The organism is Chitinophagales bacterium (assembly GCA_019638515.1).
GTDB lineage: Bacteria > Bacteroidota > Bacteroidia > Chitinophagales > LD1 > UBA7692.
Genome location: JAHBTS010000004.1, coordinates 1 through 230,686, shown reverse-complemented (window position 1 = coordinate 230,686; position 230,686 = coordinate 1). Strand labels below are relative to the sequence as shown.

171 protein-coding genes and 6 tRNA genes (1 of these 177 cut by a window edge) are annotated in these 230,686 nt (G+C 40.6%); 105 read left to right on the top strand and 72 right to left on the bottom strand.

What is annotated here, in order from left to right:
• The 5 genes from KF872_09290 to KF872_09270 form a co-directional block, all read left to right on the top strand.
• A protein-coding gene (locus tag KF872_09290; GenBank protein ID MBX2903738.1) for a UDP-2,3-diacylglucosamine diphosphatase crosses the window boundary here: on the top strand, positions 1 to 596 show its 3' portion. 148 nt of this gene lie to the left of the window's left edge; only the last 596 of its 744 coding nucleotides appear in the window; the start codon falls outside the window, past its left edge; the stop codon is at positions 594 to 596.
• A complete protein-coding gene (locus KF872_09285) occupies positions 593 to 1,381 on the top strand; it encodes a hypothetical protein (GenBank protein MBX2903737.1) in 789 nt (262 codons plus the stop codon). Before KF872_09290 ends, KF872_09285 begins: the two co-directional genes overlap by 4 nt.
• A gap of 117 nt (positions 1,382 to 1,498) precedes the next feature.
• Positions 1,499 to 2,191: a CoA transferase subunit A gene (locus tag KF872_09280; GenBank protein MBX2903736.1), complete on the top strand. Its 693-nt coding sequence runs from the start codon at positions 1,499 to 1,501 to the stop codon at positions 2,189 to 2,191.
• Positions 2,192 to 3,010, top strand: coding sequence for an ABC transporter permease (locus tag KF872_09275; GenBank protein ID MBX2903735.1), 819 nt, complete (start codon positions 2,192 to 2,194; stop codon positions 3,008 to 3,010). It begins immediately after the preceding gene.
• Positions 3,011 to 3,087: 77 nt separating this feature from the next.
• On the top strand, positions 3,088 to 4,104 hold the full coding sequence (locus KF872_09270; protein ID MBX2903734.1) for a hypothetical protein: 1,017 nt from the start codon (positions 3,088 to 3,090) through the stop codon (positions 4,102 to 4,104).
• Between the two features lie 3 nt (positions 4,105 to 4,107).
• Here KF872_09270 and KF872_09265 read toward each other — a convergent pair whose 3' ends face one another.
• Complete coding sequence (locus tag KF872_09265) at positions 4,108 to 4,890, bottom strand: SAM-dependent chlorinase/fluorinase (protein MBX2903733.1); 783 nt, start codon at positions 4,888 to 4,890, stop codon at positions 4,108 to 4,110.
• Positions 4,891 to 5,059: 169 nt separating this feature from the next.
• Between KF872_09265 and KF872_09260 the strand changes: the two genes are divergently transcribed.
• The 8 genes from KF872_09260 (at position 5,060) to KF872_09225 (ending at position 15,133) form a co-directional block, all read left to right on the top strand.
• Positions 5,060 to 6,052, top strand: coding sequence for a PhoH family protein (locus KF872_09260; protein MBX2903732.1), 993 nt, complete (start codon positions 5,060 to 5,062; stop codon positions 6,050 to 6,052).
• 94 nt (positions 6,053 to 6,146) lie between these two features.
• The gene (locus tag KF872_09255) at positions 6,147 to 6,881 is read left to right on the top strand and encodes a hypothetical protein (GenBank protein MBX2903731.1); all 735 of its coding nucleotides are present in this window, start codon (positions 6,147 to 6,149) and stop codon (positions 6,879 to 6,881) included.
• 304 nt (positions 6,882 to 7,185) lie between these two features.
• Positions 7,186 to 8,289 (top strand): histidine kinase, encoded by a 1,104-nt coding sequence (locus KF872_09250; protein MBX2903730.1) that lies wholly within the window; start codon positions 7,186 to 7,188, stop codon positions 8,287 to 8,289.
• Positions 8,289 to 8,984 (top strand): response regulator transcription factor, encoded by a 696-nt coding sequence (locus KF872_09245; protein MBX2903729.1) that lies wholly within the window; start codon positions 8,289 to 8,291, stop codon positions 8,982 to 8,984. Before KF872_09250 ends, KF872_09245 begins: the two co-directional genes overlap by 1 nt.
• Positions 8,985 to 9,081: 97 nt before the next feature.
• Entirely contained in the window at positions 9,082 to 9,591 is a 510-nt protein-coding gene (locus tag KF872_09240) for a T9SS type A sorting domain-containing protein (protein MBX2903728.1), read from the top strand.
• The gene (locus KF872_09235; GenBank protein ID MBX2903727.1) at positions 9,588 to 11,720 is read left to right on the top strand and encodes a carbohydrate-binding domain-containing protein; all 2,133 of its coding nucleotides are present in this window, start codon (positions 9,588 to 9,590) and stop codon (positions 11,718 to 11,720) included. The genes KF872_09240 and KF872_09235 overlap by 4 nt, the downstream gene beginning before the upstream one ends.
• 88 nt (positions 11,721 to 11,808) lie before the next feature.
• Entirely contained in the window at positions 11,809 to 12,822 is a 1,014-nt protein-coding gene (locus tag KF872_09230; protein ID MBX2903726.1) for a T9SS type A sorting domain-containing protein, read from the top strand.
• 217 nt (positions 12,823 to 13,039) lie between these two features.
• Positions 13,040 to 15,133 (top strand): ComEC/Rec2 family competence protein, encoded by a 2,094-nt coding sequence (locus KF872_09225; protein MBX2903725.1) that lies wholly within the window; start codon positions 13,040 to 13,042, stop codon positions 15,131 to 15,133.
• Between the two features lie 19 nt (positions 15,134 to 15,152).
• On the opposite strand, the gene KF872_09220 is transcribed toward KF872_09225, so the two are convergent.
• Positions 15,153 to 16,010, bottom strand: a complete 858-nt coding sequence (locus KF872_09220) for a zinc metallopeptidase (GenBank protein ID MBX2903724.1) — start codon at positions 16,008 to 16,010, stop codon at positions 15,153 to 15,155.
• A gap of 85 nt (positions 16,011 to 16,095) precedes the next feature.
• On the bottom strand, positions 16,096 to 16,470 hold the full coding sequence (locus KF872_09215) for a nuclear transport factor 2 family protein (GenBank protein ID MBX2903723.1): 375 nt from the start codon (positions 16,468 to 16,470) through the stop codon (positions 16,096 to 16,098).
• Positions 16,471 to 16,785: 315 nt separating this feature from the next.
• On the opposite strand from KF872_09215, the gene hisH reads away from it, so the two are divergent.
• The 3 genes from hisH to KF872_09200 are packed head-to-tail and all read left to right on the top strand — an operon-like array spanning position 16,786 to position 19,317.
• Complete coding sequence (gene hisH, locus KF872_09210) at positions 16,786 to 17,385, top strand: imidazole glycerol phosphate synthase subunit HisH (protein ID MBX2903722.1); 600 nt, start codon at positions 16,786 to 16,788, stop codon at positions 17,383 to 17,385.
• Complete coding sequence (locus KF872_09205; protein MBX2903721.1) at positions 17,382 to 18,170, top strand: AglZ/HisF2 family acetamidino modification protein; 789 nt, start codon at positions 17,382 to 17,384, stop codon at positions 18,168 to 18,170. The genes hisH and KF872_09205 overlap by 4 nt, the downstream gene beginning before the upstream one ends.
• Positions 18,148 to 19,317, top strand: a complete 1,170-nt coding sequence (locus tag KF872_09200; GenBank protein ID MBX2903720.1) for an N-acetyl sugar amidotransferase — start codon at positions 18,148 to 18,150, stop codon at positions 19,315 to 19,317. Before KF872_09205 ends, KF872_09200 begins: the two co-directional genes overlap by 23 nt.
• 36 nt (positions 19,318 to 19,353) lie before the next feature.
• Here KF872_09200 and tsaB read toward each other — a convergent pair whose 3' ends face one another.
• The 5 genes from tsaB to KF872_09175 form a co-directional block, all read right to left on the bottom strand.
• Complete coding sequence (gene tsaB, locus KF872_09195; GenBank protein MBX2903719.1) at positions 19,354 to 20,001, bottom strand: tRNA (adenosine(37)-N6)-threonylcarbamoyltransferase complex dimerization subunit type 1 TsaB; 648 nt, start codon at positions 19,999 to 20,001, stop codon at positions 19,354 to 19,356.
• The gene (locus KF872_09190) at positions 20,001 to 22,712 is read right to left on the bottom strand and encodes a 2-oxoglutarate dehydrogenase E1 component (GenBank protein ID MBX2903718.1); all 2,712 of its coding nucleotides are present in this window, start codon (positions 22,710 to 22,712) and stop codon (positions 20,001 to 20,003) included. Before KF872_09190 ends, tsaB begins: the two co-directional genes overlap by 1 nt.
• Positions 22,713 to 22,922: 210 nt before the next feature.
• Positions 22,923 to 24,821 carry an acetate--CoA ligase gene (gene acs, locus KF872_09185; protein ID MBX2903717.1) on the bottom strand — a complete coding sequence of 633 codons (1,899 nt, stop codon included), beginning with the start codon at positions 24,819 to 24,821 and terminating at the stop codon, positions 22,923 to 22,925.
• Between the two features lie 66 nt (positions 24,822 to 24,887).
• Positions 24,888 to 26,021 carry a glycosyltransferase gene (locus tag KF872_09180; GenBank protein ID MBX2903716.1) on the bottom strand — a complete coding sequence of 378 codons (1,134 nt, stop codon included), beginning with the start codon at positions 26,019 to 26,021 and terminating at the stop codon, positions 24,888 to 24,890.
• 86 nt (positions 26,022 to 26,107) lie between these two features.
• Positions 26,108 to 29,179: an N-acetylmuramoyl-L-alanine amidase gene (locus tag KF872_09175; protein MBX2903715.1), complete on the bottom strand. Its 3,072-nt coding sequence runs from the start codon at positions 29,177 to 29,179 to the stop codon at positions 26,108 to 26,110.
• A gap of 88 nt (positions 29,180 to 29,267) precedes the next feature.
• Here KF872_09175 and KF872_09170 point away from each other — a divergent pair, with 88 nt between their 5' ends.
• The 8 genes from KF872_09170 (at position 29,268) to eat (ending at position 45,774) form a co-directional block, all read left to right on the top strand.
• The gene (locus KF872_09170) at positions 29,268 to 31,091 is read left to right on the top strand and encodes a T9SS type A sorting domain-containing protein (GenBank protein MBX2903714.1); all 1,824 of its coding nucleotides are present in this window, start codon (positions 29,268 to 29,270) and stop codon (positions 31,089 to 31,091) included.
• A 126-nt stretch (positions 31,092 to 31,217) separates the two neighbouring features.
• Positions 31,218 to 32,492, top strand: coding sequence for a serine--tRNA ligase (gene serS, locus KF872_09165; protein ID MBX2903713.1), 1,275 nt, complete (start codon positions 31,218 to 31,220; stop codon positions 32,490 to 32,492).
• 157 nt (positions 32,493 to 32,649) lie between these two features.
• Positions 32,650 to 32,790, top strand: coding sequence for a hypothetical protein (locus tag KF872_09160; GenBank protein ID MBX2903712.1), 141 nt, complete (start codon positions 32,650 to 32,652; stop codon positions 32,788 to 32,790).
• A gap of 282 nt (positions 32,791 to 33,072) precedes the next feature.
• The gene (locus tag KF872_09155; GenBank protein MBX2903711.1) at positions 33,073 to 34,098 is read left to right on the top strand and encodes a glycosyltransferase; all 1,026 of its coding nucleotides are present in this window, start codon (positions 33,073 to 33,075) and stop codon (positions 34,096 to 34,098) included.
• A 37-nt stretch (positions 34,099 to 34,135) separates the two neighbouring features.
• Positions 34,136 to 35,554: an oligosaccharide flippase family protein gene (locus KF872_09150; GenBank protein MBX2903710.1), complete on the top strand. Its 1,419-nt coding sequence runs from the start codon at positions 34,136 to 34,138 to the stop codon at positions 35,552 to 35,554.
• Positions 35,555 to 35,705: 151 nt separating this feature from the next.
• Positions 35,706 to 36,896, top strand: a complete 1,191-nt coding sequence (locus KF872_09145; GenBank protein MBX2903709.1) for a hypothetical protein — start codon at positions 35,706 to 35,708, stop codon at positions 36,894 to 36,896.
• A 144-nt stretch (positions 36,897 to 37,040) separates the two neighbouring features.
• Positions 37,041 to 44,378, top strand: a complete 7,338-nt coding sequence (locus tag KF872_09140; GenBank protein MBX2903708.1) for a PKD domain-containing protein — start codon at positions 37,041 to 37,043, stop codon at positions 44,376 to 44,378.
• Between the two features lie 94 nt (positions 44,379 to 44,472).
• Positions 44,473 to 45,774, top strand: a complete 1,302-nt coding sequence (gene eat / locus KF872_09135) for an ethanolamine permease (GenBank protein ID MBX2903707.1) — start codon at positions 44,473 to 44,475, stop codon at positions 45,772 to 45,774.
• Positions 45,775 to 45,971: 197 nt separating this feature from the next.
• Here the strand turns inward: eat and KF872_09130 are convergent, their stop codons facing one another.
• Positions 45,972 to 46,553 carry a hypothetical protein gene (locus KF872_09130; GenBank protein ID MBX2903706.1) on the bottom strand — a complete coding sequence of 194 codons (582 nt, stop codon included), beginning with the start codon at positions 46,551 to 46,553 and terminating at the stop codon, positions 45,972 to 45,974.
• A 117-nt stretch (positions 46,554 to 46,670) separates the two neighbouring features.
• Between KF872_09130 and KF872_09125 the strand changes: the two genes are divergently transcribed.
• The 4 genes from KF872_09125 (at position 46,671) to KF872_09110 (ending at position 52,868) form a co-directional block, all read left to right on the top strand.
• Positions 46,671 to 48,062, top strand: coding sequence for a hypothetical protein (locus KF872_09125; GenBank protein ID MBX2903705.1), 1,392 nt, complete (start codon positions 46,671 to 46,673; stop codon positions 48,060 to 48,062).
• A 169-nt stretch (positions 48,063 to 48,231) separates the two neighbouring features.
• Positions 48,232 to 49,518, top strand: coding sequence for a citrate synthase (locus KF872_09120; protein MBX2903704.1), 1,287 nt, complete (start codon positions 48,232 to 48,234; stop codon positions 49,516 to 49,518).
• Between the two features lie 243 nt (positions 49,519 to 49,761).
• On the top strand, positions 49,762 to 51,465 hold the full coding sequence (locus tag KF872_09115; protein ID MBX2903703.1) for a LysM peptidoglycan-binding domain-containing protein: 1,704 nt from the start codon (positions 49,762 to 49,764) through the stop codon (positions 51,463 to 51,465).
• 17 nt (positions 51,466 to 51,482) lie between these two features.
• On the top strand, positions 51,483 to 52,868 hold the full coding sequence (locus KF872_09110) for a hypothetical protein (GenBank protein MBX2903702.1): 1,386 nt from the start codon (positions 51,483 to 51,485) through the stop codon (positions 52,866 to 52,868).
• A gap of 37 nt (positions 52,869 to 52,905) precedes the next feature.
• On the opposite strand, the gene wecB is transcribed toward KF872_09110, so the two are convergent.
• The 5 genes from wecB to KF872_09085 are packed head-to-tail and all read right to left on the bottom strand — an operon-like array spanning position 52,906 to position 58,391.
• Entirely contained in the window at positions 52,906 to 53,952 is a 1,047-nt protein-coding gene (gene wecB, locus KF872_09105; protein MBX2903701.1) for a UDP-N-acetylglucosamine 2-epimerase (non-hydrolyzing), read from the bottom strand.
• Positions 53,949 to 54,974, bottom strand: coding sequence for a DUF354 domain-containing protein (locus KF872_09100; protein MBX2903700.1), 1,026 nt, complete (start codon positions 54,972 to 54,974; stop codon positions 53,949 to 53,951). The genes wecB and KF872_09100 overlap by 4 nt, the downstream gene beginning before the upstream one ends.
• Before the next feature lie 6 nt (positions 54,975 to 54,980).
• Complete coding sequence (locus KF872_09095; GenBank protein ID MBX2903699.1) at positions 54,981 to 56,078, bottom strand: glycosyltransferase family 2 protein; 1,098 nt, start codon at positions 56,076 to 56,078, stop codon at positions 54,981 to 54,983.
• Positions 56,065 to 57,450, bottom strand: a complete 1,386-nt coding sequence (locus KF872_09090; GenBank protein MBX2903698.1) for a hypothetical protein — start codon at positions 57,448 to 57,450, stop codon at positions 56,065 to 56,067. The genes KF872_09095 and KF872_09090 overlap by 14 nt, the downstream gene beginning before the upstream one ends.
• A 5-nt stretch (positions 57,451 to 57,455) precedes the next feature.
• Positions 57,456 to 58,391, bottom strand: a complete 936-nt coding sequence (locus tag KF872_09085; GenBank protein MBX2903697.1) for a glycosyltransferase — start codon at positions 58,389 to 58,391, stop codon at positions 57,456 to 57,458.
• Positions 58,392 to 58,586: 195 nt separating this feature from the next.
• On the opposite strand from KF872_09085, the gene KF872_09080 reads away from it, so the two are divergent.
• The gene (locus tag KF872_09080; GenBank protein MBX2903696.1) at positions 58,587 to 60,488 is read left to right on the top strand and encodes a CocE/NonD family hydrolase; all 1,902 of its coding nucleotides are present in this window, start codon (positions 58,587 to 58,589) and stop codon (positions 60,486 to 60,488) included.
• A 20-nt stretch (positions 60,489 to 60,508) separates the two neighbouring features.
• Here KF872_09080 and KF872_09075 read toward each other — a convergent pair whose 3' ends face one another.
• From KF872_09075 to bshC, 4 genes are all read right to left on the bottom strand, one after another.
• Positions 60,509 to 61,783, bottom strand: coding sequence for a UDP-N-acetylmuramoyl-tripeptide--D-alanyl-D-alanine ligase (locus KF872_09075; GenBank protein MBX2903695.1), 1,275 nt, complete (start codon positions 61,781 to 61,783; stop codon positions 60,509 to 60,511).
• A gap of 12 nt (positions 61,784 to 61,795) precedes the next feature.
• Positions 61,796 to 62,185 carry a hypothetical protein gene (locus KF872_09070; protein MBX2903694.1) on the bottom strand — a complete coding sequence of 130 codons (390 nt, stop codon included), beginning with the start codon at positions 62,183 to 62,185 and terminating at the stop codon, positions 61,796 to 61,798.
• Between the two features lie 124 nt (positions 62,186 to 62,309).
• The gene (locus KF872_09065) at positions 62,310 to 62,534 is read right to left on the bottom strand and encodes a hypothetical protein (protein ID MBX2903693.1); all 225 of its coding nucleotides are present in this window, start codon (positions 62,532 to 62,534) and stop codon (positions 62,310 to 62,312) included.
• A 135-nt stretch (positions 62,535 to 62,669) separates the two neighbouring features.
• Positions 62,670 to 64,274, bottom strand: a complete 1,605-nt coding sequence (gene bshC / locus KF872_09060) for a bacillithiol biosynthesis cysteine-adding enzyme BshC (protein MBX2903692.1) — start codon at positions 64,272 to 64,274, stop codon at positions 62,670 to 62,672.
• A gap of 156 nt (positions 64,275 to 64,430) precedes the next feature.
• On the opposite strand from bshC, the gene KF872_09055 reads away from it, so the two are divergent.
• Positions 64,431 to 65,930, top strand: a complete 1,500-nt coding sequence (locus tag KF872_09055) for a DUF5106 domain-containing protein (GenBank protein MBX2903691.1) — start codon at positions 64,431 to 64,433, stop codon at positions 65,928 to 65,930.
• A 103-nt stretch (positions 65,931 to 66,033) separates the two neighbouring features.
• Complete coding sequence (locus tag KF872_09050; protein ID MBX2903690.1) at positions 66,034 to 66,516, top strand: response regulator; 483 nt, start codon at positions 66,034 to 66,036, stop codon at positions 66,514 to 66,516.
• On the opposite strand, the gene KF872_09045 is transcribed toward KF872_09050, so the two are convergent.
• Positions 66,506 to 67,531, bottom strand: coding sequence for an rRNA pseudouridine synthase (locus KF872_09045; GenBank protein ID MBX2903689.1), 1,026 nt, complete (start codon positions 67,529 to 67,531; stop codon positions 66,506 to 66,508). The two genes, KF872_09050 and KF872_09045, sit on opposite strands and share 11 nt — an antisense overlap.
• Before the next feature lie 263 nt (positions 67,532 to 67,794).
• Here KF872_09045 and KF872_09040 point away from each other — a divergent pair, with 263 nt between their 5' ends.
• The 4 genes from KF872_09040 to atpC all read left to right on the top strand — a co-directional run bounded on the left by KF872_09040 (position 67,795) and on the right by atpC (position 72,897).
• Positions 67,795 to 70,230 carry a PAS domain S-box protein gene (locus KF872_09040; protein ID MBX2903688.1) on the top strand — a complete coding sequence of 812 codons (2,436 nt, stop codon included), beginning with the start codon at positions 67,795 to 67,797 and terminating at the stop codon, positions 70,228 to 70,230.
• Between the two features lie 110 nt (positions 70,231 to 70,340).
• Entirely contained in the window at positions 70,341 to 70,811 is a 471-nt protein-coding gene (gene greA / locus KF872_09035; GenBank protein ID MBX2903687.1) for a transcription elongation factor GreA, read from the top strand.
• Between the two features lie 243 nt (positions 70,812 to 71,054).
• Positions 71,055 to 72,575: a F0F1 ATP synthase subunit beta gene (atpD, locus tag KF872_09030; protein MBX2903686.1), complete on the top strand. Its 1,521-nt coding sequence runs from the start codon at positions 71,055 to 71,057 to the stop codon at positions 72,573 to 72,575.
• Positions 72,576 to 72,648: 73 nt separating this feature from the next.
• Positions 72,649 to 72,897: an ATP synthase F1 subunit epsilon gene (gene atpC, locus KF872_09025; GenBank protein MBX2903685.1), complete on the top strand. Its 249-nt coding sequence runs from the start codon at positions 72,649 to 72,651 to the stop codon at positions 72,895 to 72,897.
• A 130-nt stretch (positions 72,898 to 73,027) separates the two neighbouring features.
• Here atpC and KF872_09020 read toward each other — a convergent pair whose 3' ends face one another.
• The 8 genes from KF872_09020 to KF872_08985 form a co-directional block, all read right to left on the bottom strand.
• The gene (locus tag KF872_09020; GenBank protein MBX2903684.1) at positions 73,028 to 73,771 is read right to left on the bottom strand and encodes a hypothetical protein; all 744 of its coding nucleotides are present in this window, start codon (positions 73,769 to 73,771) and stop codon (positions 73,028 to 73,030) included.
• Positions 73,772 to 73,850: 79 nt separating this feature from the next.
• Entirely contained in the window at positions 73,851 to 74,225 is a 375-nt protein-coding gene (locus KF872_09015) for a GxxExxY protein (GenBank protein MBX2903683.1), read from the bottom strand.
• Between the two features lie 156 nt (positions 74,226 to 74,381).
• The gene (locus tag KF872_09010; GenBank protein ID MBX2903682.1) at positions 74,382 to 75,326 is read right to left on the bottom strand and encodes a hypothetical protein; all 945 of its coding nucleotides are present in this window, start codon (positions 75,324 to 75,326) and stop codon (positions 74,382 to 74,384) included.
• 86 nt (positions 75,327 to 75,412) lie between these two features.
• Positions 75,413 to 75,772, bottom strand: a complete 360-nt coding sequence (locus KF872_09005) for a four helix bundle protein (protein ID MBX2903681.1) — start codon at positions 75,770 to 75,772, stop codon at positions 75,413 to 75,415.
• Between the two features lie 26 nt (positions 75,773 to 75,798).
• The gene (locus tag KF872_09000) at positions 75,799 to 77,406 is read right to left on the bottom strand and encodes a Na+/H+ antiporter (protein MBX2903680.1); all 1,608 of its coding nucleotides are present in this window, start codon (positions 77,404 to 77,406) and stop codon (positions 75,799 to 75,801) included.
• A 47-nt stretch (positions 77,407 to 77,453) separates the two neighbouring features.
• Positions 77,454 to 77,855 carry a hypothetical protein gene (locus KF872_08995; GenBank protein MBX2903679.1) on the bottom strand — a complete coding sequence of 134 codons (402 nt, stop codon included), beginning with the start codon at positions 77,853 to 77,855 and terminating at the stop codon, positions 77,454 to 77,456.
• Positions 77,856 to 77,884: 29 nt separating this feature from the next.
• Complete coding sequence (locus KF872_08990; GenBank protein ID MBX2903678.1) at positions 77,885 to 78,235, bottom strand: DoxX family protein; 351 nt, start codon at positions 78,233 to 78,235, stop codon at positions 77,885 to 77,887.
• Positions 78,232 to 78,618 carry an AraC family transcriptional regulator gene (locus KF872_08985; GenBank protein MBX2903677.1) on the bottom strand — a complete coding sequence of 129 codons (387 nt, stop codon included), beginning with the start codon at positions 78,616 to 78,618 and terminating at the stop codon, positions 78,232 to 78,234. Before KF872_08985 ends, KF872_08990 begins: the two co-directional genes overlap by 4 nt.
• A gap of 291 nt (positions 78,619 to 78,909) precedes the next feature.
• Between KF872_08985 and KF872_08980 the strand changes: the two genes are divergently transcribed.
• Entirely contained in the window at positions 78,910 to 79,497 is a 588-nt protein-coding gene (locus tag KF872_08980) for a hypothetical protein (GenBank protein MBX2903676.1), read from the top strand.
• A gap of 16 nt (positions 79,498 to 79,513) precedes the next feature.
• On the opposite strand, the gene KF872_08975 is transcribed toward KF872_08980, so the two are convergent.
• On the bottom strand, positions 79,514 to 81,196 hold the full coding sequence (locus KF872_08975; GenBank protein ID MBX2903675.1) for an Ig-like domain-containing protein: 1,683 nt from the start codon (positions 81,194 to 81,196) through the stop codon (positions 79,514 to 79,516).
• An 18-nt stretch (positions 81,197 to 81,214) separates the two neighbouring features.
• Positions 81,215 to 83,110, bottom strand: a complete 1,896-nt coding sequence (gene mnmG / locus KF872_08970; protein MBX2903674.1) for a tRNA uridine-5-carboxymethylaminomethyl(34) synthesis enzyme MnmG — start codon at positions 83,108 to 83,110, stop codon at positions 81,215 to 81,217.
• 380 nt (positions 83,111 to 83,490) lie between these two features.
• On the opposite strand from mnmG, the gene gcvP reads away from it, so the two are divergent.
• Positions 83,491 to 86,385 carry an aminomethyl-transferring glycine dehydrogenase gene (gene gcvP, locus KF872_08965; protein MBX2903673.1) on the top strand — a complete coding sequence of 965 codons (2,895 nt, stop codon included), beginning with the start codon at positions 83,491 to 83,493 and terminating at the stop codon, positions 86,383 to 86,385.
• Between the two features lie 67 nt (positions 86,386 to 86,452).
• Positions 86,453 to 86,965 (top strand): metallophosphoesterase family protein, encoded by a 513-nt coding sequence (locus KF872_08960; GenBank protein MBX2903672.1) that lies wholly within the window; start codon positions 86,453 to 86,455, stop codon positions 86,963 to 86,965.
• A gap of 483 nt (positions 86,966 to 87,448) precedes the next feature.
• Here the strand turns inward: KF872_08960 and hpt are convergent, their stop codons facing one another.
• From hpt to KF872_08925, 7 genes are all read right to left on the bottom strand, one after another.
• Entirely contained in the window at positions 87,449 to 87,997 is a 549-nt protein-coding gene (hpt, locus tag KF872_08955) for a hypoxanthine phosphoribosyltransferase (protein MBX2903671.1), read from the bottom strand.
• Positions 87,998 to 88,084: 87 nt separating this feature from the next.
• Positions 88,085 to 88,813: an RluA family pseudouridine synthase gene (locus KF872_08950; GenBank protein MBX2903670.1), complete on the bottom strand. Its 729-nt coding sequence runs from the start codon at positions 88,811 to 88,813 to the stop codon at positions 88,085 to 88,087.
• Positions 88,810 to 89,070, bottom strand: coding sequence for a Smr/MutS family protein (locus KF872_08945; protein MBX2903669.1), 261 nt, complete (start codon positions 89,068 to 89,070; stop codon positions 88,810 to 88,812). The genes KF872_08950 and KF872_08945 overlap by 4 nt, the downstream gene beginning before the upstream one ends.
• A 6-nt stretch (positions 89,071 to 89,076) precedes the next feature.
• Positions 89,077 to 89,721, bottom strand: a complete 645-nt coding sequence (locus tag KF872_08940; GenBank protein MBX2903668.1) for a cation transporter — start codon at positions 89,719 to 89,721, stop codon at positions 89,077 to 89,079.
• Between the two features lie 20 nt (positions 89,722 to 89,741).
• Positions 89,742 to 90,137: a preprotein translocase subunit SecG gene (gene secG, locus KF872_08935; protein MBX2903667.1), complete on the bottom strand. Its 396-nt coding sequence runs from the start codon at positions 90,135 to 90,137 to the stop codon at positions 89,742 to 89,744.
• Between the two features lie 5 nt (positions 90,138 to 90,142).
• Positions 90,143 to 91,072, bottom strand: a complete 930-nt coding sequence (locus tag KF872_08930) for a hypothetical protein (GenBank protein ID MBX2903666.1) — start codon at positions 91,070 to 91,072, stop codon at positions 90,143 to 90,145.
• Between the two features lie 74 nt (positions 91,073 to 91,146).
• Complete coding sequence (locus KF872_08925) at positions 91,147 to 92,187, bottom strand: NAD(P)-dependent glycerol-3-phosphate dehydrogenase (GenBank protein ID MBX2903665.1); 1,041 nt, start codon at positions 92,185 to 92,187, stop codon at positions 91,147 to 91,149.
• Between the two features lie 134 nt (positions 92,188 to 92,321).
• Between KF872_08925 and KF872_08920 the strand changes: the two genes are divergently transcribed.
• The 5 genes from KF872_08920 (at position 92,322) to KF872_08900 (ending at position 95,534) form a co-directional block, all read left to right on the top strand.
• On the top strand, positions 92,322 to 92,984 hold the full coding sequence (locus tag KF872_08920) for a hypothetical protein (protein ID MBX2903664.1): 663 nt from the start codon (positions 92,322 to 92,324) through the stop codon (positions 92,982 to 92,984).
• Positions 92,985 to 93,178: 194 nt separating this feature from the next.
• Entirely contained in the window at positions 93,179 to 93,556 is a 378-nt protein-coding gene (locus KF872_08915) for a hypothetical protein (GenBank protein MBX2903663.1), read from the top strand.
• A 2-nt stretch (positions 93,557 to 93,558) separates the two neighbouring features.
• Positions 93,559 to 94,206 carry a sigma-70 family RNA polymerase sigma factor gene (locus KF872_08910; GenBank protein MBX2903662.1) on the top strand — a complete coding sequence of 216 codons (648 nt, stop codon included), beginning with the start codon at positions 93,559 to 93,561 and terminating at the stop codon, positions 94,204 to 94,206.
• On the top strand, positions 94,203 to 94,856 hold the full coding sequence (folE, locus tag KF872_08905; GenBank protein ID MBX2903661.1) for a GTP cyclohydrolase I FolE: 654 nt from the start codon (positions 94,203 to 94,205) through the stop codon (positions 94,854 to 94,856). Before KF872_08910 ends, folE begins: the two co-directional genes overlap by 4 nt.
• A 9-nt stretch (positions 94,857 to 94,865) precedes the next feature.
• Complete coding sequence (locus KF872_08900) at positions 94,866 to 95,534, top strand: flavodoxin reductase (protein MBX2903660.1); 669 nt, start codon at positions 94,866 to 94,868, stop codon at positions 95,532 to 95,534.
• On the opposite strand, the gene KF872_08895 is transcribed toward KF872_08900, so the two are convergent.
• The 3 genes from KF872_08895 to purE are packed head-to-tail and all read right to left on the bottom strand — an operon-like array spanning position 95,535 to position 98,261.
• Complete coding sequence (locus tag KF872_08895; GenBank protein MBX2903659.1) at positions 95,535 to 96,422, bottom strand: hypothetical protein; 888 nt, start codon at positions 96,420 to 96,422, stop codon at positions 95,535 to 95,537. It abuts the gene before it with no gap.
• Positions 96,422 to 97,762 (bottom strand): alkaline phosphatase family protein, encoded by a 1,341-nt coding sequence (locus KF872_08890; protein MBX2903658.1) that lies wholly within the window; start codon positions 97,760 to 97,762, stop codon positions 96,422 to 96,424. The genes KF872_08895 and KF872_08890 overlap by 1 nt, the downstream gene beginning before the upstream one ends.
• Positions 97,746 to 98,261, bottom strand: a complete 516-nt coding sequence (gene purE / locus KF872_08885) for a 5-(carboxyamino)imidazole ribonucleotide mutase (GenBank protein ID MBX2903657.1) — start codon at positions 98,259 to 98,261, stop codon at positions 97,746 to 97,748. The genes KF872_08890 and purE overlap by 17 nt, the downstream gene beginning before the upstream one ends.
• A gap of 103 nt (positions 98,262 to 98,364) precedes the next feature.
• Here purE and KF872_08880 point away from each other — a divergent pair, with 103 nt between their 5' ends.
• Positions 98,365 to 99,588, top strand: coding sequence for an MFS transporter (locus KF872_08880; GenBank protein ID MBX2903656.1), 1,224 nt, complete (start codon positions 98,365 to 98,367; stop codon positions 99,586 to 99,588).
• A 256-nt stretch (positions 99,589 to 99,844) separates the two neighbouring features.
• On the opposite strand, the gene KF872_08875 is transcribed toward KF872_08880, so the two are convergent.
• Positions 99,845 to 100,774, bottom strand: a complete 930-nt coding sequence (locus tag KF872_08875; GenBank protein ID MBX2903655.1) for a bifunctional hydroxymethylpyrimidine kinase/phosphomethylpyrimidine kinase — start codon at positions 100,772 to 100,774, stop codon at positions 99,845 to 99,847.
• A gap of 84 nt (positions 100,775 to 100,858) precedes the next feature.
• On the opposite strand from KF872_08875, the gene KF872_08870 reads away from it, so the two are divergent.
• Positions 100,859 to 100,932 (top strand) — tRNA-Asn (locus tag KF872_08870).
• A 79-nt stretch (positions 100,933 to 101,011) separates the two neighbouring features.
• Here KF872_08870 and KF872_08865 read toward each other — a convergent pair.
• Together KF872_08865 and KF872_08860 are read right to left on the bottom strand one after the other, a co-directional pair.
• Positions 101,012 to 102,169, bottom strand: a complete 1,158-nt coding sequence (locus KF872_08865) for a homogentisate 1,2-dioxygenase (protein MBX2903654.1) — start codon at positions 102,167 to 102,169, stop codon at positions 101,012 to 101,014.
• A gap of 10 nt (positions 102,170 to 102,179) precedes the next feature.
• Positions 102,180 to 102,575: a hypothetical protein gene (locus tag KF872_08860; protein ID MBX2903653.1), complete on the bottom strand. Its 396-nt coding sequence runs from the start codon at positions 102,573 to 102,575 to the stop codon at positions 102,180 to 102,182.
• A gap of 164 nt (positions 102,576 to 102,739) precedes the next feature.
• Here KF872_08860 and lpxD point away from each other — a divergent pair, with 164 nt between their 5' ends.
• The 3 genes from lpxD to KF872_08845 all read left to right on the top strand — a co-directional run bounded on the left by lpxD (position 102,740) and on the right by KF872_08845 (position 110,298).
• The gene (gene lpxD / locus KF872_08855; protein MBX2903652.1) at positions 102,740 to 103,771 is read left to right on the top strand and encodes a UDP-3-O-(3-hydroxymyristoyl)glucosamine N-acyltransferase; all 1,032 of its coding nucleotides are present in this window, start codon (positions 102,740 to 102,742) and stop codon (positions 103,769 to 103,771) included.
• A gap of 78 nt (positions 103,772 to 103,849) precedes the next feature.
• A complete protein-coding gene (locus KF872_08850) occupies positions 103,850 to 105,292 on the top strand; it encodes a bifunctional UDP-3-O-[3-hydroxymyristoyl] N-acetylglucosamine deacetylase/3-hydroxyacyl-ACP dehydratase (protein MBX2903651.1) in 1,443 nt (480 codons plus the stop codon).
• Positions 105,293 to 105,405: 113 nt separating this feature from the next.
• Positions 105,406 to 110,298 carry a gliding motility-associated C-terminal domain-containing protein gene (locus tag KF872_08845; GenBank protein MBX2903650.1) on the top strand — a complete coding sequence of 1,631 codons (4,893 nt, stop codon included), beginning with the start codon at positions 105,406 to 105,408 and terminating at the stop codon, positions 110,296 to 110,298.
• Between the two features lie 12 nt (positions 110,299 to 110,310).
• Here KF872_08845 and KF872_08840 read toward each other — a convergent pair whose 3' ends face one another.
• Positions 110,311 to 110,787 (bottom strand): PaaI family thioesterase, encoded by a 477-nt coding sequence (locus KF872_08840; GenBank protein ID MBX2903649.1) that lies wholly within the window; start codon positions 110,785 to 110,787, stop codon positions 110,311 to 110,313.
• Between the two features lie 83 nt (positions 110,788 to 110,870).
• Between KF872_08840 and KF872_08835 the strand changes: the two genes are divergently transcribed.
• The 4 genes from KF872_08835 to KF872_08820 all read left to right on the top strand — a co-directional run bounded on the left by KF872_08835 (position 110,871) and on the right by KF872_08820 (position 114,979).
• Positions 110,871 to 112,406, top strand: coding sequence for a sulfatase-like hydrolase/transferase (locus KF872_08835; GenBank protein ID MBX2903648.1), 1,536 nt, complete (start codon positions 110,871 to 110,873; stop codon positions 112,404 to 112,406).
• On the top strand, positions 112,396 to 113,400 hold the full coding sequence (locus KF872_08830; GenBank protein MBX2903647.1) for a formylglycine-generating enzyme family protein: 1,005 nt from the start codon (positions 112,396 to 112,398) through the stop codon (positions 113,398 to 113,400). The genes KF872_08835 and KF872_08830 overlap by 11 nt, the downstream gene beginning before the upstream one ends.
• 203 nt (positions 113,401 to 113,603) lie before the next feature.
• On the top strand, positions 113,604 to 114,332 hold the full coding sequence (locus tag KF872_08825; GenBank protein ID MBX2903646.1) for a L,D-transpeptidase family protein: 729 nt from the start codon (positions 113,604 to 113,606) through the stop codon (positions 114,330 to 114,332).
• Positions 114,333 to 114,343: 11 nt separating this feature from the next.
• The gene (locus KF872_08820; protein MBX2903645.1) at positions 114,344 to 114,979 is read left to right on the top strand and encodes a phosphatidylserine decarboxylase; all 636 of its coding nucleotides are present in this window, start codon (positions 114,344 to 114,346) and stop codon (positions 114,977 to 114,979) included.
• Here the strand turns inward: KF872_08820 and KF872_08815 are convergent.
• On the bottom strand, positions 114,942 to 115,775 hold the full coding sequence (locus KF872_08815; GenBank protein MBX2903644.1) for a hypothetical protein: 834 nt from the start codon (positions 115,773 to 115,775) through the stop codon (positions 114,942 to 114,944). The two genes, KF872_08820 and KF872_08815, sit on opposite strands and share 38 nt — an antisense overlap.
• A 209-nt stretch (positions 115,776 to 115,984) precedes the next feature.
• On the opposite strand from KF872_08815, the gene KF872_08810 reads away from it, so the two are divergent.
• Entirely contained in the window at positions 115,985 to 121,819 is a 5,835-nt protein-coding gene (locus tag KF872_08810; GenBank protein ID MBX2903643.1) for a gliding motility-associated C-terminal domain-containing protein, read from the top strand.
• Positions 121,820 to 122,225: 406 nt separating this feature from the next.
• The gene (locus KF872_08805; protein MBX2903642.1) at positions 122,226 to 123,344 is read left to right on the top strand and encodes a protein kinase; all 1,119 of its coding nucleotides are present in this window, start codon (positions 122,226 to 122,228) and stop codon (positions 123,342 to 123,344) included.
• A gap of 204 nt (positions 123,345 to 123,548) precedes the next feature.
• Here the strand turns inward: KF872_08805 and tuf are convergent, their stop codons facing one another.
• From tuf to KF872_08780, 5 genes are all read right to left on the bottom strand, one after another.
• Positions 123,549 to 124,745 carry an elongation factor Tu gene (tuf, locus tag KF872_08800; protein ID MBX2903641.1) on the bottom strand — a complete coding sequence of 399 codons (1,197 nt, stop codon included), beginning with the start codon at positions 124,743 to 124,745 and terminating at the stop codon, positions 123,549 to 123,551.
• Between the two features lie 59 nt (positions 124,746 to 124,804).
• Positions 124,805 to 124,876: transfer RNA gene (locus KF872_08795), tRNA-Thr, on the bottom strand.
• Between the two features lie 32 nt (positions 124,877 to 124,908).
• Positions 124,909 to 124,984, bottom strand: a tRNA-Gly gene (locus KF872_08790).
• A 98-nt stretch (positions 124,985 to 125,082) separates the two neighbouring features.
• Positions 125,083 to 125,165 (bottom strand) — tRNA-Tyr (locus tag KF872_08785).
• A 104-nt stretch (positions 125,166 to 125,269) separates the two neighbouring features.
• A tRNA-Thr gene (locus tag KF872_08780) sits at positions 125,270 to 125,342 on the bottom strand.
• A 262-nt stretch (positions 125,343 to 125,604) separates the two neighbouring features.
• Between KF872_08780 and KF872_08775 the strand changes: the two genes are divergently transcribed.
• From KF872_08775 to KF872_08750, 6 genes are all read left to right on the top strand, one after another.
• Positions 125,605 to 128,400, top strand: coding sequence for a TonB-dependent receptor (locus KF872_08775; protein MBX2903640.1), 2,796 nt, complete (start codon positions 125,605 to 125,607; stop codon positions 128,398 to 128,400).
• Positions 128,401 to 128,580: 180 nt separating this feature from the next.
• Entirely contained in the window at positions 128,581 to 130,413 is a 1,833-nt protein-coding gene (locus KF872_08770; GenBank protein MBX2903639.1) for a T9SS type A sorting domain-containing protein, read from the top strand.
• 219 nt (positions 130,414 to 130,632) lie between these two features.
• On the top strand, positions 130,633 to 130,938 hold the full coding sequence (raiA, locus tag KF872_08765; protein ID MBX2903638.1) for a ribosome-associated translation inhibitor RaiA: 306 nt from the start codon (positions 130,633 to 130,635) through the stop codon (positions 130,936 to 130,938).
• A gap of 134 nt (positions 130,939 to 131,072) precedes the next feature.
• Complete coding sequence (locus KF872_08760) at positions 131,073 to 133,343, top strand: hypothetical protein (protein ID MBX2903637.1); 2,271 nt, start codon at positions 131,073 to 131,075, stop codon at positions 133,341 to 133,343.
• A gap of 7 nt (positions 133,344 to 133,350) precedes the next feature.
• Positions 133,351 to 133,836 carry a phenylacetate-CoA oxygenase subunit PaaJ gene (paaJ, locus tag KF872_08755; protein ID MBX2903636.1) on the top strand — a complete coding sequence of 162 codons (486 nt, stop codon included), beginning with the start codon at positions 133,351 to 133,353 and terminating at the stop codon, positions 133,834 to 133,836.
• 401 nt (positions 133,837 to 134,237) lie between these two features.
• The gene (locus tag KF872_08750; GenBank protein MBX2903635.1) at positions 134,238 to 134,672 is read left to right on the top strand and encodes a hypothetical protein; all 435 of its coding nucleotides are present in this window, start codon (positions 134,238 to 134,240) and stop codon (positions 134,670 to 134,672) included.
• A 62-nt stretch (positions 134,673 to 134,734) separates the two neighbouring features.
• Here the strand turns inward: KF872_08750 and KF872_08745 are convergent, their stop codons facing one another.
• The 3 genes from KF872_08745 to rpoN all read right to left on the bottom strand — a co-directional run bounded on the left by KF872_08745 (position 134,735) and on the right by rpoN (position 138,630).
• On the bottom strand, positions 134,735 to 135,682 hold the full coding sequence (locus tag KF872_08745; protein MBX2903634.1) for a phytanoyl-CoA dioxygenase family protein: 948 nt from the start codon (positions 135,680 to 135,682) through the stop codon (positions 134,735 to 134,737).
• A 4-nt stretch (positions 135,683 to 135,686) separates the two neighbouring features.
• Positions 135,687 to 137,051 carry an aldehyde dehydrogenase family protein gene (locus KF872_08740; protein ID MBX2903633.1) on the bottom strand — a complete coding sequence of 455 codons (1,365 nt, stop codon included), beginning with the start codon at positions 137,049 to 137,051 and terminating at the stop codon, positions 135,687 to 135,689.
• 85 nt (positions 137,052 to 137,136) lie between these two features.
• The gene (gene rpoN / locus KF872_08735) at positions 137,137 to 138,630 is read right to left on the bottom strand and encodes an RNA polymerase factor sigma-54 (GenBank protein MBX2903632.1); all 1,494 of its coding nucleotides are present in this window, start codon (positions 138,628 to 138,630) and stop codon (positions 137,137 to 137,139) included.
• A gap of 154 nt (positions 138,631 to 138,784) precedes the next feature.
• Here rpoN and KF872_08730 point away from each other — a divergent pair, with 154 nt between their 5' ends.
• The 9 genes from KF872_08730 (at position 138,785) to KF872_08690 (ending at position 151,430) form a co-directional block, all read left to right on the top strand.
• Positions 138,785 to 139,606, top strand: coding sequence for a hypothetical protein (locus KF872_08730; GenBank protein MBX2903631.1), 822 nt, complete (start codon positions 138,785 to 138,787; stop codon positions 139,604 to 139,606).
• Positions 139,607 to 139,646: 40 nt separating this feature from the next.
• Positions 139,647 to 141,023, top strand: coding sequence for a cell division protein FtsA (gene ftsA / locus KF872_08725; protein ID MBX2903630.1), 1,377 nt, complete (start codon positions 139,647 to 139,649; stop codon positions 141,021 to 141,023).
• 45 nt (positions 141,024 to 141,068) lie between these two features.
• A complete protein-coding gene (gene ftsZ / locus KF872_08720) occupies positions 141,069 to 142,850 on the top strand; it encodes a cell division protein FtsZ (protein ID MBX2903629.1) in 1,782 nt (593 codons plus the stop codon).
• 78 nt (positions 142,851 to 142,928) lie between these two features.
• Positions 142,929 to 143,729: a pyrroline-5-carboxylate reductase gene (locus tag KF872_08715; GenBank protein ID MBX2903628.1), complete on the top strand. Its 801-nt coding sequence runs from the start codon at positions 142,929 to 142,931 to the stop codon at positions 143,727 to 143,729.
• A 97-nt stretch (positions 143,730 to 143,826) separates the two neighbouring features.
• The gene (gene queA / locus KF872_08710) at positions 143,827 to 144,876 is read left to right on the top strand and encodes a tRNA preQ1(34) S-adenosylmethionine ribosyltransferase-isomerase QueA (protein ID MBX2903627.1); all 1,050 of its coding nucleotides are present in this window, start codon (positions 143,827 to 143,829) and stop codon (positions 144,874 to 144,876) included.
• A gap of 16 nt (positions 144,877 to 144,892) precedes the next feature.
• Complete coding sequence (locus KF872_08705) at positions 144,893 to 145,303, top strand: hypothetical protein (protein ID MBX2903626.1); 411 nt, start codon at positions 144,893 to 144,895, stop codon at positions 145,301 to 145,303.
• A 100-nt stretch (positions 145,304 to 145,403) separates the two neighbouring features.
• On the top strand, positions 145,404 to 148,109 hold the full coding sequence (locus tag KF872_08700) for a tandem-95 repeat protein (protein ID MBX2903625.1): 2,706 nt from the start codon (positions 145,404 to 145,406) through the stop codon (positions 148,107 to 148,109).
• A 30-nt stretch (positions 148,110 to 148,139) separates the two neighbouring features.
• Complete coding sequence (locus tag KF872_08695) at positions 148,140 to 149,084, top strand: type IX secretion system membrane protein PorP/SprF (protein ID MBX2903624.1); 945 nt, start codon at positions 148,140 to 148,142, stop codon at positions 149,082 to 149,084.
• Positions 149,085 to 149,120: 36 nt separating this feature from the next.
• Positions 149,121 to 151,430 carry an OmpA family protein gene (locus tag KF872_08690; protein MBX2903623.1) on the top strand — a complete coding sequence of 770 codons (2,310 nt, stop codon included), beginning with the start codon at positions 149,121 to 149,123 and terminating at the stop codon, positions 151,428 to 151,430.
• Positions 151,431 to 151,505: 75 nt separating this feature from the next.
• Here KF872_08690 and KF872_08685 read toward each other — a convergent pair whose 3' ends face one another.
• Genes KF872_08685 through KF872_08675 form a run of 3 tightly spaced genes read right to left on the bottom strand, consistent with a single transcriptional unit; the run spans position 151,506 to position 155,146 of the window.
• Entirely contained in the window at positions 151,506 to 152,882 is a 1,377-nt protein-coding gene (locus tag KF872_08685) for a hypothetical protein (protein MBX2903622.1), read from the bottom strand.
• A 48-nt stretch (positions 152,883 to 152,930) separates the two neighbouring features.
• Positions 152,931 to 154,247, bottom strand: coding sequence for an ABC transporter permease (locus KF872_08680; protein MBX2903621.1), 1,317 nt, complete (start codon positions 154,245 to 154,247; stop codon positions 152,931 to 152,933).
• Positions 154,244 to 155,146 carry an ATP-binding cassette domain-containing protein gene (locus KF872_08675; protein MBX2903620.1) on the bottom strand — a complete coding sequence of 301 codons (903 nt, stop codon included), beginning with the start codon at positions 155,144 to 155,146 and terminating at the stop codon, positions 154,244 to 154,246. The genes KF872_08680 and KF872_08675 overlap by 4 nt, the downstream gene beginning before the upstream one ends.
• A 121-nt stretch (positions 155,147 to 155,267) precedes the next feature.
• On the opposite strand from KF872_08675, the gene KF872_08670 reads away from it, so the two are divergent.
• Positions 155,268 to 155,340: transfer RNA gene (locus KF872_08670), tRNA-Lys, on the top strand.
• A gap of 32 nt (positions 155,341 to 155,372) precedes the next feature.
• On the opposite strand, the gene thiL is transcribed toward KF872_08670, so the two are convergent.
• Positions 155,373 to 156,401, bottom strand: coding sequence for a thiamine-phosphate kinase (gene thiL / locus KF872_08665; protein MBX2903619.1), 1,029 nt, complete (start codon positions 156,399 to 156,401; stop codon positions 155,373 to 155,375).
• 72 nt (positions 156,402 to 156,473) lie between these two features.
• Positions 156,474 to 157,061 (bottom strand): DUF4294 domain-containing protein, encoded by a 588-nt coding sequence (locus tag KF872_08660; protein ID MBX2903618.1) that lies wholly within the window; start codon positions 157,059 to 157,061, stop codon positions 156,474 to 156,476.
• Positions 157,062 to 157,194: 133 nt separating this feature from the next.
• Here KF872_08660 and KF872_08655 point away from each other — a divergent pair, with 133 nt between their 5' ends.
• Entirely contained in the window at positions 157,195 to 158,049 is an 855-nt protein-coding gene (locus tag KF872_08655; GenBank protein MBX2903617.1) for a class I SAM-dependent methyltransferase, read from the top strand.
• 4 nt (positions 158,050 to 158,053) lie between these two features.
• On the opposite strand, the gene KF872_08650 is transcribed toward KF872_08655, so the two are convergent.
• From KF872_08650 to KF872_08640, 3 genes are read right to left on the bottom strand one after another with little or no spacing between them, the layout of a single operon-like run.
• Complete coding sequence (locus tag KF872_08650; GenBank protein ID MBX2903616.1) at positions 158,054 to 159,061, bottom strand: amidohydrolase; 1,008 nt, start codon at positions 159,059 to 159,061, stop codon at positions 158,054 to 158,056.
• Positions 159,062 to 159,114: 53 nt separating this feature from the next.
• Positions 159,115 to 160,479 carry a pyridoxal-phosphate dependent enzyme gene (locus KF872_08645; GenBank protein ID MBX2903615.1) on the bottom strand — a complete coding sequence of 455 codons (1,365 nt, stop codon included), beginning with the start codon at positions 160,477 to 160,479 and terminating at the stop codon, positions 159,115 to 159,117.
• 49 nt (positions 160,480 to 160,528) lie between these two features.
• Positions 160,529 to 161,404 (bottom strand): hypothetical protein, encoded by an 876-nt coding sequence (locus KF872_08640; GenBank protein MBX2903614.1) that lies wholly within the window; start codon positions 161,402 to 161,404, stop codon positions 160,529 to 160,531.
• A gap of 367 nt (positions 161,405 to 161,771) precedes the next feature.
• On the opposite strand from KF872_08640, the gene KF872_08635 reads away from it, so the two are divergent.
• The 6 genes from KF872_08635 (at position 161,772) to thrC (ending at position 168,500) form a co-directional block, all read left to right on the top strand.
• Positions 161,772 to 163,277 carry an amino acid adenylation domain-containing protein gene (locus KF872_08635; GenBank protein ID MBX2903613.1) on the top strand — a complete coding sequence of 502 codons (1,506 nt, stop codon included), beginning with the start codon at positions 161,772 to 161,774 and terminating at the stop codon, positions 163,275 to 163,277.
• On the top strand, positions 163,270 to 163,935 hold the full coding sequence (locus KF872_08630) for a hypothetical protein (GenBank protein ID MBX2903612.1): 666 nt from the start codon (positions 163,270 to 163,272) through the stop codon (positions 163,933 to 163,935). The genes KF872_08635 and KF872_08630 overlap by 8 nt, the downstream gene beginning before the upstream one ends.
• A 1-nt stretch (position 163,936) precedes the next feature.
• Positions 163,937 to 164,176, top strand: coding sequence for an acyl carrier protein (locus tag KF872_08625; protein ID MBX2903611.1), 240 nt, complete (start codon positions 163,937 to 163,939; stop codon positions 164,174 to 164,176).
• Between the two features lie 163 nt (positions 164,177 to 164,339).
• Positions 164,340 to 165,728, top strand: coding sequence for an MBOAT family protein (locus KF872_08620; protein ID MBX2903610.1), 1,389 nt, complete (start codon positions 164,340 to 164,342; stop codon positions 165,726 to 165,728).
• Positions 165,729 to 166,049: 321 nt separating this feature from the next.
• Complete coding sequence (gene recA, locus KF872_08615; GenBank protein MBX2903609.1) at positions 166,050 to 167,087, top strand: recombinase RecA; 1,038 nt, start codon at positions 166,050 to 166,052, stop codon at positions 167,085 to 167,087.
• A gap of 111 nt (positions 167,088 to 167,198) precedes the next feature.
• Positions 167,199 to 168,500 (top strand): threonine synthase, encoded by a 1,302-nt coding sequence (gene thrC, locus KF872_08610; protein ID MBX2903608.1) that lies wholly within the window; start codon positions 167,199 to 167,201, stop codon positions 168,498 to 168,500.
• Between the two features lie 20 nt (positions 168,501 to 168,520).
• On the opposite strand, the gene KF872_08605 is transcribed toward thrC, so the two are convergent.
• From KF872_08605 to aspS, 3 genes are all read right to left on the bottom strand, one after another.
• Positions 168,521 to 169,414 (bottom strand): sphingomyelin phosphodiesterase, encoded by an 894-nt coding sequence (locus KF872_08605; protein ID MBX2903607.1) that lies wholly within the window; start codon positions 169,412 to 169,414, stop codon positions 168,521 to 168,523.
• Between the two features lie 148 nt (positions 169,415 to 169,562).
• Entirely contained in the window at positions 169,563 to 170,123 is a 561-nt protein-coding gene (locus KF872_08600; protein MBX2903606.1) for a fasciclin domain-containing protein, read from the bottom strand.
• 199 nt (positions 170,124 to 170,322) lie between these two features.
• Positions 170,323 to 172,083 carry an aspartate--tRNA ligase gene (aspS, locus tag KF872_08595; GenBank protein MBX2903605.1) on the bottom strand — a complete coding sequence of 587 codons (1,761 nt, stop codon included), beginning with the start codon at positions 172,081 to 172,083 and terminating at the stop codon, positions 170,323 to 170,325.
• 232 nt (positions 172,084 to 172,315) lie between these two features.
• On the opposite strand from aspS, the gene KF872_08590 reads away from it, so the two are divergent.
• From KF872_08590 to porV, 4 genes are all read left to right on the top strand, one after another.
• Positions 172,316 to 178,291: a gliding motility-associated C-terminal domain-containing protein gene (locus tag KF872_08590; GenBank protein MBX2903604.1), complete on the top strand. Its 5,976-nt coding sequence runs from the start codon at positions 172,316 to 172,318 to the stop codon at positions 178,289 to 178,291.
• Positions 178,292 to 178,348: 57 nt separating this feature from the next.
• Entirely contained in the window at positions 178,349 to 179,434 is a 1,086-nt protein-coding gene (locus KF872_08585) for a PorP/SprF family type IX secretion system membrane protein (GenBank protein ID MBX2903603.1), read from the top strand.
• 157 nt (positions 179,435 to 179,591) lie between these two features.
• The gene (locus KF872_08580; protein MBX2903602.1) at positions 179,592 to 180,296 is read left to right on the top strand and encodes an SCO family protein; all 705 of its coding nucleotides are present in this window, start codon (positions 179,592 to 179,594) and stop codon (positions 180,294 to 180,296) included.
• Between the two features lie 175 nt (positions 180,297 to 180,471).
• Positions 180,472 to 181,761: a type IX secretion system outer membrane channel protein PorV gene (porV, locus tag KF872_08575; GenBank protein ID MBX2903601.1), complete on the top strand. Its 1,290-nt coding sequence runs from the start codon at positions 180,472 to 180,474 to the stop codon at positions 181,759 to 181,761.
• Between the two features lie 52 nt (positions 181,762 to 181,813).
• On the opposite strand, the gene gatA is transcribed toward porV, so the two are convergent.
• The 5 genes from gatA to KF872_08550 all read right to left on the bottom strand — a co-directional run bounded on the left by gatA (position 181,814) and on the right by KF872_08550 (position 187,429).
• On the bottom strand, positions 181,814 to 183,235 hold the full coding sequence (gatA, locus tag KF872_08570; GenBank protein MBX2903600.1) for an Asp-tRNA(Asn)/Glu-tRNA(Gln) amidotransferase subunit GatA: 1,422 nt from the start codon (positions 183,233 to 183,235) through the stop codon (positions 181,814 to 181,816).
• Positions 183,236 to 183,257: 22 nt separating this feature from the next.
• Positions 183,258 to 183,470 (bottom strand): twin-arginine translocase TatA/TatE family subunit, encoded by a 213-nt coding sequence (locus tag KF872_08565; protein ID MBX2903599.1) that lies wholly within the window; start codon positions 183,468 to 183,470, stop codon positions 183,258 to 183,260.
• 119 nt (positions 183,471 to 183,589) lie between these two features.
• Entirely contained in the window at positions 183,590 to 185,989 is a 2,400-nt protein-coding gene (locus tag KF872_08560; GenBank protein ID MBX2903598.1) for a TonB-dependent receptor, read from the bottom strand.
• Between the two features lie 91 nt (positions 185,990 to 186,080).
• Entirely contained in the window at positions 186,081 to 187,079 is a 999-nt protein-coding gene (locus KF872_08555; GenBank protein ID MBX2903597.1) for a PKD domain-containing protein, read from the bottom strand.
• Between the two features lie 44 nt (positions 187,080 to 187,123).
• Positions 187,124 to 187,429, bottom strand: a complete 306-nt coding sequence (locus KF872_08550) for a PAAR domain-containing protein (GenBank protein ID MBX2903596.1) — start codon at positions 187,427 to 187,429, stop codon at positions 187,124 to 187,126.
• Between the two features lie 90 nt (positions 187,430 to 187,519).
• On the opposite strand from KF872_08550, the gene KF872_08545 reads away from it, so the two are divergent.
• From KF872_08545 to KF872_08485, 13 genes are all read left to right on the top strand, one after another.
• Positions 187,520 to 189,979: an ATP-dependent Clp protease ATP-binding subunit gene (locus KF872_08545; protein MBX2903595.1), complete on the top strand. Its 2,460-nt coding sequence runs from the start codon at positions 187,520 to 187,522 to the stop codon at positions 189,977 to 189,979.
• 296 nt (positions 189,980 to 190,275) lie between these two features.
• Positions 190,276 to 191,589, top strand: a complete 1,314-nt coding sequence (locus KF872_08540) for a c-type cytochrome (GenBank protein MBX2903594.1) — start codon at positions 190,276 to 190,278, stop codon at positions 191,587 to 191,589.
• An 80-nt stretch (positions 191,590 to 191,669) separates the two neighbouring features.
• A complete protein-coding gene (locus KF872_08535; GenBank protein MBX2903593.1) occupies positions 191,670 to 194,729 on the top strand; it encodes a TAT-variant-translocated molybdopterin oxidoreductase in 3,060 nt (1,019 codons plus the stop codon).
• A gap of 37 nt (positions 194,730 to 194,766) precedes the next feature.
• Positions 194,767 to 196,221, top strand: a complete 1,455-nt coding sequence (gene nrfD, locus KF872_08530; GenBank protein ID MBX2903592.1) for a polysulfide reductase NrfD — start codon at positions 194,767 to 194,769, stop codon at positions 196,219 to 196,221.
• Positions 196,222 to 196,280: 59 nt separating this feature from the next.
• A complete protein-coding gene (locus KF872_08525) occupies positions 196,281 to 196,820 on the top strand; it encodes a DUF3341 domain-containing protein (protein ID MBX2903591.1) in 540 nt (179 codons plus the stop codon).
• A gap of 23 nt (positions 196,821 to 196,843) precedes the next feature.
• Positions 196,844 to 197,551, top strand: coding sequence for a cytochrome c (locus tag KF872_08520; GenBank protein MBX2903590.1), 708 nt, complete (start codon positions 196,844 to 196,846; stop codon positions 197,549 to 197,551).
• A gap of 31 nt (positions 197,552 to 197,582) precedes the next feature.
• Entirely contained in the window at positions 197,583 to 199,004 is a 1,422-nt protein-coding gene (locus KF872_08515; protein MBX2903589.1) for a hypothetical protein, read from the top strand.
• Between the two features lie 81 nt (positions 199,005 to 199,085).
• Positions 199,086 to 200,135, top strand: coding sequence for a cytochrome c oxidase subunit II (locus tag KF872_08510; GenBank protein ID MBX2903588.1), 1,050 nt, complete (start codon positions 199,086 to 199,088; stop codon positions 200,133 to 200,135).
• Between the two features lie 59 nt (positions 200,136 to 200,194).
• Complete coding sequence (locus KF872_08505; GenBank protein ID MBX2903587.1) at positions 200,195 to 202,018, top strand: cbb3-type cytochrome c oxidase subunit I; 1,824 nt, start codon at positions 200,195 to 200,197, stop codon at positions 202,016 to 202,018.
• Between the two features lie 35 nt (positions 202,019 to 202,053).
• The gene (gene cyoE, locus KF872_08500) at positions 202,054 to 202,944 is read left to right on the top strand and encodes a heme o synthase (protein ID MBX2903586.1); all 891 of its coding nucleotides are present in this window, start codon (positions 202,054 to 202,056) and stop codon (positions 202,942 to 202,944) included.
• A gap of 6 nt (positions 202,945 to 202,950) precedes the next feature.
• On the top strand, positions 202,951 to 203,577 hold the full coding sequence (locus tag KF872_08495; GenBank protein MBX2903585.1) for a cytochrome c oxidase subunit 3: 627 nt from the start codon (positions 202,951 to 202,953) through the stop codon (positions 203,575 to 203,577).
• A gap of 57 nt (positions 203,578 to 203,634) precedes the next feature.
• The gene (locus tag KF872_08490; GenBank protein MBX2903584.1) at positions 203,635 to 204,330 is read left to right on the top strand and encodes a cytochrome c oxidase subunit 3; all 696 of its coding nucleotides are present in this window, start codon (positions 203,635 to 203,637) and stop codon (positions 204,328 to 204,330) included.
• Positions 204,331 to 204,377: 47 nt separating this feature from the next.
• Positions 204,378 to 204,749, top strand: a complete 372-nt coding sequence (locus tag KF872_08485; GenBank protein MBX2903583.1) for a cytochrome C oxidase subunit IV family protein — start codon at positions 204,378 to 204,380, stop codon at positions 204,747 to 204,749.
• Between the two features lie 373 nt (positions 204,750 to 205,122).
• Here the strand turns inward: KF872_08485 and KF872_08480 are convergent, their stop codons facing one another.
• Positions 205,123 to 207,537, bottom strand: coding sequence for a T9SS type A sorting domain-containing protein (locus tag KF872_08480; protein MBX2903582.1), 2,415 nt, complete (start codon positions 207,535 to 207,537; stop codon positions 205,123 to 205,125).
• 50 nt (positions 207,538 to 207,587) lie between these two features.
• On the bottom strand, positions 207,588 to 209,141 hold the full coding sequence (locus KF872_08475; GenBank protein ID MBX2903581.1) for a M28 family peptidase: 1,554 nt from the start codon (positions 209,139 to 209,141) through the stop codon (positions 207,588 to 207,590).
• Positions 209,142 to 209,250: 109 nt separating this feature from the next.
• On the opposite strand from KF872_08475, the gene KF872_08470 reads away from it, so the two are divergent.
• A complete protein-coding gene (locus tag KF872_08470) occupies positions 209,251 to 209,610 on the top strand; it encodes a DUF962 domain-containing protein (GenBank protein ID MBX2903580.1) in 360 nt (119 codons plus the stop codon).
• A 6-nt stretch (positions 209,611 to 209,616) separates the two neighbouring features.
• Here KF872_08470 and KF872_08465 read toward each other — a convergent pair whose 3' ends face one another.
• Positions 209,617 to 209,907, bottom strand: a complete 291-nt coding sequence (locus KF872_08465; protein ID MBX2903579.1) for an integration host factor subunit beta — start codon at positions 209,905 to 209,907, stop codon at positions 209,617 to 209,619.
• A 181-nt stretch (positions 209,908 to 210,088) separates the two neighbouring features.
• On the opposite strand from KF872_08465, the gene mutY reads away from it, so the two are divergent.
• Genes mutY through gldE form a run of 3 tightly spaced genes read left to right on the top strand, consistent with a single transcriptional unit; the run spans position 210,089 to position 213,038 of the window.
• Positions 210,089 to 211,162, top strand: coding sequence for an A/G-specific adenine glycosylase (gene mutY, locus KF872_08460; GenBank protein MBX2903578.1), 1,074 nt, complete (start codon positions 210,089 to 210,091; stop codon positions 211,160 to 211,162).
• A 34-nt stretch (positions 211,163 to 211,196) separates the two neighbouring features.
• The gene (locus KF872_08455; protein ID MBX2903577.1) at positions 211,197 to 211,628 is read left to right on the top strand and encodes a single-stranded DNA-binding protein; all 432 of its coding nucleotides are present in this window, start codon (positions 211,197 to 211,199) and stop codon (positions 211,626 to 211,628) included.
• Between the two features lie 36 nt (positions 211,629 to 211,664).
• A complete protein-coding gene (gene gldE / locus KF872_08450; GenBank protein ID MBX2903576.1) occupies positions 211,665 to 213,038 on the top strand; it encodes a gliding motility-associated protein GldE in 1,374 nt (457 codons plus the stop codon).
• A gap of 116 nt (positions 213,039 to 213,154) precedes the next feature.
• Here the strand turns inward: gldE and KF872_08445 are convergent, their stop codons facing one another.
• Positions 213,155 to 213,886, bottom strand: a complete 732-nt coding sequence (locus KF872_08445; GenBank protein ID MBX2903575.1) for a response regulator transcription factor — start codon at positions 213,884 to 213,886, stop codon at positions 213,155 to 213,157.
• Between the two features lie 146 nt (positions 213,887 to 214,032).
• Between KF872_08445 and KF872_08440 the strand changes: the two genes are divergently transcribed.
• From KF872_08440 to KF872_08410, 7 genes are all read left to right on the top strand, one after another.
• Entirely contained in the window at positions 214,033 to 216,873 is a 2,841-nt protein-coding gene (locus KF872_08440; GenBank protein ID MBX2903574.1) for a histidine kinase, read from the top strand.
• Between the two features lie 112 nt (positions 216,874 to 216,985).
• Complete coding sequence (locus KF872_08435) at positions 216,986 to 218,035, top strand: T9SS type A sorting domain-containing protein (protein MBX2903573.1); 1,050 nt, start codon at positions 216,986 to 216,988, stop codon at positions 218,033 to 218,035.
• Between the two features lie 209 nt (positions 218,036 to 218,244).
• Entirely contained in the window at positions 218,245 to 219,879 is a 1,635-nt protein-coding gene (locus KF872_08430) for a T9SS type A sorting domain-containing protein (GenBank protein MBX2903572.1), read from the top strand.
• 210 nt (positions 219,880 to 220,089) lie between these two features.
• Positions 220,090 to 224,739, top strand: coding sequence for a T9SS type A sorting domain-containing protein (locus KF872_08425; protein ID MBX2903571.1), 4,650 nt, complete (start codon positions 220,090 to 220,092; stop codon positions 224,737 to 224,739).
• Positions 224,740 to 224,813: 74 nt separating this feature from the next.
• Positions 224,814 to 227,669: a histidine kinase gene (locus KF872_08420; protein MBX2903570.1), complete on the top strand. Its 2,856-nt coding sequence runs from the start codon at positions 224,814 to 224,816 to the stop codon at positions 227,667 to 227,669.
• A complete protein-coding gene (locus tag KF872_08415) occupies positions 227,666 to 228,418 on the top strand; it encodes a response regulator transcription factor (GenBank protein MBX2903569.1) in 753 nt (250 codons plus the stop codon). Before KF872_08420 ends, KF872_08415 begins: the two co-directional genes overlap by 4 nt.
• Positions 228,419 to 228,517: 99 nt before the next feature.
• Positions 228,518 to 230,686: immunoglobulin domain-containing protein (locus KF872_08410; GenBank protein MBX2903568.1), on the top strand; the 2,169-nt coding region annotated here is incomplete at its 3' end.

Genomic DNA, 230,686 nt, shown 5'->3' with positions numbered 1-230,686 from the left:
GGCACGAATACCAAACCGTTGTACCTAAAGGTTTTGTTCGATTACAGGGCAAAATTGCCGCCCTTTGCGACAGCGGCATTCCTGTTCATATTTTTACCGGCAATCACGATTTATGGATGAGCGGTTACCTGCAAGAAGAATTGGGAGCTACCGTTTACTACCAAGCTATAGAAAGAGCGTTTAACGGCAAAACTTTCTTAATTGGGCATGGCGATGGTTTGGGTCCCGGAGATGCCGGATTTAAACGCATGAAGAAACTCTTTACACATCCATTGGCACAATGGGCGTTCCGGTGGTTGCATCCCGATATTGGCATGAAGCTAGGCAGTTACTTTTCTCGAAAAAGCCGCTACAAAAATGGCGAAGCCACCAAAGAAATTTTTTTGGGCGAAGAGCGTGAATGGCTAGTACAATACTGCAAGAGAAAACTCACACAGCAGCACTACGATTATTTTGTGTTTGGTCATCGCCACTTACCCATCCACCTTCCGGTAGGCGAAAACAGTATTTACATAAACTTGGGCGATTGGATTCACCACAATACTTATGCTGTATTTGACGGCAACACTACCGAACTCAAACATTTTAATCCATGAAATACCTCTCGCTGTTTTTACTCTTTTTTACATGGCAACTACAAGCTCAAACACCAAGCAGTTACACGCTGGTGAGCAGCATAGAAACCGATGCCTCGCTGGCAGCTACCGATAAGTTTGGCAATTGCTATTTAGCTTCGGCCAATAAATTATTAAAGTACACTCCCGATGGCAAGCTACTGTCTCCTTACGAGGAGTTTAGATATGGAAACATAGGCAGCATTGATGTTACTAATCCGCTTAAAATTGTGGTATTCTTTCCGGGAGTAATGAAAGCGGTAGTACTCGATCGCTTTCTTGCGCCTTTGGTTACCTACGATTTTTTACAACTGGGTTACCCAGCCGTAACAGCCGTTTGCAGCTCTACCGATGGTAGAATTTGGTTCTATGATATGGCAACCTTAAAGTTGAAAAAAATTGATGAAACAGGTTTTATTCTTCGCGAAAGCCAAAGTTTAAACAATGTACTTTCTACCATTCCGCTTCCTAATTTTTTGCAAGAATACAACAATATGGTTTTTATGAACGACAGCACCCAAGGCATTCTTGTTTTCGACTTTTTCGGCAGCTACCAAAAAACAATTCCCATACAGGGATTAAAAAAATTCCAACTGCACGAACAAAATATAATCTATGCCAACGAACAAAAACTAATGGCATACAACACACAATCGCTTTCTACCGCTGCACTTACGCTGCCCGAAGACAATTTTTTGCAAGCAGCCATCAACAAAAACATACTGCTTATCCTAAAAAACGGCAAAGCGCTTTTTTATTCGTTCTAAAGATACCGGGCTTTGCAAGTGCCATAAAATCTATTGCCAAGTTGCCTGTGTTTCTCAAAATTTTTCACAGCAAAGGACTAATTGTTGCAATAAAAATTTATGTAGGTTTGAAGCATGATAAACAAAGTAGTTAGCGGGGCAGACGATGCCATAAAAGATATACAAGACAACGCAGTAATTATGCTGGGCGGCTTTGGGTTATGCGGCATTCCCGAAAACAGCATTGCAGCATTGGTACGCAAAGGCGTAAAAGGGCTAACCTGTATTTCTAACAATGCCGGAGTAGATGGCTTTGGAATTGGCTTACTGCTGCAAACCCGCCAGGTAAGGAAAATGATTTCGAGCTATGTAGGCGAAAATGCCGAGTTTGAAAGGCAACTATTGAGCGGAGAACTAGAAGTAGAACTGGTGCCACAAGGCACATTGGCCACCCGCTGTATGATGACCGGTTATGGCATTCCTGCATTTTATACTCCGGCAGGTGTGGGCACCGAAGTAGCCCAAGGAAAAGAAACACGCCAGTTTGGCGGTAAAGAATACTTAATGGAAACCGCTTTTGAAAGCGATTTTGCCATAGTAAAAGCATGGAAAGGCGATACTGCCGGAAACTTAATTTACCGCGGCACCGCCCGCAATTTTAATCCGCTTATGGCAATGGCCGGTAAAATTACCATTGCAGAAGTAGAAGAATTGGTGCCCGTTGGCGAACTCGACCCTAACGAAATACACACACCCGGCATTTACGTAAACAGAATTTTTAAAGGCGAACAATACGAAAAAAGAATCGAACAACGCACGGTGAGAAAATAAATGCAAAAGCCCATAAAAGTTATTACTGCCAACCCGCCAACCATTGCCGAATACTGGCGCGAAATGAAAAAATATCGCAGCCTTATTTGGGTTTTTGCATGGCAAGAAGTTAAAGTACAATACGCCCAAACAAAGTTTGGATTGCTATGGGCAATACTACGGCCACTATTTGTGCTGCTTCTTTTTACTGTGCTCTTCAAGTATTTATTGAAAGTAGAAACCACTTCGCCCTACCACCTTTTTGCCTTTGCCGGAATGATTGCTTGGAACTACTTTCAACAAATAGTAACCCTTGCTTCTTCTTCTATAGTGCAGCGCCAAAACCTAATTCGCAAAATGTACTTCCCCAAGCTTATTTTGCCGCTCGCAAAAGTTGTGGTGGCATCGGTAGAAGCCGGAGTTTCGCTCCTAATACTCATGCTGTTTATGCTGCTAAGCCCCGAAGTATGGAGTATAAATTTTTTACTGCTGCCATTGTTTATTCTACTAACTGCTGTAAGCGGTTTGGCAATTGCGCTTTGGATGAATGCTCTTAATGCAAAGTTTCGCGATTTAAACCAAATTGTACCCACCGTAATTGGCGTGGGAATATGGTTTACACCTGTGTTTTTTCCTACCACCATTATACCGCCACAATTCAATATTTTTTTATACCTGAATCCAATGGCAGGCATTATTAAAGGCTATCGGTTTGCGCTACTGGGTGAAGCATTTCCGGAATGGCAGTTTTGGATTTCCATTTCTTTTGTTGCCATACTATGTGCTATTGGCGCTTGGTATTTAACTCAGGTTGAAGACGATATTGTAGATTACGCCTAAGCCTAAAAAAACAGAACAAGGCTGCTCTATTGAATTTGCTTGCTAATTTTGCCAGCCTTTCACACAACTGTTTTTGAATGAAAAAATTTTTGCCGCATCTTATCGTAATTCTAGTACTTGGAGGCATTGCCGCATTTTACCTGTGGAACGAAGACGAAAGCACCATCAACAAACGCGAAGCTGCATTTAAAGTTGCCAACGCTGCTTCTATTACAAAAATAGTGTTGAACGATGAGCAAAAACACACCATAACTTTAGAAAAAAAGAAAAACGGTTGGATGGTAAACAACCGCTTTAATGCACGCCCCGATCTTATAGAAACCCTGTTAAACATTCTTTCAAAACAAGAATCGCAAGCGCCCGTGGGCAAAGCAGCCTACGAAAACGTATTGCGCGAAATGCTTGCAAAAAGTATTCAGGTGCAAGTATTTACCGGAGGCGCTTCGCCCAAAAAGATTTTTTATGTAGGCGGCAGCACACTCGATGGACAAGGCACTTACATGATTTTAGATGTGAATGGAAAACTTGCATCGCGACCACATATTGTACGCGTACCCGGCATAAGAGGCTACCTTACACCAGCCTTTGAAATGAAAGAAGAAACCTGGCGCGACCGCAAAATTTTTGGTACATCGCCACAAAACATTGCATCAATTTCTGTTCAATATCCGGCATCGCCCATGCAATCGTTTTCTATTGCTGCTGTTGCCGATTCGTTTGTGCTCTACAATGCAAATGGTGAAACAGAAGCAGCCAACCAATCGCTTTTATACAGCTACTGCGCCATGTACGAAAGCATTTATTTTGAAGCATTCGACAACGAAAATCAAGAACGCGAATCTACACTGAAAGAAACACCATTTTCTATTCTTACGCTAAAAGACAAAACCGGAAACGCCACCGAAGTAAAACTATACTATATGCCTATAAATAGGCGCAGCAAGCGCTTATTCGATGAGCACGGCAACGATATTTTAGCCGATGTAGATAGATTTTTTGCACTTGCTAATGGAAAAGATTTTGCCATTGCACAAGTATATGTTTTTGGAAAATTATTGCGGAAGTATCAAGACTTTTTTCCGCCACAAAAGTAAGCATTAAAAAGGCTGTGCCGTTACGCGCGATACCAGCACACTATTATCTACCGAAATACCCAGTAAGGTATTTGCCTTGCCTTTGTTGATGGCAATTTCTAAATAGCCCGCACTGTTAAACATTGCCACCAAATCGCCTTCGGTTACGCTCTTATAGTACAGCGAAATTTCTTTAATACGCACTTGGCTAATGGCAATCTCGAAATTGCTTTTCTCTACATATTCATAAAAGGTATTCTTATCAATATTGGTAACGGCATTTCCAAAATGATCAATAGCTATTACAGCACCTTTTAAACCACTATTGGTAATGGCAGGTGGTGCTAAGTTTTTGCGTTTAAAATCCGAATATGCTTCTGCAATAAGATTGAGTGGTTTACCTGCTGCTATGTGGCTTACAAGCAGCGACACACTTTCGGCAAAAAAGAAATCTGAACGCTTCATAAATTCATTCTTCAACACATATACTTCTTCGGAAAATTCCTTGGGCAGCAATGCCAGCAAGCCATTATCGAATGCTATAAAAAATTGCTGGCGATACTTTGCAAGCAAAATTTTGGCTTTAGAAAATCCCGGACTTACATGCACCACGTGTATGGTGCCATCGGGAAAGTAACTATGTGCTTCGCGTATATTGTATGCCGCCTGCCGAATATCGAATGGCTTTATATTGCAATTTACATCTACCAACGGCACATTACCACACGCCTTTATTATTGCGCCTTTCAGCGCAGCCAAATAATAGTCGCTTGTTCCTAAATCGCTCGTAATGGTAATAACAGACATGTTGCTGCCGTTCTTATTTATGAAGTCTGCTTTCTGCAACAAATAAATTTTTTCTTTTCGAGCACAGCAAAAGGCTTTAGTGGATAAAGGTGTGGATTAAAAACTATTGTGTACATAGTGTTTCGCCAAAAAATGGTTTTACATTCGGCTAAACTAAACGCTCATTACATTGACTGAACTTACACTACAAATAGAAGGGATTGACCCCATAGATTTTTTTGGCGTAAACAATGCTAAGTTTAACTTCATAAAAAAATCTTTCCCAACCATTAGAATGGTTAGTAGAGGCAACAGTATTAAAGCAGAAGGCACCGAAGAAGAGCTTCAAAATTTCAAAGAAAAAATATCGCAAATGATAGCCTCTATTGAGCGCTACGGCAAGCTAAACGAAGAAAGCATAGAAAAGATTATGCAATCTGAAGGAGCCGCCATAAACACCAGTGCCACCAAAGAACAAAACAATGTTATTGTATATGGCAACAATGGTTTAATAGTGCGCGCCCGCACCGAAAACCAAAGAATAATGGTGAAAGAAAGCGAAAAGAACGATGTGCTTTTTGCCATTGGCCCTGCCGGTACCGGAAAAACATATACAGCCGTAGCACTTGCTGTAAGAGCGCTCAAAGAAAAAAGCGTGAAGAAAATTATACTCACCCGCCCTGCCGTAGAAGCCGGAGAAAACCTTGGTTTTTTACCGGGTGATTTAAAAGAAAAAATTGACCCCTATTTGCGCCCGCTGTACGATGCTTTGGAAGATATGATTCCGGCAGATAAGTTGAAGTACTACATGGAAAATAGAATTATTGAAGTGGCGCCACTTGCCTTTATGCGCGGCAGAACACTCGACCATGCTTTTATTCTATTAGATGAAGCCCAAAACTGTACCAACCCGCAATTAAAAATGTTTTTAACGCGTATTGGAGCCAGCAGTAAGTGTATTATTACTGGCGACCCAACGCAAATAGATTTGCCTAAAACACAACACAGCGGCCTGCATACTGCCACCAAAATTCTTCGCCAAATAGAAGGCATTGCTTTTATTAGACTTAATGAAGAAGATGTGGTACGCCACCGCTTGGTAAAAGAAATTATTAAAGCCTACGACCAACTAAACGACCACAAAAAAGAAGCAGACGAAATATTGAAAAACTTGGAAGAGTAGTGCTGCAAAACTCTTCGTTTTGTCACCATTGTAAGTATTAAACAATACGCCTTTTGTTGGTTTAAAAGTTGGCCGCCATGCAAAAAAAACCATCATGAAAGTTACAGACTACAACAAAACCCCCATCAACAACATTAAAGATTGGGAGGAAAAATTTTTTAAAGGCACCCAAAAAGAACAGCATTGGAAAAAGGGGCGAAGTGCCTATTCTTTGGCCGAATTTGTGATGAACAACAATGGTGCAGCTACAATTACAGCTATAGTATCAAAGATAATTGGAAAGAATGTTGTTCTAGAAAAAGCAATACCTGAATGGGAAGTTCGGTTTGATGAATTTGGACACGGTCGCGAACACGATTTAGGGATTTGGGGCAAAGTTGAAGCAACAAACGAAACTCTTTTTATCGGCCTAGAAGCCAAAGTTGATGAGCGCTTTGGCGACAGAGTTTCTGATGCATTTATAGTGGCAAAAACGAAACAACTAAATGACATTTCCACCAATGCACCGCAACGAATTGAGAAATTATTACAAAGAAATTTTAAGCCGCTAAAAGCTACACATTGGAATTTACGCTATCAATTCCTTTATGCTACTGTTGGAACAACTAGTGAGAGTGCAGACATATCTGTTTTGCTAGTTATTGTATTCAAAACCGATAGTTACGATGAACAAATAGGGAAAGAGAACTACAAAGATTATGGCAAATTTCTAAACGCCATTAAAGCCGAAAAAATTTGGGGTGATAAAGATATTGAAGCACATAAAATAAGCGTTGATAACAAAACTCTCTATTCAATTTATGTTTCAATAAAACACGAAACCAGCTAAACAATGCCCACATATAATGCTTCTGCTTTGTTTGAAAAAAATTTGACTCCAAAACAACCAATGGAAAACACCTGTAATTGGTAAAAAGTAAAAAACTCGCGCAGCTACAAATGAGCAAAATATGAGTTACAGAATGTCATTATGGTCAATCTTCTACATTTATGATAACTGCAGGAAAGTTCAAGTATAGCACACTGTAAGTCTAGTTCTAACAGCCGTTGCAAATCTTTTATTCTTCGCAGTTTTTAAGCAATACTTCTCATATTGCAATATCTATTTGTTTAATTGGGTTACATTGTGCTTTATGCTTCAAACAGCCGAAAAAAACAAACTGCTATGGTTGCAGCTTGTTTTAGGCACTTTGTTTTTGCTTCAACCAATTATTCTACCTGTAAGGCCGGATAGTATCAATCAGTTTATTCTATCGAGAGAAATTCTAAAAAATATTTTTGCGAATGTTTTAATCCTTTCCTTTTTCTACTTCAACTACTTTTTTCTTATACCTCGTTTCTATCTTGCTAAAAAGCATCTACGTTACTTCCTTGTGGTGTTTGCTTGCCTTATCGGCATTTTATTTCTCTCCAATGTATTTGCATCTCAACTATCGTCCGCGCCACCACACCAAAGCGGCAACCGCCCTCCGGCAATGCACCATAATCCTATGCCTCCTTTTGAGTTTAACAACGGGCATCCAATGCAACAGTCGCCACTTACTCGTGCGCAATTTTTCTTTACTGAAAATGATCAAATCTTTTTCCTTTTTGCCTCCATTGTTCTTTTCTCGTTGCTGTTACAGATAAGCCATCGCTATTACAAAACAGAAAACGCTAAGCAAGAAGCCGAAATCAACTACTTGTTGGCACAAATAAATCCACACTTTTTGTTTAACGCACTCAACAGTATTTACACCCTTAGCATAAAAGAAAATGCTCAAAATGCATCAACAGCTTTATTAAAACTATCGGGTTTAATGCGCTATGTAATTACAGAAACCAACCGAAACAGCATTCCATTAGAAAAAGAAATTGCATGCCTTAATGATTTTATAGATTTACAAAAACTGCGCTTAACCAGCAACGTACAGTTATCTTATGTAGTTTCGGGCAACACTTCGCACAAACAAATTGCGCCCATGTTGCTTATTCCATTTGTTGAAAATGCCTTTAAGCACGGAGTAAATCCCGATGACAATTCCGAAATACAAATTAAAATAGACATTACCGAAGATGCCTTAACTATGGACATACACAACAATAAAGTTGTTGTAAATAATGATACCATTGGTAAGTCCGGCTTAGGTATTGCAAACGCAAAAAACCGTTTGAATTTACTTTATCCAAACAAACACAACTTGCACATTTCAGAAACCGACCATTCTTTTGATGTAACGCTCAAACTCCTCTTCTAATGCTTAAAGCCATTGCTATAGATGACGAACCTCTGCCACTGGAATTGTTGCAAACATTCTGCGCACAAACAGATTTAATTTCGTTGGAAAAAACTTTTAGTAAAGTAGGCGATGCTCAAAAATACCTCCGTAATTTTTCTGTCGATTTATTGTTTTTAGATATTCAAATGCCTAAGCTTTCCGGTATAGATTTATACAAATCGCTAGAGCAGGAATTGATGGTAATTTTTACTACCGCACACAGCCAATATGCTATTGAGGGCTTTAACCTAAACGCCATAGACTATCTACTAAAACCTTTCTCTTACGAACGCTTTTTGGTTGCCGTAAACAAAGCAAACGACTTTAATAACTACCAACTTAATAAAGAAACCACCGACATTCAAAACATTTATGTTCGTTCAGAATACAGCCTACACAAAATTCCCATTGCTAGTATTTTGCTTATCGAATCTTTTGCAGATTATCTAAACATCTATTTGAGCGAAAAAGAGAAAATAACTACGCGCATGTCGCTCAAGAGTATAATTGAAAAGCTTCCGCAAAAAGAATTTATGCGAGTGCATCGCTCTTTTATTGTAGCGCTAAAACACATTAAAAAGGTTCATAGACATACGTTGTTTATAGCCAATAGAGAAATACCAATAGGCACCAACTATAAAGAAGATTTTGCACTGCGTTTTCTTCCAAAATAAATACTTCGCAGAAAAGCAGCCATTCTTCGCACTTATGCAACTTCTTGCTGCCTGCAAAATATCTTCGTTGAAATTCAATTAAAATTTAGTACCAAACATGCTATTATTTCTAAACCTTGTTAGGAGCAAAGGTTTCGCAGCCTCCTTGCTCTTACTGTTCGCTGTAAAATTTGCAAGCGGACAAACGGCTGTAAAAGTTACCTTTTTCAACCAAACGGAGCAAAACTATTTGATTGACTCCTCCGGAAAAATTTGGTTCGACAGCAACAACTTAATCATCAACACCACCAATGTTGCTGCGCAAACCACCATTCCGATTGCAGATATTAGAAAAATCACTTTTGATGGCGATGGCACTACAACAGGAATAAACAAGGTTACTGCCAACAATGAAGCCATTAGTATTTTACCTAATCCTGCCAGCAACTATTTTAAAATAGAATCTTCCGGTGGTAAAAATTTAGATGTTCGCATTTACAACACCAATGGCGCACAAGTAGCCCGCGGCACTTACGCCAGCGGCAACCAAGTAGATATTTCTTATTTAACCACAGGCATTTATGTGGTAGTTATCAATAAACAATCATTTAAACTAATGAAACAATGAGAAAAGCACTCCTGTTTTTACCTCTTATATTTACCCTAGTGGCAATAAAAGGTAAGGCGCAAAACGTCTTGCGCGTTCACAATAGCAACAACCTTATTTACCAGCAGCAAGTTGACAATATAGATAGTTTAAAACTGGCAAACAGCAACTCATCTTTCTATCCAAACACCGGAATGTTTGAATTGCCTATTGTAGGAATCGACAGTATAACATTCACTAATAATGTTGATTCTGAAATTTACATTATCTATCACGGTTCGCAAGCAACCATCATCAATCCATTTTCTGCTGCCGGAGTAACCATTACAGACAGTGCGGGGCATGTAACGGCTACATCTACTTATTCAACCGCCAATTTAAAGTACAACATTTTAGGAACAACCGCCAATGGCTCTTTGAAATTAACCAGTGCACAATCTGTTAGGTTAATTATGAGCCATGCCTCCATTACCAATCCGGGAGGTGCAGCCATAGCATTACTTGGCTCTACCGTAAGTGAAATGTTTTTATCTGCAGGAACCATAAATACACTTAACGATTCAACTACCGCATCAACAAATGGTGCTTTGTATGCAACAGGCAATTTAACCATTGCGGGAAGCGGAACGCTAAATGTAAATGGTTACAAAAAACACGCCATTGCAGTAGATGATACTCTAATTGTTGAATCCGGCATTTTAAATATTGCTCAAGCAGCTTCTGATGGTATTCACGTAAATGATTACATACAAAATGGCGGTACCATTACCATTACACCAATAGGCGATGGCGTTGATGCTTCCAAAACCATTGAACTAAATAATGGCAACTTAACTATTGTTGCCGCCTCAAAAGATATCAAAGGATTAAAAGCAACAACCGCTACCATAAATAACGGCACCACCAACATTACCGTTTCGGGAGAACAATCAAAAGCCATAAAAACAAGCAATAGCACCACTATTAACGGAGGTGAAATATCCTTAACCGCTTCGGGAACCGTAGTATTAGAAGCATCTGGTAGCGGGTACGACCCTTCCTACTGCACGGGAATAAAAAGCGATGTAGATGTAATTATCAACGGAGGCGATTTAACCATACAATGCCCAGCATCCAATGCTGGCGGAAAAGGAATTTCGGCCGATAGAAACATTGTTGTAAATGGTGGAAATATCAACATATCTACTGCCGGAAACGGAGCCACCTACACCAACGAAAATGCAATTACCGATAGTTATGGAGCCACCTGCATTAGTGCCGATACAGGCATTTCATTATTAGCCGGAAAAATTGTTTGCTCCAGCTCCGGCACTGCCGGAAAAGGAGTTTCTTCAGACGGAACAATTACTATTGGAAACCAAGGCGCAAACGATACTTTACTAAACCTAAGCGTAACCACTTCCGGAAACAGATTTTTGGTTTCAGGCTCTGGCCAAAATGCCGATTATGCCAATCCAAAAGCAATTAAAGCCGATGGAAACCTAACCGTTAACAGCGGCATTATTAACGCTAACTGTACACAAAGCACCGAAGGTGGCGAAGGCTTAGAAAGCAAAGACAGCTTATTCGTTAAAGGTGGGCAAATTACTGCAACAACCTATGACGATTGCATCAATGCCGCAACACACATTGAAGTTTCCGGAGGCACACACTCCTTAACCGCACGCGGCAACGATGGCTTAGATTGCAACGGCACTCTTGTTGTTTCAGGTGGATTAACTATTTCAAAAGGAGCCGGAGGGCCCGAAGAAGGATTCGACTGCGACAACAATACCTTTAAAGTGTTGGGCGGCACAATGGTTGGTACCGGAGGAAATACCAGCAACCCCACCACAAACGTATCCACTCAAAATTCACTTAAACTTTCAATTACACCTAACCAAAATATCTGCATTAAAAACGCAGCCAATCAGGTTGTGCTAATTTATGCCCTTCCAACACTCTCAGGTGGCGGTGGTGGCGGAGGTAACAACAAGATTGTAATGCTGTTTAGCGACCCTGCCTTTGTGAATGGAACTTACACTATTCAATATGGCGGCACAATAAGCGGTGGCGCAAACTTTAACGGTTACTACACCGGAGCTACCTATTCGGGCGGCTCAAGCCAAACATTTACCGTAAGTTCCAAATATACTACTGTAAACCTATAGCCATTAATTGTGTAAAACAAAACTTACAAGTAGCGCTCTCTTTACCTTAAAAAGTATTGTCCATCACAAATAATAAACACCATTGAAAATGAAAAACAATCGCAGAAACTTCATCAAAGCTACCGGGCTACTCGGAGCTGTTTCCTTAGTGCCATTCGGCAAAATGATTGCAGAAGCCAAACAAGAGAGTAGTACCGATAGTTGCACACTCATTCCCACAGAAACCGCAGGCCCATTTCCGCTCGACCTAACCGCAAATACTGCTTTTTTTCGGCAAGATATTCGAGAAAATAAAACAGGTGTGCAGCTCAACCTTAAACTAAAAATTATTGGCAACGGAAACTGCTTACCTATGGAAAACCTGCGTGTAAATATTTGGCACTGCGATAAAGATGGACTCTACTCCGGTTATAGCCAAAACAACAATCAGGGGCAAGCAGGTTTAACATATCTGCGAGGATACCAATACACCGATGCCAATGGCGAGGTTGATTTTGTAACCATCTTCCCTGGTTGGTACACTGGTAGAATTTGCCACATTCACTTTCAAGTGTATGTAAGTTCTTCTTATGCTGCCATTTCGCAACTCACCTTTGATGTGGCCACCAAACAAGCTATTTACACAGCCAACTCTAATCTTTACACCAACGGTACAGATCCAATGACCCTTGCTACCGACAATATTTTCTCTGATGGCTATACTTATCAAATGGCAACACTAACCCCCAACCAAACCACCGGTGGTTATGATAGCTATTTAGAAGTTACAGTGAAAGGAAACGGAACTGTTGGTGTGGGACATCTGGAAAAAGAAAACGCCAAATACTTTTTGCTTGGGCAAAATTCACCCAATCCATATACCGGGCAAACAACCATTCCGGTAAGTTTGATTCAACCTGCTGATTTAACCTTAGAGCTTTTCGATTTACAAGGGCAAAAAGTAGCAACTATTCAACAAAACAACCTTGCTGCCGGAGAACACAAAATTGAACTAAACATGCAGTCTTTAGGGCTTTCTTCCGGCAACTATATTTACCAGATTACCGTTAAAAACAGCAATGGTACTTTTATAGATAGCAAAATGATGACAGCCAGCCGATAGCAATAATTTTGCCCAACAGAAAACGCTCTATTCTTCCTTTAAGAGTGTTTTTTTAAAGCCAACTTTTACAGTTGGCTTTTTTTATTTCATTCCACACAAAAAGCTGCCGAATACCACAACCAAGCTACTGTTATGAAATAAGTATTGAGCAATGAAATTTCCGCTTTCCATTTTTAAACCTTACATTCGGTGAAGTTCACACCCTTAACTATCGCCTATGCTCAACCCTTGGAGCAAATTTCCGGCAATACGGCTCACCCTAATTTTTATTACAGGTATTGCATGCCATATTCTCTTTCCTGCCCATTGGAAAATAGCCTTAGTCTGTTGGCTATTGGCTTGGCTGCCTATGGTTGTTTTTATATGGTTTAAAAAATTATGGTTGCGCCAAGCAGCACTGTACTTACCCGGCACAAGTGCCATTTTATTGGTGGGGGCTTCTGCTTACTTACTCACGTTTGCCCACACCGAAATACTTTCGCCTGCACACTTTAGCGCAAAAGCACAGCCGCAGCATTTTTTGCTCGCTATAGTAGATAAGCCTCCGGTAGGTAAAGAAAAAAGTTGGCGTGTAATTGTTTCGGTAAAGCAAGTGGTTAACGCTTCGGGATACGCACAAGCTGCCAAAGGAAAGCTCTTGGTTTCTTTCTTAAAAAATGAGCAGAGCAACCAATTACAGTATGGCAGCATTCTATTGCTTCCTGCTTCGTTTCAAGCAATAGAAGCTCCTAAAAACCCCGAACAGTTCAATTACAAGGAGTTTATGAGTTTTCAAAATGTTTACCACCAAACCTTCTTGTCCAATAGTGGCTGGCAACTGCTAAAAGGCAATGCCGGCAATGCTTTCTTTAGGTATGTATATCAATTTCGCCAGCAACTTTTTAACCAAATAAGCAAACATGTTAGCACCAAAAACGAACTGGGTGTGGCAAGCGCGTTAATGTTGGGTTACAACGATTTTATTACACCCGAAATTACACAGGCGTATGCCGCTTCGGGAGCACTGCATGTGCTTTCTGTTAGCGGGTTGCATGTTGGTATGGTGTATATTGTATTGAGTAGAATGCTGTTCTTTTTAAACAAAACAAAAAGAAGCCGCCTACTGCAAACCGTTGTAATTGTTGTGCTTATTTGGATGTATGCCTGCTTAACAGGGTTAAGCCCTTCGGTGCTGCGATCGGCCGCCATGTTTAGTATGATGGCTGTTGGAAAACAATGTAGCCGCCAACCCAACATGTTTAACATCATTGGGGCTTCGGCATTGCTGCTTATGCTCATAAATCCTTTTATTATGACCGAGGTTGGTTTTAAACTGAGTTACTTGGCAGTAATAGGCATTGTGTATTTGCATCCCAAAATTGTATCGTGGTTTTCATTCAACAATAAATGGGCACAAAGTATTTGGGAGGTAACAGCTGTTTCTATTGCTGCGCAGGCAACTACCTTTCCGCTTGGCCTGTATTACTTTCACCAGTTTCCCAACTTGTTTTTAGTAAGCAATCTTTTAGTAATTCCGGCAGGTTGGCTGCTTATTCATTCCGGTATTTTACTGTTTGTTTTAAGCCCTTTTGAAACCTTGCAGTATTGGGTTGGCAAGTTCTTTTACTGGCTCACTTTTGCGCTAAATAAGTTTATCTTTTTGCTTGAAAAAATTCCATACTCTATTATGGAAGGCATTAGTATTTCTGCCGTAGAGCTACTGCTTATTTACATTGCCGTTTTGCTTTGCAGCAGCCTTATTATTGTAATTAAAGCAAAGCCCTTGCGCTGGCTGCTGCTTATTTTCCTCCTGCTTTCTTTGTGGAATGGATACGAATATTGGGCACAACAGAAGCAAGAAAAAACCATTTGCTATTCGGTAAAAGGAAAGCGGGCTTTTGCAGCCATACGAGGCACTACCGCATTTATAGATTTTGATTCTACACTGCTACACAACGAAAGCGCCATGTTGTTTAACATAAAACACCACTGGTGGAAATTGGGCATAAACCGTGTGCGGCATATTGCGGAGCATCCTAATTTTTATGCTTTAAAAAACGGTTATGTTGTGGAGTGTAACAGGCAGCGGTTTGTAATGCTGCACGCGCCTGTTGCCGGAGCCATGCCCGCTTCCACTTTCAAAACAGATGTGCTTATACTTTCGGGCAATGCAAAAATATATATGAATGAAATATTACAGCAGTACACACCTAAACTAATAGTAGCCGATGCCGGCAACAAATCTTTTAAGGTTAAAAAATGGAAGCAAGCAGCAGCGCAACATGCAATTGCCTTTTACGATGTGGCAAAAGATGGCGCACACGAATGGTAGTCCGTTTTTATGATAAAAACTATATTGCTCCGGCAGCAAAAGTGTCGCCCTGCTTTATATCTCCGGTTTCAAAACCTTTTTTGAACCAGTACATGCGCTGCTTAGATGTGCCATGTGTAAATGCATCGGGCACCACATAACCTTGTGCTTCCTTTTGCAGCTTATCATCGCCAATGGCATTGGCAGCATTGAGTGCTTCTTCAATATCGCCCGTTTCTAGTACTTGCTTCATTTGCTGGGCATGGTGTGCCCAAACTCCGGCCAAAAAATCGGCTTGCAATTCCAGCTTCACCGACATTTTATTGTATTCCGCTTCACTCAGTTTTTCACGCATGGCGTGTACTTTATCGCTAATGCCTAAAAGGTGCTGCACATGGTGCCCCACTTCGTGTGCTACCACATAAGCCATTGCAAAATCGCCCGGAGCAGCGAACCTGCTTTTTAATTCATCGTAAAAAGAAAGGTCTATGTAAATTTTTTCATCTCCGGAGCAATAAAAAGGTCCCATTGCCGAAGAGGCAGAGCCGCAGGCGCTTTCTACTCCTTCGCGAAAAAGCACTAGTGTTGGCTCACGGTAAGTACTGCCGGCTTCTTTAAACATCTTATTCCACACATCTTCGTTATCGGCTAATACTACTTTCACAAACGAAGCGGCTTCATCATCCGGTTGCGGGGTAGCCGGAGCTGTTTGCTCGGTGGTAATGGCAGTGTTCCCGCCCACTGCCTGTAAAAGCTGCATTGGGTTTTTACCCATGAGCAATGCAATAACCACTACCAGTATAGTGCCAACTCCGCCCAACGCCATACCGCGTTTCCTTCCTCCTCCGCCACGCAGGTCTTCTACATTAGAACTTTCGCGTCTGCCTCTCCATTGCATACAAATTACATTTTGTTTGTTTCAAAAATATCAGAATATAAATACAAAAAAATGGCAAGCCATTATCTTGCGCCATGCGTGAAGTTTACACCGTTTTACTTTCGGCATAATTGCAATATACTTTTGTTGCTTTTCCTGCTTCGTTTAGCTCAAAAACTTCAAGTGCTTTTCTGCCATTCACAGAGGTATAGTATAGCACCACCGTATTTATTCCCACGAAATATTCATGTAAATCGAAGTACAAATCCGGGAAATTTTTCAATCCGATTTCAAAGTACTTTTTTAAATCTTCCTTAGAAGTAATTACGCCTGTATCGTTGAATTTAAGCAGCGGTATAAAAGGAGAATAAAACAACACATTATCTGTGTAGTGCGAAAGAATAGCGTCTATATCGTGTTTATTCCAAGCGGCAATCCATTCGTGTGCAAAGCTTGCTGCTGTGGATGATGAAATACTCATGCTTTTGTATTTTAATGGAAAAGTATTTAGGAGTTGCCTAAAAAACAACTGCGTGGATGTATAAAAATAAACAGCATAGCGGTTTTAGGATTAAAAACTAAATATACTTTTGTGTGTATTGCCATCAGTAAAAAATACAACCACTTAACTAACCATGCCTTTACTACATATTATTATTGGTATCATTTTAAATAATACAAAATTTAAACAGCCGCTTATTGTGGGTAACACTATTGAAAAAATCAACACATTAAACAAGTAAAAAGGATAAGTAGTGTATTAGCTTGCGCTCCTAAAAGAAACTGGAAAAACAATATGATTTATATAATAGATTACGGAGTGGGAAATTTAGGCTCTATTGCCAATATGATTGATTACTTAGATGGACAAAGCACTATTACCAACGATATAAACCTTATTGAAAAAGCAGAAAAAATAATACTCCCAGGCGTGGGCGCTTTTGATTATGGAATGAAAAAACTCAAAGCTCAAAATTTACCTCCTGTACTCAACCACCTAGTATTAGAAAAAAAAATACCGGTATTGGGTATTTGTCTTGGAATGCAATTGATAACTAAAAAAAGCGAAGAAGGTGTAGAAGATGGACTTGGTTGGATAGATGCAGAAACCATAAAATTTCCCTCCCATTTACGAGTTCCAAATATGGGATGGAACTATGTTGCACAAGCTAAAAAATCTAAGCTTTTCAACCTTACTGACGAAGAAACGAGATTCTACTTTGTACACAGCTATTACGTTAAATGTAATAGCTCAAACGATATTTTGTTCACAGCAGATTATGAAATTACATACACCTGCGGCTTTGAAAAAGAAAATATTTATGGAGTGCAATTCCATCCCGAAAAAAGCCATCGTTTTGGAAAAGAATTGATGCGCAACTTTATCAATTTATGAAACAAAAACTTCCACGAATAATACCGTGCTTGCTATACAGCAACCATGGTCTAGTTAAAACTGTTAAGTTCAGCAATCCTACATACATCGGAGATCCTCTCAATGCTGTGAAGATTTACAATGAGATGGAAGCAGATGAATTGATGTTCTTAGATATAGATGCTAGTTCAAAAAACAAGCCGATAGATTTTAACCTTATTCACGAAATTGCAAACGAGGCATTTATGCCTGTTTGCTATGGAGGAGGCATTAAAACACTTGAAGAAATAGAGAGAGTCATAAACATTGGAATAGAAAAAGTTTGCATAAGCTCCGCAGCAACTCAAAACTTAGATCTAATAAACAACGCAGCCGCAAGATTTGGAAGCCAAAGTATCGTAGTGTGTTTAGATATTCTAAAACGCAACGAAAACAACTTTGTAGTATGTACCATGAATGGTAAAAAACAATTGAACACCGATATTTTTACACTAATAGAAAATATTCAAGAGGCTGGAGCAGGAGAAATTGTCATCAACGATATCAACAGAGAAGGATCGTGTTTAGGATTCGACATCCCAATGCTTCAACAATTACGAAGGAAGATAAAAATTCCACTTATAGCAACCGGAGGAGCTGGCAACCTACAGCACATTAAAGAAGCAGTACTTCAAGCACATGTTGATGCAGTAGCTGCCGGAAGTTTATTTGTTTACTTTGGTCGCATTAAAGGCATCCTTATTAACTATCCAAAACGCGAAAAAATAAAATCACTTTTTAAAGATGAGATTCTCCACAGAATATAAATACATGGCTCCACGGCAAATATGTACACGCTGTGTGATGGATAGTTCCGTTCCTCAAATAAAATTTGATGCTTCAGGAGAGTGTAATTACTGCAAATTACACGATGCCCTTTCCAATGACAATCCAAATGATGAGCGAGGAAAAGAAATTCTGAAACAAATTGCTGAAAAACTGAAAAAAGAGGGGAAGGGAAAAAAATACGATGTGGTTGTAGGCGTTAGCGGAGGCACAGATAGTACTTATCTACTGCACTTGTGTATAGAACTTGGACTCCGACCATTAGCAGTACACTTAGATAATGGTTGGAATACCGAAACCTCCGTAGCAAATCTTAGAAACGTTTTAGAAGCACTAGATATTGACCTCTACACCTATGTTATCAATTGGGATGAATTTAGAGACATCTTACTCTCGCAACTAAAATCGGGACTACCGTGGGCAGATGCTCCCACAGACATAGCCATTGTATCTACACTATACAGAACTGCAATAAAGTTTGATGTACCCAATATTTTTGTTGGAAACAATTTTAGAACAGAAGGCAAACAACCTACCTTGTGGACATATACCGATGGGCGACTTATTAGTTACATTCAAAAAAAATTTGGAACGAAAAAGATAGAAACCTTCCCCAACCAAACCATTTGGGATGTGTTGTACTTCACACTTATTAAACGCGTTAAAATGGTTCGCCCATTTTACTACATCCAATTCAATAAAAAACATGCTAAGAAATTGATTAGCGAAAAATACGGTTGGAAAGATTATGGAGGGCACCACCATGAAAATATTTTTACCAGATACATTATTGGTGTTTGGCTAAATCAAAAATTTGGTATCGACAAACGAAAAGTTACACTCAGTGCCTACATACGTAATGGAGAAATTTCTCGCCAAGACGCACTAAAAGATTTACAACAAGCCCCTTACCAACCTAAGCTAATGCAAAGCGATCATGAATACGTTGCTAAAAAACTTGGTATAAGCCTATCTGAATTTAATACTATTTGGGCCAACAACAACAAAACATTTAGAGACTATCCAAGTTACTATCCTTTTTACGAAAAGGTTAGATGGATTGCTAATAAAATTTTAAGCCGCCTGCTTCCTTTTAAACCAATGATGACATACAACATTGATAAATAACCTATAATGGATTAAATCAAATTCCGTATAAAAATTCTACTTTCTATACACAGGCTCTGCGTATGCCAAATCTGCAAAATCGTTGCGGTAAAATTTTTCTAATCCAATAGGTACCATGTTTGCGGCATCTATTACCGTTTCTTCTACTACCGAAATATTCTGTGTAAAAGGGGCAAACTTTTCGGTTCCGGTTCCGGCTGCAACAGCCTTTAACTGCCGCTGCTCTACAAGTACATTTACCTCGCTCACACTACTGCATGTATGTGCTATTAGCTCTTCAAGTTCGTAATTAAAGAGTGAAAAATACACATCGCTCCTGCGTGCATCCAGCACCGGCAGAATGGTGCTTCCTGCACTTGCATATTTTTTTATGCCATGCGCCATTGCCTGTAAAGTAGGAATAAGAATAAGCGGCAGCTCTGCAGCGTAGCAAATACCTTTAGCGGTAGAAAGCCCTATGCGCAAACCGGTATAAGAACCCGGCCCCTCGCTTACGCAAACAGCTTGCAATTCGCGCACACTTACTTTGGCTTTTTCCAGCACCTGCCGAATTAAAACGGCTAATACTCCGGCATGTGTATTGGGCGTTGTACTATTAGCGGTAGCTATTACCTCTTTGCCCCTGCTTACACATACCGAGCAAATGGGCGAGGCGGTTTCTATAAAAAGCAAAACAGCATTCATTATGCAAAGGCGGCTTCCAAGATTGCATCTTGCTCTTTTACGTGCTGCTTTTTATAGCCGGTGGCAGGAGATGCAGAGTTTTTGCGGGCTATAATTTTCATCGGAAGCACATCGTACAGTCTTCCTATTAAAAACGACCACGCACCCATATTCAGCGGCTCTTCTTGTACCCAGCAAATCTCTGCTTTTGGATAGCTTTTTACTATTTCCTGCATTTGCTTCTCCGGTATAGGATATATCTGTTCCAAACGCACCAACAATACATCGTTGGCTTCTTTTTTTGCTTGGCGCTCTTTTAAATCGTAGTAAATTTTTCCTGAACAGAATACAATTTTACGAATCTTTTTGCTCTGAGGTTCATCGGCAATAATTTCTTTAAAGCCGCCTTGCGTAAGCTCGCTTACATTAGAAACACATTGCGGATGGCGCAGCAGCGATTTAGGACTCATTACAATCAACGGCTTGCGAAACTCCCATGCCAACTGCCTGCGCATGGCGTGGAAAAAGTTTGCCGGAGTAGTAATGTTTACCACCACCATATTTAACTCGGCACACAACTGTAAAAAACGCTCTAAGCGTGCGCTGCTATGCTCCGGGCCTTGCCCTTCGTACCCATGCGGCAATAGCATTACCAAACCCGAACTGCGCTGCCATTTGCTTTCAGCAGCAGCAATAAACTGGTCTATAATAATTTGTGCTCCGTTATTAAAATCGCCAAACTGTGCCTCCCAAATTACCAATGGATCGGGATGCGTAATAGAGTAACCATATTCAAACCCAAGCACTCCGTATTCGCTTAAATGCGAATTGTAAATTCTAAACTTGCCTTGCTTAGGCGAAAGTTTACTTAGGCGGTTGTATTTGTTGTCTGTTTTTTCATCGTAGATTACGGCATGGCGGTGTGTAAAAGTGCCACGCTCCACATCTTCTCCGCTTAAGCGCACATCTTTTCCTTCGTTTAATATAGAAGCATACGCCAACAATTCTCCGGCAGCCCAGTCCAAGCGCTTTTCTTCTACCATGTGCTTTTGGCGCTCTGCAAGGTATTTCTGCATTTTTTTTATGGGCGAAAAACCTTCCGGAATGGTGTTGATAGTAGTAGCAAGGTTTAACAGTGTTTGCTCGTTTACTCCGGTATCGGGCGATTGTTCAAAATCTTTTCCGGTTGCTTTACGAAGCGATTGCCAACTAACTTCGGTTGGCTGTGGTTTATATGGCAGCGGATGCTGTTTCACCATATCTAACCGCGCCTGCAAATCGCTCCAAAATTCTTTTTCTAATTTTTTGGCAAGCTCTGCTTCTATTTGCCCTTTTTGTTCTAATTGTTTTGAATAGATGTCGCGCGGGTTGGCGTGTTTATCTATCAATTGATACATCAGCGGTTGGGTGTATTTGGGATCATCGCTTTCGTTGTGCCCCCATTTGCGGTAACACACCATATCAATAAACACATCTTTCTTAAACAGTTGGCGGTATTCGGCAGCCAATTCGCTTACAAAAACTACGGCTTCAATATCATCTCCGTTTACGTGAAAAACAGGTGCTTCGATGGTAGCAGCAATAGAGGTGCAATAATCGCTGGAGCGCGCTTCGTCAAAATCGGTAGTAAAACCAATTTGGTTGTTGATAACGTAGTGAATGGTGCCACCAATATAGTAACCCGGTAATTTTGCCATTTGCAACACTTCGTACACAATTCCTTGCCCTGCCACGGCTGCATCGCCATGTATGGTAACAGGAATTATTTTTTCGTACTGCTCTTGGTAAATAGAATTTGCTTTAGCGCGGCAAAAACCTGCCACTACCGGATTCACAGCTTCTAGATGCGAGGGGTTGGGCATTAGTTTCAAATACATATTTTTTCCGGAGGAGGTAGCGTGCTGGGCAGAATAGCCCATGTGGTATTTTACATCGCCATCGCCATAAGCCGGATCGCCCACGTTGTTGCCTTCAAATTCATTGAATATTTCTTCGTAGGTTTTTCCAATAATGTTTGCCAACACATTTAACCTACCGCGGTGTGCCATGCCAAACACCACTTCTTCCACACCCAATTCTGCTCCCTTATTTATGATAGCTTTAAGTGCAGGAATGGTGGTTTCGCCACCTTCGAGCGAAAAGCGTTTTTCGCCAATGTATTTAGTTCCTAAAAATTTCTCGAATACTACGGCTTTGTTTAGTGCGCGTAAAATTTCCTCTTTCTTGGCAATGTCGAAATTGAAAAGAACCGGAGCACCTTCTATTTTTTCGCGCAACCATTTTACTTCTTCTTTTTCACGCACATAGCCTGTTTCAAAACCAATGCTTGCAGCATACAGCGATTGCAGCTTCGTAAGAATTTCTTGCAAGGTGGCATTGGGTAAGCCTATTTCGCTGCCTATTTGAAATTTCTTTTGGAGGTCTTTTTCGCCCAATCCAAAATGTTCCAACTCCAAATTTGCCCTGCGGTCTTTACGCGGTTTTAGCGGGTTGGTGGTGGCAATTAAATGCCCTTTATTTCTATAATCGTTTATGAGTTGATATACCTTAAATTCATCTAACGAAACGGCTGAAGATTTGCCATTTCCGTTGTAAGAAGCCGCGGCAAAATCGAAGCCTTCAAAAAACTTTTTAAAATCGGCATCTACCGAGTTTGGGTTGGCTTTAAAATCGAGATAAAGGTTCTCGATATATTCGGGTGTGGCGTTTGATAGGTATGAATACTTATCCATTTCTAACTATATATTTTCTACTTTCTAAAGCAAACATAATGGTTTTAACTTCAAGAAGTTGCTAACTATATCGCTTAAACTTAGTTAATGAATGAAATTTTAGTCATTACCTGTATTTAAAGGCTTTTGAAGTGTAAAAAACGCCTCTGCCCTCAGCCGGAATTTTGGTGCAGAAACTATGGCAAGCGCCTTACTCCTTCTAGTTTCTGTTTATTTTAATCCGGCACCTTCTATAATTTTTTCTACCACCGAAGCATCTAAGAGTGCTGTAGTGTCGCCAATATTAGCAATATTTCCTTCGGCAATTTTCCTCAAAATTCTGCGCATAATTTTTCCGCTGCGCGTTTTGGGCAAGCCCGGCACTATTTGAATTTTATCGGGTCTGGCAAAGGCGCCTATTTTTTCGCTTACCAATTGCTTTACTTCTTGTATTAGTGCCTCTGTGTGTTGCACGTTGCCGGAGCAAATTACAAAAGCATACAAACCCTGCCCTTTTACATCGTGCGGAAAACCCACTACGGCACTTTCAATTATCAACTCGTGTTCGTTGATGGCGTCTTCTACTTCACCGGTGCCAATGCGGTGGCCGCTCACGTTTATTACATCATCTACTCTTCCGGTTATTCTGTAGTATCCATTTTCATCGCGCTTGGCGCCATCGCTTGTAAAATACGCATTTGAATAGGCAGAAAAATAGGTTTGGCGGAACCGTTCATGGTCGCCATACACGGTGCGCGCCATTCCCGGCCACGGAAAGCGTATGCATAAATTTCCTTCGGCAGGATTGCCCTGCACTTCTTCGCCTTTTTCGTTTAATAAAACGGGCTGTATTCCCGGCAATGGCAATGTGGCAAAGGCTGGCTTAAGCGGAGTAACATTGGCAATTGGAGCAATTAAAATTCCGCCTGTTTCGGTTTGCCACCAAGTATCTACAATAGGGCAATTTTTCTTTCCCACATTTTCGTAATACCAATGCCAAGCCTCTTCGTTTATTGGCTCGCCTACACTGCCAAGCACACGCAGCGATTTCAAACTTTTATCGGCAAAAATTTCGGTGCCAAAAATTTCTAATGAGCGAATGGCTGTTGGTGCTGTATAAAGAATATTCACTTTGTGCTTATCTACTACATCCCACAATCTGCCGTGGTCCGGATGTGTAGGAACACCTTCAAACATAATAGTGGTGGCGGCATTGAGTAAGGGACCATATACCAAATAGCTGTGGCCGGTTACCCATCCAATATCTGCCGTGCAAAAGAAAACATCGCCATCGCGGTATTGAAAAACTTGCTTAAAAGTATAAGCTACATATACCATGTAACCTGCGGTGGTATGCAACACACCTTTGGGTTTTCCGGTGGAGCCCGAAGTGTATAAAACAAACAGTGGTGCTTCGGCTTCCATTGGCACCGCCTCGTGGTGGTTGGGCTGCGCAGAAACAATTGAATGCCACCACACATCGCGCTCTTTTAAAAAAGCAACCGATTCGCCACAGTGGTTAAAAAGTAAACAGTGCTGAACAGAAGGTGTTTGTTGCAAGGCTTCATCGGCAATTTTTTTAAGCTCCACCTTTTTTTCTCCTCTATAAAAAGCATCGGCAGTAATGAGTAGTTTACAAGAAAGATCGTTTATTCTATCGCGCAAACTCTCTGCACTAAATCCGGCAAACACTACCGAATGTATGGCTCCAATACGGGCACAAGCAAGCATGGCAATGGCTCCTTCAGGAATCATGGGCATGTAAATACACACACTGTCGCCTTTGGTTACGCCTAAGCTGAGTAAGGCATTGGCACAGCGGCAAACGGCTTGGTGCAATTCTTTGTAAGTGAGCGTGCGCACCGGAGCGTTGGGAGCGTTTGGTTCGCCAATAATTGCTATTCTATCTGCATGTTGCGGAAGGTGCCTATCTATGGCGTTTACACAAAGATTGGTAGAGCCGCCATCGAACCATTTAATTTCCGGTGTGGTAAAATTCCATTGCAAAACATTGTTCCATTTGTGTTGCCACCAAAAGGTTTCGGCTATTTCGGCCCAAAAGGTTTCGGGCTGCTCCACACTTTTTTTGTATGCTTCTTGGTATTCTTTCAGGCTTTCAATTTGTTTCATAGCAAATACATTTAATGCTTGCTAAGTAAACAAGAATGTTGGTGGCATCAAAACACAAGCAATCTGCTATTGCAGCATTTTATGCAGTGCAAATATTTTTTCAACCATAGCGCTCCAAGTGTATTTCACCTTTTCGGACTTTATACTGTTGCGCATATTAAACTCGCGATGATTTTCATAAAAATCAACTAAAGCATCGGCAATAGCCTGCGGATTTGGCTCTACTACATAACCCACTTTGCCGTGCGGCACAATCTCGGGCAGGCCGCCAACATTGGTTACCAACATGGGGCGATTAAAGTGATAGCAAATTTGTGTTACCCCGCTTTGGGTGGCGTGCTTATATGGTTGTGCTACCAAATCTGCCGCGCAGAAATAATAGCGCACCTCGCTATCGGGAATAAAATCTGTTTGTAAAATCAATTGATCTTTTATACCCAACTGCTCTATTAAATCTAAATACGGTTGAGCCTCGGTATAAAACTCGCCTGCTACTATAAGTTTTACATTCAGCTGGCGCACACGCTCATCTGCCATGGCGTGCAGAATTAAATCTAAGCCTTTGTAATCGCGTATAAAACCGAAAAACAAAATATACTCTGTGTTTATTTCCAAGCCCAGCTTTTCGTATGCTTCGGTTTTGGTAACTGCTTCGCCAAAATTATCGAAAAGTGGATGCGGATTGAACAAACGCGGCTTGCTGGCGTTGAATGCTGACAAGTCTTGTAATACGCTGTTGCTCATTGCCACAAAAGCATCTACACTGTCTACGAAATACTTTGCCAGCACGGTGTCGCCAATTCGTTTTTCGTGCGGAATAATATTGTCTAACACCGCTATTACTTTTGTTTTCTTATTGCGCTTTACTAAACGTGCAATTGTACCCAGACAGGGTGCCATAAATGGCAACCAAAATTTCACGATAAGTATATCAGCATTCAACTTTGCAATTTCTTTTCCAACTGCCAACCAGTTGAAAGGGTTGATGGAGTTTACCTTTACATGAATATACAAATCATCGGGAGCAGCCTCGCTGCTGTACTGCGTGGTGCCGGGAAACAAAAACTCCGGATACTGCAAGCTAAAAGTATAAATCTGCACACTGTGTCCTTGCTGAATAAAAGCCCGCGCCAAGCGTTCGTTATAGGCGCTTAAACCGCCTCGCAATGGATGTGCCGAACCGAGAATAACAATTTTCATGCAGGGCAAACCTGCACAAAATTTTTAACTCCCAAACCATATTTACTTCTCTACAAAAAAAGGTTTACCAAGGCTATTTCCGCACTTTAATGCCGTACCAAAAACTTACCGTTTGTGGTAGTTTGCCGGTGCTTCAACGAAAAAAAATACACGGCACTTGCCCAGTTGTGCACCGGAACTTCTACAGATGATGCAGTGGTGCTGGCGGCAAAAACGAGCCTGCCAAGCGCATCGTGTATTTGAAGGATAGCGGGAGATGAAGTTTCGCTCCATGCCACCACTACTTGTTGCGAAGCAGGGTTGGGCACTACCGAAACAAACAGTGCTTGTGCCTCCTTAATACCCAAAGGCGGTATCGTACAATCAACAAACATATCTGCCGATTGGGCTGTGCATCCATTGCTATCGGTAATTACCACATAGTAATATCCTTTATCGTCTTCTACCGTAAAAAATCTACCATTTACTGCGGGAATCAAAACTCCGTTTTTATACCAAGCATATTGCACATTAGGCACGGCCGGAGTAGAAGCCACAACACAACCGTTTACTGCTATTGGCGGAGCGGGCAAAGGTGGCAAACAAGGATCTACAGGTGGAGCAGGTGGCTGCTTGCCATGTTGTATCAATACAAAATTTTTATCGGCAATAAGTATGTTGCAAGTGCGGCTGAGCGTATCGTTGTTGGCAGCTACCGAAAGCACTACCACCCCGCTCGCACTGCCACTTTGCGGAGCAATTTGCACAAACCCGCACGACACAAAAGTATTCCAACTGCAAGCTGCCGTATTGCCTAACTGCACCTGTATCTGCCGAGCGCTGCTATCTACTACAGCACTATCCGGAGCCAATGTAAACACACAATTGGCAGGAGCCACTTTGCCGCTTTGTGTAATGGTAAATACTTGCCCTGCAATATCAATAGCGCAAGTGCGCGGCATCGTGTCGCCATTAGCTGCCACTGCAAGTGTAATAAGGCTGCTGCCGCTGCCCGAAGCAGGAGAAACCGCCACAAAACCGCAATTAGCAGAGGCTGTCCACGGGCAATTTTCGGCATTGCTTAACTGCACCTGTATGGATTGAAAATTACTATCTACTGCTGCAATATGCTGTGCGATACTGAAATTACAATCGGGTGTTAAAGTAAATGGATACGCAATTGTTTGCGAATCGCAAGCATTGATAACGGTAAGCGTTGCATGGTATGTAGTTGGCACTCCGGTTGGCGGATACGTGTGTTGTGGGTTTTGCTGAAAAACATCCGCAGCGCCATCGCCAAAATTCCAGCGGAAAGTAAGAGCTGTATCGGCAGTTGTTGCCGTAAAACTTACATCGTAGCCCGAAGCAGTATGCTGCACCGAAGCCGAAGGTATATTGTTTAACGTAGTAAAAGCATTAAAAGATGAAGGCGCTCCACTATTGGTGCCATTGGCGCAATATGTAATTACACCCCATTCGTAATTGGTATTGCAATGCAAAGCAGCCCAATTAAAAGTAGTAGAAGTAGTGGTGGTTTTGGTATAAGAAGCAGCCCCTGCCTGCTTGTGCCAAACTTCGTAATAGCTCGCTCCGCTTACACCACTCCACGAAAGCGTTGCAGCATTGGAGGTAATATTGCTTACGCTCTTTGTAGAAGGCTCGTTGCAACTCGGCTGCGGATGTGTTAAGCAAATTTGAAAATTACCACCTCCGCTACCTGTGCCATAATGATACACACGTACGTAATAAACATTGCCAATAACCAGATTGGTAAGCGACACCGTATTTAAAACTCCGGTACTTCCCTGCTCATCGCTGCAACCAATGCTTGTGCTTGAAGCATAGCAGCCGTTGCGCACATCTGCTACACCATCGAAACCCGTTCCGTTTAAAAGATGAATACTGTGTTCGTTTGCCGTAGCGGTAAACGAAAACCATACATCGTCATCGGCATTGCCACCCGTAAAACCATTGCAGGGCGAAGTAGCAGGTAAGCTTCCGGTAGCGCCTGCGGTAGAAAAAGATTGATAATTGCAAGTAAGTTGTGAAGTTAAAGCAATAGCACCCGAACAATAATCGTTGGTAGGTGCAGTGGGCTGTGAACCAAAAGAGCAACCTGCATTGATAAAGTTGTTTACAGCATTGCGCAAGTTGCTTATTTGGTTGTAAAGATTAGTGCCGGGGCAATCGGTGTAGCTTGGAGCGCAACCGTCTTTATGGCCGCTAATGTTATTCATAGTGCCGGGATACGAAGCAATAGAGCCGCTACCCAAAGGGTTTATATTGGCATTGCAACACTTCCATGCCAATAACTCTGTAAGTTTATTCATAGCTGCAGTGCTTGGTGTGGCAGTATTGTAATTGCCCAACATGCACACGCCCATAGTATTTTGATTGTAGCCGCACATGTGTGCTCCCACCACATTGTTGCCACCACCCCTGCCTACATACAACACACCATTAGGATCTATCAACCAATTATAGCCAATATCGCACCAACCATTGCTATTTACATGGTAGTTCCAATACGAGGCCACCACGCCCGCCCAGTTGGTACTGGAATTGGTGCCTGCCGCATGGTGTACAATTAAATGGGTTACAGTGGTATAGCTTACATTGCTGCACGAAGCATTTGCCGTTAAACCATAACTGCTGCCCCAGCTGCTTCTGCCCACCGATGTTGGTTGCGGGCAACTGCAAGCCCTTGCACCGCTGCTGTCTTCGCTGCTAAGTTGTGCTACCTGCGGATACACATTTGCCGGCACAAACAAGTTGATAGATACCGAAACCGCACTGCTTCGCTTTTCTTTGTTTATCAATTTGTATCTAAATTTTTGGGTAGTGCCATTCAAGAAAACAGGTGGAAAATGCAGTTCGCTTCCATTACCCTCAAAGTGGTGGTCGTGCTCCAGTTCTATCCAGCGTTTTTTGGTGCTGCCATCGGGCGCTGCCCAAACCAATAAGCGTACCGTTTCATCTAAAGCTGTACCTTTTACTATGGCAGAAGCAGCAATGAATGGTGTAGTTTTTTTTAGAGAATGGCTAATAGGTTTCGATACAAAACTACGTCCGGTTTGCGGCTGTATTTCAAATTGCAAGGTTTGTTCAGAAAAATCTTGCGCCACTAAAAATACTATACTTCCAACCGTAAAAAGCAGTGCCGTTAGCCATTGTTTCATACTTCCAAACTTATAGAAAATTAAAGAACAAAATGAGCACACAAATGGTGTATTCCTTTTTTACATTTGGTTTACAAACAAAACGTACATGCAAAAATTTTTCCTGCTGTTTATGGCGGCATTCCTTACTTGTAAGTCGGCCACTTCACAAACTATTGTATATCACAATGCCGTAACCGACCAAAACGGCAAGCTGCTGCCTTGGTACAATGCCAACCATGGCGCTTCGTACCAGTTTTGCTTAAATACCATTTGGGATTTTTGGAAAAAAATTCCCACCTGCTGCGGCAATCATAAATTTTACATGATAGACCACACTTGGGGCGGGCAGCAAGTGCAAGAAAACAAAGTGGGTGGCGACCAATTTGCCATGATGATTTCTTCGTGGGCATTGGCGTATGCTTACACCGGAGATTCGTTTTTTGTAAACGATATGCAATATATTGCCGATACCTATCTTGCATATAGTTTATCGCCCGATACGGCCGTTTGGGCCAACTTGCCGTACCCAAGCAATTATTCGGTTCCTTACCTGCCGCGCTACGATGGCGATTATGTGTTGGGAGCCAACTTTACACAACCGGATAAAGCCGGCTCTTTTGGTGCCGAACTTATTACGCTTTACAAAATTACAGGCGAGCAACGCTACTTAAATGCTGCCGTAAAAATTGCTACAACGCTAGCTGCCAACGTTGCCGATGGCGACTCTTTACATTCGCCATATCCTTTTAAAGTAAATGCACTTACCGGAGCCTTGCCGGGCAACTACAATACCTATCCGGCACTATACCTCTCTGCCAACCTTGCGCCCACACTCACACTTTTTGATGAACTCAAAAAAATGAATAAAGGCAGCCTACAACAAGATAGTGCCAGCCAAAAAATAATGCGTTGGATAAAGCGCTATCCGTTGCAAAACAACAACTGGGGCAATTTTTTCGAGAATATAATTTTCCCTTCCAATGCTTCTATAAATGCCATTACAATGGCTATGTATATTCTTGAAAAAGAAACTGCTTGGAGCAATACATGGTTGCAAGATGCCCGCACCATTTTAGACAATGGAATGCTGCTGCTAGGCAGCAGCGCTTACGATTCGCTAGGTGTAAAACCAATTTTAGAACAAACTGCCGATTTAAAAGAAGGTGGCAGCCATACTGCACGCTTTGGCTCGGTAGAACTGCTTTATGCAGAAAAAGCCGGAGATACTTCGCGCATTCAACATGCCGTTAGGCAATTAGACTGGGCTACTTACTTGGTAGATTTCGATGGCAAGGTGCGATTTTCGCCCCGCAACAACTCTATTTGGTACACCGATGGCTATGGCGATTTTGTACGCCATTTTATTAGGGCAATGGGCTGGTATCCTGCCATTGCTTTCGATAGTAGCAACCACCTTATCCGCTCTTCTTCGGTAGTAAAACAAATTGCGTACAACAGCAGCCGCATAGCCTATACCACCTACGATTCTGCCACACAAGAAACCCTCAGGCTCACACAAAAACCCATGCAGGTAAAAGCAAGCGGAATAGTATTAAACGAAACTGCTTCGCCCGCAAACAACAGTTGGTGGTGGCAGCCTGCGGCACTGGGTGGAGTACTTAAAGTGCATCACTCCACGCCTTCGGTTGAAGTACTGTTTAACCTAAGCCACATAGCCGATACCGAAACACCTTTTGTGTGGCAACTCCGCCCCAATCCGGCACATACCACGCTTACCATACAAGCAGAAAATGCTGCTGATGCACACTTTTATATTTTGAACAATTTGGGCGCAGTACAACCAATTAAATTTGTAAACAAAAACAATGGCGAAATAGAAGCCGATGTAAGCACACTGCCGCAAGGAAGTTACCAATTGGTAGCAGAATATGCCCAAAAGCGCAGCGTAAAAAAATGGTTGAAATTTTAATAGCCAACTGCTTGCACTGCGTTTAAAACAACTGTTGCACTGCTGTAATTTGCGGCTGCGGTGCTATGGCAATTCCAAAAGCCACACACTTTTCTTTTCTTCGCAGCCTTAAAATAAATTACTGTTATGCTCGAAATAGCTGTGTTGCGCGCTGCGCCTGCCACCATAAAAGAAAAACTTGCCAAAAAACATTTTGCCGAATTGCATTTGGTAGATGAAATATTGGCATTAGACGAACAGCGCAGAAGTATTCAAAAAGAAACAGACGATTTGCTGGCAGCACAAAATGTGGCTGCAAAAAATATAGGTGCTTTAATGCAAAAGGGCGAAAAAGAAGCTGCCGAAGCCGAAAAAGCAAAAGTGGCAACACTTAAAGAGCAGTCTAAACAAAAAGAAGAAGCCCTCGCAGCCGTAGAAGCACAACAGCAGCAACTATTGGTGCGCCTGCCCAACTTGCCGCACACCTCTGTGCCCGAAGGAAAAACACCGGAACAAAACACCGTAGTACGCGAAGGTGGCACCAAACCCACACTAAGCGAAAATGCACTCCCACACTGGGATTTGGCAAAAAACTACAATCTATTCGATTTAGAACTGGGTGTAAAAATTACGGGAGCCGGGTTTCCTGTATATAAAGGCAAGGGTGCCAAATTGCAACGTGCGCTTATCAGTTTCTTCTTAGATAAAGCCGTAGAAGCAGGCTACAACGAAGTTATTCCACCACATATTGTAAACGAAGCCAGCGCCTTTGGTACCGGGCAATTACCCGATAAAGAAGGGCAAATGTATTTTGTGGGCTTAGATGGCTTTTACATGATACCCACTGCCGAAGTTCCGGTTACCAATATTGTGCGCGATGAAATTTTAAACGAAAAAGAATTACCCGTAAAATTCTGTGCCTACTCTCCTTGCTTTAGGCGCGAAGCCGGATCTTACGGAAAAGATGTGCGCGGCCTAAACCGCGTACACCAATTCGATAAGGTAGAGATAGTACAAATTGCACACCCCGATAAAAGCTATCAAGTATTAGACGAAATGGTGGCACACGTAGAAAACCTATTGAATTTACTGGGCTTGCCATACAGAATTTTGCGCCTTTGCGGAGGCGATATGAGTTTTGGCTCTGCACTTACCTACGATTTTGAGGTGTGGAGTGCCGCACAAAAACGATGGCTCGAAGTTAGCTCTGTATCTAATTTTGAAACCTTCCAGAGCAATAGAATGAAAACGCGTTTCCGCGATGAAAACAAAAAAACACGCTTGGTACATACGCTCAACGGCAGCGCCTTGGCACTACCAAGAATTGTGGCTTCTATCTTAGAAAATATGCAGCAAGAAAACGGTATTGCCATTCCGGAAGTATTGCAGCCATATACCGGTTTTCAACTACTTACAAAATAGTGTACACACCTGTAAACCACACATTATTGAACCCAAACAACATACCGCCTGTTCTTCAACAATACATGTTAATAACTTAATATGTATTAACAATATCTGTGTTTACATTCATGCAACAATAGAGGCGCTATTGCGTTAAACTCAAAAACGGAACAACATGAAAACGGACACTTCAACCAACTTAATGCTAGTGCTTTTTTGTTTAGCACTTATTGGCTTTGTAATTTTTAGTACCAAGGTGAGCGAGAGCATTAAAACCAAACAAGCTTTGCTTGAAAAAAACAGCCTTCCTAAGTAATAAAATTACCACTTCGCAATCTTTGCCACACGGCATTCCATGTAAATGGGTGCTGGGTGTCGAACTATCTTCTCTACACATTTAAGGTTCAGTTTAATATTTCTAAAGAAGGATTTACATAAACCAATACTTTTGGGGTCTGAACTAAGTGTAATGCCAAACAAAAAGAAAGTTTTAATTATTTGCTTTACAGATATCAAAGCCACCCGTAGAGCTTATAGACAGATATTGGCTTTAAAGAACGAATATGAAATACACACCATTGGATACAGTAGTTCTGACGTGGAGGGAGTTTACTTTTACGAAGCAAAACCTGCATTTAAAAAAATGTCTTTTGTAGAAAAATTTTACCAGGCATTTTTCTTCTTAATAGGTGCATACAACGCTGCATACTCAAAAATTTATCGTTTTGAAAAAACCGTACAAGCCTTACAAGGCAAGCAATTCGATTTAGTAATTGTACACGACTTAAAACCATATCCATTATTGGATAAATTGAAAATAAACGCACCTGTAATTTTAGATGCGCACGAGTATTATTTTGACAGAGGCGGAGGAACGCTTGTTAACCGTTTGCTTTTAGACCGATTCGATGCATATTTATCTAAGAAGTATTTTCAAAACCAACAATACGTTATTACTGTTGGTGAATGGATTGCAGACCAATACCGAAAAATGCTGCCTCGGGCAAGAGTAGAGGTGGTAACCAGTGCTGCCGATTTTGTAGATATTACTCCTTCTCCGGTACAAGAAAATAAAATAAGAATAATCCACCACGGAGCTGTTGATCCACACAGGAAAACACATTTAATGATAGAGCTGGCAGATTACTTAGATGAGCGGTTTGAAGTGGACTTAATGCTAGTATGCACTTCGGAGCCATTTGTTCCTTACTTCAACCAACTTAAAGAGATGTGTGCCCAACGTAAAAATGTGCGCATTATTCCTCCGGTAGGTCCAATGGAAGTAATACCCTTTGCCAACCAATATGATATTGGGCTATATATTATGCCCGATGATTCTTCTAATATGAAATACTGTTTGCCCAATAAATTTTTTGAATTTATTCAGTCTCGGTTGGCTCTTGCAATAACTCCTAATCCAGAAATGAAAAAGATTATTGAAGACAACAATTTAGGAATTGTTGCCGACAATTTTTCTCCGCAGGCAATGGCCAACGCACTTAATAATATATCGGCAACCCAGATTCAAAACTATAAAAGCAATTCCAACAAAACGGCTAAAGCAATAAACGCCACCACACAAATGCAAAAACTAAAAGACATGATTAGCGATGCCCTCCGATAAATAAATACTTATACTTGCCAATGCTTAAGATGCCTTCATGAGTCTTAAAGATTTATCGAAATACTTAGGAACTTCTCTTCTTTCGAAAGCCGTATCCTTTTTTGTCATACCCGTTTACACGCGGGTTTTTGGGGTAGAACTGTATGGGGAGTTTAGTATGTATTTGGCTGTGTTTTCTCTCTGTTCTTTACTCTTTGAGTTTGGAAGCAAAAAAATGATAACCCAAATATGGTTCGACTTTAAAGATGAAAACGATCGGTTTGCCTACTATGCCAAATTCTTCAAGTATCAATTTTTAATTAGTGCAGCAACAGCCATGCTGCTTGCTTTATGTAGCAACCAATTGGGTGCCTTTTTTAAAATTCGCCCCACCATATTTACGCTGGGCGTGTTTGCCGCCTTACTGCAACTGCCCATTCAATATATATCGGTTGTGCTTCAGTTTTTACGCAAGAGTTCATTATTCAGTATGCTTTCGTTTGTAAACGATGGTGTGGTAAGAATTATAGCGGTTGGGCTTATTTTAATTCCATTTCTACATCATAAAGTTTATATAGAGGGACTGGTAAGAATTGCTATTGAGGTTGGTTTGCTGCTTTACTTACTGGTAGTTTCAAGAAACCACTTTTCGGGAACCACCACGCAGTCTTTTAAATCAAAGGCATTCTTTAGTGTTTCTGTTTTGCTAGCAATCAACAATCTTTCTATGTTGTTGCTAAATATTGGCGATAGATTTGTAATAAATAAAATACTAACGCTTAAAGACACTTCTCTCTATGCCCTCACATACGATGTTGCCTTGCTCTTATCATTGTTTATTAACGCCTTAGCAACCTACTACATTCCTAAGTTTTTTGCCCACCTCAGCAACCAAGCACAAGAAGAAGCCAGTAGGCTAATAAACAATGTTATGTATATTACAGCTGCTGCCACTGTATTCCTATCACTTTTTTCTTACGAAGCTATTTATCTTTTAGGTGGCGTTTATTATTTAGAGTGGAGCTACTTAGCCTATATCAATATTTTGGGTGTATTAACAATGGCTCTCTACACCCTATTCTCTCAAATCCTTTTTTTTACTAAAAAGAATTATGTTCTTACCTTTTTTATTTCGTTTGCAGCTAGTTGTAATATCGTTTTCAATATTGTATTAATACCACGCTTAGGTCTCTTAGCAGCGTCATTTTTGAGTTTTGCTTCCTACTTATTGCTGCTACTGCTGTCTATTGGATATGTGCAGTTTAAAATGCCGGAGTTTTACCGGAGCTTAATTCATAAAAAAAAGGTGTTTGCAATCCTGTTTTTATTGGTTACGTTTAATCTTTTGTTGCTCTCTTTAGATGGTTTTGCACAACAATACTACTGGCAATACCTAGCAGCAAAGCTACTGTTCAGTATGTTATTCTTATACATTGCCTACCGTAAAAAATGGTATAAAATTTTACTGTCTCTTTAACTCGTTTAAACACTACAGTCGTCAAAACTTCAATTGTATGGTTACTTTATACTTTTTATTCACCACATAATTGACTAAACAGAATGCTTTACCAAAGTTCATTAACACCCATATATTGTATCACTTGCAATAATTCAAACAAATTAGTTTCATGAATATATCAACCATCAATTTATTAGCAAGCTTCATCGAAAAAAAACAATATAAAGGATTTGATCCACATGATTTTAAGGCTACTGCTTTTTACTTAAAAACAATTGCACCCAATAGATTTCTAAAAGTGGGCTGCGATATTTTAAACCTAACTATGCCTCGTGTTTTGCGAAAAACCTTGGGAGTAAAAGCTAATCTTGTTTTTTCCGGCACGCTTGCCTATATGCTGGAGGGTTATTGCTATATGTATAGGGCAACCCAAGAAGATACATGGTATAATAAAGCAATTGCTACCTATGAACAACTTCAAACTATGGCAATTACTACGTATGGAGGTATAGGATGGGGTTTACCATTTGGTTGGCAATCGAGCAAGGAATTCTTTTTTAGCAACCAAACTCCCAACATTGTAAATACGGCTGAGGTTGCTTCTGCTATTTTAGAATTATACTCTATATCTAAAAGTCCCGAACATCTTACCTGCTTAGAAAAAATAACGGAGTTCATAACTTCCGGCTTAAAAGTTACTTATGAAGATGAAGCAACATTATGCTACAGTTATACTCCGGTTGATAACTATCAGGTACACAACGCCAACTTATTGGCAGGGGCAACCTTGGTTCGCATAGGAACACTAACCTCCAACCAAAAACTGATACAGCTTGCTCATAAAATTGCCCTATTTGCAGCTAAAGACCAAACCAAAGCCGGCTACTTACCTTACTATGCCACCTCTTATGCAAATGGCAGTAAAGCCCACAGCTACGATTTATACCATTCGGGATATGAACTGCGCTCCCTTGATTGTATAAACAAGGTTGTGAAAGACAAGGCTGTTGAAACTTGTATCTTACAACTGCGTACTTTTTTCAACACCTTTTATTTTCAAAAAGCATATCCGCTTACTTCAAAGATATCGCAAGTAGAAAAGATTGATATACATGGATGTGCTGAGGCTATCTACTGCAACACTATGCTTTCGCAAAGTTTTCCGGAAGCATTGGCACTTGCCAAACAAGCTGCAGATTGGACTATTAAAAACATGATGACCTCCAAAGGCTACTTCCATAGTTCCCTCACTGGCATTGGTTTTTTAAAGATAAGAGCAAGAATTATCTATATGCGCTGGGGGCAATCTGTAATGTTTAGAGCGCTAACAAAATTATACTTAGCAGAAAAAATCGGTTAAAACTTCGGCTGTGGTTGTTATTGGGCAACAGTCCTTTTTATAGCACAATTCAACACAACCCTTAGAACTCTATTTTGTACTTAGTGGTCTGCCAAAGGATATGGTTATGCAGATTTTTGTAATTTTATTTCAAATCGTTGTACAATGTTTGAAAAAACAAAACTACTGCTTACCATTTTGGGAGTGTGCTTATGCTTTGTTGGTTATACCCAACCTATTAACCCCTCCAATATTTCTAACCTACAATTATGGTTGAAAGCAGATTCGGGTATTGCGGCTTCGCCCGTGCAAACTTGGAGCGATGTTAGCGGCAATGGTTTTGCTGCCGTTCAACCCGTTTCTTCTAAACGTCCTACTCAAACTGCTGCCGTTGCGGTACTCAACAACCATCCTGTAGTAACCTTTAGCGGCACTAAGTTTATGCGCGTGCTTAATCTTAACCAAAATAGCCCGCTTACCATTTTTGCGCTTTGGAATATCACTGCCTCCAATACTGTTCCTACTTTATTTGATGGTGTTGCTGCTTCCAACAGAGTTATTCTTAGGCAATCTGCCGGAACGCTCACTGCTACTGCCGGACAATCGCTCACTTATCCTAAATCGGCCACGTTCAACTATATCTTTAACTCTATTGTTTACAACGGTACCAACTCCGAACTCTTTGAAAACGGTAACCTTAAAGCCTCCGGTGATTTGGGAACGAACACTTTGGTTGGTTTTACCATTGGTGCCAACCAAGATACTTCTTTTACAACCTACTATCTCAAAGGTAACGTGGCCGAAATTATTGTGTATAACAAAGCCCTCTCTGCTACCGAAAGGCAGCAAGTAGAAGGTTACCTCCGCAATAAATACGCTCCGCCTGTGGCGCTTGGGCCAGATACCGTTATCTCCAACTCCTTTTGTGCATACAACCTTTCTGCTCAACAAAGTTGGTTTACCAATTACCTTTGGAACACAGGAGCCACCACGCCTTCTATTCCAATTACACAAACAGGAACTTACTCCGTTACTACTACCGATTTATTTGGCTACCAAAGCTCCGATACCATCGTTATCGGAAGACCTGTTTTTGATTCCCTCTCTTTTGTGCCGCCCGCAAAAACTATTTGCTTGGGCGACTCTGCCAGATTGAGTGTTGGCCTCCCGCAAAGCGGCTTTGCTTTTAACTGGAGCAATGGCGATTCTGCCAATGTTATTTTCGCAAAAACGCAGGCTTCCTATGCCGTTACAATAACCGATGCTTTTAACTGCTCTGTTGCTTCCAATACCTTTGCTCTTTCTGTTGATAGCTTGTCTTTTACCGCTTCGCTTGGAAACGATACCACGCTCTGCGCAGGTAATAAAATTGCACTGCAATCCGGTGCTAAACCCAACCTCAACTATCTCTGGAATAATGGCGATACAACGGCAACGCTAACCGTTGTAGCCTCCGGTAACTATTCGCTTACAGCAACCAGCCCTTCCGGCTGTATGGCTAAAGACACTATTGCCGTAGCCATTTCGGGCAGCGCTCCAATAGTAGATTTTAGTGCCGATAGTGTTTGCTTAGGAGTAGCTACTTCCTTTGCGGCCATTACCACTCCGGCTACCACCGATAGTGTACGTTGGGATTTTGCAGGCGGAGGTACTTCTATACTTAGTAATCCCGTGTACACCTTTCCTACAGCGGGGGTTGCCAATGTTCAACTAACAGCTTACACCAATGGATGTTTTTCTTCTATTACAAAATCGGTAGTAGTGTATGAAAACCCTGTTGCTGCCATACTTACGCAAGATACCTTTTGCTTGGGTGCAACGGCAACATTCCAAGCGGCAAACACTATTCCTTCCGGACAAACCACTCAAACTTGGTGGTGGAATATTGGAAGTATTGGAACTTTCAATACACAAAACGTACAGACTGCTTTCAATACCATAGGCAATTTTACGGTGCAGTATGCCGTTACCACCAACTTGCAATGTACCGATACTTTTACCCAAGCAGTTGAGGTGGTACTATCGGGTAAGCCATTGGCGGGCGCACCTTCTTTGATAACTCCTGTAAACTTTTACAACTCCACTTCCGGCACCATAACTTTTTCTTGGAATGCGGTTACAAATGCAAAGTACTATCGCCTGCAAGTAAGCAGCGACAGTACTTTTCAATCGCTGGTACTCGATTCTGCCGCTGCTGTTAATACGCTTGCTGCATTTTTACCCAATGCCGCCACGCCTTATTACTGGCGAGTAATTGCCTTTAACCTTTGTAGCGATTCGGCTATTTCTGCGCATCGCACATTTTCTTCTTTTGCGGTTGGCAATATTTCTAACCTACAACTATGGTTGCAGGCAGATTCGGGTATTGCGGCTTCGCCCGTGCAAACTTGGAGCGATGTGAGCGGCAATGGTTTTGCTGCCGTTCAACCCGTTTCTTCTAAACGCCCCACTAAAACGGCTGCTGTTGCAGCACTCAACAACCATCCTGTGGTAACCTTTAGCGGCACTAAGTTTATGCGCGTGCTTAATCTTAACCAAAATAGCCCGCTTACCATTTTTGCGCTTTGGAATATCGCTGCCTCCAATACTGTTCCTACTTTATTTGATGGCGTTGCTGCTTCCAACAGAGTTGTCCTTAGGCAATCTGCAGGGTCTTTAAGTGCTTCTGCCGGACAAGCGCTCGCTTATCCTAAATCGGCTCCTTTCAACTATATCTTTAACTCTATTGTTTACAACGGTACCAACTCCGAACTCTTTGAAAACGGCAACCTTAAAGCCTCCGGTGATTTGGGAACAAATGCAATGGGCGGGCTTACCATTGGTGCCAACCAAGATACTTCTTTTACAACCTACTTCCTTAATGGCAACGTAGCCGAAATTATTGTGTATAACAAAGCCCTATCTGCTACCGAAAGGCAACAGGTAGAAGGTTACCTCCGCAATAAATACGCTCCGCCTGTGGCGCTTGGGCCAGATACCGTTATCTCCAACTCCTTTTGTACATACAACCTTTCTGCTCAACAAAGTTGGTTTACCAATTACCTTTGGAACACAGGGGCCACCACGCCTTCTATTCCAATTACACAAACAGGAACTTACTCCGTTACTGCTACCGATTTATTTGGTTACCAAAGCTCCGACACCATCGTTATCGGAAGACCTGTTTTTGATTCTCTCTCTTTTGTGCCTCCTGCAAAAACTATTTGCTTGGGCGATTCTGCCAGATTGAGTGTTGGCCTCCCGCAAAGCGGCTTTGCTTTTAACTGGAGCAATGGCGATTCTGCCAATGTTATTTTCGCAAAAACGCAGGCTTCCTATGCCGTTACAGTAACCGATGCTTTTAACTGCTCTGTTGCTTCCAATACCTTTGCTCTTTCTGTTGATAGCTTATCTTTTACCGCTTCGCTTGGAAACGATACCACGCTCTGTGCAGGTAATAAAATTGCACTGCAATCCGGTGCTAAACCTAACCTCAACTACCTCTGGAATAATGGCGATACAACCACCAATATTTATGTACAGAATACGGGTATTTATAGTTTAACTGTGCAAAGTGCTGCGGGCTGTATTTTCCGTGATAGTATAACCGTTACCATACGCGGAGCTGCACCTACTGCAAACTTTGGTGCCGATAGTGTTTGTACCGGAATGTTCACTACGTTTACAAATAACTCCATTCCGGTATTACCTTCTACCATTACAGCTGCATTTTGGGATTTTGGAAATGGAGATACTTCTACACAGCTCAACCCTTTGTACCAATATCCGCTACCCGGCACTTACAATGTGCGGTTACAAGTAATAAGCTCCGACACTTGTTCCGGAGATACCACCATTGCCATTAAAGTTTTTGCCTTACCAACTGCTTCTTTCGGAATAGATACCGTATGTGTTGGAAGCCCTGTTTTATTCCAAGACAACTCTACTGTGCAAAACGACCAAAACATACAGGGTTGGGATTGGAATTTTGGAGATGCTACTACTTCTTCTTTTCAAAACCCAATAAAAACATTTAATGCCGTAGGCGATTACACCGTTTCTTTAAAAGTAACTACCGATAGGTTATGTGAAGATAGTATAGCAAAAGTGGTTACTTCCATAATACCACAACCTGCTCCCGGAGCATTTCAATCTTTTGCTCCTATAGATAGTGCCTCTTCTGCTTCGGGCAATATTTGGTTTAGATGGAATCCGGCAGTTAATGGCGCTTACTATAAAATACAGATAGCTAGTACCGATAATTTTTCTACGCTGCTATTTGATTCTACTACATACCAAACCAACCTACTACTTTCTTTACCTCCCAATCTTGGTACATATTGGTGGCGAGTTACCGCCTACAACCGATGTGGAGACACTGTTTTGTGCAATACCAATGTGCTTTTTATTGCCTCACCCAACACAGTTACAGGCTTGCAACTATGGTTGCAGGCAGATTCGGGTATTGCGGCTTCGCCCGTGCAAACCTGGAGCGATGTGAGCGGCAATGGTTTTGCTGCCGTTCAACCCGTTTCTTCTAAACGCCCCACTAAAACTGCTGCTGTTGCAGCACTCAACAACCATCCTGTAGTAACCTTTAGCGGCACTAAGTTTATGCGCGTGCTTAATCTTAACCAAAATAGCCCGCTTACCATTTTTGCGCTTTGGAATATCGCTGCCTCCAATACTGTTCCTACTTTATTTGATGGCGTTGCTGCTTCCAACAGAGTTGTCCTTAGGCAATCTGCAGGGTCTTTAAGTGCTTCTGCCGGACAAGCGCTCGCTTATCCTAAATCGGCTCCTTTCAACTATATCTTTAACTCTATTGTTTACAACGGTACCAACTCCGAACTCTTTGAAAACGGCAACCTTAAAGCCTCCGGTGATTTGGGAACAAATGCAATGGGCGGGCTTACCATTGGTGCCAACCAAGATACTTCTTTTACAACCTACTTCCTTAATGGCAACGTAGCCGAAATTATTGTGTATAACAAAGCCCTCTCTGCTACCGAAAGGCAGCAAGTAGAAGGTTACCTCCGCAATAAATACGCTCCGCCTGTGGCGCTTGGGCCAGATATAAAATTTGAATACGGCACCTGCGATACTACCTTGCGTATTAAGCAGCATTTTGTAAATGTGCTTTGGAGTACAGGCGACTCAAATGTGTATTCATTAAAAGTGCGCCAATCAGGTAAATACTGGGTGCGCGCTACCGATGTGTTTGGCTTTACTTCTTCCGATACAGTAAATGTAGTGGTTCCTTATTCCGGCATTTTGCCTTCTAAAGATACGGTTGTGTGTGCCGGCAATTCGGTAGCGCTTCAATACAATATTATTGGTACTCCTTACTTTTACGAATGGTCTACCGGAGATACGGGTGTAAATAGTATTACCGTAAACCAATCCGGCAGTTACTTTGTAAAAGTGAGCGATACCATAGGCTGCGCTTTAATGAGCGATACTATACACATCATTGCAGACAGCTTAGAGCATTTCTCTCTATTAAATACTGATACGCTTGCTTGCACCAATACGCCATTAGCTCCACTTTCTTACTTATATCCTTACCAAACCTATTTGTGGAGCAACGGCAGCACCAGCGATACTATAATGCTTGCGGGTGCCGGCACAGTTTATGTTACTGTAACCGATGTGCATGGTTGCACCACCAACGATTCTATAAATATACAAGTAAGGGGTCGTGCTCCGGTGGTAGATTTTTCTTTCAACAACCGCTGTTTTGGCGACTCTACCCAATTTACCGACCTCTCTGCTGCCACCGCACCCGAGCAGTTGGTACAATGGATTTGGAACATGGGCGAAAACGATACGGTTTATACCCAACATCCTTTAAAACGTTTCCCATTGGTTGGAACTTTTAATGTTGCGCTCACTGCCATTACAGACTCCGGTTGCTTTGCCAGAAAAGTAAAACCTGTAACCATTGGCGCCCGCCCCACTCCGCTTATTACTTACAACATTACATGCGCCAATGCCTCTACACTTATTGCCGATGCCAGCACCATTCCTGTTGGCGACACCATAAAAAACTGGTGGTGGACTTTGCCGGACGGCTCTACTGCTGCTACCAAAAACTTTACACATAAATTTGATTCTGTAGGTACTTATCCGGTGAAACTGAAAGTAACCTCTGCCAAAGGTTGTGTAGATTCTACACTTGCGTATATTGAAGTGTTTCCGTCTATTAACCCAAGTTTTGTTTTCGATAACCAATGTGTGGGCAAACCAACTGTGTTTAAAGATTCTACCGGGTCGCTTTCTATTACAAAACGTATTTGGAAACTTACCAATACTCCGGGTGTAATTACCGATTCTACTTTGTTTACAAAAACATTCTTTGCTCCGGATTCTTTTGATGTAATTTTAGAAGTAACCAATGCCATTGGCTGTAAAGATACGGCTCGAAAAACCGTTATTATTTATCCGGCTCCGGTAGCCAATTTTATTGATTCTTCGGGCTGTGTGGGCAGTACCGTTACCTTGCAGCAAAGCACTGTTTCGGCAGATACGGTTGTAAAGTATGAATGGAAATTTGGCAGTGCTACATCCAAGTTTATGGCGCCTACTTTTTCGCTGCTCGACACAGGAAAAATTCCGGTAAGCCTGAAAGTAACTACTTCTAAGGGTTGTGTAGATTCGGTGAGTAAAGTATTTAAAACAATTGCGCTACCCAAAGCCGATTTTCTTTTCACACCTTTCTTTGGCGAAGCTCCTTTGGCTGTTTCGCTACACAACCAAAGTTTAAATGCTACTTCTTATGCTTGGGATTTTGGCAATGGCGAAAGTGCTACCGATAAAGATCCTTCGGTAACTTACTTATCTAACGACACTTTCAATATTCGCCTTACGGCATTAAACGAATTAGGATGTGCCGATTCTGTTGCAAAGAAAATAGTGGTTATACCAACCAATGCCGATATAGAATTGCTGAATGTAAACATTCAAAAAACACCTTTGTCCAACGGTAATTTTTCTTCGGTGGTAATTGCGCGCTATGCCAATGTGGGTACACAGCCTATTGTGAGTGCACAATTCTTGGCAACCTTAGATAAGGGCACTACTATTTTAGATGATTGGAGTGGCTATTTGTTTCCGGGCGAAATTCTTACACACACTTTTAGTTCTTCTTTTTATGTAACCAAAACTTCTACCACTCAATATGTGTGTGTAGATGCCATTAACGTAAATAATGGTGCCGAAAAGAATATTGCCAACAACAGAAATTGCCGCAGTTTAGACAATCAAACAGTGGTTACCAAATTATATCCAAACCCTGCATCGGGTAAAATTTACTTGGATATTATTATGCCCGATGCTGCAGATTTTGCATTTGAAATAAGCAACGAAATGGGGCAGCGCGTACTTGCCGATGCCACGTTTAAAGCGGTGCGCGGCTACAACAAAGTTGATTTTGATGTGCGCAGTTTACTGCCGGGAGTTTATTTCCTAAAAACTACTTACCGCGATAATGTAACCATTCAAAAATTTCAAGTAGCGAAATAATGGCGATGGTTTATCTGCAAATTGCTCAAGAAAAGTAATTGCTCTTGATACAATTTCTTTTCTTCCGTTTTTATTTAAAACAGAAGATAGGTAAATGACTACGCAACCGCATTTGCAACGCACGCTTACGCCTTTAATGCTTTGGGGCTTGGGTGTGGGATATGTAATATCCGGCATGTATTTCGGGTGGAATTTTGGCTTGCACGAAGGCGGCACACTCGGCCTGGGTATTGCTACTTTTTTTATTGCCATTATGTACATTACCTTTTCGCTTTGCTATTCTGAATTGGCGTGTGCCATCCCAAAAGCCGGAGGTGCTTTTGATTATGCGCAGCGTGCCTTTGGCAACAATATTGGTTTTGTGGCAGGCATGGCACAATGGATAGAATTTGTGTTTGCCCCTCCTGCCATTGCACTAGGAATAGGTGCTTATTTTCACCTGCTCATGCCTTCGGTAGATGCCATTGTTTTTGCAGTAATAGCCTACTTTCTTTTTACGGGCATCAATATCTTAGGCGTAAAAGTAAGCGCCTCTTTTGAATTGATAATTACCATTATTGCCGTAGCGGAACTCTCCATTTTTGCAGCGCTTACCTTACCGTATTTTGAATGGAAGAACCTAACTGCCAATAGTTTTCCGAAAGGAATAGAAGGTGCTTTTGCTGCCATTCCATTTGCTATTTGGTTTTTCCTTGGCATGGAAGGTTTGGCAAATGTGGCCGAAGAAACCATAGACCCACAAAAAAATATTACGAAAGGTTTTGTTTACAGCATGGCTACCTTGGCTGTATTGGCGGCACTTACTTTTTTTGCTGCAGTAGGCGTGGGCGGCTGGGAAAAAGTAGTGTACGATGCACAAGGCAATAAATCTGACTCTCCTCTGCCAATGGCATTAGCGCAAATTACAGGCGAAAGCGGATTCTTTTATCATTCGCTGATAAGTATTGGCTTGTTTGGCTTTGTAGCTTCGTTTAACGGGCTGCTGCTGGCTGCCGGAAGAGCTACTTACGAGTTTGGAAAAAGCGGCAACTTCCCTAAGGCTTTAGGCGATATACATACCACATTTAAAACTCCGCATAAAGCACTGTGGTTTAATATGGCGGTTGGTATGGTGGCTCTCTTTACGGGTAAAACCAGCGAAATTATTACCATAGCAGTATTTGGTGCCGTAAGCATGTATGCCATTTCTTGTTTATCGCTGTTTGCATTAAGAAAAAAAGAACCCAATTTACATCGTCCGTTTGTTACCCCGGCATATCCATTTTTTCCTGCCATTGCTTTTGCTATTGCAATAGTGGCTTTGGCGGCTCTTACTTACTACAACACGCTTGCTGCTGCAATATTTGTTGCGCTCATTCTAGTTTCGTATGGATTGTTTGGAAGAAAAAACAAATAAAAAAAACCCGTAGAATTATTACATCCTACGGGGCTTCATCCATTGAAAACTACTGTATTCAAAAAACTTATGCTGTATGCGTTCTTTATTTGTTTTACAATGCAAGAGTAAAAACAATTGACGCTAAAAAAGATGATGAATGTCAGTTTAAAAGCAGATTTACATCAGTTTGGAAAACTACTTTCAAGCCAAATAAATTATCGGGTATAGCTTACCAACGTCCAGCTTTCTTTTCTATAAACATTGGCTTCGGGTTGTCCGCTTTTAGCATCGTACGTATCAAAGCGCAGCAACACAGAACCAGAATTGGTAAACCAAAATTCATCTTCGAGGCTATTGGTATCGTGCCCTTCTACATGAGTAACATCGGTGAATGTTCCGGCAGGAACTGTTAACGAGCTGCTTACCGCTTTTACCGTGCAAGTACCATAAATGTAAGCATACGTGTCGCCCACGCTTGCCGAAGTTTTATACCACAGCGAACTTGCGGAGCCATTGCTATACCACCAGCCATCGCTACGTTTTTGAATGAGCAACTTGGTTTGCCCACTCAGGTCGTTTAGCTTGAGCCATGTTGAACCGCCAACGGTTGCTTCTTCGGCTCGGAGTGTAGTGTTTTGCGAGGTAGTGGTGTCACCCATTTCGTTAAACTGTGCAATTTTAAAAACCCAAGTGCTGCCGTTGGTGGGTGCGGTGGTGTCGCCTTTGGTAGTTGCTTCTTTTTTGCAAGCCGTAAATAGCACCGCACAAACTATTGCTACATACAATGTGTGTTTCATTTTCATTTTTTTAAATTGTTGTAAAATGTTTATTTAAACGAAATGAAACAGAAAATACAGAACAGAAAATTAAAAAATCAATCATTTCTTACTAAGTAGCATCCGATTTAGTGCGCCATGAAAAACTTGCTTGTAGGTTTTCTGGAACAACTCCAACCGGAACAACTAAAAATACTTTCTACTTCTGTAAAAACGCGCGGACAACAACTTTCTGTTTGGCGCTATGTTTTAAAAGCTATTGCCCATAAATCTTTCAATAAGAAAACCGCTTTGCAAGTCTTAGACATGTCGTCTTCGCATTTCGATAAAGTTTGTTCGGAATTGCTACAAAAGTGCTACGATATTTTAGTGCCACAAAAAGGATTCGATTTGCTTTCTTTCTTAAACAACCACCCCGTGTGGAGCAAGCATTTTTACAACGAACTTAAACAGCAGCTCAAAAACCTAAACACCTCTCCAAGCCAAGAAGCAAAGACTTTTCTTCAAAATTGTATCCGTTGCTTTGTAGATATTCCGGTAATAAACAGAAACAAAACGGTGTTTAAAAAAACCTGCAAACAATACATATTGCTGGCAACACCTGCCACCAAAAAAGAACACTTGCTTTTTGTTGGCTGCTGCGAATTGCAATTAGAAATATCTTTTCATTTTGCTTCCGACAAAGCAAAGGAACACACTGCTTCTATTGGCAAACAAATAGAGCATTTGTTTACACTTATTTCCAACACCACCGCTCCCAATATAGTTTTTGAATATTATGCACTGTGTATTCAGTGGAAACATGCAACCCACCAATACAGCGAACTGCCACCGCTTATAGAAAAAGCCCTTCAGTTTTTACCCGAAACCGACATACAAAATATTGCGCATTTAAAACTAAAAAAGGCCGAAGCACTTTACTACCTCAGCCACTTCAACGATTCGTTTTTAGCATTTAAAGCACTGCTCACCACCAACGAAGAAACATATCACAATATCGGTTATTTCTATACCAAATACCTGCAAGTGTGCCTCATTACCCAAAATATGGACGTGGCAAAATGGATTTTAGATTACAAAAAGCAAAAACGTGGCCACACGTTTGAAGAAACCATTATGCCGCGCGATATAGTATCGTACGCAAAGTATCACCTCTTAAACGAAGAATATGATTTGGCACATTACTTCATTCGCCTAGGTTACGCTAAAAATCCAAAAGCAAAATATTTGCAATACGAAATAGAGCTGCGCATCTTAGAAGTTGCCTACTTTTATTTTACCGCCAACACAGAATTGTTTTTCTCCTTGTGCAAAAAAAATATCGCCTTTCTACACAGCAAAGGATATGGAATTAAAACCAGCGAATACCCCCTGTTTTTTGTTGTGGCAAAAGCCATTCTAGAGCATAAAACCACCCAGCGCCCTTTCACCAAACGCGAACAAAAAGCCATGCAAGAATTTCAAGAAGGCAGCAAAGCCGTATATGGCCGCATACTCCAAAAAATGATGAACCACCTTCTCCATTTTTAGAGCAAAACTCAATTTACGAAATACTTGTATCTGTAAGTACCCGATTTGACTTAAATGTGAAAAAATATTTGCTGCACACTCGGCTTTTTATGGTTTCATAACTATGTAAATTAAAGTCAAATGTTACCTTTGGCACGCTTTGAAAATTTGAACGTTAAAAATTAAAAAAATGGCAGAAAAGGCAACACTTTCGTATGGGGGAAAAACATACGAATTTCCTGTAATAACAGGAACCGAAAATGAGAGTGCTATTGAAATTGGCAAACTGCGTGCGCAAAGCGGTCTCGTAACTTTTGATGAAGGCTACCGCAATACCGGAAGCACCGTTAGTAGCATTACTTTCTTAGATGGCGAAAAAGGCATATTGCGTTATCGCGGTTACAATATCGAAGATCTGGCAGAAAAAGCTTCTTTCTTAGAAGTGGCTTACCTACTTATTTATGGCGAATTACCTAACCAAACCCAACTATCTGAGTTTGAAAAAAGCATTACTTCGCACACCCTAGTACACGAAAACTTGGTAAAAGTTTTTGAAGTATTCCCAACCGGTTCTCACCCAATGGGGCAGTTAATGACTATGATTTCTGCACTTTCTTCTTTCTATCCGGATTCATTAAACCCAAATACCAATCCGGAGCAAACCAACCTTACCATTATCCGCCTATTGGCAAAAATGCCTACCATCTGCTCCATGATTCAGAAAAAAGGCAAAGGCCATCCGGTGCTCTATCCGCAAAATAAATACGACTACGTTACCAATTTCCTATACATGACTTTTGGCAACGTAACCGAAGAATACATAGCAGATCCGGTAGTGGTAGATGCCATGAATAAATTACTTATCCTACATGCCGACCACGAACAAAACTGCTCTACTTCTACTGTGCGTATCGTTGGCTCTTCTCATGCCAACTTATATGCTTCTATTGGTGCAGGCGTAGCCGCTCTTTGGGGTCCGCGCCACGGAGGTGCCAACCAAGAAGTATTGGAAATGCTCGAAGATATTCGCGACAATGCCAATGGCGATGTAAAACGAGCTATTGCCGAAGCAAAAGACAAAAAACGCTTGCTGTTCGGTTTCGGACACAGAGTGTACAAAAACTTCGATCCGCGTGCTAAAATCATTAAATCTGCCTGCGATAATATCTTGGCAAAATTGGGTGTAAATGATCCATTACTCGAAATAGCTAAAGAATTAGAGCAAGAAGCACTAAACGATCCATATTTCGTAGAAAGAAAACTATATCCAAACGTAGATTTCTATTCGGGAATTATTTACAAAGCATTAGGTTTCCCAACCTCTATGTTTACCGTATTGTTTGCACTCGGAAGGCTGCCCGGTTGGATTTCGCAATGGAAAGAACTCCGCGGCAAAAACGAAGATATCGGTCGCCCGCGCCAAATTTACAATGGCCCGGTTGAGCGCCCGTTTCCAAGTATTAAAGACAGAAAGTAAGCGTCTAATACACGCTAAAAAAGCAGCCCTCAAAACGGCTGCTTTTTTAGTTTTATAGCCTTTTATATTCAAACCAAGCACACACTCCATCCGTGCCATTGCTCAAAATAACCTACACCATTTTTAATCGTTAAGAAGTTCTGCTTTTCTTCCCTTCTTAATTCCTTTTTTTGCAACAGAAATTTGTGAAGAAAAGTGAGCAGCGTTTATACTCCCGCTTTTACGCACTATATTTGAACAGACATGAAGAAACTTATCCTTTCTTGCGGTATCGCTACACTCCTGCTTGGCGCAGCCTTGGCCCAAGATTACGAAATGGAGCAGTGCGAACTGAATCCGGTAATAAAGCAGATAGACAGTATGTTCTATGTAACTTTTACCAAAGATAAAATTTACGCACCTCAATGGGAATTGCAGCAGTATATCAACTATCCAAAAGATAGCCTGCCCCGCTTTACCGATAGCGAAATGTTTTTGCGCCTTCAGGCAATACCTTCTATGGTTCCTATGACCTACACCCGCGAGGTAAAAGGCCTCATAGATTTCTTTGTGTATAAACGCAGAGAAATGCTTACCCGCATGATGGCAAATGCCCAAATTTATTTCCCCATGTTTGAAGAAGTGCTCGACCGCAAAGGCGTGCCTTTAGAACTGCGCTACCTTCCCATTATTGAATCGGCTTTTAACCCACATGCCGTTTCCAGAGCCGGAGCCACCGGACTTTGGCAGCTAATGTATGGAACCGGAAAAATGCTGGGGCTTGAAATAAATTCGTATGTGGACGAAAGGCGCGACCCCGCCCGCAGCACCGAAGCTGCCGTTGCTTACCTCAAGCAAATGTACGATATATATGGCGATTGGCATCTGGTGCTGGCAGCTTACAATTCCGGCCCGGGCAACGTAAATAAAGCCATTGCCCGCTCTGGCGGTTCGCGCAATTTCTGGACCATTATGCCCTACCTACCTGCCGAAACCAGAAGCTATGTTCCTATTTTTATTGCTGCCGTTTATGCCATGCATTATGCCGAAGATTATGCATTAAAACCCGCAGAACCCAAACGCGAACTGTATGTGGTAGATACCATTCGTGTACCCGGAAAAATATCGTTGGCGCACATTGCCAAAACCATAGAAATGCCTTTGGAAGAGCTGCAATTCTTAAACCCTTCGCTGCGGGCAAATGTGGTTCCTTTTACTCAAAACGGTTTTCCGCTCAACTTGCCTGTAAACTACTTCTCACTATTTGAAGCAAGAAGAAACGAAATTTTGAACGATCCGCTCATGGCACAACAAGATGTGGTAATGGCAATGACCGCCACACCAAAAATTGTGTTCGAAAAAATTCAGAAAGGAGAAACCATTCATAAAGTAGCTGCAAAATATGCCTGCTCGGTAGCAGAAATTAAAAAATGGAATGGCTTAAAAAGCAATTACCTGCAACCCGGCTCCAGAGTTAAAATTGTAATTGCAACAGAACCCGCACCTGCGCCTGCTGCACAAGAAGCGGTAGTTGCAAAAAACACTTCGCCCGAAACAGATTCGCTTTTAGCCACAGCCGATACGGTAAACACCACAGCGCAAAAAATTTACACGCCCGTTTACAGCACACACACCGTAAAAAATGGTGAAGTATTAGGTAAAATTGCTCAGCGATATGGCGTTTCGGTAAAAGAAATACAAAACCAAAACCATTTGCGCTCTACTGCCATACATCCCGGGCAAAAACTCAAAATAAAAACCGGAGAAAAAGTAACCTATGCGCAAGTTTCGGTAACCAACAAAAACGAAGATTGCCAATGTATTAAATACGTAGTGCGCCCCGGTGATACTTTATGGTCTATTACCCAAAAATACGAAGGCTTAACTGTTCAAAAACTTAAGGCAGAAAATGAGTTTATTCAACAGCGTCCCATTAAAGTGGGCGATGTGTTGAAGATTACTTTATAGTATTTTATTACCGACTTATGGGCTATTTGCGCGAGTTGCTGTGTGTAATGACAACCGAAGAAATAACGCAACTCAAAAAACACGATTGGAAAGGAAACGAAGGTATAGTAATACAACACCTCTGCCATTTTCGTGCACACGAAAATGCAGAGCAAGAACTGCAAACAGCCAAGAATTTTTCGCGCTCTTATTTCGATAAACTTACCTCCGTTTTATACAGCAAATGCTTGCAACTAATTGCCACCGAGAGTATTGTTGAGCAACTTGCTTTCTTAGGCAGGCGGCACTTGCATTTACACATATACCACCAACTTAAAATACACGAACGCAATCTAGCAAGCGGCAAACTGGAAGTAGATAAATCCTATTTCTATTTAGTTGCCTTTAAGCTTTGCCGCCAAATGGGTTTTGAATTTTACGACCCAGATAAAACCTGGCACTTTGCCCAACTTTACCTGCAATCGAAAAAAGATATAACCAAAGACGATAAGCTGAGGGTTGAACTCCAACACCTTGCTGTGTATTTGCAGTTTATGCTCAGCCGCGGCCATCAAAAAAGTTTTGAACCCCAATTAAAAAAACAACTTGCCGCCATTGAAAAACAAATTGGCAAAAACGAATTGCCTAAAGCAAGCTACCAGTTTCATTGCACTATGGCTTGGTATCATGTGCATTATACCAACCAAAACCCAACCGTAATAGAGCATTTAAGAAATGCACTGCTTTGCTACGAAAAGCAACCTGCTTTGTTTTTAGAATTCGATAAGGTGTATGTGGTGCGCGCATTGGCAGAGGCGCAATTTAATGCAGGCAACTACTCTGCGGCATTCCGCCTTTATTCCGATTTGTGGCAACACCATTATTCGCTCATAAACACCAATTACTACCATTTAGGTTTGTACCACGATTTGGCTTTGATTGTGGGCGATACCCAAACTGCCACCACGCTGCTAAAAGAAATTTTTGAGCAGTCGCTTAAATTTGAAGTAGTGCAATCGCCACGCATGGGCGCTTATTTTCAACATGCTAAATATTACTTGCTTAAAAACGATGCCGAAAGTGCTTTGGAATACATAAACGATGGCATTGCCTTAAACGATAAAAATATAATGGTGTTGGACGAGCTTCAATTGCGAATGCTGCAAGCTACTTGCTTTGTAATGTTGCAAGATTTCGATACGGCTTTGCAACTCATTTCGCGCCATACCAAGTTTTTGCGCTTAAAAAATTTACACGCGCCCGATACCGATTTCAGCCGCTATTTTAAGGCTCTTAAAATGATAGTGCGCTATAAGCAAACCGGAAAAATAAAACAGCAGGAGTTTGCTCATCTTACATCGGTTTTTCAACTTGGTAAAAAGAAAATTATTGGCTTGGTGCTCGATAAAATTACTGGCGACTAATATTGTCACAAACCTGAAAGTTAAATACCTCTTTTCATTAGAGATTAGCAGCTATAATTTCGGCTGCATCGGCTTTGCCATATATATTTTGCTCAAAATGCGCAGGCGAAAGATTTTCCCATTTTTCGTAAATGGCTTCCGGTGTGCTCAGCACATTTATTTGCCTATCTACCAATTCTTGCCATCCGGTATCGGGCATTACCACTACGGCTTGCTTACCTGCAAAATACGATTCCTTTTGCAAGCCTCCGCTATCGGTAATAATATTTCTAGACGCTGCTATTAAGCCCATCATTTCAAAGTAGCCCAACGGTTCCAGCAATGTAAGTTTTTGCGTGAGTGCCTCTAAGCCAAACTCGGCTATGCGCTTTCTGGTGCGCGGATGTACTGAAAACAAAACCGGATATGCTGCCGCAACCTTATTGAGTTGTTGTAAAATGCTTTGCAACTTTTCGGCCACATCCACATTATAGTCGCGGTGGAGTGTTACCACCACAAAATTGTTTTCTTTAAGTTGGTGTTTTGCCAATGTGCTGTAATCGAAATGCGGTTGCATTTTTTTAAACACATCATACATTACATCTCCGGAAAACAACACTCCGTTGGTAATGCCTTCTTTACTTAAATTTTCTATTCCTAAGTTGGAGGCGCAAAACAATTTTGCAGAAATTCTATCTACCAAAACCCTGTTTATTTCTTCGGGCATATCTTTCGGAAACATTCTAATTCCCGCTTCGATATGTGCAATTGGTATTTTAATTTTCGATGCCACCAAAGCTCCGGCAAGTGTGGTATTGGTATCGCCATACACTAAAATATAATCCGGTTTTTCTTGCAGCACAACACGCTCAAACTCTATCATTATTTTGGCGGTCATTTCGGCATGCGAACCCGAGCCAACCTCTAAATTATAGGCCGCCTGCGGAATATTCAGGCTTTTAAAAAACACATCGCTCATATTGGCATCGTAATGCTGCCCGGAATTTACCAATACTTCTTCTATGCCTTTGCTTTTAAGCGCTTCGCACACTACCGATGCTTTAATAAATTGAGGGCGTGCTCCTATTATTGAAACTACTTTCATACCGATGTTTTAATTTCTTGTTCAAAGTATTGAATCATCCAATTATTAAAATCCACCTTATCGTTTAAAAACGTTTGTTGTTTTTGTTTCCAATCTTGCTCTAAACTGGTGTTGGCAAGCAAACTTTTTAGCGTATCTAAAATGGTTTGCTCTTGGTGTGGGAAAAAACCATAGGCAAGCAGGTACTTTTGTTCTAGCTCATCAATTACGGTACTCTTGCCAATAAATGTGTTTATTCTAATTGCCGGAATGCCCAATACGGCAGCTTCTATGGTCATGGTTTGGGAGTCGGAGATTATCATTTTGGCAAAAGCCAGCAAATGGTGCATATCCCACGGATCTACTTTGTTGCCTGCTTTCCCTTCAAACGATTCTACAATATGGTAGCCGCTTAATTCTGCCTGCATTTTTGCTTTTAGTGCTGCCGAAATTCCTTTTGCACCAATATCGTGATGCGCTGCTAATGCTACCAATCTAAAAATTACATACTTGCCTTTTTCTAATCCGTATTTTTGCAAAACACTTTCATCGGCCTTAAAATTATTGGGATGCAAATAAGCCAATTCGTGGTAAGAAGGATATAGTACGCGCCTTTCTCTCCACTTATTGTAGCGCAAGCAATCGGGGTTAATTATTTTGGTGCAAAACGGATACGTAATATTGGTGTAGAGCGCCACCACATCGTCATCATCTTCATTAAAATTATACGACTTTACTTGTGTAATTGCCGAAAGGTGTGCAATAGAAACCGAAGTGCCAAAGGCGTATGTAAATTGGTGCTTTCTGTGCAACTTCAATATCTCGTAATCTCTAACCAACAGTTCCAAAAACATATTAAAAAGCCCCTTTCGCGGAGCGCTCAGCGAAACATATTCTATACCATAATGCTCTAAAAGCGTATTGGTAATTTCTTTGTCTCTACTGGTGGTTACCACCTTTATGCCTTTGCCCGTAAGGTACTTAATAAAGTTTTTGAAGAGGTGCACGTGAGCCGGATGCCCAATATCAAATAAAACGCTCATGCTGTATTACTTATATAATCTTTCGTTATCTTGAATATCCATCCACATGGCAAAAAGCAAAAACTGTATGCCGGTTAGTATTAAAAAGCCAAAACCCAAAAGTGTAACAGGATTTACGGTTGCACCCTCAATAATTCTACCGCATATTTTTACACCGTATGGAATAGAAAACAGCATTAAAAGAAATCCTAAGTGATATAGAATAAACAATGGATGAAAATCTCTAAAAAGATATTTATTCCAAAGGCGATTAAAAAACAATTTAACGAGCAGCCAGCTTACTCTCGGAATAACTTTAAAAATTTTCATTTTGCTGGCTTCGCCCACATTGTACACCGGTTTTATTTCTACCTCGCGCAAAGTACACATGGCAATATTTAGTTTTACCAACATATCGTTTGGCATGCCATAACTTTTGTAAATATCGTACAACCTAATGGCGTTTAAACCCGCAAGAGAAATGGCGGTGTAGCCTGTTTGCGTATCGCTTATTCGCCAATAACCCGAAGCCAATTTGGTTAGTATAGAAAGTATTGAATTGCCAAAAAACCGCACCTTAGGAATTACCAACCAAGCACTGCGGTGAATAAGGCGATTCCCTTTTACATAATCTACTTGTTCGCTAACTACCGGCATACAAATACCTTCTAACTCCGATGGATCCATTTGTCCATCGCCTGCCATTACTGCCGTACAATCTATCTTATGATCTTTACACCATTTATATCCTGAAGCTATTGCTGCGCCTACACCTCCGTTTACGGTATGGTTTATTAAAATAATTCTATCGGTTGATGGCGTTTTGTTTGCAACCACCGATGGATTAAAGAGTTTCTTTTCCTCTATTGATTGTAAATGCAATACTTCTTCTGCTTTGTTATAGCGGTTGGCAGAAAACTCTTTTTGGGTAGCATCTTCAATAATTGCCGAAGGTTGCAACTGCCCAATATAGTTTTCTACTACTGCTGCGGTTTTGTCTTTGCTGTTATCGTTTACAATCACTATTCTATCTACAAAATCGGGCATGGTTTCTATAACCATTCCTATTTGAGTTTCTTCGTTATAGCAAGGCACCACAACGGCTATAGTTTTATGGTTGAGCATGCAGTTTAAAAATTGGTCTTGTAAACATTAAAGAAATAAAACCGGGCAACAAATACACAAAAAATATGGCAGTATGCCCGTATCGGAATAAACTTCTGCCGTGCGCAAAACTTATGATTACGATATTCAACCAAAAACACAACACCAAAAAGAGTACAATAAATGCTCCCGAAGCAACCGTAATCTTGCTATTGCTTCTAACTACAAAATAAAGCGAAAGCACCAACGCAATAAACACGGCTAAAGTATTGATGCCGCTTGCTTTGTACAACGAAGCTATTTTGTAAAACACATTAAACGGCAAAAACTTTACATTGCGCCAATTGCTGCTTTGCTTCAACTCTTCAACTATGCTTTGGTAGTTCTTATAGTAATCTAATGCATAAAATTCTCCGTAAACAGCTTTTACTACCTCGCTGCTAATAGCATAGCTTGCGTGATATTTATAGTTATACTCATCGTTTACGGGCAACGAATCTGAGTAAAACCGCTCGAATCTTACTGCCAAATTATTGGCATAAAAATGCGGTGTGGGTTGTTTTGTTCCGGCAATATAGCGCTGTAGTCTTCCTCTAAAAGTATCGTCATCCGAAGGTGGAGCACTCTCTTGTAATGGCGCAGGTGTTTTCTTTTCGGCTGCTTCTTTATTAAATTTTCTATCCAGTACCACCGCTACTCTTTTCATATTTCCGGGATACGGAATGCCGTCTATCACATAGTTATAGCCCATCCACAAAAACGATAAAATCAAAAAAGGATACACCAGTATTTTAATCGTTTTATACTGCTTGTTGTGCCACAATACCGCTACTAACAAAAACAACATAACATACAGAAAAACACCGTTAGAACGCACATAAGAAGGCAACCAAAAAAGGATAGACAGCAAGAACCAAAGTTTGTTGTTATTGGTTCTTATTGCGCCCAACAGCACCCCGGTAAACAATGCCAATAGCGATGTAAAAAGAGACTCGGTCATAAGCGTGCTTTCGTAGCCTATGGTGCCGCTATCTATGGCAAAAAGAAACAAACCCATATTTGCTACAATAGCTACAAAAGTTCCCCAGTGCAGCAATTCATAAAACAACAAGCAAAATGCCGAAATAGACAACAAGGTTTGAACCAATATTACCGCCTTTGTGCTAAACCCAAGTTTGTATATAAGCATTAAAAAAATGGGATACCCCTGCGGAAAATCTATCGAAATAGAGTGCAGTACCGAAAGGTTGCCATCAAAAAGCCCCTTTCCGTATAGAAAATAGCCAAAGCTATCGGGGTCTATTTCCGGTAATATGTAACTGAAAAGAAAAAAGCTTCTGGTATATAATAATAACAAGGCAAAACCTACAACCCAAAACCACTTGTTTTTCATTCGTATTATTTCTTTATCTGTGCTATGTTTTTCCTAAGCAAATAGAATTGGTCTCTAAAGTTTATTGCCTTTAATGGTGTAACCTTAAACCACCTTATATACCATTTCAAAAATAGCGAAAATTGCTTGGTGCGCAGGTAATAAAATGCCAGCATATTCATTTCGAATCGGGGATGATCGAAATACTTATGATATGGCTCGGGCAACATCTTTTTTATGAGGTTGTAAGTAATATCTATACCATCTAAAAATATTTTTTCCTGATTGCGCGGATTGGTGGCATTGGTAGAGTGTACTCTGTATTTTACCCCTACAAAATCGTTGTAGCCCAATTTTCCGTGCAATCCATGAAAAACATGCAATAGCCAATCGCATTGAAAATACTTGCCAACGTAGGATGGTATTGCATTTTCACTACTATTTCTAAATACTGTTGAACTTTGGCATATTGCCACTGTGTTTTTTAAATAATAGTGTAAATCGAACGTTGCAGGAGGTTTGGTTTGGTTGGTAAAGCGCACCTTTGCTTCGCCTGTTTCGGAATTAAACACTTCTACATTCGTAAAAACTTTTGTTACATCGGGATTGTTTATTAAAAACTGTACCTGCCGCTCCAAAAAATCATCGGTAGCATAAATATCATCGGCATCTATAGCTGCAATAAAAGGTGTTTTAGGATAAGTGCTAACATAGTACAGGTTAGGGTTTGGCTGTCCGTTGCCCAAATTTTTTTCGTGCCGTATTACCTTAAAGTTTGAATGCTGTTGGGCATATTCTTGGCATATTGCAAAAGTGCTGTCTTTAGAACAATCATCTGCCACTACTACTTCAAAATTAAAACTCGTTTTTTGTTTCAGTACTGAGTCTATAGTTTCCCGAATATATTTTTCGGCATTGTATGCCGGAATCACAACGGTAAGAATAGGTGGAGCCTCTGCCATAAACCCTTTTATATCTGCTTTTTTGGAATGTACAAACGTACATAAATTTTTCACCAATGCCGTTGATGCTGTTGTGTGTTGTTAAAGCAAGTGTCCTAAAAATATTTCAGCTAAAAATTTAAAACAGCAGCGTGTTTTTCTTTACTTTCGGCAGCCTTATTTTTGTAATGTGCTCCTTAAATTTTTCGACTAAAGATGTTCATTCGTTTTGGCGCTCTACTGTTTTCTTTTTTCTGGTTTGCTTCTTTGTGCATAGCAGCCACCCCTAAATTCGACCATCATGTTTCGGGCGGTAAAAACTCCGGCAAGTTAAGCGCTCCGGGAGTTTACCAAGGTTACACAAAGCCGGAGTACAAAGGTTTTCAATACAGTTCGCGCTACCTTACCATGCGCGATAGCACGCTCATTGCCACCGATATTTTTCTTCCCAAAAAACTCGAAAATGGCAAGCAGGTTCCAACCATCTTATACCTAACCCGCTATGTGCGATCGCTGCGTGCCAAATTTCCACTTACCTTATTTGTGCATCCGCTGCTGGTAGTGGTACCCGAAGAAGAAATAGAATTTTTTACCTCGCACGGCTATGCCTGTATTATTGTAGATGTACGCGGCTCGGGAGCTTCTACCGGAGAGCGCCAAATGGAATTTAGCCCCGAAGAAATTGCCGATGGAAAAGAAATTGTAGATTGGATTATTAGCCAACCGTGGAGCAATGGCAAAGTGGGCACCACAGGCGTAAGCTATGTGGGCACCACTGCCGAAATGCTTTTGGTGAACCAACATCCGGCAGTAAAAGCATGTATTCCGCGCAGCAATATTTTTGATTTATACAACTACATTATGTTTCCCGGAGGAGTGCGTGCCGGACCTTTTATAGATGTGTGGGGAAAAACCACGCAGAGTTTAGATAAAAACGATTTTTCCATTTTCGGTAAAAAAGCAAAGTTGCTTTTTGGTGTAAATCCCGTAAAAGGCGATAAAAAGCGTGCTGTTTATCACAGCGCTTTGGCGCTGCACCTCGATAATTTCAACATCATAAGCGGCATTAAAAAAGTAACTTTTAGAGACGATATTCACGAAGGCCTGGGTGTAAACAGCGAAGCTTTCAGCATACACACATACCGCCAAAAAATTGAAAACTCCGGCACACCAATTTACCGCATTGGCGGCTGGTACGATGGCGCTTTGCAAAAAAGTCTTTTAGATGGAATGCAAAACACCAAAAACACTCAAAAGGTGTTGCTTGGCCCGTGGGATCACGGCCCGCAAAACAATGTTAGCCCTTTTGCTCCCAGCAAAGCAGTAGATTTTAATATAAAACTGGAAATGCTGCGCTTCTTCGATTACTATCTAAAAGGCATCAACAACGGCATCAATAAAGAGCCCACCCTGCGCTATTACACCATTGGAGAAGAAACATGGAAAACCAGCGATACTTGGCCACTTGTAACACAGCAACGCACCAAGTTTTTTTTAAATGCCGACCAATCGCTTACACCTCAATTACAAAAAGAAGGTGTATTGAATTACAAAGTAGATTATACTGCCAATAGCGGCAACACTTCGCGTTGGAACAGTGTTACGCAACTCTTTATGAATGGCCCTACCAATTATGCCAACCGTGCCGAAGAAGATAAAAAATTACTTTCTTTTACCACGGCACCTTTGCAAAAAGTTACTGAAATTACCGGATCTCCGTGGGTAGATGTTTACTGGAGTGGCGATGCTGACGATGCTACCGTTTTTGCATACTTAGAAGATGTTTCGCCCGAAGGAACTGTTACTTACATTACCGAAGGAATGTTTCGCCCACTGCACCGCAAAATAGCAGAAAAACCGCTTTACACTTCTGATATTCCGCAGCACTCTTATTTAAAAGCCGATGCTTTACCATACCGCGCAAACGAGGTGGTGCGCTTACAGTTCGATATGCTGCCCATTTCGTATCAAATAATGAAAGGGCACAGCCTTAGAATAAGTTTTGCCGGAGGTGATACCGAACACTTCGATTTAACGGATGTGCGTCCTCAAAATTTTTCGTTTTCGTGTAGTGCCATTTATCCTTCGGCTATAGAACTGCCTATTATTCAAAAATAAGCACACGCGGCTAAAATTATTTATAGAAAGAGTGTTTCTAACTTATATGCCCGCGAGCCTTTCACCAAAATATTGGCTCCGGAAAAAGGGTGGGCTTTCAACCAGTTTATGGCTGCTTCGGTAGTTAAAAACTTTAATCCAAAATTGGCCACCTCAAATTCGCTGCCCACAAAAATAACTTGCTCCAGTTGCTGTGCCTGCGCCAAAGCCGCTATTTCTTCGTGTACACGAGCGCTGCTGCCGCCCATTTCTTTCATGCCTCCCAAAATGGCTATGCGAGGCTGGGCTGCCGTGTTGGCAAAACTTTCTATGGCTGCTTTCATACTGCTGGGGTTGGCATTGTAGCAATCTAAAATAATGGTGTTGCCATTTTGCTCTATCTTTTGCGAGCGGTTATTGGTTGGTACATAATTTTCCAATGCGGCTTTTATTTTTGGAAACTCTACACCAAAATATTTTCCGGTGCAGCAAGCTGCCAGTGCGTTTTCAAAGTTATAGTTGCCAACTAAGTTGGTGTGTATGGTTTCGCCTGCGGCTGCCAGCGTTAAAAAAGTTCCTTCTTGCAACTTACCTTCGCAAAAAGCCGGAGCTGCCGTGCCGTAAGTAATAAGGTTGGACGCGATAAATCCCGCTTCTTTTGCTTGGTGCAGCAGTATATCGTTGTCGGTATTTACAAATACTTTGCCGCCATTAGCAGCTAGGTAGCGATACAATTCTGTTTTCCCTTTTACCACACCTTCAAAACCGCCAAAACCTTCGAGGTGCGCCAAACCAACATTGGTAACTAAACCAAAATCGGGTTCCACATATTGGCAATAGCTGTGTATTTCTTGCTGGTGATTGGCGCCCATTTCCACTATGGCAAAGTCTATGCTTTCGGGCATAGAAAGCAGCGTGAGCGGTATGCCTATATGGTTGTTTAAATTGCCTTTGGTGGCTTGTGTTTTGTAGGTGGTTGCAAGTACGGCAGCCATTAGTTCTTTGGTGGTGGTTTTGCCATTGCTGCCTGTAAGTGCTATTACTTTTCCCTTAAATTTTTTGCGATGAAAAAGCGCCAATTGCTGCATGGTTTGCAGTGCGTTTTCTACTATGGCAATTTTAGGATTAGGTGCAAAATGCTGCTCATCTGCCACTACCAGCAAAGCGCCTTTTTCGATTGCTTCGGCAGCAAAGAGATTGCCATTAAAATTTGTGCCTTTTAGTGCAAAAAAAATATTGTTTGCAGCAATATTTCGGCTGTCGGTAGTAATACCGGTGCTTTGTTTAAAAATATCGTAAAGCTCTACAACGTTCATTGCGGCTGGTGTTTAGTTTAGTTGTGGCTGGCTGTTGGGCGGTAAATTTGTTTTTTCGAACGGCAGAAACACAAAGTTGCCCTCTTCGGCATCAATTACAAGAATACACATAAAAGCTGCCGGGTCGCGATAGGCTTTTTTAAAGTCTTCTACTTTTTCGAGCAACACAATTTTTCTGTTTACCAAGTCTTCTAAATGCGAGGCGCTAAAACTCCAATACAAATCCATTTCTGCACGGTGAATAATTGGCACACCTAAATCTGTTTCATCGCGGTGCGCAATAAATATCGGGTATTTGCTTACATCGCCTTTGCGCATGGCGTTGGATACTTGCCTAAGATATTCGCGGCAAACACTCAGGTCTTCGCTGAGCTGCTTCAGTAATTCTTCTTCTAATGCCATATTTAGAGGCTAAGGTTAAACGGCTTTTTCATAAAAACAAACTTTCGGGCGGTAAAAAACAAAAGCCATCCGCTAATAAATAAGCGAATGGCTTTTGGTGCAATTATTCTAAAAATACAGTCTTTTACTTGGTGTTTGGCTCTTTAGAAACAAACATAAAAGTTAAGCCTATACTAAGCATTAGTACGGTAAAAAATATTGGAATAGCTAATCCTGTTTGTAAAATGGTTTGGTGTTTTGCAGGGTCGTTATACTCTAAAACATTAGAAGTATTGCCCCACAAAAAAGCAAGATACATTGCTGTTAAACCGCCTACTACCGTAAAAATTCCGCCAATAATTTTCGACATAGCTTTTTCTATTTTCTTATGCAAACATATTTTCTTCTTGCGAAAAGAAAAACTGTTTTTTCAATAAAAATAGAATGGCAACCCGCGGGTGTTCAAAAAAGTAAACCATTACCTTAAACTTAAAACCACCATGTGTTATATTGATTGCGGTTTTACCACTATTAAATTCTTTTCAAAAGGGTTGCTGTTTGCCAGTATTGTGGCAAGTAGTTTTTCGGCTTCCGGCAGGTCGAAAAAATTGAGCTTGCGCTCTTGTAAAGCGCCCGCCACAAAAAAGGCTTGATGTATAGCAGTAAGTTGCTCCACCACCGTTTCGCTTTTGCGCTTGAGTGCCTTTATGCCTTTGCCTTCGAGTTGTGCAACGGCAGCAAGTGCTTTTTGCTTTTCGGCTTTTACGCTCATTGCCAGTGTGCTGTCTATGGCTGCAAGCTTTTCTTCTATAAAAGCAAAAGTTTGTGCTATGGCTTCGGTGGCTTCTTTTAGCGAAATTTCGTTGCCAAAATTTTCTTCTAAATAGCCTTTTACAAAAGCATCTTGCTGCTTAAAAACACTTTCGGTGTTTAGCTGCAGCTTACTCATTTTTCTTACCACATTTTGCGGCAGAACCACTACCGGAGTGCGGTGCAACACAATAGGAAAAGCCACTTTGTAATAATCGAAAAGTGCTTTTTGCTGAAGCCAATAACTACATTCGGCACCTCCGCCCACAAATGCCACATTGGGCAATACTGTTTCTTGATACAACGGACGAAAAATAACGTTGGGGCTAAAATTTTCGGGCGTTTCGGCTATGGCGGTTTTTATGCTTTCGCGCGTAAATGTTTCCTGCCGATTTAATACAGCAAAAGAATCTTCGCCTTGGCGCACTATTCTTTCGCGATAGTTTTTGCCCAAATAAAAGAAGTTGATAGGGCGCACGCTTGCTTGCGCCTTGTAGTTGCCTTCTAAAAATTGCAAGGTGGGTTGCAATACTGCTTCGGCTCTGGAGTGTAGTATTTCATCTTCTATAACCGAAGCAAACTGCATTTTCAGTTGTGGACAATCTTGGTTTAAAACCACCAAGCCTTCTTCTTTAAAAAATGCCTGCGTTACATACGCAGCAAAGGCTCCAAAATGCTGTGTGTGTTGCAAAGCTTCTTCCATTAGCAAATGGATGTTTAAATTGGGTGCCGCCTGCTTAAATTCTGCTATAACTTGTTTAAAACTATCATCTATTAAAAACCGCCCCACTGCGCCCGTTTGTGCTGTTTGCCAACTTACTGCCAAACCGCCAACAGTGGCACTTCCCAATTCTTCTAAATCGTGGTCTTCGCTGCCAAGCCAAAATACGGGCACAAAATTATAGGCTCCAAAACTTGCCTTCAACTCTTTGGCAAGCGCTATGGTGGAAGCTATTTTATGAAAATAAAAAGCAGGGTGAAACAGCAGCGTGGGTTGGTGAGCGCAGGTTACCGTAAATGTGTTTTCATCTTTTATCTGTGCTATATTGGCAAGTGTAGCTGCCGATGCGTTTCGGCTGGTTGCTTGTGCCAAAAGTATATTGGCAAGTGCCGCTCTATCTATGTGCTGTTGCTGCTTTTGTGCAATAGCAGCCGGCACCGATTCTTTTTCCGGAAAAAACGAAAAAAGATGGCGCACCTTTTCTGAGTTATACAAATAATCGCGCAGCAGCGGAGACAACAAACCTGTTTGCTCCAGCGAAATTTTTTCGGTATCAAAAACCATAGCGCAAACGTACACAAAATGGATTTTCAACTTTCATATTATCTGTGAATTTGGTACATACAATATGCTTGCCGCTTTTGGAGCCTAACAAAAATTAACGCACCATCTTTGAGCCTTTTTTGTGTAAATACGTCATTCATAATCATAAATTTACCGCCATCAACTTTTTCTATGAAGAAACTTTTTTTGCTTACCTCTACTTTTTTGGCGCTTGCCGTTTTTGCACAACCCAAAACCACTAAGCCTGCAACGGCAGTAAAAACCAACATCAAGCTCACTGTAAAAGGGTTAGAAAACAGCAATATGATTTTGGCTTTTTACAGTGGCGATAAGCAATATGTAAAAGATACAGTTCTTTTTGACTCTAAAGGTGTGGCCACCATTAAAGCCGATTCTGCTTTGCCGGGCGGTATTTATTTGGCAGTATTTCCCAAGTTGGGCAATCGCTATTTTGAACTCATTATGAGCGAACCCCAATTCCAAATGGAAACAGATACTACCGAGCTGGCCGGAAAAATGAAAGTGTTTAACTCGCTCGAAAACAAACTGTTTTACGATGATATGCTGTACCTCAATAAAATTCGTAAAACATCGGATTCCATTAACTCCGAATTAAAAAAACCCGAAAACAGCCCCAAAGCAGATGCGCTTAAAAATGAACTGAAAAAGATAGATGCAGATGTAAAAACCAAGCGCGAAGCCATTATGCACAACCATCCGCAAACGCTTTATGCCAAGGTACTAAAAGCCATGAAAGAGCCCGAAGTACCCGAAGCTCCTCGCGATGCCAATGGAAAAATAATTGATTCTACTTACCAATGGTATTGGTACAAAACCCACTACTGGGACAATATTGATTTGAGTGACGACCGCTTGCTGCGCACGCCTGTTTTTCACAACAAACTAAAACAATACTTTACACGCACAGTTTACCAAATTCCCGATTCGCTGGCTTTAGCTGCCGATAACATGCTTAAAATTTCGAACCCGCAAGGCGATATTTTTAAATATATGTTGGTTTACTTTTTAAATACCATGGCCAATGCCAAAATTATGGGTATGGATGCGGTGTATGTTCACTTGGTAAAAAATTATTACGCCAAAGGTTTTGCTCCTTGGGTGGATTCTGCACAACTGGCGAAAATTGTAGAGCGCGGCACTATTTTAGAACCGCTGCTGCTGGGTAAAAAAGCTCAGAATATTATTTTGGCAGATAGCACGTTGAAAAACTACCACAACCTATACAACCTACCCAATAAATATACTGTTCTCTGCTTTTGGGATCCGGATTGCGGCCACTGCAAAAAAGAAGTTCCGGTATTGCTAGAAGCCTACCACAACCTTAAAAAGAAAGGAGTGGATGTAGAAGTTCTTGCTCCTGCCATTATGGGAAAAGAGAAGCTAAACGATTGGACTGCCTTTATTCGCGAAAAGGGGTTGGATTGGATAAATGTGGCAGATCCCTTCCGCCAAAACAACTATCGCTACGAGTGGGATATACAAAGCACTCCGCAAATCTACATTCTCGACAAAAACAAAATTATTAAAGCCAAGCGCTTGGGTGCCGAACAAATTGAAGATTTTATTCTACACGAAGAAGATCCAAAACACCAGCCCAAAAAGCCCTTCTTAGAATCAGAAGAGCAAAAAACCTACGAGCCGCGCGAGTAAGCCTTGTGGTATTTAATGCACACTGCCTGGGATAATGTGCGTACGCAAATTTGCGTATGGCATTAATATTTTTTTACATTTGGTATGAAACAAAACTCAGCGTATGGCAGATGCTTCTACTCATACCTATCACTTGCTACTGGTAGATGATAACCCTGCCGAACTCCGTTTAATGCTGGAAGCCATAAAGGATGCCGAATTAGATAATTTGGTTTCGCTTTCTTATGCTTACGATGGCGAAGAAGCCTGCGATTTTTTAAACACTTCGCGTATTATTGATAATAAGGTGGATATGATTTTATTGGACTTAAACATGCCCAGACTAAACGGAAAAGATGTGTTGAGTTTTGTAAAATCGAATACCAATTTTTCGCAAATTCCCGTTTTTATTATCACCAATTCCGATTACAGGCGCGATATGATGGATTGCTATAACCTACAGGCAGACGGCTATCTTCAAAAACCTTCGGAATTTAAAAAGTTGGTAGATTTTTTTGTGTCGGTAAAGCAGTCTATTCTGGTGCGCAATAAGCTTTCTATTTTTTGGATAGAAAAAACTTATGCCGAATTAACGTCTATCGCTTAGCAATTCGCTTACGCGGCTTTTTGGGAGCTTCTTCTTTTACTGTTCCTTTGGTAAAATATCGCAACATGCGCACTTCTTCTTCCGAAAGAAAGCGCCAGCGCCCTCTCGGTAAATCCTTTTTGGTTAATCCGGCAAAATATACGCGATCGAGTTTTACCACTTCGTAACCCAGCGATTCAAAAATTCTTCGCACAATACGGTTTTTTCCGCTGTGTATTTCTATACCAATTTCCGCTTTGTTTTTAGGGTTGGGCAAGGCTATTTCATCTACTTCGGCAATACCGTCTTCTAGCACCACTCCGCCTTCGGCAATTTTTTCAAAATCGGCTTCCCTTAGTTTTTTATCTAAAAATACGTGATATACTTTTCGTACTTCGGAAGATGGGTGAATGAGTTGCTGCGCCAGTTCGCCATCGTTGGTAAACAAAAGTACGCCCGTAGTGTTGCGGTCTAATCTTCCAACCGGATAAAGGCGCACTTTTTTTCCACCTCTAAGTTTTTCGTTTACATTTTCCAGCAAATCCATTACGGTTTTGCGGTCGCGCTCATCGCTTACAGTTGTAATGTAATCTTTAGGCTTATTCAGCAGCACATACACTTTGGGCTCTGCATTCAGCAATCTTCCTTCATAATGTACTTTATCGCCTTGGTTTAAGCGATGCCCCATTTCAAACACCACTTTTCCGTTTACCGAAACCTTGCCTGCTTGTATAATTTCATCGGCTTTTCTGCGCGAAGCCACTCCTGCGTGTGCCAAAAATTTATTCAGCCGCATATTGCCTTCTGCAACCGGCTCTATGCTTTCTTTTTGGTATATTCTCTTACGGTTTTTTTCTTCGAGGTTTTGAAGTTTTTCTTCTTCGCCCTTTTTAAATGAATTTATTTTGGCTTTTACTGCTCTTCCTGCAGCTTGGCTTAAATTAGAATTCTCCGGTGCCTTTTTCCTGAATTTTTCAAAAGGAAGTGGTGCTTTGGGGTTATTCTTTTTGCCAGTATTTTCTTCGCGCTTGCTCATTGGAAGCCGCAAAACTATACAAATTTTTAGTGCGGTTACTTTTGATTTTTGCTTTAATGGCTTTTTTCTTTACTCCGGCTCTTATTTCGTGTTGAAACAGATATTTTTTTCTGACTCCCTTGTTTCTTAACAAACATGCCATTATCTTTACCAAATAGTCTATAACTTATTTGCTGAAGATATGTTTTAGGCTATTTCATTCTGTATTACCTCTTTATATTTTATTGCTTTCTATTGTATGTGTTTAAAAACGACTAAACGCCATGGATACCTTAAACCATGTTTTCAAACAAAAGCAGTTTAAGTTTTTTAGTAGGTATATTTATGCCTTTGCCGGTATTGTTGGAATAAATGCTGCTATTACGCTGCTGGGTTGGGCTTTAAATATAGATTTTTTAAAACAGCCGCTTGGCAAGTTGCCTACCATGAACCCAACTACTGCAGTAGGGCTTATGGTGGCAGGCGTGGCCATTGTGTTAATTGTAAAAGGCAAACTACAAATAGCAAGGCTTTTAGCGCTTTTGGTTGTTGGTATTGGAGCACTTAAATCGTTGGCAATTATTTACCCCTATCTTGATACGCAAATAGATCATTGGCTTTTGGGCGAAAATGTACAAGCCTCTTTTTTTAATGGTTTTGCAAACAATATTGCGCTCAATACCATCGTTTGTTTTTGGCTTTTGGGTGGTGCAGTGTTGCTTACCTGCTTTACAAATACCTGCATTAGAACCATAGCGGCTTATTTGGCCATATTTACAACTATTGTTTCCTACTTTGCCGTAATTGGCAACATCTATAAGGTAAATGCACTTTATGGATTTGCCAACACTTATCCCATGGCTATTCAAACTGCGGTAAGTTTTGGTTTGCTTTCTATGGCTGTGTTGCTCTTAAATAGCAATTATGGGTTTATGCAAACTTATACCAGCCGCTTTGCTGGCGGTAGTATTGCCCGACTGCTGTTGCCGCCTATTGTATTTATTCCTGCACTATTGGGCTATTTGCGGCTATGGGCAAACAACAGTTATATCGTTGGCACCGAAATGGGGGTTGCCATACTTATTACACTCATTATTACCATGCTTTTGGGTGTTACTTGGATTTTAGCTTTGGCATTAAACAAAAGCGATAAGGCTCGAAGCGAAGCCGAACTCTCGCTCAAAAAAATAAATACCAATTTAGAAAAAACAGTAGATAGCAAAACGAAAGAACTGCTCGATTACCAATTTGCACTAGATGAATCCAGCATTGTTGCCATTACCGATAAGTATGGAACCATTACACATGCCAACGATAATTTTTGCCGAATATCTAAGTTTGAGCGTGCAGAACTCATTGGTAAAAAACACAACATCATCAATTCCGGCTATCATCCAAAAGAGTTTTTTGCAGATCTTTGGAAAACCATTTTAGCGGGAAACATTTGGCGGGGCGAAGTTAGAAACAAAGCCAAAGATGGTTCGCTGTATTGGGTAGATACCACTATTGTTCCTTTTTTAAACGAACAAAAAAAGCCATACCAATATGTAGTAATACGTGTTGATATTACCAATAAAAAAATGGCAGAAGAAGCGCTCAACCAACTTAATGCCTCCTTAGAAACAAGAGTAAAAGAGCGCACTGCAGAATTGCAAAAAGCTAACGAAGAAATTGCAAAACGAAATATCTATTTCGACCAAACCCAAGACGCTTTTTTAGCGGTAAGTTTTGATGGCAGTTTTTTAGATTTTAACGCCCAGTTTATGCAGTTGCTTGGTTTTGAAAGAAATGAACTACTCTCAATACCGTTTATATCGCTGGTGCACCAAAACGATTTAGATAATAGCAGAAAAGAACTTGAAAACATTGCCCTAAACGGCAAAACCGAAAATTTTGAAAACCGCTTTCGCTGCAAAAACGGAACCTATATTTGGATGCAATGGAATGCCGTACTCTACAATAAAAGTATTTATGCCGTAGGCCGAAATATATCGCTGCAAAAGCAACAACAAGAAGAACTGCTACTTAATACCGAAAAACTAAACCGTACCAACAAAGAATTAGAGTCGTATTCGTATTCCGTTTCGCACGATTTACGTGCTCCGCTTAGAGCCATAAATGGCTTTATACAGGTAATTGAACGGCAACATGTTGCCAATATTCCTGCCGAAATGCAAACTTTGTTCAACCACATTACGGCAAACACCCTGCGTATGAACAACATTATAGAAGACCTGCTTACACTCGCCAAATACGGAAAACAAAAATTGAACCTCACCCCGGTAGATATGAAAACCCTTTTTTCCAAAGTATGGAACAATCTTCATACCACCAATCCCACAGCTGTATTGGAATTAGCAGATTTACCCGGCATTCGCGCAGATGCTTCTATGGTTGAACAAGTGGTTATTAACCTTCTTTCAAACGCCCTTAAATACTCTGGAAAAATAGCAAAACCGCATATTTGCGTAGGCTATACCGAAAGCGAAAAAAGCATTACCTATTTTGTGAAAGACAACGGTGCCGGATTTAATATGCAACATGCTTACAAAATTTTTGATGCCTTTCAGCGGTTACACACCTCTAGCGATTTTGAAGGAACCGGAATTGGGCTTCACTTAGTAAAGCAAATTATAGAAAACCACGGAGGCTCCATTTGGGCCGAAGGAAAAATAAACGAAGGTGCCACTTTTTGGTTTAGCCTACCCAAAACACAATAAAGCCAAATTTTTGGTTTACACCACAACAAGCACTATATTCGCCAAACTATTAAGACGCTTCTGCCAAACGGGGGCGTCTTTTATTTTCTAATGAACCAAGAAGAATGTTTATGGCTATTCATTACATGACTAAAGAAGGCTACGAAGCACTCGAAAAAGAAGTAAAATACCTGAGTGTAACCCGTAGAAAAGAAGTGGCTACCGCTATAGCCGAAGCCCGCGAAAAAGGCGACCTGAGCGAAAACGCAGAATACCATGCTGCCAAAGAAGAACAAGGCCATTTAGAAGCTAAAATTGCTGAGTTGGAAACCCAGCTTGCCAATGCCCGTGTTTTAGACGAAAGCAAGGTAGATGTTTCTAAAGTAGGCATACTGTCTAAAGTTGATGTGCTCAATAAAAAAATGAACAAAAAAATGTCGTTTACCATTGTAAGCGAAGCCGAAGCCAATTTAAAAGAAAACAAAATTTCTTCTACCTCGCCTATTGGCGCTGCACTGCTTGGCAAAAAAGTGGGCGAAACAGCAAAAGCACAAACGCCCGGTGGCATTATGGAATTTGAAGTGCTGCACATCGGTATTTAATACCACCTCACTTATATTAAAATTTTGGAGGCTGTTCTTTTTTGGGGGAACAGCCTCCTTTTTTTTGAGAACAACCCTGCCAAATTGAAAAATATTGCAGCATTGTTGCTTAAAGCAAACACTTCACATACTTAATTTTAGCCTTCCCTAAACTTTGTGCTTTGATAATAGCGGTAAACGCCTATTTTCGCAGCGCTTTTTGAAAAAATAAAACAAAAAAGTAATAACTTATTTATAGTATTTATGGCTAACATTGGTAAAATAAAACAAATTATCGGGCCCGTTGTGGACGTAAGTTTTGAAGCTGAAAACGCTGTTCTTCCTAAAATTATGAACGCTTTGGAAGTAACCCGCGATAACGGACAAAAACTAATTCTTGAAGTGCAGCAGCACTTAGGCGAAGATGCCGTTCGCGCCATTTCGATGGACTCTACCGATGGCTTGCGCAGAGGTTTAGATGTGGTAGATTTGGGTTCTCCAATTAAAATGCCTGTTGGCGAAAGTATTAAAGGTAGATTGTTTAACGTTACCGGAGATGCTATTGACGGTATCAATATTCCGGTTTCTAAAGATGGTGGCTACGAAATTCACCGCCAACCACCGGCTTACGAAGATTTAACCACTTCTGCCGAAGTTCTTTTTACCGGTATTAAAGTTATTGACCTTATTGAGCCTTATGCAAAAGGTGGTAAAATTGGTCTTTTTGGTGGTGCCGGTGTAGGCAAAACGGTGTTAATCATGGAGTTGATTAACAATATCGCTAAACGCTATTCGGGCTTATCGGTATTTGCTGGCGTGGGCGAAAGAACTCGCGAAGGAAACGATTTGCTACGCGAAATGATTGAAAGTAACGTTATTAAATATGGCGAAGAGTTTAAGCACAGCATGGAACAAGGCGGTTGGGATTTATCTAAAGTAGATGGTGCCCAGTTGGCTAAATCGCAAGCCACGTTGGTCTTCGGGCAAATGAACGAACCTCCCGGCTCACGTGCAAGAGTGGCGCTTAGTGGTTTAACTATTGCTGAATACTTCCGCGATGGCGATAAAAACGATACATCTTCTGGTGGTCGCGATATTCTATTCTTCGTAGATAATATCTTCCGTTTTACCCAAGCCGGTTCCGAAGTGTCGGCACTTTTGGGTCGTATGCCTTCTGCGGTGGGTTACCAACCTACTTTGGCAACCGAAATGGGTTTAATGCAAGAGCGTATTACTTCTACCAAACGCGGCTCTATTACATCGGTACAAGCGGTTTACGTTCCTGCCGATGACTTAACAGATCCAGCTCCGGCTACTACCTTTGCCCACTTGGATGCAACAACGGTATTAAGCCGCCAAATTGCAGCTTTGGGTATTTACCCGGCTGTAGATCCTTTGGATTCTACTTCCAGAATTTTGAGCGAAGAAGTTGTAGGTACCGAACACTACCGCACAGCTATGCGCGTAAAAGAAATTCTACAACGCTATAAAGAATTGCAAGATATTATTGCCATCTTAGGTATGGATGAATTGAGCGAAGAGGATAAACAAGTGGTACACCGCGCGCGCAGAGTACAACGTTTCTTAAGCCAGCCATTCCACGTTGCAGAACAATTTACAGGTATTCCGGGTGTGTTTGTTCCTATCGAAGAAACCATCCGTGGATTCAACATGATTATGAACGGAGAAGTAGATGAGTTTCCTGAAGCAGCCTTCAACTTAAAAGGCTCTATTGAGGAAGTAATTGCTGCCGGGCAAAAAATGTTGGCAGACGTTGCAAAATAATTGAGTAGTGCAATAATTTGAATAAGCACGATTGTAACAGCTTCGCACTTATTCGGACTTTCAAAAAGAAAAAATGAAATTAGAAATTCTAACACCGGAAAAGGTTCTTTACAACGGAGAGGCATCGCTGGTGCAGTTACCCGGAGTAGATGGCTTGTTTGAAATACTCAACGGACACGCGCCTTTAATTGCTGCGCTTGGCTCTGGAGTTGTAAAATATAAATCGCCTACCGAAACCGTAACTTTCGATATTTCGGGTGGCTTTGCCGAATGCCTAAACAATACTGTAAATGTGTTGGTAGAAGGTACCGGAAGTAAATAACCAAGCAAAAAAACAATTAAAAAGGCTACTCAAGTGAGTAGCCTTTTTTGTTTTTACTAGAGTGTGTATTCTCTAGCTGTTGTGCCCTCTTTTCTATGAAACGTATTTTATATTTTGTATCGCTATTTTCTTATTGGTAATACGCTTTCAATAAACTTTCTCGAACTCCTGTTTCAAGATTCAGGCAATCAAATTTCTTATACTCACAGAAAGAGCCCATGTCTTTATCGCCATTGATAAATACAGCGCCAACCAACAACACATACTTGCATGGGTAATGGGTTTGCTTTACCAATTCCTCCATGCGCATGTCTATGGCTTCGTACATTACTTCCGTAGCTTCAAATATTTTATTGGATGCGGTTTTTATCCGGTTGGCTTGTTTTAAAAATATTTGTTCGATGGTGTTTTGCTGATAATCCAAATCGGTAACATTTCCTTCTATGATTTCATTGTTTAATAACTTTCCTAATGCACCTTTAGCCGCCCCGCAACATGCAGAGTTGGAAGACTGCCCAATTCGGTGAATTTCTCCGATGTTGCCGTCTTTGGTAATGCCAATATGTGGCGCATAAAACACCAGTACGGCTCCATCTTCGGGCACGTGGTGTGCAAAGGCGTTCATACCGGTAATCCCTGCAAACGGAAAACCGTCTAAACCACCCAGATGAAAAGGCCCTAACATTTCATATGCTCTTGGTGGATACTGTATGGCATTCACATCATCGCAGCACATACTGTCAGCATGCATGAGTTGATGCGGTTTTAAACCTAATTCTCTTTCGATGGTGTCTAAAAGACGGTTAACGGTATCAATAGAAGTGAATGCTTTGGGATACCATTTTCTTACGGTTTCTAAATGTAGATTATTCATATTTTTTGTGTGCCACAGATGCACAGATAGTAGAATACAAAATCATCTGTGCATCTGTGGTATATCTTCTTTTAATCAGTTAAAAAATTAGTCTTTTATAGTTCAGTTTTAGTTCTCCAAAATTCATCAATAGCCCTACTTCATTTCCAGATACTTTTAAGTAATTCAATGTTTGGGCAATGTGTTCTTCAGCTATAGTTTTTACGCCTTTTACTTCTAAGATTATCTGGTCGAATACCACAAAATCTGCATAAAATTTATGCTGCAAAATAATTCCTTTGTAATTGACACTATATTCTTTTTCTCGTTCGTAGAATATGCCTGCTTTTTTGAATTCTAATTCCAAAGCATCTTTATACACAATTTCCAAAAAGCCCGCGCCCAGCGTATTGTGTACTTCCATACAAACACCAATGATTTTATAGGTTTCTTCTTTTAATGGGAAATGTGTCATGCTTTATTTCTTTTTGCTACAAATGCACAGATAACTCATGTTTATTTCTTTTTGCCACTGATGCACAGATAACTCATGCTTTATTTCTTTTTGCTACAGATGAGATAACTCATGTTTTATTCATCAGTGGCATATTTAACTTATTCGCGTTATTAACTACATTAAAATATTATTCTGTGGTTGAATAGCCGGTGGCAAATCTTTTTCACCCAGCATTTCTCTCAAATCAATTTCTATCATTCGGCTTATCTGTGTAATAGGAATATCGTTTGCTCCGCCTTCAAATGGATTTTCGGTGCTTTCGCCAATTTGTTCGAGCACCAAAAACACCCAACCCACCAATACACTCAAGGGTATCGTCAACCAAATAACCCAATCGCCATTTTTATCCATCAGCTTTGATAACTCACCAAGAAAGCCAAACGGAATAAGTAAACACAGCAAGTTGGTAAAGTATAAATTGATACTTGAAAACTGGCGCGGATAAGGAAAGTTTTTGATACGTTCAGCTTTGCCTTGTTGGTCGTATAAATCTTTTAACTGATTTTCTAATGCTACATAATTGAAATCGGAAATTACTCCTTGCTTATTCAACGCTTTTATGCGTTCAGATTGCTGAGCCAAAATTTGTGTTGCCCTGTTTTTGGTTGAAAGCATGTGCTGCCTTTCTGAATCGGATAGAAATGCTTTTAGTTCATCCTCTAAATTGCTTTCCCACTCAGGCACTTTGTAATATTTCAGATACGCTTTGTTGTAGCTTTTGGTTTTTATGTTCTCCCAGCTTTTTGTTTCGCGGAGTTGAAAGCGAAGTGCGGTGAGCCAGGCAAAATGGCGATAGACGATTTCTTTTTGCAAGTCTTTTTCATTTTCACTTGTGCGAACAAAGTCTTTGGTCATCATGCCAAATGCCCTGCTGCTGTTGATGATAGCACCATAAATGGTTCGGGCTTCCCACATACGATTGTAGGTTTGGGTATTTTTAAACCCGGAAATGAACGCAGTTGCCGTACCAACCAACGCCACCGGAACCCATGGGATTGCCAGCCAGTTCCAATCAAGAAAATAAAACAAAGCCGCAGGAACAAGACTCAGAAAAAGCATTTTAATTATCTTCTGCTTTGTCCAGGGAAGAAAGTGATGAAGCTTGTAGTGGCTACCTATGTTCATTGTCAATTACAAATTATAAATTACGAATTACGGGCTTTGAGAGTGATTTGAATCTTGCCAAGAATTCTACAAAGTTCGTCTGCTTCGTTTAACAAACATGTACCTTCCTGTTCGGACAAAAACGCTGTTGCTTGCAATAATTTTATCCAATAAACAGTTTCTCTTGCCTCCTTATACGATATGCTAATCTTAGATAGAAAATCTTTATTCGATTGTCCTCCTATTGATTCTTCAATATTGGCACCTATCGAGGTGCCGGAACGTAAAAGTTGTTTGGATAAAACAAATTCCTTTTTTTCAACGGTCAAATATTTATATGCATTTACTATCCTTATTGCAAATGCAAATGATTTTTGTTGAACTATATTATTACCTTTCATTGTTGTAATTATTAATTCGCAATTTATCAATGGCTGGTACCCGTAATTCTTAATTCATTCAAATCTAATTGCAATTCGGCTTTACGGATTTCCTCATCGCTGAAGTATTTTTCTTTACGTAGTACAAAAAGCTCTTTGCGTTGTTGGGCAAAAATATCGAGCAATGCATCGTGGTAAAAATCCAGTTCTTTTTGTTCGGTTTCGTGACATACCAACGATTCTAATCGTTGTGTGTCATTCAAAACGGTTTCTTCCAGATGACTTTTATAAAAACCAATCATCTCATTTTCTTTAACTGCTTCAGGATACTTTTCTTGAATAATTTTTAAAGCCAGATTGTTTAATCGCAATTGTATGCCCGCTTCCTGTTCATCTTCAGGAATGATGTTGTCAATCTCTTCGAGCTTGATGAGTTTAATTAAAAAAGGCAAGGTCAATCCCTGAAAAACCAACGTAACAAAAATGACAACGAAGGTTACAAACACAATCAAATTGCGTTGTGGAAATTCGGTACCATCACTCATCAACATCGGAATGGAAAGTGCGGTAGCCAATGAAACCACACCACGCATTCCTGCCCAACTCATTGCCATCGGTAATTTCCATCCGGGCGAAGGTTCTTTCCGCTCTTTGGCACTAATCCATCGCGGAAGATGCATGGTTGGATAAACCCATAAAAAACGCAAGGCAATTACAATAGCGCTAATGATTAAACCGTATTTAATACCATCGGCTATGGAGTATTCGCCCAATCCCGCAACGATTTCAGGAAGCGAAAGACCGATGAAAATAAATACCAAGGCATTCATTACAAAAATCATGGTTGTCCATACGCCCAACATATTTAAACGTGTACTCCCTGTTTGAAAAACCTCATGCGAACGATACGAAATAAACAACCCCCCACTTACTACTGCCATCACTCCCGAATAGTGAAAATGTTCTGCTGCTAAAAACAAAACATACGGTGTCATTACCGTTAAAGCCGCATCAATAGCAGGTGTGGTGGGCAAAAAGCGATGAATAACATACATTACATGCGCACCCGCAAGACCAATTACAACACCCATTCCGGCAACGAGGAAAAACTGTCCGGTAGCTTCTTGCATTGAAAATGTTCCAGTCAAAACCGCTGCCAAGGCGAATTTGAAAACAATAAGTGAAGAAGCATCATTCACCAAACTCTCACCTTCCAATATCGTCAATAACCGCTTGGGTACTTTCATGCCTTTTAATACAGTAGCTGCAGCAATGGCATCGGGTGGCGACACAATGCCCCCCAACAAAAAACCCAAAGCCAGCGTAAAGCCCGGAATAAAGGAAGCCGATGCATAGGCGACCACCATGGAGGTAAAAAACACCAACCCAAAAGCCAATTGCGAAATGGGGCGTTTCCACTTCCAGAAATCATTCCATGAAGTGTACCATGCGGCTTCGTATAGTAAAGGTGGCAAGAAGATTAAGAAAATCAATTCTGGCTCTAAATGCAACTGCGGAACACCCGGAATAAAACTAATTCCCAAGCCGGCTATCACTAAGAAAATGGGATACGCAACATGAATGCGCCTAGCCAGCATTACCAACAGAAAAACGGCAAATAAAAGAGCTAAAACATATAGTAATGTAAGGTGCATATTCATCGAGTGAATGAACCAATTATTAAGGTTAATAAATAAAAAAGTTATTTCGACTGTCCAATATCCAAACGGTTAAATTTCCCATCTGCTTGTTGATGAAACTTAAAATAGACTTTGAAAGTTCCCCATTGCCCGGCAAAGAAATTTCCGAAAATATCTTTACCGTTGTTCTCTACTTTATCAATAGTCAAGAATTTTTCTTTATGCTTAAACGCATTATCAAAAAAGGAAGTAAAATCCATGGTTCTGTCGTCATCGGTAAACACAGCATCATTTGTAAAAAAAGAAAACCATGCCTTCTTATCATTGTTTTGCAGTGCTTCAATGGCTTGCTTTACTTGAGGATTGATAATTTTTGAAATATCCATCTTTTGTTCTGTTTTTGTTTGAATTGTTGAAGATTTTGCTTTTAATGGTTGTGCCTGTAGGCTAATAGTAGAAGCCAACAAAAGTAGTATCAATGCCCCTTTCATCATTAGCTGTTTTTTAAAGGGTGTTGCAAATAAATAATTAGTAAATTGAGCAACAGAAACGGCACTTCAATGGCTGCGCCTTTCAAATCTTTATGCAAGAGTTGCATACAAATAATCAGTAAAATTCCTGCTGCCATCAATAAATTACCCCACACAAATGTTCGTGGAAACATGATGAACAAAGCCGATAGCAAGGTAACAGCACCATTCACTATTACAAAATTTCTACCGAGGTTCCACTTGCCAAACATTTCCAACATTTCTGGTTTGGCAGTAAGCATATTCCAACCGTGTTTAATGCCCATAAACACCGCAAATAGCATTAAGATGGCATTTGCAATTTTTAGTATCATATATTTTTTAGTTTTCTGTTATCTCTGTACTTGCTTGGTGTTTGTCCAACAAACTTCTTGAAGAACTTGGAAAAATTAGAAGGGTCATACGTCATTATTCTTGCTATTTCTGCTACAGATATATTAGTTTCTACAAGCATCCTTTTTGCTTCTTCAATGATTCTTTGATCGTAGAAATAACAAGGGTGATTACCTGTTTCTTTTTGTATTGTTTCTGTTAAGTGCTTATGAGAAACATGCAAGTCCTTGGCTATCTGATTGATTTCCATAAATTCATTTACTCTTTGCGAAACAACCTCTGCAATATGTTTTTCTAAAAACTGAAAATATTTTTCAGTGATTTTTTGGCTACTTTTTTCTGTACTTCTTTTGGATTTATTCATCTTTTAGAAGAGTAATAAGTATTACAAATATGCTACTTTATTAGTTGCAGCCAATGGTGAACTTTTCGGTTATTTGAAAAGTTTCCGCTTTAAAGTTTGAAAGTATCTGTCTAGCATAGGTGTTTTTGCGAGCTTTCAACTGATTTTATAACACTGCCAAGTTAGACGGGAAACAAGTTTTTTCAACAAGATTTTTTAGTATCATTGGTGTGGTTTTCAATAGCAATAATGCGAAAGCTACACTCGTTTAAAAGATTTTCTTTGCATCATATCTTTGTTTAAACATCTTAGATGAAACGCTTTTTTACCGCCATCTTTTTATTGGTTATTTTACTTTCTGCCTGCCAACCAGATTTTTCTCCCAAACCCAAAGCCTATCCGCGTGTAGTGTTCCCGGAACGTGGATATACCTTGTTTTCGCCAGCAAACTGTCCCTACGAATTTGAAATTCCAGCCTATGCAAAAGCGGAAGAAGATACATTGTATTTCAATAAAAATATTGAAGGAAGTTGTTGGTATAACATTGTGTTACCCGATTTTAATGGCGTTGTAAATTTTACTTACAAACCAATTAGCGATACTCAAAAACTAGAAAAGTTGATTGAAGATGCTCACAAACTTTCGTTTAAACATACCAAACGTGCCGATTATATTGATGAGGTAGCAATTCAAAACCCCAATAAAGTGGGTGGTTTACTCTATGAAGTAGGCGGCAATGCTGCTTCAAATGTGCAGTTCTTTTTAACCGATTCTATACACCATTTTATTCGGGGAGCTTTGTATTTTAACAACGAACCAAATGCCGATTCCATGAAGCCCGTTATAGATTTTGTGAAAGAAGATTTACGCGTAATGCTTAAAACTTTCCGCTGGAAATAAAGTTACGATATCGAGTTTAATCTAATTTTAACTCAAACTCTGCTTCCCACCCACCTTTTAGTGCCGGAATTTCTCTGTAGTACTTTACGGGTTCTGGCTGTAATCGCTCATCAAAATTTCCTGCATCCCAAACACCGTTTTTATTTAAATCTTCTATTACGCGAATAACATAATTGCCCTCTGCAAAATTTTTGAACACATACGTTTTACCTACGGCTCCTGGCACAAAAATTCTCTCGTGCAACTTCTTATTAGCTAAATCTAATATTTCTACAATTCTAAATGCAGACGATGTGCTATTTACTTTCAATTTCAGCCCTCCATAGTTTTCTGCTCCGTTGGTTTGAAATTTCAGTTTTGTGGTATCGTTAGAAAAACCAAGTATGTCTAAAAATTTTCCGGGAGGAATAAAAAGTGTATAAAAACTATTCTCTTCTTTTGGAAACTCCACAGTTGAAAAAAGTTTTGTTTTTTCATCTATTGACATTTTGGGGAAATGCTGCTGTCCTGTAGAATCATTCTTTACAAAAATGGCGGGCGTAGAATCGTTTATTTCGGCTATTGGTCGGGAAAAGAATATTTTAAGCGCTTCATACACGCCACACGCATAAAAAGATTGCTCAATTTGTGCAGCCTTACCAGCTTTAACATGTTGAAAATCAATCCTTAATGAGTTCTTATTTGCTGTTCTGGCAGAATCAATTAAAATTGGTTTTAATTTGATTCTGGCGGTATCTTTGAGCGTATCGTTTACAAATAAATATAATGTGTCCTCTTTTTTATCTATCGCTTCGTGCCAAATTACAAGAGTGTCTTTTGCATCATTAAAATAAGAAATGTGCTTTCTTTCAGCCAACGCTCCTTCTACCCTTATTGTTTTTACTATTCCAGAAAACACTAGCTGCAATTTTCCCGGCTCTGTCTGCTCGGCTTCAATAAGTTTAGGGTTTTGATTGGGTTGGGTAAACAATTGAAGATTCTGCACCAAAATTGCCGAGTCTTTTAGGTTTATACTTTCATCCACAAAGGCTATTTTCTCGGTACTTTGGTCAAAAATAAAATTCATATTCTGATCCTTCAACGCGGCAATAGAGTACTCCTCCGGTTTTACATGGTTAATAGAATAATTTCCTTTTCTATCTGTAATAGCAAAATACTTTGGTTTGGTTGTTCTTATACTACTCAGTGAATCCTTCTTGTAAAGCATCACCAAAACATCTTCAACCGGCTCTCCGGTAAAAGCATCGGTGAGTTTTCCTCCTACCGACTGTGTATCAATTTTATCTCCGGTAGAAAAAACATACGTAAAATTCTTTACGGGATTAGACTCGTTTATATCTCTTATGTCATCGGCAAAATTCAAGATATATGTAGTATTATTTTCTAGGTTTTCGGGAAGCGTAACTGTGATTGTTTTAAGATTTATTCTAACTTTTGGATTGGTTGCTGCTGGTGGCGACATAAGCGTTCTTGCAAACGAGCTGTTTTCAAGATACTCATTAAAGCGTATTTTTATTTTCTTCTCCCTAAAATTTACGGTTTGGGATGGCGGGCTGCTCGATACGTGCTGAGGGGGATCGGCATCTTTTTTTCCTCCGGTTGGTGCTACTTCATTCGCACAGGAGGCAACAAAAATTGCCAGAGCAACCACATAAACAAGTAGCTTTATCTTATCCTGTATATTCTTTTTGGCTGTCAACTCTTTCTTTTTAGTCTTTTACCTTCCCATGTGAACCAACAATACAGAAATATCTGCCGGGCTAACACCACTTATTCTGCTTGCCTGTCCAATACTTTCGGGTTTAATTTTTGCCAATTTAACCCTTGCTTCCATCGAAAGGGCTTTCAATGTTGAATAATCAAACGTGGGATTCAGCTTTATATTTTCTAGCCGGGTTATCTTATCTGCCATTTCAACCTCTTTTTCTATATAAGTAGCATATTTTATTTCTGTTTCGGCACTTTCTAAAAACTCAGATTCGTATTTTTGGCAAAACACCTGTACCTCCGGAATAGCACTTATGAGCATTTGTAAATCTATTTGTGGACGAAGGAGTATCTTTTCAAGTTTTGTTTTTTGCCTAATTTCTGCAGAACCTGCACTTACCAGCAGTGAATTTATGGCTTCTGGCTCTACAGAATAATTTTGAATAAACTTTAGTGTTTCACTAATAGATTGTTGCTTTTGTTGTACGCGACCCCATCTTTCTTCGTCTGCTAAGCCCAATTGATAACCCAATTCCGTAAGGCGAAGATCGGCATTGTCTTGTCTAAGCAAGATGCGGTATTCCGCCCGCGATGTAAACATCCTATACGGCTCATCGGTTCCTTTGTTTATTAAATCATCTATTAACACTCCAATGTATGCTTCGGAGCGCTTTAACACAAAGGGGGCCTTCTCGTTTGCTTGTAGGTGTGCATTTATGCCTGCCATTAAGCCTTGGCAGGCAGCTTCTTCATATCCGGTGGTGCCGTTTATTTGTCCGGCAAAATACAAACCTTTCACCAGTTTTGTTTCGAGAGTGTATGAAAGTTGGGTTGGGGGAAAGTAGTCGTACTCTATGGCATATCCCGGGCGAAACATCTTCATGTGCTCAAATCCGGGTATTTCTTTCAAAGCTTTATATTGAACATCTTCCGGCAATGAGGTTGAAAAGCCATTTACATATATCTCTACGGTATTCCATCCCTCCGGCTCTACAAAAATTTGATGGCGGTCTTTATCTGCAAACCTGTCTATTTTATCTTCTACCGATGGACAATAGCGCGGACCAAGCCCTTTAATTCTTCCCGAAAACATGGGTGATTTATCGAATCCTGTTCGGAGAATATCGTGTACTTTGGTATTGGTATATGTTATCCAACAGGGCAGCTGTTCTTTTTGCTGAGTGCTATTTTCCGATGATCCTGCAAAAGGATTTGTATTAGGTTTGTAGGAAAAACCAACTGCGTTTTCATCTCCGTTTTGCCTTTCCATTTTGGCATAATCAAGGCTTCTTCCGTCTATTCTTGGTGGCGTTCCGGTTTTCATTCTTCCGGCCTCGAAACCGAGCTCCACTAATTGTTCTGTAATTCCGTGTGCAGCTTTTTCGCCAGCCCGCCCGCCTCCGAAACTTTTTTCACCTATATGTATAAGCCCATTTAAAAAGGTTCCATTGGTAAGCACTACCGATTTAGCCTTAACCTCTAAACCCATAGCAGTACGCACTCCACACACCCTGCCATTTTTTACTAGCAAACCGCTTATCATTTCCTGCCAAAAATCTACATTGGGCGTTTGCTCTAGCATTTCGCGCCAAGTGGCAGCAAACAACATTCTGTCGTTTTGAGTGCGGGGACTCCACATTGCGGGACCTTTAGAGCGGTTCAGCATTCTAAACTGAACCATGCTTTTATCAGAAACAACTCCAGAATAACCACCCAGCGCATCAATCTCTCTAACTATTTGTCCCTTTGCAACTCCGCCCATTGCCGGATTACAACTCATTTGCGCAATGGTTTGCATATTCATTGTAACCAATAAAACCCTAGAGCCTAAATTAGCGGCAGCCGCTGCAGCCTCGCAGCCGGCATGTCCGGCACCAACAACAATTACATCGTATTCTGGAAACATAAAGCGCAAAGGTACATACAGAAATTAGATTTTAGAACTTAGATTTTGGTTTGTTCCACGTGGAACAAAATAGAGAGCATCCACTCAGATAAAAAAGCAAAATGTTCCACGTGGAACAAGCGGAAGCTAACCCCTAGCGCAAAGTAGTCTCCGATATTTCTTAAACCCGGTTAGAAAATTGAATAATAAATAAACACAACATATATAAATATGGTTTTTAATGGCTTATGTGTTGTTTTTAAAGTTTTTTTCTGGTGAAATAACACCCTCCTCTGTTCTTATCTCTCCTTTTCTCTAAAACCAAAGAAGTAAGCCCTCTTTTTTCACGATAGCTTCTTTTATATTCGCAGCGCTTTTTCAAAAACTAAATTCTTTTTGCCGTGAAAATATCACTTTCTTCTACCGACAATTTTATTAACCGCCACATTGGAACATTTGCCGTAAATACTGAAAAAGAAATGCTTACTGCTATTGGCGTAAACTCTTTAGATGAACTTATAGACCAAACTGTTCCGGCCAACATTCGCAAAAAAGACACCCTCAACATTCCTGCTGCGTTGAGTGAATTTGAATACCTCAAAAACTTAAAGTCGGTTGCTGCTAAAAACAAAGTATTCCGCTCATATATTGGCTTGGGATATTACGGCACCATCACTCCCGCAGCTATAAGAAGAAACATTTTTGAAAACCCGGGTTGGTACACACAATATACTCCTTACCAAGCAGAGATTGCACAAGGGCGTTTAGAGGCGTTGTTAAACTATCAAACTATGGTGAGCGACCTTACCGGATTCCCCATAGCAAACGCTTCCTTATTAGATGAAGGAACTGCTGCTGCAGAAGCTATGCACCTTTTTTACGGTGTTAAAAACAAAGTTGCCGAAACTGCCAATAAATTCTTTGTTTCTGATTTGTGCTTTCCACAAACCATTGATGTTTTAAAAACACGTGCTAACTTTATTGGTATAGAGTTAGTGGTTGGCAACCACGAAACTATTGAATTAGACGCCTCTTATTTTGGTGCTTTATTGCAATATCCTGCTGCCGATGGAGATGCCATCAATTACCGCAACTTTATAGAAAAAGCTAAAGCTGTAGAGTGTTATGTAACGCTTGCTACCGATTTACTGGCTTTGGCTTTACTAACGCCACCAGCTGAACTAGGAGCCGATTGCGCAGTAGGTAGTGCTCAACGCTTTGGTGTGCCAATGGGTTACGGAGGCCCTCACGCAGCTTTCTTTGCTATAAAAGATGAATACAAACGTATTATTCCGGGAAGAATTATTGGTGTTTCAATAGATAGCAATGGCAACCCAGCTCTACGCATGGCTTTGCAAACACGCGAACAGCATATTAGAAGAGAAAAAGCTACATCAAATATTTGTACCGCACAAGCCTTACTTGCTATTATGAACGGCATGTATGCCGTATATCACGGAGCAGAAGGAATTAAAAATATTGCACTCCGCATACATAGCTTAGCTGTTTATTTAGCTAAAGAATTAGAAAACCTCGGCTATCAACTACACTCAAAAAGTTTCTTTGATACAGTTACCATAAAAACCAACGGAGATAATACCCTCTTAGAAAATATTCGCAACCAAGCTTTGGCTACCGGTTTTAACTTCAACTATACTAAGCAGGGATTTGTAAGCATTGCATTAGACGAAACAGTTTTGCCTGGCGATTTGCAAGAACTAATTTCTGTTTTTGCTGCAGTAAAAAACAACTCAAAAACTATTTCTCTTCCGGCTGCTATAGAAGTAGAATTATCTATTGAAAAAAGCCTTATTCGTCAATCGCCTTTTCTTACACATGCTGTATTTAATACACACCACAGCGAAAGCCAATTGATGCGCTACATTAAGTCATTAGAAAATAAAGACCTAAGCCTTACTAAAAGTATGATTCCTCTTGGCTCTTGTACTATGAAACTTAATGCCGCTGCAGAATTAGAGCCGGTTAGTTGGAGTGAATTTAACTTACACCCTTTTGTACCCGCTAACCAAGCCGAAGGATATGCCCAAATTATTAAGGAATTAGAAAACTACTTAAGTGAAATAACCGGTTTTGCAGCTACTTCTCTTCAACCAAATAGCGGTGCACAAGGTGAATACGCAGGACTTTTAGTAATTAGAGCTTACCAAAAAGACAAAGGAGAAGCACATAGAAATATTGCACTTATCCCTGCTTCGGCACACGGTACAAATCCTGCAAGTGCAGTAATGGTTGGTTTAAAAGTAGTAGTAGTAGCTACCGATAGCCACGGCAATATTGATTTTGAAGATTTACTTGCAAAAGCCGAACAATATAAAGATAACTTATGCTGCCTTATGGCTACATATCCTTCTACACACGGAGTATTTGAGCATAAGATAAAAGATATTTGCGAAGTAATACATGCAAATGGAGGACAAGTTTATATGGATGGAGCCAACTTAAATGCACAAGTTGGTTTAACTTCTCCGGCAATTATTGGCGCAGATGTAAACCATATTAACCTTCATAAAACCTTTGCTATTCCACATGGTGGCGGAGGACCCGGAATGGGACCAATTTGTGTAGCTGCACATTTAGCACCATACCTTCCCGGAAATCCGGTAGTAAAAACCGGAGGCGAAAAAGCTATCAATGCAGTAAGTGCAGCTCCTTTTGGCAGCGCTTCTATTTTGCTTATTTCTTATGGCTATATAAAAATGTTGGGAGCAGCAGGAATTACCAATGCCACACGCTATGCTATTTTAAATGCCAACTACCTAAAAGCTCGCTTAGAAGAATACTATCAAGTTTTATATGTTGGTAAAGAACATGGCAGGGTTGCACACGAGCTTATTTTAGATTTCAGACAGTTTAAACACACCGTAGGTATAGAAGTAGAAGATGTTGCCAAACGCTTAATGGATTATGGTTTCCATGCTCCTACAGTTTCTTTTCCTGTTGCAGGAACACTTATGATAGAACCAACAGAAAGTGAAGATAAAGCCGAACTCGACCGCTTTTGCGAAGCACTAATTTCTATTAAAAAAGAAATAGAAGCCATTGAAAATAAAACAATGGATGCAAGCAATAATCCACTAAAAAATGCACCACACACTGCAGCAGTAGTAATAAACGAAAACTGGAATCGCCCATATACTCGCGAAACAGCTGTTTATCCGCTACCTTTCACAAAAGAAAACAAGTTTTGGCCTAGTGTTGGTAGAGTAAACAATTCACATGGCGATAGAAATTTAATCTGTACTTGCCCAAGTGTAGAAAGCTACGCTGAGGCATAAATTTTCTTCCACTAAAATTGGTTATTACAAGCTTATATTCATATTGCAATAACCAAACATTTTTTAGTTGAAAAAAATAGGATTACTCTCAGACACACACAGCTACTTAGACCAAAAAATTTTTGACCACTTTAAAGAAGTGGATGAGATTTGGCATGCCGGAGATGCGGGTAGTATTGAACTTTTAGATACACTAAAAAAATTTAAGCCATTACGAGCTGTTTATGGAAATATAGACAACAATTCGGTACGCTCCGAATATCCTGAAGACAACCGTTTTACCATCGAAGAATTAGATATCTGGATTACACACATTGGAGGCTATCCGGGAAACTACAGCTCCAGAGTAAGAAACATTCTGCAAGCTAAACCTCCCGATATTTTCATTTGCGGCCATTCGCACATATTGCGAGTAATGCGCGACCCAAAATACAAAAACATGCTTTGCCTAAATCCAGGTGCTGCGGGCATACACGGTTTTCATAAAATAAAAACCCTTTTGCGCTTTACACTCGATAAAAAAAAGATAAGCAATTTAGAAGCCATTGAATTAGGGAAAAGAGGAGAAATTATTCCTTAACAGCAATTCAAAAAAAAGAAAGACTTTTTCCTATTTAAACTTTATACACACCTTAATAAATAACTGTAAAAAACTCTTTTTAAAAAGAATAAAGAACAGCCATTATTAAGGCTGTGTATTGTTTGAAAAGTTTTAAAAACAAACACTTGCTTTTATACTTATTACACTATAACTAACAACTATTACACAAGAAGAATATAGTAATATCAATGGTTTTTAATTACAACTAACATACTGTTGAAAGCTAACTAACATAGTAATGAAGAAAAAAGATTGCACACAATTTACTTTGTAGCATGTTGATATTACTAAACTTTATTCCACACTAAAAAAAGGAAAACCGAGAAGAAAATTTTTTAGAAAAGCACAAAAAAAATTTCACCGCGAATTCAACTTTTATTCACATAAAAACCAACGGTTTCAACAAAAAATTTGTGGAGAAAAAAGAAATGGATAAAACACTGAACAAAAAGATAGAAAGGCTTATACTATCTTATATATATTACGCAAATTTCTTCCCAAGCCATCGTAATCTAAACCATAACCAACAATAAAATCGTTAGGAATTTCTAAACCCACAAAATCTACTTTTAAATCGGCTTTCAGCGCTTTTGGTTTAAATAAAAGAGAGCAAATTTTAATAGAAGCAGGAAGTTGCAATTCCATTTCAGGAAGAAGGCGAGCCAAAGTATTTCCGGTATCAATAATATCTTCTACAATAATTACATGCCTTCCCGAAATATTCTCACTTAAACCAATTTTTTCTTGGAGCGATCCGCTAGAGTTTGTGCCGGAATAAGAACTTGCTTTAATAAAAGAAAACTCACAGTCTATATTTAAAAATTTTGCGAGGTCGGCAGTAAACATAAACGAACCGTTTAGCACAGGAATAAGAAGCGGTTTCTTTCCTTCGTATGCCTGGTTTATTTCTTCTGCAACAGATTTTACGGCAGCCAAAATTTTTTCTTCTTCAATAAAAATTGAAAACTGCTTATCGTGCAGCGAAACAATATTTTCGGTTTGTTTGTTCATATTTAAAAGAAAGGCGAAAAATAGAAAAACTAAAAAGGAAAAAAGGGAAACCGATTTCAACACATGTAAAGAAGAAAAACAAAAACATTACGTATCGTTTTTGCGCAACAGTTTGAGTAAAGTTTCTAGGTCTTTTGGAAGAGGAGCTTCTACCGAAATTTTTTGTTGAGAAAAGGGATGTGTAAAAGAAAGAGAAGCTGCGTGAAGCGTTAGGCGAGCAATGGTTGGGCGCTCGGGTTCTTCTTCGTTTCGCTTAAATTTTTTAATACAAGAAGAAATATAAAAAGCCTTTGTATCGGTATAAATTTCATCTACTAAAAGCGGATGCGAAATAGATTTTAAATGAACACGAATTTGATGGGTTCTGCCGGTATAAATATTTACACGCAGCAGGGCGGCATGCCTAAAATTTTCTTTTACCCAAAATTCCGAAATAGCTTCTTTTCCTTTCGGATGTATTTTCATGGTGCCGGGGCGTGCCGGATTTTCTGCCAAAGGTTCGTTGATAATCCCGTGTGTTTCCAACATATTTCCTTTAACCACGGCTAAGTATTCTTTTTCTATGTTTCTGCCTTCAAACAAAATATTGAGTGCTTTGTGTGCCTCTTCGGTTTTTGCAAAGCATAAAGCACCACTGGTTTGTTTGTCTATTCTATGCACCACCAATAAAGGACCCAAGGTTTTTTCTAACTGCCCAACAAAAGATTTTTCTCTATCGCCATTGCGCTCCGGTATGGCAGCAATGCCGCTCGGCTTATTGGCAACAACAAAATAGTTATCTTCAAAAAGAATGGTATTGGTTTGCTGGAGACTCATTTTTCGAAACGGAAATAAACAAACAATCTACCAAAGTTTTTACTGTCGTTTTCTATACGGTGGTATTTAGATTTTATATGTGGCTGTTGTAAAAAACGCTCTACTTTTTTGCGTAGTTGCCCGCTGCCTTTGCCGGGTATAATTTCTACTTCTCTTATCTTGTTTTCCACAGCATCGTCAAAAGCTTCTTGCAAAGCTTTGTCTATGGCTTTGTTGTTGTTATAGATTGGATGTAAATCAACTTTTATACGAGCCATAAAAAATTAAGAAAGCGCCTCTCTCCACGATTTTGAAATTAAGCCAATGCTCCAGCGCAAAATAACGGCACTACCAACCAAACCGAGTAGCGGATCTAACCAAATGATGTTGGCAAAATAAATGGCAGAAAGAGAAAGCAGCGCCATGCAACTTAAAACCACATCGCTCAACACATGTATGTATGCGGCTTTTAGCGTTAGGTCCATTTTTTCTTCCTCGCGGTGAAGCACATAAGCGCTAACAGCATTTACCAATAAACTAAAGAAAGCTACAAAAAAAGACTCTTTAGTAACAACTACTTCGGGTTTAATAAAATGCTCAATGGCTTCGTAAATCATAAAGCCGGTAACCATCAATAAAATAACGGCACTGGCAAAACCGCTGAGCGCTAAAATTCGCTGCTCTTTTTGTTGCGTAAGTTCGCTTTTGCTCAGGCGAATGTATAAGTACGCAGCCCATGCCAAAAGCAGCACCAGCACGTGCGAAAGCATGTGCCAACCATCCATAATTAAAGTAACAGATTTGGTGCTGTAGCCTACGCTTAACTCTAAAAGCATAGCCACCACAGAAATAACTACAACAATTTGTGTACTTCGTTCATTGGCCTGCCTGTGGTAATGAACATGATCGTGATGATGATGGTGCCCCATAAAAAATAAAGGGGAAAAAATTACTGAGCCGGAGTTGCTGGAGCAGCGTTGTTTTCTGCCGGAGCAGCTTGTGCCGGAGCGCCTTGAGCCGGAGCAGCTTGTGGCAATGCACCAGGATTAAAAGGCTGGTTTGCCATTTGCTGTTCTACTTCACTCTTTTCTACTTGGGTTTTAGATTTTACGGCAGAGCGTTTATCAATAAAAAATGCAGAGCCAATGCTAAAAACCAAAAGAAGAATAGCCAAAGTCCAAGTAGCTTTTTCTACCATATCGGTGCTTCTGCGAGCGCCCAAAATTTGTTGGCCAACACCGCCAAAAGAAGAAGAAAGTCCACCACCTTTTGGGTTTTGAATTAAAACTACTAAAGAAAGCAATAAGCAAACTATAATGATGAAAACTGTAATTACGATATACATTTCAATTAAATTTTTTGTTTCAATTTTTGAATGTGGGCTGCGAAATAAGTGCTTTTAAGCGGAAACTTCAAACACAACTGCTCATAAACAAGAATAGCTTGTTTTGTTTTTCCTTGTTTTTCTAACAAAACAGCAATTGTTTCTGTAATTGGAAGCCGCGAATTTTCATCGAAATCGGGCGAAGGAAGTTGCTGCTTTTTCTGGCGTTTTTGAGTGGCTATAAAATCCGACAACCCTTTTGAATAGTGGGTTTCGGCCTCTATTTTGTTTTCTAAAGCAGTATATGGAATATTGCTTTGAATAAGCATTTCCAGTTCGTCTTTTTTGGGCTTTTCTTCTTTGGCTTTTGGCGCAGGAGCAGCGATGAATATTTTTTTATCTTTTTCGGTGCTAAAATGAGCCAGCCAGCCGGAAAACGATTGTTCGGCTATATTTTCTTCTTGTATTGCAGGTGGTTCAATTGCTTCAACCGAAGTTTTATGAGCGGCACTTTCTACCAAATCTACATCTGTTGTTTCGGCTTCGATTTGCAACTGGGTTTCTGTATGTTCAATAGCGGGTGAATCAACCAATTCGGTTTCGGGAGTTGGAGGAGCTATGAGATTTAAGTTAAGTGGAGCCGCGGCTTCTGCCAGAGTATTATCAACTTCAATAGCAATAGATTGCTCGTTTGGCGTATAAAGAATGGCTTCTGCCGGAGTTGCTACTTCTACCGTTTCTTTTTCTTTAGCCGGGGCAGATTCGGTTTGCAGCAAATAGTTTTTAAACCAAACTCGATTTTTTACATATGGAACAGTTTGCTGTACCAATGCTTGCGAAGACTCTTTTTTTGCAAGCACGGCACGCGCAGCGGCAAACCACGGATATGCTGCCAAGTGTATTTCCAAATGCTCTTTTGGAAGCGTTTCTAAATGTTGAATGAGTGCAGTGTTCAAAATAAAAAACTAAATAAGCAATAACACATATTGGAATTAGGAAATGCGAAGCTAATTGTTTTGTGGCACATCGTTTATAGCTTCAAGTATTCGGCATCTTCATTTACCGGATAGCGCATTAAAAAAGTAATGGCGCGCTCCATGTCCCAGTCTTCAAAAAAAACTTTGTTGAGCGAAAGAAGAATGGGAGCCGGTTGCTTTACTTTATCTACAATTAGTTTTCCGATTTTAAGTGTGCGCACACCTTCTGCCACTTCGCCCAAGTCGGCAAGAATGGTGTTTAGCTTTTCACCTTTGGCAATTCGGTAGCCTACGGTATAATTTCTTGATTTTGGAGAAGAGCAAGTGGCAATTAAATCGCCAATACCCGCCATTCCTAAAAAAGCTTTTTTATCGGCACCTAGGGCTTTTCCTAAATAAATCATTTCTGCCACACCGCGTGTAATAAGCATGGCGCGGGCATTTTCGCCATAGCCCAAACCGCTTAGGGCGCCTGATGCTAAAGCAACATAATTTTTAAGCACTCCGGTAAGTTCTATTCCCAATAAATCTTTACTTCCAAAAACCTGAAAGCGGTCACTGCGCAGGCATCCTTGTCCTTCGCGAATAACCTCATCAAATCGGCTGGCAATAACGGTAGCTGCCGGCTGGTGCTCTGCAAGCTCTGCGGCAAGGTTGGGTCCGGCCAGGCAGCCAACGCGCACCACTCCGGTTTCTTCGCGAATAAGTTCGCTCATGGTTTTTATTTCTTTAAGCGAAATGCTTTCGGCTGTGGCTGTATCTAAATCAAACTCCGTGTGCAAACCTTTGGTGGCGTGAATAACAATATGATCCGGACGAAGAAAAGGCGAGCAGTCGCGAATCATAGATTTAAAATGTTGCGAAGGAACGGCCGGAAAGATAATATAACAATTTTCGGCAACCTCTTCCAGCGACTCCGCTACATGAACTCGCTCATGCAGGGCATAACCGTGCAACATTCTGGTAGCGCGAATTTGTTCGGTAGTTTCCGGTGTGCGTCCGTATAAAAACACACGTATATTCTCGGCTAGTAAATTGGCTATTACCGAACCAAAACTTCCCGTGCCAATAACTCCGGCTATTTTTTCTTTCATGCTTGTTTTACAATGGCGAAGTTAAACTAAATGTAGAGGTGTGGAAATAGTAAAAAACGGCACTAAATTTTTTTGTAACCTTTTAAAGAGGTGCTTACTCCAATAGGGTATTACCAAACAAAAAATTTATAGAAATGAAAAACACCACCAGCCAAGCAGCTCCATCTTTATGGAAGAAAGCAACCATTATTTTAACTACCATATTGGTGCCAATGCTTATGATGCAAAGTTGTAAGAAAGATGAAGTTTCGCCTTTAGACACAGCAAATTACAAAACCTTCAACAGCAATATGCGAAAACTGTGGAGCGACCATATGCAATGGACATATTCAACGGTAGATGCATTTTTTAATAATTCTGATGGTTTGCAGGCGCAGCTGAATAGATTGCTGCAAAATCAAAAAGATATTGGAGCAGCTATTGTTCCATATTATGGGCAAGCCGCAGGCGACCAGCTCACAGCATTGCTTACCGATCACATAAACAAAGCGGTTCCTGTATTAACAGCAGCTAAAAACAACGACCAAGCCGCACTGAATACTGCTTTGGCAGATTGGTATGCTAATGCAGAGCAAATTGCAGATTTTCTTTCTGCTGCCAATCCCAATTGGGCACAATCCGATATGCGACACATGATGAAAATGCACATAGACCAAACCACCGCATACGCTGTAGATTTATTGAAAAAAGACTATACCGCAGCCGTTCAGAAATATGAAGAAGCACACAACCACATGTTAGAAATGGCAGATGATTTATCGGAAGGAATTGCAAAGCAGTTTCCAAGCAAATTTTAACTTATCAACCAAGTACCCGCCCAATCATTTTTCCCAAAGGCTGTTTCTTATAGAGGCAGCCTTTTTGTTGCAAAAACGTGTCCAAAACACAGCACTAAATTTTTTTTGTAACCTTTTAAAGAAGTACTTACTCCAATATAATATATGCACCAAGCGTGCACCAATTATTCAACACCAACTTAAATACTTAAAACATGGAAACCAACAGTAAAAATCAAACACAAGCATTCAATTTATTAAAGTACACTTTTGTAGTAGTTCCAATTGTTGCGGGAGCAGATAAGTTTACAAATTTGCTTACACAGTGGGAGCAATACATAAATCCATCTATGGCAGCCCTGTTACCATTTTCGGCAGCCACATTTATGATGATAGTAGGCGTGGTAGAAATAGTAGCCGGATTATTGGTTTTCAAAAAACCGGAAATAGGCGGATATGTAGTGGCAGCTTGGCTTACACTAATTGCCTTAACTTTGCTGGCAGGGTTTAATTATGTAGATGTAGCAGTTCGCGACTTAGTAATGGCAATAGCAGCCCTTGCAATGGCAAAACTTTCTAAAACAAACGCATAAACATGAAGCAGTTTGAAAAATATACCGAAGTCGAAATCATAGAGCGGATTCTAAAAGGCGAGAAAGCACTTTATGAAATAATAGTAAGGAGGTTTAACCCGTATTTGTATAAAGTAGGGCGCTCGTATAATTACCATCACGAAGACACCTTGGATTTAATGCAAGATACATTTGTAGATGCCTACAAAAACCTGCAAAATTTTGAAGGTCGATCCAACTTTAAAACATGGATAGTGCGCATAATGCTCAACAACTGTTATAGAAAAAGAGAAAAAGCAAGTTTTAAAAATGAAATAATGGAAGAAGCTAAAGAACAAGCAACGCCAATGTTTGCATACACACAAGGCGACACCGAAAAAACAATACAAAACCGCGAACTTGGTCATGTAATAGAAACCGCACTCAATAAAATTCCACTCGATTACAGAATGGTTTTTTCGTTGCGCGAAATAAACGGAATGAACATAGAAGAAACAGCCCAAGCGCTCAGCATTACCGAAGCCAATGTAAAAGTGCGCTTAAACAGAGCAAAAGCAATGCTTAGAGGCGAAATCGAAAAAATATATTCTGCCAACGAAGTGTTTGAATTCAATCTAATCTACTGCAATGCCGTGGTAGAAAACGTAATGAAAAAAATAAATGAACTATGAGTTTTCTTAAAGAAACAGCCAATACAATAGCTACCACCACCAGCATACCACATACACAAGTTGCTGCTTCCGAAAAGCTTTCTGAAAAAGAAAAAATAAGCAAGATAGAATTTCATTTTACCCAAATAATGGAAGCGCTTGGTTTAGATTTAAAAGACGATAGCCTAAAAGGAACACCAAAGCGCGTGGCAAAAATGTTTGTACAAGAAACCTTTAGTGGACTAAACCCCGAAAACAAACCCGCCATAAGTCTTTTTGAAAATAAATACAGCTACCGGAAAATGTTGATTGAAAAAAACATTACGCTGTACTCAAATTGCGAACACCACTTTGTACCTATTATTGGGAAAGTACACGTTGCTTACATACCCGAAAAGCAAGTAATTGGACTATCGAAAATAAACCGTATAGTGCAGTACTATGCCAAGCGTCCGCAAGTGCAAGAGCGGCTTACCATGCAAATAGCCGAAGCATTGAAAGAGATTTTTAAACACTCCGATGTGGCAGTGGTAATTGAAGCCGACCACCTCTGTGTAGCTGCCAGGGGAATTAGAGATACCAACAGCCAAACCATTACATCGTATTATTCCGGGCAGTTTGAAAACGAAGCCGTTAAGCAAGAGTTTCTATCACACATTCATCATAAATAGCAATACAACATGAGCCACGCAGTTAAAGTATTGGCAATAGAAAACCTTACCCACGATGTGCTGCACATAGTTGCCGAAAAACCTGCAGCATTAAACTATCTGCCGGGTCAGGCGGTAGATGTTTCTATCAATAATGCAACATGGAAAAACGAGCTAAGGGCATTTACTTTTACTTCTCTACCCGAAGACAATCAAATAGAATTTATTATTAAAACATATCCCAACCACCAAGGCGTTACCAACCAATTACTTTTGCTTAAAAAGGGCGATGAACTACTAGTGGGCGATGTGTTTGGCGATATACACTACAAAGGCGAAGGCGTGTTTATTGCAGGCGGTGCAGGCATTACACCGTTTATTGCCATACTGAAAAATTTGGAAAAAGAGCAAAAGCTTGGCAACAACCAATTGATTTTTGCCAATAAAACAAGGGCAGATATAATACTGGAAAAACCGCTTCAAAAATTATTGGGAGCAAACTTTACCAATGTGCTCTCCGGAGAAGAGTGCGAAGGCTATCACCACGGATTTATTACACCGGAACTTCTACAAACACATCTTACCAACGGCATACAGTATTTTTATCTCTGCGGGCCGCCACCAATGATGGAAGCCGTAGAAAAACAGTTGGCAACACTGGGCATAGCCTCCGAGTATATAGTGAAAGAAGCCTTTTAGTTATACAGAAATATTCTCTTTGCCCTCGTGTTTCCAACGTTTGTGGCTCCAAAGCCAATCGGCAGGTGATTGCTTTATTTGTGCTTCCAATAATGCTGCAAAACGCAGGGTGATTTCAGAAGCCGAAAGTGCAGTTTTGCCATCGGTAATAGGAATAGTTTCGATTTGGTAGAAACCTCTTTTTTGGCGTATTACTTTTACAAAAAGCACTTCGTAATTATTAGCAACCGCATAGCGTGCTGCTCCTGAAAAGAAGGGTAAACGGCTATTTAAAAAATCGCACCACACCGCGCCATGTAAGCCTCTGGGCGATTGGTCGGCCACATATAAATGAAGTGCTTTGTTGCTTTGTTTCTCTTTATAGTATTGAATAAAACCCTTGCCACGCATACTTACCAGTTGCATGCCAAACCGTTCGCGGCTTTGTTTAATCCACTTGTTCCAATAGTGGTTATTGGGTGGATTATAGAGAGCAAATACTTTGGAGTAATCTGTTACCATACTGGCGGTTAAGCCAGCCCATTCCCAAGAGCCGCTATGGCCCAAAAGCGCTACTATGCTTTTGTTTTCGCTGCTCCATTTATTCACCAAGCCTAGGTCTTTTACCGGGCAGCGTTGTAGTATGGTTTCTTTAGAAACCGAAAGAGCAATAATGCTTTCGGCAATGCGCTCGCCCAAAATGTTATAGAAATCGCGCGTGGTACTTTGTATGCGTTCTTCCGAAAATTCGGGAAAGGCTTTTTGAAGATTGGAGCGCACGGTTTTTTTTCTGTAGCTCAAAACATGGTTCAATAAAAAAGCAATGCCATCGCCTATGGCAAACAACGCTACGGGTGGAAGTTTGGAGAGCAACCACAACCAAGGGAATAGCAAATAATAACTGAACATTATTTTACCGAAAGTTCGTTTTGGTTAATGGAATATATCCATTTCCTTTTTCCGTTTCGTTTAAAAGTTTCTATGGTGCAAAGCCTATTGCCTTTTTCGCCACTAATGGAAATACGCCCAAAATTGTGTCCTTGCTTTTTGGTGCCTTCTACACGCAGCGGGTTTTTATTTAAGCCTACTAGGCGTACCGGAAGAGCGGGGGCGGTAAGTGGTGAGCAAGAATAATCGTACATTGGATAGCCATTCCATTCTTTTTTACAAAGTTCGGTAAAGTGCATATCACCCGTTAAAAACAAAACGCCTTTAATATTGTTTTGAGCTATAAAATCGAGCAGATCTCTTCGTTCGCGGCTATAATCCACATACTTTTCACCAAACCCCATTTCGCTAATTACTTGTGTGCCAATAACAATAAATTTAAAAGTGGCTTCGCTGGCAAGCAGTTGCTGCTTAAGCCACAGCATTTGAGTTTCGCCTAAAAATGGTGCAGTGGTATCTCCCGGAGTTCCGCGGAAGTAGCGGTTATCTGCCATAAAAAAATCGGCATCGTAGTAACTGTACTTAAAATAATTGCCATACAGCGATGGATTATCGGGATAAGTGTTGGGCCAAAAGCCTTTAAATACTTTCAGGGACGAATCTTTGAGGTGCCAATCGCTGCCGGCATCATTGGGTCCAAAATCGTGATCGTCCCATCCGGCAACATTGGGTTGATGGGCTAAAAAGCGAGTGAGTTTTTTATACTGTTTACGCATTTTCATATAGCGTTTAAACATATTGTCGTAGCTGGAGTGGTCTTTCCAAAGCATATACACATTATCGCCCGTCCACAACATAAAATCGCTGTTTTTTTGGCGCATTCTGTTTAAAATAAAATGCTTAAAACCGGGATACGCAATGCGTAAAATATCTGTTTGCAGCAATAGGCAAGAACCCAACAAAAAGTTGAAGTCTTTTACAGGCTCATCCAACAGGGTTTGGAAACCGTATTTTAATTGCTTACCCCACCCATCAATTTCAATGAGTATGTGGTAATAGTGTCCGGGTTGCAAATTTTCAAACAGCATGGTAAGCGCCACTTCGCCTTTGGCATTGGTGATGTGCGATTCAGAAATGGGGTAGTGAATTTTTTTATCGGCAGTATCAATTAAAAGCAGTGCATTTTTTCCTTTTCCGGTATAGCCGATCCACACTTTGGCAGAAGTGGCGGTAACAGAGCCAACCACAGGCCCCGCCAGCAATTTGGGTTTTTGAGCCAAAACAGCAAACGAAAAAAGTAAGAAGAAAAGCAATAAGCTAAGTTGCTTAAAAGAGGAGGAGTTGTTATTCGTCAAAATCATTTGTATAGCCGGCAATTTTTAATTCACGAACAGAATGAAGCACTTTTTCTGCCAGTTGTTTTTTATAGTTTTCTATTCGTTTGTAAAGTTCGGCATCGTTGGCTCCAATAATTTGAGCTGCCAGTAATCCGGCATTTTTGGCACCGTTTAAAGCTACGGTTGCCACCGGCACTCCTGCCGGCATTTGAAGGATAGAAAGTACAGAATCCCACCCATCAATAGAGTTAGAAGATTTAACCGGAACGCCAATTACAGGCAAAGCAGTTACCGCAGCAATCATGCCGGGCAGGTGTGCTGCGCCTCCGGCTCCGGCTACTACCACTTTTAAGCCGCGTGCTGCGGCAGCAGAGGCATAATCCATTAAGCGCTGCGGAGTTCTGTGCGCACTTACAACAGTTAGTTCAAAAGGAATTTGTAGTTCGTGTAGTATATCGGCCGCTTCTTGCATGATGCGCAAATCGCTTTGACTGCCCATCACTATTCCTACCAAAGGATTCATTTTTTTTAATTTGATAATGTGTGAGCCAAACCTACATTTTAAAAATGAATTGAGTTGAAGTTGCTGCCACAATTTTTTTTAATTCGTGTAAGTATAAAAACGGATGAAGGTAGAAAACAACCAACTGCTCTCTGCGAGCGTAATAGTGGCTTCGCTGGGCTACTTTGTAGATATTTATGATTTACTGCTTTTTGGTATAGTGCGCGTAGCAAGTTTGCAGTCGCTGGGTTTTGAAGGCGAAGAACTTAAAAACATAGGCTTGCATTTAATGGATGTGCAAATGTTTGGTTTGCTGCTGGGCGGCATTTTGTGGGGCATATTGGGCGATAAACGCGGTAGGCTGAGCGTGTTGTTTGGTTCAATCTTTTTGTATTCGGTAGCCAACATTGCCAATGGTTTTGTGCAATCGGTAGAAGGTTACGCGCTGTGGCGGTTCGTTGCCGGTGTAGGATTGGCGGGCGAATTGGGTGCGGGCATTACTTTGGTATCAGAAATTTTGCCTGCAAAAAAGAGAGGAATAGGAACCATGATAGTGGCAGTGGTTGGGCTTTCGGGGGCAATAGTTGCAGGCGTTATTGCAAAAATTTTCGATTGGCGAACGTGTTACTTTATTGGTGGTGGTTTGGGCTTGGCATTGTTGCTGCTAAGGGTTGGAGTGGCAGAATCCGGCATGTTTCAGCAATCGAAAAACAAGAATATTTCGCGAGGAAATTTCCTGGCTTTATTTACAAACAGCAAGCGTTTTTTGCGCTACTTGCGGTGTATTTGCATTGGTTTTCCCACGTGGTTTACGGTAGGTATTTTAGTTACTTTTTCTCCGGAGTTTGCGCAGGCATTGAACATTTCGGAACAAGTAAGCGCGGGCAATGCAATTATGTTTGCTTATGGAGGTTTGGTTGCGGGCGATTTGGTGAGCGGCTTATTGAGTCAAATATTGCAGAGCCGAAAAAAAGTAATGTTTATTTTTTTGGCGCTTTCTGCAGTAAGCATAATGGTGTTTTTAAACGCTTTTGGAATAAGTGCCAACATGCTGTATGCGCTTTGTTTTGCATTGGGATTTTCTACCGGATTTTGGGTAATTTTTGTAACCATTGCCGCAGAGCAGTTTGGAACCAATTTGCGGGCAACCGTTACCACTACGGTTCCCAATTTTGTAAGAGGTGCATTGGTGTTGATTATTGCGCTGTTCCGCTTTTTTGAAACACAAACCAACATACTTACCGCTGCAACCATTGTGGGTGTAATGTGTTTGTGTATTTCGTTTTTCTTTTTGTATGGCATGAAAGAAACATTCCACACAGATTTGAATTATGAAGAAGAAGTATAATTTTTTTGAAACAAAACGGTTCAAAAAAGAGTATAACTATTTAAATCCTTCTCAATCAAATTTTTTACTTTGACAATTGGCGCGGTGTTGGGTGAAAAGAAACAGTAATTCACCAAAACCGAAACCTATGAGAAAGATTGCTACTCCACTTTTTATTGCCTTTGTATTGGCATTGCTATCCGGCTTTGTAAAATCTACAAAAGATACGCCAAAAGACACGAAGCCCTCAGCAATAGTTGCCGTAAAGTAAAACCTACTAGTCTTCTAAAATTATATCGAACTGTACTAGTTCTATAAAGGTTTTTACACGCGTTTCAATTTGGGCGTGTGTAAGTTCCTTTAGTTTTTCAGTACCAAATTTTTCTACGCAAAAAGAAGCCATGGCAGAGCCGTAAATAATAGCGCGCTTCATATTTTCAAAACTTATATCTCGGGTTTTGTCTAAGTATCCGGCAAAACCTCCGGCAAAAGTATCGCCAGCTCCGGTAGGGTCAAAAACATCTTCGAGCGGCAGCGCAGGAGCAAAAAACACATTATTTTCGTGAAAGAGCAGCGCACCGTGTTCGCCTTTTTTAATTACCAAATAGCGTGGCCCCATTTCTAAAATTTTCTTGGCAGCTTTTACCAAAGAATATTCATTGGAAAGTTCGCGGGCTTCGGCATCGTTAATGGTAAGCACATCTATTTTTTGCAACACTTCCAGCAGCTTAGATTTATATGTTGGTGTCATCCAAAAATTCATGGTGTCGAGAATAATTAACTTGGGCTTAGCGGTTAATTGATTCAGCACATTGAGTTGGAGGTTGGGATCAATATTTCCTAAAAGAAGAATATCGCTGCTTTGGTAAGCGGCAGGAATTACGGGATTAAACTCAAGCAATACATTCAAATCGGTTGTAAGCGTATCGCGGGTGTTCATATCCAAGTGGTATTTACCGCTCCAGAAGAAACTTTTTTTGTCTTTTTTAATTTCAATACCCGAAATATCTACGCCTCTTTCTTTAAGCAAATCTAGTTCGTTCATATCGAAATCGTCTCCGATTACCGATACAATATTTACTTTTTTTGAAAAGAAAGAAGCGCTCCAAGCTATGTAGGTAGCGGCTCCGCCCACTATTTTATCGGTTTTTCCAAAAGGTGTTTCGATGGCGTCAAAGGCAACGGTGCCTACGGTAAGTAAACTCATTTTTTATACGTTAATATTTTTTCGTGCGCGAAGATTGTGAGATTTATTGGAGAATTATACATTTGCAGTCCTTAAAAAAGGAATTCCTCCTTAGCTCAGCTGGTTAGAGCACATGACTGTTAATCATGGGGTCCTTGGTTCAAGCCCAAGAGGGGGAGCAAAAAGCCGATGAATTTTCATCGGCTTTTTTGTTTTTGGGAGCTTTGATTTTAAATATACTGTTGTTGCATCGGCTTTTTAGTCCATCCAACTTTTGTAGTAATTGGCATCTTCTATTGGGAGTGCATCTTCGCAAATCCAGAGCGATTTAAAAGTATCTACCATAACCGCCAACTCTTGTGTGGCTTCTTTGCCAATACTGCGCTCTACTGCACCCGGATGCGGACCGTGCGGAATACCGATTGGGTGAACGGTAATCATTCCTTTTTCTACATGCTTACGGCTCATAAAATCGCCATCTACATAATAAAGCACTTCATCGCTATCTACGTTGCTATGGTGATATGGCGCAGGAATTGCCAACGGATGGTAGTCGTATTTGCGTGGCACAAAACTACATATCACTAAGTTGTGTGCTTCAAAAGTTTGGTGAATAGGAGGCGGCAAGTGCACCCTTCCGGTAATGGGCTCAAAATCGTGAATAGAAAAGGCAAAAGGATAGTGGCAGCCATCCCAACCTACGGCATCAAATGGATGATATTGATAGTGGTACGGATACAGCAAATTATCTCGTTTAATGTAAACTAAAAAATCGCCTTTTTCATCGTGGGTGGTTAAGTTTTGCGGCTCTCGAATATCGCGCTCGCAAAAAGGAGAATGCTCTAACAATTGCCCGGCATGGTTGCAATATCTTTTTGGATAGCGGAAGGGCGAAAAGGCTTCTACTATAAGCAGGCGGTTGTTTTCGGTTTCAAAGGATATTTGGTAAATGGTACCACGCGGCACTATTAAATAATCGCCATAACTAAAGGGCAGTTCACCATAAACCGTTTTAAGAACACCTTTTCCTTCGTGAATAAAAAGCATTTCATCGGCACCGGAATTTTTATAGAAATAGCCTTCGGTGCCTTTGGTGGGTGCAGCTAAAATAACATGGCAATCGTTGTTTACCAAAACAGGTTTGCGGCTTTTTAAAAAGTCGTTTTCGGGCTTTATATTAAAACCTTTGTAGCAACGGTTTTGCATATTTTTATTGTTAGAAACCCTAGGTGCTACATTTATTGGTTCATCTATTTGGGTTACTACCGTTGGCGGATATGTGTGGTAAATTAGCGAATACACATCGCTAAAACCTTCGGTGCTTACCAATTGCTCTGCGTATAAACCACCGTTGGGTTTGCGGAACTGAGTATGTCTTTTGCGGGGAATTTCGCCTCGTTTAATATAGTGTGGCATTGCTATAAATTTATTTAGTTCCGTTAAATGAATAATACTTTACATCGCTGGCGTTGTTTTTGTTGGTAGCGCTGCCCAAAATTGAAATAGAATTGCCGTTTCTGGTTGCTGTGCCTTTAAACTTGTAAGTAGCAGGATCTCCGGCAAGCTGTCCGTCTTCATCTACTTCTACGTTGGTAGCCGAAGTAATTTTTGCAGCATCAATAACGGCATAAGTAAGGTATAAAGAACCCAACACGCTTTGCAGTTCAACCTTTAATGTGCTGTTGCTTGCCTTACTAATAATTACACGTTGAATATTTTGCCCCGATTGTCCGTTGTAGGTTCCCACCCAATTATCGGCATCTTTTTTACAGCCTTGAAAAGCAATAGCTAATACTACTAAAGCAAATAAGAATTTTTTCATACTACATAATTTTACTGGCGAAGATATAAGTTGTTGTAAATACGAAAAGCTATACAGAAATATTGTTGTTTTAAAACCGTGCCAACAGTAATATAATTCGAGGCACATAATTTTTTTGAAAAAAATCGTTTACTTATGTCGGGTAAAAATTATACAACACGCTTATGCAATTCACTGCTCGCCAAATTTGCGAGGTAATTAATGGAAAGCTGGAAGGAAACCCCGATGCGTTGGTTTCAAAACTTTCTAAAATAGAAGAATCCGATACCGCTTCTCTTACGTTTATCAGCAATCCTAAATACGAGGTATATGCCGAAAATGTAACAGCTGCCGCACTTATCGTAAACGAAAATTTAGTGGTAAAAAGCAAAAATGTGGCGGCAATTATTCGGGTTGCCGATCCATATTTGGGATTATCTACTTTGCTTTCGCTGTATAGCCAGAGTGCTCAAGGTAAAAATGGTGTTGCAGAATGGAGTCGCGTGGGCGAAGGTACCACCGTGGGCGAAGGTGCATCTATTGCAGAATTTGCCTTTGTGGGCAACCATGTAAAAATAGGCAAGAACGTAAAAATATATCCACATGTTTTTATAGGCGATTATTGCGAAATAGGCGACAATGCAGTGTTATATTCCGGAGCAAAAGTATATCACCATTGTGTGGTGGGCGAGCGCACCATTATTCATTCGGGAGCCGTTGTTGGTGCCGATGGATTTGGTTTTGCGCCACAGCCCGATGGCACCTATCAAAAAATTCACCATGTAGGAAATGTAATTGTGGGGAGCGATGTAGAAATTGGTGCCAATACTTGTATAGACAGGGCTACTCTCGGTTCTACTTTTATTAAAGATGGTGTGAAGTTAGATAACCTTATTCAAATAGCACACAATGTAGAAGTAGGCGAAAACACCGTTATGGCAGCATTGGTTGGCGTTTCGGGAAGTACCAAAATAGGTAAAAATAATATGGTGGGCGGCCAAGCCGGCATTACCGGACACTTGGTAATTGCCGATGGTACCAAAATACAAGCGCAGGCAGCAGTAATAAAAAATGTTGAGGAACCCAACAAAGGACTTTCGGGTACACCGGCAATGGATGCACGCGAGCACTATCGCCAACTGGCAGCACTCAAGCAATTGCCGGAGCTAATTAAAAAGGTAGCGCAGTTAGAGAAAAAGCTGAATGGACAACAATAGTTCATCTTCCGTAAATTATAGATAAGTTTGCAGTGGCTATTTTTAGGCTTTAAACAAAATTATCTATACATATTAGTAATGAACTCTACCAATCAACAAACAATTAAGAAAGCCGTTTCAATCTCCGGAGTGGGCTTACATACCGGGCAACACGTTACCATCAATTTTCTTCCCGCAGCTCCCAACCACGGCATTAAGTTTCAGCGGATAGATTTGCCCGAAAAACCAATTGTGCCAGCAGATGTAGATTTGGTAGTAAGCGTAGATAGAGGAACCACTTTAGATAAAAACGGAGTTAAAGTAGCCACCGTAGAGCACCTCATGGCAGCTTGCCTTGGCTTGCAAATAGATAATCTTTTAATTGAATTGAACGGAATGGAAATTCCCATTATGGATGGAAGTTCAGCACCGTTTATTGAGGCCTTGGAAAGTGCCGGACTGCAAGAACAAAGCGAACTGCGCGAAGTATTTGAACTAAGAAATCCGATTTCATATATAGACAAGGAAAACGGAGTAGAAATGCTTGCTATGCCGAGCGACCATTATCGCGTAACGGCAATGATAGATTACCAATCGCCAATTCTTGGCCAGCAACACGCATCGCTCGACCACCTCAACGATTTTAAAAAGGAATTTGCCAGCGCACGCACTTTTTGTTTTCTACACGAATTAGAAATGCTGCTAGATGCAGGACTTATTAAAGGCGGAGATTTAAACAATGCCATTGTGGTGGTAGATAAACAAATTGAAGAAAAAGAAGTTGCCCGCTTAGCGGCAATCTTTCAAAAACCGGATATTAAAGTAGTAGAAGAAGGAATACTCAATAATGTAAAGCTACGCCATGCCAACGAACCTGCCCGCCACAAATTACTAGATATTATGGGCGATTTGGCATTGGTAGGCATACCGTTTAATGCACAAATAATAGCCACCCGCCCGGGGCACAAATCCAACATAGAGTTTGGAAAAAAAATAAAAGCATACATCAAAAAGGCTCGTTTGCTAGACGATGCTCCGGAATACGATGTAAACGAACCGCCCATTTACGATTCGGTGCAGATAAAACGCATGCTGCCGCACCGTTATCCTTTTGCCTTGGTAGATAAAATTATTAAGCTGAATGAAAAGGAAGTAGTGGGTGTAAAAAATGTAACTTTTAATGAAGAATTTTTCCAAGGTCATTTTCCCGATAATCCGGTAATGCCTGGAGTATTACAAATAGAAGCACTAGCGCAAACAGGCGGTATTTTGGTGTTGCGCGAATACCCCGATCCGGAAAACTACGACACCTATTTTTTAAAAATAGACAAGGCAAAATTTAAGCAGAAAGTTGTACCGGGCGATACGCTTATCTTAAAAATGGAGCTGCTTTCTCCCGTTCGTAGGGGCATAGTAGAAATGAAAGGAACAGCCTTTGTGGGCAGCAAAATGGTTTGCGAAGCCGAGTTGATGGCACGCGTTGTGCGCAGAGATACAACAGGAGCTAAGCAAGCACAAACTGCGAAAGAAAGCAAGGTATAGCTAAAATAAGCTTAGTATCCAATATTCTTTACTTGGAGTATGCAACGCAAATTTGCATACACGCCTCTAATTACTATATTCGGCAACCAATTTTTAACCCATCTATATTTTTAGTGAAAAGACTTTTACACATACTCTTTGCGTTTATTTTAGCGCATACTCAACTTTTTTCGCAGTGTATCACCAATGTAGATTTTAATACATGGACAAAAGTCGGGCAACCGGCAAATGGCAACTGGGTGGTGCAAGGAGGCGGCTCTTCGGTGCGCCAAACCGTAAATGGCGACAACACCTACTTTGTTTCTCCATTCGATTTAATGAATGTGAAAGTTACAGGAAGATTTAGAACCACAGACGATGATGATGACTATATGGGCTTTGTATTTAGTTTTTTAAACCCAATGGGCCCGATAGACGATTATGATTGTTGGCTGTTTGATTGGAAAGAGGAAAACCAAAATTCGGCACAAAGCGGCATGTCTATCAACCGTGTTTTGGGTACAATACCCCCAAGCCAATACAATACTACCTTTTGGTCGCACCAAAACACACCGGAGTTTACAGTGGTGCAAAACACTTTTGGTGGGCCGGGCTGGCAAAGAAATTACAACCACGCTTTTGAGTTGAGGCTAACCTATACCAGAGCTATCATTTATGTAGATGGAAATTTAATTTTTGATGTTACAGATTGCTTTAAACCGGGAAGGTTTGGTTTCTATAATTTCTCTCAAGAAGATTGCTATTACAGCAACTTTCAATACGATTTGTTTATTGATTTCTTAGTGTCTAATGCCGGAAAAAAATGTAGAGGCGATTCAGTAAGTTTTGATTTTGTAAACCCATGCTATCAAGCTTCGTTGGCTCAATATCAGAGCCTTCGTTGGGATTTTGGCGATGGAACTATTCTTGTAAACAACAATCCAACGTTTGCCAATGCCAACGTAAAACACCTTTACACAACTGCCGGCAATTATACAGCAACACTTACGGTAACAGATTTTAATGGCTGTTCTTCGGTTGCTACCAAACAAGTACAAATTGCCAATCCAATTAGTATTGCATCTACCCCAACTCAGCCACCTTGCAATGGTGGTAACAATGGCAGCATACAGGCAAACCCCTCGGGAGGCTTTGGTCCGTATAGTTATACGTGGAGTACCGGACAAACAACACAAACAGCCATTGGTTTAACGGCAGGAACCTATACCGTTACCGTAACAGACAATATTTGTACCTCCACAGCACAGTTTACACTTAATCAACCTACACCGCTAACGGCTTCTGTAGCAAAAACCGATGCCAACTGTGGCTTAAATAATGGTACAGCAACCGTTACCGTAAGCGGAGGAACAACTCCATACCAATACGTTAACTGGCCCACCATTAGTTCCACAAATGTGGCCACAGGTCTTGGCGCGGGAACATATATTCCCGATTTTAGAGATGCCAATGGCTGTTCATCGCTATTGCAATATAATGCCACTATTGCATCCTTACCTTGTGGTATTACTTCTAGTGTAAGCAAAACAGACGTAGCTTGTTTTAATGGAACAACAGGTAGCGCAACCCTAACGGTTACAGGCTCTTCGGGAACACCCAATATTTCTTGGTCTCCGGGTGGGCAAACAGGGGCAACAGCTTCTAATCTGAGTGCCGGAACATATACCTATAGCTATACCGATAACAATGCGGCACATGCTTTTACGGGTCAAGTTACCATAACCCAACCTTCTGCAGCAATGGTGGCACAAGTAAGTACCACTCCAATTAAATGTGCAGGTAGTAATACGGGTCAAGCGTTGGCATCTGTAGTTTCTGGTGGTGTACCAAACTATACTTATGTATGGAGTAATGGAAGTGGAAATAATCCTGCTGCTAATAATTTACCACCCGGAAATATTAGTGTTACCATAACCGATAGCAAAGGTTGCACCGCTGCTGCCACCGGAAATGTTTCGGGAGCGGCAAGTTTGGCTGTGAGTATTGCTACTACACAAGATAGTTGTTTTAACTCTGCGAAAGGAAAAGCAATTGCCACCACAACCGGAGGGACTCCTCCGTATGATTATGAGTGGAGTAATTTTGTAACCAGCGATAGTAATTTGAATATTAGAAGTGGTACTTATACGCTTACTGTTACAGACTTAAATGCGTGTACCACAACAGGAACAGCTACTATAACCACTAATCCTGTTTTGAGTCAAACATTTGTAAGAGAAGATGTAAAATGTTTTGGGCAATCTACAGGTAGTTTTAATGTAAGTATTACCGGAGGTGTACCCGGATATAATATTGCTTGGTCTCAGCCGGGACTTACCGGAACCAACCCAACCAATTTGGCTTCTGGCATCTACTTTTATACAATTACCGATGCACATAATTGCAGAACCGTAGGTGGAGATACCATAGAGCAGCCCGATTCTGCTTTAACAGCCAGCACTTCCCACACCGATGTTACGTGCAATGGTTTAAATGATGGCACTATAACCGTTACCACAAGCGGAGGCACACCGCCTTATACCTTCCTCGGAAATCCACTTCCTGCCGGAACAATCACCATACCAAGCTTAGCGCCAAACACGTATGCAGGAAACATAATAGACAGTAATGGCTGTACTTTTGCAGTTTCGGAAGTTATTACCGAGCCAGCCGTGTTAAGTCTTGCGGAAACCCACACCAATGTTGGCTGTAACGGACAAAGCAGCGGAGGCATAGATATTACGGCAAGTGGAGGAACTACACCATATTCATTTGCATGGAATGATGGGGTATTAACGGAAGACCGCACCAACATAGTAGCCGGAAGTTATAGTGTTACAGTAACAGATGCAAATAATTGCACAGCTACTATAAGTGCTACTATCACCGAGCCTGGGGTTTTTGCTTTAGCAGAAACGCATACCAATGTTGGTTGTAATGGGCAAAATACGGGAAGTATAGATGTGGTTACCAATGGCGGTATTGGCACAATTACTTACTTGTGGAGTTCAAGCGAAGTTTCAGAAGATATAACCGGAAAAGCAGCTGGAAACTATTGTGTTACCGCAACAGATGCTAACACCTGTACCGCAACATTGTGTGTTGCTATAACTGAACCTGCCGCATTAGTAGCTACAACTTCACATACCGATGTAACTTGTTTCGGATTGAATAATGGTTCAATTACCATAAATGTTTCAGGGGGTACAGCACCATATTCATTTTTAGGAAACGCAGTGCCGGCCGGCAGTTCAACTATACCAAACCTTGCTCCCAATACTTATGCGGGTGTATTAACAGACTCAAACAATTGCTCGGCAAGCCTTTCTGAAACAATTGTAGAACCAACACAATTGGCAGCAACAGAAGTTCATACAGATGCTTCTTGTAATGGTAATACAGACGGTAGCATTACATTAACAGTAACCGGAGGTACTACGCCATATACTTTTGATTGGGGCGGAGGAGTAGCAACACAAAACAGAACAAACCTTACTGCAGGCAATTACAACGTTACTGTAACAGACGCCAACAATTGTACTGCAACGGTTGCGGTTACAATTACTGAACCGGCAGCAGTTCCATTAACCGTTGCGGGAACAGATGCTACTTGTTTCGGAGCATCCGGTAGCGCTACTGCAACTCCGGCAGTGGGCACGGCTCCATATTCTTTTGTGTGGAGTGCATCTGTATCTACAACTGCCACAGCCGCATTGGTGGCGGGCACACATTCGGTAACTGCCACTTCAGCAGAAGGCTGTAAACAAACAGGAACAGTTACAATAAACGAACCAACAGAAATTGTAGCAACCGAAACACATGCAGATGCCATTTGTTTTGGTACAGCAACAGGAAGTGTAGATGTAAATGCTTCCGGAGGTACAGGTTCGCTCTCGTACCAATGGCAACCCAACATAAGCAGCAGCAACACCGCAAGCAACTTAGCAGCAGGCACTTATGTAGTAGTAGTGAGCGATGCAAATAATTGTTCAAAAACGGTTACTGCAGTGGTGGCAGAGCCATTAGCTGTATCGCTAACAACAACAGCAACCAATGTGAGTTGTTTTGGCTTAACAGACGGTGCTATTACTGCGGTTGCTACCGGAGGAAATTCAGTTTTTAACTATGTAGCTACGGGAAATGCTGTAGGCAGTCTTCCTTCGCAAAGTGGAAGTTTTTCTAATTTACCTGCAGATTCATATAGTGTGGTAGCAACCGATGCTAATGGATGTACGGCAATGTCGTTTCTAACCATTACATCGCCAACAGAAATAACCGTTACTACTACTATTACAGATGTTACTTGCCATAAATATTCCGATGGTTCTGTTCAAGCAATAGCCGCGGGTGGTTCTCCGGGATATAACTTTAAGTTTAGTACGGGTGAAAACAATGTTTCTGGATTATTCTCTAATTTGGTTGCAGGAAGCTATTCGCTTACAGTTACAGACCAAAATAATTGCAGCACCACAACTTCGACAGTAGTAGTAGAGCCAGATTCTCTAATGGTAACAGCATTGCCAAGCCCAACTCAAACACCATTGGGCGTTCCGGTACAGTTGAATGTTACTACCAACCAATCGGGAACTATAAACTATACATGGATTCCTTCAACAGGTTTGAGTTGCAGCACTTGCGACAATCCGGTGTTTGACGGAGTAAACACCGTTACGTACACAGTGTTTGTTTCAACCAGTTTGGGTTGTAGTGGCTCTTCTGAAATTACAGCGGTAGTGGTGCCGGATTACACGGTTTATGTGCCCAATGCATTTTCGCCAAACAACGATGGTGTAAACGATTATTTACAAGTTTATGGAAACTTAAAAGCGGTAAAAACCTTTGATTTAAAAGTATATAACCGCTGGGGCGAAAAGGTGTACGAAAGCGATGATGTGAATTTCCGTTGGGACGGACATGGCGGAGGCAAAAAGCTACCTGTGGGCGTGTATGTTTATACTATAAAATATGTATTTATAGACAACCACAGCAACAATAGCTATAAAGGTTCTATTACAATTTTAGAGTAATAGAAAAGGGGTTTATTTTATAGCTTCTTTGGGCAATACAGCCATGGTGGCAGATCCTTTTGCAACCAATATTTTTTCGTTGGTTTGTGGGTCGAGATACCAAATTTCGCCTTCGCAGAAGTGAAAACGTTTGCCCGGCTTTATTACCCAGCCTTTAGCAAAAAACACATCGCCCATACCGCGATTCAAGTACGAAATTTTTGCTTCAACCGTAAATACCAAATCGCCTTCGCGTACCAAGCTGTATGCAGCAAAGCCTTCTACCATATCTAAAATTGCCGAGGTAATGCCTCCGTGTAAGTATCCGTTTTGCTGTTGGTGGTGCTCTTTAAAAGCTAGCACACCGTTAATTTCTCCGGCTTCGATGTCGGTAATCTCGAACCCTAAAAAGGGCATAAATTTATTGGCAGCAATGCGTTGCTGTACATAGTTTTTAAAATTTGGATTTAAACTTTCCATACGTGGCAAACATAGGCAGAGTTTTTTCATAACCGCTTAAAAAGTATGCCGTTAAACCTTCCTTGTTCTTAGCTCAAAAAGTTTTATACATTTGGAAATACAGACACACGGACATGAACAAAACGGTACTTTTTATTTCAGTTTTTGCCATTGTATTTTTTTCGTTGGCACTCATTTCTTTTAAAGAAAAGAAAGCCAATACAAATCCGCCAAATGTAATTGTAATACTTGCCGATGACCTGGGAAAGTTTGATGTTTCTGCATATGGCGGCATACATGTAGCAACACCCAATATAGACAGCATTGCCTTAAACGGGTGTATTTTTAATGATGGCTATGCCTCTGCAGCTATTTGCGCTCCATCGCGGGCAGGCTTGCTCACCGGAAGTTACCAGCAGCGATTTGGGTTTGAATTTCAGCCACACAAAAAGTATCCGCGCAGTTTTTTTATCCGTTCGTTTTACAAAATGTTTATGCGCAAAGAAGAAGCATGGCAAATGGAGCGCGGGCAAGAATTACCTTCGCGGCAAGAAGCTCGGCAAGAGGGCATTCCACACGCACAAAAAACCATAGCCGAGTTTTTTAAAGCCAATGGTTATAGCACAGGCATGGTGGGCAAATGGCATTTGGGCTATCACGAACCCAACTTGCCCAACAATCGCGGGTTCGATTATTTTTATGGGTTTACTGAAGCGTTTTCTTTGTATGCCCCAAAAAGCAACCACGAAATAGTAAATGCCAAAACAAAAGAGTTTACCGATCGCCATATTTGGAATCAAGGTAGAAGTCGCTTTTGCGCCATTCGCCAAAACGGAAAAGTTGTAGAAGAGAAAGAATATATTACCTACCGCTTTGCCGAAGAAGCCAATAAGTTTATTGAAGAAAATAAAGCACAGCCATTTTTTTTATATGTGCCGTTTAATGCTCCACACACACCGTTTCAAGCTCCGCAAAAAATATACAACCAACTATCGCACATAAAAGACCACAATAAGCGCGTATATTTTTCTATGATAGTTGCTTTGGACGAAGCCGTAGGAAGCATTAGAAACCAAGTACGCAAAATTGGGTTAGAAGAAAATACCATCATTATTTTTGCTAGCGACAATGGAGCTGCAACCTACATGGGCACACCGGATAACAGCCCACTAAAAGGAGGAAAATTCACACTGTTTGAAGGCGGCATCAATATTCCATTTGTTATGCAGTGGAAGGGAAAAATTAAACCACAAACGGTAGTAAATCAACCTGTAAGTTTGCTCGATGTTTTTCCAACCGTATCGGCAGCTGCCGGGTTGCAAATTCCCGATTATGCCAAGCCCGATGGCGTAAACCTTTTACCGTATATTTTTGGTGAAGAAAAAGGCGAGCCACACAAAGCGCTCTTTTGGAGGTCGGGCTACAACCGCGCCATTAGAAAAGGAGATTGGAAGATGATTGTGGACGACCGCAACATGGTGCTGCATCTTTACAATTTAAGCAACGATAAGTTTGAAATGGAAAATATACGAAGCAAGTACCCAAAAGTAATAGATGAATTATTCGATGAACTCGAAGAGTGGGATAGCGAAATGGAAAAACCACGCTGGCCCTTTGTAATGAACTATAAAGTAATAATTGATGGCGAGCAGTTTATATATGCTATTTAGCCGCTTCAATATCAGATATTTATTACCTGTTTTTTATTGGTTATGTATAAGCAGTTGCAACGCTCGTAAACAGCAGCAGTGCAATAATTTATTGCCGCAGGCAGCAGCATATATTACAAACGATACCATACTTTCTTTTCCTTCAGTTATAGCCGATACCAATCATATGGTGCATATATTGGGAGGAAATTTTTTAATGGGAAGCGAAGCAAACAAAATGCTTCAAAATAAAGATGAACAACCGCCACACCTACAAAAGGTAAACAGCTTTTTTATAGATTCTGCCGAAGTTTCAATTGCCGATTTTAAAGCCTTTACCGAAGCCACAGGCTATATTACTACTGCCGAAAAGCGAGGCACATCGCTTGTATTTTATTACACCACCAAAAGCGCCATAGGCGAAGCGCAACTGCCTTGGTGGAAAGAAGAGAAAAACAAATCGTGGAAGCAACCACTTTCACAAGCAAAAAAGCAGGTAAGCAGCCAGCTTCCGGCAGTGCACATAAGTTGGTTCGATGCAGTAAATTATTGCACTTGGAAAGGGAAACGCCTGCCCACAGAAAGTGAATGGGAGTATGCAGCCGTAAGGGGTTTAAAAATCCGGCAGCCAATGAATATTTTTCAGGGAAATTTCCCTGAAAAGAACACAGCAGAAGATGGGGCAGAGTTTATGGCTCCGGTAAAAAGCTTTGAACCAAACGCCATAGGCATTTACAATTTGCAAGGCAATGTTTGGGAATGGTGCAGCGATTATTATCACGCACAATACTATCAATACCTCAGCAGCGATTCGCTAAACGAATTGCCCACCTCGCCAACCAAGAGTTACGATCCGCAAGAACCATTTATACCCAAAAGAGTAATACGAGGCGGCTCTTTTTTGTGCAACGAAAGTTATTGCAGCGGCTATCGCCCCACGGCTCGAATGAAAGCCCCTCCTGCTCAAACCTATATGCACGTTGGGTTTAGGTGTGCCGTAAGCACCGTTAAGTAGCAGCCGACACTCACCAGAAAAGCTATAAAAGCAAAAATTTTTTTTTGAATACAATTGAATAAAGTACGGCAACGTTGTATGGTGGTATTCCTTTTGTAAAAGAGGCAGCGAAATAAAAAATGAGAAAAACTATTGCACAAAATTGATTTGTTTGTTTTCTGTTTCAGCAAGCCGGTAATGGTTTTTAACTTTGAGTTTTATACATGTTTGTATTAGGGTTTTCTTTTTTATTGATGAATGCTATGGTACGCGATACAAGTTTTTTGGAGCGCCAACTTTCTTTTAGTCGCGTAGATGCCGCAATGGATAGGCATATTGAAAGAATAGAAGACCAGTGTGCTAAAGTTGGCAGCGATAAATTCGATGAAATTTATTTGCGGGCATTTAAGCAAGAAAAATTATTAGAAGTTTGGAAATTGGTTGGCAGCCAATATGTGCTGTACGACACCTTTCCAATATGCCAAGCATCGGGAGAATTGGGTCCCAAAAAGAAACAAGGCGATAGGCAAGTGCCGGAAGGTTTTTATGAAATAAATGTATTTAATCCAGCCAGTAATTTTTTATTGTCGCTAGGATTAAACTATCCCAATAAGCGCGATGCCATAGTAAACAAGCCACCTCGCGGGGGCGATATTTATATTCACGGAAAGTGTATGAGCATTGGTTGCCTTGCAATGGAAGATTTGCCTATCGAAGAAATTTATTGCGTGGCATTATTGGCAAAAGCAGCGGGGCAACAGCAAATTCCGGTACATATTTTTCCATTTAAAATGAACACCCAAAATATGAGCCAGTATTCTTTACACGAAAAAGGAGAAGTGAAACATTTTTGGGAAACACTCCAGCCCATGTATAAAAACTTTGAAGAAGAAAAGAAAATAAGCACCTTCTTTGTAACCGAAGATGGTAAGTACATAGTGGCTAAACCATAACAGCAAACAACATGAAATATATAAAATACACACTCTATTCGCTGAGCATTATTCTATTGTTGCTTTTAGCATATTATCGGTTTTGGTTTTTGCGCTTGCCCGAAAGAACTTTCAACACAAATGAAAACACCATTGTGTCTCCGGCAAATGGTTTGGTGGCAAGCGTTTCGGCTTACAACGATAGTTTTATTGAAGTTCACAAAGGAAAATATGGTGTTATAGATGTGTGGACAAAAGATGTGGACACAGCCGGCACCATTATTTCTATAGTAATGAACGTAACCAATGTACATTACCAACGCGCACCGCTTACTTCAAAAATTGCTATGCACCGCTACACAGCCGGAAAATTTAATAATGCGGTGGCAAACGATAATCCATTTGGCATCCGCTTCGAAAATGAGCACAACGAAATACTGTTTGAGTCGCCCGCAGGAAAGCGCATAAAAATCATTCAAATTGCAGGATTGCTTGCCCGCAGAATTGAAGATTTTGTGAAGCCCGAGCAGCAAGTTAAAAAAGGAGAAGTAGTTGGATTAATAAAATTGGGCAGCCAAGTTACCGTGGTGTTGCCTAAGGGCGTGAAACCTTTGGTGCAACCCGGTCAAACTATTTTAGATGGCGATCCTTTGGCCGTTTTTGAATAAAGGAATAATCTATACACCCAAGCAGCACACACAATACAAACATAATAAAGGCACCCGGCAAAGGTGCTAGAATATGGTATTTTGCTCCGGTAAAAGCATGAGTTTGCCAAAAGAGTTCCGGAGCGTCTATTCGGCTTAAAGTAAAAATAGTATAGGTGTTTACTTGGCTCTGGTGCGCAGCAAGAACTCCGCTCAGCACCAATACACAAAAAAATATTAGCAACACAAAAAGTACGCGATATTCATTTCGTTTCCAAAAAGGGAGCAACACGGTTTTTCTTTCTTTTTCAATAATCTTAAGAACAAGAATGGCAAGCCCTGCACCTAAAATGTCTAACACCAAATCGTTGAATTCATAGTATTTATTATAGTTTCCATACAGCAAAGAATATTGAACCCATTCATCTATAAGCATAAACGGCAGACATAAAATTACTGCAGCACCCGCATTGCAAGTTGCTCCATATAACAGCAGCGCCAGCAAACCAAACTCTAAAGCATGAATAATTTCAATATTCATTTCAAACAAAAAGAGCCAATGCAAAACCAGTAGAGCCAGCAGTATGAATAAAAAGAAAAGTAAGTCGAATCTTTTATTCAGAAATACTTTCCATGAGCAAAAACCCAATACCAACGCACCAATTGCAAGCGAAAAATTGCGAACCAATACATTGTAAACCAGCAGCGAAAAATGATTCATTACTTTGATAGAAAGCTGCACAAACCAATCGTGTAAAAACACAATGGCTAAGCCATATACTATTGCTAAACTACCAAGTACCCACCGCTTACGCACCCAACAAAAAAAGAAAAAAAATTAAGCACATAAGTGCAACATTAAAGCAGTGTATTTTGGGGTTTCAAATATTTGCTACACTATATTTTCTGTGTAAGCACAAAAAAGTTTTTGCAAGGGAAAATTTTTACTTGTTTAGCAACGAAAGAAAGAGTTCTCTCATCTCATTGTTATTAAATGTTTAACGGACAAGTAATTTCCCTCACTCAATGAAAAAAATTCTACCTGCGATTATTGCATTTTTATTTGCGATTGCAGCCCAAGAATCTAAAGCAACCCACTTAATGGGTGCCGACTTAACTTATGAATGTTTAGGTTCCGGCCAGTATAGATTAACGCTCAAGGTTTATCGCGATTGCAGAGGAGTAGATGCAGGCTCTATGCAATCGGTAGCATATAGTTCCCAGCAGTGTGCCGTAAACAGCTCTGTGTCGTTGCAGTTGATATCGGGTTTTCCCAAAGATATTACACCTACTTGTCCGGGTCAGTCTTCTGTTTGCAGCAATGGAAATTTGCCTTACGGAGTGCAAGAATATGTTTATCAAGGCGTAGTTACCTTGCCTCCCGGTTGCGGAAACGATTGGGTATTTGGCTGGACCAGTTGCTGCCGGAACAATGCCATCAATACGCTTACAAATCCGGGAAGTAACGATATGTTGGTACACACAACCATAGATAACACCCTGAGTCCGTGTAACAGCTCACCAATTTTTTCTGTTCCACCGGTACCGTTTACTTGTATTAACCAAGCGGTAAGTTTTAACCCGGGAGGTACCGATTTAGATGGCGATTCTTTGGCATTTTCGTTTGCCGTTCCACAACAAACATCGGGAGGAGTAACATATAAAAATCCATACAATGTAAACAACCCGCTTTCAACCTCCGGAGGAATCACCATAAACCCGGCAAACGGAGATGTGAGTTTTACTCCCAACCAAACACAGGTAGCAGTAATTGCAGTTCAAATTAAAGAGTATAGAAACGGGCAACTTATTAGCACCATTGTGCGCGATATTCAATATACTATTATCAATTGCAGCAATCAAAACCCTACTATTTCAGGAATAAATGGTGGCAGCAATAATTCTGTAACTATTTATGCCGGGCAAAATATCTGCTTTGATGTAAATAGTGCCGATGCCGATGCTTCTGATGCGGTAAGTATGAGTTGGAATCAATCTATTCCGGGGGCTACTTTTAATACCTCTTCAGCAAACCATCCCGTAGGAACATTTTGTTGGCAAACCACACAAACAGATACCGGATCGCATATATTTACCGTTTCAGTACAAGACAACAACTGTCCGATTACCGGGCAGGGAACCCGCTCGTTTACTATTATTGTTTTACCTTGTCCACAGCCTCCTGCAGTTGCCGGACCGGATGTGGCGCTTTGCCCTGGGCAAAGTACTACGCTTAGCGGTTCTACCACAGCGCCTCCGGCTAATGTGCAAAGTTTTGTTTGGAGCGATGGTGTAAATACCCAAAATGGACAAACATGGACGGTAAGTCCAACTCAAACAACAGTTTATACTTTTTCGGTAACCTATACCGATGGTTGTGTGAAAACAGACCAAGTACTGGTGCGAAGAAGTTCTAAACCAACCATTACGGTTTTCCCGGCAAATGCAACACTGTGTGCAGGATCTTCTATTCAACTTACAGCCACTACCAATGGAGCCGTGCGGCAGCAATGGTTTCCGGCTACAGGCTTAGATTGCGATACTTGTAAAATAGTAGTTGCCTCTCCGGCAAACAGCACTGTTTACAAAGTTGTTTCGTATAATGCCGATGGTTGTCCAAGCGATACGGCTTTGGTAAATATTACCAGCAGCCCGCCACCGCCACCACAAAGTTGTCAAGTATTATATGCTACTCCAACCGGAACCGGAACGGGAAGCATGGCAGACCCAACAAATTTATTAGGAGCAATTGCAAAAGCGCAATGTAATAATGCCTTAATAAAATTAGCGGTAGGTACTTATACTATTGATAATCCAATTACCAATATCACTAGTTATACAACTATAGAGGGTGGGCACGATCCGGTTACTTGGACAAAAACAAGCACACCGGGAGCTACCACTATTTATAGAAGTGCATTAAATATGGAAGGCAATACGCTTGCAGAAAAAAGATTGGTAGCAATTTATCTCAACAGTCAGGCATATTTTCGTTTTCAAGATATAACCTTTCAAACGGCTGATTGCCCAGCTTTAGCGCTTACAGATAGTTCAGGCGCATCTAATTATGTATTTCATATAACCAATTGCTCTAATTACGATTTCGTTCGCTGCCAAATTATACCGGGTAAAGCAACCGATGGAAGAAGCGGCTATTCTCCTCCCGGCATTGGACAGTCCGGCACAGGAGGTGTTGGTGGCAATGGCGGTGCAGGAAACCCAAGTACAGGTTGCGATTTAAATGGTACTGCAGGCACCGCAGGTACTGCAGGCTCTAATAATGCAGGCTCCGCGGGTTCTGCAGGAACAGGAGCAGTAGGCGACAATTGCAATATTTTTGGATGTGGCGCCAGCGCACGGAGTGGAGGCAATGGAGGCAATGGTGTTGCAGGAGCAGCTGGAATTGATGGTCCCGCAACCAATCCTTCTCCTGTTACTACAACTCAGTTTTTTCAGGTGGGCGGTAAAGGAATTGATGGAACTAATGGTGTTGCCGGAGGCGGAGGCGGAGGCGGAGGCGGAGGCTCTAAAGGAACGAGCTGCACTTGTAGTATCAATGGTGTTCCCAATGGCGGTAGAGGAGGAGATGGAGGCAATGGCGGGTTGGGTGGAACTGCCGGCTGGGGCGGAGGTGGAAGCTTTGGCGTTTATTTATATAACAACGGTGCCGGAGCCAAGTTTACAGATTGTGATATAAACACGGGTGTTGCTGGCATTGGTGGTGTAGGTGGCGTTGGTCAATTAGGAACTGCCGGCAGTGCTGGAGTTGCAGGAACCACCACTACTGGCTCGTGTAGCCCAATGTCGTCCGGAGGAAATGGAGGAAGTGGCGGAAATGGTGGTCGTGGTGGAAACGGACAGCCCGGTGCAAATGGTGTGGGTGCAGCCATTATTTCTAATGGTACCGCACCAATTGTTACCAATGGCGGAACAGCACAGCCTATAGCTGCTGGTGTAAACAATCCTGCAAAATTCAATTTAGCTTCTCAACCAACTATTTCGGCAACCAACACTAACTGTACCTTCCGGAATATCGGATTTTCTTCGGCTTCGGCAGGGGCGTGGAATTTTGGAGCAGCAGCAACACCGGCTACTGGTAATGGAGCTTCGGTAACTACTCAATACACGGCTTTTGGAAGAAAAGACATTGTTTTTAGTAACAATACCTATACCGGATTTACCATTATTCCTATAGATGCAAACAGCTATATTCCTGAAATTACAACCTCTGCAACTCAAGTAGGCACATCAGATACATTTTTGCTTTGCCAAGGACAAATGGCAGATTTTTATGGTGTAATTCCCGGAGCAGATTCTTTCTTTTGGGATTTTGGAGGCGCATTGGCCGTAAATACTTTGCAAGGATCGCAGTACGATGAAGTATTGAATCAGCAATTCAATACACCAGGGGTGTTTAAAGTAAAACTGCGGATTAGCACATCTTGTTGCGGTTATTCTCCATACGATTCAATTTATATTTGGGTAGATACTTACCCACAGCTTAGTTTTAATGGCTATTTAGGATACTGCCCGGGCGATAGTGCTACTATTACTGCAACGGGCGCAGCGCGCTATGAGTGGGCTCCACCAACCTATTTAAGCAGTACCACATCTCCAACCGTAGTAGCAAAACCACCAACAAACTATAATTATTTCCTTACAGGATATAGCGCTTCGGGCTTGTGTGTTGCCGATACTTTTTTTGAAGTAGTGGTAAAAGCTCCGCCTACACTTTCTTTTGCAATAAATCCGGCTATATGCGGCCCAACGGGAAGTATAGCAGCCATTCCGGATGCAGCAGGTAGCTACACCTATACTTGGCAAAGCCCAATAACCGATACCGATTCGTTGGTAACAGGTTTGCCGGTTGGCGGATATGATGTAACCGTTACCGATAATGCCACAGGATGTACTTCTACCGGAAATGGTGTAATTGGCTCCGGAGGAGGATTAACGGCTTATATTGATAGTTTGACACCCGTAATTTGTGCCGGAGCTTGCAATGGAACTATTAGGGTAGTTGCAATTGGCGGTAGTGGAAACTATTCTTTTCAATGGAGCAACGGAAGTGCTACAAGAGGACTTACAGCTTTGTGTCCGGCTACATATTCTGTAACTGTAACCGATGTAAACTCTAATTGTACGGCTACAGCCACTGGCGATATTTTTGAACCGCAGCCATTGGTTCCGGTATTATTAGACACCACAGGCACAACCTGTTCATCTTCTTGCGATGGTGCGGCAACGGTTGATGCCAGCGGGGGAACGGGAACTATTACCGTTATTTGGGATTTACAAGGAAACCCAACCGGAAACACCCAGAGCAGTTTGTGTGGCGGCAATACAAAAGTATATATTGTTGATGGTAATAATTGTGTGGACTCTATTCAGTTTATTATTCCTTCACCACTGTCATCGGTGGCAATAGATTCTGTAATTACAAATATCCAATGTGCAGGAGGTTCAAACGGAGCTATTGATGTTACACTTACTGGAGTTGGCGGACCGTGGACTACCCAATGGAGCAATGGTGCTACTACAGAAGATATTCAAAACTTAACTGCGGGTTGCTATACCATAACAGTAACCGACACCACAAACTGTGCGGTAGCAGGAACTACTATCTGTGTACAAGAGCCAACGCCACTCGCGGTTTCAGATTCAGCAGTTCACATTAGCTGCTTTGGCGAAACCGATGGCTGCATTTATTTGAACGTATCGGGAGGTACGCCAAATTACAGTTTTAGTTGGTCTAATGGTGCTGTTGTGCAGCCTAATTGTAATTTGGCAGCAGGTGCCTATGATGTTACGGTAACCGATGCCAACAATTGTACATTGGCATTACAAAGTATTGCCGTAACTGAGCCTTCTCAATTGGCATTAACCACACAAACCACTCCGGTTTCTTGTAAAGATTTTAGCGATGGCACAATTACTGCCACCGTTTCGGGCGGTACGCCAATCTATACTTACAGTTGGAGTCCGGCAAATGTAGATAGTAACTTTGTTGAAGGATTAAACACCGGTTTATACAACCTTACGGTTACAGATGCAAATGCTTGTACTATTGTTGAGCAAAATATTTTTGTAAACGAGTTGCCGGGCATTACATTGTTACCATTAGTGATAGATGTGCTTTGTCCGCCACTAGAAAATGGAGCAATTTACATGGCACAAACGGGAGCCGTGGGTACCACAACTTATGCATGGAGCAATGGTGCATTTTCGCAGGACATCACAGGCTTACCTTCGGGGATATATGCTTTAACTGTAACAGATAGTAGGAACTGTAAGGCCGATACGGTTTTAGAAGTAAGGAACGATTCTATCTTTAGAATAATGGCTTCACCAAACGATACTTTTATTCCTTTGGGAGGCAAGGTAAAAATTGAGGTAGAAAACACTCCCGGAACAATGGTAGCAAGCTATAATTATAGACCCACATTGTATTTAAACTGCCCAAACTGCTCTTCTACCATAGCTTCGCCAATGGCTTCTATGCCTTATGTAATTACGGCAGTAGATACCAATGGTTGTATTTGGAGCGATACCGTAAATATTACAGTAGTGCCGGAGTATCCGGTGTTTGTGCCTAATGCTTTTAGCCCTGGTGGAAACGATGAGCGCAATGCTTTCTTAGAAATTTTTGGAAATAAAGATGCTTGGAAACAAATGCAGTTCCAGTTGTTTAACCGATGGGGCGAAAAAGTGTACGACTCTTACGATAAACACTTTAAATGGGATGGCATGTATGGTGGTAAATACCTACCGGGTGGTGTATATGTTTATACACTTTCTATTACATGGATAGACAACTATTCCAGAAGCGATTTTAAAGGCAGTATTACATTGCTTCGCTAAACAGCGTTGTGTTGGCACCACCTCAAGCGGTGGACAAATTCTATATCCAAAAACAGACAATAGAATTGGGCTTATTGCTGCATATAAAGATATAGAAGGGAATAGAATTGCATCAAGCAACACAAGAGAAACATAAAGGCAACCATACTTTTATAAAGTATTAGTTGGCTGCAAGGCTATCGGACGACTGCGAACACATTGACAGAGTATCAAAAAGACGTTGAATGACTGTCCCCGTGTTAGTTGTTTCGGCAGACTTTGACGTAGTTATTTTAGAAGTTGTTCTTTCTTTTTAGTTCGGTGTTGGGGGACAGTAATTCAGCGTCTAAAAGAACTTGTTAACGGACTGACAATTATCCGATACCTTGACAATAAATATGCAATCACACTAAAATGAAATTCTGCGATGATAGATTTAAGAGAACATAAAAATATAGACTTGAGCGAAGCTACTACTTTAAAAGAAGAAGCTGCATATTTATTTAAAGATAATATTTCTGGCAAAAACCTTGTAGCAAAGTTCATTGGATATTATGACGACAAAGAAGATGAATACCTATTAGGTGAGTTTAAAAAGCTGTTCATACTGTCAGCAGAACCTGAAATTGGGACAGTTTACTATTTGGCTACATCTATCATTAAAGGGGTGAAAAGAAATTGCTATGTAATGGACTATGTTCAAGGCAAAACAATAGGTAACTTGCATAGCGAAAATGAAACACTATCCACAGAATTAGTGATTAGTATTATTAAGCAACTCGCCTCAGGTTTAGAAAAAGCACACAACTATGAAGTATCTCACGGGGATTTGCATGAAGCAAATATCATAATTGACAACTTTGGCTATCTAAAAGTATTTGATTTTGCGTTTTGGGGGAATAAAATTGACTTTGAGAAAAATGTCCATTTCGACATAAAATGCTTCAATGAGATAATTAGAAAGTTGATTGATAAATGTCCTAAACATGATGTAACAGTTACAAGTATGATTTTGGATTTATGTAACTCAATAAAATCATTTAAAGACCTAAGACATCATATTCACTTAATTGAGAAAGTTGCATTTGATTTTAATCTTCTTGACGAAATAGGTAAAGTAATTATTTCACTAATAATACAAGAAGTGCCATTTGATATTACCCTTTCACTTTGCCTGACAGAGAAGGATATTGAAATTCCTTACAATCCTGAATTTGAACAAACCGAACAAGAAAAAATGTATATGGAGAAAGAAAATGATGCAACAGGAAAGCTAAGACTTAAATACTCTGACCAAAGAATGGCAAGAATAGAAGAACACATACAAAACATATTCACTAAAAGATTGCATCAACTAAAACAAGCTGGACTTATTGACTGGGAGGTTTGGGTTTCAAATTCAGGTCAAAAATTTTTAGGACCATACAATTACAACTATCAAATTTTCCTAACACCTAAGCTACTTAAATGGAAAAAAACAAACTCAATAATTAGCTTTTTGCCTGACGTTACTGGGACAAGTTTGACACAAAAATTGATTGAGTAGCCAACAATTGGGAAGAAGCCCGCCCGCCCGCAAAACCGAAAACCGCAATGAGTAAAAGGGCTGTGCAATCATTCACGTTATATGCATCCGTAGGTTGTTGGTACAATTAAAGGATGGAGCCCTTGTTGATGAACTTTTGCGATAACTGCCAAATAAAAATGGCCGCCTTTTGGGCAGCCATTTCATTATGTTAGTAAGGTTTAATTACTTAACGATTTCAGTTACCTGACCGGCACCTACTGTACGTCCACCTTCGCGGATAGCGAAACGTAAACCTTTTTCCATCGCAATAGGATAGATGAGTTTTACATTCAAGGTAACGTTATCGCCAGGCATTACCATTTCTACACCTGCAGGAAGTGTAATTTCGCCTGTAACGTCAGTAGTACGGAAGTAGAACTGAGGACGGTATTGGTTAAAGAATGGAGTGTGACGACCACCTTCTTCTTTGCTTAATACGTAAACTTCGCATTTAAACTCAGTGTGAGGAGTTACGGTGCCTGGTTTAACAATAACCATTCCACGCTTAATGTTATCTTTCTCAATACCGCGCAACAATAAACCAACATTATCGCCAGCTTCGCCACGGTCAAGAATTTTACGGAACATTTCCACACCAGTAACGGTAGATTGTAAAGGTTTGTCGCCTTCTTTTTGTAAACCGATGATTTCAACCGGATCGTTAGAGTTAATTACACCACGCTCAATACGACCAGTAGCAACAGTACCACGACCAGTAATTGAGAATACATCCTCAACAGGCATTAAGAATGGTTGATCAACTGCACGAGGAGGAACCGGAATCCAATTATCAACAGCTGCCATCAACTCTTCAATTTTAGCAACCCATTTTGGATCTCCATTTAAACCACCCAAAGCAGAACCTTGAATAACAGGAATGTTATCACCATCAAAGTTGTAGAATTTTAATAAGTCGCGGATTTCCATTTCGCCTAATTCTAAGAACTCAGGATCGTCCACTAAATCTACTTTGTTCATGAACACAACAATTTGAGGAACACCTACCTGGCGAGCCAACAAGATGTGCTCACGAGTTTGAGGCATAGGACCATCTGTAGCGGCTACCACAAGAATAGCTCCGTCCATTTGCGCAGCACCTGTTACCATGTTTTTGATATAGTCAGCGTGACCTGGGCAATCTACGTGTGCGTAGTGTCTGTTTTCTGTTTGGTACTCAACGTGTGCAGTATTGATGGTGATACCACGCTCTTTTTCTTCAGGAGCGTTATCAATTGAGTTGTAATCACGTTTTTCAGCCATGCCTTTATTAGCAAGTACTGTTGTAATAGCAGCAGTAAGTGTGGTTTTACCGTGGTCAACGTGGCCAATAGTACCAATGTTTACGTGCGGCTTGTCTTTTACGAATTTCTCTTTAGCCATTTTTTCTTTTTTTAATGGTTGATGTAATTGTTTATAGTTGTTTGTTTTAAACTTACTTGAGCCGTTGATGAGAATCGAACTCGCGACCTCTTCCTTACCAAGGAAGTGCTCTACCACTGAGCTACAACGGCTTGTTAAGGAATTTTCCACAAAACTCCTTTTATGGAGCGGGAGACGAGGCTCGAACCCGCGACCTACAGCTTGGAAGGCTGTCGCTCTACCAACTGAGCTACTCCCGCATTTTTAAAAGAAAACCTTAGCGGTAGCAAACCATATAAAGTTGCTGCCTTGTTTAAGCAATCTTTCAAAATTCTTTTTTAAAGAACGTTATTTATTGTGGGGGAAGATGGATTCGAACCACCGAACTCCGAAGAGGACAGATTTACAGTCTGTTGCCGTTGGCCACTTGGCTATTCCCCCGGCCTTTCTTTCTGTGCTTTCGCTGAAAGAAATATTTTTTCAAGAATTATCCGAAAACAAGTTCAATCTAATCCTCAAAGAAAAAACTTTAAAGAAAACGATAGAGCCAGCGGAGGGATTCGAACCCCCGACCTACTGATTACAAATCAGTAGCTCTACCAACTGAGCTACGCTGGCTTTTGATTATTTTCGGTTAATATAGATAAAGTGGCAAAACACACTTATCCACACTTGTTTTCAAAAAACGAGGCGCAAATGTAATGTTCTGCTTTTGAAATACAAAAAATAGGCGATTATTCTTTTTCAAAAGAGAGAAAAAATTCTCTTGTTGGTTATTTTTTAGGAAAAGACACCAACCTAATTCATAACATTCAGTTAATTGTAACAAAACAATTAGAACACAGCCCACACAGATTTTTGCCGCTCAAATTTTAATAGTATGCAAAAATGCTTCTGGCTGGCATTTATTTTTTGTAAAGTTTGGGTGGTAAACGTGTTTTCGCAGGGGGTGCTCTCTGGAGTTATTACAGACAGCAAAACAAATGAGCCGCTTATTGGTGTAGTAGTTAAAATAGAAAACACCACCTTAGGAGCGGTAAGCGGGATAGATGGTAGCTATAAAATAGAAGGAATTTCCATAGGTAAACATACGGTTATGGTTACTTATATTGGATATGCAACCAAAGCAATAAAACAGGTTGAAATTAAAAATGGGCAAACAACAACCATACATGCTCAATTAGAAGAGGCAGCAACACAAATAAAAGAAGTAGATATTGTTGCCACCAAAACAAGAGCCACAGAAAGTGCAGTGGTAGCAGCCATGCGAAAGGAAACAGGAATAGTAAGTGGTATTTCGGCAGCGCAAATTAGCAAGGGGCAAGATCGCAATGCTGCAGAAGTGGTAAAGCGCATTCCCGGGGTTTCTATTCAAGAAGGGCGGTTTGTAAATATTAGAGGATTAAAGGAGCGATACAATTGTGTGTGGATAAACGATGCTGCGGCTCCCAGCTCCGAAACCGATAGGCGTGCTTTTTCTTTCGATATTATTCCGGCAGGTATGTTGGAAAGAATAATGGTGCACAAAACACCTTCACCGGAGTTGCCGGGCGATTTTGCCGGAGGAATGGTTAAAATTTATACCCAGAGTATTCCTGAAAAAAATTCTGTAAGCGCAGGCTATTCAGTTTCTTTTCGCGAAGGCTCAACCTTTAAACCTATATATACAACACAAGGCAGCAAAACAGAATTGCTTGGTTTCGACAATGGCTATAGAGCCATGCCGAGTGGCATACCGGAATATATTTCAAAAAACAGCGAAAATATTACAGCCATTACCAAATCGTTTAAAAACAACTGGGCGCTAAGTCCGGTTAAAGCCATGCCCGATATGCGCGCCAATATTGCATTGCAGGGAGTGTTGCGCAAAAAGGGAGTTACTCTGGGAAGTACCACAGCAATTACATACAGTATTACTGCCAGCAGGTTCAATATCAATAGAGCCGATTACGACTCGGCCACCCAAATTTCTGCTCCAACAGATACCGTGAGCACCAAACAGGTAAATGTGGGTGTAATGCAGAATATGGCACTGCGATTTAAAAACCATCAAATAGATATAAAACTGTTGCTAAACCAAACGGGGAGAGAGCAAAATACCATGCGTGGAAATTTCATTAATGGTATAAACGATAGATTTTTTGCCGAATACTACCAAGCAAGAACAATAGTTACCGGACAGCTTATGGGCAGCCACAAGTTTAGAGAACACAAAACACAATACGAGTGGAGCGGCAGCTATAGTTTTAGCAGCAAAAAAGAGCCGGATTTTAAAAGAATACGCTATTCCATGACTCCCGATAGTTTGTGGAAAGCACCAATTGCCAACGTGGTAGATCCGGTAAATGGCGGGGGAAGATTCTTTTCTGAATTGCGCGAAAATTCATTTTCGTTTAACCAAACCTTGCGCAACGAAATCAATGTAAATGACTATACTTTTCACCTTAGTGTTGGCAATTATGTGGAATACAAATGGCGAACCTTCAGCACACGTATTTTGGGTTATACCATTCAACCGGGAGCCGATGCTTTTTATCTTACACGCCTGCCGCTCGATACTATTTTTAGCCCGGCCAACACAGGCGAAAGCACTAAATTTAAGTTAGATGAAATTACAGGAAAGAGCGATAGGTATAAAGCTCAAAATCTGCAAACGGCAAGCTATGTTTGTGCCAATTTACCTATTGGAAGCAGGGTAAAATTGATAACAGGTTTGCGTTATGAATACAATAAACAATCGCTGCAATCTTTCCTAAACCTAGATAGTATTGGACTTGCAGTGGTAACTCATTTTGTACTGCCATCGGCAAACCTTAGTATCAATGTACACAAAAATATGTTGTTGCGTTTTGTGTATGGCAAAACCGTAAACCGCCCGGAGTTTAGAGAGTGGAGTCCATTTTTCTTTTACGATTTTGAGTTTAATGCAGGTAATTATGGTTCGTTGTTTCCAACAGTGTTTTATCCCAAAGGCGAAGTGTTGAAGGTTGCCCAAATTCACAATGCAGATGTGCGTTTTGAGTGGTATCCCGAACATGGCGACATGATACATGTTGGAGCTTTCTTTAAGCATTTTAAAGATCCTATCCAGCAAGTAATTACTCCTACAGGAGGCAGCGATAGCAAAGGGTTTACATTCATAAATGGTACCAAGGCCATTGTTTATGGCGCAGAATTAGATGTGCGGAAGAATCTGGGTTTTATTACACCCAATTTGCCGCGTGGCATAATGAACCATTTCTCGCTGGTGTTTAATGCGGCATATATTAACTCACACGTAACGCTTCCAAACCTCACCAACTTGGTTAGCACCACAAAATTGCAAGGTCAATCTCCATATATTGTAAATGCAGGCCTTTACTTTCAGCACGATTCGCTTGGCTTGCAGGCTTCGCTGTTGTATAATGTGTATGGTGCACGTGTATATGCTATTGGCAACATAGCCTATGGTAGTATTGGCGAAATGGAAAAACATACGCTTGATTTTTCTGTTTCAAAAACATTCTTTAAGCGATTAACAGTTACATTTTCAATACAAGATTTAATTAACCAAGCCAACCGATTGGTGCTGGATATAGATCGCAACAATAAGTTTGAAAGCAATAGTGCAGATCGCGAAATCATGCACTATAAAAACGGCAGATACTACTCTTTGGGTGTGAAATTTAAGTTGTAGTTTTTTAGAGTTACAAGGCTGTAAGCTACTGCTGCTCTACGATTGCGGCAGTGGCTTTTTTGTTTTTAAAATAAATGCTCTATGAATATAAAATAATAAAAAGGCAATTTTTAGGTAAGAAATTCATAATACAGCCACGGCACCTTTGCAGCGAAAATTTTAAACATAAAAAGGTATTACATGAAAAAATTTAGCACAACAATGTTTGCATTGCTCGCACTGCTAACTGTTTGTAAAACAGTGGTGGCACAAGTAGCTGTAGTAGAAGTTAAAGACAGTATTACAACCAACACACACTGGACTTGCAGCCAGCAATATCTACTGAAAGGATATGTATATGTAACCAACAATGCCACACTAACTATAGATCCGGGTGTAATAATTAAGGGCGATAAAAGCACCAAAGGCACTTTAATTATCGAAAGAGGTTCTAAATTGATGGCTGTTGGCACACCAAGCCAACCGATAGTGTTTACATCTAACCAACCGATTGGCCAGCGTACGTATGGCGATTGGGGCGGTATTATTTTATGCGGAAAAGCACCCATCAATTGGAATGGTGGCGAAGCTCAAGTAGAAGGCGGTTTGCGCTCTTTGTACGGAGGCAACGATCCACACGATAACTCAGGACATTTAAGTTATGTAAGAATTGAATTTCCCGGTATTGCATTTTCTCCCAACAATGAAATCAACGGGCTTACACTTGGTGCAGTAGGCGACAGCACTCGTTTAGACCATATTCAAGTTTCGTACTGCGGAGACGATTCTTACGAATGGTTTGGAGGCACCGTGAACTCTAAATACTTAGTTGCTTACCGCAGTTGGGACGATGATTTTGATGTAGATAACGGATACACCGGACTAAACCAATTTGGCATGAGTTTGCGCGATCCATTTGCTGCCGACCAATCCGGTTCAAAATTTATTGAAAGCGATAGTTACCAAAATGGAACTGTTTCGGGCTTAAATGGAGATACGTCTAAAATTACCAAGTGTGTATTTGCAAACTATACCGCTGCCGGTCCAATAGAAAGCCCAACAGCCACCACCTTCGATCCACAACACACCGCTGCAGTACATACCAGAAGAGGTAGTGCACTAAGTTTATTAAACTCTGTTTTAATGGGCTATCCTGCAGGCATTTTAATAGACGAGTCGCTATCGGGAACCTATGGCTCTACCATAGCTAATTTAGCAAGCGGCATTTCGCAATTTAAAGGTGTTGCCATTGCCGGAACGCCTACTACGGCAGGAAAAAAAGACGTTTTCTTTGTGTACAACGGAGCAAGAAACTTAACACCTACCACCACCTCTGGCGATACTAGCGTTTATTCGTTTGCACCATGGAGCGGTCCGTGGAACTGGTTTCTTTCGCCCGAAAATAAAAATGCCACTTATGCAAATGCCACTTCCGATTTGGGTATTCCTGCTCCATTTAATTTAAGCAGCCCCAATTTTGTGCCCAATGCTACTTCACCTATTTGCCATAATAATCAATACCCGTTTAACCCCAATAATCCCATAAATACCGATACCAGCAATGGTTATAGCAACTATAATGCTCCGGTACTCATTCCTGCACAAAGCAGCAAATTGCAACACCCGTTTTTTGAGCCTACCAATTTTATAGGTGCATTTAGCGGTACACAAACTACTGCCGATAATTGGACTGCGGGCTGGTGCAACTGGAATCCTGTTTATACCAATTACGATGTAGTTTGCTCAGCCAATGCTGTTCAGGAATTTGCACCAGCGCAATTGCAACTAAAAGTAAAGCCTAACCCTGCAACCAACGAAGCTGTAGTGGGTTACAATGTTTCACAACAAACTGATATAGAAATTGCATTATTTGATATTGCCGGAAAGAAGGTACAACAATTGTATTCTGGAGTGGCAGATGCGGGCGAGTTTGCCTTTAGGTTTGCAACCACAGCGTTTGAAAATGGAACATATTTCTTGCGTGTAAGCACCAACTATACGCAGCAAACCATTAAACTGGCAATAGCTAAATAAAGCTGTGTGCTTTATGTTACAGATGCAGCTAAGGACTTTGTTTGCCACAAAATAATTTACAGCGTAGAACGTTTAGAAAGTAGTACAGGTATGCGAAACATTTCCATAAAATTTTCGTTAATCTGTTGTAACACTCAATTGTAACATATACATTTAAAACTGTAACAAGGAGGGAGAATGGCAAACAAATTATTTCATCAATTAAATCCTTAGTTTATCATGAACGTAGTAATTAATCCTGTACATTTTGATGCTTCAAACCAACTGGTTGATTTTATCACCAAAAAACTAGAAAAACTAGAAGTGTTTTTCGATAAAATTATTGAAGCAGAAGTGTTTTTAAAACTTGGAACCAAGCAAAACATAAAAGATAAAATAGTAGAAATAAAACTGATGGTACCGGGCAAAACCCTTTTTGTAAGCGAAATTTCTAAAACGTTTGAAGAAAGCACCGATATAGCAGTAGATACTATTTCTCGTCAATTAAAAAAACACAAACACAAACTCATAGAAAAAAGCAACTAATGCAAATTAAAACACAGTAATCTCCCTCAAAGAAAATCAACAAAAGGCTTGCGCATTGCAGGCCTTTTGTTTTTTAAGGCAACAACATTTCTACTATTGCTTCGTTTCAACCGTCTAATTTCTACTTTTGAGCAATGCAATTTTTTCCACTTCTATTTCTATTGCTTTCCATATCAGCCACAGCCCAACCGTTGGGTACATGGAGGCTTCATTTTCCATATAAAGATGTTACCGGTTTAGAAGATGCCGGAGACCAAGTTTTTGTAAGCAGTACACAATCGCTGTATAGCTACGAAAAAGCATCGGGAGTAATTATTTTTTACGACAAGCAAACAGCATTAAGCGATGTGGGAATAAAGTGTATAGACTATAATCCAACTACCGCCACCCTTGCCATTGCATACAACAATAGTAATATAGACTTACTGGTAAACGCTACAGATGTGTACAACCTTCCCGACCTTAAAAACAAGGTAATTGCAGGAACCAAAAATATCAACGCCATTTGCAATGCAGGACAGCGCATTTACTTCGCAACCGATGTGGGCATCCTTGCCGTTAATCAAGCAAAAAAGGAAATAGCCGAAACCTATATTGTTGGAAAAAATGGAGAAAACGTAATTGTGTACGATGTGGCTATAGGCAACAACAAAATTTTTGCTGCTACAGAACAAGGTATGAAAAGTGCTTCGCTCAGTGCCGCCAATCTTCAAAACTTTAATAGCTGGACCACCTACACACAACAAGATTCGCTACCCGAAAGGAAGTTTGTATTTACCGAGTTTGCCGCAGGTAAATTCTATGGTGTATGCAGCGATACGCTTTTTAGTTTCGATGGCAGTAAATGGAAAAAAACTTTTTTTGATACTGCATTGCATATATTGACAATTGATAGCCGAGGCAGCGATTTGTATGTGATGTGTAACAACAAAATCACCGGAGAAGGCAATGTGCTTCATATAAATGCAGCCGGAACTCAGCAAATAATAGCTCCGGTTTTAGGCAGTCCCGTTCAATATTTTAAAGACGAAAGCGGTATAGTTTGGATGGGTGATGTTTACAATGGTGTGTTTAAAAACGGAGAAAAAATAAGCCCCAACAGCCCTAATTCTTACAGCTCTTTTAATGTAGCCATAGAAGACAATGTTACATGGATTAGCGGTGGTGGAACCGATGGTTCTTGGGGATATACTTACAACACATTGGGCATGTATGTGCTGGAAAACGAAAAATGGAAAAATATAAACGGCTATTCATCTCCGGCACTGGTAAACTTTCCCGACATTGTGAATATAGCAGTATCTAACGATGGTAAAAAAGCCTGGTTGGCATCTAATCGCGAGGGTATGGCAGAGGTAGATTTAAACACCAATACCATTCAGCAATACAATCAAAATAATTCACCTTTAACCGGAGCTTCGGGCGACCCCGCAGTTACGCGCGTTACAGCCATAGCCTTAGATAAATACAGCAATGTTTGGATGGTAAACTCTTATACCAACTTTGGCATTATTGTAAAAAAGGCAACCGGAGAATGGGTGAAATTGCCATATCTTTCTACCGGGCAATTGGTGAAAAAACTCCTTATTACATCCAACGGTTACAAGTGGATGCTCATGCGCCCCGGAATTATCAATGTATATTACGATGGCAGTAACTTAGAAAGCACAGCCGATGATGCCTTCCGCGTATTGGGAACCGGCAAAGGAAACGGAGGATTAAACAATGGCAACGTAAACTGCTTGGTTGAAGACAAAGATGGTGCCGTATGGGTGGGTACCGATGAAGGAATAGAAACATTTTTCTGCGCCCGCAGCGTTTTAAGCCAAGGCGGTTGCGATGCCCAGCGCATTGTGGTGCAGCGCGATGGCTTTAATGGCTACCTATTTGGAACAGAAGTTGTAAAGGCACTTGCAGTAGATGCCGCCAATAGAAAATGGGTAGGCACCAACAATGGCGTTTGGCTTATATCTGCCGATGGCAAACAAGAATTGCTACGGTTTAATGTAGATAATAGCCCACTACCATCTAATTTTATTACCGACATAGCCGTAAACCAACAAACAGGCGAAGTCTTTTTTGCCACAGAGCAAGGAGTGGCAAGCTATTTGGGCGATGCCATCGAGGGTGGCGAAACCTGTAATAAAGCCACTGTATATCCCAATCCCGTGGAAGCTTCTTATTCCGGCTCCATAGCCATTAAAGGCTTGGTAGACGATGCTTTTGTGAAGATTACAGACGCTTCTGGATTATTAGTTCACCAAGGAAAAGCCAACGGAGGGCAAATGATTTGGAACGGAAAAACATATTCGGGCAATAGAGTTGCTACCGGAGTTTACACCGTTTACAGCGCAAACGAATTAGGAAAAGAAAGGTGTGTAGCTAAGATTGTATTAGCAAACTAATTACAGCATGAATGTACTGTCGCAAAAAATTTACGCAGCATTAGAGCAAGTAAAAGATCCTGAAATTCCGGTGCTTTCAGTAGTAGATATGGGAATTATTACCAAAGTAATTGCCGAGAATAATCAATCTGCAACAGTGCACATGACCCCTACTTTTGTAGGCTGTCCGGCTATAGACGTAATGAAAAAAGATATTGAAAAAGCCGTATTACAAGCAGGCTTTGAGCAAGTAGCAATTCTAGTAGATTTTGAAACCCGCTGGACCAGCGACCGCATGAGCATAGAAGCCAAGCAAAAACTCGAAAAATTCGGTATTGCACCTCCCGTACACATTGATGGAGACATAAGTGAAGAAGCGCTTAATAAAGTTAGATGCCCGCATTGTGGCAGCACCGATACTACCTTAAATGCTCCATTTGGTTCCACACTTTGCCGTGCCATTCGTTTTTGCTTTAGCTGCAAACAGGGCTTTGAGCAGTTTAAGCCCATTTAGTTTACCCAATTTTGCGCGTGATAGGTGTACCCAAAGCACGCTTTATTTAATTGTTGCCACAGCCGTTGCAAGCAAAAGCACCTTACTTTTTTGTATTGAAAGTTATCTACGGAAAACAAATAGTAATATCAGAAGCCATCTCCCGCTTTTATAGATAAACACACAAGTATTTTAAATTGTTTATATTCAAAAAGCGTTAAAAAATAATCATGTTGTGTTAAAATAATCGCGTTAAATAATTTTTTAAACCGATTGAAGCATCCGCAAATCGTTGAATAACAACACTTTCAGACTTTAGATAAAAAAAACTACTGTAAATAGCATTGATTTTCAGTTTGTAAGAACAAATTTTCATTTATATTTGCATTGCAATTATTCAAAAAATAAAAAACATAATCACAATGGCTGAAAACAAAACACAAGAAACTTTGCGCAGATTATTCTACGCAAGCGTTGGCTTAGCTACCGAAGCTTCAGAAAAATTTCAAGAGGTAGTAGAAGACCTAGTTGAAAAAGGAAAAGTAAGTGAAAAAGACGGTCAAAAAATCGTAAACGAACTTTTCAAAAAAACAGAAGGTCGCAGAGGTCAAATCGAGCAAAAGTATAACGAAACTGTAAAAAAATTCGTTCGCTTAGGTGCTTCTGAAGTTGAAAAACTTTCAAAGAAAATTGAAAAGTTGGAGAACCAATTAGTTATTAAATCTGCAAAGGCTGCTGCAAAACCAGCTGCTAAGCCTGCAGCAAAAAAAGTTGCTCCTAAAAAAGTAGTAGCAGCTAAGAAAAAAGTAGTAGCAAAACCAACTGTAAAGGCTGCTGCTCCTGCAACCCAAGCATAGTCAAGTTTTTCGTTTGTCCGTTTTATACTAAGACTGCCTTCCTGCAAAGGGGGCAGTTTTTTTTATCCCCAAAGAGCATCTATCATTTTTCTGAATACCGATTTTTCGGTAGTTGCAGCAGGCGCATTTGTTGAAGTAGGAACTTCGAGTGGTGTCATCTCAAAGCCTGCTCCTTCCTTCATTTCTTTTAGTTTGGCATATAACTCTTGTCCACTAAGTTGGGGCAGTTTGTAAGGTAAAGTGCCAATGCTTTTTCCGAGGTAAGGGCGTTTACCAATATCGTTTGCAAAATCCTTAAAACTGATAAGGAAATCGTCATCCATTTCAAATACTTCAAGCTCGTTTTTGTCGGGCACTTTGTAATGAAAATACATTTGTGCGCCTTCGCTTTTAATGCCGGCAGTAATGGCTTTTCGTACTTGGTTACTCATGTTTGGTGGCGAATAATGAATAACGCTTTGGTTTAAAATTACGGCAGTTCCGGCTTTGACTTCCATAGGTAAAAGCTCCTTTACCACCATGGCATCGCTTCCACTAAAAAAGAAAGGCAAGGTGGGTGCACGTACCACATTAAAATTATCGAAATGGCTGCCGGGCAAAATCATAATAGGGCCGTTGTGCAGGCTAACATCGCATAGCGGAACCCAGCAATTGAGTGCTACGTTTTTTTGTTCATCTAGAATTGTCCAATCTTGGTGGGCAGCCAGTTCGCTGTTGGCTCCGGGTACTTTATATAAAAAGGCACCGCCAAAAGGAGTGTAGTTGATAAACAGTTCTTGATAAGCGCGGTTAAAAACCTCAACAATCTTATTGCTGGCAGTTTTTTTGTATTGAACATCGCTGCTGTAACTGCCGCTAAAAAAGCCACTTTGCGATAAGTTGGGATGCAGTTCATCAAAGAGTTTATCTAACGCGGCCACTTCGGCTTCGTTAATAAATGGCAACACAATAAAACCTTGCTTATCGAAAAGTTGCTGATGTGCTTCGTTTTTAAAAATTCGTTTTGCCATAAGTTTATCCTTTTAGGTGGTAGGCCTTTGGTTGGGTAAAGGTGCGTAGCCCAACGTGCGAAAGTGTGCTGCCAAAACCGGAGTGTTTTCTTCCGCTCCAAGGCAGTGCGGCACTTACGCGATCGCAGCAATTCCAATAAGCAGTACCGGAGTTTACTTTCGAAAGAATGTTTTTTGCTCTAGAGGCTTGGTTGCAATATACCGAAGCTGTTAATCCATATTCGGTATCGTTCATTAATGCAATAGCCTCTTCATCGTTGGCTACTTTCGCAATGCCAATAATAGGTCCAAAACTTTCTTCTTGCATTACCAGCATTTGGTTGTTGGTATTGGCAATTACGGTAGGTTCAAAAAAGTTGCCTTTGCCGTTTTTTCTTTTTCCACCAAACACAACCGTAGCTCCTTTGGTTTGGGCATCTTGTATTTGGTTTTCTAATACATTGAGTTGATCTTTTCTAGTAAGTGCCGCCAGGTAAACACCATCTTCGGTAGGTTGCCCTTGTTTCCAACTTTGTACTTCTTTTACAAAGGCTTCAAGGTAAGCATCGTAAACTTTTTCGTGTACATAAATTCTTTCTACCGAGCAGCAGCTTTGTCCGTTGTTGTAGAAAGCTCCATCGGCTGTGGCTGCGGCTGTGGCTGCAATATCGGTAATATCATCGGTTACATAAAGTGGGTCTTTGCCGCCAAGCTCTAAACCAACGGGTACTAATTTAGGCGCTACTTTTTCGTAAATAAATTTGCCTGTTTTGTAGGAGCCTGTAAAAAAGTAGCCATCAAAAGGCATATCGAGGAGGGCTACGCCTACTTCTTTTGCACCAACGGCAACATGAAATGCATCATCGGGCACTCCGGCCTGTTTTAGCAGTTTCTCTATTTCCAAGCCTGTGAGCGTAGCGTATTCAGAGGGTTTGTAAAGGATAGTGTTGCCGGCAAGCAATGCGGGAACAAACACATTCACACCAACTAAGTAAGGATAGTTCCATGCACTGATATTGCACACAACGCCCAAAGGCTCATAGCTTATACTTTCGAGCAGTCCGGTTTCGGAAGTCATTACTTCATCGCTTAAATACTTGGTAGCGTTTTCTGTAAGCCACTTAATGCGGTTGCGCGCACCATTTATTTCGTTGCGCGATTGCTGTAAGGGCTTTCCAACTTCGGCAGTGAGTGTTGCTGCAAGAGGTTCTATATGTTGGTTGAGCAGTTCCGAAAAGTGTTGTAATACTGCAATGCGTTTATCTAAAGGTGTAGCTGCCCATTGTAGTTGTTTACTTTGCAGCAGGCGCAATTTGTGCTCTAATGTTTGGAGGTTATCTTCTGTAATATCCGCAAGAATTGTTTCGGTTGCGGGATTGGTAACTTGCATAAACTTCTTATTGTTTTATTTTGAAATGCTAAGCTAAAAAAAGATTGAAGCAAGCAGATAGAATCCAATGGAATGAAGTGTGTGCTTAAGGCAATTCTTTTCGCAGTCTTGCTACTGGAATATTCATGGCTTCACGATATTTTGCAATGGTTCTGCGGGCAACATTGTAGCCCATTTCGTTTAGCTTTTCTGTAAGTTCTTGATCCGAAATGGGTTCGTTTTTGTTTTCGTTTTCAATAAAGTCGCGCATAATTTTTCGCACCTCGTGTGTGCTTACTTCTTCACCACTATCGGTAGAAAGCGATTCGCTAAAAAAGAATTTGAGGGGAAGTGTGCCAAACTCTGTTTGCACAAATTTGCTGCTCGAAACACGCGAAATGGTGGATATGTCTAAATGTGTAGCGGTGGCAATATCTTTTAAAATCATGGGTTTCAGCTTTGTTTCGTCTCCGCTGATAAAGTATTCGTATTGAAAATGCACAATGGCATTCATGGTCGAAAGCAGGGTGTTTTGCCTTTGTTGCACAGCATCAATAAACCACTTGGCGCTTTCTATTTTCTGTTTAATGAATTGTATGGCATCGCGCTGGGCTTTGGTGCGGCTTTTGCCTTTTTTATATTCGTGCAGCATATCGCGAAACGAACTGCTGATGCGCAACTCAGGTGCATTTTGGCGGTTGAGCATTACGCTTAATTCTCCATTGTTGTTTTGTACAAAAAAATCGGGAATAATGTATTGTCCGCTGTTGTCCTTGGTATCTACTGCATTGCCCGGGCGGGGATTCAGGTGTGTAATTTCGTCTAAAGCATCTTTTAATTTGGTTGGCGAAATATCAAATATCTTCTCTAGTTTTTCGTAATGTTTTTTGGCAAAAATATCAAAGTGGTTTTCAATAACATCAATGGCTATAACAGTGTTTATGCTAGGTTTTTCTTTTCTTTTGAGTTGAATTAGTAAGCATTCGCGCAGGTTTCTGGCACCCACGCCCGATGGTTCTAATTGTTGAATGGCAGAAAGAACTTTTTCAATTTCTTGTGTGGTAGTATATATGTTTTGCGAAAAAGCGAGATCGTCTTCAATGGCCATTAAATCTCTGCGGAGATAACCGTCTTCGTCTATGCTGCCAATAATATGCAGGGCAATGGCGTGCTGCTCTTCTGTAAAGTTGAATAAAGAAAGTTGTTCTTCTAATTGTTGTCGAAAACTATCGGCAACAGCAATAGGAATAGTTTTTTTATCGTCATCGGGATCTGTAAATTCACTGGGGTCGCGGGTTTTATAGTCTGCAACACCTTCATCATCTTCGTTGTAAAACTCCGAAATATCTAACTCATCATCTACTTGTATTTCTTCATTTTCTTCTGTATCGGCAGTGGCTTCTTCGTTGGCAACATCCCCAGATTCGTTTAGTTCAAAATCGGTTTCTTCCAAACCTTCTTCTAGAGCAGGATTTATTTCTAATTCTTCTTTAATGCGCTGCTCTAGTTGTGCTACAGGCAACTGCAACAATTTCATTAGCTGAATTTGTTGCGGACTTAACTTTTGAAGTAACTTTTGCTGTAGCTTTTGGTTCAACATTGCTGGCAAGTTTAGAAAAAGCATATGGAATCAACAAAAGCAGAAATAGCCGGCTTGCTTCGTCCTTATTTTAGCGCACTCTTTTTGTTTTCTTCCACAATGTAGAGAAGTTTTTCTCTGGGCATTTGGTTGAATTTATTCTTTGGCATTCCAAATGCAACGCTGGAAAATTATACTCAAAAAAGTACTGCTCATTACTGCAAGTGTAGTGGGTATTGGTGCTTTTGTAGTGTTGGTTACTTCGGCCGTGCAAAAGCAGCAAACCCTTGTTTGCAGCGGTGTAGATGTACGTATTGATTATGAATCGGGCTTATCTTTTTTGAGCGAAAAAGAAGTAGTAGATAACATACAGCGTGTTTGCAGCGATTCGGTAAAGCATTTAAAAAAGGCTGCAATTAACCTTAAAACATTGGAAGCAGAGGTGGCGTTAATGCCCTTTGTAGATAGTGCAGAGTTGTTTTTTAATCAAGCACAGCAGTTGCAAGTACGCATAAAGCAAAAGCGCCCCATTCTTAGGATAATTAACAGCGATGGTGTGGGTTATTATTTAACCGATAAGAACCAAACCATGCCGCTGTGTTCTACTTTTACCGCACGTGTTCCGTTGGCATTAGGTAAGGTATATTTAAACGAGTCTGTATATCGCGACAGCATAATACAACAAGGACTGTTTGGCTTGGCTACAGCAATACAAAAAGACTCTTTTTTAAATGCCTTTATAGACCAAATAGTGATTGATGAAAATGGAGAGGCAGAGCTAATACCGCTATCGGGCAACCACAGTGTTCTTTTTGGTTTTGCGCATAAAAACGCACAAAAAAAATTGCAACGGTTAAAGACTTTTTACAAAGATGTAATGCCGCGCAAAGGATGGAGTACCTACGCAAAACTAAATGTGAAATTTGAGAACCAAGTGGTGTGTATAAAACGAGAAGCAACTATAGCAGCAGATACCGTTTCGGCAGCTATTAACTAAAAACGAAAAGAGACAAAAGACTATGCAAACAGCAGAAACTATGGAAGGAGTACAAACCAACGAAAATCCAATTGTTGCCAGTTTAGATATTGGCACCACTAAAATAGCATGTATTGTAGCACAGCGCGATCGCTTTGGAAAACTGCGTATTTTAGGAATGGGACGTGCAGATTCTAATGGAGGTGTGCAACGTGGCGAAGTATATAACATACAAACCACCACCGAAGCCATTAAGAAAGCAGTAGAAGAGGCACAAAAAAGTTCCGGGGTAGAAATTAAAGTAGTATATGTTGGTATAGCCGGGCAGCATATTGCCAGCCGCCAAAACCGAGGCATTTATACCCTGCCCAAAGCAGATACAGAAATTACGCATCTGCATGTAAAAGATATGTTAGACGATATGCACAAACTGGCATTAGAGCCGGGAGAGCGTATTATTCACGTATTGCCGCAGGAGTTTGTAGTAGATAATAATATAAAAACTAAGCAGCCAATTGGCATGTATGGTTCACGCTTAGAAGCCGATTTTCATGTTATTACAGGAAAGGTAGCCGCAGCACAAAACATCAAGCGCTGCGTAGAGCGTGCAGGTTTACAAATGTTGGGCTTAGTTTTAGAGCCATTAGCATCGTCTGCATCCGTATTAAAAGCAGAGGAAATGGAAGCCGGAGTTGCATTGGTAGATATTGGCGGTGGTACTACCGACATTGCTATTTTTGAAGACGGTATTATTCGCCACACAGCAGTAATACCATTTGCAGGCGATATAGTTACCCAAGACATTAAAAACGATTGCCAAGTACTACGTTCACAAGCCGAAAAATTGAAAGTACGCTTTGGCTGTGCCATAGCACAAGAAGCGCAGGAGCACGAGGTTATTAAAATACAAGGTATTGCAGGGCACGATATGAAAGAGATTACCATGCGCTCTTTAGCACACATCATACAGTGCCGCATGGAAGAAATCTTTGCAGCCGTGCATTTCGAAATCCGCAATTCCGGTCTTCAAAATAATTTAATAGGAGGCATTGTAGTTACCGGAGGTGGTTCGCAAATGATGCATCTTAAACAATTGGTAGAATACGTAACCGGTTATCCTGCCAGAATTGGTCGCCCAACAGAGCACATTGCAAAAGATACCAAAGACGAACTAAAAAATCCAATGTATGCCACCGGATTAGGGTTGGTATTAAAAGGCTATGAAGCATTGGCGGAAGACGAAGAAAACAAAGCCAACAAAAAGAAAACACCTGCTGTAGTTGTAGAAGAAAATTCTACACCCATTGCCGCACCAATTCAAGAAGAACCTAAAGTACCCAGCCCTCCAAAGCGCAAGGGCGACAAATGGTGGACCAAACTCAACAACGACATAAAAGAGTGGTTTGCCGATACAGACGTAAATAAAGACTTTGACTAAAAAAATAGCATGCAATATCCATTTAATAATCAAAACAAAAGTGTTATGACACCATTTGAATTTGACCTCCCAACAGACCAAAATTCCATTATTAAAGTATTTGGCGTAGGCGGAGGCGGCAGCAATGCCGTAAACCACATGTACGAACAAGGAATAGAGGGCGTAAACTTTGTAGTTTGCAATACCGATGCACAGGCGCTGCACGCCAGTCCGGTGCCCAATAAAATACAGTTAGGACCCGCCCTAACTCAAGGTTTAGGCGCAGGTGCAAACCCAGAAGTAGGCATGCAAGCTTGCGAAGAGAGCATTGAAGAAATACGCAGCCTCTTAGGAAAAAATACCAAGATGGTTTTTATTACCGCAGGTATGGGCGGAGGAACCGGAACAGGAGCTGCTCCTGTGGTTGCCCGCATTGCTCGCGAAATGGGAATTCTTACTGTTGGTATTGTTACCACTCCTTTTTCTTTTGAAGGAAGAAAACGCTATAACCATGCCATGGAAGGCATCAATAAATTGCGCGAACAAGTAGATACCATTCTAGTTATCGGAAACGACAAAATAAGAATGATGTATGGCAACCTTACACAAACAGAGGCATTTTGCCATGCCAACAATATTTTAACTACTGCAGCAAAATCTATCTCAGAAATAATTACCAAACCTGGAATAATAAATGTAGATTTTGCTGATGTGCGTACAGTAATGAGTTGTGGCGGCTCAGCAATTATGGGCAATGCATTTGCAGAGGGCGAAAATCGCGCCAATATTGTTATTCAAACAGCTTTAAGTTCACCATTGTTAAACGACAACGATATTCGCGGAGCTAAAAACGTATTGGTAAATATTGCTTCGGGTGAAGAAGAAGTGCGCATAGATGAAATTGACGCCATCAATGAATTTATACAAGCTGCAACACACGAAACAGATATTATTTTAGGTACCAGCCGCGACATGAGCTTAGGAAATAAACTCATGGTTACCGTAATTGCTACCGGATTCGAAGCCAAAGCAAACGAAACCTACGCCCCGGTTCAAAAGGTAAAAGTATATGATTTAGAAAAGCACACCATTGTGTCCGCTCCTGCTGCTGCCGAACCTCAAGAAAATAAACCAACTACAACCAATCAACCTGTAATTGAAAACGGGAAAGTAATATACTCTTTAGACGAAGAACCAACAGTGCAAGCAGCAACCGAAGCGCCAGTAATAGCTGAAGAAACTACCGTTGTAACCGAAACAGTAGAAGAGGCTGTTAGCCAGTCGGTAGAAGAGTTGGTGGAGGAAGAATTTTACACCATCAGCACTATTCAGCAAGAAGAAGAAAATGGATTCGATTTATTTTCCGGCTTAGAAAGTGCAGTAGAAGAAAACAGCGTTGAGTTTGATATAACATCGGTAAGTCAAGTAGTTCAAGAAAATCTGTTAAATGAAACTACCGAAAGCAACATTTCTGAAGAAAGTACGTCTTTAGATTATCGTTCTGAAACAACTTTAGAAGCGAATGAGGAAAATGCTTTACCAAACGAAGAACCGTTCATTTACCATAGACGCAATAAAGAAAGCGAAAACTTAAATGTAAGAACTGTAGATACGGGATTTGATCTTCGCAAGCAAAGGCTTATGCAACTCAGCAAAACAAACTTTAGAAAGAATACCGCAGAGTTTGAAAAGCCCGCTACACAAAGAGAAACTTTAACAAATAATAATAACAGCATTTCAAAAAGTACCGTATCTTTGTCTTCGTATTCAGTTAGCGATTCAGGCAGCGATTATTCAAACCCTGAGATAAAAAAAGATAACAAATACATACACGATAGATCTTGTTAAACTTTTGTGTGTCATAGTCGGAGCCGGAATTCCAGAAATGGGTTCCGGTTTTTTCTTTCCCAAATTTCAAAATAAATTATGCGAGTACTTATTATTGGTGTAGGCAATATGGGTGCAACCTATGTTCGCTGCTTATTGCACTCCCATTTTACACAGCCCGAAAATCTTTTTCTTTTCGATAAAAAGGAGTTGCAGCAGCACACATTTAAAAACGTGTTGCCACAAAATATTATTAGCGAAGCAGGCACTCAAATTGGCGAAGCCGATATAATTTTATTGGCCGTAAAACCACAAGATTTCGATGCGTTGGCAACTCAAATAGCACCATTTTTACATGCAGAGCAAATAGTGTTGTCTATAATGGCGGGAGTAAAAATGGAGCATATTGCCAAGCGGCTGCACACACACAAAGTAGTGCGTGCTATGCCCAATTTGCCTGCTCAAATAGGCATGGGAATTACAGTTTTTTCATCGAGCAGCGCTTTAGATAAAAAGGAGGTATTTATTATTCAAAACCTGCTAAGCACTACCGGAAAAGCTATTTATGTAGAGAGCGAACAACTCTTAGATGCAGCTACCGCCATTTCGGGCAGCGGACCGGCTTATGTATTTTATTTTATGAACGAAATGATAGCCAAGGCCACAAGTTTAGGCTTCAATAAATCTGAAGCAGAATTAATGGTAATGCAAACATTTTTTGGTGCAGTACACTTGCTTAGCCGCAATGAGTTAAGTTGCGAAGAGTGGATTGCAAAAGTAGCATCAAAAGGAGGAACTACCGAAGCGGCATTAAAATCGTTTAAAGAAACAGACCTTCGGCAATCCATAAACAAAGGCGTGCAAGCAGCTTTTGAAAGAGCAGTAGAGTTAGGAAATTAGCCCAAACACGATAAAAAATGCTCAATACTTTACAACTCATCATTTTGAGTGTATATTCGCGCCCGCTTTTTCAGAGTTCCGTAAAATTCTTTTAACAATGAAATTATCTTCTTTCAACTTTAACCTACCAAAGGATGCTATTGCAGAATACCCTGCAAAAAATCGCGATGAAAGCCGCTTAATGGTAGTAAATCGTCAAACAAAAAAAATTGAACACAAAGTATTTAAAGATGTGTTGAAATATTTTGGTGAAGGCGATGTAATGATTTTAAACAATACCAAAGTATTTCCTGCTCGCCTATATGGTTTAAAGGAAAAAACAGGCGCCAAAATAGAAGTGTTCCTATTGCGCGAGCTAAATCGCGATACTTTTTTGTGGGATGTATTGGTAGATCCCGCCAGAAAAATTAGAGTGGGCAATAAATTGTATTTTGGTGAAAACGATGAGTTGATTGCCGAAGTTGTGGATAATACCACTTCGCGCGGAAGAACCATCCGTTTTTTATTCGAAGGACCCTATGAAAAGTTTAAAAAGATATTGTACGGAATGGGCGAAACGCCACTCCCTAAATATATTAAGCGCAAGCCAGAACCCATGGACGAAGAGCGCTACCAAACCGTGTTTGCAAAAAGCGAAGGCTCGGTAGCAGCACCTACGGCCGGTTTGCACTTTAGCCGCGAACTATTAAAAAAACTCGAAATTAAAGGTGTAAACTTTGCAGAAGTAACATTGCACGTTGGCTTAGGAACTTTCCGTACCATTGATGTAGAAGACCTTTCTAAACACAAAATGGATGCCGAGCAGATAGAGATTTACGACAAGGCCGTAAAAATCGTAAACTCAGCAAAAGCAGATGGAAAGAAAATTTGTGCCGTTGGTACCACTTCTATGCGCACCATAGAAAGTGCAATTACCAGCAATGGAATGTTGAAACCATACGAAGGTTGGACAAACCTATTTGTTCATCCGCCATACAATTTCAATATTGCTAATGCTATGATTACCAATTTCCACTTGCCTAAAAGCAGCCTCTTAATTATGGTGGCAGCCTTTGGCGGTTATGATTTAATAATGAAAGCATATGAGCAAGCCGTTAAAGAAAAATATAAGTTTTTCAGCTATGGTGATTCTATGCTGATTATTTAGTACACTCAACTAAAAAGTGAAAACCCGCTATATACTCTTATCGCTTTTAGTAGCAATGCAGGCTGTTTTTTTGCCGCTTTTGGCTCAACAAAAATCTACTGCATTGCCGCAAAAAATGTTTGTTGCACTGCGCGATTCTACCACCCAAGCCGATGTAGTATATCATTTTCCTGCCACCAACAGCCTTTCTATGGAAGGCAGGAATGTACGCATGTTTAACTCATTTGTAGATACACATTCGGCTACCGATACCATTAAAAAAGCAGATGGTTTTGTAATGTGGCTCATCAATGGTAGAGAATACCTGCAAGGCGATTTTTTTCTCGGAGAAAAAGAGAGTTATTTCAGGTTTAAGAAAGATACACTTCGTTTTGTAAACAAACTTACAGAGCAGGGTGCGCAGTTTCTTAAACAGCAAAAGCGCTGAGTTTTCCACCAAAGGTTTTGAAGGAACTATTTTAAAAGATAGTTTTATTTTGAATGTTTTATCATAAAAGATATTTTTGCCCACATCATCCGAATTAAGTATGCAGAAAACTTTTCATTTATATCTCTGCGCATTTGTAGCCATTTGTTTTTCGTTTCAATCGAATTTGTTTGCACAGTGCGATCAACCTTTAGCCGTTAGCGATTTCTCTAATACCTTACAAGGTACTGCGGTAGTAATAAATGTTCAAAAAAACGATACCACTACCATTTTTGGGCAGCCTGTTTTAAAGCCGCTTACCACACAAATAGTAACGGCTCCGGTAGCAACAGCAGGTACTGCAGTGGTGTTAAACAACGATAGCATTGTGTTTACTCCGGATCCATCTTTTTTAGGAATAGCCACTTTTACTTATCGCGTTTGTAATCAGTGCGGATGCTCTAATCCGGTTACGGTGGTTGTGGTGGTTTCTAACTATTGTGGAGCTCCACTTTTAGGAAACGATAATTTTATAGTTTACAATAATTTCAACAATAAGTTGAATGTATTGGTAAACGATTCTTTTCCTGCAAAAATTCCATTTACAATTACAACTACTCAGCCAACCAATGGCACGGTAACGGTTTCGGGAAATCAACTAAATTACTTCAATAACAATACCAGCACTGGAGTAGATTCCTTTGTTTATTCGGTGTGTTACAATCGTTCACAAGGCGACACTTGCCCGGCTTGCGATACAGCTACTGTTTTGCTAAACACGCTAGGCAATTGTATTGCTCCCGAGGCAAATGATGATAATCTTCAAACCGTACAAGGAAAAAAAGATACCGTTCAAGTTTTGTTGAACGATAACTTAAATCAGTTTACACTCACCGGTTTTTCAATTGTAAAACTGCCCGCAAATGGCGCGGCAAGTATCTTAAATAATCAAATAGTATATCAGGCCAACAATACGTATGTTGGTTTAGATACCATTGTATATAGCTTTTGCACTGCTTGCGGTTGCGATACAGCAATGGTGTTGGTGGGTGTGGCTCCGGTAACCTGCCAAAAGCCCATAGCTGTTTTAGATGTAGCACCAACAGGCTTTGGAGAAACATGTGCTTTTGCTTATCCGGTGCTTAAAAACGATATCAATCCTTTAAACTGTGGTCCGCTAAAACTTACTCAGATTATTAGCCAGCCAACTTCGGGAATAGCAACGGCAGATACGGCAACAGGAATAATTTCTTATACAGGACCGGGCGTTTCGTTAGATACTTTTGTGTTTGTAAAATACGAAGTTTGTAACAATGCCGGTTGCGATACTGCAGATTTGGCATTGTATGTTGGGCCTTATGAATGCAATGCTTATGTGCCAACATTGTTTAACGACCAAGGTACCGTTTGCAACCGCGATACACTATATATAAACGTATTGAACAATGATTTCGATCGCGATTACAACCATACAGTTTCATTAGATAATATAGCCGGGTATGGTGCACATGGCGATGCTTATGTGGTAAGCGACAGTATGGTAATGTTTATACCTAACGATACTACCTATGTAGGAACCGATTTCTTCTTCTATACAGCTTGCGATAATGGCAGTCCAAAATTATGCGATATTGCTAGAGTAGATTTAACTATTTTCTCTTGCTACACACCTCCGGTAATTTCAAACGAAGGAAACCCCGTAGATACCATAAGAGTTACATTTCCGGAAGACAGTAGTGTAGTTTTGTGTTTTAATGTAACCGATGTAAATAACAATAAAACACAGATAGTTTCAATACTTGGAAACATCATAAACGTAACCACAGCCGATACGGTATTAACTACCGATACCACAGTTTGCTTAGATATGGTGCCTCCACCAAATTGGAACGGCACTGATAGTTTTACCGTAGTAGCTTGCGATGAAACCCATTTATGCGATACCGTAATAGTAATTGTAACAGTTACTCCGGTAAGCGATGGAATTATTGCTGTGGACGATACTGTAACCTATACTTCAGGAACGGTGTTGGTAATAAACCAAACTGCAAACGATATTGATGAAGACGGCACCGGATTTTCAACCACAGAAGTATATGATGATGCTTCTGTAAACGGTACTGTTACCTTAAACAGCTCCGGCAACATAGACTATACTCCACGTCCGGCTTATGCAGGAGCAGATACCTTCTTCTACGTTATTTGCCAGCCGGTAACCGTAACTCCACGCAAATGCGATACTGCTACTGTGGTTGTAACCGTTCCGGTAAAAGCCGTAAATGATGAGGGCACTGCAGATAGCGATAAAAACGCAGTAATAGACTTAAAAGCCAACGATGCTTCTGTTCCCGGTTCATATATTTCGCTATGCAGCACACCTAAAAACGGAACCGTAGAAATTACCGATACTTCAGCAGGTATTATTCGCTATGTGCCCAACGCAGGCTACACAGGTAAAGATTCGTTCTGCTATACACTTTGTGGTGTAATAAACGGAAAAGTATATTGCAGCAACGCCACTGTAATTATTCAAGTAACCCCAGCTCCGCTTGTTGAAATTCCAGAAGGGTTTTCACCCAACAGCGATGGCAAGAACGATAAGTTTGTAATTGAAAACATAGACCGGTATCCTAAAGCAGAGTTGATAGTTTTTAACAGATGGGGCGATATTGTATGGCGCAGCCCGGGCGAAGGTTACCATAATGATTTTGATGGCACGTGGGAGCAAAACAACCAACCACTACCCGATGCTACATACTATTATGTGTTGAAGCTGAACGATGGAAAAACAAAAGATATTGTAGGTTTTGTGGTAATAAACAGATAAGATTAAAACAACCGTTCAATTAGGTATAGAATGAAAAAAATACTCACCATTTGCGCACTCGTTACAGCGCTTTACGGCATGGCTCAGCAAGATGCCGAATACACCATGTATCGCTTTAACGGCTTGTATTTGAATCCGGCTTATGCAGGAAGCAGAGAGGTTATTAGCACCACTGCCATTTACCGCCATCAGTGGGTGAATGTTCCAAAGGCGCCTCAAACAGCTTCGGTAGCTATTCATTCTCCATTGCGCAACAACAATATTGCATTGGGTTTAATATACACACACGATAGATTAGGCGTATCAAACACCAACAACCTAATGCTCGATTTTGCATATAGAATTCCGGTAGGAAAAAAGAAGAAAGTAAAAATTGCTTTAGGCATAGGTGCGGGCTTTACCAATTACAACAATAAACTGAATGATGTAAAAACGGGCGACCCGGCCGATCCTAGTTTTGCAGGCAACAACCTAAGCCTTTGGTTGCCCAACGTTTCGGCAGGTTTTTATATCTACAGCGAAAAATTCTTTGTAGGATTTGCTGTACCTAATCTATTGCAAAGTGCTCTTAGAAAAGATTTTAAAATATACGAAACAGGAGGTTCTGCAGCAAGACGCTACACCCACATAAATGCAACTGCAGGTTATGTTTTCAACCTCGGTAAAAAGGTAAAATTTATGCCGAGCGTTTTAATGAAATATGTTCCTAAATATGCACCTATAGATTTCGATTTTAACGTAGCATTCATTTTTGTAGATAGAGTTTGGTTGGGCGCAGGTTACCGTTTGCAAGACTCTTACAGCTTTATGGCAGCAGTAAATATTACACGCCAATTGCGCATTGGTTATGCTTACGATCTTACAGTTTCAAAACTTTCTCCTTATACCAGTGGCACGCATGAGGTAATGCTGGGTTACGATTTCGATTTTAAAGGCAAACGCGTTGTAAACCCTCGCTCTGTGCGCTATTTCTAAACCAATTTAAAACTATACCAACACAAAATATAAGTGATGAAAAAACTAATCGTTTTACTGCTTTGCACCTTCTTGGTTGGAACAATTGGTGTGTTTGCGCAATCAACTTCCAAAAAGGCGAAGGCAAAAAAAGCTGCCACCACCACCACCACTGCCGTATCGGCAAACACCACTCAGGCAATTAGCGCCAACAATAATAATCCGGCAGTTTCCAGAGGCGATAGGCTCTTTAAAAAGTTTGCTTTTCCGGATGCTGCCGAAGAATATAAAGCAGCTTTAAAAAAAGATGAAAACAATATAGAAGCCAAAGAAAAGCTGGTAAGAACTTACCTTATTTTAAACAACTATACCGCAGCCGAGCCATTGCTCGAAAGTTTGGCAAAATTGCCCAATGCTAAAGCCAACAATAAATTGCTTTACGGTTTGGCATTGCGCGCCAATAAAAAATATAAAGAAGCCGATGCTGTTTTTAATGAATATGCGCTGTTGAATCCGGGCGATGCACGCGCTTCGGAATTGGCAAATGGTTTGGTAAGTGTTGAAGAATTACTGAAAGACAACGGCACACACAGCATTCAAGCTGCTACTGCCGAAAATAGCGATGCCTCCGATTTTGGTGTGGCTTACTATCGCGATAATTCAATAATTTTTTCAAGCAATAGAGGAACCAGTGCTTTTGTAGGAAGAACCGATAGCTGGACCGATAAAAAATACTACGACCTATTTGTTTCAAACGGTGGAAAAGTGAAGGCACTTGCCAAGTCAAAAGAAATTAACCGCAAGTATCACGAAGGTCCGGTAACCTTTACCAAAGGCTTTGGTGAAATGATTTTTACCCGTAGCAACATTCTGAAAAAAGTAGGCAAAAGCAAAGACAGAATAGTAAAGTTGAAGCTCTATACCGCCAAGTTCGATTCAGTGAAAGGAAAATGGGGAAACCCAAGCGAGTTGCCTTTCAACAGCAGTGAGTATTCTGTGGGGCATCCAACTCTTTCTAAAGATGGCAAACGCTTGTACTTTATTAGCGATATGCCCGGTGGATATGGCGAAACAGATTTGTATGTAAGTTTCAAAGAAGCAAACGGTTGGGGCACTCCTACCAATTTAGGACAAAAAGTAAATACTCCGGGTCGCGAAATGTTTCCATATATTTCCGATGACGGCACATTGTTTTTTGCATCCGATTCAAGAACCGGATTGGGAGGTTTAGATGTATATTCAGCCACTTTTGCCAATGGCGAGTGGGGAGGCGTTTCTAATTTAGGAGCACCAATTAACAGCGAAGCAGACGACTTTAACTATGTGTTAGACGAAAGCGGCAAGTTGGGTTATTTTGTTTCTAACCGCACAGGAGGTAAAGGCGATGACGATATTTACAAGTTGCAACGCAAAGGCGTAAAAATTTGCGGTACAGTGGTAGATGCCGAAACAAACCTTCCGCTAAAAGAAGCTAACGTGAACATGCTGTTGGTAGATAAAACAGTTGCCAGCAAAAAAACAGACGATAAAGGAAACTTCTGCTTTACTGCCGACCCGGGAAAAGAGTACAAATTTGAAGCTTCTAAAGATAAATACGAAACCAATTCAACTAGCATTAAGGTAGCATTAAGCAATCCGAATTTTACTATTCCACTTTCTCCGGTTAAAGAAAAACCACCGGTGGCAGCCGTTGTAGATAATACTGCTAATCTGCCTGAAGTAGATCCTTCTAAAGGAATTACTTTAATAGTTTGTGCAAAAGAAAGAAACAAAGGAAATTTGGCCGATGCGCTGGTTGAAGTACAACTAAAAGAAAGCGGAGCTAGAAAAACTTGCACTACCGGAGCAGATTGCAAGTGCAAATATGTAATAGAGCCTAATAAAGAATACTTTATTACTGTATCTAAGGATGGTTACAGCACTGCTACCAAAACCATCAACACCAAAGGCGAAAAACCGGGCACTACCAAGTTGGTAGAGCTTACTTTAGACCAATTGCGCGAAGGCTTAACCGTGCGTTTAGATAATATCTACTACGATTTAGATAAATGGAATATCCGCCCCGATGCAGCTAAAGAGTTAGATAATTTAATAGACATCTTAAAGAAGTATCCTAATATGCAAATAGAGCTTAGCTCACACACAGATAGCCGTGCCAGCGACCAATACAATTTGGTACTTTCAGCAAAACGTGCAAAATCTTGTGTAGATTATTTGCAATCAAAAGGTATTGATATTAAGCGCTTATTGGCTGTAGGTTATGGTGAAACCAAATTGAAAAACAAGTGCAGCAATGGTGTAAAATGCTCTGAGCCTCAACACCAAGAAAACCGCAGAACAGAATTTAAGATTCTTAAAATGCAATAAGAAGCAGTTAATGCTTCTAGTAAAAGCACTTCATACTTATAGTAAGAGTTTACTGTATGTATGAAGTGTTTTTTTTTAAAGCAATTGGTTAAAAACATGGTATATGCCGCCATAAAGTTTGCTCTTTTCGTGTAGCAGCGTTTCGCTTATTGCTTGCCCCTTTTCTCTTTGCTGACTAAAGCGCCAAATACAATTCATAAATTGTAGATGATAACGAAACTGAGGGTTCTTGTTTTCGGGGCGGTTTAAAAACCGGATATTGCGCTTGGCAAGCACCATTGCCATTTTGTAATCGCTCTTGCAGTAGAAAAAAAGCGTTTCGCAGATACGCATAAGCAATTGCCCCAATGGTGTAATCAGGTTGCGTTTATATGCTTGCATTTCTTGTAAGTAAGCAAAAGCAGTATCGAATTGTTGAAGGTGCAAATGCAGCATAATGGCATTAACCAGCACATCAAAACGCAAAGAGCAGTTAATATTTTCGTTTAAAAACACTTCTAGTTGTGTTTTAAATATTTGTGCAGCTTTGGTATAGCTTTTATTGATTAAGCACACATTTAAGTAGTTGCCCGATTGGTAGCTTTGTTTGGTGATATCAACAAAGGGCAAGGCAAAGGCAGCTTCTAAACTTTCTTCGGCAGCCTTAAAATTTTCGGCTTCTATATTGCCAAATGCAATTTCGCATAGCACTTTAAAACCGTAGTCGTTTTGTTGTTCTTGCTTCAGGTGTGGAAGAATTTTTTTGCACTTCGCTAAGGCTTCTAAAAATATAGCTACATCGCTGCCATAGAATTTTACAAAGCAGCTTTGGGCAAAATGCAAATGGAAGAGTGCTTGTTTATCTGAAGAGTGTTGTAATCTTTTTTCCCAAAGGCGGAGCGTGTTTTGTGCTGTAGTGCGGTAGGTTTCTTCGTTGCCGGCCATTGCTTGTGCTATCATTGTGCTTTGGTGAATGCGCATGGCAACGTATGTTTCATCAGATAGTGTTTTTTTGCTGCCTAAAGATTCTAAGTATTTTTTTCCGTAGGCGAGCGCCAATTTTTCGTTGTAGTTTGGGTGGAATACTGCACAAAGCGCCTCAACTGTGGCGGCATAAAAAGACTGTGTTTCGTTTAGGTTTTTTTGTTGTGCAATGCTGCGCTCCATTATTTTTAACTCGTGCAGCATAAGCGTACTCAGCCCTTTTTTAACTAAGGTAGTAAGGCGCAAAAGATAGTTGCTGCCATAAAAAAGCTGTATGGTTTTATGGAGTAAAACAGAGTTTATTTTATCGAAATGCGAAACGGAAAGGTTGAATTTTTTGGGTAGTGAGTATTCATCGAAATTTTTTTGTTGCGCCAGTTTAGCATAAGCATCGCGCAGCAGCTCTTCTTTACCAATTACATCTAACTGCTTAAACTGCAGCATTTCGGCAGTGTTGAATGTTTTTACAAAATCGAGCAGGTAACTCATGTGTAAGTGCTTAGTGGAAAACAGCAGCCATTAGAAGCGTGAAAAGGATTAACCCTTTAAACCCCATTTAAGTAATTCTTTTAAGGTTACTTTTTTGCCATACATCAATATGCCTGTTCTGTAAATTCTAGCTGCCAGCCAAGTAGTAAAAAGAAAGCCGCCAACCAATAGAATGGCCGAAAGCAGTATTTGCCAAAGCGGAGGTTCAAACGGCATAATAGAAGGCATAATAATTGGAGACGATAGAGGCACAATAGATGCCCACAATGCAATGTTGCCATCGGGCTCGCCAATTACATTGCTGAGCAGCACAATTGAAACTATAATTGGAATAGTTACAGGCAAAGTAAGCGATTGCATTTCGCCATCATCGTTTACCGCTGCACCAATGGCGGCAAAGAGTGCACCATAAAGTAAAAAGCCACCAATAAAAAAGAATAAGAAAACCAATGTGAGCGGCAAAAAGTGTATTTCGGAAACATGGCTCAGCAGCAACCGAATTTCGTCTGCATCAATATTGCCTGCTTGTGGAGAAGCGGGTATTGCCATAGGGCTGTTTACAGTTATGCCCAATACTATTGCCATAAAAAAGTTTGAAAGTGTAATAAGTATAGCCCATAGCACAAACTGCGTTAAGCCAACCATGCCTATGCCAATAATTTTACCCAGCATGAGTTGAAAAGGCTTTACGCTGCTAATAAGTACTTCTACAATGCGGTTGGTTTTTTCCTCTTTCACTCCGCGCATAATCATGCTGCCATACACAAACAAGGCAATATATACTATAAAGCCAATGAGGTAGCCAATTATAGAAGCCACTTCGGTAAAGCCGGCTTTTTCGTTGCCTAAACCGGAAGAATAATTGATGATAATTTTTTCGTTTAGGCTTTCAACAACTTCGGGTTGAATAGATTGCTGTTGTAGTTTTTTATTGCGCACCACATCGCCAATTACTTCGGTAAGGTATTGTTTCATAAAAAGCCCGGGGCGCTCGGCAGTAAATAGTTGCACGCCAATACGGTTGGGTTTCATTACATCAAAACCCGCAGGAATGCGCAGCAGCGCATCGAATTTAGCCGCCTTGCCTTCTGCTTGAATATTGTTGTAAATTTCATCGAAAGGCATATCGGGATAAAAGAAGTACACAGATTTGTTTTCGGCATCGGGAAAGCGGGTATCTTTAAACACGCCACTTTCGTCAATTACTGCAATTTTCTTTTCGCTGGTACCTAAAGAATTTACCCAAACGGTAGCCACTATAAGCACAATAAAGCCGATGGGCGCCAACAGTGTTGTTAGCAAAAAGCTTTTGGTAAGAACACGGCTTAAATATTCGCGTTGAATAATTATCCAAACTTTTTTCATGCAGTAGCGGTTTCTACGTTTTTAATAAAAATTTCGTTGATGGTGGGCAACAGTTCTTTAAAGGAGGTTATTTCAATATTTTGCTCTAAGAAATAGCGCAGCACATCGTTAGAACTTTTGTGTTGGCTGCTGATGGTAATGTTGTTTTCTTCCTGCAAAAACACCTTGAATGTTTGGTGAATACTTTCGGGTAAAGCTCCATTAAAATCTACTTGGAATTTATGCTCCTTAAACTGTTGTTTCAGCGATTTTACTTCTCCGTTCAAAATGTTTTTTCCTTTGTTTATGAGCGCTATGGTATCGCAAATTTCTTCTACTTGCTCCATGCGGTGTGTAGAAAAAACAATGGCTTTTCCTTCGGTTTTAAAGCGCTTAATTTCTTTTTCTATCAATAAAGAATTTATTGGATCTAGTCCGCTGAAAGGCTCATCTAAGATGAGGAGGTCGGGTTCGTGCAGTACGGTTCCAATAAACTGTACTTTTTGGCTCATACCTTTAGAGAGTTCTTCGATACGTTTATTTGCCCAGTTTTCTATTTCAAACTTTTTGAACCATTCTTCGGTTTTTTGAGTTGCCAGTTTACGCGATAGTCCTTTTAGCATTCCCAAATACACGAGGTGTTCTTTCACCTTCATTTTTTTGTATAGGCCGCGCTCTTCGGGCATGTAGCCAATAAGTTGCGTATGCTGCTCTGCCAAAGGCATTCCTTTAAAAGAAATAGTGCCGCTATCGGGAAAAATAATGCGGTTTATCATTCTAATAAGGGTTGTTTTGCCGGCACCATTTGGCCCGAGCAAACCGAATATGCTACCACTTTGTACCTGTAGCGAAACATTATTGGTAGCTAAGTAGCCTCCATAGTTTTTTTGGAGCTGGTGTAGTTGTAAAATAGAGTTCACTTTTCAAACGTAATGAATTTTGTTTGTGAATTTATTTGCCCTTGCAGTACTTTTTTAAAATTCTGTTTGGTATTTTTAAGTATAGGGCTATATTTGCAGCCGCTTTAAAAATAAAAGCTGCGATTCTGTAGCTCAGCTGGTAGAGCAATACACTTTTAATGTATGGGTCTCGGGTTCGAATCCCGACAGAATCACAAAACCCCCGAATTTTCGGGGGTTTTGCTTTTTAAAAATGTTTCCATCCTTGTGCTGTAATGCGGTGGTAATTGCCGCCTTTGGTTTTTAAAACAGCTCCTTGTGCAGGCTCTGTGATGGTGCCTATAATAGAAATGGCGATTTCATCAGATAGTTTGGTTTCGTCTTCGGGCGAAATGGTAAATAGCAGTTCGTAATCTTCGCCACCGTTTAGGGCGCAAACAATAGGGTCTAAACCCAAATCTAGGGCGGTGTTGTAAGTATCTTCGGCTATGGGTACTTTAGCTTCTTCTATTTCGCAGCCAACGTTACTTTGCTTGCACAAATGCAATACATCGCTGGCAAGCCCATCGCTTATATCGAGCATGGCGGTTGGTTTTAGCATCCATTCTTCAAAAAGGGAAATAATATCTTTTCTGGCTTCGGGTTTTAGTTGTCTTTTAATTAAGTATTCGTTGCCGAGTTCGGGTTGAACATTGGGGTGCTCCAGCCAAATTTGTTTTTCGCGCTCCAAGATTTGCAGACCCAGAAAGGCGGCACCTAAATCGCCTGTGGCACAGAGCAGGTCTCCGGGTTTTGCTCCGCTGCGATAAACAATGTTTTCTTCGGCTGCTTCGCCAATAGCAGTAACAGAAATTACCAACCCGCTTTGCGAAGAAGTGGTATCGCCCCCAACTAAATCTACACCATACACTTTGCAGGCATGCTCTATTCCTGCATATATTTCGCTTACAGCTTCTACCGTAAACCTGCTCGAAAGTGCCATGCTCACCAGCACTTGTTTAGGTTGGGCATTCATGGCATAAATATCGGATAGGTTTACCACAATGCTTTTGTAGCCTAGGTGTTTGAGCGGCATATACATTAAATCGAAATGGATGCCTTCGGCAAGCAAATCGGTACTCACTACTGTTTTTTTATTGCCGTAATCTATTACGGCAGCATCATCGCCTATACTTTTTTGGGTAGAAGGATGCTGTGCAACAAAATGTTTGGTGAGATGTTCTATTAAGCCAAATTCGCCCAGTGCGCTAATGGGTGTGGTTTTTGTTTCGCTCATATTTTTTGTTTCGGTAAAATTTGCTGCAAATAAACGAAATGAGCCGATTGCCAACGAGGAGAATACAAGTTGCTATTGCACGCTTACGTTGTAGTCTTTTCCTAATTGCTTAATTACAAGCTCTATCATTTTTTCGTTTTTGGGGTTGTAGTTTTCTTTCAAATTATAGTCGTAGCGCTTGGCTACCATTTGCCAAATCATGGCATTAAAACCACCTTTTACGTCTTTAATTATTTTGTAGCAGTTGTTGCCGGTTTCGCGGTTTATCAGTTTCACCAATACCTTACCTTGGCTAATAGTAAGGTTGCGCAATTCTTTCTCGAATTTTGTACGCATTTCTTTCTCTAAATCTTTTCGGTAGTGCCTATATTCTTTGCGCTTACTGTTTTCTTCTTTGGCTTGCAGTTCTACATACAGTTGGTTGGCAATTTTTACATAAGGCATTACTTTTTTTACACGGCTCATGGTTTGGTAATACTCGCGCCATTCGTCACTGGTTTTAAAGTTTACAATATCCACTTCGGGCAAGTAGTACGTTTGCATAGTATCGGCAGTGGTGGTTGCCAATACGGTATCTTTTTTAAATCCTTGAGCAGAAAGATTGTGGGCGGCAATTATTAAAACAACAAAGCCCAAAAGGCTCCTTAAAGAAGCATTCATAGTAATTGAAATATAGTTGATGTAAGAGAAACTGTTTTGCAAAGGTGATGTAAAAAGGCGGAAATAATTTTTACAAAAGTTGGCTAAAGGTAATTTCTTTTAAGAAGCCATAATAAGTTACTACAATTACCGTGTGAATTGGTTTGGAAAAAAGGAAGAAAAGAAAGCTCCGGCAGCGGGAGTGGCAGATTTTTACAATGCCACCACCGATAAGTTTTTGCAAGTATATGGCGAAGTAATTCAGGCTTTTCGCACCAATAATGTAGAAGATTATTTAAAGTACACCATAGAGAGTGCACAACTGCAAAACGGCCAGCATATTATTGATGCAGGATGCGGTGTGTGCGGTCCGGCATCTTTTTTTGCACAGCAACTACCCGAAATTAAAATTGAGGCTTGCACCATTTCGCAAGTGCAGGCAGAGAAAGCAACTGCCAATACCGAAGCAAAGAATGTAGCGGCACAGGTGAAAGTTACTTTGGGCGACTACCATTTTTTAAACGATTTGTTTCCGAAAGAAACTTTCGACAGGGTAATTTTTTTGGAATCGTTTGGGCATTCTAAAAACAAGCCGTTGGCAATAGATGCAGTAAAGAAAGTATTGAAACCGGGCGGTAAAGTCTATATTAAAGATTTATTTACCCGCGAAAGCGAAAACGAATGGGAGCAGTTGCGCATTCACCAAATTTGCGAGCAAATAAATAAGGCATACGAATACGAAGTGGGCAATTTATACCAAGTAGTTTCGGCATTGCGCAGAAAGGGTTTCATTATTCATTTTATTAGAACACCGCAGGTAGAAATGAGTGCTTTTGAGCATTTATCTATTTCAAACGATTTTCAAAACTTATTCAATATAGGGAAAATAGATAGCTGGGAGGAGTATGTTTTTCCGATAGATTTCTATGAAATTTTGGCCGAAAAACCAGCGTTTAATCCGCAGGATCAAATGCACTTATACCACATGAATAAGCCGCCAGCACAATAGCAAATTAAAAATCGGCAGCATGTAAGCCTAGCCAATTGAAAGCATTTTGGTGAAGTAGTTTTTCTTTTTCACCTTTTTTCCATGCCATACTTTCTATTAAAGTTCCCGGCACGGCTTCGCCCAGCGGGAAAGGATAATCGCTGCCGAGGCAAATATTATCAATGCCCATGGTTTCGGTTAGGTATTTAAGGAATGGAGCATCGTGCACCAGCGAGTCTATATAGAATTTGCCAACATAGTTACGCGGGTTTACATCGTTATCAATAGCCGTAAGATCGGGGCGCACTTTGTAGCCTTGTTCAATTCTGCCAATGCCCGATGGAAAAGCACCGCCACCATGTGCAAATGCTACTTTTAGCTTTGGGAAACGCTCAAAAACGCCACCAAAAATCATGCTGCAAATAGCACGCGAAGTTTCTGCAGGCATGCCTACCAACCAAGGCAGCCAATACTTGCTCATTTGCTTGGTGCCTACCATATTCCACGGGTGAACAAAAATGCTCATGCCCAATTTTTCGGCTGCGGCAAAAACGGGGAAAAATGCCGGCTCATTTAGGTTTTGGTCGTTTATGTTTGAACCAATTTCTATGCCAACCAAACCAATTTTTTTGCAGCGTTCAATTTCTTTTACAGCCATATCTGCCGATTGCATGGGAATAGTTCCCAACCCAATAAACCGTTTGGGATATTGCTGCACAATGGCTGCAATATGGTCGTTTAAGAATTGCGAAATATCTAAGCAGTCTTTGGGTTTTGCCCAGTAATTAAACAGTACGGGAATGGTAGAAAGCACCTGCACATCTACCTTGTGAAGGTTGCATTCTTTTATGCGCACTTTGGCATCCCAGCAGTTGTCTTGAATTTCGCGAAAAAATTCATCATCGCGCATCATACGCGCACATCCGGCTTTATGATGGTCTAAATGAATAAAGCCGCCATATCCATATTTATCTGCCCAGCGAGGCAGGTGTTTAGGTATAATATGTGTATGAATATCAACTTTAAGACACAAGGGAATACAATTTTAGAACCCGAAATGTATAAAAAAATGCAAGGGCAAAATTATTAGGCCAATGCTTCTATTAAATCGAACTCGGTAATTATACTCCAATCGCCAGAGTTGGCTTTGGTAATTACTGCGGTATTGCTTTTAGAAATATGTTTAGATATTTCTGCTGCGGTGGCTTGCAACGGCACCACCGGAAAAGGTTTTGCCATTACTACTTCTACTTTGCTATTGCGGTTGTGGGTGTTTTCCATTAGCAATTGCAGAATAGAATTTTCGGTAATGCTGCCAATAATTTCTTCGGCTTTTATTACCGGAAGTTGGGTAAGGTTGAGTGTTTTCATTTTTTTAAAAGCATCTGCAACCGTTTCTTCGGGCGAAACAAAAACCAGCTCCTTAATATTTTTTCTTTCTACAATGGTTTTGGCGGTAATAACTTCATCTTTTAAAAATCCGCGGTCGCGCATCCAATCATCGTTATACACTTTGTTTATGTAGCGGCTGCCGTGGTCGTGCAAAATTACTACTGCCACATCGCCCTTTTTTAACTTGCTTTGCAGTTGAAGCACGCCCTGCACTACTGCACCTCCGCTATAGCCCACAAAAATGCCTTCTTCTTTGGCAAGTTTTCGGCACATGAGCGCAGCATCTTTATCGCTTACTTGTTCAATAAAATCAATTACATCAAAATCGAAATTACCCGGCACTATATCTTGTCCAATTCCTTCAATCAAGTATGGATAGGCTTCGTTCATGTCTTTTGCCCCGGTTTCTTTATATTTTTTTAAAATAGAACCATAAGCATCAATACCTATTACTTGAATGGCGGGGTTTACTTCTTTTAAATACTTTGCTGTGCCCGAAATGGTTCCTCCGGTGCCGATGGTGGTAATAAAGTGGGTAATTTTTCCTTCGGTTTGCTTCCAAATTTCGGGGCCGGTGGTTTTGTAGTGTGCCAAGCGGTTATCTAAGTTTTCGTATTGGTTAATAAAATACGAGTTTGGAATTTCTTTGGCGAGTCGCTCTGCCACCATGTGGTAATTGCGCGGATCTTCGTGTGCTACATTGGTAGGGCACACGATAACTTCGGCACCAATGGCGCGCAGCACATCTATTTTTTCTTTCGATTGCTTATCGGTAGTGGTAAAAATACATTTGTATCCTTTTACGGCAGCAGCAAGTGCCAAGCCCATGCCGGTATTGCCCGAAGTACATTCTATGATGGTTCCTCCCGGTTGTAGAAATCCTTTTTCTTCGGCTTCTATAACCATGTTTAAACCTATACGGTCTTTAATGCTGTTGCCGGGATTAAAATACTCTACTTTTAAAAAAACATCGGCCTCTATTCCGGGTTTTCCGATTTTGTTCATTCGCACCAAAGGCGTGTTGCCAATGGTTTCTAAAATACTATTAAAAACTTGCATGGAGGCGAAGGTAAAAAAGAGTTTGGGTTTTCCTTTTTTGGAGGGTGTACTATAAGGAAGCCTCTTGGCTGGGCAAGAGTTTTTTCTCTTTAATAATCTCAATTAACTGCTCATTAAATATTTTTACGCCTATTTGGTTTAAGTGGTGTGAGTCGTAAAAATGAAGTGAATCGTTCAGGTGTAATATATTGTTGAAATTATAGTAATCTGCATAAGTCTGCATGAGGCTATCAAAATACTGAGTGTTTGCGTATTCGTGGTATTTTATGGGTGCAATAGGTGCATTAACAAGAATGGTTTTAATATTTTTTTCTTTTAGAAGATGCATGACTTGTGTAAAAGCCGTTAACTGGTTTGCATTTATGTCAATCTCTTCTTTTCCATTTAAAATTGGTTTAAAATGTTGCACTTTTCTTTCAACAAAGCCGCCAGAAACATATAAGTCATCACCCTTTTTAGCAGATTCTACATGGCTGGTGTTTAAATTGAGAGCATCGCGAACAATACCGTAAATAAGCGAGTTATAGGTTTTTACATTGTTTAGTTTTAAGGCCATTTTAAATGAGCCAAAATCGTTTCGGTCGTTTGCAATAAGGTCGAGAGAAGACTCAACTCCATCTAGCAAGAAAGTAGCAGGGCATATCTCATATATTACAAGTTTGGGATGTAGGCTATCTAAATACCTATGTAGCAGTATTTCTGTTTGTATAGGTGTTTGGGCGCTGGTTCCTAAGTTGAAAGATTTTATGCCCACATGTTCATACATTCTTGTATCAAAGCCTCTATAAGTATGTGATGAACCTAAAAATAACACATCAACGTTTTGTGTTTTCTTTACCTCCGAAAGCCTAGAGTAGGTATGCCCGGGACCTCCGATTCTGTATTTTAAATTTTGTGGGAATAGTGGTAAACCAAAAATACCCATTGAAGTTAAACAGAAAATATATACTATGACAGAAAAGAATAAAAACAACAATAGATTTTGAATAAACGTTATCATTAAATTAGGTAGGTAGATATTATTTTTTGAAAAAAGATATAGTAGTCTTCAGATAAATAGAAACCCAATTAACGCTGGCTTTTTATGTTGTTTTGCATTAGAGTACTCAACAAAAGTAAAAACAAATAGCATAAGTATGACCGATAAATAGTAAGGGTTGAGTTATATTTATTGTTGTATAAACAAGAAGACCATAATATTCAGTACAATTGGATATTTTTGTTCAAAACAATACATTAGAAAAGTAAGTTTTTGACTATATTGAACAATATAATGTTATAAAAATCATACCGTGTTTCAAGAGAAAGTTTTAAGCCCATTTTTAAATTCAATTCAAAAATTTTCAGAGAGAAACGCCTTCTATATAGGAGGAGAATATTTTACTTACAAACAGCTTGGAGAGAGAGTTTGTAGTATAAGAAGTCTGTTAAAGGATAATTCAGATGAAGTAATTGCTTTAATTGCAAATAATGACTTAGAGACATACGCGTCAATTTTCGCTCTTTGGCTAGAGGGCAAGGCTTATATTCCTATCAATCCTGATGTTCCACATGAAAGAAATTGTTCAATTATAGAGCAAGTAAATATTACGACAGTTTTAGACTCGACTGACAAGGTGATACATTTTGGTGGTTCTAATACAATTGCAACAAAATACAATAATGTACGCTTTTTAGGTGAGATGTATAATCCTGTAAGTGTAGATGATAAGAGAATTGCTTATATTTTGTTTACATCAGGAAGTACAGGTGTTCCAAAGGGCGTTCCTATCTCGCGTGAGAATTTAGCGTACTTTGTTGAATCTTTTTGGGATTTGGGTTATGAGCTAAATCATGAAGACCGTTGTTTACAGATGTTTGAACTAACATTTGATTTGTCAGTAGTGTCCTATTTAATACCTCTGTTAGTTGGAGGTTGTGTTTATACAATTCCTAAAGATAAAATTAAGTATAGCTATATCTATGAGTTGATGGATGAGCACGAGTTGACAATGGCACTAATGGTGCCATCGATGCTTAATTACCTAAGACCATATTTTGATGAAATAGATTGCCCCAAAATGAAGTATTCAATGTTTTGTGGAGAGGCACTCTATTTGTCAATTGTTAATGAGTGGGCTAAGTGTGTTCCCAATGCTCAAATTGATAATGTATATGGGCCTACAGAAAACACAATATATTGCACACGATATTCATTTAACAGAACCAGCAATAATGAGGTGAAGAATGATGTTTTATCTATTGGTAAAGCAATGTATAACAGCTATATAGAGGTTTTTGATGAGAAGAATGAAATTGCCGATATAGGAGAAGCGGGGGAATTGTGTTTAAGTGGTAAACAGCTGACGGCTGGTTACTACAATAATGATAAAATGAATAAAGAAAAATTCTTTTTTAAGAATATTGAAGGCAGGGAAATTAGATTTTATAGAACAGGGGATTTGTGTGTGAGAAATTCCACAGGAAACTTTGATTTTATTGGACGTGCTGATAGCCAAGTTAAGATACAAGGGTATAGAATAGAATTGGGTGAGATAGAGTTTCATTGTAGGGAGTTCTTAAAAGATATAAATGTTGTTGCAGTTACCTTTACAAATAGTTCAAATAATACTGAGATAGCATTAGCCATAGAGTCAAATGAACGAATATCTTTAGTTGAAGAACTAAAAGAATATCTATATTCAAAGATACCAGTGTACATGATACCTACAAGGTATCATTTTGTATCTAGATTTGCAGTTAATAGTAGTGATAAAATAGATAGAGTACAGATTAAGAAACGTATAGAAAATGAGTGAGTATTTGTTTCGACAAGCCCAGGATAGCGACATTCCCTTTTTAGTTGAAACAGTAATTAGTGCCGAGAAAAGTGGTACATCCATAATAGGACTGTCGAAAATCTTTTGCATAGAAGAATTAGAGCTAAAGAAGTATTTAACTCAAATGTTTGAAGAAGGAATAGACGGTTGTGAATTTTCGTTGAGCAGTTTCATAGTTGCAGAATTTAGAGGGTTGCCCATTGCTGCTTTCGGTGGTTGGATAGAAGGAGAAAATGAAGATAATATGCCATCATCGGTATTAAAAAGTAATCTATTGGGTTATTTCTTACCTAAAAAGAATATTGCGCATTTATATGATATTATGAATGTGTTGAAAGATATTCAAATTGAGAGAGAAATAAATACGCATCAACTAGAATATGGGTTTGTAACAACCGAACACAAAGGAAAAGGTATAATTGGAAAAATTATTGAGAAACACCTAGAGAAAGTGTATAATCAACATGAACACGGCATAAAATCGTATGTGCAAGTTTTTGAGAACAATATTAGTGCCATTAGGGCATATCAAAAGGCTGGATATAGGATTGTAAAAAGAGTTGAGTCCAAGAATAACCAAATACTAGCCTACTTACCGTATCACACTAAACTATTAATGGAAAAAGATAAAAAGTAAAATGGAAAGAACAGAAGTTTTAAGTAAGATTCATGAAATCCTTGTAAAGGTATTAAAGCACAATCGTTTTGAATTGCGAGATGAATTAACAGCAAAAGATGTTGATGGTTGGGATTCACTATCTCATATGCAAATTATTACAGAAATTGAAGCAACTTTTAATGTAAAGTTTAAGCTCAAAGAACTTAATAAGTTAAAGAATATGGGAACATTGATAGAGCTAATAGAGTCAAAATTGTAAATTAAGTGCTACTATATGTAAAGCTATTTTAAAGAGTATTATGCAAAGATTATTATAGATTGTAGTTAAGTTTTGGAGAATGATTTTTAACTCGTTTAATTTTTGTATATTCTTTATTCTAGTTTTTGCAGTTTACTATTTTGTATTTTGGGAAAAAACAAGAATGCAAAATATACTCTTGCTCATTGCAAGCTATATATTTTACTCTTGGGTAAGTTGGAAAATATTGCCCTTACTAATAATCTCAACTATAGTTTTTTACATTTTAGGAATAGCTGTTTTTAAGACAAAAACTGAGAGAAAAAAAAGACTGTTATATTCTTTGGGTATAGTTTTTGGAGTTGGTGTTTTGTTATATTTTAAGTACTTCAATTTTTTTATATCCTCAGTCAAAGAGTTATTAGAAACTATAGGATTGCAGACGAACCTCCACACCATTAAGATTATTATACCTATTGGAATAAGTTTCTATACCTTTAGATTGTTAAGCTATATTATTGATATATATCAAGAAGAAATAGAGCCTACATACAATTTTATTGACTTTGCTACCTATATTGCTTTTTTCCCTTGTATTCTTGCCGGGCCAATTGATCGACCCGCAACCTTAATTCCTCAACTTCAGAATAAACGGGTATTTAGTTATTTGGGTGTGGTAGATGGGCTAAGACAAATTTTATGGGGTCTATTTAAGAAAGCAGTAATTGCAGATAACCTTGTAGGATATGTAAATCAAGTATTTGATGGAGATATTCATTTGCAAACGGGTAGTACCTTGCTTTTTGCTGCAATGTTGGCGTTAATTCAATTGTATGCTGATTTTTCAGGATACTCAGATATGGCAACTGGGATAGCAAAGGTATTAGGTTTCAATATCACAAAGAATTTTGACTATCCGTTGTTTTCACAAAATGTTGCAGAGTTTTGGCGTAGGTGGCATCTTTCATTTACTACATGGCTAACAGATTACATATTTATGCCTTTAAATTTCATATGGCGTAAATGGGGAAAATGGGGAATGATCTTAGCTATAACTGTAAATTTTGTAATTTGTGGGTTATGGCATGGAGATCGATGGACGTTTATATTATGGGGAGCATATAATGGGTTACTTTTTATTCCCCTTATTTTATCAGGCGCCATGTATAAACCGAATATAATTGAAACATATTATTGGGGAATTCCTAAGCCAAAAGTCATAGTCAAAATGTTTCAAACATTTATTTTAATGACACTTGGAATGGTATTTTTCAGATCCGAGAGCCTTTCGTTTGCAGTAGATTACTTTTCAAAAATTTTTTCAGTATCTATATTGTCAATTCCTAAAATAGACATATTCAGCAACGCAAGTATAAGACCAGCAGCCATGTTTGGTTTGATATTCTTTTTTATTTTAATGGAATGGGCAGGTCGGAATCAGCAATATGCGATTGAAAGATTGGGATTCAATCTAAGACGCCCCTTGCGTTGGAGTATTTATGCGCTTATCATATTCCTTTTGGGTATCTATATGAAAACAAGTGAAACACCATTTGTTTATTTTCAGTTTTAGACTTGTGTTTTATTATTCAATGATTATTGTGTAGATGTTGTTTGGGTATGAAACTCCTAATAGGTAACCCAACAGTAAGGACAAAATAGAAATACATCATTTATGGAACTGCACAAATACAGTTTGTATATAATTGAATTATCAATAGGGAATTCTTTTTTGCTATCTTTTTATTTAGAATACCAATTGCGTTTGATAGCAGAACAACTTTTGACGTGTAGTTTTTTACACTAAGAAGTTTGCAACATTCCTCACAAACAGAAAAATAAGTTACGTTTGCCGTAATTGTTTTTCTAACCCGTTTTTAAAAAGAAATCTCGTATGAGTAATGCAGTAAACGAAAAGCTAAAAGCGCTTCAACTTACAGTTGAAAAATTAGATAAAGCCTATGGAAAGGGCACAGTAATGAAGTTGGGCGATTCTAAAATTGCCGCAGCAGAAATAATTTCTACCGGTTCTATTGGATTAGATATTGCCCTTGGCATTGGCGGTTTTCCCAAAGGAAGAGTAGTAGAAATTTACGGGCCGGAAAGCTCCGGCAAAACCACCTTGGCAATGCAGGCAATTGCCAATGCCCAAAAAAATGGCGGTATTGCTGCTTTTATTGATGCAGAGCATGCCTTCGATAAATCGTATGCCGAAAAATTGGGAATAGATTGTGCCAACCTGCTTATTTCCCAGCCCGATGATGGCGAGCAGGCATTGGATATTGCAGAGCATTTAATTCGCTCCGGAGCAATAGATATTTGCGTAATAGACTCTGTTGCCGCCTTGGTGCCGCGCGGTGAATTAGAAGGCGAAATGGGCGAAAGCAAAATGGGATTGCAGGCGCGGCTTATGAGCCAGGCGCTGCGCAAACTTACCGGAACTATTTCTAAAACAGGCTGCTGCTGTATTTTTATTAACCAATTGCGCGATAAAATTGGCGTAATGTTTGGCAGCCCCGAAACTACCACCGGTGGTAATGCGCTTAAATTCTACTCTTCGGTGCGTATAGATATTCGCAGAATTGGACAAATAAAAGATAAAGACGAGGTGGTGGGTAACCGCACCAAAGTAAAAGTGGTGAAAAACAAATTGGCACCTCCTTTCCGCACCACAGAGTTCGATATTATGTATGGAGCCGGAGTTTCTAAAAGTGGGGAAATTGTGGATTTGGGAACCGAATTAAACATCTTGCAAAAAAGCGGTTCGTGGTACAGCTACGAAGGTACCAAACTGGGGCAGGGGCGCGATTCTGTAAAGCAACTGCTGGAAGATAATCCGGGCATGATGAGCGAAATAGAAAACAAGATAAAAGAGAAATATTTAGCCGGAATTGAGGTGGTAAAAACCGAAAAAGGCGGCAACGAAGATTAGTTGTATTGTTTTTAAAAAGGAAGAGGCTGTCTTTTGTAGGCAGCCTCTTTTTTTTAGCCAATACTAACTATGAATTAAAAATGTTTTTTTGTGTAAACCATTTGCTTAAAGATGAAATTTTATAACCTGCTTCAACCCGGTAAAAGGGTAAACCTAACCGAAGCTGTACTCACAGGCATTCAAGGCAGCGAAGGGCTTTTTATGCCCGAAAGCATACCGCAGCTTCCTACCTCTTTTTTTGAGGCACTGCCGCATCTTTCATTGCAAGAAATAGGCATTGCCATTGCCGAGCAGTTTTTAGATGCAGATGTAAGCAAAGCAGCAATAGAGCAAATTGTTTGCGAGGCTTTAAATTTCCCCATTCCGTTGGTAAATGTGGCACCAAATGTTTTTTCGTTGGAGCTTTTTCATGGTCCCACCTTGGCATTTAAAGATGTGGGTGCAAGGTTTATGGCTCGCCTCTTTTCGGTACTAAATAAAGGAGCCGCTGCCGATATAAAAATACTGGTAGCCACATCGGGCGATACAGGAAGTGCAGTTGCCAATGCTTTTTTAAACGTAGAAGGAATTTCGGTTACAATTCTTTACCCATCGGGCAAGGTAAGCCCGCTGCAAGAGAAGCAACTTACCACTTTGGGCAATAATATTGCGGCTCTTGAAGTAAATGGCACTTTCGATGATTGCCAGCGCTTAGTAAAGCAGGCTTTTGCAGATAGCACATTGCAAGCAAAAATACGGTTGGCATCGGCCAATTCTATAAACTTGGCAAGGCTTATTCCACAATCGTTTTACTACTTTTGGGCTGTAGCGCAGGCATGGCAAGTAAGCCGCAGCCGCCCACTGGCGGTGAGTGTGCCAAGCGGCAATTTCGGCAACCTTACTGCCGGACTTATTGCCCAAAAAATGGGTTTACCAATTAGTAAATTTATTGCTGCTACCAATGCAAACAACGTAGTTCCACGCTATCTTTCAGAGGGAATTTACCAACCGCAGCCATCGGTGCAAACTATTTCTAATGCTATGGATGTAGGCAATCCGAGCAACTTTGCCCGTATGCAAGCATTGTTTGAAAACAGTGCCTCAAGAATGCAGCAGCAACTGAGTGGTTTTTCGTTTTCTGATGAGGTTACCAAAGAAGCTATGCGCCATCTAAAAGCTAACCACAATTACATTGCCGACCCACACGGAGCCGTAGGTTTTTTAGCACTTCAACAGTATATAAACCAACATCCGGAAACAAGCGGCATATTTTTAGAAACAGCACATCCGGCTAAATTTTTAGAGGTGGTGGAGCATACTTTAATGCAACCAATAGCCATACCGGAGGCGCTTTCGAGCCTTGCTGCCAAAGAAAAGAAAGCAATACCAATAGAGAATAGTTACGAAAGTTTACAACAGTATTTGCTTCGATAAGACCCGTATTACAAGCAGGTTTAAAATTTTATTTCGAGCACCACTCCGTAGTGGTCGCTCAGGTCGAACTTGCCTTTCTTCCATTCTTTGCGCAGTGTGCTAATATAGCGGTAGGCAGCCTTTACGGGCAAACCGTTTTTGCGGAGCAAAATATAGTCGAGCGTGGTGGCAGCATGTTTCCATACCGAAGCTGCTAAGCGGTTGGTGGTGCCATCATAAGTATGTTGTTGTGCACGGCTTACAAAGCCATTTTCTGCATCGAAGGCTTTGAGCATAAAGTTGTATTCTTCTTGCTCCGATAATTGGGTATTCATATCGCCACAAATTATTTGCGGTACGCCTTCTTTTTGGTAAACCTTTAGAAGTTTGGTGTAAATTTGCGTAAACTGTTCTCTGCGTATGTGGTTGAATTTATCTTCGGCTTGCAGGTGGGTTCCCAGTATTTGAAATGTTTGTTTACCAACTGTTCCTTCCAGTAGTGCAGCTCCTTTTAGCGCAAATTTATCGGCAACTTTTCCGTTGCTAAATTGAGTAGTGCCCAATTCTTTGAGTGGCAATTTACTTATTATCCAAACACCACTGTTTACCCGTACTTTGCTTTTAGGTTGGTTGTATGGGCCATACATAAATGGGTAAGTGCTCTTTAGTTTTTCGCGCATGGCTTTTACTGCTTTTTTATGAAAAGCTTCTTGAAAAACTATAATGTCGTAATCTAATTTTGAAATGGTGTCGGCAATGGCTGCAGCCCTCACTGTTCTTCCGGCAACAGGTGCAATGCCCGGCAGCAAGTAAATATTCCACGAAAGAATTTTTAAATCTCTACCTGCAAGTGCTGTAGTATCTGTTGTGGCAGCCGAAAGGCGGCTGTGGTAAGTGGTTAGTAAAACGCATACCAACCAAAATATTCTATTCATATATTTTGCAATATGCAAAAGGATATTTTTTAAAGCAAAGCCTTTAACTATTTCAATTAGAATTGAGGCTTTGTGGCAATAGGCAATAAAAAAGGCCGATGAATAACATCGGCCTCAACTTCAATATAAGCACAAATGAAAAAGATTTTTACTTGGGCAGCAACACATCGTTTATTACATGAATTACTCCGTTTGAAGTTTTAATAGTGGCTTCGATAGGCGTACCGTTTACAAGGGTTTTGCCATCTTTTACAGCAATTTTTACTTTGCCGCCATACACCATATCGTATTCCATACCATCTTGCAACAGCACGCCATTTAGCACACCCACATAAGTATGGTAGCCTAAGATGTTGGAGAGGTCATCTTTTTTCTCAGGTTTCAGCAAACCTTCAACAGTGCCGGCCGGTAATTTTTCAAAGGCGGCATTGGTGGGAGCAAATACGGTAAATGGTCCGGCATTGCTAAGCGCATCTACCAATTCGGCTGCTTTTACTGCTGCTACCAGTGTGGTGTGGTCTTTGCTGCCGGCAGCTACTTGTACAATATTGGGATTAGAAACATCGTCTTTTACTCCGGATTGCCCTACCGATGGTGCAGAAGATGTTTCGCTTGTTGCCGAGGTACTTTCAGAGGAATTGTCTGAAGAGTTGCATCCTGTAAAAAACAGTCCGGCTGCAACAAAAAAACTAATTGCTAACTTTTTCATGTTGTTTGATTTTGGGTGCAAGATGCTGCGCTTTTGCGGCTGTTTCAATGATGTAGAACAGCGGGCTTTATGATTTTCATCAGTAGCATTGGAGGCTTGTAATGCAGAATATTTACAAGGCAGCAACTACGCTAGGTTTGCACACGCCAATGCCTGTACACAAACAGTGTGGCGTAATGCAAAACGGTCTTTTGAATGATTATTTGCTCAATACAGCAATTCCCAATTCTTTCAGTTGTTTTTCATCTACTTGGGTAGGGGCATCCATCATAATATCTCTGCCACCCGAAGTTTTTGGAAAAGCAATTACATCGCGAATGGTGTCGCCTCCGGTCATGAGCATTACCATGCGGTCTAATCCAAAAGCACAGCCGCCATGCGGTGGAGCGCCATATTTATAGGCATCTAACATAAAGCCAAAGCGGCTTTGCTGCTCTGCTTCGCTCATGCCTAATTTTTGAAATACTCTTTTTTGTAAATCGCGGTTGGTGATGCGAATGCTGCCGCTGCAAATTTCGTTTCCGTTCATTACCATATCGTATTGCAGTGCACGTACTTTTAATGGTTCAGAATCGAAGTACTGCATGTCTTCCGGATTGGGAGAGCAAAACGGATGGTGTACAAAAATGGTTTCTCCGGTTTCTTCGTCTAATTCAAACAATGGAAAATCAACAATCCAAAGCACGCTCCATTTAGATTCGTCTATCCATTTATTTTCTTTGGCAAGGTGCAGCCTTAAATCGCCCAAACTCTTGCGTACCTTAGAAATTTTGTCGGCAGCAATTAAAATTAAATCGCCTTTTTCGGCATTAAAAGCATTGCCAATTTCGCGCAGTTGTGTTTCGGTAAAAAACTTATCAATAGAAGATTTTACAGTGCCGTCTTCGTTGAAGCGGATGTTTACCAAGCCACCCAAACCGCGGTGCGATGCTTTTACAAATTCGGTAAGCTCGTCTAATTGTTTTCTGGAGTATGCAGCACAGCCTTTGGCGTTTATGCCTGCTACCAATCCGCCATTGGCAACGGTATTGTTGAATACAGCAAACTCGCTTTGCGGAAGGGTTTGGTTCAATTCAACTATCTTACAATCGAAACGCAGGTCGGGTTTATCGCTGCCGTAGTATTTCATAGCATCGTTGTAAGTAAGGCGTGGCACAGTGCCTAAATCGTAGTTTAAGTTTTGCTTAAATACATGCTGCACCATTCCTTCAAAAGTGTTTAAAATATCTTCTTGGTGCACAAAGCTCATTTCGCAATCTATTTGCGTAAATTCGGGTTGGCGGTCGCCTCTAAAATCTTCATCGCGAAAGCATTTTACAATTTGGTAGTACTTGTCCATTCCTGCAACCATCAATAATTGTTTCAGTATTTGTGGCGATTGCGGGAGTGCATAAAAACTGCCTTGTACCAAACGCGAAGGCACTAAGAAATCTCTGGCACCTTCCGGTGTAGATTTAATGAATGTGGGCGTTTCGATTTCGCAAAAGGCTTGGCTATCTAAATACTCGCGCACACTTTTTACAATGCGGGCGCGGGTGAGTAAAACATCTTTCAACTTTGGTCTGCGTATATCTAAGTATCTGTGTTTTAAGCGTAGTTCTTCGCTGCCATCGGTATCGTTTTCAATCATAAACGGTGGCAATTCGGCTTCGTTTAAAATTAAAAACTCCTCTACCAATATTTCAATTTCTCCGGTAGGAATATTGCTGTTTTTACTGGCGCGCTCGGCAACTTTTCCTTTGGCTTGAATTACAAATTCTCTTCCGAGTTTATTGGCTTTTTCTGCTAAAGAAGGATTGGTTTCGGTATTGAAAGCCAGTTGCGTAATGCCGTATCGGTCGCGCAAATCTACAAAGGTAAGCGCTCCTAATTTGCGTACTCTTTGCACCCATCCGGCAAGTGTTACGGTTTGTAAAACATGGCTTATTCTTAGTTCTCCGCAGGTGTTTGTTCTAAACATATCGTTAAAAATAGTTCTATTGTTTCTTTCAAAATAAGGCGCGCTAAAATAGAATAATTGTTTGCAATTGGCTCAAACACACGCGTTTACTATTGTTTTAAGTGTTTTGTAGTAGTTTAAGTAGCGGAAAGTTATTGCCGGCTGCTGGTGTCGTGCAACCAATCTCTTATAGATAGTTTCTATATTTGACACCCTTTTTTACAACTGATTGTTTAAGAATTGTGTTTTGAAGATGAAGTATTTGTATGCCATTGTTTTTGGGATAGCATTTTTATTGTCTGCTAAATCGGTACAAGCAACCCACCAAATGGGTGCCGATATGGAATATACCTGTATGGGGCAGTTTGGAGGTGCAATGCGTTATAGAGTAGTATTTTCGTTTTATAGAAACTGTAGAGATGGCTCTTGGCCTGCTGCAAGCGCACCAACAACGGTTGCGTTGAGGGCTGTTCCTCAGGGATGTGCAGGCGTGGGTAATGTAACGGCTACCATGACCCAAATTGCCGGGCAAAGCGGTATAGAGGTTTCGCCATTGTGCCCCACACAGCTTACGCAGAGTGGTTGTAATTTTTCGGGAAGTGGCAACGCGCCATATCCGGGTGTGCAGGTATATAAATACGAAGCCATTATAGATTTGCCATTAACTTGTGCAACATGGAAGTTCCAAACTACCGACTGTTGCCGAAATGGAGCTATCAACAATATTCCTAATCCAGGAAGTGTTTCTCTTTCGATAGAGGCGTATGTAAACCAAGGCAACGATCCCCTATCTGGTGTGCCTTATTGTAATAATTCGGTTTCGTTTACCCAATTACCGGTGCCGTTTGTGTGTGCCAATAACTTAACTAACTACAACCACGGTGCGGTAGATGGCGATGGCGATTCGCTGGTGTATTCACTCATAAATCCATTGGGCGATAATTACCAACCTATTTCTTTTAATTCAAGTTATAGTGTTTCTCAACCTGTGCGTACTTCTCCTCCGGGAACTTTTCAAATTGATGTAAATACAGGGCAAATGACATTTACTCCGGGTTTTGTAGAAGCCGATGTACTTGCCGTAAGAGTTGATGAATATAGAAATGGCGTGTTGATTGGTTCTACCATTCGCGATATTCAGGTAAATGTGCTTACCTGCAATGTGTCAATTCCGGAACCTAAACCTATTTCGAGTATTCAAAATGGAAATCAAAAAGACTCAATTACACTGCAAGTTTGCCCGGGTACTCAGGTTTCTTTTGATGTAAACGTAATAGATCCAAATGGTAGAAACTTAACGCTGAAAAGTAGCCTTCAAAGCAATCCTTCGCCACTACCCGGAGCTGTGTTTTCGCAAATAAACCAAGGTACGGCACCTAATGATACGGCTATTGCAAGAGTAACATGGACTCCCGCTCCCGGTGATACCGGATGCCACCAGTTTTTATTGGTTGCAGAAAATGACGATTGCCCGGTAAAAGGCCGTGCAGCTAAGGTTTACAATGTGTGTGTGTTTAATAAAGTGCAACTGCTTTCTGCCAGCCCCACTTTTTGTGGAACTCCCGTACAGTTAAATGCAAGCGGAGGAACTAACTTTACTTGGAATCCTACTTCCGGCCTAAGCAGTAGTACTGTATTGAATCCTAAGGCATCGCCTACTGCGCCAACTTGGTATAAATTTACCAGCGATTGCGGTACCGATTCAGTTTATGTAAATGTGGCGGCTCCATTTGTTTTCGATGCCGGAACCGGAGGACAAATTTGCCAAAATGGTCAAATACAGTTGAATGCTTCGGTAGATAATTTATATGCACCATACAGCATTAAATGGTCTCCTTCTTCGGGTTTGGTAGATCCTGTTTATGGTTTGTCTAATGATTCTATACTAAATCCGGTGGCCGCACCATTAGCTACAACCAAATATATGGTTTCGTTTACAGGCTCTAATGGCTGCACAAACGTAGATTCGGTTACAGTAAATGTAAGTGGCACAGGGCCGGTAATTCAGGCAAAAAGCGATAAAAGCGCAGTGTGTCCCGGGCAACCGGCTCAGTTGGTTATTCTTACCAATCCGCAATCGTGTGGCTTAACCGTGCAGCCTTGCGATGGATATGATATTACAGCGCAGGTAGGTGCTAAAACCGACCAGTCGGGCAACTCTCCAACACAGTTGCCTTCGCCATTTGGTAATTATACCAAGAGTACAAGACACCAAATGCTCTATAAAGCAAATGAAGTATTGGCGGCAACAGGCGGCAGAGGAGGAAAAATAAAATCTATTGCTATTAGGTTAATGGCTGCGGGAACACCACTCAATAATGTTACCATAAAAATTGCTTGTACTTCTGCCGATAGTATTATTGGTTATACCGGTGGCGGTAGTTTGGTAACGGTATATAACCCTAAAAACTATACGCCAGTTGCCGGATGGAATACTTTCAATTTTGATAATTTCTACGATTGGGATGGTAAGTCGAATTTGTTGATTGATATATGCCATAATTCTTCTTCCAATAATGGGCAACACATGAAGTTTAATATCACCAGAACCGATGGCGGTACTGGTAATTTTCCTAATTACCGCTCTATGTGGTTTACCGAGAGTAATAGCTTCGACCAATGTGGCGTAACGGGATCTGTGCCTACTGTAAATGCAGCACGCTATAAAGAAAGACCCAATATGCAGTTTGTAATGTGTGTGGGCGATTTATCTAACGCCAACATTGCTTGGACTCCCAACACGCCACCTAATGCACCAACGCCATTAAACAAAGATACAACTGTTGCATATCCGCAAACTCCGCAAGTGTATTCAGTTGCAGTTACCAACCAAAACGGATGTACGGGTAACAGTTTTGTGTTTGTGAATGTAGATACCAGCACTCGCTTAACCATGACCAACGATACCTTTATTTGTGCAACCAATGCTACTGTAAAATTAAAGGCAAAAATTACTTCTTCTCTACCCAATCCTAATTATACTTATACATGGGCAGCTATACCTTCGGCAGGCTTTGTGAATCCCGGAAATAGAGATTCGGTAACGGTTACGCCTAATACAACTACTAAGTATTATGTTACTATAACTGGCGGCTCTTGTACGCTAATAGATTCGGTAACGGTAAGTGTGGGGTCGGGTATTCCGGTAAGCTTGGTGCTAACCGATTCAATTACTTGTTTTGGTGCTAACAACGGAAAGGTGTCGGTACAAGTGCCGGGCAATCCACCGGGTTTAACTTATAGTTGGGTTCCTAATACATACTCGGGAGCCAATATCCAAAATTTAGCACCGGGCGTATATGCCGTAACGGTAACCAATGCGCAGGCTTGCCAAGGTTCCGATACTATTGTAGTGAACCAGCCAGCTCAATTGCAATTGAATTTTAGCAGTTTAGATGTAACCTGTGCAGGAAAGGCAAATGGTAATATTACTGCTACCGTAATTGGTGGCACACCTAACTATACTTTTGGTTGGAATCCAAGTTTAGGAAATACTGCAACACCCAATAGCTTGAGTGGCGGCACTTACAATCTTACTGTTACAGATAGAAACGGTTGCACTATTACAGGTTCCAGAACCTTAGCAGAGCCACCTGCTTTAACCGTAGTAGTAGCCACAACCAATGCCACCAGCAATGGCGGAAATGAAGGAACGGCAAAAGCAATTGCTGCGGGCGGAAATCCCGGTTATACTTACGTGTGGAATACCGGAGCAACTGGCGATTCTATTTCAAATTTATCGAAAGGAAATTATTGCGTTACTATAACCGATGCCAACAGTTGCACTGCATCGGCTTGCGATTCTGTAAAAGATCCGCCTCCAATAATTTTGACCTTTGCAAAAACAGATGTGTTGTGCTTTGGCGACTCTTCGGGTAGCGCACAAGTATCGGCTGTAGGCGGTATTCTGCCATATAGTTACAAATGGAGCAGTAATCCTTTAAGCGATACTACTAATGCAATTACAAATGTAAAAGCAGGTGTTTATACGGTTACAGTTACCGATTCTGCAGGTGTTGCCGTAACAGGAAATATAACTATTACATCGCCTACGGCTATTGCAATAGTTTTTGATTCAATACCAATAAGTTGTAATGGTGGAAACAATGGTGCACTTACTGCCATTGCAAGTGGAGGAACACCTAATTACATATATGCTTGGACACCCGGAAACTTAGTGCAACAAACTATTCAAGGGTTGAGTTCCGGAGCTTATACTGTGTTAGTGAGCGATGCCAATAACTGTACGGCTACAGCTACCTATTTCTTGGCGGAGCCAACTCCATTGGTGGTTTCGGTGAGTGTTCAAAAGAATGTATTTTGCTATGGCGGTAGCGATGGTGCTGCATTAGCACAAGCTTCGGGAGGCACACCAAACTATACCTTTGTGTGGAGCAATAGTGTGTCGCAAAGCAATACAAATAATATACTTGATTTAACTGCCGGCAACCAAACATTGATAGTTACCGATGCGCATGGATGTACCGATAGTGCCAATTTTGCTATTACACAGCCGCCATTATTTGGCATAAGTGTTACTACTACCAATGCTAATTGCCCCACCAGCAACGATGGTTCCGCAACGGGAACTATTACAGGCGGCTCTGCTCCTTATGTGTTTTCTTGGGACGGAAATACCGGTCCGCAAACTCAAACGGGGCTTACTTTTGGCAACCATTCAGTAACGGTTACAGATCAAAATCAATGTACAGCTACTGCTAATTTTTATATTGATACCAATTACGTTTTAAGAGTAGATGTTCAGCCGGCAGATGCTTCTTGCTTTGGCGTGAGCAATGGTTCGGTAGTGGTTACACCACAAAACGGTACACCTAACTTTACTTTTAATTATGCCAACGCATTAGGTGGCACAGCAAATCCGGCTGCATTAGCATCGGGCAGTTATGTAGTGAGTGTTACCGATAATTTAAACTGTGTGGCAATAGAAAACTTTGTAATAAACCAACCGGATGAAATACTACTTACGCTTACCGGAACCGACCCGCTTTGCCGTGGTGAAGCAAATGGAACTGTAACAGTGGCAGCCGTTGGCGGCACTCCGGGCTATACCTATGTTTGGAGCGATTCGCTTAGTCAGCAAACAACTACTGCAAGTGGTTTGGTTGCTGGTAATTACACGGTTACGGTTACAGATATAAACCAATGTACTCAAACAGGCAATGTGGGTATTGCCGACCCAACCGATTTGCAATTGTCTTTCTTAAACCGTAAAGAAATTAGCTGTGCAGGCAATAACGATGCAAGCATTACGGTACAAGGCGAAGGCGGTACTCCGCCATATATCTATGCTTGGGCGCAAAACAACTTTGTTTCTACCAATAATAGCGATGCCTCATTGTCGAATTTAGGGCCGGATGTGTACAGCGTTACCATTACCGATAAAAATGGTTGTTCCATCTCCGATACGGTAGTGTTTTCTGCACCACCGGATTTAGGGTTTAATTACATTATTATAGATTCGGCTTCGTGTCCGGGTTATGCAGATGGTAAATTGCGCATGTTGGCACAAGGCGGCACTCCGGGCGCAGGCAACGAACCATATTTGTATTCTATCAACAATGTTACATACCAAGCGAGCGGTACTTTCACAGATTTAGTGGCGGGCGATTATCGCGTGTATGTAAAAGATGGCAATGGCTGTATGTACGACACCTTGGTTACTGTACCGCAACCATATCCGTTGAACCTGCAAATTTTGCCGCAAGACAGTACTATTGATTTAGGAAACAGCATTGTGCTGAATGCGGTAACACTTGGCTATTCGGGTAGCGATATTAAATCTTACAATTGGTCGCCAACAACTGGTTTAAATTGTTTCGATTGCTCGGCACCAACTGCCACACCATATAACGATATAGAATATACGCTTACAGTTTTTTATTTAAAGAAATGCAGCGCTGAGCAAACAGTAAACGTCTATGTTGGAGATGGAAATAAATTCTTTATACCGAATTTAATTTCGCCAAATGGAGATGGTGCAAACGATGTGTGGGAAATTTATGGATATGACCTGCAAACGGTGCGTGCAACCATATTTAATCGTTGGGGCGAGAAAATTTTTGATTCGGATGGAAGTCAGTTTTCGGGCTGGGATGGCACCTATAAAGGCGTAAAACAAGAACCCGGAATATATACTTACTACATAAAAGCAATTTATTTGAACGGAAAAGTTGTAGAAAAAGCAGGAACTATTACATTAGTGCGTTAAAATTTTTCACATAACTTAGAATTTTTATTTTCGTACACACTCATTATTAGGGCAAACATGATTAAGAAATTTTTACACTCGGTTATTTTTACTTTTAGTTTCGTGGCTGTAATGGCTCAAGACCCGCATTGGTCGCAGTTTTATATTATGCCACAATCATTGAATCCGGCACTCATTGGCGCTTTCAATGGCAATTACCGCATAAGTGGAATTTTCAGAGGTCAGTGGAACGAAGTGCTCAGAAATGAGTCGGTGCCACTTTTCAGAACCTATTCTTTTGCAGCAGATTTTAGAACCAACCGCGGTTTTGGAAAAAATGATGCATTTGGTTTTGGTGGTTTTTATACCGGAGATAAAGCCGGAGAATTAAAGTTTGGAACCAACAGTGGAGGTTTGGGAATTTCGTATCACAAATCTTTAGATAGAAGAGGAAACCACTTCCTTACTTTAGGTGTGCAAAGCGAAGTGTTCAATAGAACTATTGATTACAGCCAAATTAAAACCGGCAGCCAGTGGGATGGAGCTGCTTACAATCCAAACCTACCGGCAGGTGAGTATTTAGTGGACGATAATTTCTTGTTCTGGGATATTTCAACCGGCTTAATGTGGTATGGTCGCTTTAATAAGCGCTTAAATGCCTACGCAGGTTTCTCTGCTTTCCACTTAAACAGTCCTGCGGTTTCTTTCTTAAACGTAGATACTGTTCGTTTAAACAGAAAATTTGTAGCGCATGGCGGTATCCGTTTTCCTTTAAAAGGCAGATTCGATCTTCAACCTAAATTCATTTATATGAACCAAGGCCAAAGCCATGAATTTATAGCTGCAGCAGATGTAAGAATTTTGTTTGAAGAGCGCTTTCCGGAAGGAAACAACTTCCGCTTCGGAGCTATGTTTAGAGCGGTAGGTGGCGATACTAAATCTGTATGGGCAAACAAAAAAGGCGGTAAAGTTTTAAATGCCGAAGCTGTTGTTTTAACTGCAGGTGTAGATTGGAATGGCATTAGCGTAGGTTTTGCTTACGACATCAACGTGAGCGAGTTAATTGCAGGCTCACGCAGCCAAGGTGCATTTGAAATTGGTTTAAGCTATGCCGGCTCTTGGAAAAAACGTAAACAGCAAACTATTTTCTGCCCTCGATTCTAATTGAGATACAACATTGATAAAACACTAGAGAGGCTGCCTTTTGGCGGCCTCTTTAGTTAATAAGATGTATTATTTGCTAACTATTGCTGCAGGCCTGTTTCTTTATAGTTCTTAGTTTGGTATTAGCGGGCAATTCATGTAGGTTTGCCGCTTCATCATGAATTCTAAAGTACGTATATTAGCCATTATAGCATTGATTGCAGTGCCGGCAATTTTCTTTTTATTATTTCGCCCATTGGCAAAAGTGCCGCGTCCTAAGCCGCCTAAGCCAATGTTTGCAATTGGTATAAACGAAAAGGGCGATACCGCTTACCACACGGTTCCTACATTTAAACTTCAAACACAGTTGGGCGACACCTTATATTCCGATAGCCTTGCAGGAAATATTTATGTGGTAGATTTCTTTTTTGCCACTTGCAAAGGCGTGTGCCCACGCATGACCAACCAAATGGCGCGCATTCAAAAGAGTTTTATTAAAGACCAAAAGGTGAAAATTATTTCTATTTCGGTAGATGAAGCTAAAGATACGGTTGCTGCTCTAAAGGCATATTCCGATGCGCACAATGCAGTGCCCGGGAAGTGGTATTTTCTAAGAGGAGGAGAGCAAGAAATTTTTGACTTGGCACAAAAGGGATTCTTTGTAACCGCTAAAGACGATGAAGGGCCGGAAGATTTTATTCATAGCGAGAAATTTATTTTGGTGGACTACAATGGCAACATACGTCAATACTATAACGGTTTAGATTCTAACAGTGTAAACCAACTTATGGGCGATGTGGTGTTGCTGCTGCGCGATATAGAAAAAGGCTATTCGTTTAGAAAAGACCCAAATAAAAAGCCTAGAATTAAAGACTTGTTTTAGCGCAACCATTGTAACTTAAACAGCCTCTTTAGAGTAAAAGGAAAATAATTAAAGAAAAACCAAAATTTTGTGTGTATCATTAGACAATAATTCACATACCCGTGCGTTTTGTTCCGGCTGTTAAAAACTGCTTATTTCATAAATATATTTTATTTGCCAAACGAATAAAAAGATAATGCTCAATAAAAGACTTTCCGCTCTCGTTGTTTTTTCGGTAATCGTAGCTTCTTTTTCAACCGCTCAAACAGGTTGGGTAAAAGATGGCATAAAGATTAACACCGTAACTACTGCCATGCCCTTTTTAAGAATCAATTCCGATGCACGTGCCGGTGGTATGGGCGATGTTGGTATTGCCACCACTCCGGATATAAACGGATCTTTCTTAAATCCTTCCAACATGGCTTTTGTAGAAAAGGATTATGGCGTGGGCATTTCATTTACACCATGGCTTAAAAAATTGGTAAACGATATCTACCTTACATCACTTTCGGGTTATGGAAAAATAAAAGATAAAAATGGAAAAGGTGAGCAGGCAATAGGCGGCTCTATCAGATATTTTTCTTTAGGAAATATAGATTTTACTGATGAAAATGGTGGTAGTTTAGGCTCGTTTAGACCCAATGAATTTAGTATAGATGCATGGTATGCACGCAAATTGGCAAAAACATTCTCGCTGGGTGTAGGTTTGCGTTTTGCATATTCAAACCTTGCGGGAGGACAATCTGCCGGAGGCAACGTTATTAAGCCCGCAATTGCCGGAGCCGGAGATATTAACTGGACTTGGAGGCAAAACTTTAAAAAAGACGGACAAAAAATGAGCCACGATGTGGCAGTTGGTATGAATATTTCCAATATAGGAAACAAGGTAAGCTATACCAGCAGCACGGTTAAAGATTTTATTCCTACCAATTTAGGTATTGGCTTTAGCTATGCATTAAATATAGATCCCAAAAACACATGGAGTTTTGCTTTTGATGTGAATAAGCTAATGGTGCCTACGCCAAGCACTGTAGATAAAGACAGCAATGGCGTGTACGATTACAGAGAAAAATCGGTAGTTTCCGGTATGTTTACTTCGTTTGGCGATGCTCCGGGCGGCTTTAAAGAAGAAATGAGTGAGTTTATGATTGGTGTGGGTACAGAGTACATGTACAATAAGCAATTTGGTGCTCGTTTTGGATATTTTTATGAACCAAAATCTAAAGGTGGAAGGCAATATGCTACTGCGGGTGTTACCGTTAAATACTCTATTGTGGGCCTAAACTTTTCATATTTAATTCCAACCTCTGTTACACCAAGTCCGTTGGACAACACCTTGCGTTTTTCAGTATTGTTTGAATTGAATAAAGGCGGCTTAAAAGGCCAATCTAAGGGCATTTCGTTGGTAGATGATGAGCCTAAAAAAGAAAGAAAGAAGAAGAAAGAAGAAGAAGAAACACCTGCTGCTACACCAGATGGGCAATAACCACAAGCAGGCTTTATTTCAGAAATAATACCGTAATAAATTTACCGGGCGTTTAGCACACGCTAGCTGCAAATTCCATCAATTCTTTTTCGGCAAAATGGTTGCCCATTAACTGAATGCCTATTGGTAATTCTTGGTGATCTTTTCCAATGGGGAATGCCAAAGCAGGATTGCCTGTAAGGTTGGCTAAAACGGTATAAGTATCTGCTAAATACATTTCTACCGGATTGCTTGTTTTCTCACCAATTTTAAATGCGGTAGAAGGTGTGGCGGGCATTAAAATAAAGTTGTAATCGGTTAAGATTTTCTTCATTTCATCGCGTAGCAATCTGCGTACTTTTTGCGCACGGGCGTAGTAAGCATCGTAGTATCCGGCACTTAATACAAAGGTGCCCAGCATAATCCTGTTTTTTACTTCGCGCCCAAAACCTTCGGTTCTCGATTTTTTATATACCGATTCCATATCGGTGGCATTGGGCGACCGATAGCCATAGTGTACACCATCAAACCTTGCCAAGTTGCTCGATGCTTCTGCTGTGGTGAGTGCATAATATGCCGGAATTAAATAGTCGAGGTAAGTAAACTCCACGGTTTCAACCGTGTTTCCTTCGGCTTTTAGTTTTTCTATAAAGGCGAGGGTTGCTTGTTTTATCTCGGGCTGCAGGGCGTTGTTATCAATCGTATTGCTGAGTACGGCAATGCGGTGTTTTTTCTTTTCACCCGTAAAAGAAGCCTGCTCCACGGGTTTGGAAGAAGATGTGCTGTCGAACATATCTTTTCCTGCCATTATTTCTGTAAGCAGGGCAGCATCTTCTATAGAATGTGTCATAGGACCAATTTGGTCGAAAGAAGATGCATAAGCAATTAAGCCATAGCGCGATATTCTGCCATAAGTGGGTTTAAAACCTACGGTGCCCGTAAATGCTGCGGGTTGGCGAATAGAGCCGCCTGTATCGGAACCCAAAGCTGCGTGGCATAAGTGCGCTTGTACGGCTACCGCAGAGCCGCCCGATGAGCCGCCCGGAACACGGGTATTATCGGCTGCATTCAGCACTTTGCCATAGGCAGAATTTTCGTTGGAAGACCCCATGGCAAATTCATCGCAATTGGTTCTGCCAATAATAATGGCATCTTCTGCCAGCAAGCGCTCCACCACCGTGGCAGAATAGATAGAAGTAAAGCCTTCTAATATCTTAGAGGAGGCGCTTACTTTGTGTGCTTTATAGCAAATGTTGTCTTTTAAAGCTATTACCACACCAAAAAGTTTGCCTTTGGGAAGGCCGCTTGCATGCTTGTTGTCTAGTACTTTTGCGGCTTCAATGGCTTCGTGTTCAAATACTTCTAAGAAAGCATTGAGGTGTGGTTGAGAATATATGTTGTGCAAATAGGCTGCAACTAATTGCTGTACGGTTACAACACCGTTTTCAATATCGTGCCTAATGGCAGATATTGTTTTGTAAGTAGCTACGTTCATTGGCTTTTAGCAGTGGGGAAAACTAATTGTTTTCTTTTGTAGAAGATTCTTCTTTAGAAGCGGGTTTGTTTTTCATGCCTTCTTCTATTTCAGATTTTACATTGGCTTTGGCGGCATTAAACTCGCGCACACCTTGCCCGATTCCGCGCATTAACTCAGGAATTTTTTTACCACCAAAAAGCAATAGTATAGCTAAAACTATGAGTACTATTTCTGTTGTTCCTAAACCGAACATAACATTGAATTGAATGAAACAATGCTGCGAAGGTAAACTAAAAATTGCGAAGGTGTTACAAATAAATGTAAAGCACTTTTACAAAAAATAATTAGTTGACAAACGAGTAGTTTTTGCCTTTAGAACTTAAAGTTCAACTGGAAGTTAAACGCTCGCGGTTGGTTGGGTCGTGCAGGTCGAAGTTGGTAAAAACGGTTGAGTACGTTTCGGGCTATAAAGTTAAATGAAACATGCTTGTTGAGGTCGTAGCCAAAGCGTAAATCCCAAATAAAATCGCCTTTATACAAGTGTTTGGCGCGGTAGTCGCCCAAGTCGGGGATGGCTATTTCAAAGATAGCATCTACGTTATCCATATAGCTGTAATACTGCAGCGAAGTGCCGAATCTGTAGTGCTGGTAGAATAGAATATCAATATCTGCTTTAAATACGTGGCGGTTTCTGTATTTAAGCATAATAAGGCGGTTTACAGAATCGGGGCGGTAGAAAGTGCCAAATGCGCGGTCTAAAGTAAAACCAATATCTTTTCTTGCACCATCGGCAGCTAAATTGAGTGGGTACAAATAGGTGTAGCCGAGTTGAGCAGTCATGTCTATGTTTTTGCCAATTTTCCCTTCCCCAACTAAGGCTAATTCCCAACCAAAAATTCGCGCGCGGGTTACGTTTTGCGATTGGAAGGTGGCTACGAGTGTGTATTTTCCATCGTCTCCTTTTTCTAGGCCAATTTCGGTGTTTTGAAATTCAATCATCTGCGAAAACTCATTCCAAAAAACTACCGCATCGGCATATCCGCGCCAGTTAGAAATATTGAAACTGCGTTTATAGCCCAATTCAAAAGTATAACCGTTTTCGGGTTGTATGTCTTGGTTTTCTTTAATGCGGAGCTGGCCTAAGCTATAATTTACAAAACGCTCTGCAATGCTTGGAAAGCGGTATGCTGTTGCAAAAGAGGTGCGCAGGTAGTTGTATTTTCCTATGCGGTAGTTTACGCCTATTCTAAATACGGGCAGTGTGGTTTTTACGGTGTCGCCATTGCTTTTCACGTTTTGGAATCGCAGTAGTGCCAGGCCTGTTTTATTGTTTAAATTAAAGTATTCTAAGCGAATACCGGCATTTACGCTTAATCCTTTATAGTTTAAATCGCCCGATACATAAATACCACCGTAGTTACCTCTGTTGTTTTTAAGTGTGCCGTCTTCGTTAGAAAAATGAAGGTTGTTGGCTCCTACAATAATTTTTGCCAAAGAGCCAAAATCGTGGCGAAACTGGTAGTCGAACATGCCGAATTGTGCGCGAGGCCCCGTTTTGTAATCGCAATGGTTGAAATAAAACCATCTGCCCAAGAAGCGGTGTTGGTTATGTTTTTTATCAATGTAGTTTAGAGAAGGATCTATAAAGGCATAGAAATATCTTTCGTCTATAGAAACGCCACTGGCAGAAACATATGGTGTGTTAATGCTATTCCACCAAAATTGGAAACCGTTTTTACGGTACATTAAAGTACTGTTTAGCCCAATGCTAAGCCTGCCGCCCAATTGTTTGGGTGTGTATTTCAACTTAGTGGTAAAGCGAGTGCGGTTGTCGTATTCTTCGTTTAGGTGCGATTGTTGGCTGTGTAGGTTTCCGCTAATTACAAAATCTACTTGCCCGAAGCGGTGTTTGTGTAAAAAGGTAATGCCCGTTTGCTGTGGTTTTTGAAAATAGGTTAGGTCTTTTCTGTTTTTCCACCAAGCATATTCCGGCTTGTTTTGCCATTCTTTTTTTAGTACTCGGTTGCTTACATCAATTTGTTCTGTATAAAGCTGTATGCGGGTTTCGGGAGTGTCGGTTGGGTAAGCTGTACGCAGGTGTATTACTCCGTTTAAGGCAGCGGCACCATATTGTACGGTAGAAGCGCCTTTAATAATTTCCATTTGGCTCATGTTTTCCATGGGTACCAATTCCCATCTAATTTCTCCGCGGTCGGGTGTAACGAGTGGCAGCTCATCAATTACCATAAGCACACGGCTGCCGCTGCCATAGGCATAACCGCTACCGCCTCGTATAGAAACGCTTCCGTCCATTACGGTAACGCCCGGTGTGCGGCTCACTGCCTGTAGGGCGTTGGTAATATTGTTGGTTTCAACAAATCTTGTCTTTAGCACCTCCATGGTAACCGATTCTTGTTGAATTTTTTTGCCGAAGCGGCTGGTACTTACCACCACGGTGTTTAATTCTTTATCGGCAGAAGCCAAGTTGTTGTTGAGTGTTTTTTGTTTGCCGCTTTCTATATCTACTTCTACGGTATCGTTGGCATAACCAATGTAGGTGAATATTATTTTCGACTTACCTGCCGGCACAGTAAGTTCATAGCTGCCCGAAATATTGGTAGAGGAGGCATTGGTGGGTGAGGTAAAAACAGAAACGCCAATCAATGGCTCTTTATTGGCGGCATCGCGTACTACGCCTTTAACAGTGGCGTTTTGTGCTATCAACGCAGCAGGAAAAACAAAATATAGCAGTAGGGAGTATATTTTCTTCAAAGGCATAAATTTCAATAATAAAGTGCAAACCTATTGAAAAGGCTTTGTGGTGCAAATAGCTTTTCCACATTAACATTTTGAATCGTTGGAGCTATAGTAGTTTTTTCTTTGTTTCTACCTCTAATTCAATAATGCAATTGTTGGCATTGGTGCGCAAACGCACTTTTTTAATAGAGGTTTTGTTGTTTTCTTTCAACCTTTTAATAAATTCTACCAAGGTAAGTCTATCTGCATTGTTTACGGTAACCGGAATATTGCCTTTGCCGCAAGAGTATTCCATTACATCGCTCAGTTGGGCTTTTCCTTTTATTACTTTATGCAATAAATCGGCAAAACCATCATCGCTAATAAGCGGAGCTTTTTTTGCCGTAATTTTAACTTCTTCTTTGGCTACTTCTGTAGGTTGTTGAGCAGCAGCAGCTTGCTGTTGAGCTACAACTTCTGCCGGAGTTGGCTGCTTGCCGTTACTGCGTTTTATTACTTTTATTGGTAGTGTTACCACGTTTGCTTTCCCGTTTACATATAGGGTTATATTTTTTTGTCCGGTACTTGCAAAGGTGTATTGCACTTGTTTTCCGGAAGCATCAGTACGGTCGGTTTCTCCAAAGTTCCATTCAAAAGTGGAGCCATTAGTAGAGTCTGCAATAAAAACAGTAGGCTCTCCGCTAAAAATAAACTTAGGTATTTTAATTATAGGTAATTGTAGTGCTTCATGCGTTAGGGGAACTACTTTCTTAGGCAAAATAGAAACAGTCAGCAATTTTTCGCATTGCCCGTTTACGGTAAGTTGAATATTGTATTTTCCTTCTTTTTCATAAACGTGTACCGGAGCTTTAATTTTAGAAACTGCAGAACTATCGCCAAAATTCCATTCCCATTCTTTTGCTCCAAATGTGGTGTCGCGAAGACTTACCACCTCACCGGCTCTAAAAGAATCGCTGGCAACCACAAAGCCAACCTTAGTGCAATCTTCTCCGGTAAATGCTCTAAAAGCAAATATACCTAAGAAAACAAGCATAAAAGTAAAAAGCGTGTAAACTATAATTGAATCTAAAGAGGTGCGCGCAATAGGAGCGTTTTCGTTAGCCATGAGGCGAAAATAATCTTATCAAGAAACTTAAAAGAATTTATTGTTTATCCACCAATGAGCACAGTTGGTAAGCCCAAAGTTATAGAGCCGCCATGTGCGGTGGTATCGCCCATTCTGGCAGCAGGTTTGCCGCCAATAAGTACCGTAGCAGAGCCCTTTACAATAGAATCCGGTGGACCCGTACACACACACATGGTTCCAACGGTTGCAGCCGGTACACCGCCAATAAGTACTGTTACTGCAGCACCGGCAGGTAATATAGGTCCGCCAACGTGCGGAATGGGAGGAACTCCCGGTGTTTGCATCGGGCAAACATGCATATCTCCAACTCTTGCTGCAGGAAGACTCATAATTTTATTTCCTAACTTTTGATATGTAAATAAAAAACATTTGCATCTTCATTTCCAACTTTTTTCAAAAAACATTCCAACGAAAACTTTATGTCATTTACCGATTCAGTTAAAAAAGCAGTACATATTGCACAGGCACACGCTAAAGATTTTTCTCATACAACTTTTGGTCCGGCACATTTGCTTAAGGCCTTACTACATAAAGAAGTTGGCTTGCGGGCAAAATTAGAAGCCTCGGGAAAAGATGTGTTTTATTTAGATGAATGGGCAGATGTACGCATCGAAACTTATACCAAAGGAAAACCAACCGAAAGCCCCAAGCCCGATGCACAAGCCGAAGCGGTTTTCGCTGAAGCCGATAATATCCGTTTAAAGTTTGGAGCCGATGATATTGATGCCATCCATTTACTTATTTCTATTGCCACTCCGGGTGTGGGTTTTTCGTACGAGCAGCTTAAAACTTTTGGATTGGCTGCTAACGAACTGGTAGAAGCAACTATAGAAAACAACCAGGTAGGCAATGTAATAGAAACCGGAAAATCCAATACGGGTAATGCCGAAAAAAAGACCGGAGCAAACGCATTGCTTAAATTCTGTACCGACAAAACTGCTGATGCCCGTACCGGAAAAATAGATGAAATTATTGGGCGCGATAAAGAAATACGCATGATGGCAGAGATATTGGGGCGAAGAAGCAAACCCAATGTAATTATTGTTGGCGAACCGGGAGTAGGAAAGAGCTCACTGGTAGATGGTTTTGCATTAAATGTAGCTAAAGGTCAAGTACCCGATAATCTTAAAAACGTAACTTTATTTGAATTAGATTTTGGCTCGTTGGTGGCAGGAGCATCGTATAAAGGCGAAGTAGAAGATCGCCTAAAAAATATTGTAAAAGAATTGAAGCAATTCGATAAAGCAATTTTATATATAGACGAAATTCACCAATTGCTCGATAAAAATGGAGGTGCCTCCGGTGCCGCCAACTTATTGAAGCCGGAATTGGCTCGGGGCGAGCTTACAGTTATTGGCGCCACTACTAACGAAGAGTATCGTAAGTATATAGAAAGTGATGACGCATTCAGCCGTAGATTCGAAACAGTACGCGTAGAAGAGCCCGATGATGCTACCGCCATTCGCATGTTAAGAAAAATAGTGCCTTACTACGAAAAACACCACAGCTTAACCGTAGATAAAGAAGCATTACCCGAAGCCATTCGCTTGGCACGCAGGTTTGCAAAAGAACGCAGCCTGCCCGATGCCGCCATTGATTTGCTCGACCGCACAATGGCCTCGGTAAAATTTGCTTCCAATACAGCCGTGGCAGAGCTTCAAAAATTAGACGAAGCACTCACGGCACTACTTAGTTCAAACGAAGGTGAAATAGAATTGCTAAACGAATTAAAGTGGTTTCATAAAGAATTGCACAGCAAAGTAAGCCATGTACTTACCGGGCAGTTAGAAGACGAAACCGATATAAATACATTAGAAACATCGGATTCTGCGGCAACTTATCTAAAAGATACCATAAGTAAGTTGGCAGCATTGGCAGAAAACATAAAAAGCCACGTAGACAAAACCGACATTGCCGCCATGATTGCCCACAAAACAGGCATTCCAATAGGTAAATTGGGAGGGCAAGAACGCGAAAGGCTTATGGGAATGGAAGGCATACTGCAAAAACGCGTGGTAGGGCAAGACCACGCCATAAAATCGCTGAGCGAAGCCATTTTAGAAGCCCGTTCGGGATTAAATAAGCAGGGGCAGCCTATTGGTTCGTTTTTTCTTTTAGGGCCAACCGGAACCGGTAAAACCGAAGTGGCAAAATCATTGGCAGAGTTTTTGTTCCAAACTGAGTCGGCTATGATTCGTTTCGATATGAGCGAATTTAAAGAAGAACACTCCGCAGCACTGCTCTATGGCGCGCCTCCGGGATATGTTGGATACGAAGAAGGGGGTGTGTTGGTAAATAAAATCCGCCAACAGCCTTATGCCATTGTTTTATTCGATGAAATAGAAAAAGCCCACCCCTCGGTATTCGATATTTTCCTCCAAATTTTAGATGAAGGGAAAATGCACGATCGCTTAGGAAAAGAAGGCGATTTTAGCAATGCCGTTATTCTGTTTACTTCCAATATTGGAGCCGAAAATATTATTGAAAGTTTTGGAAAAGGCGTAGTGCCTAAATCCAGCGATTTGCTTGAAATAATGGCAAACTATTTCCGCCCGGAATTTTTAGCACGTCTTACAGAAATAGTACCCTTTGCTCCAATTAGTGAAAAGAATGTGGTAAAAATCTTTGAAATTCATGTAAAAAGCCTGTATAAGAGCTTAGAAAGACAAGGAATTACACTCGACATTTCGCCCGAAGCAAAAGAAAAAATTGCACTAATGGGTTTTACTCCGCGTTACGGAGCCCGCCCGCTTACAGGCATGATACGCACCCAATTACGAAGACCACTTTCGCGCATGATTATTGCCGGAGAAATAGGCAAAGGAAGCCATGTAAAACTAAGTGTGGTTGATGGAGAATTGAAGTGGGAGCAGCAATAAGCAAGGTTGTTTATACCAAACATGCTTTTGTAATTGGTTGGCAATATGCTTTAACCTGGTAGAAGTACACAGTATTTTGAAGCAAAGCAGAAAGCGCAACACGGCTTTTTATATATTATTAAAAGTTTCTTTCAACACCGAAGGTGTGCATAAATCTTCAAAGCAAGCAGGGACAACATGTTGTTATGTGTATTAAAATGTTTTCAAATATAGTGAGCAAGCAAAATTTTTACCCAATTACATTTGGTATTTCAAGATGTGATGCCATATTTGCACGGCAAAATTTTGACAATTCGATGACAAATGTGCATTGCTGGTCGCAGGACCTCGCGAACAAAAAACCGAGATACAGCATACTTTCGTTGGCTTTCGCAGCCATATTGCTGTTGTTTTCTTCAATTTCTTTTGCTCAGGATGCTGCTGCAATAGCTGAAGGTAAAGCCTTGTTTAAGGCTAACTGTGCTGCTTGCCACAATCCGCTGCAAAACACCACCGGTCCTGCCCTAAAGGGTACTTTGGAACGCTGGGAAGCAGCCGGAGAATACAAGGGCAAATCCGGTAAGCAATGGTTGCATGAGTGGATTCACAACTGGAATACGCCTGTAAAGGCAGGATTCCCGTATGCCGAAAAAATGAGCAATTGGTCGCCCATGCAAATGACCATGTTTCCTACTTTGAAAGACGAGGAAATAGATAAGATATTGTTGTATGTTGATAATTCTGAAACTAAACCGGCCGGAGGCGCTGCTGGCGATGGCAAAACGGCACAAGCTGCCGATGCAGGCGCAGCTAAAGAAGATGCTTCTAAAGCTCCGGGTGCAGCGGTTTATCTTTTTGTAGTATTCTTGGTTGTATTGGTAGCTATTTTAGCGGCCGTTACTAAAAAGTTAAACAGAATTGTTGCTGAGAAAAAAGGTGAGCCACTTCCTGCCGAAGACAACACACCATTTTGGAAAAGCCGCAAGTTTTTAGCCACTGTAATTATTTTAGGAATTGTATATGTAGGATATCACTTGGTAGATGGCGCTATTCACTTAGGTCGCCAACAAGGATACCAGCCTACTCAACCTATTAAGTTTTCGCACCAATTGCACGCTGGTAAACATAAAATTGAGTGTCAGTATTGCCACTCTACCGCTGCCACCGGAAAGCATAGCAACATACCTTCGGTAAACACTTGTATGAACTGTCATAAAAATGTTCAACAAGGACCTGAGTTTGGCAAAACAGAAATAGCAAAAATTTATGCCGCAGCCGGTTGGGATCCGGATCAAGGAAAATATGTGAGCGACCCCAAGCCAATAGAATGGGTGCGTATTCACAATTTACCGGAACACGTGTATTTTAACCATGCCCAACACGTAAATGCAGGTAAAGTAGCTTGCCAAACATGCCATGGCCCGGTAGAAGAAATGAGAGAAGTGTACCAATACTCTCCGCTTTCAATGGGTTGGTGTATCAATTGCCACCGCCAAACAGAAGTTCAATTTGCTTCAAACAACTACTATTCAACTTACGAAAAAATTCACGAAGAATTAAAGAGTAAGAAGTTAGATAAAGTTACCGTTGAAAAAATTGGCGGAACAGAATGTCAAAAGTGTCATTATTAAAACGAGGTTAGAAAACAGAAATTAGAAAAAAGAGTAAAGCGCTTTTATACAATTATTCGCAACTCGCAACTCAAAAAAATATGGCAGATAAAATATATTGGAAAGGTTTAGAAGAAAAGAATCAGCACACCGCTTTTACAGCAGTAGAAAGCAAAGAGTTCGCTGAAAATCTTCCGGTGTTAGGTGGAGCGGCAGATGCCATTTCTACCAAAGGAGATACCAACCGCAGAGATTTCTTAAAAATGCTAGGTTTTAGCGTAACGGCAGCGACCATTGCAGCAAGTTGCGAAATTCCTGTGCGCAAATCAATTCCTTATGCGTGGAAACCGGAGGAAATTGTGCCGGGGGTTGCCAACTATTACGCATCAGCATTTTTTAGCGGAGGAGAATTTAATGCCGTATTGGTTAAAACACGCGAAGGTCGCCCAATTAAAATAGAAGGAAACAAACAAAGCGTAGTTACCAAAGGAGGAACTTCTGCACGTGCCCAAGCTTCGGTATTAAGTTTATACGATGGAGGTCGCTATAAAAACCCACGTAGAGGCAAAGAAAACATTACATGGGCAACTGCCGATAAAGAAGTAAAGGAAAAATTAGAAGCATTAAAGGCAGCCGGTAGTAAAGTAGCATTGTTTACATCAACTGTTGCCAGCCCTTCAACTAAAGCAGTAATTAAAGATTTTATGGCAGCATATCCAAATGTTGAACATTTGGTGTACGATGCCATTTCATATTCCGGTCTTTTAGATGCCAACCAACAATCGTTTGGTGTGCGCGCTGTGCCTAATTACCAATTTGCCAATGCAAAAGTAATTGTAGGTGTAGGAGCCGACTATTTGGGAACATGGCTTAACCATACCGAGTACGAAGCAGACTGGGCTGTAAATCGCAGAGTCTCTAAAGAGAAACCGGTAATGAGCAAAACTTTCCAAATAGAAAGTGTGCCAACTGTAACAGGGTTTAAAGCCGATGTGCGCGTGCCTGTAAAACCTTCAGATGAAGATGCAGCACTCATTACAATTTACAACATTGTAACGGGAAGTAGTGCAGCAGGTGGTTTAAAGAATGCAAAAGTAGAAGCTGCAGCAAAGGCATTAGTAGATGCTAAAGGCGAAAGCTTGTTAGTAAGTGGCAGTAATAGCGTAAACGCGCAATTATTGGTAAATGCAGTAAACAGCTTTTTAGGAAATTATGGCAAGGCATTAAGTTTTGATCGCCCCGTATATCTTAAACAAGGTGCAGATAGCGCAGCAACTGCTCTATATGAAGGTTTAAAGAATGGCACCTACAAAGGCGTATTATTCTATGAAGCCAATCCGGTTTACAATCATCCTAAGGGTAAAGAATTAGCAGATTTAATTTCAAAGGCAGAGCTAAGTGTTTCTTTTGCCAATAGATTAGACGAAACATCGGCTGTTTCAGGATATGTACTACCCGATAATCACTACTTAGAAAGTTGGAATGATGTTGAAGTAAAAGCCGGAGTGTTGAATACGGCTCAACCTGCTATTTCAAAATTGTTTGATACACGTCAATTTCAAGAAACGCTTTTAGCATATAGCGGAGCAGCATCTTCAAACTACTACGAGTACATTCAAAAATACTGGGAAGCAAATTTTTATACCAAGCAGAATAAATATACCGGCTTTTGGGCATTTTGGGACACTGCCATCCATGATGGCGAAGTAGTACTGAACACTACAGCCGCTGCTACAGTTGCAGGTAATCCAAATGTAGCTGCCGCTGCCGAAGCATTGGCAAAAGAAGCCGCAGGATATGGCGAATTGCAACTTAAACTATACGAATCGCTTACCGTTGGTGATGGTACTTATGCCGATAACCCTTGGTTAATGGAAACTCCGGATCCGGTGAGCAAAGTAACTTGGGATAACTTTGTAGTGGTAAGTCCAAAATTTGCAGAAAAGAATGGTTTGCAGCCAGACTTGGAAATGAAGGATTACCATGTAATTAAAGTAAAAGCAGGCGAAGTAGAAGTAGAATTGCCAGTAGTTGCAGTTCCGGGAACTCCGGAAGGAACTTTTGGTATTGCACTTGGTTTTGGAAGAACAGCCGTAAACCACGACTTACTTAAAAATGGAAAGAATGTTTATCCATTATTAGCCTCGGGAACAGGAATAGTTGGCAATGTTTCTTGGACTAAAACAGGAAAAACAGAGAAAGTAGCTATTACTCAAACGCATCATAACCTCACATTAAAAGGGTTAGGCGGTACTAAAACACGTAAAATAGTAAAAGAAGCTACCTTATCGGAGTATGCAAAAAATCCACATGCAGGAAATGAAGATCGCGCACAAATTTTGCATGAGTTAGTTACACTTTACCCAACACACGACCGTCCGGGACATCACTGGACAATGGCAATAGACTTAAATACTTGTACTGGTTGCAGTGCTTGTGTGGTAGCTTGTAATGCAGAAAACAATATTCCGGTGGTAGGGAAAGACCAAGTAGTACGCGCCCGCGAAATGCATTGGTTGCGTATAGATCGCTATTTTGCCGGAAGCGAAGAAGATCCAACCGTGGTATTTCAACCAATGTTGTGCCAACATTGCGACAATGCACCTTGCGAAAACGTATGTCCGGTGGCAGCAACCAACCACAGCAGTGAAGGTTTAAACCAAATGACTTACAACCGTTGTATCGGTACTAGATATTGTGCAAATAACTGTCCTTACAAAGTACGTAGATTTAACTGGTACGATTATGCAGGAAACGACAGTTTCGATAAAAAATGGGGAACAGGAAACGATGAGGGTTTAGCTTCTTACCAATTAGGAATGCGCGAACCGGTATCTCGCATGGTATTGAATCCGGATGTTACGGTTCGTTCACGTGGGGTTATAGAAAAATGTTCTTTCTGCGTACAACGTTTACAAGATGCAAAACTAACTGCCAAAAAAGCAAACAGACCTTTGCAAGATGGCGAAGCACAAACAGCTTGTCAAACATCATGCCCAACAGGTGCAATTACATTTGGCGACAGAAATAATAAAGAAGCTGCGGTTACTAAGTTGTTTAATGACGAAAGAACATTTGGTGTAATTGAAGAACTACACACTTTGCCAAATGTGGTTTATTTAACTCAGATTAGAAACACAGAAGAAGAAGCAAAAGCATAAATTTTAATTTTCAAATTAGCACATTAACTAATTATCAATGCACGCATACGAATCGGAATTTAGGGAACCGCTCATTGGACCTTCGGTTAAGAACTACACGCAGATTACAGATGAGTTGGTAAAGCCAACGGAAGGTACGCCACCGTTGAGTTGGTGGATATTGTTTAGCTTAATGGCTACCGGAACTTTGTTTTTCCTCTTTTGTTTGGGATGGACAATTTGGTTTGGTATAGGCACATGGGGTTTAAATAAAACCATCGGTTGGGCATGGGATATCACCAACTTCGTTTGGTGGATTGGTATCGGACACGCAGGAACGCTTATTTCGGCAATCTTGTTGTTATTCCGCCAACGTTTCCGTACAGGTATTAACCGTGCAGCGGAAGCTATGACCATTTTTGCGGTAATTTGTGCGGGTATTTTCCCGTTGTTGCACACTGGTCGCCAGTGGTTAGATTTCTTTATTTTCCCTTATCCTAACACACGTGGTCCACTTTGGGTAAACTTTAACTCACCGCTTTTGTGGGACGTATTTGCAATTTCTACTTACTTTACTGTATCGTTGTTGTTTTGGTACTCTGGTTTAATGCCGGATTTTGCAACCATACGCGATAGAGCAAAAGGAAAAACCAGAAAATTCATTTACAATATCCTTTCTTTTGGTTGGCAAGGTACTGCAAAACAATGGCAGCGTTTCGAGTCGCTTTCGTTGGTGTTGGCGGGTCTTTCTACACCACTTGTATTATCGGTTCACACCATCGTATCTTTTGACTTCGCAACTTCTGTAATTCCCGGATGGCACACCACCATCTTCCCTCCATACTTCGTTGCCGGAGCAATTTTCTCGGGCTTTGCCATGGTGGAAACGCTGATGCTAATTACCCGTAAGCTGTTTAAGTTAGAAGATTATATTACGGTAAACCACATCGAATCTATGAACAAGATTATTGTTTTAACAGGTTCAATTGTAGGTATTGCCTACTTAACCGAGTTGTTTATTGCTTGGTATTCCGGTTACTTGTATGAGCAACACGCATTCTATAATCGTGCACTTGGTAAATACTGGTGGGCTTATACTTTAATGATGTCTTGTAACGTAATTTCTCCGCAAGCATATTGGTTCAAGAGTTTGCGCAGAAACCTTTGGGTTACATTTATCCTTTCAATTTTTGTGAATATAGGTATGTGGTTTGAGCGCTTTGTAATTATCGTAACCTCTTTGGCTGACGATTTCTTGCCTTCAAGCTGGACATATTTTTCACCAACATGGGTAGATATTGGAATTTATGTTGGCTCCATGTGTTTGTTCATGACATTGTTCTTGTTATTTGCCAGAACATTCCCAGTGGTAGCTATTGCTGAAATAAAATCAATTTTCAGAAAATCTTCTGCGGTGGCTAAAGCTGAGCGTGCTAAAAAAGAAGGCACTTCAGGTGGCGGATATGTTGGCAGCTATCAGGTTGGTGTTTTAGATAAAGATGCTAAAAACTAATATAAAGCATTTCAGAGATAGAAAAGAAGTCTAATAATCTAAGATTCAGAAATTAAAATATGAGTAATAAATTTTTAATTGGAATGTGGGATCACGAGGAGGTATTTGTTCATGCAGCAGAGCACCTTACACACGATGGTGTGCAAATTCATGAAACACTTACTCCGTTTCCGGTTCACGGTTTGGAACACGCATTAGGCTATCGTGAAACACGTTTGCATACTGCCGGTTTCTTATTCGGGCTTACCGGAACCACCGTGGCATTGGCTTTTATGAGTTGGGTAATGGCTTCTAACTATCCAATTAACTTTGGTGGAAAGCCATATTGGCCACTACCTTCATTTATTCCAATCACATTTGAGTTGACGGTATTATTTGCCGCAGTAGGCATGGTGCTTACATACTGTGTAAGAAATAGGCTATTCCCCGGTTATGTGCCACGTATTTACGATGTACGCACTACCGATGACCGTTTTGCATTTGTGTTTGATATCGAAGGCAAAAGCGAAGAGGAGGTTGCAAAACTGAAATCTATTTGCGAACACAACGGAGCTGTAGAAGTAAAAACTAAAGAATTTAAAGAAGGAGAAACACTTTAATTTTACTATTTGAAAATTCAAAAATGAGAAATACAATATACATATTGGTTTTAGCCGTGGCAGCAGCAGTTGTTACAACTTCTTGCAGTCGGGATCCTAAAAAGCCGGGGAAAATTTTTATGCCGGATATGGCATATAACCCAGGTTACGAAACCTATTCTGAAAGCCCTATTGCCACACCGGAAGGGCAGTTGATGAGCGCCCGCAAGCCGGTTACAGGTACTATTCCTCGCGGATGGGTTCCGGCAGATGAAAAGATTAGAACCAATGAAGCATTTTTAATGAGCTATATGGCTAAGAACCATTTTACGCACGATCCATTAAAATGGCAAGAGGAGTACGATAAAGCAGGTACGCTACTTCAAAACCCATTAGAGGCAAGCAAAGAAAATATTGCAGCAGGGAAAGAGCTTTATACCATTCATTGCAAAGTTTGCCATGGCGAAAAAGGCGATGGTAATGGACAAATAATTGTATTGCCAGACGGCAGCGATGGCCCATACACCGCGGTGCCACCGGCTTATGCTAAGCACTTGCCGGAAATTAAAGACGGAAATATGTTTTATTCTGTAAGCTATGGAAAAGGTATGATGGGTGGTTACGGATTTTCTTTAAACGTAACTGAAAGATGGCAGGTAATTCATTATATTAAAAGTTTAGCAGGAATTTCTGCAACAGCAACTGCTCCGGCAACTCCGGCTCCAACTGCTGTAGCTGAAGCAAAAAAATAATTGACTAAGAACGCGAGAAAAAACTATAGAGATGACTGAAACATTTCAATTTGGAGATAAGCTAAAGAAGAACCTGTTTATTGCAATGGGTTTAGGCTTGGTAGGCTTGGTATTGGCTTTTGTGTTGTATCCACAAAATAACCACAGCCGTTTTTGGACAAACGTTTTGGTGAACGCTTACTACTTTACAGGCATAGGCTTGTTTGGTTTGTTCTTTGTAGCTGCTAACCAATTGGGCTATAGCGGATGGATGGTATTGGTTCGCAGAATTATTATGTCGCTTTCGGGCTTTGTAATGATTGGCGCTCCCATACTTTTAATTATTGCATTGCTTACTTGGGGCGGTATGCACAATATCTACGACCATTGGTTGCATATTATCCAGCACCCCGAAAATATTACCGAAAAAATGACCACAAAGGCGATTTATCTAAGCCTCCCTTTTTGGACAACCAGAATAGTAATATATGTGGTGTTGTGGATGTTGTTTACTCGTTTATTCTCAAAGTATTTCGATAAAGACATCACCGATAAAAGAACATATAAAATATCAAAGCTAATTTCAGCGGCATGGATTGTGGTGTTTGCACTTACCGAAAGTGCCGTAAGCTGGGATATGATTATGAGTATAGATCCACACTGGTATTCAACCTTGTTTGGCTGGTATAATTTTGCAAGCTATGGCTGTGCGGCATTTGCCTTTACCATTTTGCTTACTATTTATTTAAAATCAAAAGGCTACTTAGCTCAAGTAAATGAGAACCATATCCACGATTTGGGTGTATTTCTATTTGGCTTTTCGGTGTTTTGGACTTATTTGTGGTTCAGCCAATTTATGTTGCAATGGTATGCCAATATTCCAGAAGATACCATCTACTGGGCAAAGCGTTTTGAGGTTGGCGGATTCAAAACATCTATTTTTGTTTCAGTAGCAATTAACTTTTTACTACCATTATTAGTTCTAATGACACGTGGCGCTAAAAGAAATTTCCGCACCATAGCTTTTGCTTCGGTAATGATTATTATTGGGCATCACATAGATTTTTGCAACTTAGTAATGTATGAACCAAACGTTCCTGTTACAGAAGAGCACGGTGGAGGGCATCACGGCTTAAATAGCGCAACTCCAAGCGTGTTGTATGCAGAAAACAAAGAGGTGGTTACAGATTCTACTGCGGTGGCTACAGCTACCGATGCAGTAGAAGCAGCTCCAGCGGCTGCTGCTCCGGTTACTACCGAAAAACATGAAACTGCTCCTGCTCACGGACACGGACATGAAGCACACGGAGAGGCAACTGTACAAAGCTATGCAGGTTTTGGTTTGGTAGAAATATTGATTTTTGTTGGTTTTGCAGGTGCTTTCTTATTTATGTTCTTTAATGAAATTTCTAAACACCCATTGGTGAATGAGAAAGATCCATATTTCAGAGAGTCGGTAGAGCACAATATTTAATTGAATTTTAAGAGATAAAATTATTCATAGATAAGCAAGCCGTTTGGCAGAAGCGTTTTTAAAAAATAAAATTGATATAAGATGACCGTTTTGTTATCAACCGTAATTTTGGTACTGTTATTTGTAGTGCTTGTGTATATAGCGCAAGCCAGCGAATTGGCAATGGTGCTAAATGGAGAAGATAAAGATACCACCAAAGCCAGCAAGCGGAATGGTTACTACTCTCTTGCATTTTTGTTTTTGCTTTTTGCAGGCTCAGTTTATTCCTGCAAAGAGTTAATCCCATTGATGCTCCCTAAGGCAGCTTCGGTGCATGGAGTGGAAACAGACTTCTTGTTTAATGTTTCTTTATTCTTTATCACAGTAGTATTTGTATTAACCCAAGCAGCATTGTTTTGGTTTGCATACCGCTATAATGAGGCAAACAACAAAGAGGCATATTTTTATTCGCACAATAACAAGTTGGAAATCATTTGGACGGTGGTACCTGCAATTGTGCTTACTATTTTAGTTGTAATGGGAATGCGTGTTTGGTTCGATATTTTTGATATAAACAAACGCGATACTAAGAACATGATGGTGGTAGAAGTGGTTGGAAAACAATTCCAATGGTCTGTTCGCTATCCCGGAAAAGATGCTGTATTTGGAGAAAGAATTATTGACAAAGAACACGTAACTCCGGAGAATGAATTAGGTATAAACTGGAAAGATGCAAAGAGCCATGACGATTTTTTTGCAGATAAAATTTACTTGGTTAAGAACAAACCCGTATTAATGAAGTTAGGCGCACAGGATGTTCTTCATAGTTTTTATCTTCCACATTTCCGCGTGAAAATGGACTGTGTTCCGGGTATTCCTACACAATTTTATTTTACGCCAACACTTACCACTAAAGAAATGCAGGAGTATTTGAGTAAAGAGCCTTGGTGGCAACAGGTAAATCCTGAAACAGGAAAACCTCGTTGGCAAACATTTAAGTATGAGTTGGCTTGCGCAGAATTGTGCGGAAACTCACACTTTGGTATGCAAAAAGAAGTAATTGTTGTTGAACAGAAAGAATACGATAAATGGTTTAAACGCCAGCAATCGCATTACAAAACAGTAGTGAAACCTGCTTTAGCGGCAAACTAATAAGCGAAATCGAAAATAGAAGTAAATAATTAATACTAAAAACTGAAATAAAATATAGTATGCAAACAGTAACACATGCAGATGTTCACGCTCACGGTACACATCACGATGCGCATGGTCATCACGCTCACGACCATCATCATGAAGAGTCGTGGTTAGAAAAGTACATTTTCAGTAAGGACCATAAAATGATTGCCAAGCAATTCTTAATAACGGGAATGTTTTGGGCGGTAGTAGGTGCTTTCCTTTCAGTATTGTTTCGTATTCAGTTGGGATGGCCAAATGAAACTTTTCCAATATTGGAAACCTTTTTAGGAAAGTGGGCAGAGGGTGGTAAAATTTCAAACGATTTTTACTATTCGTTGATTACCATGCACGGAACTATATTGGTATTCTTTGTGTTAACGGGTGGTTTGAGCGGAACATTCGCTAATTTGTTAATTCCATACCAAATTGGTGCACGCGATATGGCTTCAGGCTTTATGAATATGCTTTCATATTGGTTCTTCTTTGCTGCCTCAATTGTGTTATTGTCTTCATTCTTTATTCAAACCGGTGCTGCTTCCGGAGGTTGGACTGCTTATCCGCCTTTGAATGGTATGCGTAATGTGGCTGTGAGCCGCGGTTCGGGATTAGGTTTCGATCTATGGATATTGGCAATGGCATTGTTTATTGTTTCGTCATTGTTAGGTGGTTTAAATTATGTATCAACAGTTTTAAACATGCGTACCAAAGGCATGAGCATGATGCGCTTGCCTTTAACCATTTGGGCGTTTATGTTTACTGCAATTTTGGGTATCCTTACTTTCCCGGCTTTATTGGCAGGGGTAGTATTATTGGAATCAGACCGTTTGTTGGATACTTCTTTTTACTTGAGTGATATTATTATCAACGGTAATTTATTGGATTACAAGGGTGGTTCACCAATTTTGTTCCAACACTTGTTTTGGTTCTTAGGTCACCCAGAGGTGTATATCATTGTATTGCCTGCAATGGGTATTGTATCTGAAGTATTGAGCGTGCATAGCCGCAAGCCAATTTTTGGATATAGAGCCATGATTATTTCCTTAATGGCAATTGTGGTATTGTCTATTTTGGTATGGGCGCACCATATGTTCGTAACCGGTATGAATCCAAACTTAGGTGCGGTATTTATGTTGTTTACATTGCTTATTGCAGTTCCATCGGCCATTAAATCATTTAACTGGCTTGGTACTATTTGGAGAGGCTCTATACGATTAAACTCGCCAATGATGTTTGCAATAGGTTTTGTGTCTATCTTCATTTCGGGTGGTTTAACAGGTATTATGCTTGGTAACTCTGCTATCGATATTCAATTGCACGATACTTACTTTGTGGTAGCACACTTCCACTTGGTGATGGGTGTAGCAGCTTTCTTTGGAATGTTTGCGGGCGTATATCATTGGTTTCCTCGTTTTTATGGTCGCTATATGAACGAAACCTTGGGTATGATTCACTTTTGGATAACACTTATTGGTGGATATGCAATTTTCTTACCTATGCACTTTATGACAGGCTTGCCAAGACGTTACTACACTTTTGCTAACTTCGAAAGTTTCAACAACTTCGATAGCTTGGTAGCATTTATTTCAATATCTACCATTGTTGTATTTTTTGGCCAGTTGATATTTATTGTAAACTTCTTCCACAGTATTTTTAAAGGAAGGAAAGTAGAAGGTGAGGTTTGCAATCCATGGGGAGGTACTACTTTAGAATGGACTGCTCCGGTTGAAAGAATTCACGGTAACTGGGAAGGCGACATTCCATCTGTACATCGTTGGCCTTATGATTATAGCACCAATGGTCGCGATTTTATTCCACAAACCGAACCATTAAAGCCCGGAGAAGTAGAACATAAATAAGTTACATTAAAAGAAAGGAAACAAAATAAAATAAAATGAACGCAGTAGTTACATCATCAAAAGGTATGGTTGCTCAGAAAGTGAGTGATTATGCGCAGTTGATGAAAATGCGTTTGGCTTCGTTGGTAGTGTTTTCTGCTGTAATTGGTTACCTTTTAGGAATAACAGGTACTTACAATTTGGCAGCTATATTTTGGATAGTATTAGGTGGCTTTTTGGTAACAGGTGCTTCTAATGCAATAAACCAAATTATTGAGCGCGACAGCGATAAGTTGATGGCGAGAACACTTACACGTCCTTTGCCTGCCGGGCGAATGAGTGTGGTGGAGGCTATTTTGGCTGCAGGAATAATGGGTATTGCCGGCATATTGCTTTTATGGCAGCAGTTTAATGCTACCGCAGGTGTGTTGGCGGCTATATCGTTGCTGAGCTATGGATTTTTATATACACCACTTAAGCGTGTTCATTCTATTGCTGTATTTGTGGGTGCATTTCCGGGTGCATTGCCAACAGTAATTGGTTATGTGTGTGCTACTGGTCGCATAGATTTTGTAGCTATATTGCTTTTTGCTATTCAATTTCTTTGGCAGTTTCCGCACTTTTGGGCAATTGCTTGGGTGCAGTTTGATGATTATATGAAAGCAAATATCATGTTGCTGCCCAGTGCGGGAGGAAAGAATAAGTTTTCTGCTCTGCAGGCAATGATTTATACTTTTGCCCTGCTAGTGGTTTCTATTATGCCTTATTACTTAGGTATGGTAGGTTTTAGTGGCACCTTGGTGATTATTTTTATGGGTACGCTGTTTTTATGGCAGTCTATACAGTTGTGGATGCGGTGCGATGATGCTTCGGCACGTAAGTTGATGTTTGGTTCATTTGCTTATTTGCCTGTAGTGCAATTAGCTTTATTGATAGATAAGTTGTAGAAACTCATGGATTATACATGGAAAGATAAGGAGGTGTTGAAAGAGCGAATGGAATATACGGGAATTCACCCGCAAAAATTTGCTCTATGGCTCGGTATGGCGAGCATGACAATGTTCTTTGCAGCTTTAACATCGGCTTTAATTGTAAAAAAGGCAGATATTCAAGTATGGGAAAACTTCCGTTTGCCTACGGTATTTATGTTTAGTACGGTAGCAGTAGTAATGGTAAGTGTGTTAATGCACCTAAGTTTGTTTCAATACCGCAAATCGAATTTTACCGCTTTTAGAGGTTTATTGCTTGCGAGTTTTGTAATGGCTTGTGTGTTTTTAGTATTACAATTATTAGGATGGAAAGAACTTATTACAATTGGAATGCCATTAACGGGAAATCTTTCGGGCTCATTTATTTATTTAATAACGGGTTTGCACGGTTTCCATATTGTAGGAGGATTGATAGTAACAATAGTGTTTTTAACGGGAGCTTTTCGTTCGCGTAGAGATCCTATTTTTGAATTGAAGAATATAGCAAATCCAAAAAGAGTTTTTAATTTGGAAATGCTGGTAACATATTGGCATTATGTAGATATTGTGTGGGTTTATTTATTCATGTTTTTCTATCTTAATTATCAATAGAAAGACAAAAGGGAAAAGTATAAAATTGTAAACAAGGAAATAAATTGTAACTAAAAGATGGCTACAGCATCAATTTCGCACGAACACGGAAACACTCACGCAAGTGAAAAGGAACTTTGGAATGGGGGTAAAAGCCCATTTAAAGCAGGGTATGGTAAAGTAATGATGTGGTATTTCCTCATCAGCGATACATTTACCTTTGCCAGTTTCTTAATTACTTACGGTTCTTTACGCTTTGCAATGGCTGATAATTGGCCCAAAGCGGCAGAGGTTTTTAACTCCATACCATTAGATATTTTTCATGGTGTAAATGCACCATTGGTATTTGTGAGTTTTATGACTTTCTTACTCATAGTAAGTTCTTATACTATGGTGCGTGCTGTGCAAGAGGGTTATTTAATGAATAAATGGGGCGTGGTTAAGTTTTTAATTCCAACCATTCTTTGCGGAGCAATGTTTTTGGGATGCCAATACTTGGAGTGGACTCACTTGATCCACGATGGAATGACAGCAACTACAGCATCGGCTGCAACAAAAGTGGTAAACTTTGGACAGTTGTTCTTTATCATCACAGGCTTTCACGGCTTGCACGTATTAGTAGGTGTAATACTTTTAATTTGGTTGGCAATTGCTACTATGAACGGACGCTTTGATAAAGTAGGGCACTACGAAATGGTAGAAAAAATCGGTCTTTACTGGCACTTTGTAGATTTAGTTTGGGTATATGTATTCTTGTGCTTTTACCTACTATAATTTACATTCAATTCATTTAACTTTCTAAATTTTAAAATAACTAATTTATGAGTTTTGAAACTCCAAGCGAAGGACACTTACACTGGAATGAAACCGAATACAAAGAAGGAAAAGCATCGGTGTGGAAAACTATTCTTATTCTTTCGGCAGTTACCGTTGTAGAGGTAGGTATTGCTATTATCTACGATTTGTTTGTGCCGGGAGGCAATGGCAAAATCTTTATCAATATATTTATGGCAATTGCCAGCGTGGTTAAGGTTTGGTATATTATGGGTGTTTTTATGCACTTAGGACACGAAACTAAGGCGTTTAAAATGACTGTACTACTACCATTTTTACTTTTAATTTGGGCTATAATAGCTTTTGCAATTGAAGGCGACAGCTGGAATGCAATGCGACATTTGCTCAATGGGTTTTAATTAGAAAAGAACAAATAGAAAAGGCGCCTTAAAAGGCGCTTTTTTTATTTCTCGTTAGATTTACTTCATTTTTTTAGTCTGCTGTAACCGTATTGAAATACTATGTTGGACAATCAAAACAACATTCATCCAGCAGGACATTTACAAACAAAACCCTGGGGACAAAATGAATTTGCTATGCTTGACCCAGACAATAATCTGTTGACTTTTGGACAACAAGCATAATAGAACGGCTACAGCCAATAAGGTATTGCCAAGAGCGGGGCTGAACGGCTTCGAGGTTCAACTTTCTTTCCTTTGTGCTAAAATTTCCCGCCTTCGGCAATACCCAAGAAAATTATCCATGAAGGGTAATGCCAATGGCTTAAATATACTATCTAAGTAAGAGGCTTTTTACACTTTTAGTTCCATTTATATTATCTAACACTACAAAGTACATGCCTTTTGCCAGCGATTGGGTAGCAATATATAACACACTTTCTTGTTGCTTGATGGGTTGCTCAACTAGTATGCGCCCGGTTATATCTACAATATTTAATCTGCTAAAAGTGGCAGGCTCCATTTGTAATTCAATTAAAGTGCTTGCCGGATTGGGGTATAGTTTAAAATCGGCAATGGGTTGCACATGTTGTATAGATGTAAAAATACACGCTGCATCGGCAGTAGTGGTATCGGTGAGGGCGTTGTTCCAGATAGCTAAGCAGTATTGTCCTTTGCGTAAATTATACACCACTGCTTCGCCTTTTTTATCGCTTGCAAGGCTTTTTATGTTGATGGAGAAAGAATCTGCAAGTTGCCATTCGCTTTGGCTATTGGGGCGATACATTACTACCAAGCTATCCTCTGAAGCGGAAAAAAAGGATTGGTCTAATCCGGCATCGGTGCCATCGTAGGGAAAGATAGCAGTAGCCTCAAGTGTAGAAGTGGTGGAGGTTTCTGCCCATGTTCCATCTATGGTCCAATAGCGCCTATTGCTTAAATGCAAGCCGGGAATTTTGGTTTTCATGGGTTCGGGTCTTATCCAATTGTGTTCAATTCGCACAAGTGTTTCGGTGTTTACGTGATGCACATTGAGTTGTGCACGGGCTACATTAAAATCATAGTTGCCGGTATCTTTAATTTCAAACCAAAAATCTGAAATGGCGTCTTGCAGGTTTTCATCAAAATCAAGCGCAACCATGGTAATATCTTTTGCAGTATCTGCATAGGCAGAAACGTGGTTGGTACAAGATTCGCTTACCCAAATGGTTTCGGTAAAGTATTCATTGCTGCTATTAGAAGTAAAATAGGAAACCTTTACAGGCACATTGGTAAAATAGTTGGGTGCATTATTTAGTTTCTGCCTAATGGTGAATTTTAATCTGGTGCGAGTTTGAGTACCAACAGTTTCGGTTTCTTTCTGTAAGTTTTCTATACTAAAATGGGTAAAGCCTTTGGTATAAATCCAGTTGGTGAAGTAGTTGGTTAAATCTTTGCCGCTGCATTGCGATAGAAAATCGCGCATTTGTGCAGTATTTACATTCTGCCATTTAAACTGGTTGATGTATTCTTTTATGCAGTATTTAAAATCGGAGTTGCCCAAATACCATCGCAATGTATGAATCATATCGGCACCTTTATCGTAAACGGTGGAGCCGTAAGTTTGCAGCGAGGGCACCCCACTCACCGGAAAGTAATCGCCATCGCGAATATGTGTGCGGTGCAGCACATCTTCGTGTAAGGTGCGCATGCTGGTTTGGTAAACAGAATCGCCATAAAGTTCTTCTAAGAAGAGTTTTTCGCAATAGCGCGCCCAACCTTCGTTTAGCCACATATCTGATGCGGTGCTGCAAGTAACTAAGTTGCCAAACCAATGGTGTGAAAGTTCGTGTGCCATAGTTTCTTCGCAATCGGAGGCTAGTGCAGTTAAGTAATACTGCATAAAACTAATATTGGTAGCGTGCTCCATGGCTCCGGCATTGAATGGTACAATGCAATAACCAATTCTATCCCAAAGATAAGCGCCAAAGAGGCCTTCGTAAATATGAAGTGCATTGGGCAGGTTGGTAAACAGTTGCTTTACTTTGGCGGTATCGTTTGCACGAGCTGCAAGTTGAATGGGTATGGTGCCATTTAAACCCTGAACACTATCGTATAATACTTCGTATTGGCTAACGGTTACACTTGCCAAATATGCGGGAATCGCTTGGTTTAATTTCCATGTCCATATTTTATTAGAGCCATTGCTGATTTCGCTTTGCAGTATGCCGTTACAAAAAGCTCTGTGTATATTTTTGGTTGTAATTTCAAACTCAAATAAGCTGCGTTGTTTAAAATTATCGAAGCAGGGAAACCATACACGCCCGTAACTGTGTGGGTCTTCTTGAAAGCTTACGCCAATATTGAAGGCATAGAGATTGGTCCAGTAAAAGCCTCCAAAATCGCCATTCATTTGTATGGGTTTTCCATGATAATATACTTGTAGAATGGCGGCATTGTTTTTTTGAAGCGAAACGGGGAAATGAATATGCAGCAGCGTATCGTTGTACGAAAAAGTAGTGGCAACACCATTAAATTTTATAGAATCTACAGTAAGCCGCAATAGATCTAAGCGAATACTGTTTACATTGTTTTGAAGAGATTTAATGTCTATTTCAGCTTCGGCATGTAATGTTTTAGTGGTAAAATCGGTGAGGTTTAATTTTAGAAAATAGGAGCGGATATCAATGGTATCGCTGCGCAAATCGTTGGCAACAATATTGTGCAACACGCTGCACCACAGCAATAAAAAAGCTAAGCAATGCTTCATGCAGCGAATGTAATAATTGACCTACAAAAGTAACGAAGGCAGCAAGTATGTTATCTTGCTATCTCTAATTTCTTCACCACTCTATTTGAGCCTTCTTCAAACACACCAAAATAAACACCTTTAGCAAGGTGTGCTACTTCTACATTAAACTGTGCTGTTTTGGGCTGCAATTGCTGCACTAATTTTCCTGCCACATTGTAAAGCGAGAAGGTAAAATTAGAAGTAAAGCAGTCTCCGGCATTGAGCATAAATTTAACCTTTGCAGGATTGGGCAATACACCAATAGCACAATTGATATTGCTTTGTGGGATACCATTGGTGAGTACAGAACTTTGGTAAACAGAACTGTGCTGCAAACCTGCGAGTGTGGCGATGGTGGCAACGGTTGCTTTTACAACCCTGCTCATAAAGGTAAAATTGATGGTAGAAATATCATCGGTTGGAGTATGGTAGTTGCTGTTTCTAAAATTAGCCCCATCGGTAATCATAAGTGCAGGAATATCTAAATCCCAAAAGTGCTGATGGTCGCTGCGTCTAAAATCGGGCGAAATTGTTCCGTTTCCGGGAAGTGTGAACGAAAGAATTTTTAAATCGGGAACATATTGTTTGCTGAGCGAATCGTAAATTTTTACAAATGCATCGGAAGAAGCATCGCCTGCATTGGTAATAAAATTTCCTCTAAAACTATCTTGTGCTACTTGATTGTATTGGTTAGGAAAAAGCAAGTTGAAACCTGCAGGAACTTGCTGCGAATTGGCGGTATTATTGTAGTAGCCAATCATTTCAAAATTGGCAACACCCAGTATTTTTTCCCATGCAGGAATTTGTGAGAGTGTGTATTGGAGGCTTCCCCAAGTGGCAGTGGAGCCAACATTTTCTTCAAAATCAAAGCCAATAAACTTTATTGTTTTCTTAAAGTTGTAAGGAGCTAATACGCGTAGTGCTTCCCATACGCCAACTACACCGGAGCCATTGTCGTCTGCTCCCGGAGCATCATCTACAGAATCGAAATGCGCATCAATAATATAGGTGCTGTCTTCGCTGGCTAAGCCTGCTTTGGTGCCAATAATATTTTGCCCTAAGTAATTTGCGCGAGGAAAATCTTGGCGGTATGTAACTAAACCATGTGCCTTGTAAAAATTTTCGATAGAGTCTTTTACTGCTTCTAATTTTGTAGGATTGGCTAAGTAATGGCGTGTGCCAACTACAAATTGCAAACTATTGTGCAGCAGGTTGCTATCTACGGCATCTACAATAGATTGAATAGAAGGTACCTGCCTATCGTCTGCTACAATTTTAAAGGCATAGTTGCTTAAATCGGCAATAGTATCGGTATCCCAAAAAATTTGTTTGCTGCCGGGTTGAACAGGAAAACCAACATCGCCACTTACACTTCCGGCTTTTGCCACAAACGTATTGCCATTATCGTTTGAAACTAAGAAATGAATTTCGCTGGCATCGTTTTCTGCATCGCTCAGCGTATAGTTGAAGGTTACAACCGTACCGCTAAAGGAGGTAGTTACTCCCGAAATTTGAGGTACTTGATTTTGTGCAAAAGCAATAGATGCAACAATGGTTAATAATGCAAGTAGTGTTGATTTCATAGAACTAATGTAAATAAAATTAGTAGAGCAATAAATTTATTAAAACACGATTGCCGCCTTGCCGTTATTGGTAAGTATTTTAAAATTTCAAATTCATTATCTTAGCAGCATGGCAGCAATAAAAGAATACAAATCGTTTGCAGAATTTTACCCGTATTATCTTACAGAGCATGCACGACCAGTGAATCGTACGCTACATTTTATAGGCACGGCATTGGTAATTAGCTGCTTTGTTGGCGCTTTTGTATTAAACAAAGGTTGGCTGCTTTTTATATTGCCATTTTGCGGATATGGTTTTGCTTGGGTTGGTCATTTTATTTTTGAAAAAAACAAACCTGCAACCTTTATTTATCCGCTATACAGTTTAGGTTCAGACTTTGTAATGTTTTGGCACATCCTTACCGGAAAAATAGATAAGAAAGTAGAAGAAGCACACCAAACGCTGGGTATAGCTAATAAATGGAAATAGCTGCTGCTATTTTAGCTTAGTTCCCTTCTTAATTTGCTCTGCGAAAACCTTTGCAGGTTTAAACGAAGGAATGTAATGTTCGGGTATTTCTACGGCAACATTTTTCTTAATGTTTCTACCGATTTTTTTTGCACGTTTTTTCAATATAAAACTTCCAAATCCGCGCACATACACATTTTCACCGCTTTTTAAAGAACTCTTTACCTCTTTAAAAAATGCTTCGAGTGCAACCAGCACATCTACCTTAGGCACTCCAGTTTGCTCAGCCACTCTGCTAACAATGTCAGCTTTTCTCATAATAGTTTTTTTTTAGTTATTAAAACCTCTTGCCTATTCTGCCCCCCGAATATGAAGTATAATAATGGGAACTACAAAACTTAAATTTTTTTGCATTTAAAAAGTACTATAGAGCAAGTAAAAAGTACAAAAACCGATGGTATTATTTTGTAATTCCTGAAATAAGTAATGTATTAGCAAAATGGCATTAACTCAAAAGCAGTTGTTTTTTACCGAAGCACTGCTGCATTGGAACCAAACCGAAAACACACGCACTATGCCGTGGAAAGGTGTGCGAGATCCATATTGCATTTGGTTGAGCGAAATTATCTTACAGCAAACCCGTGTAGAGCAAGGCTTACCATATTACCAAAGGTTGATTGCACAGTTTCCAACAGTGTTTGATTTGGCAGCAGCCAGCGAGGCAGAGGTAATGAAATTATGGCAAGGGTTAGGATACTATTCTCGTGCGCGAAACATGCACCACACCGCAAAGAAAGTAGCACAAGAAATGAATGGAAAGTTTCCTGCTTCGTATGCGGCATTGCAAGCGTTGAGAGGTGTGGGAAGCTATACCGCAGCTGCCATTGCTTCTTTTGCATTTCATGAGCCGGTAGCTGTGGTAGATGGAAATGTAATAAGAATACTTTCGAGGTTTTTTGGTATTGCCACTCCATTTGATACCACAGAGGGAAAAAAGGAATTTGCATTATTGGCACAGCAGCTTGCCAGTACTAAACACATTGCAGCATACAACCAGGCTATTATGGATTTTGGCGCTGTAATTTGCACGCCACACCAGCCTGCCTGCGCCAATTGTGCACTTGCCGAAAAATGTTGGGCATTGCGCCATAAGCACACTACATTGCTTCCTGTACGGGTAAAAAAGATGGTAAAGAAAAAGCGTGAAATGCTTTTTGTAATTGCCACCAACGACAATCATATTTTTTTGGAGCAACGCACCGATAGCGATATTTGGAAGCACTTATTTCAGCCACCGCTTATAGAATTGCCCGTGCTTAACAGCAGTGCCGTTCAGCAAATAATTGCAGCATATTGGGGCATTAAAGCAATAGCCTTGCAAGGCGAGATTCAAACCTATAAGCAAACCCTTACACACCAGCAATTGGTATTGCATTTTGCCACACTACAATGGAATACAGAGGTTGAACGTGTGTTTGGCAAAAAATTTCTTCGTATTCCTTTAAATGAAATTGGCAAATACGCTTTCCCAAAAACCATAGCTTTGCACTTGCAGAAAATTGGTGTAACTTAGAGTTCTAATTACTCACATTTAAAATCTAAAGACTATGGTTAATAAAGTTATCCTCGTAGGAAATTTAGGAAAAGACCCCGTTTTAAAACGCTTTTCAGAAACAAACGCCATTGCCGAATTTTCGTTGGCAACTAGTGAGCGCTATCGCGATAAAGAAGGTAATTTGCAAACTATTACAGACTGGCACAATATTAGAATTCCATTTGCACGCCAAGCCGAGGTAGCAGAAAAGTATCTTAGAAAAGGAATGCGCGTTTATGTAGAAGGAAAAATTAGAACACGCGAATACGAAAAAGATGGACAAAAGCGATATATTACAGAAGTAATTGCCGATAATTTCCAAATGCTCGACAAGAAGGAGGACGGTAATTATGGTAACAATACGCCTAACCAAAGTGTGGCAGCATCTACTTCGTACGAAAGTACCAATACTGCTGCAGCACAAGACGATGATTTACCGTTTTAATTTACCTCAACATTGATTAACTAAACACCAAGCACATTGGACGGAGACAGTTATCCCCCGCCCTTCTTACTACTCACAATTTTATCGGGAGCTGCTGCTAAGTTATTATCGGCAGATGTTCTTTTTGAGAATATTGTTATACTGATTTTAGTTTCCATTTCGGCATTGATGTCGGCATCGGAAGTGGCGTTTTTTTCGCTTACCAAACCAGAACTCGACAGTTTGCGCAACAGCGATAACAAAAACGAAAACCGTGTGGCGCAGCTTATGGGGCAACCACGCTATTTACTTTCAACCATTTTAATAAGTAATAACTTGGTAAATATTGGAGTGGTGGTGCTTTCGTATTTTATTACCAAGCAGGTGCTCAATTTTAGCGATGTGCAAATAGGCTTGTTTACCATTTCGGGAGGGGCATTGGAGTTTTTATTCAATATAGTAGTAGTAACTTTTATTCTGGTGCTTTTTGGCGAAGCCACACCAAAGGTTTATGCCACCTACAATAAATTTGCCATAGTGCGCTTTACCGCACCGCTATTCATTTTTTTATTAAAAGTTTACCGCCCCATTAACTGGCTGCTAATTGGCTCTACTCAAGTATTAGAAAAGCGTTTGAAAAAACACAATGCCGAAATAGACATAGAAGAAATAAACAAGGCCATTGAAATTACAGTTGAAAATGAAAATACTACTGAATCTAAAGAAGATGCACGCATACTAAAAGGCGTGGTGCAACTGGGCAATATTACCGTAAAGCAAGTAATGCGGCCACGCATGGAAATTGCCGCCATAGATGATGCGCTCAACTTTAAAGAAATGATAGAGCAGGTAAAAGATAAAGGATATTCACGCATGCCTGTTTATCATGAATCTATGGACAATGTGGTGGGGGTGCTTTATATAAAAGATCTGTTGGAGCATTTAAACCAAAGCGCAGATTTTGGGTGGCAAAAATTGTTGCGAGAACCTTTGTTTGTGCCGGAAACAAAGCATATAGACGATTTGCTACGCGAAATTCAAGAAAATAGAAAACACCTTGCTGTAGTGGTTGATGAATTTGGCGGAACCAAAGGAATTGTAACTTTAGAAGACATTGTAGAAGAAGTAGTGGGCGACATAAAAGATGAATTTGATGAAGCCGATCCCGAAAGCTCCATCAGGAAAATTGCCGAAGGTGTGTTTGTAATGGAGGGCAAAACTTGGATAACGGATATTACCGCAGCATTGGAGTTGAACGAAGACTTTTTTGATGAAGTAAAAGGCGAAGCCGAAACAGCAGGCGGCTTGGTTTTGGAAATATTGGGCAGAATTCCGGCAAGTGGCGAAACCGCAGCCTACAAAACACTAAAAATTACAGTAATAAAAGTAGAAAACAACCGAGTAAGCGAAGTGAAAATTGAAACGGAATAGCGTTTGAAATTAGCACTGAGTACGCTGCTTTATAGTGCCCATAAAGTTATTCTTTTAAGATAAAACTGATAGCTACAAAGCTTAAACAGACTCGCTCTTTGCATTAGAAAAAATTCCTACTGCAATAAGTCTATTAGTGCATTTATTTTATCGGGAGCAACAGCAATAGTATGTGTGCCAAAAATGATATTAAAACTGCCCTCATCGCGCTGAATATTGTTTACATGCTTTGTGTTTACAATAAATGATCTTTGGGTGCGGAAAAAATGCGGTTGGTCGCTGAGTAAGTCTTCAAAATACTTTAGGTTTTTACTGGCTAAAGCAAACCCACCTTCTTTGCGGTGTATTTCGGTGTAAGCCCCATTCCCTTTCATAAAAGCAATATCATTGGCATCAATAAACTCAATACCTTTCGATTGATTAAGCACAATTTTTTTCGATTTGCCCGAAAGGTTGCTGCGCAGCAATTGCAGTGCTGTAAATTGTTCCTGCTTTTTTTCTGCTTTATCTACGGCATCTATCAATTCTTGCGGTTGTATGGGTTTTAGCAAATAATCAATGGCACTCATTTTAAATGCTCTTATGGCATACTCGCTATAAGCTGTGGTAAATATGATGTCGAAGTTTACTTCGTCTTCATTAAAGAAATCCAGCAGTTCAAGTCCGCTATGTCCGGGCATTTCAATGTCTAAAAATACCAAATCCGGTTTTTCGCGTTTAATGGCTTTAATACCGGAAGGCAAATCTTCGCATTCAGCAAGCACGTTTACTTGAGTGCAATGTTCCTGCAACATAGCTGTAAGCAACTGCCGAGCTTTGCGCTCATCATCAATTATTACCGCATTCATGCAGCAATAGTGCAATGCTTTTGCCAAAAGCGGGAAAGTATTTTACAAAACCCTAAGTATTTTTTACGAGTATTCGATTTATTGGTATATGAGTTATTAAGTTTGAGCGCTTGAAACCGATTATATTCCTCTTGCTGCTTTTTGTGATGTTGCGGAGTATTGCGCAGGAGCCGTTGGCAGAGAATATCTATGTACAGGAAGGCTTACCATGCAGCGAAGTTTATAGTATGCTGCAAGATAAAAATGGATATATATGGCTTGGTTCAGAGAAGGGATTGATACGTTTTGATGGGCTGCATTACAAGATATTTAGCAATAAAGAAATTAATGGCAGTTCGGTAAGCGATTTGCGTATAGATACGAAAGGAGTACTCCGCTGCCAAAGTTTTTCGGGAGGGCACTACTATTTGCATAACGATAGTTTGTATGCAGACGAAAAGATGCCCTTAGCAGGAGATTTTTCTCCCGTGCAAGAAGGCAAAAGTGGTATTGCTTACCAAATTGGGTACAATGAGTTGTATTCGTTTGGTTCTAAAAAGGAAATTTTGAAGTACGATAACCAACTCTTGGGTTTGTTTGAGTATAAGGAAAGCGTATTCGTATTTGATTCTATAAAGTTGTATGATGTTGAAAGCAGTCAACCGATAAAAAACATACCTTTTTCGCTGCATGGCGAAACTGTATTTTTCTTTACTGAATTTGCAGGGAAGATGTTGGTTTTTCCACGAAGCCTCAAGATAAAAACAGCATATAGTTTTTTCCCGCAGTTTGAGCAATTGGATATTGATTTGCCACCTGTTTTTATTCAATCGGTAGATGTGGTAAACGATACACTACTTTTTATTTCTACCAATAATGGTTTATATGTACTTAATAAAAACTTGCGCCAGTTGCCAATAAAGCAACCCTTATTGGAGCATAATAGTTTATCGGGTGTAATACGCGATTTAGACGGTGCAATATGGGCAAGCACAGTAGATAATGGCATTTATAGATTTGGATGTTTTAATTGTGTAACTGCCACAACCACCGAAAGGGCGCAAACCCTTTTTTCGTTACCCGATGGCAGTGGTGTATTATATGGCACACAGGCGGGGAACGTATATAAGTGGACTCAAAACTCCACAGTAGATACGGTACATATAAGCGGCAGCAGGCAAACAATAACAGCGTTGTATAAACCCGATAACCAAACACTATTGGTGGGAGGCGATGTGTTTACAATATGCGAAAAAGGAGAAAAGCCGATTGAATTTCGGTTGGCTGTAAAAGAAATTGTTCCACTATCAAAACAGGTGTACGCCTTAGCCAGAACCGGCAATATTTCATTTTTAAGCAGAAGAGAACACAGCGTAGATACCGCCAATATGGTAACGCGTTTTATTGTTGGCAATTGGCAAGTGTACGATCGCTACACTATAAACCAAGGCAATGTTCGCATACATAGTATGGTGTGCGACAGCGTGGAAAAAGAGCTATATGCTGCCACCACAATTGGATTGCTACAAGCAAACGAAAAGGGTTGGCACAAAATAGAATACAACCAAAAGCCGCTTTATGCCGATGACATTGCGCTGCGCAACGATACCCTGTTTGCCATATCTGATGCTACTGTTTATATTTTAAAGAAAGGCAAAGTGCTAAGTGCACACGATGTGCTGCCCGCATCTGAGGCGAATGCCGTACAGCAAATAAAAGTTCACTCGTCAGGTATTTGGATTGCTTCGGGTAAAAATATGTATAAAGTAGATGATGCTTTGCAACACACACATTTGTTTGAATTAACCCAGGGCTATGAAATAAACGACTTTCGTATTGTTAATAATCAACTGGTATTGGCTACCGATATTGGTATTACGGCAGTAGCTATACAGCATCTTGTTTCAGGCAATTCTAAGCTTCGTTTATTCGTAACACAGTTTAGTGCCAACGAGGAAAAGTTGAATAGAAACAGAGAAAATAAACTGCAACATACTTTCAACAATCTGAAAGTAGTTTTTAGCATACCATATTACGGCAAGCAGGAAGAAGTAAATGTTTATTACAAAATAAACGATAAGCCATGGAAAATGGCAGAGAATAGCTTGCGGGAACTAAATTTACTATCGCTGGAACCGGGCAAATACAGTGTGCAGCTAAAGGCAACGGCAGCGGGCAGGGGCGATTCTGAAGTGGAAACAATAGCATTTACCATTCGTCCGCCATTTTGGAAAACATGGTGGTTTTATGCTTTATCGCTACTGTTGGTGGCCGGCACGGCATATTTGCTCTATCGCTATCGTTTGCATTTAATACAAAAGCAAAATGCACTTGAAAAGCAAAAAATGGAGCTGGAAGGCAAGTTGCGCGAAAGCATATTGGCTTCGGTAAAAGCACAAATGAATCCGCATTTTATCTTCAATGCACTTAATACCATTCAATCTTTTATATACCTAAACGACAAAGCCAACGCCACAAATTACCTCGGTAAATTTTCGCAGCTTACACGAACCATTTTAGAAATGAGCAATAAGAAATCGGTGAGTTTGCAGGAAGAAATAGATGCTATTTTGCTGTATCTTGAATTAGAAAAAACAAGGTTTGACGATGAGTTGGAATTTAGCATAGAAGTAAGTGGCGAGGTAAATCCTTTGGTAATACATATTCCTGCCATGATAATACAACCGTATATAGAGAATGCGATAAAACACGGTTTGCTGCACAAGCGGGGCAATCGAATGGTTAAGTGTATGTTTGAGTTGAAACAAACATTTTTGAAAGTAACCATTGACGATAACGGCATAGGCAGAGTACGCTCGCAGGAGTTGAACAAAATCAAAAGCAAGAAACACCAATCGTTTGCCACACATGCAAACGAAAAAAGATTAGAAGCGCTCAACCGCGGGAGTAAAGATGCGGTTAGCGTACATTATATTGATAAAATATCGGAGCAAGGCGAAGCGCTGGGTACTACTGTGGAGTTAATGATTTTGGTGGTAGAAGAGTAGCACCATTAACTCATAAAGGTATTTCGTAAAATAAAAAGGGGGTTTCGTAAAGTGGATAGAAATTTCTTCTCTCTGTATGGCATGTTTGCCGGCAATTAAAAAACTTTTAATCATGAAAAAACTTTTACTACTTCCTGCCATTGCATTAAGTACCATTGCAGTTTCGCAAATTCCAACAACGGGATTAACAGACCATTGGAAACTAAATGGAAATCTTCAGAATGACATTGCCGCTCGTCCGGCACTAAGACATGAAGGCTTTCATACTTGCCAAAACAGTTCCGGAACAAACATTGCTGTTATCAGACATGCTGATACACTGAACTTTGTAGCCGATAGAAGCGGAAACTTAAATGCTGCATATCATGCAAGAACAAAAAGTTCTCCCGACTCTGCTTTCTGCAATCAGGTGCCACCTAGCGGAATTTGGATTAAGGGTCCTGCTGCTACAAGCTTAGAAACTACAGTACAGTATGGTTATCAAAACACTGCAAGAACATTTGCATTGTGGGCAAAAATAAACACATTAGCCTCCACTCATCGCTTGTTTTTTACCGGAGAGGAAGCTAATAAAAAAGCCTTTGGATTGGATGTAAAGCCGGCTACTAATAAAGTAACGCTGTTTACGTGGGGTGTTGGAGGTGACGTTGATGCAACTGTGAATAATATAGACACGCTGTGGCACCACTATGCTGCTACTTATGATGGAGCCCAATTGAAACTATACATTGATGGAGCCATAGTTGACAGTGCTGCAGTTAGCGGCTTGAGCACATCTTCCGCACAGATTTTTTTTGGCAAAAATGTTTATAGTCGCGACCTGTTTCTGGATGAAATCTTATTGTATAACCGAGCCCTTTCTGCTGCCGAAGTGGCGCAGATTTTTGGAGGCACGCAAAGTTCAATTGCCGATTTAAACCAAGATGGATTTGCACTTAACCTATACCCCAATCCGGCTCTCAATGTTTTGACCATTGAATCAAGCGAATTGATTGCAAAGGTGACGGTGAGTGATCTAACAGGAAGAACAGTGGTTAATCAACCAAAAGTTGAAAGCACACAACTGCAAATGGATGTTAGCCAACTGCATCAGTCAACTTACTTTATTCGCTTTACCACCACCACAGGTAAAACCATTACAAAAACGTTCGTTAAGCAGTAATAGTTTTTCATTGTATTGAGTTTTGTTTTAATCCTGCCTTCTTTGCTGAGGGCAGGATTTTTTTGTTTTATATAATTTGATTCTCCAACGGCATTTACCCTCCCGGTAAACCTAAAAACCGATTTCGTAAAATAAAAAGGGGGTTTCGTAAAACGCATGTTTCTTTTTCGTGCGTTTACAAGAACATTGCAGCGCACAAAAAAATATTTATGAAAAAACAATTACTCACTTCATTACTTGGTTTGGCAATAACCGGAGTTGTATTTGCTCAAGAAAATTGCCCGCACGACACTGTGTATAACTCAATATTTGTAGATGGCAGCACCACCCAAACACCTGTTTCCAGAATAATCTATTTCGGCCCCGAAGTTAACGGAGGCGATGGTGCCATTAGGTCAAGCATCGAGCAAGTGTTTAAAAATGGCAGCTATGTGAATAGCAGGAAAGATGAATTTGTAATCCACCAGCCATCAGGAAGCTACTCGGAGTATCTCGTTTCTTTGTGGGATTCTGCTACAGCCGCATGGAAGCCTGATTACAAGGAAGTATACACTTTTGGGTCAAATAATCTTTGGACAGAATATTACTACCAGGAGAAAAACCAATCCGGTGTGTTAGAAAATGTAAAAAAATATACGAGAACATTTAACGCTAAAAATAGAGAAACCAATTACATCACCTCGGTTTGGAATAACGGTGCCTGGCGCAATAAAAGTCAAAGTAACAGAACTTATCAGGCAGACACGCTCCTTTTGTTATATGTAGCGCAGAACTGGGATACTGCCGCAAGTGCTTGGGTGAATGGCTTCAAAGAAGAAAGAACCTTTGATGCAGCAGGAAGAGAAACCAGCTATGCTCAATTCAATTGGGATGTAAATACTAATGCATGGATAGGCTCATTTATGCAAGTGGCAACGTTCAATGCACAAGGTTTCCAAACTGCATCGGAAGGTTTGTATTGGAATGCGGGCACGAGTTCCTTCGATAAATCATCGAGAACGCTATACACGCCTAATGCTGCCGGAAAGTCAACCATTGACTCTATGCAAACCTGGAATTCTGTAGCAGGTGCATACATTTCTCATACTGTTCGTTTATACACCTATAACGCAAGCAATGAAATGCTTACCTACAGATCCCTTATGGTAAACGCCTCAGGTGTTGTAACTTCCAATTTCTTATCAACAAAAACATTAGATGCCGGTAACAGACCATTAGAGATTTTTGAACAGGACTCCAGCTCGGCAGGTAATGGCTTGTGGAGACCTTACCGCAGATGGACTTACACCTACAATGCCAATGGCGATAAACTCACTGAAAAGTATGAATTAAGACAAGGAAGTGCCGACACATTGAGCAATGTAAACAGAGTAACATATACATACAACGCCAACAACCACTTGTTAACCTCCGTGGCAGAAACTTGGAATGCAACAACATCTGCCTGGGTGCCAAGTTGGGGCAATCTGAATGAATATAACAATGATGGAAAAAGAGTAGCATCGGAGTCAAAAAACATTTGGAATGCCACAGGCAATTATTTCGCTAACCACAATCGCAGTGAATATGTTTGCAAAGCGATAGGTGTAGGCATAGACGAAGCCATGCAAAGCTTGGTGAAAGTATATCCAAACCCTGCCACTACCGTATTGCAAGTATCAAGCGAAGAGGCACTGTTGAGCATAGCAATAGTTGATTTGTTTGGAAGAAAAGTATTTACCCAAGCAGTAAACGAAGCCAAACAGACACAGATAGATGTGAGCAAAATGGCAGCATCAACTTACTTTATACACCTTACCACTACTAATGGCAACACAGCTGTAAAGAGTTTTGTAAAGCAGTAGTTTTTTCAATACCCTAGTTTTGTTTAATCCCACATCGGTAAAACGGTGTGGGATTTTTTTGTTTGATATAATTTGATTTTCCAACGGCATTTACCCTCCCGGTAAACCTAAAAACCGATTTCGTAAAATAAAAAGGGGGTTTCGTAAAACGCATTTCATGCTTTATGCAGAGAGATAGATTATTGCGGTTGAAATAAAAATTCAATGCGTATGAAAAAGTTTTTTTCTGCACTTTTTGTATTATCAACTTTGCTAACCAAAGCACAGGCGCCAAGCAACGGTCTGTTGCATTATTATCGTTTTGATAGTACGCTAACTAATAGTGTAGGTTCTCACACATTAGCGGGTGGTACCGGAAGTTATGTAAACGACAGATTTGGAAATACTAAACGTGCGCACAATGTGGCTGCGGCAAATGGACATTTTACATCGGCAGGAATTCCAAACCTTCCTTCTGCATCTGCAGCACCACGTTCATTTGCTTTTTGGTATCAAAGTAATAGCAATGTAAATCATGCATTGTTTGCATACGGAGATGCTGCGGCTTACTATGGTGTTTATTACTTAACTTCACCCAGCCCCAGACTTGTTGTTGTATCTGGCACAGGGTCAACACCTATCGGTCAGCTAACACCTATTTCTTATAATACCACTTACACGGGTAACTGGACGCATGTGGCAGTGGTTTACACCGGCACTCAGATTAAACTTTATGTGAACGGTGTTAATGTTAGTTCTGCAAACTTTGGGCTATACACAATGAGCAATACGGCCTCTTATATAGGAGTATATGCTGCGGGTTCCCTTGCGAACAATTTCAAAATGGATGATTTGTTCTTTTACGACCGCGCATTAACCGACCAAGAAGTTACTTCAGTGTTTAATGCTTGCAGCGGCCCAACCAATACTACTCCGCTTGCAAATACAGGTGTCTGTAATGGACAAACTACTACACTCTCCGCGATAGGTAACAACATCACATGGTATGAAGTATCGACAGGAGGTACTGCGGTAGCTACAGGAAATTCATTTACCACACCTGTGCTTACAAACAATGCAGTTTACTATGCTCAAACATCTACCTGTACTGCACGATTTGGACAAACTATAACAGTAAATCCTACCCCGGCTGCGCCTGTAAATACGACTACTAATGCCAATCAAAATATCATTTGCGGAGCTACAGCAACATTAACAGCTACGGGTTCTAATTTACTTTGGTTTGATGCTCCTACTTCCGGGAATTTAGTTGGGAATGGAGGCAGCTTTACTACACCTGCACTCACTACAAATACCAGCTATTATGTACAGGCAAGTTCCGGAGGTTGTAACTCTGCAAGAACACAGGTGGCAGTTACAGTAACCAATCCGGCACCAACGGCTGTAAACAGCAGCGTAAATTACTGTTACATTGATGGTAGTAATAACTTTACGGTATTACAGGTTGCTGCGGGTCCCGGCACTGTTTCCTGGTATAACGTTCCGACAGGCGGTACAGCATTAGGTACAGGTAATAATTTTACTACACCATCCTTTGCCAACCCTTCTCCCAATGCCTCTTACACTTTGAATTATTATGCTGAGCGCACAACGCCCTGTGGTGCTTCTGCAAGAACAATGTTTACCATTACAGTAAAAAAACGTCCGGCAGCACCAACAAGTACAACACCTTCAGCTAATTTGAATATCTGCTCAGGAAGCACCACTACGCTTTCAGCAACTACTAATGCACCTGCAATAGAATGGTATCCAACGGTGGGCTTTCCATCTGTTTTAAGTAATACAAATTCATACACCACTCCGGCATTAACCCAAACTACATCTTATGATGTATTTGCGGTTGAAAATGGTTGCAGCTCAAATCCGGCATTAACCTTAACCGTAAATGTATCAACCCCCACCACTCCCACTAATACCACTTCATCGGCTTACCTAACCGTATGTTCGGGCAGTTCTACCACATTAAGTGCTTCGGGTAGCGGTACTCTGTATTGGTTTGATGCGCCAACAGGCGGTAACCAATTGGCATCCGGTGATACATTTAATACACCCGGTTTAACTGCAAACACAACTTACTATGTGCAAAGTGGCAATGGCTCTTGCGCATCATCACGAACTGCCATAGCGGTTGCTGTTATGCAGGCTCCTGCAGCACCGGTGAGTAATACACCGGCAGCTAACCTGAGGGTTTGTCAAGGTAGTGGCACCACCTTATCTGTTCAGCAGCCATCGTCAGGCATCAGCACTTCATGGTGGGCATCGCCATCGGCAGTATCTCCTTATTCTGTTGGAGTGTCCCTCAGTGTGCCGGCAAGCAGCCTCCAATCTACCTCAACATTTTATGTAAGGCATGTGGACATGAACAATGGATGTGGTTCGGCATTTACGCCTATTACGGTTACAGTAGATACTACACCGGCTTCGCCAACAAACACTACACCTTCGGCTAATCTTACTGTTTGCCAAGGGCAAAACACAACGCTTACAGTGAGCGGTACAGATACCATACAATGGTTTGACTCCCCAACCGGAGGAAATTTACTTGCTACCGGTAGCCCATACGCTACACCTGTATTGCAGAACGTTACTACATTTTATGTAAGTGCAAAGAGGGGAAATTGTATATCTCCACGAACCGCAATTCAAGTGCAAGTAAACGGAGCACCAAACAGCCCTACAAATACAACTCCTACAGCCAACCGTACCCGTTGTGCAGGACAAGCTACCACACTTACAGCAACTAGTGGAGTAGCAAATGCCAGTATTAAATGGTACAATGTAGCCTCAGGTGGATCACCTTTAGGTACAGGTGGAAGTTTTGCCACCCAAGCATTAACTGCTGATACTACTTTCTATGTGGCTGTAGTATCTAATATAACTGGCTGTAGCTCGATAAGAGTACCTATTACCATAACCGTAAACCCAGCTCCAACGGTAACCATTTCACCTGCCAGCGTTTCTATTTGTAGCGGACAAAGCGCAACGCTTACGGCCAGTGGAGGAGGCACTTACGCATGGAGTAATAGTGGCGGCAACAATGCATCTGCTACAGTTAGCCCAACATCCAACACAACGTACACAGTAACTGTTACCACTAATGGTTGTACAGCTACAGCATCAAGAGCAGTAACCGTTAATCAAAACCCTACTGCAAGTATCACCCCGGCTAGCCCTGCTATATGCAATGGCCAATCGCAAACATTAACAGCCAGCGGAGGCGGCACATACGCCTGGAGCAATGGCTTGGGCAGTGGCGCAACCAAATCGGTTTCACCAACAGCAACCACTACTTACACAGTTACAGTAACTAATGCTGCTAATTGTACAGCTACAGCTACTTCAACACTAACCGTGAACTCAGTAAATGCGAGCATCAATGGACCAACAACAATATGTAGCGGATTGAATGCCACCCTTACAGCCAGCGGTGGAGGAACATATGCGTGGAGCAATTCTGGTGGAACAAATGCACAGGCAACTTTCACGCCAACAGCAACCACTACTTATACGGTTACAGTAACCGGAGCAGGCGGATGTACAGCCACAGCATCGCAAACTGTGAGCGTTCAAAGTGCACCTACGGCAACCATTAGCGGAGCAACTTCGGTTTGTGCCGGAGGAAGTGTAACATTAACAGCCAATGGCGGCAACACTTATACGTGGGCAAATGGTTTAGGCACTAATGCAGCCATCACAGTTTCGCCAACAGCAACTACTACTTATACGGTAACAGTTAGCATTGGAGCCAACTGTACTGCCAGCGCTTCTAAAACAGTAACAATACTACAACCAAGCAGCGGTTCGTTTAGCGAAACAATTTGCTTTGGCGATAGCTATACTTTCAATGGTCAGCAGCTTACGCAAAGTGGAGTGTACTACGATACTTTGACAAATGCCGGAGGTTGCGATTCAATAGTTACATTAAACCTTACAGTTCAAAACAAAGTGAGCAGCACTGTTTCTGCACAAGTTTGCAACGGACAGTCTTACACCTTCAACGGTCAGCAACTCACACAAGCAGGTCAGTATTTCGATACCCTGCAAACGGTTTTGGGCTGCGATAGCTTTATTACATTAAACCTGACCGTATTCAATAAGATTGAAACTACAGTGAATGCCGGAATCTGTAACGGACAATCCTACACTTTCAACGGTCAGCAACTCACACAAGCAGGTCAGTATTTCGATACACTGCAAACGGTTTTAGGCTGCGATAGTTTTGTTACGTTGAACTTAACGGTAAACAGTTTTGTAACAGGAAGCGCAAGCGCATCAATATGTGCCGGAGATAGCTACACCTTCAACGGGCAGCAGCTTACTCAAGGTGGGCAATACATAGATACGCTTGTATCATCGGGCGGCTGCGATAGTATTGTAACACTTACACTTACTGTAAACCAGTTGCCACAACCAACCATTACGCAAAATGGCAATGTGCTTTCTACGCAAGTATTTGCATCGTACCAATGGCAGTTCAACGGCTCCGACATTAGCAATGCAACAAGCCAAAACTATACGGCAAATCAAAATGGTAACTATACGGTAGAAGTAACCGATGTAAATGGCTGCTCGGCATATTCATCGGTAGTAACGGTAACAGGCGTGGGCATAAAAGAAGTATCGAGCTTTAGAAGCGAAGTATATCCAAACCCTGCCACTACCGTATTGCAAGTATCAAGCGAAGAGGCGCTATTGAGCATAGCAATAGTTGATTTGTTTGGAAGAAAAGTATTTACCCAAGCACTAAATGATGCCAAACAGACGCAGATAGATGTGAGCAAAATGGCAGCATCAACTTACTTTATACACCTTACCACCACTAATGGCAACACAGCTGTAAAGAGTTTTGTGAAGCAGTAGTTTTTTCAATACCCTAGTTTTGTTTAATCCCACATCGGTAAAACGGTGTGGGATTTTTATTTTTTCTTTGCTCAATGCGTTTTCTTTGTTGCTGCCTTATTGTGTTGGCTCACTCAGTTTTTGCACAAGCCCCCTATTTCTATCAAATAAGCGACAACGATGGCTTGCCAAGCAACGAAGTATATGACTTACTTCAAGATAAGTCGGGTTATATATGGATGGGTACAAGTGCAGGGCTTTATAGCTATGACGGCAGAAGTTTTGTTGTTTTTAAAAATGCACATTCAAATGGCAAATCAATATCTGGTTTAATGATGGGAAGTGGAGGGAGGTTGTGGTGTAAAAACTTTACCGGACAAATATTTTCTGTTACGGGCGATTCTTTGAGAATAGAGTATGAATGGACAAAGCAGAGTGCTAACTTTCCATTCTTTTCATTCAATGCCAAGAATGAAATTGTTATTAGCTGCGATAGCGGCATTCACCTTAATGGTCGAGTTATTCCTATACTGCAAGGAAAAGATAAACGGGTAGAATTTTCAGATGTATTGGTTAATAAAGAGAAAATATATTTCAGTACACCCGCGCGTATTGGTTATATAGAAAACGGTAATGTACAAACATTGTATCTTGAAGAGCAAAGTAAAGAACAAGGAGATGTGTTGCGTTACTCGCAGTTTCAGGCATTTAATGAAAAATGTTTGGTGCTGGCGCGAGGTGAAAAAAATTCGTTGTGGGTTGTAGAGCAAGATTCGCTGAAGTGGTTAATGAACCTTCCTGAAAGAATTGGTCGTATTTTTTGTGTGCGCGATGATGGCAATGGAAAGTTGTGGATTGGAGGTAGCGGTGGCGCTATGTGTTTCGATTCTGAACTAAATAAGTTGTATGACGGGCAGTTATTTTTTGCCGATAAAAGCATTAGCGATGTGTTGCTTGATAAAGAAGGCAATTATTGGTTTAGCACATTGCACGATGGAATTTTTGTAGTGCCTTCATTAGAGGTTCAGGTTTATACCGATGGCAATTCTATACTAGAGGATACGCGCATAGGCAAGTTAGAAAAAGATGATAAGGGCAACCTTTTTATTGGTTACCACAATGGCAGAGTTTCTCGCTTTCATATTCAAACTAGGAAAACGAGCAGCATTGCTTTCCCGCCTCCGGCTGTTGATGTTCAAGCAATGTGTATCAACCATTCCAACAATACATTGCTTGTTGCACAGAGTAAAGTATGGAAGGTAAACACTACAACCATGCAGCCGAATTTTATTGCAGGATTGAGTAATGTAAAATCGCTGCAATGCCTCGGTGGCGATACGTTTTTAATGGGTAGTGTTGGCTCAGCGGCAATAGTAAAAATAGGAGCAGGCGTAGATTTTTTAAAGCAACTCAGGCAAAAGCGTGCCAATGTTGTATTTAGCGAAAAGCCTCATCGCTTTTGGGTTTGCTATAGCGATGGCTTGTTTATTTACGATACTGCCGGAGAGCAAAAAGTTAAGATTAATGGTGAAACCGTATTTGCTAACGGCATTGCACAAACAGCTAATGGAATAGTTTGGGTAAGTACTTCTACCGATAAAATATTGAGCTTCGAAAACGGACAATATAAATCTGTGTTAGAAAGCCCCTTTAGTGTGCCAATAGAAATGGTTAGAGGCGTTTATGCGCACGATAAATGGTTGTTTATTGTATGTAAGAACAATTTGGTATGTTACAACACACACAACAATACCTTTAGAACATTCAACAAGTTCGATGGCTTACCAAGCAACGAAATTTCAGATATAGAGTTTGTAAACAACAAGGTTTTTCTTGCCACGCCCAAAGGGTTGATACAGTTTCCTTTAGAGTTAAATTCTATCAATAAAATAGCACCTAAAATTTACATAGGTTCAGTTGCCATACACGATCGCGATACTGTAGTGAGCAATGCATATACATTACCGTTTAAAAAAAATAATATCAGTATCCAGTTCAAGGGAATTGCATTGCGCAGTTTAGGCGAGTTCACTTATCGTTATCGCTTACTCGGCTTAGATTCAAATTGGATAGAAACTTCTTCCGGCAGTAGTTTTGCCCGCTATCCGTCATTGCCTGCCGGTAATTATTTATTTGAAGTTGTTGCAGTAAACGAAGATGGTATAGCAAGTGAAAGTCCGGCACAATTGCGCATAGAAATTCTAAAACCATTTTGGCAAGCATGGTGGTTCTATCTGTTGTTGGCATTAGCATTGTCGGCAGTTATATCTTCGGTTTTTGCATGGCGCATTCGCGATATTCAAAAGCAGAGTGCATTAGAAAAGCGAGTGGCAAACTCGCGGCTTACCACACTAAAAAGCCAAATGAATCCGCACTTTATGTTCAATGCGCTTAATTCTATACAAGATTTGGTGTTGCAACAAGATACCGAAAAAGCGCAGTTGTATCTTGGAAAGTTTAGTGAGCTAACGCGTAAAGTACTCGATGCCTCCGGTATGGAATTTGTTGTGCTTGAAGAGGAAATAGAAATGTTGCAACTGTATCTTGATTTAGAAAAGTTACGTTTTGGCGATGAGCTTCAATATAGCTTACAGGTAGAAAGTAATATTCTTCCCGAAACACTTTCTATTCCAAGTATGCTTATACAGCCGTTTGTGGAAAATGCTTTAAAGCACGGGCTGTTGCATAAACAAGGAGAGAAAAAATTAGAAGTAACTTTTTCATTAAATGAAAATTCATTAGTTTGTACCATACAAGACAACGGTATCGGCAGGCAGGCATCGGCTACAATAAATGCAAAGCGCAGGAAACATAAAAGCTTTGCTACCAATGCCACCAACGAGAGATTGCATTTGTTGAAAGAATACTATGGCGTAAGCGTACAATTAGATATAATGGATATGGAACAAGGAACAAAAGTAGTTTTGCAAATACCAAAAAGAGAGGTGTGAAGGCAGTAATTGTAGATGATGAAGATAGGGCAAGACGCTCGCTAATAACGTTGCTAACTACCCATTGCCCGCAAGTAACGGTGGTAGAGCAATGCGCCAATGTGCCTAAGGCAGTTTTGGCTATTAAACAACACCAACCCGATGTTGTTTTTTTAGATATTGACATGCCGGAATTTAGCGGCTTTGAGTTGCTTAATTTTTTTGATACTGTAAATTTTGAAATTGTATTTGTTACGGCTTATAGCGAATACGCCATACAGGCATTTGAATACTCCGCAGTAGATTATCTGCTCAAACCCGTACAAGTAGCAAAGCTGAAATCTTCGATAGAGAAAGTAAGCGAGCGCCTCAGCAATCAAAATATGAAACAGCGGCTTGAAATTTTACAACAAAATTTCCAAACCGATGAGTTTTGCAAAATTGCAGTTCCCGTAAGCGATGGTCTCTTGTTTTTAGAAATATTTAGCATAACTCAATTAGCAGCAGAAGGCGCATATACACACATTTATCTTTCTGATGGCTCTAAACTTTTGGTAAGCAAAAAGTTGAAGTTTTTTGAAGATATATTACATAAGCGCAAGAGCTTTTTCCGCATTCACCGTTCGCACCTTATTAATTTGAACTTTATTACAAAGTACAATCGTTTAGAAAGTTATATCGAAATGGATAGCGGCATATCGCTGCCTGTAAGTAAAGAGCGCAAAAAGGAGTTTGAAACGATTCTAAATGAAATAAGAATAAAGAAGTAATAGCCATTCATGAACTCAAAATGGGGGGTTCGTGAATTGAAATGTTTGTTTAGGAGTGTTGCATCGCAAAGTTTGTACCAAACAAAATCTAAATTGCGTATGAAAAAGACATTACTTCTTACAAACATCTTGTTATGGATGTTTTGTGCTCAGGCACAAACCAACTGGAACTGGGCAAAAAAAGGCGGAGGCGCCAGCAACGATTACGGCTATGTGATTAAAAAACTATCGGACGATAAAATAGTTTCGTGTGCAACAGTTGCTTCTACTTCGGTTGCCTTTAGCCCATATACCATTCCTAATGCAAGCGGATTAAACAATGGTTTTATTATTATTCAAGATACCGTTGGCGGATTTTATTCCCCATTTTCTCCAACGGGTTATGGCGAATGCGGTGTTTTTGCCATGGATGTAGATACCTCTCAGAATGTTTACGTTACCGGATATGTAAATGGAATTGTAGTTTTTGGAGATGATACTATAAATGCCTCCACTTTCTCGCGTGTCATGTTTGCGGCAAAGCTTGCCAAAGTGGGGCAATATAGCTGGCAATGGGAGTGGGCATACAAACTTTCCCATGCTTCAACATCTTCTACTATGAATACTGCAGATGCTATTAAAGTTACGCCCGATGGAAGCAGTTTTTACATTGGTGGTAGAAGCCATCAGGGTTCCGGAACTTATCTTACAAATGGCGACAGCACCACATCTAAATTGAGTATTGCTAATCAAGATGGTTATATAGTAAAATATAGTTCCTCTGGAGCATATCAATGGGGTATTAACTTAGATGCCTTCGGTACCGTTACCGGACAAACCACTTGCCATAGAATGGAATTGGACGGGCAAGGAAACTTAATAGCAGCAGGAGAATGGATAGGTAGTTCTGCTCCTTTAAGCTTCGTAACTCCAATGGGAACCACTATTATTTCTGCTAACTCGCAGAGCGGTAAAAGGTGCTTTTTGGCAAAAATTTCCGCTTCAAACGGCTCTATGATATGGGCAAGAAATGCATTTGACTTATCACCTATATTCACATACGCAGTGGGCACTTCTTTAAACGGTTTAGCAGTAGATAAATCTACCAATCAAATTTATGTTACCTGTTTAACGGGTGGCAATTTTCCCAACGGCTCTATGTTTGTTAAGTATAACCCTACTGCTGATACGGTAGTTTACAATACCTCAACGGTGAATGTTTACTACAGCAACGTAACTTTAGATAATGATAACTCCCCAGTGTTGTGCGGCAACTTGGTGGGTACGGCAACTATTAACGCAACTAATTATACTTCTGCAGGAAGCAACGATATTTTTGTTGGGCGTGTTAATCCCGCTACCGGTGCTTGGAATATGTTTCAAAGAGCAGGAGGGGGCGATGTAGATAATGTGAACAGCATTTGCACATCGGGCTTTTCTACATACGTGGTTGGCTCATTTAAAAGCGCACCAATGTCGTTTCCGGGTATAGGCACTACACTCAGTGCAACTTCTAATACGTACGATGTTTTTATGGCGAAAATAGTTTTGCCTGAGCCTTGTATTGAACCCGATGTTACTCAGCAGCCTTCTGCCGTAAACCAGTGTAGCGGTAAATCATTCAGTTTATCGGTGGCGGCTAGTGGCAATGGCCTTACTTACAAGTGGCAAAAAGGTGGAGTAAACCTCAATGGCAATGGAGCCAACACTGCTACTTATAGCATTGCTGCCGGAAATGTTGCTCATTCGGGAAGCTACCGTTGTATAGTATCTAATACTTGCGGAGCCGATACTACGGTTGTTGTAAGTGTAGCCATCAGTGCACCTTTGCAAAGCAATATGGCACAAACCATATGTAATGGCAGCAGCTATACTTTTGCCGGGCAAACTCTCACACAAAGTGGCACTTACAAAGATACGTTACAAACAGCAGGAGGTTGCGATTCAATAGTTACATTGAACCTTACCGTACTCAACAAAATTGAAACCACCGTGAATGCCGGAATCTGTAACGGACAATCCTACACCTTCAATGGTCAGCAACTCACACAAGCAGGTCAGTATTTCGATACCCTGCAAACGGTTTTAGGCTGCGATAGTTTTGTTACGTTGAACTTAACGGTAAACAGTTTTGTAACAGGAAGCGCGAGCGCGGAAATATGTGCCGGAGATAGCTACACCTTCAACGGGCAACAGCTTACCCAAGGCGGGCAATACATGGATACACTTGTTTCGGCAGGCGGCTGCGATAGTATTGTAACACTTACACTTACTGTAAACCAATTGCCA

Excerpts from the sequence above, each read along its gene's own strand:
- KF872_09285 (MBX2903737.1), top strand. The coding sequence starts at position 593 with ATGAAATACCTCTCGCTGTTTTTACTCTTTTTTACATGGCAACTACAA.
- KF872_09275 (MBX2903735.1), top strand. The coding sequence starts at position 2,192 with ATGCAAAAGCCCATAAAAGTTATTACTGCCAACCCGCCAACCATTGCC.
- KF872_09270 (MBX2903734.1), top strand. The coding sequence starts at position 3,088 with ATGAAAAAATTTTTGCCGCATCTTATCGTAATTCTAGTACTTGGAGGC.
- KF872_09265 (MBX2903733.1), bottom strand. The coding sequence starts at position 4,890 with ATGTCTGTTATTACCATTACGAGCGATTTAGGAACAAGCGACTATTAT.
- KF872_09255 (MBX2903731.1), top strand. The coding sequence starts at position 6,147 with ATGAAAGTTACAGACTACAACAAAACCCCCATCAACAACATTAAAGAT.
- KF872_09250 (MBX2903730.1), top strand. The coding sequence starts at position 7,186 with ATGCTTCAAACAGCCGAAAAAAACAAACTGCTATGGTTGCAGCTTGTT.
- KF872_09245 (MBX2903729.1), top strand. The coding sequence starts at position 8,289 with ATGCTTAAAGCCATTGCTATAGATGACGAACCTCTGCCACTGGAATTG.
- KF872_09240 (MBX2903728.1), top strand. The coding sequence starts at position 9,082 with ATGCTATTATTTCTAAACCTTGTTAGGAGCAAAGGTTTCGCAGCCTCC.
- KF872_09235 (MBX2903727.1), top strand. The coding sequence starts at position 9,588 with ATGAGAAAAGCACTCCTGTTTTTACCTCTTATATTTACCCTAGTGGCA.
- KF872_09230 (MBX2903726.1), top strand. The coding sequence starts at position 11,809 with ATGAAAAACAATCGCAGAAACTTCATCAAAGCTACCGGGCTACTCGGA.
- KF872_09225 (MBX2903725.1), top strand. The coding sequence starts at position 13,040 with ATGCTCAACCCTTGGAGCAAATTTCCGGCAATACGGCTCACCCTAATT.
- KF872_09220 (MBX2903724.1), bottom strand. The coding sequence starts at position 16,010 with ATGCAATGGAGAGGCAGACGCGAAAGTTCTAATGTAGAAGACCTGCGT.
- KF872_09215 (MBX2903723.1), bottom strand. The coding sequence starts at position 16,470 with ATGAGTATTTCATCATCCACAGCAGCAAGCTTTGCACACGAATGGATT.
- hisH (MBX2903722.1), top strand. The coding sequence starts at position 16,786 with ATGATTTATATAATAGATTACGGAGTGGGAAATTTAGGCTCTATTGCC.
- KF872_09205 (MBX2903721.1), top strand. The coding sequence starts at position 17,382 with ATGAAACAAAAACTTCCACGAATAATACCGTGCTTGCTATACAGCAAC.
- KF872_09200 (MBX2903720.1), top strand. The coding sequence starts at position 18,148 with ATGAGATTCTCCACAGAATATAAATACATGGCTCCACGGCAAATATGT.
- tsaB (MBX2903719.1), bottom strand. The coding sequence starts at position 20,001 with ATGAATGCTGTTTTGCTTTTTATAGAAACCGCCTCGCCCATTTGCTCG.
- KF872_09190 (MBX2903718.1), bottom strand. The coding sequence starts at position 22,712 with ATGGATAAGTATTCATACCTATCAAACGCCACACCCGAATATATCGAG.
- acs (MBX2903717.1), bottom strand. The coding sequence starts at position 24,821 with ATGAAACAAATTGAAAGCCTGAAAGAATACCAAGAAGCATACAAAAAA.
- KF872_09180 (MBX2903716.1), bottom strand. The coding sequence starts at position 26,021 with ATGAAAATTGTTATTCTCGGTTCGGCACATCCATTGCGAGGCGGTTTA.
- KF872_09175 (MBX2903715.1), bottom strand. The coding sequence starts at position 29,179 with ATGAAACAATGGCTAACGGCACTGCTTTTTACGGTTGGAAGTATAGTA.
- KF872_09170 (MBX2903714.1), top strand. The coding sequence starts at position 29,268 with ATGCAAAAATTTTTCCTGCTGTTTATGGCGGCATTCCTTACTTGTAAG.
- serS (MBX2903713.1), top strand. The coding sequence starts at position 31,218 with ATGCTCGAAATAGCTGTGTTGCGCGCTGCGCCTGCCACCATAAAAGAA.
- KF872_09160 (MBX2903712.1), top strand. The coding sequence starts at position 32,650 with ATGAAAACGGACACTTCAACCAACTTAATGCTAGTGCTTTTTTGTTTA.
- KF872_09150 (MBX2903710.1), top strand. The coding sequence starts at position 34,136 with ATGAGTCTTAAAGATTTATCGAAATACTTAGGAACTTCTCTTCTTTCG.
- KF872_09145 (MBX2903709.1), top strand. The coding sequence starts at position 35,706 with ATGAATATATCAACCATCAATTTATTAGCAAGCTTCATCGAAAAAAAA.
- KF872_09140 (MBX2903708.1), top strand. The coding sequence starts at position 37,041 with ATGTTTGAAAAAACAAAACTACTGCTTACCATTTTGGGAGTGTGCTTA.
- eat (MBX2903707.1), top strand. The coding sequence starts at position 44,473 with ATGACTACGCAACCGCATTTGCAACGCACGCTTACGCCTTTAATGCTT.
- KF872_09130 (MBX2903706.1), bottom strand. The coding sequence starts at position 46,553 with ATGAAACACACATTGTATGTAGCAATAGTTTGTGCGGTGCTATTTACG.
- KF872_09125 (MBX2903705.1), top strand. The coding sequence starts at position 46,671 with ATGAAAAACTTGCTTGTAGGTTTTCTGGAACAACTCCAACCGGAACAA.
- KF872_09120 (MBX2903704.1), top strand. The coding sequence starts at position 48,232 with ATGGCAGAAAAGGCAACACTTTCGTATGGGGGAAAAACATACGAATTT.
- KF872_09115 (MBX2903703.1), top strand. The coding sequence starts at position 49,762 with ATGAAGAAACTTATCCTTTCTTGCGGTATCGCTACACTCCTGCTTGGC.
- KF872_09110 (MBX2903702.1), top strand. The coding sequence starts at position 51,483 with ATGGGCTATTTGCGCGAGTTGCTGTGTGTAATGACAACCGAAGAAATA.
- wecB (MBX2903701.1), bottom strand. The coding sequence starts at position 53,952 with ATGAAAGTAGTTTCAATAATAGGAGCACGCCCTCAATTTATTAAAGCA.
- KF872_09100 (MBX2903700.1), bottom strand. The coding sequence starts at position 54,974 with ATGAGCGTTTTATTTGATATTGGGCATCCGGCTCACGTGCACCTCTTC.
- KF872_09095 (MBX2903699.1), bottom strand. The coding sequence starts at position 56,078 with ATGCTCAACCATAAAACTATAGCCGTTGTGGTGCCTTGCTATAACGAA.
- KF872_09090 (MBX2903698.1), bottom strand. The coding sequence starts at position 57,450 with ATGAAAAACAAGTGGTTTTGGGTTGTAGGTTTTGCCTTGTTATTATTA.
- KF872_09085 (MBX2903697.1), bottom strand. The coding sequence starts at position 58,391 with ATGGCAGAGGCTCCACCTATTCTTACCGTTGTGATTCCGGCATACAAT.
- KF872_09080 (MBX2903696.1), top strand. The coding sequence starts at position 58,587 with ATGTTCATTCGTTTTGGCGCTCTACTGTTTTCTTTTTTCTGGTTTGCT.
- KF872_09075 (MBX2903695.1), bottom strand. The coding sequence starts at position 61,783 with ATGAACGTTGTAGAGCTTTACGATATTTTTAAACAAAGCACCGGTATT.
- KF872_09070 (MBX2903694.1), bottom strand. The coding sequence starts at position 62,185 with ATGGCATTAGAAGAAGAATTACTGAAGCAGCTCAGCGAAGACCTGAGT.
- KF872_09065 (MBX2903693.1), bottom strand. The coding sequence starts at position 62,534 with ATGTCGAAAATTATTGGCGGAATTTTTACGGTAGTAGGCGGTTTAACA.
- KF872_09055 (MBX2903691.1), top strand. The coding sequence starts at position 64,431 with ATGAAGAAACTTTTTTTGCTTACCTCTACTTTTTTGGCGCTTGCCGTT.
- KF872_09050 (MBX2903690.1), top strand. The coding sequence starts at position 66,034 with ATGGCAGATGCTTCTACTCATACCTATCACTTGCTACTGGTAGATGAT.
- KF872_09045 (MBX2903689.1), bottom strand. The coding sequence starts at position 67,531 with ATGAGCAAGCGCGAAGAAAATACTGGCAAAAAGAATAACCCCAAAGCA.
- KF872_09040 (MBX2903688.1), top strand. The coding sequence starts at position 67,795 with ATGGATACCTTAAACCATGTTTTCAAACAAAAGCAGTTTAAGTTTTTT.
- greA (MBX2903687.1), top strand. The coding sequence starts at position 70,341 with ATGGCTATTCATTACATGACTAAAGAAGGCTACGAAGCACTCGAAAAA.
- atpD (MBX2903686.1), top strand. The coding sequence starts at position 71,055 with ATGGCTAACATTGGTAAAATAAAACAAATTATCGGGCCCGTTGTGGAC.
- atpC (MBX2903685.1), top strand. The coding sequence starts at position 72,649 with ATGAAATTAGAAATTCTAACACCGGAAAAGGTTCTTTACAACGGAGAG.
- KF872_09020 (MBX2903684.1), bottom strand. The coding sequence starts at position 73,771 with ATGAATAATCTACATTTAGAAACCGTAAGAAAATGGTATCCCAAAGCA.
- KF872_09015 (MBX2903683.1), bottom strand. The coding sequence starts at position 74,225 with ATGACACATTTCCCATTAAAAGAAGAAACCTATAAAATCATTGGTGTT.
- KF872_09010 (MBX2903682.1), bottom strand. The coding sequence starts at position 75,326 with ATGCTTTTTCTGAGTCTTGTTCCTGCGGCTTTGTTTTATTTTCTTGAT.
- KF872_09005 (MBX2903681.1), bottom strand. The coding sequence starts at position 75,772 with ATGAAAGGTAATAATATAGTTCAACAAAAATCATTTGCATTTGCAATA.
- KF872_09000 (MBX2903680.1), bottom strand. The coding sequence starts at position 77,406 with ATGCACCTTACATTACTATATGTTTTAGCTCTTTTATTTGCCGTTTTT.
- KF872_08990 (MBX2903678.1), bottom strand. The coding sequence starts at position 78,235 with ATGATACTAAAAATTGCAAATGCCATCTTAATGCTATTTGCGGTGTTT.
- KF872_08985 (MBX2903677.1), bottom strand. The coding sequence starts at position 78,618 with ATGAATAAATCCAAAAGAAGTACAGAAAAAAGTAGCCAAAAAATCACT.
- KF872_08980 (MBX2903676.1), top strand. The coding sequence starts at position 78,910 with ATGAAACGCTTTTTTACCGCCATCTTTTTATTGGTTATTTTACTTTCT.
- mnmG (MBX2903674.1), bottom strand. The coding sequence starts at position 83,110 with ATGTTTCCAGAATACGATGTAATTGTTGTTGGTGCCGGACATGCCGGC.
- hpt (MBX2903671.1), bottom strand. The coding sequence starts at position 87,997 with ATGAACAAACAAACCGAAAATATTGTTTCGCTGCACGATAAGCAGTTT.
- KF872_08950 (MBX2903670.1), bottom strand. The coding sequence starts at position 88,813 with ATGAGTCTCCAGCAAACCAATACCATTCTTTTTGAAGATAACTATTTT.
- KF872_08945 (MBX2903669.1), bottom strand. The coding sequence starts at position 89,070 with ATGGCTCGTATAAAAGTTGATTTACATCCAATCTATAACAACAACAAA.
- KF872_08940 (MBX2903668.1), bottom strand. The coding sequence starts at position 89,721 with ATGGGGCACCATCATCATCACGATCATGTTCATTACCACAGGCAGGCC.
- secG (MBX2903667.1), bottom strand. The coding sequence starts at position 90,137 with ATGTATATCGTAATTACAGTTTTCATCATTATAGTTTGCTTATTGCTT.
- KF872_08925 (MBX2903665.1), bottom strand. The coding sequence starts at position 92,187 with ATGAAAGAAAAAATAGCCGGAGTTATTGGCACGGGAAGTTTTGGTTCG.
- KF872_08920 (MBX2903664.1), top strand. The coding sequence starts at position 92,322 with ATGAAAAACACCACCAGCCAAGCAGCTCCATCTTTATGGAAGAAAGCA.
- KF872_08915 (MBX2903663.1), top strand. The coding sequence starts at position 93,179 with ATGGAAACCAACAGTAAAAATCAAACACAAGCATTCAATTTATTAAAG.
- KF872_08910 (MBX2903662.1), top strand. The coding sequence starts at position 93,559 with ATGAAGCAGTTTGAAAAATATACCGAAGTCGAAATCATAGAGCGGATT.
- folE (MBX2903661.1), top strand. The coding sequence starts at position 94,203 with ATGAGTTTTCTTAAAGAAACAGCCAATACAATAGCTACCACCACCAGC.
- KF872_08900 (MBX2903660.1), top strand. The coding sequence starts at position 94,866 with ATGAGCCACGCAGTTAAAGTATTGGCAATAGAAAACCTTACCCACGAT.
- KF872_08895 (MBX2903659.1), bottom strand. The coding sequence starts at position 96,422 with ATGTTCAGTTATTATTTGCTATTCCCTTGGTTGTGGTTGCTCTCCAAA.
- KF872_08890 (MBX2903658.1), bottom strand. The coding sequence starts at position 97,762 with ATGATTTTGACGAATAACAACTCCTCCTCTTTTAAGCAACTTAGCTTA.
- purE (MBX2903657.1), bottom strand. The coding sequence starts at position 98,261 with ATGAATCCTTTGGTAGGAATAGTGATGGGCAGTCAAAGCGATTTGCGC.
- KF872_08880 (MBX2903656.1), top strand. The coding sequence starts at position 98,365 with ATGAAGGTAGAAAACAACCAACTGCTCTCTGCGAGCGTAATAGTGGCT.
- KF872_08875 (MBX2903655.1), bottom strand. The coding sequence starts at position 100,774 with ATGAGTTTACTTACCGTAGGCACCGTTGCCTTTGACGCCATCGAAACA.
- KF872_08865 (MBX2903654.1), bottom strand. The coding sequence starts at position 102,169 with ATGCCACACTATATTAAACGAGGCGAAATTCCCCGCAAAAGACATACT.
- KF872_08860 (MBX2903653.1), bottom strand. The coding sequence starts at position 102,575 with ATGAAAAAATTCTTATTTGCTTTAGTAGTATTAGCTATTGCTTTTCAA.
- lpxD (MBX2903652.1), top strand. The coding sequence starts at position 102,740 with ATGCAATTCACTGCTCGCCAAATTTGCGAGGTAATTAATGGAAAGCTG.
- KF872_08850 (MBX2903651.1), top strand. The coding sequence starts at position 103,850 with ATGAACTCTACCAATCAACAAACAATTAAGAAAGCCGTTTCAATCTCC.
- KF872_08840 (MBX2903649.1), bottom strand. The coding sequence starts at position 110,787 with ATGAAAAAACTCTGCCTATGTTTGCCACGTATGGAAAGTTTAAATCCA.
- KF872_08835 (MBX2903648.1), top strand. The coding sequence starts at position 110,871 with ATGAACAAAACGGTACTTTTTATTTCAGTTTTTGCCATTGTATTTTTT.
- KF872_08830 (MBX2903647.1), top strand. The coding sequence starts at position 112,396 with ATGCTATTTAGCCGCTTCAATATCAGATATTTATTACCTGTTTTTTAT.
- KF872_08825 (MBX2903646.1), top strand. The coding sequence starts at position 113,604 with ATGTTTGTATTAGGGTTTTCTTTTTTATTGATGAATGCTATGGTACGC.
- KF872_08820 (MBX2903645.1), top strand. The coding sequence starts at position 114,344 with ATGAAATATATAAAATACACACTCTATTCGCTGAGCATTATTCTATTG.
- KF872_08810 (MBX2903643.1), top strand. The coding sequence starts at position 115,985 with ATGAAAAAAATTCTACCTGCGATTATTGCATTTTTATTTGCGATTGCA.
- KF872_08805 (MBX2903642.1), top strand. The coding sequence starts at position 122,226 with ATGATAGATTTAAGAGAACATAAAAATATAGACTTGAGCGAAGCTACT.
- tuf (MBX2903641.1), bottom strand. The coding sequence starts at position 124,745 with ATGGCTAAAGAGAAATTCGTAAAAGACAAGCCGCACGTAAACATTGGT.
- KF872_08775 (MBX2903640.1), top strand. The coding sequence starts at position 125,605 with ATGCAAAAATGCTTCTGGCTGGCATTTATTTTTTGTAAAGTTTGGGTG.
- KF872_08770 (MBX2903639.1), top strand. The coding sequence starts at position 128,581 with ATGAAAAAATTTAGCACAACAATGTTTGCATTGCTCGCACTGCTAACT.
- raiA (MBX2903638.1), top strand. The coding sequence starts at position 130,633 with ATGAACGTAGTAATTAATCCTGTACATTTTGATGCTTCAAACCAACTG.
- KF872_08760 (MBX2903637.1), top strand. The coding sequence starts at position 131,073 with ATGCAATTTTTTCCACTTCTATTTCTATTGCTTTCCATATCAGCCACA.
- paaJ (MBX2903636.1), top strand. The coding sequence starts at position 133,351 with ATGAATGTACTGTCGCAAAAAATTTACGCAGCATTAGAGCAAGTAAAA.
- KF872_08750 (MBX2903635.1), top strand. The coding sequence starts at position 134,238 with ATGGCTGAAAACAAAACACAAGAAACTTTGCGCAGATTATTCTACGCA.
- KF872_08745 (MBX2903634.1), bottom strand. The coding sequence starts at position 135,682 with ATGGCAAAACGAATTTTTAAAAACGAAGCACATCAGCAACTTTTCGAT.
- KF872_08740 (MBX2903633.1), bottom strand. The coding sequence starts at position 137,051 with ATGCAAGTTACCAATCCCGCAACCGAAACAATTCTTGCGGATATTACA.
- rpoN (MBX2903632.1), bottom strand. The coding sequence starts at position 138,630 with ATGTTGAACCAAAAGCTACAGCAAAAGTTACTTCAAAAGTTAAGTCCG.
- KF872_08730 (MBX2903631.1), top strand. The coding sequence starts at position 138,785 with ATGCAACGCTGGAAAATTATACTCAAAAAAGTACTGCTCATTACTGCA.
- ftsA (MBX2903630.1), top strand. The coding sequence starts at position 139,647 with ATGGAAGGAGTACAAACCAACGAAAATCCAATTGTTGCCAGTTTAGAT.
- ftsZ (MBX2903629.1), top strand. The coding sequence starts at position 141,069 with ATGACACCATTTGAATTTGACCTCCCAACAGACCAAAATTCCATTATT.
- KF872_08715 (MBX2903628.1), top strand. The coding sequence starts at position 142,929 with ATGCGAGTACTTATTATTGGTGTAGGCAATATGGGTGCAACCTATGTT.
- queA (MBX2903627.1), top strand. The coding sequence starts at position 143,827 with ATGAAATTATCTTCTTTCAACTTTAACCTACCAAAGGATGCTATTGCA.
- KF872_08700 (MBX2903625.1), top strand. The coding sequence starts at position 145,404 with ATGCAGAAAACTTTTCATTTATATCTCTGCGCATTTGTAGCCATTTGT.
- KF872_08695 (MBX2903624.1), top strand. The coding sequence starts at position 148,140 with ATGAAAAAAATACTCACCATTTGCGCACTCGTTACAGCGCTTTACGGC.
- KF872_08690 (MBX2903623.1), top strand. The coding sequence starts at position 149,121 with ATGAAAAAACTAATCGTTTTACTGCTTTGCACCTTCTTGGTTGGAACA.
- KF872_08685 (MBX2903622.1), bottom strand. The coding sequence starts at position 152,882 with ATGAGTTACCTGCTCGATTTTGTAAAAACATTCAACACTGCCGAAATG.
- KF872_08680 (MBX2903621.1), bottom strand. The coding sequence starts at position 154,247 with ATGAAAAAAGTTTGGATAATTATTCAACGCGAATATTTAAGCCGTGTT.
- thiL (MBX2903619.1), bottom strand. The coding sequence starts at position 156,401 with ATGAGCGAAACAAAAACCACACCCATTAGCGCACTGGGCGAATTTGGC.
- KF872_08660 (MBX2903618.1), bottom strand. The coding sequence starts at position 157,061 with ATGAATGCTTCTTTAAGGAGCCTTTTGGGCTTTGTTGTTTTAATAATT.
- KF872_08645 (MBX2903615.1), bottom strand. The coding sequence starts at position 160,479 with ATGCAAGTTTTTAATAGTATTTTAGAAACCATTGGCAACACGCCTTTG.
- KF872_08640 (MBX2903614.1), bottom strand. The coding sequence starts at position 161,404 with ATGGGTATTTTTGGTTTACCACTATTCCCACAAAATTTAAAATACAGA.
- KF872_08630 (MBX2903612.1), top strand. The coding sequence starts at position 163,270 with ATGAGTGAGTATTTGTTTCGACAAGCCCAGGATAGCGACATTCCCTTT.
- KF872_08625 (MBX2903611.1), top strand. The coding sequence starts at position 163,937 with ATGGAAAGAACAGAAGTTTTAAGTAAGATTCATGAAATCCTTGTAAAG.
- KF872_08620 (MBX2903610.1), top strand. The coding sequence starts at position 164,340 with ATGCAAAATATACTCTTGCTCATTGCAAGCTATATATTTTACTCTTGG.
- recA (MBX2903609.1), top strand. The coding sequence starts at position 166,050 with ATGAGTAATGCAGTAAACGAAAAGCTAAAAGCGCTTCAACTTACAGTT.
- thrC (MBX2903608.1), top strand. The coding sequence starts at position 167,199 with ATGAAATTTTATAACCTGCTTCAACCCGGTAAAAGGGTAAACCTAACC.
- KF872_08605 (MBX2903607.1), bottom strand. The coding sequence starts at position 169,414 with ATGAATAGAATATTTTGGTTGGTATGCGTTTTACTAACCACTTACCAC.
- KF872_08600 (MBX2903606.1), bottom strand. The coding sequence starts at position 170,123 with ATGAAAAAGTTAGCAATTAGTTTTTTTGTTGCAGCCGGACTGTTTTTT.
- aspS (MBX2903605.1), bottom strand. The coding sequence starts at position 172,083 with ATGTTTAGAACAAACACCTGCGGAGAACTAAGAATAAGCCATGTTTTA.
- KF872_08590 (MBX2903604.1), top strand. The coding sequence starts at position 172,316 with ATGAAGTATTTGTATGCCATTGTTTTTGGGATAGCATTTTTATTGTCT.
- KF872_08585 (MBX2903603.1), top strand. The coding sequence starts at position 178,349 with ATGATTAAGAAATTTTTACACTCGGTTATTTTTACTTTTAGTTTCGTG.
- KF872_08580 (MBX2903602.1), top strand. The coding sequence starts at position 179,592 with ATGAATTCTAAAGTACGTATATTAGCCATTATAGCATTGATTGCAGTG.
- porV (MBX2903601.1), top strand. The coding sequence starts at position 180,472 with ATGCTCAATAAAAGACTTTCCGCTCTCGTTGTTTTTTCGGTAATCGTA.
- gatA (MBX2903600.1), bottom strand. The coding sequence starts at position 183,235 with ATGAACGTAGCTACTTACAAAACAATATCTGCCATTAGGCACGATATT.
- KF872_08565 (MBX2903599.1), bottom strand. The coding sequence starts at position 183,470 with ATGTTCGGTTTAGGAACAACAGAAATAGTACTCATAGTTTTAGCTATA.
- KF872_08555 (MBX2903597.1), bottom strand. The coding sequence starts at position 187,079 with ATGGCTAACGAAAACGCTCCTATTGCGCGCACCTCTTTAGATTCAATT.
- KF872_08550 (MBX2903596.1), bottom strand. The coding sequence starts at position 187,429 with ATGAGTCTTCCTGCAGCAAGAGTTGGAGATATGCATGTTTGCCCGATG.
- KF872_08545 (MBX2903595.1), top strand. The coding sequence starts at position 187,520 with ATGTCATTTACCGATTCAGTTAAAAAAGCAGTACATATTGCACAGGCA.
- KF872_08540 (MBX2903594.1), top strand. The coding sequence starts at position 190,276 with ATGACAAATGTGCATTGCTGGTCGCAGGACCTCGCGAACAAAAAACCG.
- KF872_08535 (MBX2903593.1), top strand. The coding sequence starts at position 191,670 with ATGGCAGATAAAATATATTGGAAAGGTTTAGAAGAAAAGAATCAGCAC.
- nrfD (MBX2903592.1), top strand. The coding sequence starts at position 194,767 with ATGCACGCATACGAATCGGAATTTAGGGAACCGCTCATTGGACCTTCG.
- KF872_08525 (MBX2903591.1), top strand. The coding sequence starts at position 196,281 with ATGAGTAATAAATTTTTAATTGGAATGTGGGATCACGAGGAGGTATTT.
- KF872_08520 (MBX2903590.1), top strand. The coding sequence starts at position 196,844 with ATGAGAAATACAATATACATATTGGTTTTAGCCGTGGCAGCAGCAGTT.
- KF872_08515 (MBX2903589.1), top strand. The coding sequence starts at position 197,583 with ATGACTGAAACATTTCAATTTGGAGATAAGCTAAAGAAGAACCTGTTT.
- KF872_08510 (MBX2903588.1), top strand. The coding sequence starts at position 199,086 with ATGACCGTTTTGTTATCAACCGTAATTTTGGTACTGTTATTTGTAGTG.
- KF872_08505 (MBX2903587.1), top strand. The coding sequence starts at position 200,195 with ATGCAAACAGTAACACATGCAGATGTTCACGCTCACGGTACACATCAC.
- cyoE (MBX2903586.1), top strand. The coding sequence starts at position 202,054 with ATGAACGCAGTAGTTACATCATCAAAAGGTATGGTTGCTCAGAAAGTG.
- KF872_08495 (MBX2903585.1), top strand. The coding sequence starts at position 202,951 with ATGGATTATACATGGAAAGATAAGGAGGTGTTGAAAGAGCGAATGGAA.
- KF872_08490 (MBX2903584.1), top strand. The coding sequence starts at position 203,635 with ATGGCTACAGCATCAATTTCGCACGAACACGGAAACACTCACGCAAGT.
- KF872_08485 (MBX2903583.1), top strand. The coding sequence starts at position 204,378 with ATGAGTTTTGAAACTCCAAGCGAAGGACACTTACACTGGAATGAAACC.
- KF872_08480 (MBX2903582.1), bottom strand. The coding sequence starts at position 207,537 with ATGAAGCATTGCTTAGCTTTTTTATTGCTGTGGTGCAGCGTGTTGCAC.
- KF872_08475 (MBX2903581.1), bottom strand. The coding sequence starts at position 209,141 with ATGAAATCAACACTACTTGCATTATTAACCATTGTTGCATCTATTGCT.
- KF872_08470 (MBX2903580.1), top strand. The coding sequence starts at position 209,251 with ATGGCAGCAATAAAAGAATACAAATCGTTTGCAGAATTTTACCCGTAT.
- KF872_08465 (MBX2903579.1), bottom strand. The coding sequence starts at position 209,907 with ATGAGAAAAGCTGACATTGTTAGCAGAGTGGCTGAGCAAACTGGAGTG.
- mutY (MBX2903578.1), top strand. The coding sequence starts at position 210,089 with ATGGCATTAACTCAAAAGCAGTTGTTTTTTACCGAAGCACTGCTGCAT.
- KF872_08455 (MBX2903577.1), top strand. The coding sequence starts at position 211,197 with ATGGTTAATAAAGTTATCCTCGTAGGAAATTTAGGAAAAGACCCCGTT.
- KF872_08445 (MBX2903575.1), bottom strand. The coding sequence starts at position 213,886 with ATGAATGCGGTAATAATTGATGATGAGCGCAAAGCTCGGCAGTTGCTT.
- KF872_08440 (MBX2903574.1), top strand. The coding sequence starts at position 214,033 with ATGTTGCGGAGTATTGCGCAGGAGCCGTTGGCAGAGAATATCTATGTA.
- KF872_08435 (MBX2903573.1), top strand. The coding sequence starts at position 216,986 with ATGAAAAAACTTTTACTACTTCCTGCCATTGCATTAAGTACCATTGCA.
- KF872_08430 (MBX2903572.1), top strand. The coding sequence starts at position 218,245 with ATGAAAAAACAATTACTCACTTCATTACTTGGTTTGGCAATAACCGGA.
- KF872_08425 (MBX2903571.1), top strand. The coding sequence starts at position 220,090 with ATGAAAAAGTTTTTTTCTGCACTTTTTGTATTATCAACTTTGCTAACC.
- KF872_08420 (MBX2903570.1), top strand. The coding sequence starts at position 224,814 with ATGCGTTTTCTTTGTTGCTGCCTTATTGTGTTGGCTCACTCAGTTTTT.